This window comes from Hyunsoonleella aestuarii (assembly GCF_006148925.1).
Classification (GTDB): domain Bacteria; phylum Bacteroidota; class Bacteroidia; order Flavobacteriales; family Flavobacteriaceae; genus Algibacter_D; species Algibacter_D aestuarii.
Genome location: NZ_VAWB01000001.1, coordinates 1,380,412 through 1,611,097, shown reverse-complemented (window position 1 = coordinate 1,611,097; position 230,686 = coordinate 1,380,412). Strand labels below are relative to the sequence as shown.

Genomic DNA, 230,686 nt, shown 5'->3' with positions numbered 1-230,686 from the left:
AATAGGGTGATTCTTTTCATAGGCGGTTAGTTTTTCTATAAAAATACCAATTTTATCTTTTAATTCATTTGTTAATTATTTTTTAATATTTAAACTGTTAAATTTTAGTTATTTATCGATTGAAGCATATAGTGAAATAAGCCTTTTAAACGAAAAAAGTCGAAGATTTCTCTCCGACTTTTTGTGCGGGCGGGGAGACTCGAACTCCCACACCTCGCGGCACTAGATCCTAAGTCTAGCGTGTCTACCAATTCCACCACGCCCGCTAAAGGACTGCAAATATAAACAACATTTTTAAAATGCAAACTTCTAACCTCAAAAACTATTCTTTTTTATACATTTGAAATATAGCTAAGAAATACTTCCATGAACAACATAAAAAACTACATTGAAACCCACAAAGACAGATTTATAAACGAACTTATTGAACTGCTTAAAATACCGTCAATCAGCGCAGACTCTGCTTATAAAAATGATGTTTTAAAAACTGCTGAAGCTGTAAAATTCAGTCTGGAAAAAGCAGGTTGTGACACTGTAGAAGTATGCGAAACCGATGGCTACCCAATTGTTTATGGTGAAAAAGAAATAGATACTAATTTGCCAACTGTATTAGTTTATGGTCATTATGATGTGCAACCACCAGACCCTCTAGATTTATGGCATTCTCCACCTTTTGAGCCCATAATTAAAGAAACAGAAAAGCATCCGGATGGTGCTATTTTCGCTCGTGGTGCTTGTGATGATAAAGGTCAAATGTATATGCACGTGAAGGCCATGGAATTTATGACGTCAACTAACCAACTACCGTGCAATGTAAAATTCATGATAGAAGGCGAAGAAGAAGTTGGAAGTGCTAATCTCGCAACCTTTGTAAAAAACAACCGAGAGAAGTTAAAGAATGACGTTATTCTAATTTCAGATACTGGAATGATTGCAAAAGAAACGCCATCCATAACAACAGGATTGCGCGGATTAAGTTATGTTGAAGTTGAAGTTACAGGACCCAATAGAGATCTACACTCTGGCTTATACGGTGGTGCAGTCGCAAACCCTATTAACGTGCTCACAAAAATGATTGCTTCGCTTCATGACGAAAACAATCATATTACTATTCCCGGGTTCTATGATAAAGTTGAGGACCTCTCTAAGGAAGAACGTGCAGAAATGGCGAAAGCACCCTTCAATTTAGAAAATTATAAAAACGCCTTAGATATCGAAGCTGTTTATGGGGAAACCGGTTACACCACCAACGAGCGCAACTCCATTAGACCAACGCTCGATGTAAATGGTATATGGGGAGGCTATATTGGAGAAGGCGCAAAAACTGTTATTGCAAGTAAAGCCTACGCTAAAATTTCTATGCGATTGGTGCCAAATCAAGATTGGCAAGACGTTACACAGCTATTCAAGGCGCATTTCGAAAGTATTGCCCCCAAAGGGGTAAAAGTAAAAGTAACGCCACATCATGGTGGGCAAGGCTATGTAACACCTATCGATAGTATTGGTTATCAAGCTGCTAGTAAAGCCTATCAAGACACTTTCGGAAAAACTCCAATTCCTCAGCGGAGTGGTGGTAGTATTCCCATAGTATCTCTTTTTGAACAAGAATTGAAAAGCAAAACTATTTTAATGGGTTTTGGCTTAGACAGTGACGCTATTCATTCGCCAAACGAGCATTTTGGGGTTTGGAATTATTTAAAAGGCATTGAAACTATCCCCTATTTTTATAAATATTTTACTCAATTATCAAGTTAATCTTTTGGGTGTTACCACAAGGGTCGCGCGTTCCTTTAATAGTTTAGGCTCGATGCCTGCCTCGCCTAAAGCTAATCAATATAATCGCTAACAAGGATTAGTAATACCTATGAATAACCAACATAGTAATCAACTTTTATTACTCACATTAGCCACTTTGCTAATTAGCACATCTGGAGCTTTAGGTAAATTTATTAGTATGCCAACAGAAGTCATTATTTGGTGGCGTTGTTTTTTAGGCGGTATTTTTTTATTCATTTTTTGTAAATACCAGAAATTGAATTTAAAAATTCAATCGAAAAAAGATTTAACAACTATTTTGGTAAGTGCATTTTTTCTAGGCGCACATTGGATAACTTATTTCTATGCACTAAAATTATCAAATGTAGCTCTAGGTATGCTATCGTTATTTACTTTTCCAGTAATAACAGCACTTATAGAACCTTTTTTTACAAAAAACAAATTAAATCCAATCCATATCATATTGGCTTTAATAGTGCTTTTGGGTATATACATTCTCGCACCAGATTTTAATTTTGAAAGCTCACAAGTAAAAGGTATTCTATTTGGTCTACTTTCTGCATTATTCTATGCCCTTAGAAACCTAATGCTAAAAAACCCAGCCCAGAATTATAACGGCACTTCACTTATGATGTATCAAACCTTATTTTTGAGTGTAATCCTATTACCTTTTCTAGTTATAAGAGATACTAGTAACATAATAACGCAATACCCATATATTATTTTATTAGCTCTAGTAACAACGGCTATTGGTCACTCTCTCTTTATTAATAGTTTAAAATATTTTTACGTAAGCACTGCAAGTATTGTGGGAAGTATACAACCAATTTTTGGTATTATCATTGCTTTTATTTTTCTAAATGAAGTGCCAACATTAAACACCTTTATTGGTGGCTCTTTAATTATTGCTACAGTGATTATTGAAAGTATAAGGTCAAAGAAAAACTAAATTTGGCACCATTATTTGTAACAAATTATCGCTTTTAACGTTCTAATAGTCAATCAATCAAAAAACAATCACATTATGCTAAAGCAATTCTTTATTATTTGCTCCGGGGCAGATACCGAACTTTTAAAAGCCTGTTCATCTGGAGAACAGAACAAGTATGCCGGTATTGGCGCCACCGTTTTCTTTACAGCCGTAATGGCCTTTATAGCTTCTAGTTATGCGCTTTACACAGTTTTCGACAATCTTTACACAGCCATATTTTTTGGTTTAATATGGGGCTTACTCATCTTTAATTTAGACCGTTATATTGTCTCAACCATAAAAAAAACGGGGAACGTTATTGATGAATTAATACAAGCTACCCCAAGAATAATATTGGCCGTTATTATTGCCGTAGTAATATCGAAACCTTTAGAACTTAAAATTTTTGAGAAAGAAATTAATCAAGTGCTTCTTGAGCAAAAAAATGAATTAACACTTGCAAATAAACAGCAAATCGCCGAACAATTTAATCCTAGTATAGAAACAGCCAATAACAAAATTGCTGCACTTAACAAACAAATCGAGACTAAAGAAGCAGAGGTAAATACACTATACGATGTTTATATTTCAGAAGCAGAAGGGACTGCTGGAACTAAATTACTTGGAAAAGGTCCTGTTTATAAAGAAAAAAGAGAAAAACACGATGCTCTATTAGCTGAACTTGAAGCCTTGAAACAGGAAAACAAAGCCAAAATATTAGCTGCTGAAACAGAGATAGCGAATCTAAAAGGAAATTATGAAACTCAGGTTGTAAACACACAACCCATTATAAATAGCTTTGACGGTTTAATGGCACGTGTTAATGCTTTAGGTGAGCTTCCTTGGCTACCATCCTTCTTTATTTTCTTATTATTTTTAGCCATTGAAACATCGCCAATATTTGCAAAATTATTATCCCCAAAAGGTGCATACGACTTTAAACTTGAAGACCAAGAGACTGCCGTAAAAACTCACGTAATGCAAAACAAAAACCAAAGAGAGGCTTTACTGGAAACCGATTATGCCATTAACGACCGTGTTTATGGCGATATTAAAAATGAGGAGGATTTATATAATTATAAGCGTAAGAAAGCAAGAGAAATCATGCAACTTCAAGCCGATGCTTTTTTTAAGAAACAAAAAAATGCCCTTTAGAAATTAAGCTGCTGTTTCAGACTTAAACTTATTATACAAAGTAGTAGGACCACTTCCTATAATAGAAACGTTTTTCCTGTTTTTTACAGATTCTTTGTGTAATTCTAGGACTGCTTTTATACCATGACGATCAATATGTTCAAGACCTTCAACATTAACAACAATACTGTTTTCTCGATCAAGAATACTTTGAAGCTCGTGCTTAAATAAATGTACATTTCGTTTATTTAAAGCGCCTTTAATTTTTAAAAAGTTTCCGTAACTAGTAATTCTAAGATTCATATAACATAATTAAATAAGGTTAAACATTAGACTTAGGGAGTTTAATATTTTGATTGTCAAGCAAATATAATGATAAGTTTTCGATTTGTAGAATTTTTTCGACAAACGGAAAGTCAAATTGGTTATTAAGAATCGTATTGCATTATTTACCTCATTTAAACGCTTATTCTATCTAAAGTTTTTTTACTTTTAAATCGTTTAATTAATTAATTTATCATGAGATTTTATATCCTATTGTTTTTCACCTTCCTTTATCTAGGAGCAAGCGCGCAAAGTAATTATAAAGAAGACTCCGAAGCTATATTAGCAGTTCTTGAATCTCAGCGTATGGCATGGTCGAATGGAGATATTGAAACCTTTATGGAAGGCTATTGGAAAAACGATTCTCTAAAATTCTATGGCGCTGGAGGTATCACTTATGGTTGGAAAAACACCTTATCTAGATATAAAGAAGGCTACCCCACTAAAGATCATACAGGAAAGTTAGAATTTAAGATAAATGCCCTTACTCAAATAAATAGTGACACTTACTATGTTATGGGTGAATTCTTTTTAAAGCGTCATGTTGGTAACGCCAATGGTATTTTTATGATAATATTTAAGAAAATAAATGGTGTATGGAAAATTATAGCAGATACCTCTTGTTAGATTATGACACCCATTGTTAGAAAAGCGACACTAAACGACTTACCAACTTTATTGTCTTTTGAACAAGGTGTCATAAAGGCTGAACGACCTTTCGACCCGACAATTAAATCAGGAAATATTGCTTATTACGATATTTCAGAATTAATAACTAACGAAAGCTCTGAAGTATATGTTGCCGAAATTGAAGGCGAAATTGTAGCTTCAGGTTATGCAAAAATTAAACCCGACAGACACTATTTAAAACATACGGAACAAGGTTATTTAGGTTTCATGTATGTATCGGAAAATCATCGTGGTAAACAGCTCAATAAACTTGTTATAGATGCTCTTCTAACATGGTGCAAAAACAAAAATGTATTTGAAATAAGATTAGATGTATACCAAGATAATCTCCCAGCTATTAAGGCTTACGAAAAAGCTGGATTTAAGAAACACATGATAAATATGCGGCTAGATATTAAAAATCTACAAAGAGAATAATTTAAAACTTTCTATCTGGGTTAAAAGCCAAAACATCCATAGATGGTTTTATATCTTGTGCAATTTCTGAAACAAGTTTTCCAGTTGCAGTTCCCATGCTCCAACCCATCATGGCATGTCCTGAAGCCAGAATTATATTTTCCCATTTGGAAGGTTTTCCAATATATGGTAAACCATCTGGACTTAGAGGTCTTAAACCACATGCCGCCATACCCTTTTCCTCTTTAGTTAAATTAATGTTTGGATAATACTTTGTAACAGCATTAGCTATAGCTTGAACTCTTACTGGGTTAATGTTATTGTTAATTCCTGCTATTTCCATAGTACCAGCAAATCGCGTAAAACCATTCATTGGTGTGACTGCTACCTTAGATTCAGTTAGTATGGCAGGAACGGTAATTCCTGTTTCCCTTTGTGTATTTATTCTATATCCTTTACCTGCTTGCATTAATAAATTTAAGCGTAATTTTTTAGCCAATAAGCCACTCCAAGATCCAGTAGCCAAAACAAATTCATCCGCTTTTAAAGTTTGTTTATGCGTTACAATGGATGATACCCTTCTACCAGATATATTTAAATCTATAACTTTTTCATTTTTTAAAAATTCAACACCAGCAGTTGCTAAATAGGCTTTCATTTCCTTCATAAACTCGGCAGGTGTTGTATGGTAATCGCACTTATAAAGTACTGCACCTAAGGCATCAATTTCTACATCTGGTTGAAAGGTTCTTAATTCTTTTTCGTTTAAAACTACTGTGTCTAATCCTTCAGAATTTGCCATTTGCGATGTTCGAATTTCTGCTTCCAAAGCACGTGCAGATTTACACAGCATTAGTAATCCTTTCTTCTCGTAATGAAAATTGAATTTCTCATTTTCTTTAATATCATCATACAATTCTTGACTCAACAAAGAAATCGATTTTATGACCGGTATAGATTTATCAACATGACTTTGATTACAAGATTTATTAAAAGCCCAAGCCCATTTAATAAAATCTAAGTCGGCGCGTGGTTTTATATACAAAGGACTAGAATTATTCCACATCCATTTGAGTCCTTTTTTCATAACTCCGGGAGCAGATAAAGGGATAATATGGCTTGGTGATAAATATCCGGCATTAACATAAGACGCGCCTGAATCCATATTAGATTGATCTACAATTGTAACTTGTTGTCCGCCTTTGTTAAGATAATAGGCCGAACATAAACCAATAATTCCTCCTCCTATAACTATAACTTTTTTACTCATTTAAATAACTTGAAACCCGTGTGCATAAGGGTCATAATCATCAATTGTAATTATATTATGCCCAAATATTCTTGCCCATCCTTTTATACTGGGAATAATTGCAGCTTTCCCATCTAAAGTTACTTCATTTTCAACACATCCTACAAACTTACTACCAATAAAACTTTCATGAATAAACTCTTCTCCTTTCTTAAGCTTTCCTTTAGCATGTAATTGTGCCATTCTAGCCGATGTTCCTGTTCCACAGGGGCTTCTATCAATTGCTTTATCACCATAAAATACAGCATTTCTACCTGATGAGTTTGAATCTAATGGCTTACCTGTCCAAAGTAAATGAGAAACTCCATTAATAGTTTCATCTTCTGGATGTACAAACATCCTGGGATATTTTTTGTTTATTCTATCTCTAATAAACTTTGAATACTGAATTAACTGATTTGCTTCAAAATCCTGAATTCCAGAAAAATTCTTTTGAGGGTCTATTATTGCATAGAAATTACCTCCGTAAGCAACATCGAATTTTAGTTCTCCTAGATTTGGACTAGCAATGGTTAAATTCTCGGCAGCTAAATAACTTTTTACGTTAGTAAGCTTTACCCACTCTACTTTATCTCTAGTTTTATGATATTCTATGTTTACCAATCCAGCAGGTGCTTCCATTTTAATTCTCCCCGAAACTTTAGGAGTAATTAATTCTTCTTCTATGGCAATTGTAATTGTTCCTATAGCTCCATGACCGCACATTGGCAGACAACCCGATGTTTCAATAAAAAGAACAGCAAAATCATTTTCTGGATTATGTGGTGGATATAAAATACTCCCACTCATCATGTCATGCCCACGAGGTTCAAACATAAGCCCTTTGCGAATCCAGTCAAAACGTTTCAAAAAATCTTGCCGTTTTTCACTCATAGAATCGCCAATCAACCTAGGCCCGCCTTCTTTAATTAGTCTAACAGGGTTACCACAGGTATGGGCATCAATGCAAACGAAAGTTGATTTTGGCATTAATTTAGTTTGTCCTTAGTTAATTTATTGTTTACTGTTCTTGAAATGTCTAATGGGTTTTCGTTTTTAAGTTCATCTGGCAACAAACTATTTGGCCAATCCTGATAACTAAATGGTCTTACCCAACGCTTTATAGAATTAACACCCACCGCTGTAAAACGACTATCTGTTGAGGCTGGATAAGGCCCTCCATGTACCATGGATGGGCAAACTTCAACACCTGTTGGTACACCATTAAAAATAATACGCCCCACTCTATTTTGTAAGGCACTTATAACTTTATTGTAATTGGAAGCTTCATCATTATCTGCTATTAATGTCCCTGTTAATTGCCCATCTAACTTTGAAATTACTTGCTCTAATTGTTCTTCATTTTCACATTGCACAATGATAGAAAAAGGTCCAAATACTTCTTTGTGAAAAGCAGGATTCTCTAAAAATGCACTACCACTTGCTGTGGCTATGGCCTGTCTTGCATAATTAATATTGACATCTGCATCATATTGTGAAACAACATTCAAACGGTCTTGGTTTAATAAATTCTCTTTGTTCGTTTCATAAGACCCAATAATATTAGGATGAAGCATGCACGATGGTTCTATTTTAATTATTTCTTCTGAAAGATTTTCGATAAAATCATCTAGAACTTCACTTTTAATACCTAATAGCAAACCTGGATTTGTACAAAATTGTCCAGTTCCTAAGGTTATCGAATTGGCATAAGTTTTTGCCAAAACATTTCCTTTGGTTTTTAATGCATTAGGTAGTATTACTACCGGATTGACACTTCCCATTTCGGCAAATACTGGAATGGGCTCTTTACGATGGGAGGCCAAATCATATAGTGCCCTACCCGCCTTAATACTTCCTGTAAACCCAACAGCTTTTACGTCGGGGTGTTTCACTAATTGTACACCAACATCAATACCACTACTGTTCAAATTCGAAAAAACACCATTAGGCATACCTGTTTCCTTCGCTGCTTTAATAATTGCAGACGCGACTAACTCCCCGGTTCCAGCATGCATGGGATGAGATTTAACAATAACTGGACATCCAGCCGCTAATGCAGCAGCTGTATCGCCTCCAGCCGTAGAATAAGCCAAGGGGAAATTACTAGCTCCAAAAACCACAACGGGACCTATTGGTACCATCATTTTACGAATATCAGATTTTGGCAATGGTTGTCTATCTGGAATCGCGGTATCGATTGTTGCCTCAACCCAAGAACCTTCCTTGACCAATTCAGCAAAGGAGCGCAATTGAAAAATCGTTCTTCCACGCTCTCCTTTCGCCCTTCCTTCAGGTAAACCTGTTTCTGAGCAATACGTTTCAATAAGTTCGTCCCCTAGCTCCAAAATTTCATCTGCAATAGCATTTAAAAATTTAGCTTTTTGAGTACCAGAAGTATTTTGAAATGTTCTAAATGCGTCTGTTGCTAAACATACTGCCTGATTAATTTCCTTTAAATTAGCTTCAGAGAAAACTGTGTCATTTTCTATATTCAATTGTGGATTGAATGTTTTAAAAGTTATAGCTCCTTCTGAAGATTTTTGAAATCCTATATAATTTTCACCTGTTATCATTGGTTTTAATTCTTTTTAAGTGCGATTCAATATCCACAGGTTTAAAAACTACCTTTTCTGATGGTGGATATTTAACTAATAATGTTTTAGGTCTAATTGGACGAGATACAAAATCACCATCGCAATTAGGGCAAACTTCAAATAAAACTGTCTCAACACAATCTCTACAAAATGTGCATTCAAAAGAACAAATCATAGCTTCATCAGAATTATAAGGCAATGATTTATTACAGTTTTCACATGTTGGTCTTATTTCAAGCATTACAGTTTATTTTAAGCGATCACTTCTAAACCTTTATAATTTGGAAGTTTGGGTCTGGATCTTAAGCCTTGTTCAATTATTGCGATAATTTCTTCACGTTCTTTACCCTCGAGTATCAACCTTGGAGCTCTAACATATTCTGATCCTATCTCGGTATATTTTGATGCTAATTTTATGTATTGAACTAATTTAGGGTTAATATCTAACTCTAACAAGGGCATAAACCAACGATAAATGGAAAGTGCTTCTTCAATTCGTCCCGCCCTTTGTAACTCATAAATAGCAACAGTTTCATGCGGGAAAGCATCGACCAGTCCAGCGACCCATCCATCGGCTCCAATAAGTAAACTTTCTAGAGCTAAAGTATCCACACCGCACATAATGGCCAATTTATTTCCAAACCTATTTTTTATTCTTGTAATATTTGTTGTGTCTCTTGTGGACTCTTTAACCGCTTGAATATTTGGACATGTTTCTAGAAGTTCGGCAAACATGTCTAGTGTTACTTCCAGCTTATAATCTACTGGGTTGTTGTATATCATAATTGGCAACGCGGTGCTTTGAGCCACAGCCTTAAAATAAGCCACCACCTCATCATCTGAAGCCTTATAGCGCATTGGAGGAAGCATCATAAGTCCTTGCGCTCCATCTTCCTCGGCTGTTTTTGCCAAATGAATTCCTGCTTTTGTGGTTTGCTCAGCAATATTCATAATCACAGGGATTTTACCATCAACTACTCTTACAGCCTCTCTAGTTAGTTTACGACCCTCTTCTCTTGTTAACGTACTTGCTTCTCCTAACGTTCCGCCTAAAACTAAACCGTGAACACCAGCATCTAATTGTGCGTTAATATTCACCTTAAACAAATCTAAATCCAATTCATCATTCGCAGTGAACGGCGTTGTAATTGCAGGCATCACGCCTTTCCATTTTATACTCATAAATACTTATTTTTTATTGAATAAAATTAACCTTGTTTAAAGTAATCGAATTGTATTTTATTATTCAATATAAATACTATTTTATCCAAAATATTTTTTATACTATATTTAATGAATATTATTTATGTATCATTATTTTAATGTCACTGAAAGTATTACCATTTAAAATTGTGAAGCCAGAAGATGACGCCCTTATATTTCAAGTAGATCAGGGCCCTGCATTATACGATAAGCTACACCAACACGAAGAAATTCAAATTAGCCTAATTTTAGAAGGTGAAGGCACTTTAATTGTTGGAGATTCCATAAATTATTATTCAAAAGGAGATGTAATTGTTATTGGAAGTCATATTCCGCATGTATTTAAAAGTGATGAGAGCGCTTCTAATTCATCACACATGCTTACATTATTTTTTACTGAATCTTCTTTTGGCGATGTATTTTTTACATTACAAGAGTTAAAGGGATTACACGCTTTTTTTAAACGTGCCAAATATGGCTTTCGGCTCACTTCGAAGGAAAATCAAGCCAAAGACTTATTCCTTAAGCTAGAAACTTCAAGTAAATTTGAACGTTTTTTAATACTTCTAAAGCTCATGAAAATTGGATCCAAAGCCAATTACAAAAGCCTTTCGGCTTTTATATACGATAAGAAATATTCAAACAATGAAGGGCAACGTATTCGGAATGTTTTCGAGTATACCATAAATACGTTTACGGAAGATATTTCGCTTGATAGCATTGCAAGAGTTGCCAACATGACTAAAAATGCTTTCTGTAAGTATTTTAAAAAACGAACAAATAAAACTTATATTCAGTTTTTAAACGAATTAAGAATTGAATATGCTTGTAAAATTTTATTATCCGATAAAGAGCTATCAATAATAAATATTGCAGAACAGGTGGGATTTAACAATATGTCTAATTTCAACAGACAATTTAAAAGAATAAAACATGTAAACCCTTCTGAATTTAGAAAACGAGCTTATTAAGTTTTTTTTACGTAATCGGTAATTATAACGATTTGTTGAGACCCCACTTTACCTTCAATATATTTATCATTTTCGTGATCTAAACGAATATTTCTAACTGCCGTTCCTTGTTTAGCAATCATACTCGATCCTTTTACTTTTAAATCTTTTATAAGAACTACTGAATCGCCAGCATTTAAAACCACACCATTAGAATCTTTGTGAATTATTTTAGCAGATTCATCTTCATGTTCACCTGTGGCTCTGGCGAGAACAAGTGCTTCATCATTAAGATACATCATGTCTAATAAATCTTTTGGCCACTCTTCGTTACGAAGCCTTTGCAACATTCTCCATGCCATAATTTGTACTGCCAGATGCTCACTCCACATACTTTCGTTTAGACAGCGCCAGTGATTTGGATTCATTTCTAGGTCACCATTTATTTGATCAAAACAAGTGCTGCATGCTAAAATATCGTTAGCCACATTTTCGTTTAACGAAGGTGGGATAGTATATTGCTTTAAATTTTCGGTTGAAGAACATAATTCGCAGGTATTATTGCTTCTGTCTTTTAATGTTTGTAATACACTCATGATTATGTGGTTTTAACTTTGCAATATTACAGTTAAATAGCAGGTTCTACAAGCGTGAATTTAGACAAATAAAAAAGGGTGCCTTTTGGCACCCTTTTTAAAAAACTTATTTTAATTAAAGTTTCACAGCAGTGTATACATAATCTCCGTGTCCCTTAAAGTACTTTCCTAAAGCTTTACCTTCTTCTTCGGTTAAGGCCTCTTTCATTAACTCAATGTTTCTATCAAACATTTTACCTAAATCGTCTAAAGAATCAATTAAAATACCTTCATTAAAATCTCTCCTATCCGATCCCCAAGCGTGCATACTTGGGTAATAGCCTTTAATATATTCGTTTTTATTTATAACATTTTCTAGAATTTTTGCACGAAGTGCATTAAATTCTTCCATTGATCCATCCTCTGGATATGCTAATTTATTTTGGCGCATATATAAAACCATATCTCCTTCTGGGGCTGCTGGTAAAATCTTAGCCCCTGGTAAAGTAGCATAAATTTCGTCTGAATGAAACATTGAATAAGCAGAATTCAATTTCTCTAAAAAAGCTTTTCTCTCTTCTTCATCTGGCCATGCTTCTTTTTCTAATTCGCTATTTCTAGCTGCTGCTTTATCTAGTGCTTCCCAATTAGGGTATGTTTGGACATAAAGCACTTCATTACTGTTCTCAGTTAGTAAATGGGTATAATACCATCCACCAACAACATACTCATTCTTGCTAGTAACCTTGTCCATATATTCCTTCTCTGTTGCTCTCCATTCTTCTGGAGATCCTTCATAATTCTTGCTCCAATACGATTTGGTTACTGTAACGTATTCTGGCCTTTTTGGAGCTTCTTCATCTTGAGCAAAAATAGCACTTGGACTTAATAAAAAGAGTAATACTAAGATAGCGGTAAAAAATTGGTTGGTTGTTTTCATAATGTTTTTAAAAATTAAAGTTAATATATTTAAATTAGTCAATACTTCTTTAAGATTAGGGGCAACAAAAATGTAAAATTATGGGGTTGAATTTTTACGCGCTATTAAAAAATTCTTCTTTATTAGGAGATTTAAATATACAATAATTTTTCGGTATTTTTTTAAAAGGCGCTTAGAGTAAAGATTTTCTCATCTTCTTAGTCATACCTTTTACAACCATATCATAAGAATGATCTATTAATTCTTTAATGAATTTTGTCGTGAGTTCACCTTCATAAATATTTATGGTATTCCAATGCTTATTACGAATATAAGGTCCTGCATAAATACTGTTATATTGACTACGAAGTTCTTCGGTGTAAATTGGGTCGCACTTTAACATTATGTTAGCTTCACCTTTATCCCAAGACTTGAGCGGTGCCAGTAAAAACATTTTGGTTAGCACCTTAAAAACAAGTGTGTCTTCGTCAAATGGAAAACTTTCTGTTGCTTTATTTTTACTCAAACAATATTCACGGATTTGTTCAATATCCATTTAGATTGAGTTTTTTGGTTTCGGAACTTCCTATTTCCAAGGCTGAATAATCCAATTTCCAGCCTATAGTTTCAACTATGGTCTCAATAAGTAAAATAGTTTCTAAAGCCTCATTTTCGGCTACTTGAATCAATCCGCTTTCTGGAATTTTATCTTGAATATGCTGTTTGGATTCATTATGTAATCCTGTTAAATCATTTGCTTCAAACTTATTGAAATAACCATCGGTTTTATCATAATAATTTAGGTTGGTCTCTATCGACAAAACCTCTGGTTGAGGAAAATGTTTTAATATTATTTTCTTTTTATCTGTATCTGCCAGTAAGTCTATTTTTGATAAATCATAACCTACATGGGCTTTGGCATTAATAACAACAAGTGCTTTCTTCTTACTCGAAATAAGCTTTAAAAATCGTTGTTTAACATCTTCGTAATGATAAATTTCTGCAAAATCTCCTTCAACCGTAATAAACTTACATACCTTTTTTATTTTGTCTAAAAGAATAATAGATTGTGCATTAACCAACTGTTTTTCTCTGATTGATTTTAATAACGTAACCACTGCTAGTGTTACTAAAATTGTTATAACCACAGCTAAAAAAACTTCCATTCTACTAAATAACTTTATACAAAACTGGCTTACTTGGTGATGCATCATTCTCAAATGGTGCTATCTGTAAATTTAAAAAATACTCACCATCGTCAATTTTATTTGACACATAAATTAATTCTGTAATTGTGGCATCCATTCGTAACTTTCCATTGGTATTCCAAAAAGCATTATGACCAAGAAGTTCTCCTCCATCTTTTTCTTTATCAATACTAGGCAAATCTATTAGCAAATGCTTAATCCCTTTACTAACTAGAAATTTTACAGCATCTTCTTTTAAATACGGCCAGTTTGTATTCGAATATTGCCTTGATAATTTCTCTCTTGTATTCGGTATAGTTCTTAAGATAACCGCATCTCGTTTTTTATTACCCAAAGCAAATTGTAACTGCTTTTTTGAAATAACTTTATCTTTTAAATAATTTTCTGGGGCAACTGTAATTACCTCTGCAAGAAAAAAGAAGGTTTTAAGATTTTTATTTATAGAGTGTACTTCTTGAGTTATATGTCCAACACATTCGGTATGGGTCCCATGTGCATGTGGATTAAATTGAATATTATTAAAATTTATATCTGCACCTTCACTAACTGCTGCAATCCATTCACCATCCTTAAAAGGTTCTATTTTAGGTTCATCAATATACCATGCGTTTACGTTTTTTTTTGATGAAATAAGCGGCATGGAAATATCAAGTGGTTTTGATAAGTCTATTTGAAGTTTTCTGGAATTATATTGTATGGTTGCAATCAAGATAAATTAATTTTAAAAAGGTTTGAAGCGATACCATCACTTAAAAATTTCCCTTTTTTTGTGGTTAATAATTTGTCATCTTCAATATACAATAAATGTTGCTTAATGTAAATTTCTGATTGTTGTAAAAGATACTTTTTATAATTATTACCAAAACTAAGCTCCACCCCTTTTAGAGAAACGCCCCAAATAGTTCGCAAACCAGTCATCACATATTCATTGAATTTATCCGTTATCGTTAGAACCTCTCTTTCTACTGGCAACTCATTCTTTTGAATGCTTTTAATGTACTTCGTATTGTTTGACACGTTCCAACTCCTCTGGTCACCATTAAAAGAATGTGCCGAAGGCCCTATGCCCAAATATGGCTTCCCTAGCCAATAAGCGGAATTGTTTTTACTAATGTATTTAGGTATTCCAAAGTTTGACAACTCGTAATTAACAAATCCTGAAGCTTCTAATTTTTCAACGAGTATATAAAATTGCTCTTGTGCCAAATCATCGTCCACATCATCAATTATCCCCTTTTTTATAAATGATTCTAAGGCCGTTTTCGGTTCTACTGTTAAAGCGTAGCATGAAATATGAGGCACATTGTATGATAAGGCTATTTCAATATTTTCTATCCATTCTTCATTACTAAGTCCTGGAATACCATATATTAAATCTAGAGATATGTTATCAAAATATTGAGTTGCTAGAGATAAACTAGCTTTTGCTTCCTTTTGACTATGAGCGCGATTCATGAGCTTTAAATCTCGTTCAAAAAAAGATTGAATACCTATACTTAACCTATTTACTTGTGTAGTTTTTAATTCATTTATTTGTTTAACTGATAAATCATCGGGGTTAGCTTCAAGAGTAATTTCGGGGTGTTCTGATACTATATAAAACTTATAAACAGCATCGATTAAAAGACTTAACTCATCTCTATCTAAAAGTGATGGCGTACCGCCACCAAAATAGATAGTTTCAATTACTTCATTTCCTAATTCATTTTTTCGCAGTCTTAGCTCCTTAACTAAACATTGAATGAGATCATCCTTTTTCTTTAATGATGTTGAAAAATGAAAATCGCAATAGTGGCAAGCCTGTTTGCAAAATGGTATGTGGATATAAATGCCTGCGATAACTAAAAATTTAATGTATATGAATTCGCATCGAATGCGGAATAACAAATAAACAACTAAACGACTAACAAATCAACCAAGTTTATTTGGGTTCTGCTTCACAAACGCACTCCACCCCGAGTAACTTTTACCAACTTCAATCCTCCCTGAATTATAAAAATGACAAACTGCTGCCGCTAAACCATCTGTGGCATCCAAGTTTTTTGGTAGTGTTTTTAAACCTAGTAAGCTTTGAAGCATTTTAGCGACCTGCTCCTTACTTGCATTTCCATTTCCCGTGATGGCCATTTTTATTTTTTTCGGAAGATATTCTGTGATAGGTATCTGTCTGCTTAATCCAGCAGCCATTGCTACGCCTTGAGCACGACCAAGTTTAAGCATACTCTGAACATTTTTACCAAAAAATGGGGCTTCAATCGCAATTTCATCTGGATGATGTGTATCGATAAGCTCAACAGTTCTCTCGAAAATTAGTTTAAGCTTTAAATAATGATCGCTATACTTTTTTAAATCGAGTTCATTAAGTTGCATGAATTGCATGGATTTACCATTAACTTTTATGAGACCGAATCCCATAATTGTGGTTCCAGGGTCAATGCCTAAAATAATTCGTTCTTTACTCATATTATTCACAATAATAACAACCACTCAATGAAATAGAAGCACCAATTGTAACCGTTAAAAGACTTCCATTAAACGACCCAAAACCATTAGTCACTGGATCAAAATCTCTTGAAAATGAATGTATATAAGACATATCTAAATATATTGATAACTTATCGGACACGCCATAATGAAACTCCATACCAGCCATCATATTTAAAAACGATTCATCATTTTCACCATAATCGCCCAAGGGTTTTATCATTGAAAAACCAGGTCCAGCATGTATAAAAGTTCCAACTCTTGGAGGAAAAAAACTCAAAATACGCGATGTATCATAAACTAATTGAGCGTTGATGCGAGAATAATTCACTTTAAAATCTGGAGTACCACTTTCATTAGAAATTCGATTAAATCCATAATCTAATTTAATGCCTAAATTCCGTTTAAACATATATTGCAACCCTAGGTTTACCGTTGGAAAATTCAAAGATTTACCTTCAAAACCAGTAACAAAACCACCAGTCGACGGACTATTAACGCCCAACGCCACCTGAGCTTTAAACGTACTTGTATCACTTTGAGAAAAACTAAAAACCCCAACTAGAAAAACAGCTAATACAACAATTGTAGGTTTATAGATTTTAAAACTTGAGGTCATAACATTATTATTGGTTTAATTTGCATCTACGATATGCAAATTGCGATACATTACAAATCTAAACAATTCTTTTTTGTACTTATTAAATTAAGCATCGTGGTGTGTGCTTTTTATTTTATATACCACAAGCTTAAAAATAATTCGCAATTAGATTTTTTTAGTTTTATTCTGTTTTTGACTAAAAAAGAACTTTTTTTATTTAAAAATCTCGCTTTTTTGCTATTTCTGTCTACTTTTAATTGGTTTTTTGAAATTTTAAAATGGCAAATTTTAGTATCTATTTTAAAAAAAATATCTTATAAGGAGGCGCTTGAACAAAGTTTGGCTTCATTAACCGCTTCCTTATTTACACCTAACAGAATAGGAGAGTATGGAGCAAAAGCCATGTATTATATTGGTGATTTAAGAAAAGACATACTCCTACTAAACCTAGTTGGTAATATGATGCAAATGGGTGTTACCTTAATTTTTGGTATTATGGGTTTATTGCTTTTTGTTTCTAATAATGAGTTACACTTAAGACGCTATAACTTCAATCTTTTAGCAATAATTATCATTATCACCGGAGCGCTTTTATATTTTTTTACAAAAAACAGCACTTTTTCAATTCGAGGCTATTCGTTACAAAAAATAAAAAATCATTTTCAAAAATTGCCACAAAGAAATCTACGTATTGCATTTGCTTTTTCGTTTATTAGATATATCATTTTTTCATTTCAATTCTTTGTGTTAATGCGCATGTTCCAAGTTGATATAGCTTACTATGATTGTATGATAGCTATTTCGACTATGTATTTGCTCGCTTCAATTGTTCCTTCAATTTTTATTCTAGATGTTTTGGTAAAAGGCAGTGTTGCTGTCTATATTTTTTCTTTATTAGAAATTAATGAATTAACCATTCTATGTATTGTTACCCTCATGTGGCTTTTTAATTTTGTCTTTCCGAGTATAGTAGGTAGCTATTACGTGCTAAAATTTAATCTCCCAAAAGACCATTCATCTACATGATTATTTTAAATCTTATAATTACAATTTTATATCTCCTCATTATTGGAAGTTTTGTCTATGGTTTTAATAAAGTCAAAACTTTTTATTTGAAAGACATTGCTGCAAAAACTAAATTTTCAGTAATTATTCCTTTTAGAAATGAAGCTGATAACTTGAATTTATTATTACAATCTATTTTTGAACTAAAATACACAAAGGGCTCATACGAAATTATTCTAGTTGATGACGATTCTGATGATGATTCGGTAAAGATTATTGAAAAATTTATACAATCTAATCAATCAAAGAAAAGTATTGATATTACCGTCACTAAAAATGATAGGTATTCAAAATCGCCAAAAAAAGATGCCATCACCACTGCTGTAAAGCTTTCGAAAAATGATTGGATAATTACAACCGATGCAGATTGCATATTACCAAAATATTGGCTTGACAGTTATGACGAATTTATACAAAGTACGAATTGTAAATGTATAGTGGCTCCAGTTAAAGTTATTAAAGAAAATAGCTTTGTAAATAATTTTCAAATGCTTGATTTTTTAAGTCTTCAAGGTGCTACAATAGGTGGTTTTGGAATAGAAAAACCCTTTCTCTGCAATGGTGCTAATTTTGGTTATTCTAAGGACCTATTTCATGAATTAAATGGTTTTGAAGGCAACAACAATGTAGCTAGCGGTGATGACATTTTTCTGCTTGAAAAAGCTTTAAAACAATACCCAAAGCAAACCAAATATTTAAAAAATGAGCAAAGTATTGTGGCGACCAAAGCTCAATCTAATTGGTCCAATCTTATTAACCAACGTATCCGTTGGGTCTCTAAATCGAAAGCCAGTAAAAACTGGTTTAGTAAACTCACCGGAGGAATTGTGCTCTTGTTTAATTTTCTCCTGGTGTTAAACTTATTCTTGGTTTTATCTAACAACTTTAGTGTAAAATCTTTTCTTTATATTTTAATAATCAAATTTAATATTGACTTCTTTTTAATCTATAAATCAGAATCATTCTTTAATCAAAAAGAAGTATTAAAAAGTTTCATTTTTAGCTTTTTTATATATCCTTTTTTCAGTGTCTATGTTGCTATTGCGTCACTATTTTTGAATTTCAAATGGAAAAATAGAACCTTTAATAAATAAGTCCATATCATTTATTTTTAGTAGATTTACAGATACCCAAACTTAAAATAGCATGAAAAGACTTTTCCTATTACTGCTAATCTTCATATTTAATTCCTCAATTCTTTTTGGTCAAGAACGTGTTGCTTTTAATGGTGAAACTTTAAATTTAGAATTGGAGGTAGATGGCAATTTAGATTTACTTTCGATGAAAAAAGATAAAAGTTATCGGTTTTTCGTTAGAGATAGTAATAACACTTTACATGAATTGGTAAACACAAAGGATGAGGACAAGACATATTTCAACGAGTTTAGAGATGTTTTGGCAGACCTCACAAAGGATGCTAATATGTCTACTAGTGAGGTCGGTTTTGGACGCTACAGCTTAAAGAAGTTTATAAAAGCTTACAACTCAAAAGGTCATTTGAGATATGCTTATACCGATGATAAAGTAAAAACTCAAGTTCGTATTGGTATTTTTGGAGGTATTACGAATCACCCTTTTATTGATAATGCCAACAATACTAAAGTCCCATATTTTACTGCAGAATTAGAAGCTTTTGAGAAGAAGGAGTTACCCAGACAATCTGGTTTTTTTAGTATTGAACATGCCTTAGAAAGTGATGATTTTAAATATGTTTCTACGGTCCTAGCCTTAGGATATCGTTATCGATTTATTAATAAACCTAAGTTTAATATTTATGTAAATTCACAGTTTGCTACATATACCATTTCCAGAACTACAATGATGGTAAATGGTAGTGATATGGACATAAAAAGTAATGCTTTTAGAGTTCCTTTTATTTTTGGAATAGGTAGCGATATAAAAATATCAGACTCAAGCTATTTATCTTTAATATACAACGAACTGTTTTCCATATTTGTTGGAAATAGCGATAATTTTCCAATAAATTTTGCAGCTGGGTACAAGTTCAACTTATAATGAATATGTTTCCAAAAACGTCTAATCCTGCTTTTAATAGCTACTTTTTTAATAACGACAATAGTGATTCAAGTACAATGTCTGTTACTGGCATCCTTCTTAAATCATTTGCTTCTATTACTATTATTATAATTATTTCTATAGGTATTTGGAAACTTTATAAAGATGGTATTGAAATTAAGTGGTACTCTATGGGTGGTTTATTAGCTGCTATAATAATAAGCATTGTGATTTCGGTTAGACAGCATTGGGCTCATATTTTGGTGCCACTTTATGCTATAGCGAAAGGCTTTTTTCTTGGTAGTATATCGGCTTATGCTCATGCCAAATTTCCGAATTTTCCTTATCAAGCGATAGGTATTACCATAGTTACTTTTGTTATTATGCTCTTATTATATCAAACCAGAATAATTGTAGTTACAAAAAAGCTTAGAAGCATTATAATAACTGCTGCTACCAGTATTTTCATGATTTATATTATTTCATGGATTTTAAGTTTTTTCGGAATCAAAGTCTTTATTTGGGGAATATCATGGCCAGCAATAATTTTTAATATTCTTGCTGCTATTTTTGCATCTTTATCCTTGTTATTGGATTTTGATTTTATTGAAAGACATAAAAATAAATCTCCAAAATATAAAGAATGGTTAGCCACTTGGGGGCTTTTAGTTTCCTTAGTTTGGTTATATGTTGAAGTGTTAAGGCTCATGAAGAAGTTAGCCATTCGGTTTTAAAATATAATCACTTCACATTAATGATTATCGGTAACTTAAACTCTGTTTTTACCTGTTGACCTCTTTTAGTTGCTGGAAATATTTTAGGCAGTGAATCCAAACTATTATTGAGTAACTCTTTTATACTAGGTATCTCTGCTACGGTTAGTGAATCTACTTCTACTTTTTGCAAAGTTAAATCTCCTTTTTCTGAGAGCAGAAATTCAAGATATATTGTATCCCGAATATCCTGAGTTACTATGATGATTTCTTGTTGCAAACTAGTCATAATATGCCTTCTTAATACGCGTTCGAAACAGAGCTTTCCAGCTAGTTTTGTAAGTGATGAATCACAATCTGAAAAACTAGGATAAGCATCTACCTCATTCCAATTAAAGGTTTGCAACTCCTCTTTTAAAATAGCTTCTGAAGATGTTTTTTTTACATTGAAATATTCGCAGGAACTGAGTATTAAAACACACAATAAAACGCTTATTTTCTTCATGAATTATAACTATAAGGGAAAAATACAATATTATTCCAATACTTGATAATTTTCACTTATTCTATTTGTAACAAAGACATAAATCCTTCGTCAAATATTAATGAATTAAAAATGTATATGGACATATTTCTAACAATAGTTGCAAGCCTTTTTATGATTTTAGGTATAATTGGTAGCTTTCTACCTATTCTACCTGGACCAATAACAAGTTGGCTAGGTCTTTTCATTATTCATTTTACCGAGGCAGTCCCAATGAACAAAGCATTTCTACTAATTACACTTGCTATCGCCATTTTTATTTGGCTCTTAGATTACATTATTCCAGCGATTGGCACAAAACGCTTTGGTGGAACTAGATACGGCATGATTGGTACTACAATTGGTTTAATTATTGGTTTATTAGCTCCTATTCCAGGTGGTATTATTATTGGTCCTTTTTTTGGAGCCTTAGCTGGTGAGTTGCTCAATAATAGTGACACAAATACTGCTACAAAAGCTGCTTTTGGTTCCTTTATTGGATTCCTAACTTCTACTTTTATAAAGTTTGTTGTTGCCGTAATTTATTTAGGCCTTTTTATTAAAATTATCATTTAATCTTATTTAAATAACCTATGAGAATAGAAGGGCCCCGTGGGTCTCTCACCTCCACGGGGCCAATGTAAATTGCTATTATCAACAAATAATTTGAGGGATTAACTAAATTGAAGTGTTGACTGTATGAAAGTACGTATAAATATTTACTTTTAGATGTGGCAAAACCGTAACAGCATTACGGTTAAATGGTAGTTCCTACTGATAGCAATAACTTTCGGCTGAAAGGAATTATGTTAAAATTATAAATTTAACATTCTATATAGCTTAAGGTATTCTACTTTTAAACAAACCCCTTTTTTCTGGCTGCATCTAACAATGTTTCGTCTTGACCATCTTCAACACCAAACAATTCTTTAAGTTGTTTTTTTCTTTTTTCAACAGCACTTAAAGAAATATCTAAATGTGAGGCTAAGTTTTTTGTTTTCACACCCTGAGATAGAAGATGCAATATTTTTCTATTCTTCTCGTCTATTACTATATCGCTGGTAATGGTCTTTCTTATATGACTATTAACTGTGCCACTATAAAATGGCGGATTATAAAGTACTGCTTGAAATGCACTGGCTAATTCACTGGATGTTAAATCACTTTTAATGAGAAACCCTTCTGGATCAATGTTCCTAATAATATTATGGATTCTGAAAGACTCATTAAACATAGTTAAAATAATAACCTTTGCCTTTGGTAATACCTCTCTGGCATATTCGGCCAAATCTTCACCAGAACTCATAGAACCATCTGTTGAAGGAGGAAGACTTATATCAACAAATAAAACATCGTAAGGCAGATCAATTTCAATAGATTTATTCATAAATGCAACAGCCTCGTCACAATTATTAGCAATATCTATTTTAAGTTCTTGATTGTCGCTTTTTGTGAATTGTAATGTATTTTGATAACCCTCAATAATCATAGGGTGATCATCAATCATTAATATTTTAATATGTTCGGTCATAATCGTCGTTAGGGTATTGGGACTTCTATGCTAACCTGTGTGCCTATTTCTTTTTCTGATGTAATCTCAATTTTTCCATTTATTTCCTCAATTCTGGCATTCATATTTTTTAAACCAATCCCAGATTTTGCTTTATTCACATCAAATCCTGAACCGTCGTCCTCGATGATTAAGCAAATTACACCATTTTTTAATTTAAAACTAATTTTAATATGTGTTGCATTGGCATGCTTATAGATATTATGTAATGATTCTTGTAACAATCGGTAAATATGAATCTTCTTTTTGTTAGAAACACCATCCCAATTTATCGCGTCGGCATAATCTAAATTATACTCCAGGTTATAGACCTTAGCTTGAGTTTCAATTAAGGTTTTTATAATATCTATGAACCCAGAACCTGACACAAAATCGGTGTTTAATTCGTGAGATACTTTTCTAATATCTTGCTCAATCGTTTTTAATTCGTCTATATATTGCGCTCTAGTTTTAACAGCATCGGGTGATGGATCCATGTTTAAACTATCTAAGCTAAGTCTTGTTCCAAAAAGTCTACCCAAGACACCATCGTGCAATTCTTGAGAAATACGTTGTTTTTCTATAGTCCTTGCTTCTTCAATACTTTCATTTTGTGAGAGCATCAAATTATAAATCTCTTCATTAGCCTTTTGTTGCCTCTGTATAAATTGGAGCTCTTTATTTTTATTTCTCTGGGTGATGATAACGTAAATTAAAAACGAAGAAATAATTAGAACAATTGAGATTATTAACAACCAAAGGCGTTCTCTTGCTATTTGGATGTTTTCTTGTTCTATTTGATCAGTTTCAAAACGTATTCTAGCAAATTTATTACGTGTTTGTCTTTCTACTTTTTGTAAGCTATCACTAAGTTTAACATATGCTTTTAGATGTTGAGCAGCTTTGTCTCCTTCTTCTATTTTTGAAAGAAGCATTAACGATTTTAGCAAATCATCATTGTGATAGTTTTCGGATATGTCCTTAGCCTTATATGCATAATATAGCGCTGAATCTTTTTTATTGTTATCATTATAATATTCAGCTAGATGTTGATTTATTGCTATAGAGTTATACCCTCCTTCATTTAAACTATCACTAATTTTTAAGGCTTGTAAATATAATCTAGGTAGTTCTTCATATCTTTTTAATTGATATTGTGTATGAGCGTAATTATCTAAAACTAATACATAAAAGTCTGGACGCTCTTTAATTAATTCTTTGTTAGCTAGAATATCATCAAACCATTTTAAAGCTAAATCAAATTCTTTAGAATTCTTATAAGCATTAGCCAAATTATTTTTTGAATTATTAATAGTTGAGGTATAATTCCCTACCAATTTTTCCTTAAGATCTAAGGCCTTTATATGATAGCTTATTGATTCTTCAAACAATTCTAATTCTTTGAAAACAATTCCAAGATTATTGTATATGAATGCCTTGTATTTTCTTACATCATTTGTTTCATCAAGGGACTCTAAGAGAGAAATAGCTTCAATTGAAGTAACCTCACTACCTGTAAAATCCTTTTCATCTTTTTGAATAACCGCAATACCATAAAGTGTTATAGCTAACCTATATCGCTCATTTAAACTTTTATAAATTTTCTCAGCACGATGATAATGAAAGTAAGCACTATCTGTTAAAAAATTATATCTATATAGTTCACCAATGTTATAATGAGCTTTGGCAATTAGGGATGAATCTTTTGATTTAGAGTTAAAAATATTTTCCTGAATTGAATCTATTTTATGTAAATAGTTTGTTTGCTGTGAAGTAGCAAAACCAATATTAAATATTATAAGTATGTAAAAAAATATGATTCTCAAAAAAAATATTTTAACTAATATTCAAATGTATTTATATTTTTTCTAATTCTAGGCAATAAAAAAGGCTCTTTATATAATAATAAAGAACCTTTATATGTTAAATTAATTGTTTCTATTTAGTCATTTACATCACCACCTGTAAAAAAGGCTGTTTTTTCAGTTGGGTCATTCAACACATCATCTTCATCTAAATCTTGTTTAGTACATGATGTTAATGCTGCAAAAAATACAGCAATTAGTAAGGTAACTTTTAGGGCTTTCATATTATTCGATTTACGGTTAAACATTTTTTCTATATTTTTTAAATATTAAATACTTATCTGTTTAAAGACTTTGAAAATCAAAATCTCTAACGAGGGAAAAAATGGATAATTAACTTTAAAATCGAACGCATAAAAGCGAACAGACTTCTTTACTTTAAATTTTGAGGGAATATGACTTTGCAGTCATTAAAATGGATTAATTTTCTTAGCGTGCTGAGGGGAAAATAATAGTGCTCGTTAAGAGGGAACTAAACTAGGTTAAAGAGACAATGAATTGATAAAATACTCGATGAAATGCATTTTTCATCGATTAAAAACATCGATGAACGGTAATAGGGTTTTTTTCTTACAAAATATAGGTGTAAAACAAGTATTATAAAATCCGGCTATTAACCAACTATAATAGTTTATTTTAAAGTAGACTTACTAAGTACCAGACTCGTTTTTACAATTTTAGTTTTGAATTCTATCTCTTCGTCGAACTTTTTTTCCAGACGATTAATAAGTAAATCGGCGGCATTAGCTCCAATCTGATTTGCATGCTGCCTAATAATGCTTAACCTAGGAATCGAATGGTTTGAAACTGATTTACTGGCAAAACCAATAACAGAAATATCTTTAGGAACTTTATACCCTTTGTTCAAGGCGGTATTTATAGCAATTATACCCGAAGAGCTGTCTGCCGAAATAACACCATCAATATTTTTATGCTTCTTAAAAAAGGCTTTTATTTTCTGTTGACTGTCGTCTTTCTTTTTAAGATTTAAAACAAGTGGTTCTTGATTTGATTCTTCTAAAATCGCCTTATTATAACCTCTTTCTCTTAATTTACCAACACTTAAATCGTTAATTCTACTAATGAACGCTATATTTTTTCTTTTCTTTAACTGCATGCTCTTGGTTGCTCTGTAAGTAGCATCAAAATCGTCAACAATAACCTTATCGCAAAGAACGTCGTGCGCCACTCTGTCAAACATAACAATAGGTAACCCTTTTGCAATTGTTCGTTTAAAATGGTTTACTTCACCTTCTATTTGAGTCTCTTCGGCCACACATAAAACAAATCCATCAACACTACCATTCGCCAATAATTCTAAAGCCTCTTTTTCCTTTTCTAAAGACTCGTTAGAAATGCATGTTATAATATTATATCCGCGTTTTGTTGCTTCTCGTTCAATACCAAAAAGCACTTTGGCTAAAAAATGATTTAAGATATCTGGAATAATGACCCCAATCGTCTTAGTCTTATTCTGCTTTAAACTTAAGGCTACTTTATTAGGTGTATAATTATACAATTGAGCCAGTTCTTTGACACGCTTAACCGTTTCTTCTCCAATTTCCTCACTATTATTTAAGGCCTTAGAAACCGTAGAGATAGAAACGTTTAACTCTTTTGCTAATTGTTTTAAAGTAACCATTTAGAAGTAATCAATTTTTGTAAGCTACGCAATTTACAAAATTACAAGCTGTAATACGCACTGTATTTTAAAAATAGAAAAATCACGATTCTAATAAATAAAAAAGAGTCACTAACCGTGACTCTTTAATTTATTCAAAAATAAATAAGCTATAACTATCTAACAGCTTTTATTATCGCTAAAGCATTCTTAACATCTAACTCTAACTTACCATAATCCTTATTAGCAATAATATCCTTAGATATTAATTTAGATCCCATACCAACACAAGTTACACCAGCATCGAACCAACCTTTAAGGTTTTCCTCTGTTGGAGAAACTCCACCCGTTGGCATAATACTTGTCCAAGGCTGAGGGCCTTTTATACCTTTAACAAACTGAGGACCATAAATGTCCCCTGGGAATAATTTAACCACTTCGCATCCTAGTTCTTCAGCTTTTGCAATTTCGCTTAAGGTACCACAACCAGGAGACCATAATACTTTTCTTCTATTACAAGCGATTGCGATATCCTCTCTTAAAACCGGTGTCACAATAAAGTTAGCACCAAGCGCCATATACAATGATGCTGCAGCACCATCTGTTACAGAGCCAACACCCATAATCATTCCAGGTAATTCTGTGACGGCATATTTTGTTAATTCCCCAAAAACTTCATGAGCAAAATCTCCACGTGCTGTGAACTCCATTAATCGAGCTCCTCCATCATAACAGGCTTTTAATACCTTTTTACTAAGTTCTATATCTTGATGAAAAAATAAAGGAATCATTCCTGTATCTTTCATAGCTTGAGCTACTTCTATTCTTGTAAATTGTGCCATATTTATAAAATATTTATAAGTTTATCTAGCTACACGTCCAGAGGCATCACCGCCCATTAATTTTTCAACCTCGGAAACTGTTACCAAGTTTGCATCACCTTTAATTGTATGCTTCAAACAAGACGCCGCTACTGCAAAATCTAATGCATTTTGGTCGTCATCTGGGTATTTTAATAATCCGTAGATTAGTCCTCCCATAAATGAATCACCACCACCTACTCTATCAACAATATCTGTAATTTGATATTGACGTGTTTGGAATAATGTTTTTCCATCATATAAAACTCCAGCCCAAGTGTTGTGCGAAGCTGAAATAGATCCCCTTAAAGTAGTAATTACTTTTTTAGCTCTTGGAAATTTCTCCATCATTTGCTCACATACCGATAAGAATGCTTCTGCCTTTACGTCATGACCTTGAGTTTGAACAGTAATTCCTTCTGGTTTAATACCGAAATGCATTTCTGCATCTTCCTCATTTCCTAAAACGATGTCACAATACGAGGTTAACTCTGTCATAACAGCTTCTCTATGATTAGCATCACAATACTTCCATAATTTAGCTCTATAATTTAAATCTGTAGAAATAGTTATTCCCTTAGCACTTGCGGCTTTTACTGCTTCTAAACAAACATCGGCAGAACCTTGAGAAATTGCTGGTGTAATTCCCGTCCAGTGAAACCATTCACATCCTTCAAAAACTGAGTCCCAATCTATCATACCTGATTCGATTTCTGCTATTGCGGAATGCGCTCTATCATATACTACTTTAGAACCTCTTGATACGGCTCCAGTTTCTAAGAAGTAAATCCCTAAACGATCTCCGCCCCAAACAATTTTATTTACACCAACACCTCTTTTTCGCATTTCCATCATCGCACATTCACCAATATCATTTTTTGGTAAACGTGTTACAAAATCTACATCTACACCGTAATTAGCAAGAGAAACTGCTACGTTAGATTCACCTCCACCATATATAGCATCGAAACTATTGGCTTGTGAAAACCTTAAAAACCCTTGTGGAGCCAACCTTAACATGATCTCTCCAAACGTTACTACTTTACCCATTTTAACTGTTTATTTAGTTTTTATTTTAATTGCTTAAACGTTTAACCAATTCTATCAAAAAATAACCAAAATCATATTAAATCAATACTATTTTGATTATATCAATTAACGTTTTATATTTGTTTAAACGTTTAAGCAAATATATAAAAAATTGGCAAAAAAAAAGAAAACGACCATAAAAGATATAGCTAATGTCTTAAACATCTCGCCTGCAGCCGTTTCAAAAGCACTTCATGATGATTCTCGAATAAGTAAAAAGACCAAAAAAGCTGTAAAACAAGTTGCAAAAAATCTGAACTATCAACCAAATCATCTAGCCAGTGCTCTTCGTAAGGGAAAAAGCAATTTAGTAGGAGTTGTTGTTCCGCGCACGAATAGTAATTTCTTTTCATCCGTAATTCAGAATATGGAAGAAGTGCTAAATAAAGAAGGGTATAATATTATTATTACACAATCTAATGAGTCTTTTAAAAAAGAATGCGACAATATTGACACTTTATTATTTACGCAAGTTGATGGTATTATCGCGTCGATGGCCAATGAAACTGTAGATTTAAGTTATTACGAAAAGGTTAAATCTAAAGGTATACCGCTTATTTTATTTGATCGAGGGGAAAATGACCTAAATGTAGATTATATTGGCATTAACGATTACGACAGCAGCCATATTATAGTTGAGCATCTTGTAAAGCAAGGTTGCAAACGTATCGCTCATATAGGAGGTTATAGACATACACGTATTTTTAATAATAGAATAAGAGGTTATATCGATGCACTGAAAAAACATAATCTTCCTCTTGATGACGAGCTTTTAATTGAAAGTAGTTTAACCACTGAAGATGGGCGAGAAAAAATGTTGCAATTGTTAGCTTTAGAAAAAAGACCCGATGCTGTTTACGTAGCCGGTGATTATGCAGCTCTTGGAGCTTTACAGCTATTAAATGAAAAAGATATAAAACTTCCCCAGGAAATAGCTCTTGTCGGTTTTGGTAATGAACCATTCGCCGCTATGGTAAAACCATCTATAACTAGTATTGATCAGCACAGTGCTGAAATTGGTAAACAAGCGGCCAAAGTATTTTTAGAACACGCGAAAAAAGACACCATTAATCAATCCTTAAATAAAATAATTTTAAAAGCAGAATTAGTTATAAGGGATTCTTCTAGATTGAAATAAAATTTTATTTGTTCTACCTTAAACGGCCAAATGGTTTAAATTTTCTCCATCAATAAAACGTTTTAACTTTCTCAAAAACTCAAAAATTGCTATATTTATAACATCCTTTCTACTTTGTTAGTTTTCCTAATTTATTTTTTTAATCAACCAACACTAAAAACATGAAAACTAAAGTATTAATCATTTCATTGCTTGTCTCGATTTTAATTATTAATTGTTCTGAATCATCAAAAGATGTAACAAATGAAATTGTAGAAGCTAATAAAGTTTTTGCTGAATTTTTTAATGCCCATAACGGAAAAGCCATTGGTGAGCTTTACACAGAAAAAGGAAGGCTATTCCCTGCTAACAGTCCTGTAATTGAAGGGCGAGAAGCTATAGGCTCCTTTTGGAATACCGTATTTGCTATGGGAATTGACAATGCAACATTAACCACTCTTCATGTAGAATCGTACGAAAACACAGCTATTGAAGAAGGTGAATACAATCTTTTTGATACCGGGGGTAAGAAATTAGACGAAGGCAAATACATTATTATTTGGAAGAATATTGATGGTAAATGGCATTTAGACAGGGATATTTTTAGCTCTAACATTCCATTGCCTGTGCCACAGGAAGAAGAACCACCTTCTTCTGAAGACCAAGACGAAAAAGAGCAATAGAATTATATACTATAAAGGGGAGTCAAGAACTCTCCTTTCATGTTTGTTTTTAAAGCAAAGACCTTGTAAACCTCACAAGATTTTTCAAGAAGTTCTTCAATTTTTCAACTTATGACATCAATAAAAAACACCTCTGCAGAACCAACACTGCTTTTCATTCCAGACATAAGTGGCTTCACTAAATTTGTACACGAAACAGAAATATCTCATAGTGAACATATAATAACAGAACTATTAGAAACACTTATTGATGCCAATGAAATTGACCTTGAAGTCTCAGAAATTGAAGGTGATGCTGTGCTTTTTTACAGAAAGGGAAGAAAACCTACCGCCGCAGAAACCCTTGCTCAAGTGCAAAGAATGTACGTTAAATTTCATCTTTGTTTAAGAAAATATGAATTCCAAAGAATATGCCAATGCGGTGCTTGTATAAATGCTAATAGTTTAAGCTTGAAATTTATTATTCATTATGGAAACATTTCAGTTAACCATGTAAAGGAAAGGTCAAAACTATTTGGGAAGGATTTAATTGTTGCACATCGTCTCATGAAGAATGATATCTCATTAAAAGAGTATGTTTTAGTTACCAATCAACTTATGAATGCATGTTCAACGTGGGTTGAAGTCGACCATATTGCCTGGGAAAAACCATATAAAGGACAAGATGAATATGATTTTGGTGCAATAAAATACTGTTACTTATCATTAGCTCCCTTAGAATCACATATTCCTGAGCTGACTTTAGAAGATTATGTTCCAGATCCAAAAATGAGCAAAATACTTGCTGTAGAATCTACTATAAATGCTCCAATAGAATTGGTTTTTGACATTGTTTCAGATGCTCATGCAAAACATCTTTGGGTGCTTCATGTTAAAGGCAGCGATAAAACAAATGGTGAGATTACTAAAAACGGGAGTACACATAGGTGCATTATGAATGGTGATGACAACGATCCCTTTTTAACATCACATGACTTTAATATAACTAAAGACTTTATAACTTGGATTGATACAAATCATACCGGAAAATCTGATTTGATTATTACCCTTAAACGTATTGGAAATAATCTTACCAGAATCAATTTAACTGCTATGCAAAAGCAGAACCTTATTAAAAAAATGATGTACACTTTATTCTATAAGAAAGGTTTTGTTCAATTTTATAGCGGCTCTTTAGATAAACTTAATCAGTATTGCCAAAGTTTAAGAGCTTCAGGAAAAAGACATTCTTCTGGTATTTTATTGGAACCCGCAACATAAACTAAAGTAATTATAATTAATGTGATTGAATTAATAAAATGTTTTTAGGCGATACGTAAAATTCTTTATATTTGACTTTCAAAAAAATAGATTATGATTTTAGGAGTATCTGAATGGCTTAGTGAAAAATTAGGGTGGAAAACCTCTCACATACGCATCGCATTTGTTATATCGGTTTTAGTATTTGGTGTTGGTATTGGACTTTATTTAATTCTTTGGCTGGTGAAAATGTTTTCTAATTAGTACCTAATACATGGTAGTTTTTTGTTAATCCTGTTTTCTGTTAAAAATGATCGCTTTATTTATCTAAAGTGTTCGATGTCAAATAAATGTCAATCCTTAAACTCCTACTCCTCCACTAAAAAAGGTATATTGGCGTGAGCCGTGTGATTATTACCATCTTCTACATAAATAAACAAACGATACGCACCTTGTTTTAAAGGCGCAACGAAACTAGTAGTACTAGAAGAATTATTAGGAAATAACCCTCCAATAACATCTGGTATATATTCCGCATCGCCCCCAGATTTATTTGATTCACTTTCTCTCATAATTTCCCAGCGATAAACCAATTCATCATTATCGAAGTCTTTTACTTTAACTTCAGACGAATACGTATTTCCTGCCTTCAATTTTATATTATCAATAGCCCTTTGTTCTTCTAATGTAAAATCATAAAGTCTAGGTGCACGATTGATTGGCCATTCACCGTTCCAAGCATAGTGGATAACGTCAACCGACTCTGTTTGATTTCCATTTGGCATAAACATCCCAAACCATGTAGGAGTTCGTTCCTGTTTTTGCCCCCAAAGGAAAACAAACGACCCCATTATTTGTTGAGATTGAGATATAATAGAATTTTGGTATCTACTTAAGTAAAGATCTGCTTTTTTAGAACTATTATTCTCTAAAGGTGCACCCCATTCCGTTTTTGGCACTTCCCAATAGCCTGTCGCTCCCCATTCCGTTACCAATAATGGCCCTTTATAGGTGGACTCTTTAATAATTTGGGGAAGCACATCCATTGGTCCATATAACTGTAGGCTCAAAAAATCTAAATCGGATGCTCTTTCATTAACTAAATCTACCAACTCCTTATTAATACCAGCCAAAGGAGAGGTTGTTAGATGATAAGGATCTACTTCATGAATCATTTTAGAAATCTCGTTTACGGCATCCCAAACTTTAGGGTTTTTTGAGCTATGGTTCATTTCATTTCCAATGCCCCAGGTAATCAATGCTGGATGATCTTTAAGGGCAATAACCCTGTTTTTTATACTTTCTAATTGCTTTTTTACCGCTTCTTTATCATTATAATCAAACCCATGTCGTTCTAAACCAACCCAAACACCCATCATCACTTTTAAACCTAGTTTATGAGCCTTATCTAATACTTCTTTCCCATTGTTAGTACTCCAAGTTCTAATAGCATTTCCACCATGTTGAGCTAAAGCATCTATATTGCCTTTATCTACACCAGCTCCTTTGATATAGAATGGTTCTCCATTTAAAAAAATACGATAGCCCTGGTCTGTAAGGCGAATTTCAGATTTGGTAATATTAGAACTGGATTCCTTCTTGTCATTGCCATTACAACTAAATAACAAGAAAAAGAAAAACAAACAATAATGGAGACGATAACTTAAATATTTCATCCTTTGACTTATAAAATTTTTTAAAGATAGTTGTTATACTTTATATTCTAAAAATAATCAATCTCTTCTAATATCTCCTTTAAAACAAAAACTCGTTCCAAATAGATTGTAATAAAATAGCTCTATAAAATTGTGCTGATTGTAAAACAGATTGATTAAATTTTTTTATCAGACTGATTACCAATGGTTTTTATATTTTTTCGTATTTTAAGGGATTACTAATCAACCAATTACATATTATGAAAACAACAACATTTAACTTTGCCATTAAATCTTTATTGATTGTGGCTCTATTTCAAGTAAATTATGTTTTTGCGCAGGAACATTATCACGAAACTGAAAACTCTTTAGCACTTTCATACACTGATGATAGTTTGACATGGAATCCTGCGCCAGATTTTTTCCCGAATTGTTCCTTTACTCTCCTTCATGGCGAAATGAGTGACCCTAATTTAGATCTCTTTTTTAAGATTGAGCCAAATACGGAAGTGATTAATCACACACACAAATCACCCGAACGGATGATTCTAATGAGTGGCGACCTTGAAGTACAATATGAAGGAGAAGAAGCGACTGTTGTAAAAGCTGGATCTTATTTGTACGGACCTGCCAACAAACCTCATCGCGCAAAATGTCTTGATAATGGACCATGTGTTTTATTTATTGCATTGGTAGACGCATTTGATGCAGTACCTATAGAAGAATAAACACAGATTAATCTCCCGATTAATTTTAGCATAAATTACCTATTGGTTATTCAAACCTATTTTAAAAAATTTATTTAACAACTATAAAAATAAAATCATGCTAAAGTCCAATTTATTAAGTTTATTTCTGCTAATCTCCTTCCTAGCACTAAATGCTCAAAACACCAAATCTGATTCTGGAGCCATCGCCAACAAATACAATTTAACCCTTCAGCATACTACTCTTGTCGTTAGTGACTTTATTATAAGTAAAAAATTCTATACCGAAATACTTGGTCTTAAAGATTTAAATGCAACGTGGCTTCCTAAAAATCAAATGTTTTTGTCACTTGGAAACAATTTGGAACTGCATATGGGTGAAGTCCCAGGAATTGAAATAAAACCAAGCAAGTTTAATCACTTTGCCATTTCAACTAATGATTTGGAAGGCTACCTTCAGCATTTAAAAGCTAATAATATTATGTACTCTTCTTTAGGTGGATCCAAAAAAGATTTTATACAGAAAAGACCTGATGGGGTTAGACAAACATTTATACAAGACCCGGATGGTTATTGGGTTGAAATAAATGATGCTAATTGAGTTATAAATAATTTAAAAGATAAAAAAGAATCTAAACCATTTTAATATTAAATGAAGTATTAATCAACACTAAAATCTACTAATGTCTAGAAAACATTTTCAGATAATGCTAGATTTATTTTGATTCAATAGACTTAATTAGAATTTTAAATTTCATATTGGGTAGTACATTTTAAATAGTTATATTTAAGTGCTCGATTCCCTTAATGATGTTATCTTTAATTTGGTTAAATAGAAATGTTAAGCTGTTAAAGTATGTTTTATTACTTAATGTTTCTTGCTTAATATTAATATTCTCTTTCTCTTGCCAAAATTCTGGGTTAAATACAAAGAAAATTGTTTCTAAATATAGTGATGGTGTTGTAAAGATTATTTTATTAGACTCGGTTCAAGAAAAAAATAAAAAAGGGGCTGGGTATAAAGGAAGGGGTTCTGGTTTTTTTATAACGGAGGATGGCTATTTATTTACTAATCGCCATGTAGTTGAAATGTGTATTTCGGGATATATAGACTATGATTATAAGGACAAATTTGGAAAAACAAAAAGTAACTTAACCACCTATTCTAAAGACATTGTTAACGACAAAACTATAACAAAGGTATATAGGACTGGATATACCACACCTATTATACAAGTGTATAATGGTAAAGATGAAAATGATTACAAACTTTATAAAGCTGAAGTTGTAGCTATAGGTATGGGAGCCTACGATGGAGCTATATTAAAAGTTAAAAGTGATATTGACGGCAATCCAGTAAAAGAAAAATTTAAAGCACTCCCAATCGGAAATTCAGATAAGACCTTTCAAGGTGAACAATTATGTGTTTATGGATTCCCTCAGCAATTCCAAGGTGATAAGGACCTAATGTTACGAGATATGAGTACTTTGAGCATTGGAATAATGAGCGGCATGGATTACGTATTTAATGAAGATTATGGTTATATAAAGACTGATGCAGAAATACATGGCGGTAATAGTGGTGGTCCTGTTTTTGGTGAAAACAATGAAGTTATTGGTATAGCAACAGCCGTTGGAACAAAAACTAACATTGGTCTTATTGGAGGCATAAATGGCATGTTTTACGTAGCGGTTAGTAATCCAGAACTACAAGAAAGGCTTTTAGATAAAGGATTGGTCGCTCCAAAAAGATCATTCTCAATTAATACAACCACTGGAAAAAAACTACCAATAAAAACGGCTTATCAGATTAATTCATTGGTTAATAGCAGGAAAAAACCAGTCAATAAATTAAATTTCAATTCAAAAAAATCCTCTTATAGTAAAGAAAAGGTTTGGTTTTCAAATATTTCTCCAAAAGAAAACAACAATTATCTTCCTCCAAAGTCTAAACGCTATAACAGTTTTACTTTTGATAAAAACAAAGGCGGAAAAATTTGGGTGTATATAGATAATTCTCCAAGCAATTTAAATACATCTCAAATTAAAGTTAATATATATAAAAAAAGAAATAATAAATATATTGAACACAAAAAATTAGTCTATAATTCTAACGGAGCTTCCAGCAATATTTATTTCCCGTATACATTCTATGAAGCTACGTGGTATAAGTTTAATGCATTTTCTAAAGAAGGCAAATACATCGGAACTGGATATTTTTCAACCAGTTATGAGCCCAAATAAATTCTATCATTCAAGTTTTACCATATGGTATAATATCTCTTAAAAAAAGCATCTCAATTTTTAATTAAGAGCCTAACAAAGTTTATAAAAGAAAAAGGCATATGAAATACACATACGCCTTATATTAGCTATTAACCTTCAAATCCTTATTTGAAAGAATTAGCGCGTAAATTAATACTTATTGAATATGTTTGAGTAAATTTTTATAAGTTAGAAGCATCCGAATTTTCTATTAAGAAAAAAGGAAAGCTTTCCATTGGTAGGAGAAAAACAACTCTTTTAAACTACAACTACTCAGCAGTCGTAGGGTCAATAATTGCAGCAATTTCATTTACTTCATTAGCAGGAAAACCTCCTTGCTTTGCATGTTCCCTAACTAATTGCTCATTTGGAGAAATATATACACAATAAATTTTATTGTCAGTAACGTAACTCTCTACCCACTGAATTTGTGGTCCTAAATTCTCCAATACTCCACAGGAAGTTTGAGATATACTCTTTAATTCTTCAGATGTTAATTGTCCAGCTTTTGGAATCTCTCTTTCTATTACATACTTTGGCATAATACATTATTTAAGTTAATAAAATACCTTTTGAAGCAGGATACTGATAGATATGGACTAACCCATAAAAGTATAAGTTAATTAAAAGTATTTATTTGAAGTATTTAAATATAGTAAATCTATTTTAAAACTAAAAAGCTTTCCATTGGTTTAACTACTTAAACTTTTGATAAACCCTAAGACTTATCAAATAACTTAACTTATTTAATTTATTAAAAGAGTCTAATCTCTTAGAGGTTAAAAAATTCTTTAAAATCTAGTATTAATTAGATTTACAAGGAGTTTCATCAGAATTAAAACTAAATATTATACCAGTATAATTATTCCCATTTATAGAGGTTATTGTTATTATATCACAAGATTTTGGCAGCATTATATATTTATCATATTCACTTTTGGTAACACAAACAGAATTAAGATTTAAATTGCTATTACAAATACTAACCAAACCTATTTTATATATATTTTTTCTTGTAGCATTTATCAATTCTTCTTCAAGCGCATCTTTAATATTATTTTCGTCACAATTAAAAAATGAAAAAACCAATAGGATTATAAACAGTTTTTTCATTTGATGAAGTTTTAAAATTAGACTTTTTAAATATAAAGGAATTTATTCCTTTAACATATTGATTTTCATTTAAATAAAAACTATACTGAAAAAGCAAGAAATGAATTTAGAGAAATCAAATTTGTTCTAAAGAATACTTTTGAATATAAAATACCCTAAAACAAAAAAGCATCCCAATTTTCTATTAAGAAAAAAGGAAAGCTTTCCATTGGTTTAACTACTTAAACCTTTCATAAAACCTAAGGCTTATCAAACAACACAACTTCGTTTTATGGCTAAAAAAAGCCCTAATCTCTTAGAGCTTTTTAACAATCTTGCGGTCTGGACGGGACTCGAAATTATATTTTTTACTAGATATTAAATTAAGATATTATTTACTATCTTTAAATTATTATCAATATCCATTGATGTATTTATACATACGTTGACATGCAAAAATTAGAATGAATATAAAAATTATTAATTCTAAATTATATGTATTAATTAACTTAAAATATGCTACGTAGAACTTTTTGTGAAATAACTTCAATAGCCGTTGTAGGTACTTTTGTTCCTTTCATGAGTTGCTCCGGACCAGAGGCCTCCCTAGTTCGAAAACTTAACTTGCCAACAACAATGGCTACAATCAATGAATCGTCAACTATTATTGAAGTGGGAAATGCCTATTTGGATCAAAATCCTAGCGAAAACAGTCCTAAAATATTAATCAATCAATTGTTAATTAATTCCAAAGATGGTAGTATCTCGAAAAATACTGATAGCAAAACCTTACAAAAGTTGATGTCACAAAAAGTGAAGGCTGATTTTGACAATGGAGAAACAGTTATTGTGAGAGGTTGGGTGCTTTCCAGAACTGAAGCTCGCCAATGTGCACTTTATTCACTTTCTCAATCAAATAATTAAGTTATGCATATAGATGCCAGGAAATTAGAAAATGGAACAGAAATCCAGGGTGACATTTGCATTGTTGGATCAGGGGCAGCTGGAATAAGTATGGCACTGGAATGGATCAATACGCCTTATAAAGTAATCCTCCTGGAAGGGGGAGGATTTGAGTATGACGGGCAGGTTCAGGATCTTTATGCTGGAAAAAATACCGGTCAACGCTATTATCCTCTTAGATCTAGTCGCTTACATTATTTTGGTGGCACAACAGGTCATTGGGCAGGTATGTGCTCACCATATGATCCAATAGACTTCAAAAAAAGAGATTGGATTCCTTATAGTGGCTGGCCCATTACTAGAGAAGACCTTGATCCTTTTTATGCTAGGGCAAATGAAGTTTTGGAATTAGGGCCTTATCGATATGACATGGAATATTTGAAAGAACAGATTCCGGGTAAAGAGCCATTACCCTTAGATGAACGAATGATACGAAATAAGGTGTGGCAGTTCAGTCCACCAACGCGATTTAATCAAAAGTACAGGGATGACGTGGTAAAAGCCAAAAATATTCACCTATACACCTATGCTAACCTCACTAATATTATTTCAAATGAAGGTGTTAGTACTATTAAGGCGTTGGAGGTTAAAAATCACGCCGGTAAAACCCACCACATAAAAGCTCATAGTTATGTACTTGCGTGTGGGGCAATTCAAAATGCCCGAATGCTACTCGCTTCAAATAAACAGGCACCTAATGGATTAGGTAACCAAAATGACTTGGTTGGGCGCTACTTTATGGAACACCTTGAAGTAATTTCTGCTCAAATGGTGCTAAAAAAACCCTTTGCCATGGATATTTACGGGTGGCCTGAAAACATAAAAAAGCCTAGAATTGAGGCTGGTTTAACGGAAGAAATGCAGGAAAAACATCAAATTTTGAATGGCACTATATCTTTCACTCCCATGGCTTTAACTAAAAGTCAAAAACCTATGATAGACGTTTGGACTAGCGACGACCCAAACGAGAGTGAGAAAAATTTGTGGGAAAATTTTAAAGACTACGAAGAAATTCCTAAGGATGGGAAAAACCCAAATGAAGCTGCAGTCTTTGAGCTCTTTACGCGTATGGAGCAGGCACCTAATCCTAATTCGAGGATACTGCTTGATAGCGAAAAGGATGAGTTAGGAGTGCCAAGAGCTAACCTTCATTGGGATCTGACCGAACTAGATAAACGCAGCCTGCGAAAGATTTACGAAATTTTTGGTGAAGCGGTAGGCAAGGCAGGTATTGGCAGGGTGAAAATGTATGATTTCCTCTGGAAGGCAAATGACAGTGAAATGCTAAATACTTTGGGTGGTGGATGGCATCATATGGGCACAACCAAAATGCATGACGATCCTAAACAAGGTGTCGTTGACGCGCATTGCAAGGTACATGGCCTAAGTAATCTTTTTATCGCTGGTTCTGCGTGTTGTACAACTGCTGGTGTGCCAAATCCTACCTTGAATCTGGTCGCTTTGAGTCTTCGTTTATCTGATTATCTCAAAGAAGAAATGAAAAATAAATGAAGTTTATCTGAATAAATTTAAGATGGTTAAATGATTAGAAAAAGATGCACACCTTTGAAGACTTTGAGACACCTCATAGCACACTTTTTTAGAAGAAAATGCACATAATGCATAAAATAAAATACCCTAAAACAAAAAAGCATCCCAATTTTCTATTAAGAAAAAAGGAAAGCTTTCCATTGGTTTAACTACTTAAACCTTTGATAAACCCTAAGGCTTATCAAACAACACAACTTCGTTTTATGGCTAAAAAAAGCCCTAATCTCTTAGAGCTTTTTAGCAATCTTGCGGTCTGGACGGGACTCGAACCCGCGACCTTCGCCGTGACAGGGCGACATTCTAACCAACTGAACTACCAGACCGTTGCATTATTGCGGATGCAAATATACACGCCTTTTTTTATAAGTCAAATCTTTTTAAGCCTTTTTTCATGATTTTTTTATGCAAATTTTTGTCGTTCTACCATGTAGGTGGTAAGTATCGAATTAAAATTCTCATTAATATTTGCTTCGACATACTTTATCTTGTATTGAGTGCATTTTAATCGTATCTCATTAAAATAATCAACTACGGCTTGGTTATAACTTTCCTTGATATTATCGGCGTATAAATTAACGTAATCACCTGTTTCGACGTCTATAAATCGCTTTGGTTTATTGTCAAAATCAAACAATAACTCTTTTTCCTTATCAAAAACATGAAACAAGATAACCTCATGCTTATTATATTTTAAATGACGTAAAGCTTCAAATAACTTAGTTCCATCTTCAGCGGTTTGAAACATATCTGTAAACACAAAAATCATAGAACGTCTATGTATCTTTTCTGCTATTTCATGCAAGTATTTATAGGTCTCGGTTAGCTTATTAAGTGGTTTAGAAATCACGGCATCGCTTAAATGATTTAACAGCATTTGATGATGGCGCTCACTTCCTTTTTCAGGAGCATAATAATCATAACTATCACTATAAATACTCAAGCCAACAGCATCGCGTTGTTTTTTTAAGATATGCATTAACGAAGCAGCAGCTAAAACGGAAAATCCGATCTTATTTAAATTGTCAATACTAAAATTATCCATTTTAGGATAATGCATTGAACTACTATTATCAATAATAATATGACAACGTAAATTTGTTTCATCGTCATAACGCTTGGTGTATAGCTTATCTGTTTTTGCAAACAACTTCCAATCGATATGGCGTGTACTTTCTCCACGATTATATATTTTATGTTCAGCAAATTCTGCTGAAAACCCATGAAACGGACTCTTATGCATACCGGCAATGAAGCCTTCTACCACTTGTTTTGCGAGTAGCTCTAAGTTTTTAAAGCCTTCTGCCTTATTTAATTCCCCTTGCAAGTCCATCAATTATTTTCTATCATATGTTTTGCTCTATATAACTTATCGGCAGTCTGTAAAAGCTTATTTTTGAGTACCACCGGAAAATCCGGATTTTCCTTTAAAAAGGTCTCTAAAATGTAAAAGGCATCTTTGGATGAGTACATCCCAATCGTAGCCGACAACCAATTTTTAGGAAAGAAAATATCACCAGTAAGCTGGATTTCTTCCGTAAATTCTAAACTCTTTTTTAAGTGTTTTATACTCGAAGCTTGGCGTAACGGATGATGAATATTTTGCAAACCAGACACCACCCAACTTTCCTTTTCTCGATGCTCTGCCTTCCATAATCTATCCATAAAAGCATCTCTAATACGCTCATCTTTTGATACCGAAGGTGCCAAAAACACTGCTCTTAGTTTTCTATCAGGATTGGAAACGCCTTCAATGGCAGTTTCTAAAATTGCATCGGCTTTCTCATGTTCAAATAATGCCAATGTAAATGCCAACCCTGTATAATCGTTCTCATTAAGTTTTAAATTTGACACTTCTATTTTCTTGCTCCAAATATCATATAGCATCTCTCTTCCCGATTCGGAATAAGCAATGCCTTCAAACAAATAAAACAGTGTTTTTTTAATACCACTTGTATCTGATATTTTTAAAAGTCTTTGCTTGACAATATTTTCAAAATCAGCAAGCCTTGCTTCACGACCCTCAGGCGACAAATAATTCCAAAACAAAGATGAAGCATATCCACAAATACTGCCCAGCACTAATTCTTCTGGCTCTGAGGAAATACCATCTAAATAAACCGCTAAAGCATTCTTAGGCTTAATATTTCCTGTCAGCACATTTTCATAAAGATTAATATAGCTATAGGCCCGAGCCACTTTATCTTGAATTTTTGGAATGTACTTAATTTGACTACTATCCATTGGAAACACCCCATAACCAAACGCATCATAGTTATAAATAATGGATTCTGGTTTCGGCAATCCAATTAAGTCATCCATTATCTGTTGCTTTTCTTTTAAAAGAACGGGCATAACCTTAACGGTATCGTTATATACCAAGCCAATACTAAAATTTTGTGCCCAAATATGACTACTCCCATCTTCAGCTTTTTGGCTAATACTTGCATACTTTATAATGCCATTTGAATAAACAATACTATCCGAAACTATAGGCCTACCAGATTCGTAAACCCAAACTTTGCTCCAAGCCTTAACATCGGCTTCGCTCTCTGCATCTAAAATGGCCACCAAATCGCTCCAATCCGCATTGGCATTAGCAAATTTTCGAATATAGTTTTGCATCCCTTTTCTAAAAGCTTCTTCACCAACCAATGCTTCCAATTGCCGCATCATAATAGGCGACTTATTATAGACAATGCGCCCATAGAGGGTTCCTGCGTTCTTTAAATTACCCAAATGCTGCTTAATTGGTGTTGCACCTTGAGTCCTATCTTCGCTGTAAGCACTAGCATAATGCTCCCGCATAAAATTAAGTTGGTGGTTAACCTCTGGAAACGTTTTACTAGTAATTTTATCGGCCATAAAATTGGCAAATACTTCTTTCAACCATACATCGTCAAACCAATTCATGGTAACCAAATTACCAAACCACATATGAGCCGTTTCATGGGCAATCAGTTTGGCACGGTTAAGTTTCTGGTTTTGCGTAGCATTGTCGTCTAAAAACAATGTTGACTCTCTATATTGAATCGCCCCCGTATGCTCCATACCCCCATATTGAAACCCAGGAATCGTAGCGAAGTCCATTTTCTGAAAAGGGAATTTATATTTGGTATAATCTTCTAGAAACTGTTTCGCATCATCGTGTAAAGTAAATATGGCATAGGTGCTCGTAGTAATTTTATCGGCATCGGTTTCACGATACAACATCTTCATTTCTAATCCATCCAATTCTTGCTGAGTAGTTTTAAAATCTCCTGCCACAAATGAGAACAGATAGGTACTCATCAAGTCCGTCGGTTTAAAGATGTATCTAACGGCTTTACCCTTTTCTTCTTGACTATCCAAATGTGCACCGCAAAGCACTTCCCAAGTTTTAGGAGCAGTAATCTCCAAAACATAACGTGCCTTAATATTTGGCTGGTCAAAACACGGAAATAAGGTACTGGCTCTATCCGGAACCAACAGCGTATAAAGATAATCGGAGTTTCGGTTCAACGAAAGTTCGCCAGCATCAAATTCAATATTCACAACATTTCCACCAATGGACAAATGTTTGGCGTCAATAATAAGGTGTTCCTTTTCATGTAGAATCTCGATATCCTCACCGTTCACATTCACCCGTTTTAAATGATCGCTTTCTTCATTAAAATCTAAATACAAGGGATGTGTAAGGTCATGAAGATTTACCTCCAATTTTAGTGAAGAAGGAATGGGATTCGATTTTTCCAGAGGAATATCAAACGTTAAATGATAAATGACACCCGACAGCTGTTTCTTTCTATATTGAGCCATATCCAGCGGAATGCCAACATCCAACAAGGAGACCTTTTCCTGCTCTGTTTTACATGATAAAAATACCAGAAAACTCAATACAAAAATTGAGACTTTAGCCATAAATCTTATTTAAATAAACAGGAGGCTTGAAACACAAATATCCCTAAAAGCCGTTTATATTATTTTGTCAACAATCCCGTAGGCTACAGACTCCTCCGCCCCCATCCAATGGTCTCGGTTAAAATCCTTCATTATCTTATCAAAAGTTTGCCCACAATTATCTGCCAAAATTTGAGCACTTAACTCTTTGGTAATTATAATTTCTTTTGCGGTAATTTCAATATCACTGGCCTGCCCGCGAGCACCACCACTTGGTTGGTGAATCATAACTCTTGCATGAGGTTGTATAAATCGTTTTCCTTTTTCTCCTGCCGATAATATAATAGACCCCATAGATGCCGCAAATCCAGTGCAAATAGTAGACACCGAACTTTTTAAAGATTTCATACAATCGTAGATTGCAAATCCAGAAGTAACATAGCCTCCTGGGCTATTAATATATAAGTGAATATCTTTGGTTTCCAAAGCATCTAAATATAGTAATCTATCAATAACATGCTTTGCCGATTTATCATCTACCTGACCCCATAAAAACACTTTACGCGATTCAAGTAATTTATTGTCAATGGCATCTTGAACTTTTGTTTCTTTACTCATTTGTTTTAATTTTTAACTAAAATAAAAAAAGGTTCACCATTATGGTAAACCTTTTCAATTTTCTTTTTGTTAGACTACTATAAAAGTGAATCTATCGCATCTGTATATGCATTTTTAGGAGCTACACCAACTTGTCTACCAACTACTTCTCCATTTTGAAAAACTAATACAGTAGGTATATTTCTAACCCCATATTTAGCAGCAAATTCTTGATTGGCATCAACATCTACTTTACCAACTACAGCTTTCCCCTCATATTCGTCACTTATCTGTTCTATAATAGGTCCAACCATTCTACAAGGTCCACACCACGCTGCCCAAAAGTCAACCAATACTGGCTTATCACTGTTTAAAACTGTTTCTTCAAAAGATGCATCTGTTATTTCTAATGCCATAATATTTATATTTTAATACGTTTTTAATTCTTTTAATTACACAAAATTAGTCAAAATATTTCCGAAAGCTTACAAACCAACAATTTGTTTTACTTATAACTCTATTTATAAGGTTTATCTTAATTTATTTGGGCGCATCCACAAGGGTCAGGCTCTCACTACTCGCTCTCTTCGAGGAGCTCAAACATACCGTTCCATCCTTTGCGCAACAAAACCTGAAACACAATACGCAACCTTTTTGTTGCGTATTAAATATATTTGCTTTATTTTAGCAACCATAAAGTTGCGTATTAACTTAAATCATAAAGTCATGAAAGATGTAATTAAAAAAGAAGTCATTCTTAATCACGCCATAGATCAAGTATGGAATGCCATTTCTAAAGCTGAAGAAATATCCACTTGGTTTATTCCTGCCGATTTTAAAGCGGAAAAAGGTTATAAGTACCTATTTACCTCTCCTCCTAATGAAAAAGGCTGCACAACCATAGGTGGTGAAGTAAAAGAGGCAAATCCATATACCTTAATTTATACATGGATTGTAGGCGGGACAGAAATCGAAACAACAGTTAAATGGGAATTAGAGTCAACCTCTAACGGAACTAAACTGTATTTGGAGCATTCTGGTATTTCCAATTATGCCGAGGACACAGCTGTTGCCATGTTTGAAAGTTTTAATGGCGGATGGGATAATTGTATTTCTGGTTTAACCAGTTATTTAAAAGAAGTGGTTAATGCAAGATAAAATCACAAAATTATTCAAAGCCATTGCAGATCCAACAAGGCGTGATATTTTTCATGCCTTGGTCATTGCATCATCTGCTTTGTCAATCACTCAAATTTCTAATCAGTTTGAGATGTCGCGTCAAGGTGTAACCAAACATATTAAAACATTGGAAGATGCTGGCTTAGTATTTATTGAATCCCAAGGGCGCGAACGCTTCTGTAATGCGAATCCAAAAGAGCTCCAAGAAGTCAACAAATGGTTAAAATTCTACAATAAGTTCTGGGATAATAAACTTGAAAGTTTGGATGATTACCTCAATTCGAAAAAAAGTTAAGTTTAAACCAATTGAAAAATATTCGTAAGAACCCATTGTGAATTTCGTAAAATTTACAATAGGTTCTTTAAATAATTCAACAACACTTACATAACCTTAATCCATATCAAACCTTAAGCCTATAGAGATGTTATTTTGGTCTATAAGTTGATCTTTAAAGATTGGTGATAAATCATACTTAATATATAAAGCGGTGTCATCAAAGGCTAAATAAGCACTCAACCCGTAGACTAAATTAGTAGTATTGAAGCCACGTTTCTGTTTATCCTTTACGCGTTCTCCATCAAGTTTATATTTTAATTTTTGGCGCGTACCAATATTAAATCCGGCATAACCACCTATACCTACTTTAAATTTATTATCGGTAGAATATCTATAGTATGTGTCTTTATCTATGCGTTTGGACGGACCAAACTCAAAATGTACAGGAAACACCAAATTAGTAATGGATAATTTCGACTTTTTAAGATTCTCGGGGAATTCTTCCAATACAGTTTGCCCTCCTTGATCTACAAAATATTGATTGTCATCTGGTTTCAGTCCATTTATTTGAAAAGAGTAACCATACTTAAAACGCATAAAATTACTATTCTTAAATACTCTGGTTTTCCAAGCCCATCCAATTTCGAAAAATCGAGAGCCACCAAATTTATAAGGAGAATCATCTAAACTTTGTCCTTCAATAATTGCATTATTTAAACCAAAAGCTAAAACCAAATCACTCGATGTACGTCTATCATATTTTTTAGGCTTATTCTTGGCCTTTATTCTAAACCCAGCAAAACTTCCTTCTTCTCCACCAATTTGAAAACCAACCTTATCGGTATCTTCAGCATCATATATTTTATAGCCTTCATCATTTCGTTTTAATAAAGCAATTCTATTATCTACAATAGCAATGCGATTTTCAATATTCAAAGCACGCTTCTTTGCAGCTTCTTTTTTTAATATTTGAGCTTCAGCACCAGATAATTCTCCTTTATCTAGCCGTTTATTAATCGCTTCTACTTCTGTTTTTAGAAATTCTCGCTCTTCTGTTTTTATCCGCTCTTTAATAGCTTCTAAATCGGCGATTTTTTCCTTGTTATTAATTTTAGGAATGGTGTCTTGTGCATTGATTAATTGCACACTTAAACATAGGATTACCAATGCCAAATACTTCGTAATTGTTTGCATAACTGTTCGTTTTACCCGCTTTGGGAAATTAATTAATGATTGAAATTCTAACTATTTATTCGTTACGATTAGCAACTGCAGTTTTTACTGAATTGTAACTTCTTTGTAAAGCTTCAAAAACTTTACTTCTAAAAGATTGGTCTACCTCGGCCTCAACGTCTTGAAGCAATAAATCGGCATCGACCATTCCTGTTTCTTTATTTATTAATTTGTCTAAAGTAATTTCTTTTTGTGCTTCAAATAGAAGGGCATCAATTGCTGCATCCGTTATTTCTTTGTTTTCTTGTTTCAACAAATCTATTTGAGCGACTACATCTTGTATTTTCTGTTCCTCAAATGTTAATCTCTTTAAAATGGTATCTGTAGGGATATCCTTTTCTAAAGCCCTAATTGGAGGTTGATTAGTTTGGGCAATTACCTCCTCTTCTTTATTACTCGATTCAACATCCAAATTATATAGTTTCAATAAAGGTGTTTCCCTTACTTCTGTATTTGCTATGGATTCATTAACGTTTGGAATAACTTTTTCAATGTCCTTATTTATTATGGCGTCGTTTGAACCTTCTTCAATGACTTCTGGTGTATTAACTATTTCTGGAGTAATAATCTGCGTTGGTTGATTGTTGAAAAATTGATTCGTAATTAATAAAATCCCAACAATACTTGCCGCAATACCTAGCCACCAATAAACTTTGCTAGTTGGTTTACTATCCGATGATTCTAATCGACCCGACAACTTATTCCAAGCTTCAGAAGAAGGTTGCAAAGTTCGCTTATCCAGCTTTTCTTTTATATTTTCTTCAAATTTAATTGGCGCCATAACTCGTCTTGTTTAATTCTTTAATTTTTACTTGAAGAAGCTTTCTTGCTTTAAATAACTGAGACTTCGATGTTCCTTCAGAAATATGCAACATTTCAGCAATTTCATGATGTTTATAGCCTTCAATAGCATACATTATAAATACCATTTTATAACCTTCAGGGAGGTCGTCTATAAGTTGCTGTATTTCAGCAACACCCATATTTACTTCAATATTATTATTAGAATCATCTTCTGCAATAAGGTCTTCAACTCCAAATTCAAATGTTTTCTTACCACGTAAATAAGAAATAGATTCTCTTACCATAATACGTCTTATCCAGCCTTCAAAACTCCCTTCACTTCTATAATTTTTCAAACTTGTAAACACTTTATAAAACCCATTCAACATAGCTTCTTCTGCTTGCTGAATATCTTTTATATAATAACGACAAACACTTAACATTTTTGGAGCATATTCCTCAAACAAGGTATGCTGAGCATCACGGTTATTCTTCAGCGCCTTTTTAATTAACGCGGATTCGTTCTTATGGAGTTGAATGACCTTCAAAAATGATTTTATCTGTTAATTTTTATTGCTTTTTCATCTGTCAGATTAAACATTCGTTTAATTATCCAACAATCAATGAAAATTTAAGTTATGAATGTTTCATTTTCCTTTCTACTTAACTAGACGCAAATTTTATGCTAATGGTTGCCTGATTATTAATTCTTTTTAAAAATTCTCTTAAAAAAAAAGATATATCGAATATAAAAATCGCAAATAAATCATTAAAAATGACTGTTTTTAAAAATTATTAGCGGCCAAATTTTAAAAACACTGAAATATTGTTTTTAAAACTATTCATTCATTGAATTTTATTTAAAAATTACTATTTTTAGTAAAAAGGATTATCTATGCTAAATAATGATTTATTTTCATCTTATGACTTGCTCCCAAATACTTGGGACGAAATGTATAACAACGATTCCAAGATACGCACTCAATACAATATTATAAATTCTTACTTACAAAGCACATCTCCAGAAGTTCTTTTTAAAAAAGAAGAATTATCACGTCAACTTTTTATGAGTCAAGGGGTTACATTCACAGTCTACAATGATAATGAAGGTATTGAAAAGATTTTTCCGTTTGATATTGTTCCAAGAATTATAACCTCCAAGGAATGGGATAAAATTGATAAAGGGATAAAGCAAAGACTTACAGCGTTAAACCTATTTATAAAAGATATTTATCACGACCAATTCATTATTAAAGATGGTATAATTCCTGCAGATTTAATCTATTCTTGCCCTTATTTTTTGCGTGAGATGAAAGGCGTAAATGTGCCACATGATATTTATGTACATATTGCTGGTGTTGACCTTATAAGGAATAATGACGGTGAATTTTATGTGTTAGAGGATAATCTTCGAACACCATCTGGCGTGAGTTATATGCTTGAAAACCGTGAAATCTCTAAAAGGATTTTTCCTGGTGTACTTCCTAAAAACAACATACGTTCGGTTTCAAACTATCCCAATATTTTGTACAAGAAGCTTCAAGAACTTTCGGATCAAAACAATCCAAATGTAGTTCTATTAACTCCAGGTATTTATAATTCAGCATATTACGAACACACCACGCTGGCAAGACTAATGGGAATAGAATTGGTTGAAGGCAGTGACCTAGTTGTAAAAGATCATGTAGTTTATATGAAGACAACAAACGGGTTAAAACGTGTCGATGTTATATACAGACGCGTTGATGATGACTTTCTAGACCCTCTAGAGTTTAATGCAGCAAGTACACTTGGTGTAGCAGGAATTATGGCTGCCTACAGGAAAGGAAATGTAAATATTATTAATGCTCCTGGCACTGGAATTGCAGATGACAAGGCTATTTATATCTATGTACCAGATATGATAAAATATTATTTAAACGAGGAACCAATTTTAAAAAATATTGAAACTTATCAGTTAGGTAAACCAGACGAGTTTAAATATGTAGTTGAGCACATTAAAGAAATGGTTATTAAAAAAACCGATGGCAGTGGTGGGTATGGTATGTTAATGGGACATGAAGCCTCAGATGCTGAAATAAAAGACTACATTGATAATGTAAAGAAAAAGCCAGATAATTTTATAGCTCAACCTATTCTTCGACTTTCCACAGCACCTTGTTGTATTGATGGTAAGTTATCGCCAAGGTGTATTGACTTAAGACCATTTGCCCTTGCGGGTCGAGATGGTATTGAAATTACACCTGGAGGCCTTACACGTGTTGCGCTAAAAAAAGGGTCGTTAGTTGTTAATAGTTCTCAAGGTGGAGGCAGCAAAGACACTTGGGTAATTCAATAATAAAACTTAATTTATGCTTAGTAGAGTAGCAAATAATTTGATTTGGTTAGAACGTTACATGGAACGCGGTAACGGTATTATAAGTTTACTGAAAACAAATTTTTATGCCAACCAGGATTCACCTGAGTTGTTTCCATGGACTCCGATAATTAAAACCTACACGCCAGAAAATAACAGCTTTTATACCGAAGACCCCATAGAATGTATAAACTTCATGGTGTTTAGTAACGATAATCCTAATTCAATATTAAACATCGTTACTAAAGCTAGAGAAAATGCAAGAAGTGTGCAGGAACATATTTCAAGAGAATTATGGTTGTGTATTAACAACTATTACCTCTTACTCACAAAAATTGGTGTTCAGAAAAAGTTAAACGAAGAAGAACCTATAGAGTTTTTAGACAGTTTAAAAGCCTATCATTTAATGTTCTATGGCACTATGGATATCACCCAAGAAAGAGGTGCTTCCTATTACTTCATGAACATTGGAAAATACCTAGAGCGGGTTATTCAAATAACAGATTTTACAGCAATAAAGCTCACAGAAATTGCTAAAACATCCGACAGTTTAGAACAAAGTTTTTATTGGAAAAATTTATTGTTGTCAATTGGTGGCTACCAATTGTATTTGAAAAAGCACAAATCAAGTTTTAAAGAAGACCATATAATTACCATGGTTTTTCAAGATAAACTTTTCCCCAGATCCATATACTATTGTATAAATAAACTTAATAGACATGTAAGACAATTAATAGAATCTGGCGAACTCGAAAAAAATAATATAGAATTTTTACTTGGAAAGCTAGAAAGCACAATAAAATATACTACTATTGAAAGTATTAACGAGCGTGGACTAGAAAACTTTATAAAAGAAATAAAAGAGGATATTAAAAATATTTCTTTTAGTATTAACACGGTTTATTTTTCACATTTTAATTAGAGACTAATGCCAAAATTTTTCATTAAACATATTACTAAATACAGCTATAGTAATTTGGTTATTGATGGCGCTAACCAAATTATGCTTCATCCTATTCAAGATGAACATCAAAGTGTTGTGTCTCATTTTTTGAGTATTAATACAAATCCAAAAATTGAAACGAGACATGATTTTTTTGGTAATACGATAGGTACTTTTATGATTATTGAGCCACACAACTATCTATCTATAGTATCCGATATTGAAGTTATTACTTCAACAAGACCATTCCCAGACGACTTAAAACCAGCTGCGGAACAATGGAAGGCCTTACAATCATTAAAGAACAATCCAACCTTTATTGATTATTTAAAGTATAAGACATTCGACGGTACAAAAGAAATCTCTGATCTTCTTGCCACAAAGGATTTAGAAGTAGAATCACCATATAAAATGGTTCTCGCTTTATGCCGTTATATCTATACAAATTTTAAATACATTCAGGGTATAACAAACGTTGACTCTAAATTAGACCACGTTTGGAGCCTTAAAGCTGGTGTTTGCCAAGACTTCACAAATATTTTACTTCAAATGGTACGTATGCTTGGTATACCAGCGCGATATGTGAGTGGCTATATTTGTCCAAATGAGGATGGATCGAGAGGTGAAGGAGCAACCCATGCCTGGATTGAAGCTTACATTCCAGATTATGGTTGGTTAGGACTAGATCCCACTAATAATTTAATTGCAAATCAATATCATGTTAGACTTGCCGTTGGAAGAGACTACAAAGATTGTGCTCCAGTTAAGGGTGTTTTTAAGGGAAGTGCTAAAGACGAACTTTTTGTAAAGGTAAAAGTAAGCACTTCAAAAAACAGCAATGATGATTTAACGCTTCAATTAAATACAGAAGAAAAAGTTGTAAACAATAATAGCTACAGACAAAACTTGGAACTAGTGCAACAACAGCAACAACAGCAATAATTATTTTTTTCGATCAATAACATAATTCACCATGAGCTCAAGTGAATTTCTATATTGAGAATCAGGAAAATTTTTGAGCAACTCTAAAGCTTCAGATTGAAATTGTTTCATTTTGCCCACAGCGTAATCTAACCCTCCATTATCCTTGACAAAAGCAATAACTTCTTTTACACGCTTGGAGTTCTTGTTATGGTTTTTAATGGAATTAATAAGCCAAATTTTATCTTTTTTACTCGTATTATTAAGAACATAAATTAAAGGTAGTGTCATTTTTTGTTCTTTAATATCTATTCCCGTTGGCTTGCCAATTTGAGCCTCTCCATAATCAAATAAATCATCCTTTATTTGAAAAGCCATCCCAATTAATTCACCAAATTTTCGCATGGTTTCCACATGTGATGATTCAGGTTTTACAGAAGCTGCACCCAGACTGCAACAAGCGGCAATTAATGTTGCCGTTTTCTGGCGTATAATTTCATAGTACACATTTTCAGTAATATCTAATCTTCTAGCTTTTTCAATTTGAAGCAATTCTCCTTCGCTCATTTCCCTGACCGCAATGGATATTATCTTCAACAAATCGAAATCATTATTATCTATGGATAACAATAACCCTTTAGATAATAAAAAATCACCTATTAAAACTGCTATTTTATTTTTCCAAAGTGCATTAACTGAGAAAAAACCTCGTCTTCGATTACTATCATCAACAACATCATCATGAACCAAAGTAGCTGTATGAATAAGCTCGATTACCGAAGCTCCTCTATAAGTACGCTCACTGACTTCACCATTAGAAACCATTTTAGCTACCAAAAAAACAAACATTGGTCGCATTTGTTTTCCTTTTCTATTTACGATGTAATGTGTAATTCTATTAAGAAGCGCTACTTTACTAGACATAGAAAGCTGAAACTTTTGCTCGAAAAGTTCCATCTCAAAGGCTATGGGTTGCTTTATTTGTTCTACAATTTTCAAATTGATGTACTCGAAATTTTTAAGCAAACGTAATAAAAAACATCATGAAAACCTCAGGTTATTCAAAACAAGTAAATGTTATTCCTTGATTATGAAATCCTCTATATATTTCTTACCTTGTCTACTATTATTTAATTAAATCTCTCTTTTATGAAGAAAATTACTTTATTATTTTTATGTTTAGTTGTTGTCACTTGGTCTCATGCACAATGCACAACCACTTCAGGAGGACTTTATCCAGGAAGTGTAGTTACTATTCTAAATGATGGCACAGCTGAACAGATAGCTGCAGATAATTGGCCAAATGCAGAAGTTTCTGCAATCTCTGGTTTAATTATTGGAAATACATATACAGTTGCTGGGACTAATACTACTAGTTTATATATTACAGTTGCAGAGGCTCCATCTGACTTTGCAACTTTTGGTGTTAATATAGTACATGGCGCATCATCGGTTAGCTTTACTGCAACAACTTCAGAAATTTGGATCTTTTGGCATTTAGATGTTTTATGTAGAACACAAGATAGTGATAATACAACAACTACAATCCAATGTACAAGTCTCACGTGTACATGCACGGCAAACTCAGCGCCTGATGCAGCAGTAGCAACTACACCTATAGACAATGCTACTAATGTTGCTATTGATGTTTCGGATCCTGCAAACCGATTTATTTCTGGATTTGCTTGGACAGATAATGGAGAAGCTACCTCTTATGATTTTAATATAATTGGAGTTGGCACTGCAACTGGGGTTAGTAATCCTGTAGACATCACATATACTTGGCTATATAGTACTACTTATAGCTGGAGTATAACCTCTACAAACTGTCTTGGCAATGTAACAAGTTCAACTTTTTCTTTTACTACGGAAGCTGATCCTGCTTTATCAGTTTCAGAGTTTGACACTAATAAATTTAGTGTTTATCCTAATCCTGCTAAAAACAGTCTTAATATCAAGTCAGATATATCTTTTTATTCTGTTGAAATATACAATCAATTGGGACAATCTGTTATACAAGTAAACGCTGATGAATTAGTAAATAAGTCTGTTAATATTAGCAGCTTAAATAACGGAATATACTTTATGAAAATTTCGGCTATTGGCAGAGAACAAACCTTAAAATTTGTTAAAGAGTAATCAAATCTTTTGACAATAAAAAAAGGCAACTTTAAAATTTTTAAAGTTGCCTTTTTTTACAATTTACTTTTTTTTAACTTTTATTAGCCAACTGCCCACAGGCAGCATCAATATCTTTACCTCTACTCCTTCGCACCGTTACCGTTATGTTGTTACTTTCTAAAACATTAACATACATATCCAATGTTTTTGAATTAGCTTGCTGAAAGGCGCCATCATCAATAGGATTATACTCAATAAGATTCACTTTACTTGGGGCAAATTTGCAGAATTCTACCAGGGCATCAACATCTTTTCTTTTATCATTAATACCATCCCAAACAACATATTCGTAGGTTATTCTATTTTTTGTTTTTGAATACCAATATTGTAATGCTTCTCTTAAATCATCTAAAGGAAATGTTTTATTAAAAGGCATAATAGATGTTCTTACTTCATCGATAGCAGAATGTAACGACACGGCAAGCTTAAACTTAACTTGATCATCTGCCATTTTCTTTATCATCTTTGGCACACCTGATGTTGAGACTACAATGCGCTTTGGGGACATCCCTAAACCTTCTGGAGAAGTTATTTTATCGATAGCTCTTATTACATTATTATAATTCATTAGTGGCTCGCCCATACCCATAAAGACAATATTGCTTAAAGAACGATTATGGTACAATCTACTTTCATTATCAATCGCGACAACTTGATCGTAAATCTCATCAGGATTAAGATTACGCATACGCTTTAATCTGGCCGTTGCACAAAACTTACAATCTAAGCTGCATCCTACTTGACTAGAAACACACGCCGTTGTTCTTGTTGGTGTTGGTATTAAGACAGACTCTACTATTAAATCGTCATGCAAACGAACCGCATTCTTGATAGTCCCATCCGAACTGCGTTGCATTTGATCCACCTTAATATGATTAATAACAAAATTATCTTGCAACATTTGGCGGGTCTCTTTTGAAATATTAGTCATATCTTCAAATGAATGCGCCGATTTTTGCCATAACCATTCATAAACTTGATTGCCCCGGAACGCCTTATCGCCTTGACTAACAAAAAAATCTCTTAATTGTTCTTTGGTTAATGCGCGTATATCTTTTTTATGCTCTGCCATAACTAGTGCAAAAATAGTGAATCGATTATCTATTTAATATGGTCTGTTCGGATAATAATTATAAAACATAAAAGCCTCTGCATAGAGGCTTTTATGTTTCTTTTTTAAGATAGGTTTTTCACCCACTTAGATAATTAACATAGCATCACCATAGCTATAGAATTTATAATTTTCTTTTATAGCTTCCTCGTATGCACGTTTTATAAAATCATGCCCAGCAAAGGCAGAAACCATCATTAATAATGTTGACTTTGGTGTATGGAAATTAGTAATCATACTATTTGCAATACTAAAATCGTAAGGAGGAAAAATAAACTTATTGGTCCAACCATCAGCTTCATTTAATAAACCATTTGACGACACAGCACTTTCTATAGCACGCATAGCTGTGGTTCCTACAGCGCAAACACGTCTTTTTTCATTAATTCCTTTATTGATAGTTGCAACTGCTTTTTCATCAATTTTAAGCTCTTCACTATCCATTTTATGTTTAGATAAATCTTCAACCTCAACTGGATTAAAAGTACCTAAACCAACATGAAGTGTTACCTCGGCAAAGTTTATACCTTTAATCTCTAAACGCTTTAGCAAATGTCTTGAAAAATGCAAGCCTGCCGTTGGAGCCGCTACAGCGCCTTCATTTTTAGCAAAAATCGTTTGGTAACGTTCTTCATCTTCTGGCTCTACTTCACGCTTAATATATTTTGGTAATGGTGTTTCTCCTAACTCATTCAACTTTTTTCTAAACTCTTGGTAAGAACCGTCATAAAGAAAACGCAATGTTCTTCCTCTGGATGTTGTATTATCAATTACTTCGGCCACAAGAGTTTCATCCTCTCCAAAATACAGTTTATTCCCTATTCTTATCTTCCGAGCAGGGTCTACTAATACATCCCAAAGACGTTGTTCATCATTCAATTCTCTTAATAAAAACACCTCAATTCTAGCTCCAGTTTTTTCCTTGTTACCATATAATCTTGCTGGAAAAACCTTTGTGTTATTTAGTATTAAAACATCATCTTCATTAAAATAATCGATAAGGTCTTTAAACAACTTATGCTCGATAGTTTGCTCTTTTCTATTTAAAACCATTAAGCGAGATTCATCTCTGTTTTCTGACGGATATTCTGCTAAAAGTTCATTTGGTAAATTAAAGCCAAAGTGTGATAATTTCATGTATGTGAATTTATGTGTTTTTAAGAAAGCTGCAAATATACAATCTCGACATAGGGGTTGTCAAGTAAATGACTAATTATTATTTGGTAATTTTAAAACCCAAAGATGCTAAATCTTCCCAGTAGGTTGGATAGGATTTCGAAACAACCATTGCTTCTTCAATTACCAAGTTTGTTATAAGTGCCAAAGGTGCAAATGCCATGGCCATCCTGTGATCGTGATATGTAGCTATGGAAACACCACTTTTAATAGAACTACTAGCATACAAATGCAAAGATTCATTTGTTATATCAACTTTACCTCCTAACTTTTCAATTTCAGTTTTTAGTGCTACTAACCTATCTGTTTCTTTAATTTTAAGGGTATGTAATCCCGTTAGGTCACAAGATATTCCCAAGGCAAAACATGTGACAGCTATGGTCTGGGCAATATCTGGAGCATTTACCAGGTTAAAACTTTTTGGTGTATTATTATTTGCTACTTTTTTTAAAACAATTTTATTATTTGATGCAAAAGTTTCAACACCAAAATTTTTATAAATCTCAATTAAAGCTGAATCGCCTTGTAATGAGTTTTCTTTATAAGCAGATAGGGTAATTTCTACACCAATATCGCTTAAAGCCACAATGCTAAAATAATATGAAGCCGAAGACCAATCAGACTCCACGGTTAAGGTTTTTGGTGTTAAATTTTGAGTGTTAGGCTTTACAGAAATGGTATTTCCTTCAAAATATGACTCTATTCCCATTTCATCCAACAAACTCAATGTCATTTTAATGTACGGAACAGAGGTTATTTCTCCTTCTAAAGTTAAAACTAAACCATTTTCTAATTTTGATGCAATAAGTAATAATGCTGAAATGTACTGACTACTTACATTTGCCTTAAGAGACACTTTGTTTTTAGGTAGTTTTTTCCCTTTAATTTTTATTGGCGGATAGCCTTCATTACCGACATAGCTTATGTCTGCTCCAAGTTCTTTTAATGCGTCAACCAAAATCTTAATGGGACGCTCTTTCATACGATGAGAACCTGTTAGCGTTACTTCTCTTCCCTCTTGAATCGAAAAATACGCAGTTAAAAACCGCATTGCAGTACCCGCATGATGAATATCAACCACCTCTGAATTTGAACTTAGAGCCTTAGTCATTAAACTACTGTCATCAGAGTTTGAGATATTTTCAAGGTTCAACTCAGGGTATAATGCTTGAAGCAATAATAGACGGTTAGACTCACTCTTTGAGCCCGTTATTTGAATTGAAGACTGTTTTGCGATTTCAGATTTATGAAGTATAAAGTGCATGCTTTGAAACTACCTTGTTAAAGAAGTCGCAAATTTACTGGATAATCGAGATTAATACTACCAAACGCCACATTTTTTTGAACGATCTATTTTCGAAGCAATTATTTTAATTTTTCGTTGTTATGATGTCTATCATGGTCCCGTTTAGCTTTTTTATCCATTCTTTTATTAAAAGTACTCTGTAAATCAACACCCGTTTGATTCGCTAAACACAATACTACAAAGAGGACATCCGCTAATTCCTCTCCTAAATCTTTCTCCTTATCACTTTCCTTTTCACTTTGTTCACCATAACGTCTTGCAATAATGCGCGCCACCTCTCCAACTTCTTCTGTTAGTTGGGCCATATTAGTAAGCTCGTTAAAATAACGAACACCGTGTTCTTTTATCCAATTATCTACTACTACTTGTGCGTTTTTGATGTCCATAGTTTTTAAAAATACTTTATTCTTTATGTTTTGAATCTATAATAATTGTTACAGGGCCATCATTTAACAACTCAACCTTCATATCTGCACCAAAAGTTCCAGTTTGAATTTTTTTTCCAAAATCAACTTCCAATTGATTTACAAAACGCTTATAAATGGGAATTGCAATCTCTGGCTTAGCTGCTCTAATATAGCTTGGTCGATTACCTTTTTTTGTTGAGGCGTGCAATGTGAACTGGCTCACAGCAATTATATTACCATTTATATCTTTTATCGAATGATTCATAACACCTTTAGAATCATTAAAAATTCGCAAATTCACAATTTTATTTGTCAGCCATTTTATGTCGTCAAGTGAATCATCCTCAACAATTCCTAATAATACAAGCAACCCCTTGTCTATTGAGGCCGTCAATTGATTATCAATTGTCACACTAGCTTTTAACACTCTTTGTATTATAACTTTCATCTAACTTTCGTCCCAATTATCCGTTCTGTAATGCTCGTCTTCTCCTTCAATAATTTGAAGATAACTTCTATACCTTGAAAAAGCAATTTCATTATCATCCAAAGCCTTCTTTATAGCACATTTTGGTTCCTGAAGATGTAAACAATTGTTGAATTTACAATCTTGCTTTAAAGCGAAAAATTCAGGAAAATAATCGCCAATTTCTTCTTTATCCATATCTACAACTCCAAATCCTTTAATCCCAGGAGTATCAATAATTTTAGCTCCAAAACTCAAATCAAACATTTCGGCAAATGTAGTTGTATGTTGTCCTTGCATGTGTAGTTGTGAAATCTCCTTTGTTTTTAAATTCAGCTCGGGTTCAATAGCATTAACTAGAGTAGATTTACCCACACCAGAATGACCAGAAAACATACTAACCTTACCTCGCATTAAGGACTTAACCTGGTCGATATTCTTACCTGTTATTGCAGACACACCAATACATTCGTAACCAATTTTTCTGTACACATGTGCTAAATACTTAACCTCATTTAATGTCTCTTCATTGTAGGTATCAATCTTATTAAAGATTAATATAGTCTTTATAGAATAAGCTTCTGCTGTTACTAAAAATCGATCAATAAAACTGGTTAATGTTGGGGGGTTATTTATGGTAATCATTAAAAAGACCTGATCTATGTTAGCGGAAATAATATGTGTTTGTTTGGATAAGTTAACAGACTTCCTAACAATATAATTTTTCCTATCATGTATGTGAAAAATAACACCAGACTCCTTATCATTATCCTTTTCCAATTCAAAATCTACAACATCACCCACAGAAATAGGATTCGTGCTTTTAATACCTTTTATTCTGAATTTCCCTTTTATTCTGCATTCGTAGGTATCACCCAATTGGGTTTTAACCGTATACCAACTGCCCGTAGATTTATAAACAAGTCCTGTCATATATTTTCCAAAAGTAAATCAAAATATAATTTTATTGTTAAGATTATGGCTATATTCGAAACTTAATTTATAAAACTCAACAACATGAAAAAAATTTTAATTGTTTTAGCCATTTCTTTATTTGTGTTTTTTGAAACTAATGCCCAAGTAGAATATAAAGTCGTGACTAGCGTAGAATCTATTGTCCCAAATGGCTTAGGACGTTCAAGAATTATTAGCGCTAATGACACCAAAGATTACAAAGAATTTACTTCTACACAAACTGAAGAAGACAAGACACGTAACAAATCTAAACGTGACGAAATAAGAGTTAAAGGCTTTGATGAAACTAAATTATTAAACTTTTTTAATATAGGTGGTATTCGTTTTCAAAATATTGCTGCTAATGATGCTATAATTGAATCAAAAATAAATACGATGATAGAAGAAGGCTGGGAGCTTGCTTTTGTAACTAGTGGTGTTGAAAGTGATGGAGGCAAAGGAGACGGACAAGGTATATTTATTACTCGTTACATATTTAAAAGAAACAAACAATAGTTATTTCTACTATATAAAAAACAAAAAGGCTCGCATTTGCAAGCCTTTTTGTTAAAGTTAGTATTTCTACCCATTAATGATTTTTTCTTGATGATTAATCGATTCTTGATGAACCGCCTTAAACATTCTTAAAATAAACTCTTCACTTAAACCATGCTGTTCTCCTTCTAAAACCATTTTCCCTAAAATTTCGTTCCAACGTTTATTTTGCAATATCGCTACGTTTTTCGATTTTTTTAGAGCTCCAATACCATCAGCAGCTACCATACGCTTGCCTAATAATTCAATAATTTGATTATCAACTACATCAATTTGAGCCCTTAATGTATTCAATGCTTTATTGTAATCTTCCTCACTATTACTTTCTTTTCTAATTTTTAAATCTTTCATGATTTGAATTAATGTAGCTGGTGTAACCTGTTGTGCCGCATCACTCCAAGCATTTTCTGGATCATAGTGTGTTTCAATCATTAATCCATCAAAATTTAAATCTAAAGCCTCCTGAGATACTTCATGAATCATATCTCTTTTTCCTGTAATATGTGATGGATCGTTAATTAAAGGAACATCTGGAAATCTATTTTGAAATTCAATAGCCAATTGCCATTCTGGGATATTACGGTATTTTGTTTTCTGGTATGTTGAAAAACCTCTATGAATAGCTCCAATATTTTTAACACCAGATTTGTATATTCTTTCAATCCCACCTAACCACAAAGCTAAATCTGGATTTACTGGATTTTTTACTAATACAGGTTTATCTGTTCCTTGCAAAGCTTCTGCTATTTCTTGCATAATAAACGGAGATACTGTTGAGCGTGCACCAATCCATAACAAATCTATATCATGTTCTAAAGCTAGTTTTACATGAGCCGCATTAGCAACCTCTGTGCAAACTTTCATTCCAGTTTCTTCTTTTACCTTTTGCAACCATTTTAAACCTAATGCTCCTACACCTTCAAAATTACCCGGACGTGTTCTTGGCTTCCAAATTCCTGCTCTAAAATAGCTTACGTCTGTATCCTTTAGCTCATGCCCTATTTTTAACACTTGTTCCTCTGTCTCTGCACTACATGGACCTGCAATTACTAATGGATGATTTAAATTCAAATCATCTAACCAGGTTCTCATTTCTTTCTTGTTTTCCATAATTTTAATCTTAACTAATTCCGTTTAATATGTCTTTTATATGATTGGTGTCTTTCATCTCATCAAAAATAGCTTCGAAATTATTCTCTTTCATTAACTCCTTAAAATGAGTGAGGTTTAAAATATATTCTTCTAATGTTTCAATAACATTTTCCTTATTCTGTTTGAATATTGGTGTCCACATTTCTGGGGAACTTTTGGCTAATCTAACGGTAGATGCAAATCCACTTCCTGCCATATCGAAAATATCACGTTCATTTCTCTCCTTTTCTATCACTGTTTTCCCAAGCATAAAGGAACTTATATGGGATAAATGTGAAACATAAGCAATATGCTTGTCGTGAGCTATTGGATTCATATAACGAATACGCATACCAATACCTGTAAACAACTTCAATGCTTTTTCCTGAAGTTTAAACGTCGTTTTTTCAACTTCACAAACTATATTCGTCTTGCCTTTAAATAAGCCTTCTATTGCAGCCGTAGGGCCAGAATGTTCTGTTCCAGCAATTGGGTGCATTGCTAAAAAATTACGTCGCCTCGGATGGCTTTCAACCGCTTTACAAATTGCTTCTTTGGTAGATCCAGCATCAACTACTAATGCATTATCAGAAATCTTATCCAGAATGGTTGGTAAAAGTTTCACGGTGGCATCAACTGGAATTGAAACGATTACTAAATCTGCATGAGCCAAATCGTCTAAAGTTGCTTTTTTATCAATTAAATTAAGTGATAAAGCTGTTTCAAGAGTTGAATCTTTCCTACTTATACCATGAATAACCACATCTGGATTGTGCTTCTTGATATCTATAGCAAGACTGCCTCCTATTAATCCAATCCCTATGGCGTATATATTGTTCATTATCTTATCCGTGCTATAGCTTCTTCTAAATCTTCAGTTTGGGCACAAAGTGAAAAACGAACATACCCTTCGCCTTGACTTCCAAATATGGTCCCTGGTGTTATAAAAATGTGATTCTCCTTTAAAATGGTATCTATAAATTCTTCAGACTTTACATATGCTGGTAATTTTGCCCAGACAAAAAGCCCTGTTGCATTTTTATCATAAGTACAATTAAGAGCATCAGCTAATTGCCATACCAAATCGCGACGTTGACTATATACACTATTTAAAGTACTAAACCACATATTTGAACATTTTAAAGCTTCTATAGCACCTTTTTGTATGCCATAAAACATTCCAGAATCCATATTACTTTTAACTTTAAGAATATCTTTTATATGTTTATTATCACCTACTACCATTCCTACACGCCATCCTGCCATGTTAAAGGTTTTACTTAAGGAATTTAATTCTAAACAAACATCCTTTGCTCCTGAAACACTTAAAATACTTAAAGGATTATTATTTAAAACAAAACTGTATGGATTATCATTTACAATGAGTATCTCGTGCTTTTTTGCAAAGGCTACTAACTTCTCAAATAAATTTTCAGATGGTTGTGCTCCTGTTGGCATGTGAGGATAATTTACCCACATTAATTTTACTTTAGACAAATCTAACTGCTCCAATGTATTCAAATCTGGCAACCAATTATTTGTTGCATCTAAATTGTAAAAAACGGGGGTAGCTTCAACCAACTTTGTAACAGATTGATAGGTTGGGTATCCAGGATTCGGAATTAAAACTTCATCGCCTTTATTTAGATACGCCATTGAAATATGCATAATTCCTTCTTTGCTTCCCATTAATGGTAAGACCTCGGTATTTGCACTTAAATTTACCTGATAGTGCTCTTTATAAAAATCAGCGATAGCTTTTCTTAAATCTGGCAATCCTTGATAGCTTTGATATTTATGCGCATTAGCATCAAACAAACTCCCAGAGATAGCATCAACCACCCTTTTTGGAGGCGGCATATCTGGGCTACCTATTCCTAAATTTATAATAGGCTTACCACTTGCAATAAGCAGATTAACCTCCCTTAATTTTTTAGAAAAGTAGTACTCTTCAACAGTATGCAACCTATCAGCTACTTGAATCATAACTTCGCATTTTTATATTCGCCAATTACTTTAAACCCTTCGCCCATAATTTCAATTACAGATTTTGCCTTCTTAAAATCATCATAAGCGTCAAAAGTGACGTCTACAAAAAAAGCATACTTCCAAGGTGTTTCAACTATAGGCAATGATTGAATTTTAGTCAAATTTAATTTACAATCACTCATAACATTTAAGATAGTTGCTAAACTTCCTCGTTTATGATCGGTCTCAAATTTTATTGACGCCTTGTTAATTTTACTTACTGGAACTTCAGAATTTGTACGTTTAACTATTACAAAGCGTGTTTCATTATGCTTAATGGTTTGTATACTGTGTGCTAAAATGGTTAATTCAAAAATGTTAGCAGCCTTAACACTTGCTATCGCACCAATACCTTTTAATTGATTTTTTTGAATACGTTCCGCTACTTCGGCAGTATCTTTGTCTTCAACTAATTTAATATGAGGATATTGCTTAAAAAACTCTTTACATTGAAGCAGTGCCATAGGATGTGAATAAACCTCTTTAATATCTTCAACGGTTTGCTCTGGGAGTGCCATGAAATTATGCTGAACATCAACATAATGCTCACCTACCACATGCAAATCATATTTATCAATAAGGGCGTAATTAGGTATAATAGAACCCGCAATGGAATTTTCTAAAGCCATAATTGCAGCATCACATTCTTCTTCTTTCAAGCTTTCCACTACTCTATCGAAAGTTAAGCACTCTATAGCAGCAACGTTTTCATCGAAAAATTGCTGTGACACAATATGATGAAAAGACCCTCTAACTCCTTGTATGGCTACTGTTTTAATCATGTATAAAAAAAGTCCCGATTTTCATCGAGACTCATATTAAAATTTATAGTTATAAATTATACATACAACGTCTCGATTTCTTTGCTAAAAAAGAAATAAAAAAAACGGAAATATGTATAATACACTGTTGCTGTCATAATTACGAGGCTAAAGTAAATAATATTTTAAGAAATCAAAATTGTAAAAAACATTTTTTCAAGTTTTAATAAAAGTTTTAAAGAATTTACAGCAAATAACTTATTGCATTGTATAATCAATTATTTTTGAACAAATAATTTTAATTATGTCTATTGAAGTAGTTGGGGTTACCAAGCTGTATGGAAATCAAAAAGCACTTGACAACATCTCCTTTAAGGTAAACAAACCAGAAATTGTTGGCTTTTTAGGCCCGAATGGTGCTGGGAAATCAACCATGATGAAAATATTAACTACTTACATTCATGCAAATGAGGGAACAGCGAAAGTTAATGGTTATGATGTTAACAATAACGTGAAACAAGTACAACAAAGTGTTGGCTATTTACCTGAGCATAACCCCTTGTATCTTGACATGTATGTTAAGGAATATTTAAATTTTAATGCGAGTATTTACAAAATTGATAAGACACGAATCAATGAAGTTATTGAGCAAACTGGGCTAACAACGGAGTCTCACAAAAAAATAATTCAATTATCTAAAGGCTATAGACAACGTGTGGGTTTAGCAAATGCCCTACTTCACAATCCAGACGTGTTAATTCTAGATGAACCCACAACGGGTTTAGACCCAAACCAATTGATAGACATAAGAAACCTTATTAAATCTATTGGTAAAACAAAAACAGTGTTTTTGTCTACCCATATCATGCAAGAAGTAGAGGCTATTTGCGACCGGGTTATTATTATTAATGAAGGAAAAATAGTAGCCGATAAGAAACTACAAGAGTTACGTGATGAAAAAGAACAAATCGTAATTGTTGAATTTGACTATCGCGTTGAAGATGCCTTTTTATTAAAGCTACCCAAAGTTGGTAAGGTGGTAAACACTTATGATTTTGTTTATGAAATCACTTTTAATACCTCGGAAGATATGCGTTCTTATGTTTTTGATTTTGCGCATGACAATCAACTAAAAATTCTTCAGCTTAATCAGAAAAATGCAAGTCTCGAATCTCTTTTTCAAGATTTAACCTCTAATTAGATAGATACTGTTTTATTTAATTCATTATAATTTTAAGGACATGACAATTATCAGCTTTATCATAAAGCCAAGTTGATAATTTTGTCCTGATAATATAGGAATTACAACTGTTAATTAAAAAAGTAACTAGCTATAAACTATCTTTGTAATTCTACAAAAAAAATAAAATGAGTAAAGGAATTTATGTAGCAACTATTGAACCTAATAGTGGGAAATCTCTTGTCGTTCTGGGGTTAATGCGCATGCTTCTGGGTAAAACTGCCAAGGTTGGTTATTTTAGACCGATAATAGAAGATACCGAAAACAGTGAAAAAGACAATCATATTAATACGGTAATCTCTTTTTTTGATATTGATATAGATTACAATCATTCTTTTGCCTATACTAGAAACCAAGTTCTAGATTTATACAATAAAGGGAAGTCTGGTGACGTGCTTGATGGTGTGATTAAAAAATATAAATATTTAGAAGAACGTTTCGATATAGTATTGGTTGAAGGTACCGATTTTTCTCATGAAAATTCGAGTTTAGAGCTCGACATTAATATGCTTATTTCGAAAAATCTTGGTTTACCTGTTATAATTGTCTGCCAAGCCGATAGTAAAAACCAAAAAGAGATTGTTGACAATGTACAATTAGCGTATGATGCTTTTAAAGAGGAAGTCGATGTGTTATCTATTATGACCAACAAGGTAGATAATACTATTTTAAAAGAATTAAAATCCAAACTAAAAGAACGCATTAATAATGGAACCGATATAACGGTAATTCCAAAAGTACGTAGTCTAGCTAGTCCTACAATAAAGGAAATAGTTAAAACTTTAAACGGTACTATATTATTCGGAAAGGATATGATAAATAACCAATCTGAAAACTTTAATGTTGGCGCTATGCAGTTGCGAAACTACTTAACGCACTTAAAGGAAAATACTTTAGTTATAACACCCGGAGATCGAGCAGATATTATTTTGGGTGCACTTCAAGCCAATATTTCAAAAAATTATCCTAAAGTTTCAGGTATCATTCTAACTGGAAACCTGATTCCAGAAGATTCTATTTTAAAACTAATTGAGGGACTATCTAGTGTCGTTCCTATAATTACTGTTGAGGATGGAACTTTTCAAGTAACAAACAGAATTGGTAAGATTAAGTCCAAAATATATGCTGGAAATATTGATAAAATTGAAACCTCCATAGCCACTTTTGAAAAGCATGTAAACACCGCTAAACTGGCTAATGACTTAATTACCTTTAAGTCTGACATTTTTACCCCAAGGATGTTTCAGTACAATTTATTGCAACGTGCATTAAAAAACAAAAAACATATTGTGCTTCCAGAAGGTTACGATGAACGTGTTCTGCGTGCGTCAGCGCGATTAATAGATGCTCATGTAGTCGACCTAACCTTAATTGGAGATGAGGATAAAATTAGAGAGCGTATTGAGAAATTAGACATTCCTTTGAATCTAGAAGATATAAATATAGTCTCACCTCAAAAATCTCCTCATTTTAATGATTACGTAAACACATTCTATGAACTTAGAAAACATAAGAACGTGAATTTAGATATGGCTAAAGATGCCATGTCTGATGTTTCCTATTTTGCTACCATGATGATTTACAAAGGTCACGCAGATGGTATGGTTTCTGGCGCAGTGCACACAACGGCGCACACATTACGTCCTGCTCTTCAGTTTATAAAAACTAAACCTGGTGTTAACATAGTATCATCTGTCTTTTTTATGTGTTTAGAAGATCGCGTTTCTATATTTGGAGATTGTGCAATAAATCCAAACCCTAATGCAGAACAGCTGGCCGAAATAGCTATCTCTTCGGCTAAAACAGCACAAGATTTTGGAGTAGAACCAAAAGTTGCTATGCTTTCTTATTCATCCGGTGCTTCGGGGAAGGGAGAAGACGTTGATCGTGTTAGAAAAGCAACTGAAATAGTTAAAACTCTAGCTCCTCATATTAAAATTGAAGGACCAATTCAATATGATGCTGCTGTTGATATGCGTATTGGAAAAAGCAAATTACCTGACTCTGAGGTGGCAGGACAAGCTAGTGTATTAATTTTTCCAGACTTGAATACAGGTAATAATACCTACAAAGCTGTGCAAAGAGAAACAGGCGCATTAGCTATTGGACCCATGCTACAAGGATTAAATAAGCCCGTAAACGATTTAAGTCGTGGTTGTACTGCAGATGATATTTATAGCACTGTTATTATAACCGCTATTCAAGCACAAGACCTTTAATATGGAAGTACTTGTTTTAAACTCAGGGAGTTCATCATTAAAATTTCAACTATTCTCAATGCCAGAAGCTACAATATTGTGCTCTGGACTAATTGAACGTATTGGTTTTGAAGATGCTGAATTCAAATTCAAAACAGATAAAAATAGTATCGAATTTGTTGAGGCGATTCCAAATCACAAAGTTGGTTTAGAAATACTTTCAAAACAGTTATTAAATCCGGAAACTGGCATAATTAAATCTGCTGATGACATTGAAATTGTTGGTCACCGCGTGGTACATGGTGGAAAACAATTTAGTGCGACCACCGAAATTACTTCTGAAGCAAAAGACAAGATTAAAGCATTAACATCGCTTGCTCCCTTGCATAATCCAGCCAATTTAGAAGGTATAGAAGTAGCAGAATCTATTTTTCCTAATGCAAAACAGGTTGCTGTTTTTGATACGGCGTTTCATCAAACTATTCCAGAATATGCATATAAATACGCAATCCCTAATGAGTTTTTAGAAGAGCACAATATTCGCATGTATGGATTCCACGGAACTAGTCACAAATTTGTTTCAGAAAAAGCTATAGAGTTCCTTGATAAACCTAGCTCAAAGATTATAACCCTACACTTAGGAAATGGATGTAGCATGACGGCAATAAAAGATGGAAAGAGCATCGATCATTCTTTAGGCTTTTCACCTGTTAACGGTTTGATAATGGGAACACGCTCAGGAGATATCGATCAGTCGATTATATTTCATTTAGCTAAACGATTCAATTATCGTTTAGATGAAATCAATACATTGCTTCAAAAGAAAAGTGGTATGTTAGGATTAACTGGGTTTAGTGATTTAAGAGATATTCAAACCGAAGCTGATAAAGGCAATAAAAAATGTCGATTGGCTCTGGAAATGAATGCCTATAGAATCAAAAAATATATAGGAAGTTACGCTGCTATTTTAAACGGATTAGACGCCATTGTTTTTACGGCTGGTATTGGTGAAAATTCCAGCTTTATGCGTGAATTAGTTTGCAAAGATTTACAATTTTTAGGAATAGAGTTGGATAAAACTAAAAACGACTTAAGAAGCAATAATATTAGAGCCATTAATACTGAAACTTCGCCAGTTAAAATTTTAGTAATTCCAACTAATGAAGAATTAGAAATTGCTAAACAGTCGATTGCGTTATTCGAAAATTAATTGTCCTATATACTGTTCTTCGACCTCAACGATAGGTGGTTCGTTAACAGAAATAACATTACCGGTTCCAGATATTTTCCCTTTTATTTGTTGTTGTGGATTCACAATCATGTCGTTAGAACCGCGATTCCATAATTGAACGTTTTGCGCTACTAAATTACGCCCTTCGAATCGTGAAGAACCTGATGCAAAAGTAATATTGAGATTATTGGTATTTCCAGAAATAAAGCAATTTGATAAATTATTAAATGTAACTTGGATATTATTACTGTTTACTTGCAAATAAAAATTACCACTCGTAAAGGTATCTGGAGCAGTAAAATCCTCAGATAAAATAGTTATACTTGGGTAGGTTAAAACTCCATCAGAACTAATATCAAACTGCGTGGAGCTTCTAATTTCTAAAATGTTAGGAGAAGTTACATACACCTTAGTTATGCCATAATCTCGAACGTAATTACAAGTGTTATTATCAGTAAGTATTAATCTGCCATCTTCTACAATGGCGCTCACATCATTCAATAAATTGTCGCCGGTTTCTATGATTACTTTCTGTTCGGTACCATCTTTAACTTTTAATTCAATATCGCGATTAACCAGTATTTTACTAAACATAGACACCGTCACTTCACTTTGAATGATGTTTCCTGTTTTCTGAAAACAATCACCTGCATTTTCACTATCGCAAGCACACAATAAGATTAATGACAATATGCTTATTATTTTTTTCATTAGGCTATAGTATTTCCTTTTTCATCCATAGGCATAAAGGGGTTAAATGCAATCTCCCAGAGGTTATCGTCCATATCTGCAATGTAACTGCTATAACCTCCCCAAAACACTTCTTCGGGTCTTTTTACAATTCTTACTCCTTTGGCTTCCAACACTTCAATTAACTCATCAACCTCTTGCTTACTTTTTGTATTATAAGCCAAAGTGAATTTTTTAAAACCAGAACCTTCAGCATTCACTTTAGCATCTTCTGCCAACTTATCATTTGGGTAAAGCGAAAGTAAAATACCATTGAGCTGAAAAAAAGAGATAAATTCATTACTAGAGTTCGTCTTTTTCCAGCCAAATTTTTCTTCATAAAATTTAGCAGCAACTTCTAAATTATTTACACCCAATCCAATTATCGTTAACCTTTGCTCCATTATTTTACAATCTTACTCCAATTCCAAATTCTACAGCTTCTGCTTTAAACGCATGCGATTTTAAGGTTAAAGCTCCAAACCATTTTTTAACAAAATATCTTTTTAAACCAACCCTCACAAAAGTACGCCCTTCAAAATCAAAAGGATAATAGATGTAATACCCAAATTGGGTAAGTAATGAGGTTTTATTAACAAACAATTCATGTCCAGCAATTAAACTAACGCGTTTATAATCTTCATCGCCCGATACATTTTCCTCTGGAAACGACACGCTTCTATAATGGATATACTCTTTTAAGAAATTAGAAAAGAAAAAGTCTGCACCTACTTGCAGAGTACTTTTCCTGTTTATCCGTTTATCCGCATAAGCTGAAAGCGTATAAAACGCAAATTGACCACTTCCAACGATATCACTTTCGTTAATACCTGTTCTAAACACCAAATTGTATTTAATAGGTTCTGTGAATTTCCTGTCGTGTTCTTCAAGCGTTTGCTGATATTCTGGCTCTACATCATCTAAATTATAGGTTAATCCAATATTATAGGTTATTGAATTTATACTAGTATTAGGCGCTTTAACATTAGCATTTGAATAATGAATTAATGAAAATCCCGCCTGCAGACCAAATCTATCGAACAAACGTTCTTTCTTATAATTAAGCATCACATAAGTACTGCTCATAACTTTAGAGCCAAATGCATTGTTTCTAAAGTTTTCTACTTTATCATAAGGATTCGTAGTTAGAGCCAAACCTTGACCAACTCGCATCATTAAGTTTCTGTTAAAAAAGTAGAAGTTATAGTGGGCATATATAGAATAATTATTTCCTAAAACTTCATTCTTTAGATTTTGATAAGCAAAAGAAACACCATAATCTGGATAATTATAACGCTGTTCCCATTCGCTAAAGCCAAAGGTTTTTTTATTCCAACTAAAGATAAAACCTTCTGGATGCCCTTGTATTAAATGAAGGATATCATCATTATGAAGCGCAATATTTCCTTTAAAATAATTAAGATCAAAATAAGAGGTATGTGTTTTATCTTGAGAAAAAACAATTGTAAAGCAAAAACAGAGAAAGCAGGTTAAATAAAACTTCATTTAGGAGTTTAACATTATTTGCAAAAGTAATGCAATAATAATTAAAACAATTCTGAAGCTATTGCCTTAATATTATCACTTTTCCCCATGGAGTAATAATGCAATACAGGAACACCATAATCCAACAATTCTTTCGATTGTTTTACTCCCCATTCTATTCCAACCTGTCTTACTGCCTTGTTATCTTTACAGTTCTCCACAGCTTGAATTAATTCTTCCGGAACATCTATTTTAAATACTTGTGGTAATATTTGTAAATGACGCTTCACAGCAATTGGTTTAATTCCTGGAATAATTGGCACATTAATTCCAAAGGCTTTGGCCGCTTCAACAAACTCGAAATACTTCTTATTATCAAAAAACATTTGCGTTACTATATAGTCTGCACCAGCATCTACTTTTTCTTTTAATCTTTTCAAATCGGTTTGTAAAGAAGGGGCTTCCATATGCTTTTCAGGATAACCAGCAACACCAATACAAAAATCCGATTTATGCTCAGACTCAACCACATCATGTAAGTACTTACCAGTATTCAAATTCTGAATTTGAGATACTAATTCAGTAGCATATTTATGTCCACCTTTAGATGGTTCAAAATATTTTTGATGACTCATCGCATCACCACGTAAGGCCATCACATTATCAATCCCCAAATAATGACAATCAACCAACAAGTATTCCGTTTCCTCTTTTGTAAATCCTCCGCACAACACATGTGGTACCGTGTCTACATTGTACTTATGTTTTATAGCAGCACAAATACCTACAGTTCCAGGACGCATACGCGTTATTTTTCTATCTAAAAGCCCTTCACCTTTATCTATATAGATATATTGCTCCCTCGAAGTTGTTACATCAATAAATGGCGGTTTAAACTCCATTAAAGGGTCAATATTATTGTATAACTCTTGTATACTCCTGCCTTTTTGCGGTGGTATAATTTCAAAGGAAAATAATGTTTTTCCTTTCGCTTTTTTTATATGGTCTGTTACTTTCATATTATTTCCTGCAAAAGCAGGAACCTTTTTGTTAATACAATTATTTTATCTGTTTTGTGCAATCGCTAACGTGAGCTATTCTGCCAAGTTAGGATGCAACCACTTTCTAGCTTTTTCTTTGGTTATGCCTTTTCTTTCAGCATAATCGGTTAATTGGTCGTCTGTGATTTTACCTAGACCAAAATACTTTGCCTCTGGATTACCAAAATAATACCCGGAAACGGCTGCTGCTGGCCACATCGCTAAACTTTCAGTTAGCCTTACGCCAATTAGTTTTTCAACATCCAACAACTCCCAAATCGTTTCTTTTTCTAAATGGTCAGGACACGCAGGATACCCCGGTGCTGGACGAATCCCTTTATAACTCTCTTTAATTAAATCTTGATTTGTTAAATCTTCATCAGCTGTATACCCCCAATGCTTGGTTCTAATTTGCTTGTGCAAATATTCAGCAAAAGCCTCGGCAAATCTATCTGCTACGGCTTGCGCCATAATTGCACTGTAATCATCATCTTTAGCTTTGTAACTATCTGCCAATTCTTGCGCTCCAAAAATCCCCACACAAAAGGCACCTATATAATCAGTTTTCCCTGTGTCTTCTGGCGCAATAAAATCAGCTAAAGCTAAATTAGGAATACCCTCGCGCTTTTTTAATTGCTGACGCAAGGTTCTAAATACCGCAACTTCCTTACCTTTTTTCTGAATAGAAATATCATCTTCGTTTATCGCATTTGCTTCAAACAGACCAAATACTGCCTTAGGCTTCAACAATTGTTTTGCAACAATGTCCTGAACCATTTCCTGAGCATCTTCAAACAACTGAGTGGCTTGTTCACCAACCACCTCATCAGTTAAAATATCTGGATATTTACCATGCAAATCCCAGCTTCTAAAAAACGGACTCCAATCAATGAATGGCAATAATTCTTTTAAGCTTAATTGCTTCAATATCTGAACGCCTAACTCCTTCGGCTTAACAATTTCTGAAGTATTCCAATCTATTTGATTTTTTCTTTTACGCGCTTCTTCAATCGAGATATACGATTTCTCTTTACCTCGTTTTAAAAACTTAGTTCGGAATTCATCATAATCCTTTTTCATTTTCGCCACATAAGCATGCGACGTTTTCTTATTCAATAAATCACCAACTACAGTTACCGCTCTTGAGGCGTCATTTACGTGTACTACCGCATTATTGTACTGTGTATCAATCTTAACGGCTGTATGCGCTTTTGATGTAGTTGCACCACCAATCAGCAATGGCACTTGAAAGTTTTTGTTTTGCATTTCTTTTGCCAAATACACCATCTCATCTAGCGACGGTGTAATTAGTCCAGATAGTCCAATAGCATCTACACGTTCAGAAATGGCTGTTTGAATAATCTTTTCAGGTGGCACCATAACACCCAAATCAACGATTTCATAATTATTACAAGCCAACACTACACTCACAATATTTTTACCAATATCGTGTACATCACCTTTTACCGTTGCCATCAAAATCTTCCCAACAGGCTCCGATTTATCTGATTTTTCAGCCTCAATAAACGGATTTAAATAGGCTACCGCTTTTTTCATCACACGTGCTGATTTCACAACTTGTGGTAAAAACATTTTCCCAGCACCAAATAAATCACCAACCACGTTCATACCTATCATTAAGTGACCTTCGATTATCTCAATTGGTTTTGATGCTTCTTGTCGTGCCTGCTCAACATCCTCAATAATAAACGCATCAATCCCTTTTACCAAAGCATGTGTTATTCTATCTTGGATTGAACCTTCTCGCCAAGTTAAATCAACTGTTTTTTCGGCTTTAGTGCCTTTTACCGTTTCAGCAAATTCCAATAAACGCTCCGTGGCATCATCACGTCTATCAAGAATTACATCTTCTACATGCTCTAATAAATCCTTGGGGATATCGTCGTAAACCTCCAACATAGCAGGGTTTACAATACCTATATTCATTCCATTTTGAATGGCATGGTATAAAAATACCGAATGCATCGCTTCGCGAACACCGTTATTCCCTCTAAAAGAAAAGGACACATTACTTACACCACCACTTACAGAAACATTTTCAAGGTTTTCTCGCACCCATTTTGTCGCTTCTATAAAATCAATAGCATTTCTGCGATGCTCATCCATTCCTGTGGCCACAGGAAATATATTTAAATCGAAAATGATATCTTCTGATGGAAAACCAACCTTATTGACTAATATATCATACGATCGCTTAGCTATTTCCATACGGCGTTCATAATTATCGGCCTGTCCAACTTCATCAAACGCCATTACAATAACAGCTGCTCCGTATCTTTTAATTTGAGTTGCTTCCCAAATAAATATGTCTTCTCCTTCTTTAAGTGATATAGAATTCACCACACACTTTCCTTGCACCACTTGAAGTCCTGCCTCTATAATTTCCCACTTGGAAGAGTCAATCATAATAGGTACACGACAGATATCTGGTTCTGCGGCAATTAAGTTTAAGAAACGCACCATGGCCTCTTTTCCGTCAATTAGACCATCGTCCATATTAATGTCAATAATCTGCGCACCCCCATCTACTTGATGGCGTGCAATATCTAAAGCTTCATCAAATTTTTCTTCTTTTATTAAACGAAGAAATTTTCGAGACCCAGCAACATTAGTTCGCTCTCCTACATTTATAAAATTGGAATTCTCGTTTAAAACCAAAGGTTCTAAACCAGACAATTTCATGTATTTTGTTTGTTTTATTTTCATTACTTATAATGCTCTACTGTTGGAAACGGCTCGTAAAAATGGTGTAATAATGCTTTCCATTCTTGATACTCTTCTGATTGCCTGAAACCTTTTTCATGGTCTTCCAACGTCTCCCAGTTTACTAATAATATATATTTATCATCTTGCTCGATACATTTTTTTAATTGATGCGAAATACATCCCTTCATTGAAGAAATAATACCTTCAGCTTTTTGAAAATTGGATTCAAATGCTTCTGAAAATCCTTCTTTTATATGTAATGTGGCTACTTCTAGAATCATAATCCAATTTATACTAAGACTCTTCGACTGCGCTCAAAGTAACAGCATGCCTTGGTTTGTATTTTGAAGCTATATCTGCAATGACTTTTATATGCTCTGGACTTGTTCCACAACAACCTCCAATAATATTGATTAAATTCTTCTTTAAATACTCCTCAATTTGCTCACCCATTTCTTCTGGAGTTTCATCGTACTCTCCAAACGCATTTGGTAAACCTGCATTTGGATGTGCAGAAACAGCAAATTCTGTTTTATTAGCAATTGCTTCTAAATGCGGTTGCAATAAATTAGCCCCTAAAGCACAATTAAATCCAACCGATAACAATGGAATATGCGACACCGAAATTAAAAATGCCTCGGCAGTTTGCCCAGATAAGGTTCTTCCTGAAGCATCCGTAATCGTGCCACTCAACATAATTGGAATGTCAATACTTCTTTCATCTTTTACTTGCTCAATAGCAAATAATGCCGCTTTTGCATTTAATGTATCAAACACCGTTTCAACTAATAACAAATCCACTCCACCATCAACTAGTGCTTCAACTTGTTGTTTATAAGCTATTCGTAATTCATCAAAAGTAACTGCACGATACCCAGGATCATTGACATCAGGAGACATACTTGCTGTACGGTTTGTAGGCCCGATAGAACCTGCTACAAAACGGGGTTTATGAGGTTCTCTGTCCGTGAATTCATCGGCAACTTCCTTGGCTATTTTCGCTGACTGATAATTCAGTTCATAAACCAAATCTTCCATTTGATAATCTGCCATAGCGATAGTCGTTCCAGAGAAGGTATTGGTTTCAACAATATCAGCACCAGCTTCAAAATACTTTCCATGAATCGTTTTAATCGCTTCTGGTTGGGTAATGGACAATAAATCGTTATTACCCTGCAAAGGTGTTGGGTAATCTTTAAAGCGATCGCCTCTAAAATCTTCCTCAGTAAATTTATAAGCTTGTAGCATAGTACCCATGGCACCATCTAAAACTAAAATTCGCTCCTTTATAGCTTCGTATATATTCGACATTTTTTTAATTGTTGTCTAAAATGTCATCAAGAAAAGTTGGGATTCACTTTTCGTTATCTTTCCAATACTGCAACGTATTAGTAGAATTTAGCACCTTCTTTAAAACCCTGACAGACATCAGAACACATAAAGGGTTGCCAAGGTTTCAATGGGTCTAGTCCCTCTACCTTTCTTGATAACTTTAGTACGTTTATGAACTGAGGACAAAAATAACAACTATATTGTTCTTATCCTTAAAATTTATCACTTTATTCGAATAGTGAAGATGATAAATATCGATCTCCTCTATCACAAATTATAGCTACAATTACGCCACTGTTAATTTGTTCCGCAATGGTAAGTGCACAAAATACAGAACCACCACTGCTCATTCCAGCAAAAATGCCTTCTTCTTTAGCTAATTTGATGGTTGTCACTTTTGCATCTTCTTCTGAAACATCAACAACAATATCTACTTTTTTTGGATCAAAAAACTTGGGCACATACTCTGGAGACCATTTTCTAATACCCGGTATTCTTGCCCCATCCGCAGGTTGCGCTCCAACTATGGTTACATCCTTATTCTGCTCCTTTAAATAGGTTGAAGTTCCCGTAATGGTCCCTGTAGTCCCCATAGCTGATACAAAATGTGTTATTTTACCTTTCGTTGCTTTCCATATTTCAGGACCAGTAGTTTTATAATGAGCTTTCCAATTATCATGGTTTTCAAACTGATTTAATAAAGTATAACCCTTTTCATCTCTTAGTTTAAAAGCTAGATCCCGAGAGCCTTCAATACCAATCTCTGCTGGTGTTAATATAACCTCTGCTCCATAAGCACGCATAGTTTTAACACGTTCTTCAGTTGAATTTTCAGGCATTATCAATACCATATTCAATCCTAATAATTTTGAAATGAAAGCCAAGGCAATTCCTGTATTACCACTGGTTGCCTCCACTAAAGTACCACCTTTTTTAATGTCACCCCGTTTTAAGGCTTCATTAATCATATTAAAAGCTGGTCGGTCTTTTACACTTCCACCTGGGTTATTCCCTTCGAGTTTTAAAAACAAACGCACACCCTCTTTATTTAGAAGATGCGTTGCTTCCACCAATGGAGTATTACCTATCTGACCAATAATACTATTTTCGTATGCCATTATTTTTTGGTCTAATTTTAATTTCGGTTTGGTATGTCACTATTGAGTTTTCTGGAATAGACTCCGTTATCCAAACGTTTGCCCCTATAATGCTATTAGCACCTATGGAGATATCACCACCAAGAATAGTAGCATTTGCATATATGCATACACCATCTTCGATGGTTGGATGACGCTTCGTTTTTGCTAAACTTTTTGCTACTGAAATACCACCTAAGGTAACCCCTTGGTATATTTTTACATCCTTACCTATTATTGAAGTCTCACCAATTACAATACCTGTTCCATGGTCAATATAAAACGATTCGTCAATAGTCGCTCCTGGATGAATATCGATACCCGTAATTCCATGAATATATTCACTCATCATTCTGGGCAGAATATGGACACCCCTCTTATAAAGTGCATGACTTAAACGATATATAGAGATTGCATAAAAACCTGGATAGGCTAAATAAATTTCCTCTAAAGAATGTGAAGCAGGATCATTCTTTTCAAATGCAATGGCATCTAAATCTAATTTTCTTCTTATTTCAGGAAGTTCAGCTTGAAAACTTTTCCAAATGGATTCACCATTTTCAATTTCTAATTTCTTGAGTATTTTAAGAAACGTTCTTCCTAAATATGCGCCATGCTCCTCCTCTTGTTCGCAATCAAACAGAGAATAAAATAGACGCTTTGTGAAAGTCTTAGCCGTATCTTTTAGGCAAACATTATAACTTTTCATTTGATAAACATGAAATCCTGCAAGATTTAATTAATCTTGTAGGATTGTAAATTTATGGTTTTATTTCTTTCCTTTTAGCGGAAAACTAAACACTAATTTATCGCTTGCACAACCGCTTTAGGGGCTTCTTTTCTTGAACCATCGAATCCATCAATTCCACTTACCGTTGTATATTTTAATACCAGTCGTTTTCCAGGATTTATTATCCTATATGCTGCCTGACACATTAAAGTCGCTTCATGGAAACCACAAAGAATTAACTTTAATTTTTCTGGATAAGTATTCACATCACCTATTGCAAATATACCCGGAATATTAGTCTGATAATTCAATGAGTTATCTACTTTTATGGCATTCTTTTCAATCTCTAGTCCCCAGTTTGCAATTGGACCTAACTTTGGAGACAAACCAAATAGTGGAATAAAGTGATCCGTTTCAATTTGAAACGCCTCTCCATCTTTTGGAGCAATAGTAACCGCTTGAATCTTTCCATCTCCATGCAATTCCTTTACCTCAGCTGGCGTAATTAATTTAATCTTACCTTCTTTAGTTAACTCACCTACTTTTTCAACAGAATCTAACGCACCTCTAAATTCATTTCTTCTATGAATTAAAGTTACTTCTGAAGCTACATCGGTTAAAAAGATACTCCAATCTAATGCTGAATCTCCACCTCCAGAAATGACAACTTTTTTGTCTCTATAAAACTCAGGATCCTTAATGATATATTCGACACCATTATCTTCATAATCTGCAATACCATCTATTGCAGGCTTTCTAGGTTCAAAAGACCCTAAGCCCCCAGCAATAGCAACTATAGGAGCATGATGCTGCGTTCCTTTATTAGTTGTTACTATGAAAGAACCATCGTCCTGTTTTTCAATAGTTTCAGCACGTTCCCCTAAAGTAAATCCTGGCTCAAATTGCTTACCTTGCTCTAGCAAGTTTCTCGTTAAATCACCAGCTAAAATCTCTGGAAAACCAGGTATATCATAAATTGGTTTTTTGGGATATATCTCTGAGCATTGTCCACCTGGTTGTGGCAATGCATCAATTAAATGACATTTTAATTTTAATAAACCTGCTTCAAAAACCGTAAATAAACCTGTTGGTCCAGCGCCTATGATAAGTATATCAGTCTTAATCATGTTATGATTCTTTTTTCTCAATTAATCCTTTTGTGAATTCGTTTAAGGTTTCTACTTTTTGTTCGAAATCACCTTTTATTGTTTTTTTGTACTCGTTTAAATTCTTAACTAAATCATCAATATTTTCAGGAATGACTTCCTCAAAAAACTGACGTAACCGTTTAGCTGTTGTAGGCGACTTTCCGTTGGTACTAATCGCTACTTTCACATTGCCTTTAGTAACGATACCTCCCATATAAAAATCGCAATATGGTGGATTATCTGCAACATTTACCAATTTATCTTCGGCTCTACAATCTTTCCAAACCTGAACATTAACTTCAGGTACATCGGTCGTTGCAACCACTATATGCTTTCCTTTTAAATACTTTTTTTTGTATTTGTCCTCAATCAATGTTACACAAACTTTTTCGGCTAGCGCTTTAGTACCCTCACGAAACATGGGCGACACCATCGTTACGTGAGCATCTGGACTCGATTTTAAAAGGAACGTTAATTTCTCTTCAGCAACATTACCCCCGCCAACAATCAATACATTCAAGATTCGTGCTTTCAAAAAAATGGGATATAAATTATTACGTTCCATAATTTAACCCTCGGCTACTTCCGTGAAAATTGAACTCAATATTGCTCTTTCTTTAACCACATCACCAATAACTATAATCGCCGGATTCGCTAATTGCTTTTCTTTAACAATTTTTTCAATGGTCCTAATGGATCCTATACCAACATTTTCATTTGCTCTTGTTCCATTTTGAATTATGGCAATAGATGTATCTTGCTTATTTTCAGCTGAAAAAATCTTTACAATTTCTGCAAGTTTCCCCATTCCCATCAAAACAACAACAGTTGCCGTTGATTTGGCAGCTAATCTTACATCGGCTGACAATTTATGTTGTTTGGTAGTTCCTGTAATTACCCAAAAACTTTCCGAAGCTCCGCGTTTGGTTAAAGGAATACCTTGATAAGCTGGGACCGCCGCTGATGATGAAATTCCAGGAACTACAAAGGTTTCCAAACCAAAATGTCTAACATAGTCAATTTCTTCAGCACCTCTTCCAAAAATGAATGGGTCCCCACCTTTTAATCTCACAACATGCCCTTTCTCTATAGCTTTTGAAACGATTAGTTCATTAATCTGCTCTTGCTGAAACGCATAACAGCCCCTACGTTTCCCAACAAAAATAAGTTCTGTATCATCAGAAGCATATCTGAGTAAAGATTCGTTAATAAGTGCATCGTAAAGAATAACCTCAGCAGATTCAATTGCCTTAATTGCTTTAAGAGTTATTAAATCTTCATCTCCAGGACCTGCACCTACAACAGTTAACTTTGGGGTTTTAATACTCATAGTTATTTTTTAAACCGCCTTCCTTTCTAGTTGTGTTTGAGTTTCTCTAAAAGTTCTCACTTTCTCTAAAAACTGATTTGCATCACCAATATATTTGGCAGCAAAATCTGCAGTTGGTGCAAATTTATTAATTTGATATATCAATTCTGAAAAAGAAACTACTAAATCTAATTGTCCACTTCTTACAAACAGCTCATCAAATTGAGAAATAATTCCAGCATGTGTATTTGTTTTCTTGTTTTCGGCTAATAATAAAGCTTTTGCAGAATTCACTAATGAGCTATAAGCATGATAAATAGCACTTGAATAAACTTTATTATAAAAAGACTCCTTAGCATTTTCAATTTTCTCTTCACTCTCCAAAAACAAAGTTGCTATTAAATCGATTACAACGCCTGCACACTCCCCAATACCAATCTCCTTAACATACTTCTCTTCTTCTCCCCAATCTATAAAATCTGATTGTGTCAAATTTGTTACATCTTGTAAATCATTCAAGAAATCGTAGAAATATTTCTCTCCTTTTTCCTTGTAATAATCTACAAATTGCTGCCCGTTTGCATTAGCTTCAAAATCATTTAGAATACGTCTTAAAGCTTCGGGTCCTCTCTTACTAGGAACTTTTACCACCTTATCTGCAAAAGCTCCATTACCATCTCCTAAATTTCCTCCACCTAAAAGGACCTGCAATGCTGGTGCTACTAACTTATCTGGTGTACGAACTGACATCCCTTGGAAACCAATGTTTGCCATATTATGTTGTCCACAAGCGTTCATACAACCACTAATTTTAATAACTAAATCTTCGTTGTTTAAATATTGAGGATACTCCGCTTTAATTACCCGTTCTAATTCGTCAGCTATTCCTGTACTACTTGCTATACCTAAATTACAAGTATCTGTACCAGGACATGCTGTAATATCAACTGCTTTATTATAACCTGCTTCATCAAAACCTAATTTCTCTAATTCTCTATAGAAAAATGGCACTAATTCTCTTTTTACAAAAGGAATAACGATATTCTGACGTAATGATAAACGAATCTCGCCAGCGGCATAATTCTGTACTAGATCAGCTAATAATCTCGCCTTATCTGTATAAAAATCGCCCAACAATACTTTGATGCCAATGGCTACAAAACCTTCCTGTTTTTGAGGAATTAAGTTAGTAGATTTCCAAGTTTCAAAAGCTTGTTGATCTTTAATTGTTACTTCTGGAATTTCAGTTATTTCAACTGGCACTGAAGCTTTATAAGCATCAGCATTAATTTTAACTGATTTGAATTCTATTGCATTTTGTTCCGCTTCAACTAATTCCTTAAAAGCATCAAGACCTATATCTTTAATTAAGAATTTCATTCTAGCCTTAGCACGACTTTTACGTTCGCCGTGACGATCAAAAATTCTTAAAACGCCTTCCATTACAGGAATGATTTTATCAGTTTCTAAAAACTCATACAACACATCAGCATGACGTGGTTGAGAGCCCAAGCCTCCACCAATCATCACTTTAAAACCACGAACACCGTTTTCAATTTTCGCAATAAAACCTAAATCATGCATGTATGATAATCCTGTATCTTCATCTGAAGAGGAGAACGATACTTTAAATTTACGTCCCATTTCTTGACAAATTGGGTTTCGTAAGAAGAACTTGAATAGTGCATCTGCATAAGGAGACACATCGAATGGTTCATTAGGGTCGATACCAGCTGTTTCAGAAGCTGTTACGTTTCTTACTGTGTTACCACAGGCCTCACGAAGTGTAACATCGTCCTTTTCAAGTTCTGCCCATAATTCTGGAGTTCTATTTAAATCTACATAGTGAATTTGAATATCTTGACGCGTTGTGATGTGCAATCTCCCTCTTGAATATTCATCAGAAACATCAGAAATTCTATGTAATTGATTGCTCTTTACTTTTCCGTAAGGCAATTTAATACGAATCATTTGCACGCCTTCTTGACGCTGACCATATACCCCGCGTGCTAAACGTAGGCTTCTAAATTTTTCCTCATCTATTTTTCCATTTTGAAAAAGTTCAATTTTATTGGCTAATTCAATAATATCTTTCTCAACAACTGGATTTTCAAACTCTGTTCTAAAACTTTGCATTTTCTTTTTTATTGAATGAAACCAGCACCAACCGTATTGTTAGACTGTGAATCTATGATGATAAATGAACCGTTTGTTCTGTGATTTTTAAATTGATCGTAAAAAATTGGCTTGTTTAATTTAAAGGTTACAGAAGCAATATCGTTGATTCCTAAACCAGTAACATTTTTCTCGAACCCTGAATAATCTGGATGTATTTTATGATTGATACGATCAACTTTTGCCAACACTTTATTAATACCATGTTGCACCACATATTTATTACCTGGTTTTAACTCATCCGTATCCATCCAACATACGTTGGCTGTAAATTGCTTGTCAATAGTTGGCAAATCGTTTTCCTTAACAATCATATCTCCACGACTCACATTAATATCATTTTCTAATATGATAGTTACCGAGGAACGTCTTGAAGCGGTTTCGTACTTTTCATCATAGAAATAAATATCCTTTATTTTTGAACGAGTTTTTGATGGCAAAACAATAATATCGTCACCAATACTTAAATCACCGCCATAAACCTTTCCTGCATATCCTCTAAAATCATGGTAATCTTCAGTTTTTGGACGAATTACATATTGTACAGGGAAACGTGGCGTCCCAACATTAAAAATATCAGCTTTATCTAATTGCTCTAAGTGTTCTAACAACGCTTCACCTTTATACCAAGGCATTTTATCAGTTTTATTTACAACATTATCGCCTTTTAAAGCACTAACAGGAATAAATGTGATTTTTTGATCTTGGTAATCGCGCTTGCTCATCAATTCAGAAAAATCAGATTTTATTTTGTTGTAAACTTCTTCTGAATAATCAACTAAATCCATTTTATTGATGGCAACAACAACATCTTTAATTCTCAATAAATTATTAATAAAAAAGTGGCGATTAGTTTGCTCAATCACACCTTTTCTTGCGTCAATTAAAATGATAGACGCCTGCGATGTTGAAGCTCCTGTCACCATGTTACGTGTGTACTCTAAATGACCAGGGGTGTCTGCTATGATATAACTTTTCTTTTTTGTTGAAAAATATATATGTGCAACATCAATAGTGATACCTTGTTCTCTTTCGGCAACCAAACCATCCGTAGCTAAAGAAAAATCCAGGTAGTCGTATCCACGTTGCTTACTGGTTTTTTCAATGGCCTCTAACTTATCTGTAGTTAAGGATTTCGTATCATATAGAATACGTCCAATTAAGGTGCTTTTTCCATCATCTACACTTCCTGCTGTTGCTATTTTTAATACTTCCATTTTATATAATAACCTTCAAAAGAAGGTTGTTTTTTAAGTTATTTTATTCTATTTAGAAATACCCTTGCTGCTTACGTTTTTCCATTGCCGCTTCAGAACGTTTATCATCTATTCGAGCACCTCGTTCTGAAATTGATGAATCTCTAATTTCTTCAACTACTTTAGAAATCGAAATCGCATCTGATAAAACTGCTGCAGTACAACTCATATCTCCAACGGTTCTAAAACGCACCATTTCTTCGATTACTTCTTCATCTGCATCTCTATAAACCACACCATCTTCTGCAGACCAAATCATACCGTCTCTTAAGAACACTTTACGCTTATGCGCAAAATAAATTGATGGAATTTCAATATTCTCCTTTTCTATATAAGACCAAACGTCAAGCTCTGTCCAGTTTGAAATGGGGAATACACGAACATTTTGTCCATGATCTATTTCACCATTAAGCATATCAAATAACTCTGGTCTTTGGTTTTTCTCATCCCACTGACCAAAATCATCACGAACTGAAAAAATACGTTCTTTCGCTCTTGCTTTTTCTTCATCACGTCGTGCACCACCAATAGCTGCATCGAACTTAAACTCTTCTAAGGCATCTAAAAGCGTCGTAGTTTGCAACATGTTTCTACTTGCGTACCGTCCCGATTCTTCTTTTACTTTTCCTTGATCAATAGAATCCTGTACGTTTCTTACAATTAATTCTAAACCTAATTCTTTAACCAAACGATCTCTGAACTCAATTGTTTCCGGGAAATTATGCCCTGTATCAATATGCATTAAAGGAAAAGGGACTTTTGCTGGATAGAATGCTTTAACTGCTAATCTTACCAAAGTTATGGAGTCTTTCCCTCCAGAAAACAACAGCACAGGATTTTCAAACTGTGCTGCCACTTCTCTCATGATGTAAATCGCTTCGTTTTCAAGTGAATTGATATGCGATGTGTCTTTATTCATAATCTTATTTAATTCGTTTTAAAATGCAAATATCCCTTTTTTATCTAATTTAAGCATGTAAACCGCACTCTCTATTCTCTAATGCTTTTGTTGGGTCGAAATATTTGAATTCGTTTGGCAAATTATTTTGTTCTAAATAGGTATCTAATTTTTCATCGGACCAATAGTAAAAAGGACTTACTTTTAATGTGCCATCTTTACTTAAACTAAAAATACCAATACTATTTCTAAAAGCTGTTTGTCCTTGACGTAGATTTGTGAACCATATGTTTGGCTTATGCTCTTCCATAGCTCTTTTGAAAGGCTCTAACTTCACTTGCTCTGTAAATAAAATATGCTCAGGTGCATCGATACTTGGAATTCCCATCACCACATCGCGATGAGCCGATGTTTGTTTTGGCACATATAAAGACACATTTAAGTTCAAGTCTTTTATAACTTGCTCTGCATGCTTATAAGTTTGAGGTGTATTGTAGCCTGTATCACACCAAACCACAGGAATATTAGCCTCTACCTTGCTGACTGCATGAAGAATTGCAGCTTCATAAGGTCTGAAGTTTGTCGTTACAACTGCCTTTTTATTAAGTTCAAAAGCTTTATGAATAATTTCAGCCGGCGCTGCTTTGTCAAAGCTTTTATTTAATTCTTCTATTTGAGTTTCTGTAAACATCCTTCTATCTTTTTATTTTCCCCATTTAATAACATTCCAAATGCGCTCATGAAAAAAGTACAGAATTAATTTTGTAATAAAATCTATTGACGCGATTGAAGCTGCCAATGATATTCTTCCAGTTAAAATATAAGAAACCACTAAAGTGTCTAGGGTCCCTACAATTCTCCAGCTAAGCGCCTTAGCAACACTTCTTATTGGTTTTTCACCTACGCTATCTTCTTGGTAAGTAGACTTTTCTTTACTTTTTAATAACATCTGCTCGATCATTTGTCGATTATTTACATTAATCCTATCAATTTACTAGGGATTACAAATGTAATATAATTTTATACAAGAAAAAGATAATTAAGAATTTTTTAGAATAATTGGAAATATTTTGGTTTAATGGTAGAAATAATTCAGTAAAAAAGGTCGATAATAAGAATTATTCATTAGATAAATCTTCCAAAGTAGTGTTTCTAAACACACTAAGTGTATTATCTCGAACTTGAATCATTAATCTGTGCACACTACATTTATTTTCGTCTGGACAATCATCACACTTCTCATAATAGTTCAAACTTACGCATGGCACCATAGCAATTGGCCCTTCTAGGACACGCATTACATCAGTCATTTTAATTTCAGATGGCTCATGTCGTAAATAATAACCACCGTGCTTACCTTTTTTCGACCCTAAAATCCCAGCTTTTCTTAAAGTAAGTAGAATACTTTCCAAAAACTTTTGTGGAATTTGTTCACTCTTTGAAATAGTGCTAACTTGAACTGGCGAGTCACTCTTTGTTCTTGAAATATAAGTCAAGGCCTTTAAGCCATATTTTGTTTTTTTGGAAAGCATGTTGCTAATATAACTAATTTAAAGCCTGCTCCAAATCTGCAATAATATCATCTATATGTTCTAATCCCAAAGAACAACGTACCATCCCATCTGTTATACCCGCCGCAGCCTTTACTTCTGGTTCAAGTTTAGCATGAGTTGTACTCGCAGGATGCGTAACAATAGTTCGTGTATCTCCCAAATTAGCAGATAAAGAACACATTTTTATCGCATCAAAAAAAGCCTTACCGCCCTCTAGTCCTCCTTTAACTTCGAAAGCAACAATATTACCTCCCAAACGCATTTGTTTTTTTGCGATTTCATATTTAGGGTGTGATTTTAAAAAAGGATATCTCACCCAATTCACTTTAGGATGTCCTTCTAGATATTCCGCCAACTTTAAAGCATTTTCACAGTGCTTCTCGACGCGAATAGCAAGTGTCTCTAGTGATTTTGACAACACCCAGCCATTAAAGGGACTCATTGCAGGTCCTGTGAGCCTTGAAAACAAATAAATTTCTCGGATCAATTCTTTTTTGCCAACAGTTACTCCTCCAAGTACACGTCCTTGACCATCCATTAACTTAGTCGCAGAATGAATGACTAAATCTGCTCCATACTTAATTGGATTTTGCAAATAAGGTGTTGCAAAACAATTATCAATAACCAATAATAAGTTGTGCTTTTTACAAATAGCACTTAAAAAATTTAAATCTAACACATCCACCCCTGGATTAGTAGGTGTTTCAGCGTAAATAAACTTAGTATTTGGTTGAATTAAATTTTCAATATTATCTACCTCATTAATGTTGAAGTAAGAACATTCAATATTCCATTTTGGAAAGTATTTCGTAAATAAACCATGGGTAGCTCCAAAAACAGAACTGCATGAAACCACATGATCGCCAGCGTCTAACAATGTTGCAAAGGTTGAAAACACAGCGGCCATTCCACTAGCAAATGCAAAACCTGCTTCTGCACCTTCCATGGTGCATACTTTGTCTACAAATTCGTTAACATTAGGGTTACTGTAACGGGTATATAAATCACGTTGCTTTTCTTCGGCAAAGGATGCTCTCATTTCTTCGGCATCGTCAAATACAAATCCAGATGTTAAGTATAAGGGTACAGAATGCTCTGAAAACTGAGTGGTTTCACTTTGTATTCTTATAGCTTCTGTTTCAAACTGTTTTTTGTTCTTACTCATTATTACTATTTAGGTTTAGACTGCGCTCAACCTGACATTAATTTATATGTTTTGACAACCTTAAAATATCTCCAAACACACCTCTTGCAGTAACTTCTGCTCCTGCACCTGCTCCTTGAATGACTATAGGTTGTTCACCATATGATTCTGTAAATATTTCAAAAATAGCATCAGAGCCTTTTACGTGGCCTAAGGTACTATCCTCAGGAATTGACACCAATTTCACTTCTAAATTGCCTTTATCTTGAGATAAATCACCTGATAAATCTCCAACATATCGCAACACATGACCATCTGGTTGATCGTCTTTTAATTTCTGATATTGTTCATCTAACACCTCTAACTGGGCGAGAAATTCTTCTAACAAAATATCTCGATAATCTTCAGGTATTAAGTTTAACACTTCAACATCCTCAAACTCATTTTGCAAATCTAACTCTCTTGCCAAAATTAATAGCTTTCTAGCCACATCATTTCCAGAAAAATCTTCTCTTGGATCGGGTTCTGTAAAACCTTTATCAACAGTTTCTTTTATAATGGCGCTAAATGGTTTGTCTTGAACCGAAAAATTATTAAACAAATAACTTAAGGTCCCAGAAAACACTCCACGAATTCTAGTAATATTTTCTCCAGACTCATGAAGCAGTTTAATGGTATCAATTAATGGTAATCCTGCACCAACCGTTGTCTCATATAAATATTGCTTGTTATGTTCGGTCAAATGATTTCGTAATTCACTATAAAATTCATGCGAAATGGTATTTGCAATCTTATTGGAAGATACAAGGTCGAAACCAGCTTCTATTAAAGGTATATAATTTTTATAAAAGACATCGCTTGCGGTATTATCTACTGCAATCAAATTTTCTAAATGATGGTTTTTTGCAAAAGTGATAATGTCATCAATGGAGCTTTCATACGAACTAGATTCAATAGCATCCTTCCAATTAGAACTTGCACCACCTTTGTCCAAAAGCAACTTTCTAGAATTAGCAATAGCAAATACATTTAAGCTAATGCCTTTGCGCCTTTCAATCTCATCCCTTGATTTTAAAATTTGATTGATTAGCGCTCCTCCAACGCCGCCATGACCAAATATGGCAATGTTTATTTTTTTAGAAATTCCGAATACTTCACCATGAATAACATTTACTGCTTTATGTAATTCAGATTTTTTAACAACCAAACTCACATTCTTACCAGTAACGGTATTATTAAAAAGTAACGGCGTGATTTGATTCTTTATAAGTGCATTAAATGGTTTATGGAAAGAGCTCAATTCTATACCAATAATTGAAATGACAGCCACATCATCAATAACATCAATTTTATTAACGTCTTGTGAATAAAAATCACCCTCAAACTCCCGCTCTAATGCAATAACAGCATGGGTCGCTTGATCTGCATCAATAATTAATCCAATACCTCGTTCTGAGGACCCTTGAGACACAATGCTCACGCTAATATTATGTCTGCTTAATGCTCCAAATATTCTAGCATCAACACCAATTTTACCGAGTAAACCTCTACCCTCTAAATTAATCAATGCCACATTATCTAAAATAGATAATGAGGTTACTTCCTTATTACTTGGCTTTGCAGTTATGAGAGTCCCTTCATCATCGGAATTAAAAGTATTTAATATTCTGAGGTTGATATTTTTCTCTACAAGCGGAATAATTGTTTTTGCGTGTAAAACCGATGTACCAAAATTGGCTAATTCATTTGCCTCTGCAAATGACAACTCTCTAATTTGTTTGGCATCATTCACTAATCCAGGATCTGCTGTGTAAATCCCACTAACATGAGTGAAATTCTGTAATTCTTCAGCATCTAAATAATTAGCAATTAATGCCGCTGTATAATTACTTCCATTGCGTCCCAATGTGGTTGTTTCATTCTTTAAATTAGATCCAATAAAACCTGTTATTACATTAACAACATCTCTATTTTTACTAAAAAAGGCTTGGATATTTTCTTTTGATAATTTTGCTAGAGGCTGCGCATTTCCAAAAGACTCATCTGTTTTTATTAACTCCCTTGAATCGGTTACATTAGCTTTAATCCCTTGCTCATTTAGCAAATGTGCTATCAGTTTTACAGAAAGCAACTCGCCTTGTGCTAAAATATTGTCTTTCGTTTTCTTACTGTAATCACGTAAGAGACTTACACCTTCAAACAGTTTATCGAGAATTGAAAACTCCTTGGAGAAATCAATATTTTTAGCAGGTTCTATCTGATACGCTTTAAAATCATCTAAATCGCCTTGATAAGCTTCTCCCTTTAAAGCCTTATTTAAAATAGATTCTAAATCATCTGTCGCCGTTCCTCTAGCTGAAACCACAACAGAAATTCGCTCTCCATCTTCAACTTTATTTTTAATAATTGAAAGCACGGTATTTAGCCCTTTTCCATTAGCTAAAGATTTACCTCCAAATTTTAATACTTTCATTCTTTTTCTTTTTGAATGTGGCACAAATATGCCCTCTACTATTTTTTCAAGCTGGTCGTATTCCATTAAAAAAGCATCATGTCCATGTACAGAATGGATCTCATTATAGGTTACATTAGGATGTGTTAACGCCAACTGTTTATGCGTTTGTCTATTTTCTTCGGCAGTAAAAAACAAATCGGAATCTACACCTATAATATGAATTTTAGATTCTATGTTTTCAAGAACATTGAAATTATCGGCTCTACCTTTAGTAACATCAATAGACTTTAACAATTGATTCATCAACTTATAAGCCGATAATTGAAAACGCTCTTGCAATTTTTTACCGTGATGCAACAACCAACTTTCAACATTGAAAATTTCTAAGTCTTCATTTTTTGAACGCTGAAAACGTTCTTTGAATGATTCTGGTGTTCGATAACATAACATGGCATGCATCCTAGCATCATGCACTGGGTTTTTGGAATTCAACAAAAACTGTTCTTGAATTTGGCAGTTGGCAATGAGCCAATCGGTCGATTTCCAGTCTGTTGCCACAACAATTAAATGCTCTGTAAAGTTAGGTTCTAAAACTGCCATTTCCCATGCAATTCCACCACCAAGTGAGCCCCCAATGGTTGCAAAAACCTTACCTGTATTCAATGTTTTCAAACCTATTAAAAATAGTCTTGCCACATCGCGCGCTACAAAATCTTTGTAGTTATCTATAACAAATCCATCGAAACCATTTCCAGGAATATTGAACGCCAATACGGTGTAAAGCTTGGTATCAATTACTTTATCTTCTCCGATTAGATCTTGCCACCAACCATCTTTACCAGCAACATTGCTATTTCCTGTTAAAGCATGATTCACCAGAACTATTGGCGCACTTCCTAATGCTTTACCAAAGACTTGATAACTCAATTTTATTTCAGGATTAGACGCACCACTTTCCATAGTGAAATTATTTATGATGGTATGTTGCAACGGATGCTTCACAAGAATTTTAGATATGCTTATTTTATTTTAGCAAATGCCTGCTTTAAATCTTCCTTTAAATCTTCTATGTCTTCTATTCCCACTGATAAACGAATTAAATCTGAAGTAACACCTGCAGATGCCTGTTGTTCCTCATTTAACTGTTGGTGCGTTGTACTAGATGGGTGAATAATTAAAGATTTAGTATCACCAATATTTGCCAATAATGAAAACACTTTTGTTTCATCCGCAATAGTTTTTGCTGCCTCAAAACCAGCTTTAGCCCCGAAAGTCACAATACCGCTTTGCCCTTTTGGTAAATATTTATCTGCCAATGCTTTGTATTTGCTGCTTTCTAGTCCCGGATAATTAACCCAAGCCACTTCTGGTTGTACTTCTAACCATTTGGCAAGTTCTAAAGCATTTTCACTATGTTGCTTTATTCTTAGTGGCAAAGTTTCTAAACCTTGAATAATATTAAACGCATTTGTTGGACTTAAGGCACCTCCAAAATCCCTCAATCCTTCCAAGATTAATTTAAATGTGTAAGCTGCTGCCCCAAGTGTTTCGTGGTATACTAATCCGTGGTAACCTGCTGATGGCTCCGTGAATTCTGGGAATTTACCATTAGACCAATCGAATGTTCCTGCATCTATAATAGCCCCTCCAATAGATGTTCCTTGTCCTCCAATATATTTTGTAAGTGAGTGAATTACAATGTTTGCTCCGTGTTTAATAGGATTCAATAGAGCTGGTGTTGCTACAGTATTATCTACAATAAATGGCACACCTGCTGCTTTCGAATATTCCGATATTGCCTCTAAATCTAAGACATCCAGTTTAGGATTACCCAAAGACTCTACAAAAAAAGCTCGCGTATTATCTTGAACGGCTTTAGAGAAATTTTCAGGGTCTGAAGCATCTACAAAAGTTGTAGTAATACCTAAACGTGGCAAAGTAACACTAAGTAAATTATAGGTTCCTCCGTAAAGACTACTTGATGCAACAATATGGTCTCCAGCTTTTAATAGTGTTAGAAGTCCAGTAGAAATAGCCGATGTGCCAGATGCAAAAACTACAGCTCCTATGCCTCCTTCAATCGCTGCTAAACGTTCCTGTAAGATTTGATTCGTCGGGTTATTTAAACGTGTGTATATAAATCCTAATTCCTGAAGTGAAAATAAATTCGCTGCATGATCGGAATTATTAAAAACATACGATGTGGTTTGATAAATTGGAACAGCTCTGGTTCCAGCGTTTTGTGTTACGTCGTGTCCTGCATGTAATGCATTTGTTGCTAATTGATTCGTGCTCATTTTTCTATTTCTTATTTAGTTAAAATTAAAACTTCTCGTTTTTCGAGAATAACAAATTCAATTGAAACTTCAATGCATAAGCATCTTAGAATACTTTAGACTTAATAGAAAAATGTTAAAAAGAAATTAAGAACTTACAGTGTGTAAATTCGTTAGGTTATCTATCCATTATGGGTAGAATTTAGCACCTTCCCCGAAAAATCGGGAGGTTGCTAAGGCTTCAAAGGGTCTATTCCCTCCACCTTTCTTGATAACATTTCAATAAGTGCTTGAACTTTGTGGATACAAATATTCAGTTAGAAAAAGTTAATATCCAAATTTTTGGAGGACTATTTTTAGTTTTTAGCCAAACTATTATGAAATTTGCTTCTTATGATTTCTCCAATTGATTTATTCTGAATTTTAGATTCCAACCAAGAGATAATATCTAAATACAGGAATGCACGACTTTGATAAGGGTCATTCTCGAACTCTTTCAACTTATTGAGTAATTTAATAAACTCACCCTTTACCTCGTGCGGATAAATATCACCTAAACCTCTCAAAAATTTAATAAACTCTTTTTGCACCTCATACAAGTCCTCCATCTTAATTAAAAATTTATACGTACTTCTAATTAAAACATCCAAATTATAATCTAAGCCTGCTTCGTAATGTGCTACAAGATTTAAGATTCTTGAAAAACATAATAAGTCTTCTCGCATTTGAAGCGATTTATTACTTATTATTTTATTCAGATAAATAATACAATTTTTCGTTTCTCCTGCTCCAAAATACATACTTGCCATTTTATAATAAAATACCATAATGTGATGTTCGTCGATGCGATTATTAAAATCTTTTAGCTTTTCTAAAACTTCATCAATTAACGGTAATCCTTCTTTAAAACTACCTTCAATAAAATGCAAATTAAATTTATTATTGTAGATATACAGGAAGGCTAAACTTTCATTATTATCATCTAACGGAAACCATTTTTCCTGAGTAACCGTTTCAAATTTGGCTAATGTTTCTTTGAATTTATCGTATTGTCGTAAATAAAATAAAGCTTCTAATAAATAATGATTTCCTCTTAAAAAAAATACAGGATTGAGGATAATCATATCCTTATTTTCATAAAATAAATCAACCCATTTTGAGGCATATTTATAACACGATAAAAAATCAACTGTTAAGAAGCTGTACCATAATTTGGCTTTATAGAGCCACAATTTTTCACGAAAACCTAATTTATTAATATCATATTTGGGCAATCTATCGTGGTAATATTTGTCAATAATTTGAAATTCCTCATCATTCTTTACATAGCCCGTTTTTAAAAACAGTCCATATAGTTGCAACGACAAATTGGATAATTTACTTGCTAAAACATTCTGTAAACTTAATTCCTTTGCCTGTATGGTTAACTCATCAGCTCGATTACTAATACTTCTTGTAATATATTGCGATTCGATAACTTTTTCAAGCTCAACAATCTCATATGCTACATTTTTCTCCTCGTTTGCAATAGCTAAATTTTTGGCTTTATCTAATATTTTTAAGCTTTGTTTGTAGAGCCCTTTGTGGTAAAGAATTGTGGCGAAATCCAATTGTTCGCGAATCTGAATTCTAATATTTTGATGAGATGGGTTTAACCGTAAACTAATGAGTATTTGCTTGTAAAGATGCGCTTTTAGATTAGAAAGCTGCTGTTTTTTAACTATGCCCTTCTTTAAAATAACTCCCTCGTCGTAAGTTTTAAGTTTATCAAGAATATTAAAAAGCAATAAGAATTTAGAGTCTTCATTAACCCCTAACCTACCAACATAAAGCTTAAATTGTCTTTTCTCGGATTTAGAAAGCGATTTAACCAGTACAAATAAATTATCTTTTTGCTCTCTTGTCATAGTCACAAAAACAGTTTTAAAAAATTGATTATCAATTATTTAAATAAATAACAAACCAGTTAAACATCGTAAAAATTGTTATAGGAGTAGCATCATTTACGAAACCAAAATATACATTCGTATAAGAATACGAAAATATATTTTAATAAATGTCTGATAATAACGTACAAATTTTCGATACAACACTAAGAGATGGCGAACAAGTGCCTGGTTGTAAATTAAATACTGACCAAAAATTAGTTATTGCAGAACAGCTTGATAATTTAGGTGTTAACATCATTGAAGCAGGTTTTCCAGTGTCAAGTCCTGGCGATTTTAGATCGGTTGAAGAAATCTCTAAAATAGTAAAAAACGCTACGGTATGCGGACTAACACGTTCGGTTGAAAATGACATAAAAGTTGCTGCCGAAGCTTTAAAATATGCAAAGACTCCAAGGATTCATACCGGTATTGGAACATCAGATTCTCATATAAAATTTAAGTTTAAGTCAACACAAGAAGATATTATTGAACGTGCTGTTAAAGCTGTAAGTTATGCAAAATCTTTTGTTGAAGACATTGAATTCTATGCTGAAGATGCAGGTAGAACAGATAATGAGTATTTAGCTCGTGTTTGTGAGGCGGTAATAAAAGCTGGAGCGACTGTACTTAACATTCCAGACACTACGGGCTACTGTTTACCAAGTGAATATGGTGCGAAAATTAAGTATTTAAAAGAGAATGTAAAAGGCATTGAAAAAGCTATTATTTCTTGTCACTGCCATAACGATTTAGGTTTAGCAACTGCAAACTCTATAGAGGGGGTTATAAATGGGGCAAGACAAATTGAATGTACAATTAACGGTATTGGGGAGCGTGCAGGAAACACAGCTCTTGAAGAAGTTGTCATGATTTTAAAACAACACCCCTACTTAAATCTCGATACGGGCATTCAAACAGAAATGCTTTACGGCATTAGTCAATTGGTATCAGACAGTATGGGTATTTATACTCAACCAAACAAGGCTATAGTGGGTGCAAATGCTTTTGCACATAGCTCTGGAATTCATCAAGATGGCGTTATAAAAAATCGTGAAACTTACGAAATTATAGACCCTAAAGATGTTGGTGTCACAGAATCTGCTATTGTATTAACTGCCCGCAGTGGTAGAGCTGCATTAGCCTATAGAGCAAAAAATATTGGCTATGAATTAACCAAGTTACAATTAGATGAAATCTACTCAAATTTTTTAGATTTTGCAGACAAGAAAAAAGAGGTTGACGATAACGATATACATCAAATAATAGAAAACAGTAAAGTATATAACGAAATTACTTCTGCATAAATAAAACAAATTCCTTCGCAAGCAGGAATAATAGAAAAAAGAAAACTAATGAAATTAAATATTGCCTTATTACCTGGCGATGGTATTGGTCCTGAAGTTACAGCACAAGCCGTAAAGGTTTTGAATGCTATAGCTACAGAATTCGATCATATATTTAATTTTAAAAGAGGTTTAGTTGGCGGTGCGGCGATTAAAAAAACAGGAAGCCCGCTTCCAGATGAAACTATAAAAATTGCCAAAGAGGCAGATGCTATTTTATTTGGCGCTATTGGTGAGCGTAAATACGACTTAGACCCAAATGCTAAAATAAGGCCAGAGCAAGGTCTTTTAGGTATTAGAAAATTACTTGATTTATATGGCAACATTCGGCCTATTATTGCTTATGATGATTTACTAAACAAATCCTCATTAAAGAAACGCCAAATAAAAGACACCAATTTTGTAATTTACAGAGAACTTACAAGTGGTATTTATTTTGGAGATAAAACTTTAAGCGAAGACGGTAATACCGCAAGCGATATTTGTAAATATTCAAGGTTTGAAATTGAACGTGTAGCACATATGGCGTTTAAAGCGGCGCAATCTAGAAAGCGTAAATTAACTTTAGTAGATAAAGCTAACGTTTTAGAAAGTTCGCGTTTATGGAGACGTGTGGTGCAAGAATTAGCCCCCAAGTACCCAAATGTAAAGGTGGAGTATTTATATATAGACAATGCCACTATGCAACTTATAATTAACCCAAGACAGTTTGATGTTATTTTAACCGAAAACATGTTTGGCGATATTTTATCGGAAGAAGCAAGTGTAATAGTGGGATCTATTGGCCTGTTAGCTTCGGCATCTATTGGAGATAAACACGCTATGTTCGAGCCCATTCATGGCGCCTATACAAAAGCTATTAATAAAGGAATTGCAAACCCTATTGCTTCAATTTTATCGGCAGCGATGCTATTGGACCATTTTGGTTTAGATGATGAAGCAGCACTCGTAAGAAAAGGGGTAGATAAATCGATAAAACTACAAATTACGACCCCAGATTTAAATACAAAATACGATAATATCTCCACCTCGAAAGTGGGTGATTTTATTGAAGATTTTATTAATAACCCGGAAGAAACGAATTTAAACTTTAAAAATATTCATTTAGGACAATCCACAATTATTTAATTATTTTGAGTTAGTCACCAAGCATATTAAACTAAACTATTGGATTCCTAATAAAAGCGCATTGTAACCAATGCGCTTTTTCATTTTTTGGTACTGTTCATTCTAAAAAAATACACTCATTAATCTTCAGCCCTCTATATTTCAGAATCTTCGTATCTTTTAAGAGTTCTATTAAATAATCAATTTATGGAAATTCTTGGAATAGATATTGGCGGTTCTGGCATGAAAGGCGCCTTGGTAGATTCTGAAACTGGGGAAATCTTAAGTAACCGTTTTAGAATACCCACGCCTGCCTCTCGTAAGCCTCAAGCAATGGCTAAAACATTTAAATCTATTGTTGACCATTTTAATTATAAGGGGGATGTGGGTTGTGGATTTCCATCAATTATTAAAAAAGGAGTTTGTAAAGCATCGGGTAATTTACATCCCAGTTGGAAAGATGTTGACGTCGAAAATTTATTCTCCGAAGCTTGTGGTTTGCCAGTTACAGTTATAAATGACGCTGATGCTGCGGGTTATGCTGTAATGAATTATGGTATTGGCAGAAACAAACCTGGACTGGTAATTATGATAACCATTGGGACTGGACTTGGAAGTGGAGTATTTTACAATGGAGAATTGATTCCAAATTTTGAGTTAGGCCAAATTCCATATAAAAAATATAAAAAAATTGAGTCATGGGCAGCGGCTTCTATTAAGGAACGAAAGAATTTAAGCTTTAAAAAATGGGGCAAACGTTTTAATGTCTTTTTAGAATTAATTGAAACTATTTTTTGTCCCGACCATATTATTTTGGGTGGTGGTACCTCTAAAGATTTTAATGAATTCAAAAAATGGATTAATATTGACACACCTCTAATACCTGCTAAATTAGGTAATCATGCAGGATTAATAGGGGCAGCAGTAGCAGCATTAAAACCGTCTAATAAAAACAATGTTTAAACTGGAAATTTAGCCCTTATCTTATCTAAACCTAAATAATGAATACTGCCAATATGCGTGTGCTTTTTAGAGGTGTCTGGAACATAAGTCCCATCTTGCACTTGCCCGCCAATTTTTTGATAGGCTTCTCTAAAACTTTGACCTTCTACCACAAGTGTATTAATGTTATCTACAGTAAATAAATATTTGTATTTATCGTCATTTATATCCACATCTTTTACAATAATTTGTTGGATAGAATAATTGAAAATATCTAAGATATCTTTCAACTCTTCAAAAGCTGAAATCATATTTTCTTTCAACAACTGAAAATCTCTGTGATATCCACTTGGCAAATTATTGGTTATTAAAATCATTTCGCTTTGTAAGGCTTGTATTTTATTACACTTACCACGTATTAATTCAAACACATCTGGATTCTTTTTATGCGGCATAATACTGCTGCCCGTGGTTAATTCATCTGGAAATGAAATAAATGCAAAATTCTGACTCATATACAAGCAAACGTCCATAGCAAAACGTGCTAAGGTATTACTTAAACCTCCCAGAGTAGCGGCAATGGTTCGTTCGTTTTTACCTCTTCCCATTTGAGCAGCAACCACATTATATTTTAAATCGGCGAAGTCCATTTCTTTGGTAGTTAGTTCTCTATCTATAGGAAATGAACTTCCGTAGCCCGCCGCTGAGCCTAATGGATTTTGGTCAACAGTTTTAATAGCTGCATTTAATAAATAAACATCATCAATCATGAGTTCAGCATAAGCCGAAAACCACAACCCAAATGATGAAGGCATGGCTACTTGTAAATGGGTGTAACCAGGTAACACTTTTTCCTTGTAAACTTCTGCTAGGTTTAAAAGTGTATCAAAAAGCTTTTTTGTTTTAGATTTAATGAGCTTGAGATTGTCCTTATAATATAAATTACAAGCCACTAAAACTTGATCGTTTCTCGACCTTGCGGTGTGGATTTTTTTTCCAACTTCTCCGAGAGATTTTGTTAATTCAAACTCTATTTTGGAATGTACGTCTTCAAATTGTTCGTCTATGACAAAAGCACCTTCTTCTATTTGCTTTTCTAAAGTCTGCAATCCCGTTAATAATTCAACCAACTCTTCAACAGTTATAATACCAATCTTTTGAAGCATTTTAGCATGTGCTTTGGATGCTATAACATCGTATTTCGCAATATGAATATCAATTTCTCGGTCGTTACCAACGGTAAATTGTTCTATTTTTTTGTCTATTGAAATGCCTTTATCCCAGAGTTTCATGTTTTCTAATTTTGTCATTCCCGCGAAGGCGGGAATCTTTTTAAATTTTACTATTACTTTATTGGATTCCCGCCTTCGCGGGAATGACAGAACCGTTATACGATTACTCGATTTAACAATTCAATATAAATTTTTATACCTTCTTCTATTTCGTGTATATATATAAATTCATCTGCCGAGTGCGACCTTGTACTATCTCCGGGTCCTAGTTTTAAACTCGGACATGATAATACCGCTTGATCTGACAATGTTGGCGACCCATAGCTTGTTCTTCCCATAGCGAGTCCTGCTTTTACCAAATCGTGTTCCATAGGAATTGAAGATGAATTTAAACGTAAACTACGTGGCGTAATACTTGTAACTGGAGCCTTCTTTTGTAAAATTTCAGCGATTTCTGTATTGCTATAAGCATCGTTTACACGAACATCAATAACCAAATCTACATGACCGGGAACCACATTATGCTGTGATCCAGCATTAACCTGTGTAACCGTTAACTTGACGTCGCCAAGAGCATCAGAACCTTTTTCGAACTTTAAATCTTTAAACCATTTTAGGGCTTCAATACTGTTATAAATCGCATTATTATCGTTTGGATGTGCTGCATGGCTAGGAGTGCCCTCAATAACTGCATCAAAAACTACTAAACCTTTTTCGGCTACGGCTAAATTCATTAATGTTGGCTCTCCTACAATGGCAACATCTACCTCGGGAATAATAGACAACATACTATTTAATCCTTTTGGGCCGCTACTTTCTTCTTCCGCGGAAGCGACAATTACCAAATTATATTTTAAATTTTCGTAATTGTAATAATGGGTGAAAGTTGCGATTAAAGACACCAAACAACCTCCGGCGTCATTACTGCCTAACCCAAATAATTTGCCATCTTCCACGATGGCTTTAAATGGGTCTTTAGTATACGCTGAATTGGGTTTTACCGTATCATGATGCGAGTTTAACAACAAATTTGGCTTGCCGGCTTCAAAATGTTTATTGACTGCCCAAACGTTATTTTTTGTACGCTTAAAATTTATATTGTATTCTTTAAACCAAGCTTCAATATGTCCAGCTGTTAAATCTTCTTCCGAAGAAAAAGACTGGGTTTCGATAAGCTTTTTTAAGAGCTGAATAGCATCTGATGTTAATTTCTCTAGTCCCATTTACAAGGTTATTTTTGTGAAATTATCATTTTCCTGAGTTAACATCGAGGTGTTTCCCATGTTTATTTCATGTACTCCTCCATACAAGGCATCAAAACAATTTTCTAGTTTTGGCAGCATACCATCTGCAATAATACCTTTTTCTAACAAATCTTGATAGGTATTAGAATCAATATGCTTGACTACCGAATCTTTGTCATTTATATCTCTTAAAACACCAATTAGCTCAAAACAGTAATAGATTGAAGTTTCATATAACTTACTCATTCCAACGGCTACTTGTGAGGTAATAGTATCGGCATTAGTGTTTAACAACTGCCCTTCCCCATCATGCGTAATTGCACAAAATACGGGTGTAAAATTGGCTTGTATTAATTTATCAATTGCAGTATGGGAAACTTCTTTTACATCGCCAACAAAACCGAAATCAATATCTTTTACGGGTCTTTTATTGGACTTTATACTATTAGCATCTGCTCCTGTTAATCCAATGGCATTCGTATTTAAAGCTTGTAATTTTGCAACTACATTTTTATTAACCAAACCACCATAGACCATGGTAATGACTTCTAAAGTGGCGGCATCTGTAATGCGCCGACCGTTTATCATTTTAGACTCAATCCCTAATTTAGAAGCGATATGTGTTGCTCGCTTTCCGCCACCATGGACTAAAATTTTCTTACCTTCAAGATTAGAAAATAATTTAAGAAACACATCAAGAGACGCTTGATCTTCAATAATATTTCCTCCTATTTTAACGATGGATAATTTTTCCATTTGTTTAATTTTAAGTCTCGGCTGCACTCTACCTGACATTATAAGATTCTGAATCAAGTTCAGAATGACGAAAATTTTATAAGTTTTCTAATATCTTTTTAAGCACCAATTGAGCGGCATAAGTTCGGTTATTTGCTTGCTCTATAACCAAAGCACTATCTGTGTCTAAAACGGCATCTTCAACAACAACATTTCGTCTTACAGGCAGGCAATGCATGAATTTAGCTTTTCCAATTTTATCTTTAGTTATCATCCAACTAGGGTCGGTATTATTTACTTTTCCATAATCTTCATAAGAACTCCAGTTTTTAGTGTAGACAAAATCGGCATCTTTAAAAGCTTCTTCTTGGTTATGATAAACTGGCGTCTCCTTTGTGATTTCACGGTTTAAATCGTAACCTTCTGGGTTTGCAATAACAAACTCAACATCCATTTTTTGCATCGCTTGAATAAAGCTATTCGCTACGGCATGTGGTAACGCTTTAATATGTGGTGCCCAACTCAATACTACTTTTGGTCGATCAACTTTTGCATGTTCTGCAATTGTAAGCGCATCGGTTAAACCTTGTAATGGATGCCCTGTAGCACTTTCCATATTCACAATGGGAACTGAGGCATATTTTTTAAATGCATTCATTACTTGCTCACTTTCATCTTTTGCTTTATCCGTTAACGTGGGAAACGCTCTAACGGCTATGATATCACAATATTGAGAAACAACTGCCGCTGCCTCTTTTATATGCTCTGCTTTATTTCCATTCATAACCGTTCCATCACCAAACTCAATACCCCATGCATCACCAGAAACATTCATAACGATAGGATTCATACCCAAATTTAAGGCAGCCTTTTGTGTGCTTAAACGTGTGCGCAAACTGGAATTAAAAAACAACAAACCTATGGTCTTGTTTTTTCCAAGTTCGACATGTTTTAAAGGACTACCTTTTAACGCTTTTGCCTCGGCAATCCATGAATTAATATCTTCTATATCTTCTATGGATGTATAATGTTTCATTATTATGTTTCTTTTTTAAATAAGATTGCTAAAATAAATCTAGCCCGACCATACAAATCATTTTATTTTTGTGAACGATACTTTATCTTCTATAGCATTTACTAGGAAATTGTCTTCCAATCCGTTTACAATCCAGGTTTCGATATTTGCCTTTTTAGTTACTTCGGCCGCTTCTATTTTACTTTGCATCCCGCCACTACCATGAGAGGATTTTGAGCTTACAACCTCGGTTCTCAAAGCTTCAAAATCTTCAACCAAACCTATGGTTTCAGGAGTTCCGTTCTCTATAGATGCTTTGGTGTAAATCCCATTAGTATTGGTCGCAATAACACACAAATCCACATCTAAAAGTGATGCTGTTAATGCAGCTAATTTATCATTGTCTCCAAACTTAATCTCATCGGTTGCCACCGTATCATTTTCATTAATAATAGGTATGTAATTATTATTAACCAATACATTAACTGTATTCATTATATTAGTTCTGCTTTCCTTCTTTTCAAAATCGGAATAAGACAATAAACACTGTGAACTTAACAATCCGTATTCCCTAAAGATCTCTTGATAAATTCTTATCAAATGAGGCTGACCAATGGAAGCTAAAGCTTGCTTTACAAAAATAGGTTTTCGTTTGCTTTCCAATTTTACAAATTGTTTAGCAACGGCAATGGCACCAGAACTTACTATAATAAATTCGCAAGTATCTTGAAGCTGTGCAATTTGATTTGCTATATCTTCGATTTTACCTCTTGAGATATTATCGGTTTCTTTAGTTAAGGTATTCGAACCTACTTTTAGTAATATGCGTTTCTTTTTTTGCATCTATCTTATTTGTCCGTTACCATGAACGTACCACTTATTTGTTACCAAATGCTGTAAACCAATTGGCCCACGTTGGTGTAATTTATCTGTACTTATGGCTAATTCACCTCCCAAACCTAACTGTCCTCCATCAGTAAAACGCGTAGAAGCATTATGATATACTGCAGCCGTATCTACGTTTTCCATAAATAATTGTGCTTCTGCTTCATTTGTTGTAATGATAGATGATGAATGCCCACCAGAGTATTTATTAATCATGGCAATTGTATCTTGATTTGACGCAATTTCACCAATTAATATTTTATAATCTAAAAACTCTTCATACCAAATAGCATCTGACGTGATAGCTTCAATACCATTTTCTTTTGAAATGCTTTCGTCTCCCAAAACTTCAATGTTAGATGCTTTTAATTTTGAAATTAAATTTGTTACAAATTCATCTTTATTTGAAAGATTCTTATCTATCAATACTTTATCGACTGCATTACACGCTGAAATTTTAGACTTCCCGTTCATGATAACCTCAAGAGCAATATTTAAATCAGCTTCCTTATGAACGTAGACAAAATTATTACCACGTCCGCTAATAATAACTGGACATGTAGCATGTTCTTTCACAAAATCAATTAATCGTTCACCTCCACGCGGTACAATTAAATCAACTTTCTGTGATGGCTTTTCTAAAAAAGCCTGTGTTTCTGTTCTATTGAATTGTAAGTACTCAACCCAATCGGTTGAAGTGTCTTGTTCTTTAAGAGCTTGATGCCAAAGCTCCACGATTTTCAAATTAGAACGTAAGGACTCTTTGCCACCTTTTAGTAAAATCTTATTACCTGATTTAAATGCAATTCCTGCTGCCTCAACAGTGACATCTGGACGAGATTCGTAAATAATCAGCACCGTTCCAAAAGACGCCGTTTTATTGTAAACCTGCATCCCATTCTTGTGTTTAAAGCTAAAACGTTCTACACCAACGGGATCTACTTGAGATGCTAAATGTGTAACCGCCTTAATCATTTCATCAACTTTAGCATTGTCAACTTTCAAACGATCGAACATAGAAATATCATCACCAGTATAACTATCTAAATCAACTTTATTAATATCAATTAAAGCCTGTCGTTCTTGCTCTAACAACACTGCCATTTTCAATAAAACAGCATTTCTCTTTTCTATGGATAATAGCGTGTTCATCTTGTCTAAACTTCTAATGTTTTACTTTCAACATCTACCAAAGCCTTTTTCAAGGCCTTAAAAAATTGACCTATATGTTGTTTTTCAATATTTAATGGTGGTAAAATTCGTAGTAACTTCTTATTCGCTGCACCGCCAGTAAATATTTTATAATTATAAATTAAATCTTTGCGAAGGTCCCCTACTTCAAAGTCGAATTCTAAGCCTAGCATTAAACCTCTTCCTTTTATATTCTTTATCTGAGGAATCGTTCTTGCAATAGAAAAGAAATACTCGGACATGATATTCACATTAGCCAATAAATTTTCTTCTTCAATAGTATTTAAAACCGCTAGTCCAGCAGCACAGGCTAAATGGTTTCCTCCAAAAGTGGTTCCTAGCATCCCATACTTAGACTCTATACTTGGATGAATTAAAATCCCTCCAATTGGAAAACCATTTCCCATTCCTTTAGCTAAAGAAATAATATCTGGAGTAACATTATAATGCTGAAATGCAAAGAATTTTCCGGAACGTGCATACCCGCATTGAATTTCGTCTGCAATAAACATGGTATTGTTTGCTTTACAAAGCTTATCAACTTCCTCAAAGAATGCCGTAGTCCCTTGGTCTAAACCTCCAATCCCTTGAATAAACTCAACAATAACAGCACAAACATCGCCTTTTTCGAGTTCGGTTTTAACTCCTTCAATATCGTTTAACGGTAAAATAGTTACCGCCTGTTGTGCATTAATAGGTGCTATAATATTTTTATTATCTGTGGCCGCGACAGCTGCAGAGGTACGTCCGTGAAAGCCTTTAGAAAAGGCAACAACACGTTTTTTTTCCGTTTTAAATGATGCTAACTTTAGTGCGTTCTCGTTCGCTTCGGCACCCGAATTACATAAAAACAATTCGTAATCTTTACATCCCGATAAACCTTCTAACTTATCAGCCAACTGCTTTTGTAACGGATTCTGAATGGCATTAGAATAAAACCCTAAGGTTTCAACCTGATTGGTAACCGCCTTTACATAATTTGGATGAGCATGCCCAATAGAAATTACCGCATGACCGCCATAAAGGTCTAAATATTCATCACCTTTATCGTCGTAAACATGGATACCTTTTCCTGAAACTGGGGTCACATTGTATAATGGATAAACGTCAAATAATGGCATTTTAACTCTTCTTTAATTGATTTATTTTTTCAAACGAAGCTACTATTCCTTGAATTAAAGCCGAACTTAATCCTTGGTGCTCCATCTCATTTAAACCTTCGATAGTACAACCACTTGGTGTCGTAACTCTATCAATTTCTTGCTCTGGGTGTCTCCTCGATTCTATTAATAAACTTGCCGAGCCAAAACAGGTTTGTACTGCTAATTCATGGGCTTCTTCAGCTTCAAACCCTAACTGAATCGCTCCTTGGGTTGTAGCACGAACCAAGCGCATCCAAAATGCAATTCCGCTGGCACAAATTACGGTAGCGGCCTGAACTAAATCTTCAGGGATTATCATTGTGGTTCCTAATTGGTTGAAAATTTCTTCTGCCAATGGCACTTTATCTTGGCCTGCACTGTTTGCTGCAATACAGGTCATTGACTTCCCAATAGAAATTGCCGTATTTGGCATAACTCTAATGATGTTTTTATCAGCACCTAAAATATTTTCAATTCTAGCAATGTCAACACCAGCGGCAACAGACATAATTATATGACTATCCGAAATTTTCGATTTCACAGTTTCCAATACACCATCAATATGTTTTGGCTGTAAGGCAAAAATCACGACATCGGAATTTTCAACCGCCAAAACATTGTCATTAGTAATTGAAACGTTTTCAACTTCTTCAAAACGCTTTACAGCCTTGGGATATCTATCACTAAGATATAATGATGTAAAGGATTTATTATTGATTAAACCTTTTGCAATCGAACTGCCTAAATTCCCTGTTCCTATAATCGCTATTTTCATAATTTCTTTGTTTTACTTTTTTTGAATTTAAAGTATTTGTTCAATAATTTAAAAGTATGTCGCCTTTAACCCTAATCCGGTTGTTTCTTCTAAATCAAACATTAAATTCATATTTTGAATTGCTTGTCCAGAAGCTCCTTTCAGTAAATTATCAATAGTACTCGTAATTAACAATTTTCCGTTGTGCTTATGCAAATGCACTAAACATTTGTTAGTGTTTACAACCTGCTTCATATGTAAAAAATCATCTGAAACAAAGGTGAATTTAGCATTCTTATAAAACGATTTGTAAATAGTTTTAGCTTCTTCAATTGAACCATCGAAATCTGTATAAATTGTTGCAAAAATCCCTCTAGAAAAATTACCTCTATTTGGCATAAAAATAATTTCTGAAGAAAAATCAGATTGCAATTGATTAACAGATTGATTTATTTCACCCAAATGCTGATGCGTAAATGGTTTGTAATATGAAAAGTTATTATCTCTCCAAGTAAAATGCGTTGTTGCAGACAAAGAGGTCCCTGCTCCAGTTGCACCTGTAACCGCATTAATATGAACATCTTTCTTAATTAAACCAGCATATGCTAAAGGTAATAATCCTAATTGAATGGCTGTAGCAAAACATCCTGGGTTAGCGATATATTTGGTATTCACTATCGCATCTTTATTTAATTCTGGCAAACCATATATAAAGGTTTTACCTTCAAAAGTCTTGTCAGCTTCCAGTCTAAAGTCGTTTCCTAAATCTATTATTTTAGTGTTTTCAGAAAAGGTGTTAGCTGATAAGAACTTCACAGAGTTTCCATGGCCTAAACATAAAAATAATACATCTACATCTGGATTAACAGTATCTGTAAATTTCAAATCTAAACTCCCAACCAAGTCTTGATGCACTTTGCTAATGTTATTTCCAGCATTACTTGTGCTAAAAACAAAATCGATTTTAGTTTCTGGATGATTAATTAACATTCTAATTAATTCTCCTGCAGTGTAACCGGCTCCACCAATAATTCCTACTTTTATCATGCTCTAAGAATTTACCTGTTGATATATTTTATTTTGATTTCCAAGGATTTTAATAAACCCTTTAGCATCCTCTGCAGTCCAAGCTTTATTTTCTTCACCATAAGTACTAAACTTACTGGACATTAAATCATGATCTGAAATAATTCCATCTAAAGAGAAATGATACGGTTTTAAAGTTACCATCACATTTCCGGAAACCATATTTTGGGAACTTTGTAAAAAAGCTTCAATATCCCTCATTACTGGATCTAGATACTGACCTTCATGCAAGTGCATGCCGTAGAAACTAGATAAATATTCTTTGTGTTGTAATTGCCATTTAGTAAGTGTATGCTTCTCCAATAAATGATGTGCTTTTACAGTTATTAAAGCAGCAGCAGCTTCAAAACCTACTCTTCCCTTTGTACCAACTATGGTATCACCAACATGGATATCTCTACCTATAGCATAACCAGACGCTATATCATTCAATTTTTCAATATTAATTTCTGGAGCATTTGTCTCACCATTAAGCGCTACAAATTCACCATTCTTAAATGTTAAAGTGGCTTTTTCTTCACCTTCCTTTTCTAGTTGTGAAGGATAAGCTTCATTTGGTAAAGGTTTTTCAGATTCTAACGTTTCTACCCCACCAACACTAGTTCCCCAAAGGCCTTTATTAACGGAGTATTTCGATTTTTCCCAAGGCATATTAATTCCCTCAGATTTTAAATAATCTATTTCTTCCTGTCTTGTTAGTTTTTGATCTCTTATTGGAGTAATAATCTTAATATTAGGAGCTAATGTTTGAAAAATCATATCAAAACGTACCTGATCATTACCCGCGCCTGTACTACCGTGAGCAATATATTCTGCATCAATACTTTTTGCATATTCTATGATTTCGATAGCTTGTATTATGCGCTCTGCACTTACCGATAGTGGATAGGTACTGTTTTTTAAAACATTACCAAATATTAAGTACTTTACTACTTTTTGATAAAAAGTGGCTACGGCATCAATATTCTTATACGTCGTAACTCCCATTTTATAGGCATTACTTTCTATATGCTTAACTTCCTCATCGCTGAACCCTCCTGTATTGACACTTACTGCATGTACGTCATATTCTTTTGATAAACTTACGGCACAATATGAGGTGTCTAATCCGCCACTATATGCAATTACTAACTTTTTCATTTTATTACTTTTTATCTTTTCTCAAAAACAATGCTTGCTTTATTCTTTTCAATCTTTTAAATACTTTTTCTTTAACTGGCTTAGCCTTATCTTGGTCTGTACCACTTTTTTTAGGATCGTACAACATGCCTGTGCACAAACACATTTTTCTATTTGTTCTTGTTAAAACATCATAGTTTTTGCATGTTTGACAACCATCCCAGAAAGTCTGATCATCTGTTAACTCGGAAAAAGTGACAGGTTTATAACCTAAGTCACTATTCATTTTCATCACAGGAAGCCCTGTGGTTATGCTAAACACTTTAGCATTAGGGAATTTATTTTTAGAATGTTCAAAAACTTTGTGTTTAATTTTTTTCGCAAGTCCTTTCCCTCTATAATTAGGATGAACTATAAGTCCTGAATTTGCGACGAACTTACCGTGGCCCCATTTTTCTATATAACAGAACCCTGCAAAAATGTCACCATCTAAGGCAATAACAGCATTGCCATTCTCAATCTTAGTAGCGATATATTCTGCCGTACGCCTAGCGATTCCAGTTCCTCTTACTTGAGCGGACTCAGCAATGGTATCGCAAATGACTTCTGCGTATTTAATATGTATTTTATCGGCTATTACAACCTTCATCTTTTCCTAATAATTGAATATCAATAATTTAAATTTTTTCTTTGAAACCGAATTGGACGCACCTAATTCTAAAACAAAATACATACCCTCACGGGCGACGAGGAAAACGACGCATAATAAAACCTTGGTTAATTATTAAATTAACTTTATTCTGAACTGCTATGATAAAAATTTTGGACACTTTTGAAAAATTAAAATTACGTTTATTGGTTTACTAATCACTGCATTAGAAGCGGCGGCATAAGCGCACGGGTAAACCGGGTGTAGTGCAACGTATTTTATTTTTTAAATTTTTCATGGTATAAAACTAAGATTTTATTTTTATAAACAACTAAAAATGATTTAGTTTTCAATAAAAATTGCAATAATCTCGATTTTTAAGAGGTTTTGTTTTAAATATTTTAATAATTAAATACTTTCCTATAAAAAATGCACGGTTACAACCGTACATTTATCCATTAAGAGTTAGTTTTCTAAAAGATTGAAGAAAAATAATTATTCAATTATCTTAATCTTGATATTTTTAAAAGATACTAAATTATCATGGTCTTGAAATCCGATTTTACCCGGACCTGGGTTTGCAAAATCTTTTAAATGAGCGAATTTACTTTTAGAAATCATTTCCTTCCATTCCTCGGAATTTAAATCAAAACTCACCCCTTTAATATTGTTTAGCCAATGCTCTACCTTACCCTTATTTTTTATAATTCTTACTTTATTCCATTCTCCTTGAGGCTTAACACCGATTGGTTTAAACGCCATTAAATCGTATAAGTCTCCAGATCTGTGTTTATATATTAAACCATCTTTATGTCTATTATTATCTAAAACTTGCATCTCTGGACTTGTTTTCCAACATTCGTCATACTTTTCATTTTCTTGAACTGTATAAAATATTCCATTATTTCCTGCTTCAGAAATCTTCCATTCTAATGTTAGTTCGAAATTCTCATAAGCATCATCGGTAACAATATCTTCTCCTCCATCTAAAACTTTATTTGTTGTACCTAATTCAATTTTTCGTCCAGCGACATAAAACTCAAATCGCTTTCTCCCTTCAAAAACTAACATCCCATCCTTAGCCTTCCACTTTCTACCAATTGTACCAGGTTTATTAAAAGTATGCCAACCGTTGGTTGTATTACCATCAAATAAAAGCTTCCAACCATTCTTTTTTTCTTCATCAGTTAAAATATTATCCGATTGTAGGCTTTCTTCAGAGGATATTTCTGAGGTTTCCATAGCCTGAACTTCAAATGCGTCTAAATTGCTAAATAATTCATCTGGGAGCGTTTCAAAATTCTCACCATCCCGAGACCATTCTAAAAAAATATGTGGTTTATGTGTTCCTGAAAAATATTCAACCTCGAAAATTGCCGACCCAGAATCGACATATGCCTTTGCAAAATTGGTTTCTTTACGATGAATTTTTGTATTCGCAACAACATCCTTATTGTTGATTTTGAACTTTATTCCTCCTGAACTTGTGACTTTAAAATGATAAAATTGAGCATCTTCAATTGCAATACTTCCCATAGCATGCATATAAAAGTTTCTTTTTTCTCCTATAAAATCACTGTCTTTGGTTAAGTTTAGGTTTCTTAGCAATCTTCTATCTATTTCAACTTCTGAACTTATATCATCTGGGATAATAGTGTCATTAACACCTATAAAAACAGCCTCAAAACTACCTTTTGGCTCCTTTATAATTTGTTCACTTTTTTTTGTTGACTGATTACAAGAAATTATCATAATCATTACAAGAACGTTTAAAATAATGCCAGTTAATTTATTCATACTCCTGCCTTTAAATATTTTACAATCCTAATATTTTTTTTAAATCTTTTTCACTAGAATCCTCACCTCCAGCAAAATCGTCAAAGCGTTTATTGGTGACTTCTATAATATGATCATTAATAAACTTAACTCCTTCTCTTGCGCCTTGCTCGGGGCTCTTAATAACACATTCCCATTCTAAAACAGCCCAAACATCACAACCGTGTTCTGCTAATTTTGAAAACACTCTTTTAAAGTTTACTTGCCCATCTCCAGGTGAACGATAACGTCCGGCTCTATCTTTCCAATCGTTATAACCACCAAAAGCTCCTTTTTTACCAGAAGGGTTAAATTCAGAATCTTTAACATGAAACGCTTTAATAAATTCATGATAATGATCTATGTAACTAATATAGTCTAACTGCTGAAGCACGAAGTGTGATGGATCATATAGTATATTCACTGCTTTGTGATTTCCAGTTGCTTCTAAAAAACGCTCAAAGGTATCGCCATCGTGAATATCTTCAACAGGATGAACTTCATAACACACAGCAACGCCATTATCTTCAAAAGTATCTAATATAGGTTTCCATCGTTCTGCTAATTCTTTAAATCCTAGTTCGATTAATCCCTTCGGTTGTTGTGGCCAAGGATGCATCATCGGCCATAACAAAGAACCCGAAAATGTGGCATGCGCTTTAAGTCCTAAATGCTGACTTGTAATACCGGCTTTTTTCATCTGGTCTATAGCCCAAGCTGTTCGTTCCTTATATTTTCCTTTTAAATGTGATGGTGCAAAAACATCGAACATAATATCATGCGCTGGGTGTACCGCTACTAATTGTCCCTGAATATGAGTTGAAAGTTCTGTTATCTCTAAACCATAGCTATTTATTTTTCCTTTAAATTCATCGCAATAGGTTTTACTGTCGGCAGCAATATCTAAATCTATAATTGATTTATCTAAAGTGGGTATTTGAATTCCTTTATATCCTAAATCCGATGCCCATTTACATAATCCTTCCAATGAATTAAATGGTTCTTTATCATCCATAAACTGTGCTAAAAACACAGCTGGTCCTTTTATAGTTTGCATTATTCTACGTTTTCAATATTTACCCAAACATTCCCTTTAATATGTGATTCCACAGCCTTCTCTATAAAGTTCATCCCTCTAACACCGTCAATTATGTTAGGAAATTCGCCGTGATTGTATGGTTCTTTACTAATAGCCTTCGCAACACCTTTGTAGATATTTCCCATTGAATCAAATATACCCTCAGGATGCCCTGGAGGAAGCTTTGTTCCGTCTAATGACAATTCGGAATTATATGTATGCCCGGGCTTTAACACACGAAGTGGCTTACCATCTTCCATTAAATACAAATAATTTGGGTTTTCCTGTTCCCATTTCAACCCTGCCTTATCACCATAAACTTTAACAATAAAGCTGTTCTCCTCTCCGGTCGCAATTTGACTGGTACAAATAACGCCCTTCACATCGCTGGAACACCTCAACAAAACAGTTCCATCGATATCCATTTTGTTATCCTTGTACAAGTAGTTTAGATCTGCTAAAACAGATTCTATTTTTAATCCAGAAACATATTCTAGCATATCAAAAGCATGGGTTCCAATATCTCCTATGCAACAACTTATACCTCCTTTTTCGGGATCTAAACGCCATGTGTTTGCTCTTTGTTCCTTATCATGAATAATAGGATTAATCCAACCTTGATAGTATTGTGCATCTATTTTCTGAATTTTTCCCAGTTCTCCGTTTAAAATCATTTCTCGCATTTGGCGAACCATAGGATAACCTGTGTATGTATAAGTTACTGCAAAAACAGTTTGTTCTTTTTTTAAAATGCTGTTTAAAATTTTGGCTTCCTCATAAGTAGTCGTCATCGGTTTTTCACAGATAACGTTAAACCCGTTTTTTAGCAACTTATGAGCCATTGGGAAATGCAAAAAATTTGGTGTCAATATAGATACGACTTGCATGCGCTCCTCAAGTGGTAATTTTAATTCCTCCTCAACAAGTGTATCAAAATCTTTATAAATTCTATTTGTCGGTAAACCTATTTTTTTAGCAAAACCAATATTTTCTTCCCAATCTGGATTAAAAACTCCCCCAACAATTTGATACCTATCATACATCGCTGAGGCAACACGATGTAAAACACCAATAAGAGAATCTCCTCCCCCTCCTAATATTCCTAGTCTTATCTTACTACTCATTAATTAAGTGTCTTTATATTCTACTTTTTCATTTTTAAATAGCAGAGCAAATACTACTAGCACTCCAATTGCAAATAGCGTTGGAAACATCCAAATATCTTTCCAGCTATGACCTCCATCCACTAAAACATTCTCATCTACTATTTGTCCTGCAACCCAAAAACCAACTAACATTCCTACTCCATACGTAGCTAACGTTATTAATCCTTGAGCAGCACTTTTTGCTTTCTCTCCAGCTTTTGAATCTGTATAAATTTGACCCGAAACAAAAAAGAAATCATAACAAATTCCATGAAGCGCTATTCCTATAACTAACATAAAAAATAAATCACCAGCATTACCATACGCAAAAAGAGAATATCTTATTCCCCATGCTAACATTCCGAATAGAATGGTTTTCTTAAATCCATATTTTTTGAAGAAAAAAGGCAGTAAAAGCATAAAACCAACTTCGGATACCTGACCTAATGAAGCCCAAGCTGTGGAGTTCTCTACTTTATATTCTGTTAAAAAGGGACTAATATTTTGGTAATAAAAAGCTAACGGAATACATATTAAAATCGACGATAAGAAAAACACTAAAAAATTTCGATCTTTCAATAGTTTTAGCGCTTCTAATCCTAAAATATCGGATATAGTAACTTTTTCATCTTTAGAAACACTTGGTGGTGTTTTGGGCAAAGTAAAACTAAAAACACCTAAAACTAAAGAAGCTATAGCAACCATTGTAAATGTATTTGATAAGAGTCCTTGTCCTATATTTTCAATTGAATCCCATTTAAAAACGAAGCTAATTATCAAACCAGCTAATATCCAGCCTATTGTTCCAAAAACACGTACAATTGGAAACTGTTTAGCAGGGTCATTCATTTGATTAAATGAAACCGAATTTACTAAAGCCAGAGTCGGCATATATGCAATCATATATCCTAAAACATAGGGATAGAAGGTTGTAAATTCAGTGGATTTAGACATTTGATACATTAAAAATGCGCCTATTAAATGTAGAACCCCAAGAATTCTTTCAGCATTAAAGAATCGATCGGCAATCAAACCAATAATAAATGGAGCTATAATTGCGCCCCAGGATTGCGTTGAATATGCCATACCGGTTTCTGCTCCAGTGGCCCCTAAATTATTTCCCAAAAAGGAGCCAAGGGTTACAAACCAGCCTCCCCAAATAAAGAATTCAAGAAACATCATGAAAGAAAGCTGAAATTGAGTTGATTTTTTCATTTTTAGAATAGTTAGTTTTTATAATTATTAGCAAAATTTATTAATAATTGCTTAGTAGCTAAAATACCTTTTCGTTCATCTAAAGTTTCATTTTCGTATTCTACACTCACATAATCCTTATAACCAGCATCTGCCACTAAGCGCAAAAACCTATTAAAATCCAAGGTAGTTTCATTTCCGTTTTCATCAAATTCATAGGCTTTAGCACTTACAGCAAGCGCTTTTGTCATTAAGCGTTCAAAACCTTCATATTTATCTGGATATTCCTCAGCACAATCCCCCCAATTTTCATCTTGAGTTCTTCTTATGCACCAATTACCAAAATCTGCAAGAGTGCCACAATTAGTCATGTTTATACTATCCAATACAGGAATCAATAGTCTTGGATCTGAAGAATACCACCCATGATTTTCAGGCAAAACACTAATATTCTTTGTTGCTGCATATTGAGAAAGTTTTTTTAAACCATCATAAGTCGTTTTAACCCATTCATCCGGATCAAATGTTCCAAAAGTATTAACTCGAATTGCGTGACAACCTAAATAGGCAGCAGCATCTACGTACTTCTTGTGCTGTTCTACGGCCTCATTTCTGACTTCTAAATTAGAATGCGATAAATCACCAGCACGATCCACCATTATAAGTACATTTTTCACATTATGTTTTTCACTTTCTTCTTTCCATTTTTCAATAACAGTTTGAAAGCCCATACTATCTATTTCTTTTTCAAAAAGTTGATCCACCCACTCCACTGCATCAAAACCTAATTCTTTTGCCACTTTGGGAAAATCAAAAGGGTCTATTTTTCCTGTTTCTATTTCTCTATGTAAGGACCATTGCGCTAATGATATCTTGAATAAAGGCTCAGAGTCCTTTATCATATCAACTTTTTCTTCTTGAACCTTTTCTTGTTTTTCCTTACAAGACATAAGGCCTAACATTAAAAAGACAATAAAACTGAACTTAAAAAAACTTGAGTGCTTAACAATATTCATTTCGAAATAAAATTTTGGATATGTGAAAATAAAAAAACAAGACTTCACCAATGTTTATAATTATTCAGTGAAAGAATTTAAACAATTGTAAAAGTTAACAAATCTAGACTACTTCTTGTTTTTTCAATCGATACTCTATTGGCGTACAGTTTTCATGTTTTTTAAAAACTGTTGAAAAATACTGACTCGTAGAGAACCCACAACTAAAAGCAACCTCTGCTACACTAAAGTCATTATTATTTAATAAAATCTCTTTAGCCATATTTAAACGTCTTAGCATTAAGTATCGCATTGGTGTTAAGTTTGTCAAATTCTTACAATGGTGTGTAAATCGGGTTAAGCCAACGCCAGCAGAATCTGCCATTTTCTCAATCGTCCAGGTTTCAGCAAGGTTTTTCTCAAGCTCATTTAAAAACAATTTCACACTTCTAGAACTATCGGTAAGCTCTTCATTTAACTCCATATTTTCAGAATCTAAAAGATCTAAAAGCAACACTAACAACTCATTAACCAATAATCTAATTAAAGACGAATTACTACCATCCTCATCAGTATCAACCGCTCGACCTATTCTTTGAAAACAATTCCTAACGTGTTTATTCGATCGTAATCGAACATCTTCATTGTGCCTTAGTATAGTTGTTAATCTGAGCAAGTCCTTTGGTGCTAAAATTATCCATTCTGGCCAAACCCAATTTTGATGCGGACGTCGCACGCCTAAATCTAAAATTACCCAATAAAATTTACCCACTCCAACATATGGGTCCCCTACTTTATGAGCCTCCCAAGGTCTTGTAATAGTTAAATCATTTGGCTGTAATTCTATTTCTTTTTTTTCTTGAGAATAAGGCATATAACCAGATTCTAAAAAGTGAATCTCTATACCCTCATTCCTATGCCAATCTAAACCCCAATCTTGAGGTTCGTTAGCATCCCAATAACCAATGCTATTAAGACCTAATGTATTGTTGTCTAATCGCTCTCCTGGATATGTATACCTCGCCAAAGCCTTAAATTTGACTTTTCTTCTTTCAACAGCGTCAACTAAAGGCAAACATGTATCGGCATGATAAACAATTCCATCTGCTTCGAAAGGCGTAATTTTTTGTACATTTATCTTCACTGAAATAATTTGAACATCATTATTCTGCAATTTAATTAATTTGGCAATGATTGCAATTGATTTTGCTCCTTTTTATAATATAAATCACTAAACTAAATTTACATGAGCACAGTTTACTTTAACCCTCTTGAAGAAGAATATGATGCTATCGTTGTTGGCACTGGAATTTCGGGAGGTTGGGCTGCTAAAGAACTATGCGAAAATGGTCTTAAGACCTTGGTTCTTGAGCGTGGACGCATGGTAAAGCATATTGAAGATTACCCAACTGCTAATATGGATCCCTGGGATTTACCAAATGCTGGAGCTCCAACAAGAGAGACCAGAGAACGAAAACACAAGCAAGATAGAGATAGCTCGGCAACAAACGAGGATGTTCAACACTTCTTTGTAGACGATAAATTGCATCCTTATAATGAGGATCGTCGTTTTGATTGGATTCGCGGCTATCATGTTGGAGGAAGGTCATTAATGTGGGGACGGCATAGTTATCGATTGAGTGACTTAGACTTTGAAGCTAACAAAAAAGATGGCATTGCCGTTGATTGGCCTGTTCGCTATAAGGACATTGAACCATGGTACGATTATGTCGAAGAATTCATAGGTATTAGTGGTGAAAATCTAGGACTAAAACATTTTCCAGATCAAAAGCTCTTAAAGCCAATGGATTTGAATTGTGTAGAAGAAGATTTAAAAGCAGTAATTAAAGAAAAATATGAAGATAGGGTTCTGACCGTTGGTCGCGTAGCCCATATAACCGAAGGAACAAAACCTGGAATGGGTAGAAGCACCTGTCAATATAGGAATAGATGTAAACGAGGATGTCCATTTGGTGCTTATTTTAGCAGTAATTCTTCCACTCTACCTACAGCTGAAGCAACTGGGAATATGACTTTAAGACCAAACTCTATTGTTCACGAAGTTGTTTATGACGAACAACTAGGAAAAGCCACAGGCGTAAAAGTTATTGATACCGAGACAGGTGAAACTTTTGAGTTTAAGGCAAAAATTATTTTCTTATGTGCATCTGCAATAGCCTCGGCCTCAATTTTATTACAATCAAAATCTGAAAGGTTTCCTAACGGGCTAGGAAATGATAGTGGTGAACTAGGTCACAATATTATGGATCACCACTTTAAAGTTGGTGCTAAGGGAATAATGAAAGGCTATGAAGATAAATATTATAAAGGACGTAGACCAACTGGTACTTACATGCCAAGATTTAGAAATATTGGTGGTGACACAGACCAAAGTACTTTTATAAGAGGTTATGGCTTTCAAGGAGGGGCAAGTCGCGATGGTAGTTCTGAATTAATAGCTGAATTAAAATACGGGCCTAAATTAAAAGAAGCCATATTAAAACCTGGCGATTGGGAAATGGATTTTCACGGATTTGGAGAAACTTTACCAAACCATGATAACAAAATGTATCTTAATTATGATAAAAAAGATAAATGGGGATTGCCAACAATAACATTTGATGCAGGATTTGGAGAAAATGAATTAGCAATGCGAGAAGACATTAAACAACAAGCCGTTGAAATGCTTAAGGCTGGAGGGTGCGAAAATATTGAAACCTATGATGAAAAAATTGGTATGGGACTTGGAATTCATGAAATGGGAACCGCCAGAATGGGTCATGATCCAAAAACATCAGTTTTAAACAAGTACAATCAAATTCATGCTTGCAAAAATGTTTTTGTTACCGATGGCGCATTTATGACCTCTGCTGGTAATCAGAACCCTTCATTAACATATATGGCATTTACAGCTAGAGCTGCGCAGTATGCTACTCAAGAATTAAAAAACTCTAACCTTTAAATTTCAAATTATGAATAGAAGAGACGCATTAAAAAACATTGGCCTTGGAACGGGATTTGTAGTTGCAACACCTGTTCTTGTTAATTTTTTACAGAGCTGTTCTAGTGATGCCGAAAACTGGACCCCTATATTTTTTAATGTAGAAGAAGGCGTGTTTTTAAAGCATATTGTAGATATTATTCTTCCGAAAACTGATACACCCTCGGCTTCTGAAGTAAATGTTCCTGAATTTATTGATAAATATGTTGATGAAATTCTAGATATTGAAGATCAAGAAAGATTGAAAACAGCTTTTAATGAAGTAATTACACTTTTAAAGGATAAATACAACGAAAATTTAAACAGACTCACTAACGATGATTATAAAAATCTGTTAGACAAGCATATGCTTTTGAATCAACCTCCGACTATTGAATCAGATCCTATGACAATATCAGACACATTGCATACAATTAAATGGATGTCTATCAATGCATACATAAACAGTGAAACTGTGGGTGAAACTATTTTAGCTTACGATCCCGTACCTGGAATTCCTAAAGAATTTTGCATAACTGTTGAAGAAGCAACAGGGGGATTAGCTTGGTCGTTAGGTTAACATAGTTATGGGTTTGATTAAAAGACTACTAATACTAACTTTACTAATTGGCTTTGTCTCTAATTGTAAAAAAACTGACAAAAAAAATACTAAAACTGATACTATTAAAACAGAAATTACCGAAAATTGGCAATCTTTATTTAATGGAGAAAATTTAGATGGATGGTTAGTGAAAATAAATGGGTTTGAATTGAATGATAATTATAACAACACCTTTAGGGTTGAAAATGGCATCCTAAAAGTGTCTTATGACAATTATGAAAGCTTTACTAATGAATTTGGGCATATTTTTTACAAAACCCCATTTACCAATTACAAATTAAGGCTTGAATACAGGTTTGTTGGTCATCAAGTTAATGGAGGAGAAGCTTGGGCAATAAAAAATAGTGGTATAATGTTACATAGTCAATCTCCTGAAAGCATGCGAAAAAATCAAGGTTTTCCACTTTCATTAGAATTTCAACTTTTAGGGGGAATCAATGAAAATGAAACACGCCCTTCAGGAAATATTTGCACACCTGGAACTCATGTTGAGATAAATGGCTCATTAATTACAGAACATTGTATTCCTGCGAATTGTAAAACCTATTATGGTGAAGAATGGATAATGGCAGAAGTAGTTGTTAATAATGATTCTATTACACATTATATTGACGGAGTACCTGTAATATCATATTCTAACCCAACCATTGGAGGTCAGTATTTGGATGATTCTTCAGAAGATATTCAAACTAAAGCAGGTCAATCACTAACTGGTGGCTATGTTTCATTACAAAGCGAAAGTCATCCTATTGAATTTAGAAATATTGAAATTTTAGAATTTTAGATGAAACGACGTTCATTCATAAAAAAAGGATCTATTGCCACTTTTGGTATTTCAATTATCCCACGTCACGTTTTAGGGAAAGGCTTTATTCCGCCAAGTGACAAATTGAATATTGCTATTGTAGGCGCAGGAGGAAAAGGCTATTCAGATATGCTTAATGTTTGGAATGGAGGTTCATCAAATATTGTAGCTATTTGCGATGTCGACTTTAATAGAGCGAATCAAGCTTTTGTAAAATTCCCAAATGCTCAAAAATTTAAAGATTACAGAAGACTTTTAGATAACATAAAAGATATTGATGCCATTACGGTATCAACTCCAGATCATACCCACGCGGTAATTACCCTTGCAGCAATGCAATTAAACAAACATGTCTATGTACAGAAGCCTCTTACTCATAATATCTATGAGGCAAGAGTACTTACTGAAGCTGCAAGAAAATATAAAATTGTTACCCAAATGGGTAATCAAGGTGCTTCGGGAAAAGGAGTAAAAAAAATGGCAGAATGGTTTAACGCTGGCCTTATTGGAGCAGTAAATCAGGTTCATGTGTGGACCAATCGCCCCGTATGGCCTCAAGGCATAAAAACACCAACAGACAAACCGGCTATTTTAGATAACTTAGATTGGGATAGCTGGATCGGTCCTGCAAATTGGGTAGACTATCATCCATTATACCATCCATTTAAATGGCGTGGTTGGTGGAATTTTGGCACAGGAGCTCTAGGTGACATGGGTTGTCATTTAATGGATCCACCCTATAGAGTATTAGGTTTAGGTTACCCTACGGAAGTAGAAAGTAGTGTCGGTTCGATATTTACGCAAGATTGGGCTCCAGATTATTATCCAGAATCTTGCCCGCCGTCATCAAGGACGCAATTAAAATTTGAAGCCACTGATAAAAACCCTTTACGTTTAAAACTAAATTGGACAGACGGAGGATTACGACCATTCCATCCAGATTTAATTCCTGCAGATCATCCAATCGGAGATGAGAACAGTGCAAATGGTGTTATAATGATAGGAGAAAATGGTATTATGACATGTGGTACTTACGGCAGAAATCCAAAAGTTTACTTAAACAATGGAGACATAATAACCCCATCTGAAAATTCTCTTGAAGATGACTCTGACTTACCTGAAAATGGTCATCATCATAAATGGGTAGAAGCTTGTAAAGCTGGTTACAATAGTACAGAACATAAAGCTTTAACCTCGTCTTTTGATTTTGCCGGACCTCTTACAGAATCTATTTTAATGGGCAACTTAGCCATAAGAAGTTACAACCTAAGACATGAAACTCAAAACAATAGATTTGAGTATCCTGGTAGAAAAAAACTGCTTTGGGATGGCACCAATATGAAGGTTACTAATTTCGAACCTGCAAATCAATTTGTAAAACGTAAGTATAGAGAAGGTTGGACCCTTTAACAACTTCTCTAACCAAATTGTTTTTAAAATTTACTCAACAATAAACTTCCCTTTCATTAAACCAGAATGACCAGGAAAACTACATAAAAAATCATAGCTTCCTGCAGCAGGTGCATCAAATTCTATAGATGTAACTTGACCTCCTCCAATTAAATCTGTGTGAGCAATTACATCTTGAGTGTCTTTAGGAATATATTTGTTATCTCTTTCAGTTGCAGCTTTTGCAGCAAATTCAGTTAAGCTAACACCTTGTTTTAAAATAACCAAGTTATGCCCCATAACGTTAATATCTAACTTTCCTATATGTCTTAATGTTATTTTAACCTTCTTGCCAGATTTTACTTTAATCTCACTCTTATTAAACTTCATTAAATCATTGGAAGTTATTACAACTTCATTAATATTGTCATCGGTCGATTCGTTTGATTTTTCTTCATTACTGGTATTTTTCTCATACGAAAACCCTTTTTTCTTTTTTTCATCTTTACCTCCACAAGCAACTACAACTATTAATGAAAACGTTGCTAAGCATATTAATTTAAATACTTTCATAGTTTAATATTTATTAATTGATAGAATACCCAAATATAATTATATAAGCCAAAATAATCGTGCAATATTAACCATTGAAAAAAAACATACAACATTTGACCTGACAAGGTTAAATATTTTAGCTATACATTAAAACATATTACAGAATGTAATCTGTACTAATAAAATTAGAGGTCTTTTTGTCTAATAATTCCTCCAAAATAGCATTATTGTACTCATTATCCTTCGAAGCCACAAATGTTCTTATTGAAAAAGAACGAAGTGCATCATGAACACTTAGAGTACTAAAAGCTGAATCTTTTCTACCAGTGAACGGATAAACATCTGGGCCACGTTGACATGAACTATTTAAATTCACACGACATACCAAATTAACCAAAGTATCTATTAAAGGAGAAAGGGTATTTACATTTTTTCCAAATAAACTCACCTGCTGCCCATAATTAGATGCAGCCATATCATCTAGAGGTTCTTCAATGTCAGAAAAAGGAACAACTGGAATTACTGGCCCGAATTGTTCTTCATTAAATAAACGCATGTCCTTTGAAACTGGATATAACACTGCCGGAAAAATAAAATTCTCGCTAGTCTCACCGCCATTTTTATTTAAAATATTCGCGCCTTTTTTTAGAGCATCATCTATAAGTTCTTTGATGTATGAAGGTTTATCCTCCTCTGGTAAAGGTGTTAATTTCACTCCAGGTTCCCATGGATTTCCATACTTTAGCTTGTCTACTTCGTATGCAAATCTTCTATTAAACTCTTCTACAATAGATTCATGTACATAAAGCACTTTTAACGCTGTACAACGTTGACCGTTAAAAGATAAAGTTCCAGCAATACATTCTTCTACTGCCAAATCCAAATCGGCATCCGGTAATACAATAGCAGGGTTTTTAGCTTCTAATCCCAAAACCATGCGTAATCTATTGCCTTTTGGGTGTTGGGATTGTAGGGCATTTGCCGATTTACTATTCCCTATTAAAGCCAATACATCGACTTTACCAGAACTCATTATTGGCGAAGCTAAAACTCTTCCTCTACCATAAACGACATTTACAACACCTTCTGGAAAACTACTTTGGAATGCTTCAAGCAATGGAGATATAAGTAGTACTCCCAACTTTGCTGGCTTGAAAATAACCGTATTACCCATTATAAGAGCTGGTATAAGTAGTGTAAATGTTTCGTTTAAAGGATAATTATATGGACCTAAACACAGTACAACCCCAATTGGACCTCTTCTAATGTGCGCGTAAACACCAGAGTTCTTTTCAAACTTAGCTGAATTACGATCTATGTCCTTATATGCTTCAATTGTATCGTAAATATAGTCTACAGTTCTGTCGAATTCCTTTTCTGAATCTGGTAGATTCTTTCCAATTTCCCACATGAGTAACTTCACAACCTCCTCACGCTTTGTTTTCATTTGCTCCACAAATGTTTCCATACAGGCAATTCTATCAGCCACTTTCATCGTTGCCCACAAGCCTTTCCCGTTATCATAGGCTGAAGTTGCAGCATTAAGTGCATCCATCGCCTCTTCTTCTCCCAATTGAGGCACTGTACCTAATAAGGTTTTCTTATATTCCTTAGTTGATGAAATCGTAGAATATACTTGTGCTGTTTCACCATTCCAATGTCGCAGTTCACCATTCACTAAATACGTTGTTTGATGCAGCGGGGATTTTATTTGAAATTCTTCTGGGATTTCTACAAAGGTATCTTTCATAATTTTTAATTTAATAAGTGAACAGACAAAGTCATTCAGAATTAAAAGTTACTTCAAAATAAATGAAAATTGCACAGAATTAGCTCGAATAAGGCAAATAATCATGTGTTTTTAAACTCAAACGATTTCGAGATAGAAAGATTTATTAATTGCAAAAAGCTCTTTATTATACTAAAAACTGGAATAAATCAGGCTTGTCGTTTAAGTAATCACCAAAGAAATTATGCTTCTTCATTCTGCTAACCAGAGCATCTAAGTCTGATGACGATTTCAACTGTATGCCAACAACGGCTGAACCATTTTCACGATTTGTTTTCTTAGCATATTGAAAGTAGGTGATATCGTCATTCTTACCTAAAATATTAACCACAAATTCTTTAAGGGCACCAGCTCTTTGCGGAAATTTAACGATAAAGTAATGCTTTAGGTTAGCATATAGGAGGGCGCGTTCTTTAATTTCTGATGTTCGAGTAATATCGTTATTACTTCCACTAACCAGACACACTACGTTTTTACCTTTTATTTCCTTTGCGTAAAAATCAAGAGCAGAAATACTTAGAGCTCCTGCGGGTTCAACAACAATAGCATCTTTATTGTAAAGTTCTAAAATAGTTTCGCACGCCTTTCCTTCAGGAACTGTTGTCATTTTATGAAGGTTCTCTCTACAAATTGCAAAATTTAAATTCCCCACACGCTTAACAGCAGCACCATCAACAAATTTTTCAATTTTATCTAAAGTCAAATTCTCACCCTTTTCGATTGATTTTGACATAGATGGAGCACCTTCAGGTTCCACACCAATAATCTTTGTGTTTGGAGATAATTCTTTAAATACTGTTGAAAGTCCAGCTGCCAACCCTCCTCCGCCAACCGCAATAAAAACATAGTCGATTGGCTTATCAGCTTGTTTTAATATTTCTAGTCCAATGGTAGCTTGACCTTCAATAACTTTTTCATCATTAAAAGGATGGATAAATATTTTGCCTAAAGCATCACATTCCAAAACCGCTGCATGATAGGCATCATCAAAAGTATCGCCAACAAGTTTTATCTCAATAAAATCTTCTCCAAACATTTTGACCTGTTCAACTTTTTGATTGGGTGTTGGAGCAGGCATATAAATGGTTCCTTTTATCTCTAAGAGTTTACATGACAGAGCAACGCCTTGCGCGTGATTACCTGCACTGGCACAAACAACGCCAGCTTTGGCTTCTTCATTATTTAAAGAACTTATTTTATTATAAGCTCCTCGAATTTTATAAGATCTAACTTGCTGTAAATCTTCACGCTTAAAATAGATATTCGCATCAAACTTCTTTGAATATCTTAAACTCAAGCTTAATGGCGTAATTGCCGATACATTCTTAATGCTTCGAGCAGCAATTTCTATATCCATTAAACTTGGAAAATAGATTTGTTTTTCAGAATCCATCGATTATAATTTATCGTTAAGGTCAATTGAAATATTTAGCTATATAGAATAAAAAACCTGTCAAGATGATTCATCAGACAGGTTTTCGACAATATATAGTTTAGTTTAGTTATGTGCTATACTATTGGTTTCATAGCTGTCATTGACGATCTTAAAAACTCACCCACCTTTTCAACTGGATGATCTCTTAAGGTTTTGTTGATTTCAATCAATCTGGCATTATCAACACCATCTCCATTATCTTTAGCGTAAGGTTTACCAATAACATCTGTTTTAATTTTAGCCATAAAATCTTTTAATAAAGGCTTACAAGCATGGTCGAACAAGTAACAACCATACTCTGCAGTATCGGAAATTACACTATTCATTTCATATAATTTACGTCTTGCAATAGTGTTTGCAATAAGTGGTGTTTCATGTAAAGACTCGTAGTAAGCTGATGCATCTATAATTCCAGAATCGGTCATAGCCTCAAAAGCTAATTCAACACCTGCTCTTACCATCGCTACCATTAACACACCATTATCGTAATATTCTTGTTCAGATATTTCAACATCTCCAGCTGGTGTTTTTTCGAAATTAGTTTCAGCAGTTGCAGCTCTCCATCCTAATAAATCTTTATCATTATTAGCCCAATCTGCCATCATCCCCTCAGAAAAACGCCCTTCAATAATATCATCCATATGTTTTTGGAACAACGGTCGCATAATATCTTTTAACTCTTCTGATAATTCAAAAGCTTTAATTTTTGCTGGATTCGATAAACGATCCATCATATTAGTTACACCTCCATATTTAAGACCCTCTGTTACGGTTTCCCATCCATATTGAATCAATTTTGAAGCATAACCTGGGTCGATACCTTCTTCAACCATTTTATCAAAACAAAGAATAGAACCAGTTTGTAATAAGCCACAAAGAATAGTTTGCTCACCCATTAAATCTGATTTTACCTCAGCAATAAATGACGATGCTAGCACACCTGCTTTATCACCTCCTGTAGCAACTGCATAGGCTTTAGCTTGAGCCCAACCTTTCCCTTCTGGATCATTTTCTTCGTGCACAGCTATTAAGGTTGGTACACCAAACCCACGCTTATATTCTTCGCGAACCTCTGAGCCAGGAGACTTAGGAGCTACCATAATTACAGTTAGGTCTTCTCGAATTTGCATGCCTTCCTCTACAATATTAAAACCATGAGAGTAAGACAATGTTGCCCCTTTTTTCATTAAAGGCATTACCGTATTTACTGCATTTGTATGCTGCTTATCTGGTGTTAAGTTTAACACTAAATCTGCTGTTGGAATCAACTCTTGGTAGTTACCAACTTTAAATCCATTTTCCGTTGCATTTAAAAAAGATTGACGTTTTTCTGCAATAGCAGCATTACGTAAGGCATAAGAAATATCTAATCCAGAATCTCTCATGTTTAGTCCTTGATTTAATCCTTGAGCACCACATCCTACTATGACAATCTTTTTACCTTTTAAAGCATTTACACCATCCGAGAACTCAGAAGTGTCCATAAATCTACATTTTGACAACTGTTCTAACTTATCTCTTAATGACAGTGTATTAAAATAATTTCCCATTTTTAATATTAATTATTATTGGTTATTGAATGCTGATAGCATTTCTGTTACTTTCATTTCTTCTTTAGTAACTGCAATGCGACCAGATCGCACAAATTGCATGATACCAAACTTGTTCAATTCTTGACGTAATTCTTCAATTTCGAATCGTCGCCCAGATTTTTCTAAAACAAAGAATTCCTTGTTTACGGTAACAATTCTGGCGTTACTTTCTTTAATTATATTTTGAATCTGAGGCTCATCGAACAACAAATCAGATTTAATTTTAAACATGCATGATTCTTGATAAATCGTTTCATCATCTCTATGATAATATGCACGAATAACTTCAACTTGCTTTTGAAACTGACCTATAATTTTTTTTGCTTGAGTTTCGGTAATATCAACAACAATAACAAACCTATTTACACCTTCAATCTCAGATTGTGAGGTTGTTAAACTTTCAATATTGATATGTCTTCGCTGAAAAATTGCAGAGATGCGGTTAAGCAAACCGATATTATTTTCAGTGTATATAGAAAATGTGAATGTTTTTATTTCTTCGTTCATTTCTTTAATGCTTTAGCTTAAACGGATATCTGAAACTGATGCTCCTGATGGAATCATTGGAAATACATTATCTTCTTTCTCAACACAAACCTCAAGGAAATATGAGTCTTTAGAATCTATCATGGTTTTAACAGCATCTGCTAATTCTTCTCTTTTTGTTACACGTTGCCCATCAATGTAATATCCTTTCGCAATGGTTACAAAATCTGGGTTTGTCATTTCGGTAGAAGCATAACGTTTATCAAAAAACAACTGTTGCCATTGACGCACCATACCTAAAAATTCGTTGTTTAATACAACTATCTTTACCGGAATTTTTTGTTGAAAAATAGTTCCTAGTTCTTGAATATTCATTTGATAACCCCCATCACCAATAATAGCTACAACCTCACGATTTGGCTCAGCCATTTTAGCTCCCATAGCTGCAGGTAATGCAAATCCCATAGTTCCTAATCCTCCCGAGGTGATATTACTTTTAGTTATATTAAATTCTGAATAGCGACATGCAATCATTTGGTGCTGACCCACATCTGAAACGATAGCAGCATTGCCTTTACTTTGCTTATTGATTTCTTTTAAAACTTCACCCATTGTTAAACCTTCTTTGGTTGGATGTATATCATTCTTTATAACTTTTTCAAATTCAATATCATATAAATCTTTGAATTCTTTAAGCCATGATTCGTGCGAGTTTTTATTTAATAATGGCAATAATGCTGCTAAGCTATCTTTAGAATTTCCTAAAACCGCAACATCCGCTTTTACATTTTTATTCACTTCGGCTGGATCAATTTCAAAATGAATGACTTTAGCTTGCTTAGCATAGGTGTTTAAATCTCCTGTAACACGATCATCGAAACGCATTCCTATGGCAACAAGCACATCGCAGTCGTTAGTTTTAACATTTGGAGCGTAGTTTCCGTGCATCCCAACCATTCCAATGTTTAACGGATGTGATGTTGGAATAGCCGATGCTCCCATAATAGTCCAAGCAGCCGGAACTCCAGATTTTTCAATAACTGCTTTCAATTCTGCTTCTGCTTCACCTAAAATAACACCTTGCCCCCAAACTATCATAGGTTTTTTAGCATCATTTATTAAATCGGCTGCTGCTTGTAATGTGTTTGGATCAGTTTGCGGTACCGGAATATAACTCCTTACACCTGTACATTTTTCGTAACTAAAATCTAACTCACCAAATTGAGCATCTTTAGTAATATCTATTAAAACTGGCCCAGGACGACCACTTCTAGCAATATAAAAAGCCTTAGCAATAACTTCTGGGATTTCAGAAGCTTTAGTTACTTGGTGATTCCATTTTGTAACTGGTGTTGAAATTCCAACAATATCGGTTTCTTGAAACGCATCACTCCCTAATAAATGAGATGGCACTTGACCTGTAATACACACTAATGGTGTAGAATCTATTTGCGCATCTGCAATTCCTGTCACTAAATTAGTAGCTCCAGGTCCTGAGGTCGCTATAGCTACACCAACTCTACCAGATATTCTAGCATAACCTTGTGCTGCATGAGCCGCACCTTGTTCATGCCTTGTTAAAACGTGATGGATTTGATCTTGGTACTTATATAATTCATCATAAACAGGCATAATTGCGCCTCCAGGATATCCATAAAGAATATCAACGCCTTCGGCAATTAAACATTTTATGATGGCTTCACTACCACAAATACGCTCAGTTTGTTTGGTAGCTTCTGTTTTAGTATGTATTGTTTCTGTTTTCATAGTCTCAACTTAAATTGATAAGATTCCTGTCTTAACAGGAATAACAAACTATTGTTATTTAGAATGCATCGGTAACACAACCTTTTGAAGCTGATGCTACTGATTTTGCATATTTATATAATATTCCTTTTTTATGTTTTAATTCTGGAGCAACCCACTGCACTTTTCTTTCAGCTAATTCTTCATCTGAAAGCAACACATTAATTGAGTTATCTTCTGCACTTATTCTAATTTTATCACCCGTTTTTAATAGAGCAATATTCCCACCTGATTGTGCCTCTGGAGTAATGTGTCCAACAACAAATCCATGCGTCCCACCAGAAAAACGACCATCTGTAATTAATGCTACTGATTTACCTAAACCAGCACCCATAATAAGTGATGTTGGCTTTAACATTTCTGGCATACCCGGACCTCCTTTAGGACCTACATAACGAATGACCACGACGTCACCCTTTTCTACCTCACCATTCGAGATTCCAGTGTTTGCAGCTTGCTCACCATCATAAACCACCGCTTTACCTTCAAATAGTAAACCTTCATTTCCTGATATTTTAGCAACTGCGCCTTCAGATGCCAGATTTCCATAAAGAATCTGCAAGTTACCTGAAGATTTTAAAGCTTTATCGGTAGGGTAAACCACATCCTGATCTTCAAACTCCATAGCCTCAACATCTGCTAAATTTTCAGCAAGTGTTTTTCCTGTAACAGTTAAACAGTCACCATGTAAATACCCATTATCTAATAAGTATTTCATGATTGCTGGTGTTCCCCCAACGCCATGAACATCCTCCATTAAGTATTTTCCACTCGGTTTTAAATCGGCAATTAAAGGTGTTCTGTCACTTACTCTTTGAAAATCTTCTAAAGTAAACTCGATATCTGCTGCATGAGCAATCGCTAAGAAATGCAATACCGCATTGGTAGACCCTCCTAAAGCATTAACAAGTGCAATAGCATTTTCAATAGATTTTTTTGAAATAATATCTAAAGGTTTTATGTCTAATTCTAATAAGTTCTTTATAGCTATCGCATGTCTTTCTGCTTCAGACAATTTATTAGGGTTCTCTGCAGGAATCGATGAGTTATAAGGTAATGCAAAACCCATACACTCTATCGATGATGCCATAGTATTCGCCGTATACATACCACCACAAGCACCCGCTCCTGGAATCGCTCTTTTTATAATATCTCTATATTCATCTTCATCAATTTCTCCTGCTACTTTTTGTCCTAAAGCTTCAAAAGCCGATACAATATTTAACTTTCTGCCTTTATAATTTCCAGATGCAATAGTTCCACCGTACATCATTATTGACGGACGATTTAATCGCAACATCGCAATAACAGCTCCTGGCATATTCTTATCGCAACCCACAACAGAAATAAGTGCATCATAACTCTGTGCATTCATTACCGTTTCAATAGAATCTGCTATGATATCTCGAGAAGCCAACGAATAATTCATACCAGAAGTACCCATAGAAATACCATCACTTACACCAATGGTATTAAACCCTAAACCAACTAAACCAGCAATATTACACTCAACTTTTATTTCGTCTTTCAAAGCATTTAAATGCATGTTACATGGATTTCCATCGTACCCCGTACTTGCAATACCCACTTGAGCCTTCTTCATATCTTCATCAGATAAACCAACTGCATATAACATGGCTTGAGATGCTGGCTGAGATTCATCCTGTGTTAGTCTTTTACTATGTTTATTGAGTTCCTTCATTTTTATTGCAGATAATTTATGTTTTATCTCGTTTGTAACTATTATTCTTTAGCTTTTAAGAATTTTAACAAAAACTCTTTAAAATCTTAAATTGGGTTCGAAATTAAATCATTAACGGTTTAATCGGTTTTCTATCTTAGTTTTCTAGTTAAATTCACTTACTTCAAAACCTATTTAAATATCTTATTATCAATTGTTTAAACTAAATTTTTTATGATGTCCAAAATGATAAAATAATCCATAAAAAAAGCCCTCCGGTTCAGGAAGGCCTTTTAAATTATTTTCAATTTTAATATACCCTTCCCTAGCCTTGTGAAATAATCACAATTACAATTACAGAAATGATATTTAAAATGTGTCTTTTCATATGTAAACTACAAATATTCGTAAATATTTTTGACCCACCAATTCTTTTTTGAAAAAAAGAAAAATGGGCATTCATATTCTTTTATTTTTTTACTTTTGCCAAGATTAATAAAAGAGGACAGATTTGACTGATTGCAACCTCAAGAAAAAATGCTAAAGGCAGTGTAAACTTCCTGAGACGCTCTCGTCAAATCTCAAAAATTAAATATTAGATAAATGGCTTATTTATTTACGTCGGAAAGTGTTTCTGAAGGACACCCAGATAAAGTAGCAGATCAAATTAGTGACGCTTTGATAGATAATTTTTTGGCTTTCGACGCCGATTCTAAAGTAGCTTGCGAAACTTTGGTTACAACAGGTCAAGTGGTTCTTGCAGGAGAAGTAAAATCACATACATATTTGGATGTTCAAAAAATTGCAAGAGACACTATTAACAAAATTGGTTATACCAAAGGAGAATATATGTTCGATGGTAATTCTTGTGGTGTATTTTCGGCAATACATGAGCAATCTGAAGATATTAATCAAGGTGTAGATCGTGGCAGCAAAGAAGAGCAAGGTGCTGGCGACCAAGGAATGATGTTTGGTTACGCGACTAATGAAACCGAAAACTTTATGCCGCTTGCCTTAGATTTATCGCATCGCATTTTAATAGAACTTGCCGAGTTACGTCGAGAGAATAAAGATATTACTTACTTAAGACCAGACTCTAAAAGCCAAGTAACTATTGAATATAGTGATGATAATATCCCACAACGTATCGACGCCATAGTGGTCTCTACACAGCATGATGATTTTGCAGATGATGACACCATGCTTGCTAAAATAAGAAAGGATATTGTTGATATTTTAATACCAAGGGTAGTTGCTAAACTTCCAAAGAGCATAAAGGTATTGTTTAATAATGACATAAAATATCATATCAACCCAACTGGCAAGTTTGTAATTGGTGGGCCGCATGGCGATACCGGTTTAACAGGACGTAAAATTATTGTAGATACTTACGGTGGTAAAGGCGCCCATGGCGGTGGAGCTTTCTCTGGTAAAGACCCAAGTAAAGTAGACAGAAGTGCGGCTTATGCCACGCGCCATATTGCTAAAAACTTGGTTGCTGCAGGTGTTGCCGATGAGATTTTGGTGCAAGTTAGTTATGCCATTGGCGTTGTAGAACCTATGGGTATTTTTGTAGATACTTATGGTACTTGCTCGTTTAATATGACCGATGGCGAAATTGCTGAAAAAGTTTCTAAAATTTTCGATATGCGACCATTTGCGATCGAGGAACGTTTAAAATTACGTTCTCCAATGTATAGCGAAACAGCTGCTTATGGGCACATGGGAAGAACTAACCGAACAGTTTCTAAAACATTTAGCCAACCTAATGGCGAAAGCAAAACCCTAGAAGTTGAGCTATTCACTTGGGAAAAGTTAGATTATGTTGATAAAGTAAAAGAAGCTTTTGCGCTTTAAATAAATACATTATAAACTCGTAAAAAAGACCACGTCATATTGTGGTCTTTTTTATTTAAACCGACTTGAATTTGTAATAATTTTCCTCTAGCTTCGTGTCGTTTGTTATAAATCATTAAAACGACGTCAAATCATTCAAGAAACGAACACCTAAATCTCATAACGAATTCTAAACGTTACAAACCGCGGCTGAATAAACGTTTCGGAGCTAAATACAGAAATGTTCGTAGCATTGTTTCTTAAGCGTGAGTCGATATCTAACAAGTTAGTTGCTTTAAGTTCGTATTCCCATTTGGAATCTTGGTCTTTGCGGTACGCTAAGGATGCATCCCAGGTCTCGAAGGACTGTGAGGGGTTTATGCCATCATCTTGATTGGTGTAAGCATAATCGGTTCTAAATGTTAGGGATTTCCAGATATAGGCATCAAAATTAATTGAAGGAGAATTGGTTGTATATTTTGTAGATCTTGACCCTTGATTGTTATCGGAAATACTATATCTGTATCGTAACCTTACATTTGGCGCATCCCTAAAATTAGTGCGCAACTCGGGTCTATAACTCTGCACAAAACGTTCATTTAAAGATTGCTGCCCTTGAATAAACTGATTGTTTTTGCTGTAACTAAAATCGGCAGAAAGACTCGCTCGCAACTTTCCAAATGTACGCTGTACTCGTCCATTGGCCGAGACACTTTCGTCTGCAAAAGCAGAATTGAAAAAGGTGCTCGTTCTAATCACATTTTCGAAATTCGTTAAGCCTCTAATTTGGTCGATATTCTTATTATAAGAAAGTCTAGCAAACACATTGGTATAGTTAAAAAGATTAAAACTACTATAAAATAAACTCACATTATGTGATAGGGCATTTTGTAATTCTGGCTCCCCAAATTGAATACTATTAAAGTTATTAAACACTAAGCCTTCTGCTAGTCTGGTAACATCTGTAAACTGATTTAACATCCTATAACGCAAGGTTAAACTTTCACTCTTTTTAAATTGAATGCGTGTTTCAAAATCTGGAAGGAATCGGAAAAAATTATCCTCATAAGTTTCGCCAAATTGGGTGTTTTTATTTCCGTAAGCGTGCAATGAAAACCCAGGAATTATGTTAAACTTGCCAGCTTTTAAGGTATAATGCGCGCCTAAATAAATGTCGCTAAAGTTGTATTCGGTGTCATTTTGAGCACTTAACAAATCACCATCGGGGTTAGTAAGACTTGGCGTGGGATTAAATTGTGTTCCATTAGCATCTAAAAACTGAAACATATTGGAATTAAAATCCTGTTTGCTTAAAATAGTTCCTAAAGTAAAGTTGATGTTGCTTTTTGCATTCAAAATATTATAGTAATCTAATTTAGCATCCAATTGGTTAGATTTTACCAGTCTATTCTGTCCTAAATCGTAATTATCTAAGGACCTATTAAAACCTATTGCCTCAGCAGTTGTATCAAAAGCATCTCTATCATTGGGGTTTAATTCATCATTGTTAGCAGGGTCATTTGTTAGCAGTGCATTATAGAAAGGGTCTTCATTTTTTAGCAAATGCTGCGCTTCAAAAGCAAAAATATTGTTTTCGTCAAATGTGTAGTAATAATTGAAGTTCTGATTGATACTATATGGTGTAACTTCATCTAACTGGGTGGTACTTCCAACTATTGAAGAAAATAAAGATTGCCGTTGGGTATCATCTGAAAACCGCCCTAAAATATCATAATCTAATTGATTATTTATGTTGGGTTTGTAGGAAGCACTTATCTTTAACAAACCTTGATTAGAACGTTCTTTACTACTTTGGTCTGTAGCTTCATCTGGTATACCTAAATCTGGGTCCGTATATTGCACAAAACTAGATTCTCTGGATAAAATACGACTACTGTTATATATAGCAAAACCACTAATATCGAGAGCTTTGTTTGGAGAATAGCTGAAATTGGTAGCAGCCAATTTATTTTTAATTTCTAGCGCATTATTTTGGGACGTTAAGAAATTAAGACCATTATCACCTAGATTAATTGAAGTCCCACTGCTTCTGCTAGGTGATCTAAAACCGCCACCAAAACCTCTAATATCACGTCGTGTCAATGCCAACTCTCCAGTATTATTTAAATCGCCAATAAAGTTTAAACTGAATTTAGGACTGTAATAAAAGAGTTTTGGTTGTGCGAGATACAACTCATCATCTGGAGATGTACCTGCCCCAGCAGTTACATTACCAAACCAAAAGTTCTCCTTGCCTTCTTTCAATTTTATATTTAAGGCCACATTATCTTGGTTGTTAGTAACTCCACTTAATTGGCTGACTTCTGAATAATTTCTTAATACTTGAACTTTATCGACCGCATTAGAAGGAATATTTTTTGTTGCTAATTTGGTATCCCCATCAAAAAAATCTTTCCCATTAACCATGAGTTTATTCACAACCTTACCTTCTACTTCTACTTGTCCTTCATCATTTATTTCGACACCTGGTAATTTTTCTAAAACATCTTCCAGTTTTCGCTCTGTCCCTGTTTTAAAAGAATCGGCATTATAAACCAACGTATCACCCTTTACTGTTACAGGCATTTCATAAGTGAGTTCTATGGCTTCCAAAGCATTATCGGCCACCAAAGAAACATCTTTAGTCATATCTACCTCTTGTGTATTTACTGCAGCGGTATAGGTTTTCATTCCTATATAACTCACTTGCAAACTATAGGAGGTGTTTATAGATAAATTTAACTTGTATCGCCCTTCATTATTTGTGATTCCATAAGACTCCAAAGCTTTAGTTTCTTTATTAATGGCAATAACATTCGCCAATTCTAATGGGTTTCCAATACTATCCTTAACAACACCTTGAAGTTTTACCTGAGCCATGGAAAGATTGGCAAGAACAAGTATTAGAATAAAAATTAGCTGCTTCATTATTTAATTTTTGTTTTATTTTGATTGATTGATTGATTTAATTATGTGGTCTTTTCTAACCAAGACTTAAAACGCTCTGCCATTTGTTTTTTTTACCGCTCAGACAATTGACGACCTCTACTAAAACGACTCATATCCAATGTTGTTTTAGAAAAATAATACGCTTTGCCTTGAAATTCTTGTGCGTTTACTTTTAGTGATGATGGTATAAAGATTAAACGGGCTGCTAACTTTAAAGCTAAAGTTTTCATAATTAGAGGACGGTGTTTAAAAAGTTGATTATTCTTTTTTAGACCACGATAGTAACTTTAAGTTTAATCTCTATTCCTTAATAAGTTAAATCACAATTTAAGATCTTCTTCTGCCTGAATAGCTTCCTCTAAATTCATTCATTTTTTTAAAAACGATTTTTTTGTATTCCTTTTTTGTAACCACGTCACCTTTATCAGGAGCTTCTATTTTTGTCTTCTCTTTAGGATTAATAACAATCTTTGAACACAACATCGTAGTATCTCCAATGCTTAATTCTAAAATTAAACCTGGCAACCCCCAAAATTCTGAGGGGCCTTGACTTACTGGTATTTGCGGTGTGTACCAAGCTACAATTTCGGTCATTTGAATCTCTTCTACTTTGTCTTCGTCTTTTTCGGGAGATTCATTTTCAGAGCCCTCTTTTTCCGATTCTTCTTTTTTGGACTGACTTCTTAACTCACTCCATGAAAACTCCCAAAAGGATAATAACGATGATGGTATTCTAGTTATGGCCTTGAAACACATATAGTTTCCTATTTGCTTTGTTTCAGTTTCCATTTTCCAATCGATTTTCAACAATTCGTCTTTAATTAAAAAACGCTTACCATATAATTCTTGATTTTGTACGAACGAATTGGTCTTAACATTTTTATACTGGTGACCAGGAGTGAAATTTTTTCCCCAAGAATCTGTCGCCCCAGACATAGCATCTAACTTTTCAAATTCCCTGTAAATAGATTCTTCTTTGTTGAATGATAAAATATAGGTCTTTTCTAATCTGTTTTTTAATCTTGCCGCTATTTGTTTCTTCTGTTCTTGACTCATTTTTGCACCCCAACTACCAAGATTCATCTTTGCTTTATATACATATTCTGCTCTTCCTTGAAAATCTTGTGCTCCAATACTGTAAGTGAAAAATAAACTTAAACAAAGAACAAACAAATTAGGTTTAACACATTTCATAATGAAGTATTTAAATTTTTGTTTAACAAATATACGGTTTTTTTAAACAAAAAATAGGCCTCAGTAAAAATTAACCTCCAATCCTTATCATTACACGGTCTCCATCTCCATCACCACTCCCTCGTCTTGATCTAAATTGCTCCATCATTTCCTCAGATTTTTTATCTCTAATCTCATCAAACTCTTCCTGGGAAACCTCCTTTCCTTTGGTTGGCTCGGTAATTTGAACCTCTTCTTTTGGATTTAATACAATTTTACTACACACCAATGTTAAATCACCATCATTAACTTCTAAAATTAAACCTGGAAGCCCAAAATAGTCCGCAGGCCCATTATTAATTGGGATTTGTGGCGTATACCAGATGCTAGTAGTTCTAGGCTTTGTAACCTCTTCAACCCCTCCATCACTTGTTAATGTTTGGGTGGTGTAATCATCTGAGAATTCGGCTTTAAAGCAGGTATAATCACCAATATTCTTTGTTTCGTTAACCAGCTTCCACTTTCTTTTGTTTAAAGAATCCTTTATTAAAAACACTTTGCCAAAAATCTCATTTTTGTTAGTGTACCTATTCTCCTTTAGATTTTTATACATAATATCAGAACCTTGAGAAATCTTAATTTGCATCCCAGATTGAATTGGATTAGGAGCCTCTAACTTTTCTTCTTGTTTATAAAGTGATTCATTTTTGTTGAAGGTTAAGGTATATTCCTGCTGAAATTGTCTTCGCAGTTGCGCTTGAATTTGTTCCTGCATCTCTTCATTTACGTTTTTATCATCCAACTTTAAATCTACTTTTCTATGAGATTTATACGTCGCAACCCCTTGAAAATTTTGTGCTAGACCAATTGTTGAAAAAAGTAATAACAGGGCACTTAAATAATGTTTCTGCATAATTAATATTCGTTTTTTGATTAATAAGCTACAAATATGACAAGTATATTATACGAATACAGTTAACTAGTGTTAACGTGTGTTAACCGATTGGTTTTATTGCCATTTAACATTTACTTTTGAACAAATGAATGATAAAAAATACAAATGGTTGCTGTACTTAATAGTTACAACGATTGTTATAACTATTGCTGCACAAGCCTATTGGAATTACAAAAACTACTTATTTAATAAGCAGTATTTTATTAGCCAAGTTCAGGTAAGTCTGGATAACGCTTTAGATACTTATTATGCGGATCTTGCTGAATCGAATGAAATGACAATTATTGAAACAGATAGTGTTATTCTAAAACATGAAAAAGATTTTTTTGAACGTGATTCATTATTAAAAAATATTGAAGTTAAATATAAAAAACTTCGAGATAAAGGCATTTCTGGATTCACACAAATAACCGATTCTAGTAATGGTTTTTCTGCAAGAAAAGAACAGAACCACATATCGAAAATTAAAGTTATTCGTGGTAAAAAGGCGTCGGACAGCATCAAACTTTTAAAGGGGATTACCTCCATTTTTATTTCAATAAAAAATGACAGCTTAGATTTTAAAAAGTTACAGCCTTTGGTTAAAAAAGAGCTTAATAGAAAACATCTAGATATTGCTTTTACCTTAAAACATTTTAAAGGGGATAGCCTGTATAACACATTTGGTTCTGAAACAATAGAGCCAAATGTGTTACATGCAGAATCTAAATCTACTTTCTTGAAACATGATGAGCGCCTAGAGATTTTCTACCCAGATGCAACCCATATTATTTTAAAACAAGGCTTAAGTACTATTTTAATTTCAACATTCTTAGTATTTGCCGTTATCGGGTGTCTCTTATATCTATTAAAAATTATTCAGCAACAGAAACAACTTGCCGAAGTTAAAAATGATTTAATTAGTAACATCACCCATGAGTTTAAAACACCAATTGCTACTATTGGGGTTGCTTTAGAAAGTATTAGTGATTTTAATGTTATTGATGATAAGGAAAAAACGAAAAAGTATGTAAACAAGTCCTCAGAGCAACTTTCGAAATTAAATGTAATGGTTGAAAAACTGCTTGAGACAGCCTCATTAGATAGTGAATCTTTAAATTTTAACAAGGAACCTTTAAACATCTCAACCCTTCTGGATAATATTGTGAATCGTTACAAAGTGCAGCATACAGAGAAAAGGTTTCTTTTCAATTTTAAAAATGATTCTATTATTATTGACGCAGACCCATTTCATTTTGAAAATGCACTAAATAACATACTCGACAATGCCGTAAAATATGGTGGTGAGATTATTTCTGTTGAACTTAAACAAACCAAAGATAGAGTAGAAATCTGGATTTCAGACAATGGCACAACTCTAAAGAGAGAGCATAAAAATAGAATTTTCGAGAAGTTCTACAGAATCCCTAAAGGGAATACACACGACATTAAAGGCTATGGTATTGGATTGTATTATACCAAGACCATTTTGGAAAAACACCATGGACAAATTGACCTCGATTTAACAAATAACCTAACCAGTTTTAAAATCTCCATCCCAAATGTCTAGTCGAGTAAAATTACTATTTGCAGAAGATGAACCTGCTTTAGGTCAAATAATTAAGGAAAGTTTAGAAACCCGAAATTTTGAAGTTACACTTTGTGCCGACGGCGAAATAGCATTAAAAAGCTTTCATCTAAATAAACCAGAATTACTAGTTTTGGATGTAATGATGCCAAAAAAAGATGGTTTTACATTAGCCAAGGAAATTCGTGAAATCGATGACAGCATTCCCATAATTTTCTTAACTGCAAAATCTCAAACACAAGATGTCATTGAGGGCTTTACTATAGGAGGTAATGATTATTTAAAAAAACCTTTTAGCATGGAAGAATTAATTGTACGAATAAATAATTTACTCCATCGAACTAAAGAACAAAAGAAATCTCTTTCTGTAAATTTCGGTGCTTTTAATTTTAATTTTCCAAAGCAAACACTTCAATTTAAAAGTGATAAAAAAGTACAACTTACACATAGAGAAGCACACTTATTGTTTCATCTTGTAAAAAATAAGAATCAAGTTTTAGACCGCTCATTAATCTTAAATAAATTATGGGGTAACGATGATTTTTTTAGCGCACGCAGTATGGACGTATTCATTACTAAATTGAGAAAAAAACTAAAACAAGATCCTAACATCGAAATAATTAACGTCCGTGGTTTTGGCTATAAACTAATTTGTTAGAAAGTGGTTTGATTTTTGTATTTTTCAACCTACTATGAAAGCCTTCATTTACATTATTTATTTATTTACTTTTTCATTATTCGCTCAAGAATCTATTGAAACCACACTACTAAAATCAACAGAATTAAATGCTGAATCCCTTATTTCAATTGATAATTTTGGAACGGTTTATTACGTCAATAACGATGTCTTTTACAAAAAAAATGAAAGCGGTATTATAACCTACAATAATCTTCAGTTAGGTGAACTTAATACTGTAAATGCTTTTAATCCCTTGAAGATAAACTTATTTTACAAAGATTTTAATACCATTATCGTTCTGGATAATCGCTTAGCTGAAATATCTAAAATGGATTTTAACACTATTCAACCTTATAAAAATATTTCGCATGTATCCACTGGTTTCGACAATACCATTTGGGTATTTAATATGGACAATCAACAACTGGAACTTTTTGATTACAAAAACAAAACCACCAGAGCACAAAGTCTTCCTATCCAATCAAACGTATTAGATTTAAAAAGCAATTACAATTTCTGTTGGCTACTTACTGAAAACTACCTTTATAAATATAATTACTTTGGAAGTTTAATTTCAAAAATAAAAAATGATGGCTTTACAAAGTTTTATGTAAACAGCGGTGATGTTATCCTTCAAAAGTCGAACAGTCTTTATCTTTTGCATAAAGCCTCAGAAAACCTGAGTCCTGTAAATGTGCCAAATTTGTTGATAAATCAGTTTTTTGTAACCAATGAAACCTTGTATATTTACGATTCCAAAATTCTATTTGAATACCAAATAAAAATCGAATAAAACTATGCACATTGCTATTGCGGGAAATATTGGGGCAGGAAAAACAACACTCACTAAATTACTAGCAAAACATTATAAATGGGAAGCACAACTTGAAGACGTTGTAGACAACCCATATCTGGATGATTTTTACAACCAAATGGAACGATGGAGTTTTAATCTTCAGGTATACTTTTTAAATAGTCGTTTTCGACAAGTATTACAAATTCGAGAAAGCGGAAAAGATATTATCCAAGATAGAACTATTTACGAAGACGCGCACATTTTTGCCCCCAATCTTCACGCTATGGGACTTATGACAAATCGCGATTTCGAAAATTACAGATCTCTTTTCGATTTAATGGAATCTTTAGTTCAAGGACCAGATCTATTAATTTACCTAAGGAGTTCTATTCCTAATTTAGTAGCTCAAATTCATAAGCGTGGCCGCGATTATGAAAACTCTATAAGCATTGATTATTTAAGCAGATTGAATGAACGTTACGAAGCATGGATACACGGTTACAATAAAGGAAAGTTAGTAATTATTGATGTAGACAAACTTGATTTTGTAGATAACCCTGAAGATTTGGGCAGCATAATTAACACTATAGATGCCGAAATCAATGGCTTGTTTTAATACAGCCGTTTTCTGAAAATTTTTAAATATTTTTTTAACATTTCTTTAATAAGGGTAACTTAGTTTTAACTTGTCTTTAGGAAAGAACAAAAGATGTTTATTCCTATTTTTGATAAATATCATTAATAAGACTTTAAAGGCGTGAGTAAACAATAAAAATGTTTTTCTCCTAAATGATTTCAATATGAAGAAACTTATTTTACTAATTACCTTACTTGTTTGTACAATTGGTAATTCCCAGATACTAGAACCTATTAAATGGGCTACATCAGTCGAAAAAATATCTGATAAAGAATATAAACTTGTAACCAAAGCAACTATTGAGTCTGGTTGGCATTTGTATTCTCAAAACGTTCCTGAAGACGGCCCAATCCCAACTACTTTTGCATATAACCATTCCGATGGGGCCTTCAGTTTAGTTGGTAATACAATTGAAGAAGAAGGACATACAGTAAATGATCCTGTATTTGAAATGAAAATTAAGTTCTTTGAAAATACAGCTACTTTTGAGCAGAATATTAAACTAAAGGATGACATTTCAGTAGTAAATGGAACCGTAGAGTTTATGGTATGTGATGATACCCGATGCTTGCCACCTACGGACGTAGATTTGATTTTTCAATTAAGCGGTAATTCGTCATCGGTTAATAACGAAAATGAGAATACTGGTTTAAACGTTGACAACAGCGCCATAAATAAATCATTATATGGTATGAATCCTGATGACATAAGAACTTCGGATATCAAATGTGAAAATGAAGTTTTAAGCAACGCGTCTAATGTTAAGGATTCCGGAAAGTCGCTTTGGAGCATATTTGGTCTTGGGTTTTTAGGTGGGCTTTTAGCTCTATTAACACCATGTGTGTTCCCTATGATTCCTTTAACCGTTAGCTTTTTCACAAAGAGCAGTGGACAAAACAGAAGTGCAGGTATTTCAAAAGCGCTACTGTATGGGTTTTTTATTTTTGCTGTGTACATTATATTAAGTGTTCCGTTTCATTTACTAGATTCCGTAAACCCCGATATATTGAATGAGATCTCAACCAATGTATGGCTAAACATTATTTTCTTTGCCATTTTTATGTTTTTTGCTTTCTCATTTTTTGGTTATTACGAACTTACTTTACCATCTAGCTGGACAACAAAGACCACGCAAGGTGAAACCTCTGGAGGTCTTATAGGCATATTTTTTATGGCGCTTACTCTAGCCATTGTTTCATTCTCATGTACAGGACCAATTTTAGGTTCTTTACTGGCTGGATCACTAACTGCCGATGGAGGCGCATGGCAACTTACTGCAGGCATGGCGGGATTTGGGGTCTCTCTCGGACTTCCTTTTGCATTGTTTGCCATGTTTCCAAATATGATGAATGCACTACCAAAATCTGGTGGATGGCTTAATACAACTAAGGTTATTCTGGGTTTCTTAGAATTAGCGCTAGCATTCAAATTCCTTTCAAATGCCGACTTAGTAGCGCACTGGAATCTTTTGAAAATAGAACCTTTCTTAATCATCTGGATTTTAATATTTGCAGGACTAGCACTTTATCTTTTCGGTAAAATAAAATTTCCACACGATTCCCCAATTAAAAAATTATCATTCTCTAGAATAGCTGGAGGCATCTTGGTGGCTTCGTTTGTAATTTACTTGGCTTCTGGTTTTCGAATAAATAAAGAAACTAAAACGTTCACCCCGTTAACACTTCTTAGTGGTTTAGCACCTCCTGTGGGTTACAGTTTTTTATATCCTAATGATTGCCCTAATAATTTGGATTGTTTTAAGGATCTTAAAACAGGCATTGATTATGCTAAAAAAGTTAACAAACCTATTATGTTAGACTTTACAGGATATGCTTGTGTAAATTGCAGAAAAATGGAAGAACATGTTTGGCCTTTGCAAAGTATAGACAATTATTTAAGAAATGACTATGTTCTCATCTCCCTTTACGTCGATGATAAGAAGGCATTGCCAGTGACTGAACAGGTTGAAGTAAATAGAATTAATGGTGGAACCAGAAAACTGGAAAGCTATGGTCACAAATGGGCAAACTTTCAAACACAGTTTTTTAAAACAAATTCACAACCCTATTATGTTTTACTTAATTCGGATGGAACTGAAATATTGAATCAAGCTGTTGGTTATACTCCAGATGAAGAAGATTATTCTAATTTCTTGGAATGTGGTTTGGAGGTTTTTAAAAATACTGATTTAGCAAAAAAATAATTTGATTTATTTTCAATTGAGGTAATTATGATATATTCAAAAGCAGGACAAACCATAAACCTCGAGGCTTATTTTCAGCAATTTCGAGATAACATTGTAGGCAATAATCAACATTTTGAATCGCCTTACGGAAGAAAAAAAATCATTTATGCAGATTGGACAGCAAGCGGTAGACTCTATAAGCCAATAGAAGAGAAAATACTGAACGAAATTGGCCCCTATGTAGCTAATACCCATACTGAAACATCCATTACTGGTTCTGCAATGACCAACGCTTACCATGAAGCCAGAAACATTATTAAAAACCATGTAAACGCATCTAAAGAAGACGTATTAATTACTGTTGGTACAGGTATGACTGGAGCCATTAATAAATTCCAGCGTATTCTAGGTCTCAAACTTTGTGAAAACCTAAAGGAGAATACCCAAATTCCAGAAGAAAAGCGCCCTATTATTTTTGTGTCTCATATGGAGCATCATTCCAATCAAACCTCTTGGTTGGAAACTATTGCACGGGTTAAAGTAATACCATCAAATGATGAAGGACTACCATGTTTAATAAAACTTGAAACTCTATTAGAAGAATATAAAAATGTACCTATAAAAATTGCTGCCATAACTGGCTGTTCAAACGTTACAGGCATTAGAACAAACTACCATGATGTCGCTAAAGTCATGCATGAAAACAACGGTTTATGTTTTGTAGACTTTGCATGTTCTGCTCCCTATGTTAATATTGATATGCATCCAGAAAGCGAACTTGAATATTTAGATGCTATTACTTTTTCACCCCATAAATTCTTAGGTGGTCCAGGAGCTTCGGGGGTATTAATATTCAATAAAAAATTATACAAAAACCTAGTTCCAGATAACCCAGGAGGTGGTACAGTAAGTTATACAAACCCATGGGGCGATCATGATTACATTGACGATATTGAAACAAGAGAAGATGGTGGAACTCCAGGTTTTTTACAAGCTATAAAAATTGCGCTATCTATTCAACTAAAAGACGAAATGGGTGTGCAAAATATACTCAAAAGAGAACATGAACTCATTGATATTGTCTTTGAAAGGCTTTCAAAAATTAAAAACCTTAAAATTCTGGCACCTGAGCATAAAGATAGACTTGGGGTATTTTCATTTTATATTCATAATGTACATTACAATCTCATCGTTAAACTTCTTAATGATAGATTTGGCGTACAAACTCGTGGCGGTTGTTCTTGTGCTGGCACTTACGGTCACTATTTACTCAATGTAGACCAACTAACTTCAAAATCTATAGAAGAAAAAATTTTAGAAGGTTGTTTAATTGAGCGTCCAGGTTGGATACGTATGTCTATTCATCCAACCATGACTAACGACGAAATCCATTCTATTTGCGATGGCATAGAAGAAGTAGCAGTAAATCATGAGCATTGGGGTCAAGATTATGAATACAATGCCATTAAAAATGAATATATTCATAAAAGCAATAAGTCAATAGAAAAAGAAATTACTAAAGATTGGTTTAAACTTAAATCCTAAATTTAATTTTTTAACTAGCTATATTGAACTCTTCAAATTAAGCTATAAAACCATGCTGCTTTGCATGTTTTAAGGCTGCTTCACTATTTTCTACTAACAAAACTGGAACCTTCGTATAATCTTTATAGAGATTAGAAACTCTAAACATTTTCTTTTTATGATTAACACTCCTTAAATAGATTGCTAAAACTCTATTTGGAAAGGTCTCAACAATTTCCATATAAATATCTGGATCTCGTTCACCGCTGTCTCCAATCAGAATAAATTTTAGCTCTGGATAAACATTTAAAAGGTTAATAATTTCTTTCTGTTTTTGCGGTTTATCATTTTTACCTTTCTTAGAAAACGGGCGAGGAAAACTTCTTAAAATAATTGGTCCTTTTGGAAAATTATTCTTCTTTAAAAAATATTTTAGGTAACGATATAAATTCCAAGGACTATGACTTACATAAAATATAGGATTTGCCTCATTTCCGCTTTTACCATCATGTAATAAATGATAAAATTCAGGCGCTCCTTCTAACGGTAATCGCTTTCCTGCAGAACGCAACAATGTGTTAAAAGCAACCCGCCACTTTAAAACTGATGCAATACCCGTGTGTAAAATGGTGTCATCGATATCGCTTATTACACCAAATGATGCATTCTTTGAAGGAATAAGCATTTCACAAGGAAATTGGTTATTAGATTGAACGGTTCTTTTCAGATCTTGTTCATCATAGGAAAATACTAAAGGCACCCAACCCTCTTCATTAGTATATTGGCTAATGTCTTCAACTAGTTCATTAAATAAAAAATATCCCCGATTATCAGTTTTTGTTTCGAAAACAAGATCTCCTAACTTAACGTGAAGTTTGGTGTTTTTTATTTCATCCGTTTCAAAACGTTTCCACGCATTAAAAAGCAATTTAAAGGCTCCTTTCTGTTCGAGGTTAATACTCTCATCTTCAATTGCTCTTCCACGAAGATAGAGACGATTGGAATTGCCATAGGTGTGAAAAGCAATTATTTGAAGCGGATCATTCCTAAACATTAGGTTTTTATTTGAACTAAAAATACAAAAAACCACGCGTGAAGCGTGGTTTAAATTTTTCAAAAAAGAAATTTGAAAATTATTTAACTATCTCCTTTTCAACTTCCTTTATTACTTTTTTAGTTTTTAGTACATTTGAATCATCTTTTAAAGCATTAATCTTAGCTTTAACTTCAGCTTCTTTACCTTCAAACGTTTCATAAGTTGTAGCTGTTTCACCATTTTGAGTAGAAACAGTAGATACAACCGCTTTTACAGTTCCATCTTCATTATTATTCATTTCTACTTTTACTTCTTTAGAAACTTCAACCTGCTCTATAGTATCATTTTCAGAAAGATAAGCAGTAACTGAATCCGAAGATAACGCAATACTTGGCGCTATTACTAATGCCACCACAGACATTAATTTAAGTAATATATTTAATGAAGGTCCCGAAGTATCTTTAAATGGATCTCCAACTGTATCACCTACAACAGCTGCTTTATGAGCTTCTGTTCCTTTTCTACCTTCTTCTTCAATAGTTTTCTTTGCGTTATCCCAGGCCCCACCAGCATTAGATTGGAAAATAGCCATAAGTACTCCACAAGTTGTTACACCTGCTAGTAAGCCTCCTAACATTTCTGCACCACCTAAAAAACCAATTGCAACAGGAACGGCAATAGCTAGTAAACCAGGCAACACCATTTCTCTAATAGATGCTTTTGTAGAAATATCTATACATTTACTGTAATCGGCAACACCATCAGCATCATCAAATATTTTTCTATCGGCATCAGATGCTTTAGACATATCTGAATCATACTTGCGCATCACTTCTAATGCCGCATTTAATTGTGGAATATCTCTAAACTGACGTCTAACTTCTTCAATCATAGCCATGGCAGCACGACCTACAGCATTCATAGACAACGCTGAGAACACAAATGGCAACATACCTCCAACTAACAATCCAGCCATGATTTTAGGCTGTGATACGTCGATAGCAGTCACATTAGCAGTCTTCATAAAAGCAGCAAATAATGCTAAAGCCGTTAAGGCTGCAGAAGCAATTGCAAATCCTTTACCAACTGCCGCAGTTGTATTACCAACAGCATCTAATTTATCTGTACGTTCACGAACCTCACTTGGTAATTCAGCCATTTCAGCAATACCGCCTGCATTATCACATATTGGTCCATAAGCATCAACCGCTAATTGGATACCCGTATTTGCTAACATTCCTACCGCAGCAATCGCGATACCATATAATCCAGCAAAATGATGTGAAATCATAATAGCAGCAGCAATTAAAAGAATTGGAATCATTGTAGACATCATCCCTACACCTAAACCAGCAATAATATTTGTCGCAGCTCCAGTTTCTGATTGTGCAACAATTGAGTTCACTGGCTTTTTCCCTGTAGCTGTATAATACTCGGTTATTTTACCGACACCTAAACCAGCAACTAAACCAGCAATTGTTGCCCAAAATACACCCATAGCGCCGAAAGGCAAACCTTCCACAGATTCAGGGATTAAAGCATTAATGATAAAATAAGATGCCACAACCATTAAACCTGCAGAACCAAATTCTCCAATATTTAATGCTGTTTGTGGATTTCCACCATCCTTTACTTTTACAAAGAATGTTCCTAATATTGACATGATAATCCCTAAAGCTCCAAGAACTAGAGGTAAATAAACGGCACCTAAACCACTAAAATCTTCGGTTAGAATAAAAGCACCTAATACCATTGTTCCTATAATAGATCCCACATAAGATTCGAACAAATCAGCTCCCATACCAGCAACATCTCCAACATTATCTCCAACATTATCGGCAATAGTAGCTGGGTTCAATGGATGATCTTCTGGTATACCGGCTTCAACCTTACCTACTAAATCGGCTCCTACATCGGCAGCTTTTGTATAAATTCCTCCACCTACACGTGCAAATAAAGCAATTGATGAAGCTCCCAATGAAAATCCTGAAAGTACATTTAATACCATTCCTAAATTTTCATCTCCAGGCCACATACCTTGATATACAATAAATAAACCACTCAATCCTAAAATCCCTAAGCCTACAACACCTAAGCCCATTACAGCACCACCTGCAAATGCCACTTCTAAGGCACGTCCTAAAGATGTTCTTGCAGCTTCAGTAGTTCTAACATTTGCTTTGGTTGCTACTTTCATACCAATAAATCCTGCTAAAGCAGAACAAATAGCACCAATAATAAATGATACGGCAACCATACCACTAGATCCTACTTCCGATTCGCCTTTAAAATATAATAAGACAGCTACGGCAGCTACGAAAATTGCTAAAACTTTGTATTCAGCTTTTAAAAATGCCATAGCTCCATCTGCAATATTCTTAGCAATACGAGACATTTTTTCATTACCAACATCTTGTTTCGATACCCATCCGCTTTTTATAAAAACGAAAATCAAAGCTAAAACACCAAAAAGTGGCAAAAATTTGACTATTAATTCCATATTAGTTAGTAGTTTAAATTAATTATTTTTTAACGTCGCCAAAAATAGGAAAATCTAAGTGATAAAAAAAGCCACCTTAAATTAAAGATGGCTCAATTTTTTAACGATATATTATTAATCTTTCAATTAAATAGTAAATGTTCGTTTTTTCTTATGTTCACTTTCTTCATAACGTTTTACACACTGATGATAAATCTTTCTTGCCTCTTCAGCATTTCCCCAGCCACCGGTATCTACTTTTTTCTCTTCTAAATCTTTGTAAACTTGAAAAAAGTGTTCTATTTCTTTTAACCTATGTGGGTTCAAATCCATAATATCTCCTCTTTTACTCCAAACGGGGTCTGATACTGGTACACAAATAATTTTTTCATCTGGGCCTTTCTCATCTGTCATATGGAACACTCCTATTGGTTTAACTTCCATAACTACCATTGGGTACGAAGGCTCAGTACCTAAGACTAATACGTCTAAAGGATCTTGATCTAAGGCTAAAGTTTCTGGAACAAATCCATAATCACCGGGATACATCATTGACGAAAATAAAGTACGATCGAATCGAATCTTATGTAGTGTAAAATCATACTCGTACTTATTTCTACTTCCTTTAGGTATTTCTATTAAAACATCAAATGTCAGCATTTTTTTATTAGCCATATTCTTAAAATTTTGGACTGCAAAGATACTGAACACTCAAGCCTTAAACAAGAATATACTATGTATCTCAACAATTTTCACATAACCTTAATAACTAGCAAAATATTAGATAACCAAATGCGAAATTCACAAAAATTAACATAAATATTTATTACCTTCAAGCTTTTTATTTTGAATCTAACTAACTCAAATAATTATGAGGTATTATATTACATTTCTTTGTGTTATTATCTTTCTAAATGTTCAATCGCAAAATCAACGGTGGCAGGCTAAGTTTGAGCCCATTGATAATCTTCTAGCTCCACCTAATAGTTATCGTACAGCTAGTGGGGCTCCTGGAAAGGAATATTGGCAACAACGAGCAGACTATAAAATTAAGGTTGTATTAGACGAAAAAAACAACACAATTTCCGGAAAAGAAACTATTACCTATTACAATAACTCTCCAGATGATTTGAGCTATTTATGGATTCAGTTAGAACAGAACGTGAACAAAAAAGGTAATGAAGATTTTGGTAGTATTAATAATAGCTTAAAAGATGGAATAAATGTGCGCCAAATGCAATTTTTAACTCGAGCTATTGACTTTCCTGCAGGCTACACGATAAAATACATTAAAGATAAAGAAGGTGAGCCTATAAGATCTTTGGTAAATAATACAATGATGAAAGTGTTATTAGATTCTCCATTGAAATCTGGTTCATCCATGAGCTTTTCTATTGGCTGGTCCTACCCAATTACCGATAGAAGCATGTATTTACTATCTCGAGAAGGATACGAGTATTTCCCCGAAGATGGTAATACTGTTTACTTAATTGCACATTGGTTTCCTAGAATGGCGGTTTATAATGATACAGAAGGTTGGCAAAATCAGCAGTTTCAAAAGTTAGGTGAGTTTGCTTTAGAATTTGGAAATTATGACGTTGAAATAACCGTTCCAGAGGATCATATTGTAGCTTCAACGGGCAAATTAGAAAACGCAGAAAGTATTCTTACAAAAGTTCAGCTTGAACGGATGAATCTGGCTAAAAGTTCTTTTGAAAAACCAGTCATGATAATTACTGAAGGTGAAGCCATAGCCAATGAAAAAACAAAAGCTACTAAACAAAAAACGTGGAAGTACACTGCTACAAACGTTAGAGATTTTGCATTTGCTTCATCAAGAAAATTTATATGGGATGCGCAGGCTGTGAAGCTACCGACAAATACAGTAATGGCGATGTCGTTTTACCCTAAAGAAGGTTTGCCTGTTTGGCAAGAAGAATCAACAAAAGCCATAAAACATGCACTCGAAGTTTACTCTGAAGCTACTTTTGATTACCCTTACCCAGTATGTATTTCGGTGAACACCTCTAATATTGGTATGGAATTCCCGATGATAAGCTTTAACGGTGGACGTCCAAAAAATGGAAAAATAAGTGACCTAGCAAAACAAGGTATGATAGGTACTATAATTCACGAAGTAGGTCATAATTGGTTTCCAATGATTGTTAGTTCAGATGAACGAAAGTGGATGTGGATGGATGAAGGATTAAACACTTTTCTCCATCAAAGAACTGTGAGAGAACGCTATCCGGGATATAATCATATAACACCCAAAAGTATTACACCGTTTATGAGCGGAGACAAAAACATTTTACGTCCTATTATGACAACATCCGACAATGAATTATTTAGTCAGTTTGGAGCAAATTTTTATCTTAAACCAACTGTCGGCCTACAAATGTTGCGTAACTCTATTATTGGAAAAGAATTGTTTGATGCGGCGTTTAAAGAATATGCTAATAGATGGAAATACAAACACCCTAACCCATCTGATTTATTTAGAACTTTAGAAGATGCCACTGCTACTGATTTAGATTGGTTTTATAGAGGTTGGTTTTTTACAACCGATAATGTAGATATGGAATTGAGTAATGTTAAATGGTTCAAAGTTTATGAGGAAAACCTAAATATAGAAGATCAAAAAAGAAACCAGCAAGTTAAAATTGAAGGTGATAACGCAAGTGAAAACCCGAAAGACTTCTCTAATGGTCCAGAGACTATTACCATGAATACAACTCCAGACAAGGCTTATGGTGGATTTTTATCCAGAATTAATGAAACTGAAGTTAGAAAAAAATTATCAGGTAAAAATCTTTATGAAGTAACCATTAAAAACAAAGGTGGTTTAGTGATGCCAGTTAGTATAGAATGGGTTTTTACAGATGGTACGACAGAAATTGATAAGCTCCCTGCTCAAATTTGGCGTAGAAACGAATACGAAATAAAACAAGTTTTTGTAAAAGACAAAGAAGTAAGAAAAGTTAATCTTGATCCTAACTTTGAGTTTGCAGACACCAACATAAAAAACAATAGTTTTCCAAAAGTTAATAGTTCTTCAGAATTTGATTCGTTTAAGAATAAGCAAAAAAATAATTAAAAATTAGTAGACATGTTTACTCTAAAAAATTTATTATGTTTTTTAGTAAGCACTTGTATTCTTTACCAGTTACAAAGTCAGTCAAAAAATTCAGAAATTAATATTTTATTTGTCGGAAACAGCCTAACATATACCAACAACCTCCCACTACTGGTTAAAAAACAAGCAAAAAAACATGGCGTTAATATTAACACAAAAATGGTTGTGAAACCTAATTATGCACTACCCGATCATTGGGATGAAGGAAAAGTACAAAAACTAATTACCACTAAAGCTTACAAATTTGTTATTGTTCAACAAGGGCCTTCTTCATCAGTAGAGGGGAAGAAAATGCTTATAGAGTATGGGCAAAAGTATGATGCAATATGCAAAGAGAATGGAGTAAAACTTGTCTATTTTATGGTATGGCCGTCTTTAAACTATTATCACACATTTGAAGGTGTTATAAAAAATCATCTTACTGCAGCTGAGATTAATAAAGCTATTTTATGTCCTGTAGGTGAAATATGGAAAAAACATTTTGACACCACTAACACTTATGATTATTATGGTTCTGATGGGTTTCATCCTTCAAAAAAAGGAAGTGAAATTGCTGCTAAAGTTATTGTTGAGTCTTTATTTTGCAAATAACACTAATAAGTTTACTAATAAAACATGTTAAAAATAAAAGCCAAAGCTACCAGTCACACCAAACTTTCTAGCGTCTGGATATAAGATTTCATCTTTATAATTACCTCTAAAGTTGAAGTCAATTCTAAAGACCTTAAAAATATTACCAATACCAACACTGTATTCATAATAAGGTTCTTTAGATGGCGCCACTAATTGAAGGTTATTTGGGTTAGATGGCACGTCATTTAAAACTATGTTTTCAGCAGAAATGTCTGCAAGGACACCGCGAATACTCACGATTTCTCTTAAATTGAATTTACGCAAAAATGGAATTCTTGAAAATAAGCGGCCATTAAAATTATGCTCTAAATGAACCGACGTATAAGTGTCTGAAACAAATTCGTAAAAATCTAATTGGGAGAATGTGTTATAGATTGAAAAGTAGGTTTGATTCCCTGGAATAACACTTAACAAACCTAAAGGAACTTCTCCAAAAGTTTTGCCTGCTTCTATCGATGAAGTTAATCGTCCAAAACCACCCACCTGCCATGGTTGGATATAAGAGAACTGGACTTTAGTGTAGTCAAAATCACTACTAAAATAGCTTTTATCTCCTCGAGTAACTTGAGCAAATAATCTTGCAAAATCGTCGTTAGCTATTCTTCGTTCAACGCCATAACCCGTCATTTTTCGATTTGGGAAATACGAAAGCGACAAAGAAGTTTCAAATTGCTTAATTTCAGATTCAATACCATTTTCTGTATTATAATCTAAACTGAAAGTAGGTGAAGCAGACTCTAATGTCCTGTAGTTCGCTCCCAACCTAAAAATAAGGTTTCGAAAAGGTTCTGCTTCTATTGCTAAACTCGTTAAATTTATAGATGTTAATTTGTCATTAGCTCCAGTTCCCACAACTGCAGAAGACGCTAAACTCCTACCTAAAACATCTGTACTTGTAGTTAAACTAGCTCCAATTTGCTCAACATCTCTTCTATTCCCTCCAGAAATTATTAAACGGTTTTTTTTATCGAGGAGCCACTTCCCAGAAATACCGTATTTAAATTTATCATCTCTAAAGCCATAGGCTAAAAAACCTTCCACACGCCATAAGTCATTTCTACCAAAATAGGTGCGTCCACCAGTGCGTAATCGTAACCCTTCAACTTCATTAAATCCGAAAGTTGAAAAAATAGGTCCATAATCTAACGGAAGCGTATTAAACTCAATATAACCTGAAGCCAATATACTCCCTAAATTATATAGTCTTTTAAATTTTTTAACTGTTTTTAAAGTGTCTAACATTTTATAAACACCCTTTTCGTCTTTGTTAAGCGCCTCTAACCTATTTTCAGCCCAAAACTCATCATCCCTATCATATACATCCTTATCGTAATTATAAACTTCCGCATCATAAAATTTCTTATCCTTTTCTATGTCAAATTTATAATTATCATATAATGTTGTTCGTTTTCCATAGATACCCCTGGATTTTTCTTTTTTATTGAATGCAAAATCGGACATCATGTAATCTCGCTTCACTAGAAAAAGGGAGTCATTCAACATATCAAACTCCTGTTCAATATAAATCTCCTTCACCCAGTTAATATTAGCACTTTTGGAAGCTTGTAGATTAATTTCTTTTATGGCATAAGTAGAATCTGTTACCCAGAAATCGCCTTTAAAAGTGAGTTCATTCTTTCTTCTAGGATAATATATTATGTTATAACACCATTTATTATCTATAAATGCACTGTCGGACAATACATAGTTATATGTGTTTATTCCTGTTCTAGATAACGGACTAACAAAACTTTTATCAAAAAACTTTAAGTAATTGTCGTAAACATTAAAATCGGAATACAAATCGTCCACAAAATCAATAATTACCTGATTATCACTAAATCCAGAATTTTTATTCCCTTTGAGTTCATTCTTCTCCTTATTTAAAATATTATCACCATAAACTTTGGAAACAGCTTCGTTAATAAACATAGGTAGATAGGTTTTTCCAGTTACTCGAGAAGTATCGACCTCATCAAAAACAAACTCCATACCCCTAAACAGTCTACTTTTAATTAAAGCACTGTCTATAGTATTTATATCGAACTCTACCTTTTCATATTTATCGTACTCATACTGTTTGAACTGCTTAAGACCATTACTTCTTTTATTCTCCCAAATTTTTCTAAGAATATCAATTGCAGGATTATTTTTCTTTGATTGCTTACCAGATACAATAACTACTTGGTTTAATTGAGCCGCTTCCTCTTTAAGTGTAAACTTTAAATTGTAATTAACTTTTTTTTCCAAAGGAATTTTTAGTGTTTCAAAACCAATAAAAGATACAGTTAATGCATCCCAGGTTTCATCAGATTCTAAATAAAATCGACCATCCTCATTAGTAATAGTTCCCTCTGTCGAACCTGAAAATATAACATTGGCAAAAGAAATAGGTTCATTGAACTCGTCGAATACATATCCACTTACCTTGGATTGAGAAATCCCAGAAAGCATTCCGATAAAAAAAAAGGCAAAAAGTAATCTAATATTCATATCACAAAAAAACTTCATCAACAATCATGCTAATGAAGTTTATATAACGTAAAACTTGTTAGTTTATTTGTACAAAACTTTTTTAACTGCTTTAATTACATCTTCATGGTTTGGCAACCATTCTTCCAATAAAACTGGAGAATAAGGAGCTGGTGTGTCTGCAGTATTAATTTTAACAACTGGAGCATCTAAATAATCAAATGCTTCAGATTGCACTAAATAAGTAATCTCCGTAGCCACATTACCAAAAGGCCATGCTTCTTCTAAAACAACTAATCGATTTGTCTTTTTAACAGATTCAACAATGGCTTTTCTATCCATTGGACGAACTGTTCTTAAATCGATAATCTCGCAAGAAACACCTTCTTTTTCAAGCTCATCGGCAGCTTTGTAAGCTTCTTTGATTATTTTACCGAAAGAAACAATTGTAACATCAGAACCCTCACGTTTAATATCAGCAACACCTAAAGGAATAATATATTCCCCTTCTGGTACTTCACCTTTATCACCATACATTTGTTCGCTTTCCATGAAAATTACAGGGTCATCATCTCTAATAGATGCTTTTAATAGTCCTTTTGCATCATAAGGATTAGATGGCACAACAACCTTTAAACCAGGTGTATTAGCAAACCAATTTTCGAAAGCCTGAGAGTGCGTCGCACCTAATTGACCTGCAGAAGCAGTAGGACCACGAAATACAATAGGGCACTTAAATTGACCACCCGACATTTGCCTGATTTTTGCGGCATTATTTATGATTTGATCAATACCAACTAAAGAGAAGTTAAACGTCATATATTCAACTATTGGTCTATTGCCAGTCATGGTAGAACCTATAGCGATACCTGCAAAACCTAATTCTGCAATAGGTGTATCAATAACACGTTTAGCACCAAACTCATCTAGCATCCCTTTTGATGCTTTGTAAGCACCGTTATATTCAGCAACTTCCTCTCCCATTAAATAAATGCTCTCATCTCTGCGCATTTCTTCGCTCATTGCCTCACAAATAGCTTCTCTAAATTGAATTGTCTTCATTAAATATTTTTTAAATCGAGTTGCAAAAATAACAATAAATGGTATAAATTCTTTAAAAGAATTATGTAAATTTATTATGCGTGCATAGTAAAAATTAGAAATAAAATATTTAACTTCGTGCTCTCAATTTTAATCACAAATTTAAATCAATTATAATGAAAATTTTAGTGTGTATCAGTCATGTACCGGACACGACTTCAAAAATTAATTTTACAGAGGAAAACACCAAATTTGATAGTAATGGAGTGCAATTTGTAATTAATCCTAATGACGAATTCGGACTTACTCGAGCGATGTGGTTTAAAGAAAAGCAAGGTGCAGAAGTTACTGTAGTAAATGTTGGAACTTCCGAAACAGAACCTACGCTTCGTAAAGCACTTGCTATTGGTGCAGATGGTGCCATTAGAATTAATACACCTGCTACAAATAGTTTTTCTGTGGCAAAACAATTAGCCAATGTAGCAAAAGATGGTGCATACGATTTGATAATAGCTGGTCGAGAATCGATTGATTATAATGGTGGCATGGTTCCTGGAATGCTAGCTGCACTTATTGATGCCAATTTTGTAAATAACTGTATCAATCTCGACGTTGAAGGTTCTGACGCAAAAGCAACAAGAGAGATTGACGGCGGGAAAGAAACTGTTTCAACGACGTTACCTCTTGTTATTGGCGGGCAAAAAGGACTTGTTGAAGAAAGTGATTTACGTATTCCTAACATGCGAGGCATTATGATGGCCAGAAAAAAGCCATTAACAGTTGTTGAGGCTAATGAAACTAGTAAAGAAACTACTTCAATTTCTTTTGAAAAGCCTACACCAAAAGGTGCTGTAAAACTGGTAGCATCAGATAATATAGATGAACTAGTAAACTTGCTTCACAATGAAGCCAAAGTAATTTAAAAAAACATTTTATGTCAGTTTTAGTATATACAGAATCAGAACAAGGAAATTTTAAAAAAACAGCTTTTGAGGTTGCCTCTTATGCCAAGACCATAGCAGAAAAAATGGGCACTTCAGTTACCGCTATAGCTATAAATGCTGATAATTCCAGCGAACTCGGAAATTATGGTGTTGACAAAGTATTAAATGTTTCTAACGACAATTTAAAATCATTTAATGCCAAAAACTACGCCGAAACCATAGTGCAAGCGTCTCAAAAAGAAAATGCGAATGTGGTTGTTGTAAGTTCAAGTGCAGACAGCAAGTATATAGCACCTCTTGTTGCAGTAGGTTTAAATGCAGGATATGTTTCAAATGTCGTTGAGGCTCCTTCAAGTGTTAGCCCTTTAACGGTAAAGCGGAGTGCATTTACAAACAAGGCTTTTGAAATCACTGAAATTAATACTGATATCAAGATTATTGGTGTTTCTAATAATTCCTTCGGATTGGTAGAAGTTACAGGAAATGCTTCTGAAGAAGTTTTTTCACCTTCTTTGTCATCTTCTGGAGTAACTATCGAATCTGTTGATAAAGCATCAAATAAAGTAAGCATTGCAGATGCCGACATAGTAGTTTCGGCAGGTCGTGGTTTAAAAGGGCCTGAAAACTGGGGCATGATAGAAGAACTTGCTGATATTTTGGGAGCAGCAACCGCATGTTCTAAACCTGTTTCAGATTTAGGATGGCGACCCCATAGTGAACACGTTGGTCAAACAGGAAAGCCTGTGGCTTCTAACCTTTATATTGCCATTGGTATATCTGGAGCAATACAGCATTTAGCTGGAATTAATGCTTCAAAGGTAAAAGTTGTAATTAATACAGATGCGGAGGCTCCATTTTTTAAGGCAGCAGACTATGGCGTTGTTGGAGACGCCTTTGAGGTTGTCCCGGCACTCATTGAAAAATTAAAGACCTTTAAATCACAACAATAAAATTTATTTTATAAATTGTATTCGAGTATAGAACTGCTTAAATTAGCATTTTATTCTTAAACTTGTCTTTGGCAGTTTGGTAAAGTTCTAATTTAAACAGTTCTTTGTTTTTTTATATATTATGAGTTTAGTACGATTAAATATTAAGGGGATATCTTACAGCCAAACCCAAAATGGTGCATATGCCCTTATTTTAAATGAAGTAGATGGAGACCGAAAACTTCCAATTGTAATTGGAGCATTTGAAGCACAATCCATAGCCATAGCTTTAGAAAAAGAAATCCGTCCTCCACGACCTTTAACTCATGATTTATTTAAAAATTTTGCCGACAGATTCGATATTGTAGTCAAGCAGGTAATTATACATAAGTTAGTTGATGGCGTCTTTTATTCTAGTCTTATTTGTGAAAGGGATAAGATAGAAGAAATTATCGATGCCAGAACTAGTGATGCCATTGCACTGGCACTTCGTTTTGACGCACCAATTTTTACTTATAAAAATATTCTCGATAAAGCTGGAATATATTTAAAAGTGAATCCGAAAAGTGAAGATGAAGACAACCAAGACAGTGTGCTTGTTGATGATTTAATTGCAGACGAACTAGAAGTTGATGAACCAAAAGAAAACTACAAAGGAAAAACATTAGATGAACTTCATAGCCTTTTGGACGAAGCCGTTACCAATGAGGATTATGAAAAAGCAGCTAAAATTCGTGACGAAATCTCCAAACGATAATTTCAAAATTATTATGAAACAACTTCTTTTGTCTTTTGCTGCAATGTTTATTTTGTTTACTTCAACAATTACAGCTCAAAACACAACTGAAGTAGCTCAAATTGATACACTTCAAACGTCTACCTCCATTGAAAAAGTAAAAGGCACCTCACTAGACACTTTAAAATCAAACCATAATGAATCTTTAAACATAACGAAGCAATCTTATAAAGCAGAAGAGTCTTCAATCATCCCTAGTCAAGGATTCTCTATAAATAGTTTATGGCGTGGAATTCTGGGAATGATTACTCTTGTATTTATTGCTTTTCTTTTTAGTAGTAATAAAAAAGCCATTAATTGGAAAGTAGTTGGGATCGGTTTAACTTTTCAATTACTAATTGCCATTGGTGTTTTAAAAATTGAATTCGTCAAAAGTATCTTCGAATTTGTTGGAGGTCTATTTGTAAGTGTTTTAGATTTTACTCGAGCGGGTAGTAAATTCCTTTTTGAAGGTTTAGTTGTAGATATGGATACGTTCGGCTTTATTTTCGCATTTCAAGTATTACCAACTATTATATTCTTTTCGGCTTTAACTTCTGTTTTATTCTACTTAGGCATCATTCAAAAAGTAGTAAAAGCGATGGCTTGGTTATTATCGAAAGCTTTAAAAATATCTGGAGCTGAAAGTTTAAGCGTTGCAGGAAATATATTTTTAGGTCAGACCGAAGCTCCTTTGTTAATTAAGGCCTATTTAGAAAAAATGAACAAGTCTGAGATGCTTTTGGTCATGATTGGAGGTATGGCTACCGTTGCAGAAGCTGTATTAGCAGCATATATAGGTTTTCTTGGAGGGGACGACCCTGCATTAAGATTATTTTATGCTAAACATTTATTGGCAGCATCAGTTATGGCTGCTCCTGGTGCAATTGTTATTTCAAAAATTTTATATCCCCAGACAGAAGACGTGAATACAGATGTTCAGGTTTCTCAAGAAAAAATTGGATCTAATTTCTTGGATGCTATTGCAAATGGAACCACAGAGGGGCTTAAGCTAGCTGTTAACGTAGGTGCTATGCTTCTTGTTTTTGTAGCTTTTATAGCCATGTTTAATGGTATTCTTGGATGGGTTGGTGATGTATCATCATTAAATGGTTGGATTGCAAATAATACCACATACAACAGTCTATCCCTTGAGCTTATTTTAGGATATACTTTTGCGCCACTTATGTGGCTCATTGGTGTTGCGAAAGAAGATATGGCGCTTATGGGGCAACTTTTAGGAATTAAATTAGCAGCGAGTGAGTTTATAGGATATATTCAACTCTCAGAATTAAAAAACATAACAAGCGCAATTCATCTGAGCTACGAAAAGTCGATAATAATGGCTACCTATATGCTGTGCGGCTTTGCAAATTTTGCTTCCATAGGAATTCAAATAGGCGGAATAGGTTCATTAGCACCGGGACAGCGCAAAACACTTTCAAAATTTGGAATGAAAGCTTTAATTGGTGGCACCATAGCTTCATTAATTTCGGCTACCATTGCAGGTATGATTATCGGTTAAAACTTCATTTTTTAGGTTAATAACTTTATAATAAGATTTTTCATAAGCTAATGCATCTTTTTGGTGGTTTTTCATATTTTTAATTCCGTTTAAATAGATTAAGAGAACTGAATAAATGAAACAATATCACGATTTAGTAAAGCACGTTTTACATAACGGTAACGAAAAGGGAGATAGAACAGGAACAGGAACAAAAAGTGTTTTTGGTTATCAAATGCGGTTTGATTTAGGTGAAGGATTTCCAATGGTAACCACCAAAAAACTGCATTTAAAATCTATAGTTTATGAATTACTGTGGTTTTTAAAAGGGGATACCAATATTAATTATTTAACCGAAAACGGCGTGCGTATTTGGAATGAATGGGCCGATGAAAATGGTGATTTAGGACCCGTTTATGGACATCAATGGCGTAACTGGAATAATGATGAAATAGACCAAATAAAAGAGGTTATTAATACCTTAAAAACGAACCCAAATAGTCGCAGGATGTTGGTTTCGGCTTGGAATCCATCTGTTTTACCAGACACTTCAGTTAGTTTTAGTGAAAATGTATCTAACGGCAAAGCTGCATTGCCCCCTTGTCATGCATTTTTTCAGTTTTATGTTGCCAATGGAAAATTATCATGTCAACTATATCAAAGGAGTGCCGATATATTCTTGGGAGTACCATTCAATATTGCGTCTTATGCCTTATTCACAATGATGATTGCACAAGTTTGTGGCTATGAAGCAGGAGAATTTATTCACACTTTTGGCGATGCGCATATTTACAGCAATCATTATGAGCAACTAGAACTTCAGCTCTCAAGAGATATAAGACCCCTTCCAAAAATCATTTTAAATCCTGAGATAACGGATATTTTTGATTTTACTTTTGAGGATTTTACTTTGGTAGATTACAATCCACATCCACACATAAAGGGCATGGTAGCTGTATAAAAAAATTGCTTCCATAAAATGGAAGCAATTTTTAAATAATTTAAATGTTTCTTAAACGGTCACTATACTATTTTCTGCCCCAGCATAGTCATTCCATGCATAAGCATCAGCAGCATTATCGTTTACATAAGCCCCATCAACGATATATTTAAACTCATAAGAGTTATCTTTATCTAAATCGATAGTTCCTTTAAACGTTCCGTTTTTTAATTTTTTAAGTGGAGCTTTTTTAGCATTCCATTCATTAAAACCGCCTACAACAGAAACTTTTTTCGCTTCTTCAGCTTCAATTGAAAAAGTTACTTTACATATAGGTTTACTCTTTAAATACTGTTTTTTAATAGCCATAATAAAATGTGTTGTTTACGGTACAAATTTATGAAAGATTAACATATAAGATAACGCTTAAGTGGTTTTAGCCTAAAGAATTATCAATTTGTTAATTTCTGTTCACATTAATTTAAAGTACGCAATTATTTAAGAACAAAATTATAAGATTGTTATCATTTAAATGTCCTGTTATACTGATTTTCAGCCTTTTTTATACTATAACGATTTCGTTTTCAAGCTTTATATTAACACTAAAAATCTCTAAAAAAGCTTTAACTTTACATATGCAAAATTGAACCCATGTTTGGAAAAAAGAAACCCATACCGCAAATAGATAAAGAGCAACTCGAACTAATTGAAAACGCTCAAAAACGGATTAAACAAAAAAAACTTTTGTATGTTCATTTTGTGCTATTTTTAATTGGAGCTTTGTTTTTAATTTTAGCCAACACCGTATTAGGCATTGGTGAAGACTTTAAAATTTTTGAAATTAACTGGTTTGTTTTTGCTATTTTATTATGGTTATTCTTCTTTTTTTATCATGCTTTTAATGTGTTTATTTCTCATAAATTTATGGGGAAAGCTTGGGAAAAACAACAGTTAGAAAAACTAGTAGCAAAACAACAAGCCCGCATTGAAAAATTAAAAGCTGGATTTGTAAAAGAAGAAACCTTAATAGCACAAAGTGAGGTTTATAATGAATCAACTACAAAAATTGAAAACCTTAAACCCAACGCCAAAAAATCTAAACTTACCATAATAGTGGCAGCAGCTGAAAACGATGCGATTGGAAAAGGTAACAAACTCATTTGGCATTTAAGTGATGACTTGAAGCGTTTTAAAAGTTTAACTAACGGGCATCATATTATTATGGGGCGCAAAACATTTGAAAGTTTTCCTAAACCATTGCCGAACAGAACACATGTGGTTATCTCAAGACAAGATAATTACAAAGTTCCTGATGGCGTTATACTGGTGCATAGTTTAAAAGATGCTATTGATGCTGCAAAGACCGATTTACAACCTTTTATAATTGGAGGTGGAGAAATTTATAAACAAGCCATGAATCTAGCAGATAAAATTGAGATTACTAGAGTACATGAAAATTTTGATGCTGATGCGTACTTTCCAAAAATTGACACCTCTATCTGGAAAGAAACATCCAATGTATTTCATAAAAAAGATGAAAATCATGATTATGAGTTCTCTTTTTTGACTTATGAAAGAAAGTAGCATATGCGAATACCTCTCCTTATTATAAGCTTTTTGATTCTTTTCGGATGTAATTCTAATAAAACAAAAGAAGGAATGGCTTCTAAAATTTTAGAAAGAAGTTTATTCTCAAACCATTTAAAGGATTCTATTAATTACTCAATCTATTTGCCTGAAAAATTCCAGAATAATAAAAATAATTACATCCTTTATTTGCTGCATGGCCATGGTGGAAGTAATGACGATTGGTTTAATAAAAAAGAGGGTAATATAAAGCACATTCTAGATAGTCTAATTAGAACTAAAACTATTAAACCTACAATTGCTGTATCATTAAATGCAAAAAATTCGTGGTATGTTAATAGCACAACACCTATGGAATTAATCTATATTAATGAATTCATTCCTTATATAGAAAGCGAATATGGCGTTTCAGCTAATTGGGGAACAAGAATATTAGCAGGAAATTCAGCTGGAGGGTTTGGAGCATTAAACTTTGGTTTAAAATACCCAAACTTATTTAAATCAGTTGTTTTACTTAGTCCAGCAGCCTATTTTCCATCACCTCCTGAAATTTCATCATCTAGAAAAATTGATGTTTTTAAATTTAAAGGTGTTTTTAATGATTCCATTTGGAAATCATACTCATATCGAAATTTAATTGACTCTTCTAAATTTGTCGAAGACTATCCAAAATTTTATACCTCAACAGGTGACGATGATGCCTATGGTATTTTTAATGTCATCACAAAATTAAGATCTTTTTTTACTAAAAATAATATACAAAACGAAACTTTAGTAATTAATGGTGGGCATGATTGGAAAGTTTGGAGAGCATGCTTTACAAATGATTTAATTAGAATATATAACGATTAATTAAATTAATGGTAAAAGAAATCCAAATACGAATTTCACTTAAAGAGGAGGAGCAGTCCGATATTCTCTTATTAAAATCAGCTAGAAAGTTAGCTATTAATAAAAAAGAAATCACTGGAATTAAAGTGCTTCGAAAATCTATTGATGCGAGAAAACCTAAAATTGTTTTCAATTACAAAGTAGCGGTTTTTATAGATCAACCTGTTCCTCAAAACTCTGAATATACATTTGAATATAAAAATATTTCAAAAGCAAATCCCATACATATTATTGGTTTTGGACCTGCTGGTATGTACGCAGCTCTTCGTTGTATTGAGTTGGGTTATAAACCCATTGTTTTAGAACGCGGGAAAAATGTTCAAGATCGCAGGCGAGACTTAAAAGCCATTAATCAAGACCACTTTGTAAATGAAGATTCCAATTACTGTTTTGGTGAAGGAGGGGCAGGCACTTATAGCGATGGAAAGCTTTACACCAGAAGTTTAAAACGTGGTGATGTGAGACGTATTTTCGAGAACTTAGTATATCACGGTGCAACAGAACAGATTTTGGTTGATGCACATCCACACATTGGCACAAATAAATTACCAAAGGTGGTTCAAAATATAAGGGAAACCATCCTTGCATATGGAGGGGAAATTCATTTTGAAACCCGCGTAACCGATTTCATCATTGCAAACGACAAGATAAAGGCGATTCAGTTAAAAAACAATACCGAAATTCCAGTAGACAAGGTTATACTTGCTACTGGTCATTCAGCTAGAGATATTTTTTATCTTTTAAATAAAAAAGAAATTGCGATTAAAGCTAAATCCTTTGCTATGGGTGTTCGAGTGGAACATCCGCAGCACATAATTGATTCCATTCAATATCATTGTTCTGGATCTCGGCCAGCTCTGCTCCCTGCTGCTTCTTATGGCCTTGTAGAACAAATAAAAGATCGAGGTGTTTATTCTTTTTGTATGTGTCCAGGCGGATTTATAGTTCCCGCAGCAACGGCCAATGGCGAAGTGGTTGTAAATGGTATGTCACCATCTAAACGGAATAATTTATATGCTAATTCTGGAATTGTTGTTGAAATAAATGTGGATACAGATTTGGCTAAATACGATCAATTTGGAGCACTTAAAGGCCTTGAGTATCAGAAAAACTTAGAGCGTTTAGCATTTACCTCAGGAGGACGTAATCAAACAGCTCCAGCCCAAAGACTAACAGATTTTGTCGAAGGCAAATTATCTAACGAATTGAACTCAACATCATATCAACCAGGACTAAAATCGGCACCCTTACATTCTTTATTACCGAAGTTTATTGGTGGCAGGTTGCGAAAAGGATTCGAAGTTTTCGGAAGAAAAATGAAAGGCTATTATACTGAAGAAGCAAATATTGTTGGAGTTGAATCTCGGACTTCGTCCCCCGTATCCATACCTAGAAATAACAAATTACAACACCCTGAAATTTCCAACTTATTTCCATGTGGTGAAGGTGGCGGCTATGCAGGAGGTATTATTTCTGCTGCTATGGATGGCGAACGATGTGCGGAAGCTGCTATCAATAATATATAGTTGTAATTTTATTTCTATTTTTGCAGCACTAAAAACTAACTTTTACTATTATGAACGCATATATTTTTCCAGGTCAAGGTGCTCAATTTTCAGGAATGGGTTTAGACTTATACGAAAACTCACCTTTAGCACAAGAGTTATTTGAAGAAGCTAATTCAATTTTAGGTTTCAACATTACTGATACCATGTTTGAAGGAACTGCTGAAGATTTAAAAGAAACCAAAGTTACACAACCAGCAATATTTCTGCACTCTGTAATATTAGCTAAAACCTTAGGCGATAGTTTTAAACCTGACATGGTTGCTGGACATTCACTTGGAGAATTTTCAGCTTTAGTTGCTAACGGTACATTAAATTTTGAAGACGGCATAAAACTAGTTTCTCAAAGGGCTATGGCCATGCAAAAAGCTTGTGAATTACAACCAAGTACTATGGCTGCAGTTTTAGGGTTAGATGATGATGTCGTAGAAAAAATATGTGCGATGACTGAGGGAGTTGTTGTTGCGGCAAATTATAACTGCCCAGGGCAATTAGTTATATCGGGGGAAATTGAAGCCATTAATAAAGCTTGTGAAGTTTTAAAAGAAGAAGGAGCACGTAGAGCTTTAGTTTTACCAGTAGGAGGTGCTTTTCATTCCCCATTAATGGAACCTGCGCGCGAAGAATTGGCTGCAGCAATTGAAAGCACAACATTTAGCAAACCTAATTGTCCTATTTATCAGAATGTTACTGCTAATGCCGTAATTGATGAATCTGAAATAAAAGCTAACCTTATATCGCAATTAACAGCTCCAGTAAGATGGACACAGTCTGTGCAACAAATGATAGCAGATGGAGCTAGTTTATTTACTGAAGTTGGTCCAGGTAAAGTTTTACAAGGACTGGTAAAGAAAATTAATAGAGACTCAGAAACGGTTTCTGCAACTTTTGAAGCAAATTCCTAAATGAAAATCTCACCTCGTTCAGCGAAAATTTTTGTTACCATAATAATTACTATTGCCTTAGATCAAGTATCTAAAGTATTAGTACGCAGCTGCGTTGAAACTGGTTCGTCTTCACCAATAATAGGTAGCTATTTCCAGTTAATGAATGTTGAAAATGAAGGAGCTTTTCTCGGTATGGGTAGTGAACTCAATGATACACTTAGAATAATACTGTTATTAGTATTACCCGTTGTTGTGCTTGGTTTGGTATTGCGATATATTTTAAAAGATAAGAAACTAGACAAATGGTCTCTTTTTGCTTTTTCGATAATAATAGGAGGAGGTATTGCCAATGTTTTTGATAGAATAGCCTTTGGTTCTGTAACCGACTTTCTTTATATAAAATTAACCGATTTATTGAGAACAGGTATTTTCAATATTGCCGATTTAGCAGTAACTACTGGAATGATTATTTTAATTATTGGTAGTTTTAGAAAGAAGAAAACCTACCCTTGAGAAGAAAAAAGATTGCTAATATTTTAGTAACCTCTTTTTATTCTTAACATTTCTAACTTCTAACCTTCTTCTCCCAATTCCAAGCGGAAAGCATAGCCTCATCTAAAGAAAATTGGGTTTTCCACCCTAGATCATTATTCGCCTTATTGGTGTCAGCATAAGCAGAAATAACATCACCTTCTCTTCTGTCAACAATTTTATAATTAAGTTTTTTACCTGAAACACGTTCGAAAGACTGAACAACTTCTAAAACCGAACTTCCTTTTCCAGTACCTAAATTAAAGGTTTCATAATTCGATTTATTATTCCCTTTCAACAAACGCCCAAGAGCTACTACATGAGCCTTAGCTAAATCTACAACATGAATATAATCTCTAACACAAGTGCCATCAGGTGTTGGATAATCATCTCCAAAAACAGACAATTCATGTCTTAATCCAATTGCAGTTTGCGTTATAAATGGCACTAAGTTTTGAGGTACACCAGTTGGTAATTCTCCAATTTTAGAGGATTCATGTGCTCCAATTGGGTTAAAATATCTTAACGCTATCGCTTTTAAACCAGAAACTACTTTACAAGTATCTTTAATAATTTCTTCACCAATTTGTTTTGTATTACCATAAGGTGATTCAGCTTGCTTCACAGGTGCATTTTCTGTGATTGGTAATTCATCTGCTTGACCATAAACCGTACAGGATGAACTAAAAATGAATGAAGCCTCGGGTAATTTTTTAAGTTCTTTTAAGATATAAACCAAAGTACAAATATTGTTTTCGTAATATAATAACGGTTCCTTAACACTTTCTCCTACAGCCTTACTTGCCGCGAAGTGAATAACTCCTTTTATATCAACATGTTTTGCAAAAAAAGCTTTAACCCCCACTTTTTCTTTAAGATCTAACTTTTCAAAAATTGGTGTTTTCCCAGTAATGGCCGCTATTCCATCCAATACTTTTTCAGAAGAATTGGATAGGTCATCAATTATAACAACCTCATATCCTTCATTTTGCAATTCTACAACGGTATGAGACCCTATAAAACCAAGTCCACCCGTTACTAATATCTTAACCATTAATAAATTTAATAATTGTGGATGTAATAAATTCTATTTGTTCATCATCTAATTCGGTATGCATCGGTAATGAAATGACTTCTTTGACCAATTGATTGGTTATCGGAAAATCAGCTTCATTATATCTATCATCAGCATAAGCTTTCTGCTTATGAAGTGGTATTGGATAATAAACACCGCAAGGAATTCCACTTTCATTTAAATGAGCAGCTAAGGCGTCTCTATCTGCACCTTCTATTCTTAATGTATATTGATGAAACACATGACAATCACAATTATCGCAAATACCTACACACCCTTTATTAACTGTAACTGGTGTGATGATACTTTGAATGCCTTTGAAAGAAGCATTATATTTTTTTGCAGCATGCTGTCTTGCTCTGTTATAACTATCTAATTTTGGAAGTTTAGCATCTAAAACCGCCGCTTGAATACTATCTAATCTAGAATTTACACCAACCACATCATGATGATAACGTCTGTACATGCCATGATTAACTATACCTCTAATAGTATGTGCTAAATCATCGTCATTTGTAAAAATAGCACCGCCGTCTCCATAACACCCTAAATTTTTTGATGGAAAAAAAGAAGTTGCCCCTACATTTCCAATAGTTCCAGCCTTTGCTTTAGAACCATCCTTATAGGTGTAATTTGCTCCAATAGCTTGAGCATTATCCTCAATTACAAATAAATTATACTCATTGGCTACTTCCATGATAGCTTCCATATTAGCGCATTGCCCAAATAAATGTATAGGAACAATAGCTTTAGTTTTTGGAGTTATAGCTTTTTTAATGGCATCAATATTGATATTAAAATCACCCTCGTTAACATCTACTAATACAGGAGTTAATTGCAACAAAGCTATTACCTCAACAGTTGCTGCAAATGTAAAGTCTGCAGTTATAACTTCATCTCCAGGTTTCAATCCTAAACCCATCATGGCTATTTGAAGGGCATCAGTCCCATTAGCACAAGGTATAACATGTTTAATACCTAGGTAGTTTTCTAGATTTTTCTGAAATTCATGAACCTTTGGCCCATTTATAAATGCTGTATTTTCAATTACCTCTTGAATTGAAGGATTAACGACATCTTTTATGTCGGCATACTGACCTTTTAGATCAACCATTTGAATTTTTCTCATGTTTAAAGTATAAAGATGTCCATGACCTATTTATTGAACATAAGCCGAACTCTATTCAAGTTTTAAGCAAACAAAATTACAAAAATCGCACCTGTTATCCACAGATTTCATTGAAAGAAATGTATTTTAGCGTTAAACAAAATAAGATTGAACTTTTTTTACAATACTTCTATTAAATGTCTTGATTTTGCTCTAAAATGCTTAGCTCCTTTTAATGAAAAAATAAAGCTTGGTGTTGATGGGCGTTCTAAAACTTTTCAAATTTTAAAAAGTGAATTAAATCCATCTAATAAAAAACTTTGGTTTCATTGTGCTTCTTTGGGTGAATATGAACAAGGATTTCCGGTTTTTAAAAAACTAAGGGAGCACTATAAAAATCACGAAATTATTCTGTCTTTTTTTTCTCCCTCTGGTTATCAAATAAGGAAAATTTCTCCTGTTGCTAATGTTGTTGTTTATCTTCCTTTAGACACAATATCGAAAGCGAAAAAATTTCTAGACATTGTAAAGCCAGAGCTTACGGTGTTTGTTAAATATGATATTTGGCCTAACTTTTTACTCGAATTAAAGAAGAGGCAAAAGCGTGCTATATTAATTTCAGCAGAGTTTAGAAAAAACCAACCGTATTTTAAATTCTATGGTAGTCATTTAAAAAACGCCTTATTTGCATTCGATCATATTTTTACTCAAACCGAACATTCTAAAGCGCTTTTAGAAACCATCGGTTTCAAAAATGTGAGTGTTTCAGGAGACACAAGATTCGATCGAGTTACAGGTCAATTAGGAACTGATAACACATTAGATTTTATAGCCAATTTTAAGCAAGACAAGTTATGTATAGTGGCAGGTAGTAGTTGGCAGGAAGATGAAAAGTTGCTTATAGATTTCATAAATAACAGTAATTACAACGACGTAAAGTACATTATTGCACCTCATAACATTAAACCTGCTCAAATCAAGAATTTACAAAAGAAACTAAACACAAAAACGATTTTATATTCTGAAAAAGATAGTAAAGAAATTCTCGAGGCTAAGATTTTTATTATAGACACCATTGGTTTACTTAGCAAAATTTATAGCTATGCAGATATTGCCTATGTGGGTGGGGCAATGGGAAACACTGGACTACATAATACTTTAGAACCGGCTGTATTTGGTGTCTCAATAATTATTGGAAAAAATTATTCAAAATTTCCAGAAGCGGAAGCTATGATTAATAATGGAGGGATGTGGTCTATTTCAAATCAAGTTGAGTTTGATACGATAATGAATAAATTAATCACAAATAGTGACTTACGTTTAAAAAGTGGGTCTAAAAATTCGGAGTTTATAAGAAAAAACAGAGGTGCAGTCATCCAAATACTAGACTATCTGCGTATATAAACTATAAATTTAAACAGAATTTTTAAATAAAGTCATTAAATTGACACTGACTATAAATAATTAACACTAAAAACAAAAATCATGAAAAAATCACTTTTAAGTTTGGCATTATTAATGGCATTAGCAATATCTTTTACTTCTTGTAGAGATACAAAAAAAGCAGATTCTGTTGAAGAAGCAGTAGAGAATGCTACTGAAGCTGCTGGTGACGCTATAGATGAAGCTGCAGAAGCTACTGGCGATGCTGTTGAAAACGCAGTTGACGCCGCTGGAGACGCAGTCGATGCTGCTGGAGACGCAGTTGATGCTGCTGTAGATGCTGCTGGTGAAACTGTAGACAAAGCTGTAGATGCTGCAGGAGAAGCAGTGGATGATGCTGCAAGTTCAGCTTCCGATGCTATTAAAAAAGAAGCAGATAAAATTAAGATTAACAACTAAACGTTGTTGATTTAAGTATTATTAAACCACCGTCTTCACGGTGGTTTTTTTATTTTATTACTCAAAATGACCCATAAAAAAAAGCCTCTATCTAAAAAAGATAAAGGCTTTTGTACTGAAGGCGGGACTTGAACCCGCACGGACTAATGTCCATTGGATTTTAAGTCCAACGTGTCTACCAATTCCACCACTTCAGCAAATTAATTGGTATATTTTAAGAAAGTTTCAGAGCGAAAGACGGGATTTGAACCCGCGACCCTCACCTTGGCAAGGTGATGCTCTACCCCTGAGCTACTTTCGCAGTTTTTTAATGAACAAACAATCTCTCGATTGCGGATGCAAATTTAAAATATTTCTAGGAAAAGCAAAGCCTTTTGATAAAATAAATGAAATTATTTTTATGCCTGTTTTTTCTTTACCAACATACGCTTTATCTCATTGAGTTTCATAAGCGCTTCAACTGGTGTGAGGGTATCAATATCGGTATGTAGTATTTCGTCCTTGATATTTTCAAGCAAAGGATCGTCTAAATTAAAGAAACTAAGTTGCAAATCGTCATTTAAGGTTTTAACCTTATCTGTTAGCTCTTCACTAGAATGAGATTTTTCTAATTTTTCTAAAATCTTATTAGCTCGACGCAAAACTTGCTGGGGCATGCCTGCCATTTTAGCTACATGAATACCAAAACTATGGGCGCTGCCACCTTTAACGAGTTTTCTCAAGAACAACACATTATCCTTCAACTCCTTAACAGAAACATTGAAATTTTTTATACGCTCAAAGGTTTCACTCATTTCATTAAGCTCATGGTAATGGGTTGCAAATAATGTTTTTGGTTTTGAAGGATGTTCATGTAAATATTCACTAATAGCCCAAGCTATAGAAATACCATCATATGTACTGGTTCCTCGTCCTATCTCATCAAGTAAGACTAAACTTCTTTCAGAAATATTATTCAGAATAGAAGCCGTTTCATTCATTTCTACCATAAAAGTAGATTCACCCATAGAAATATTATCACTCGCGCCTACTCTAGTAAATATTTTATCAACTAAACCAATATTCGCTTCCTTAGCTGGTACAAAACTTCCAATTTGAGCCAACAATACAATTAAGGCTGTTTGACGCAAAATTGCCGACTTACCAGACATATTTGGCCCAGTAATCATAATAATTTGTTGCGATGTTCTATCTAAAAATACATTGTTAGCTATGTAAACATCTCCTAGTGGCAATTGCTTTTCAATAACTGGATGGCGACCATCTTTTATATCTAAATCGAAGGAATTATCAATATTTGGATATATGTAATCATTATCTTTTGCCAGTTGAGCAAAACCGCATAAACAATCTAGTTGACCAATTAAATAAGCGTTTTGCTGGACCGTTTTGATGTATATATTCATCCAACCAACCAACTCTGAAAATAATTGCTGCTCAATGGTTAAAATACGTTCTTCGGCTCCAAGAATCTTGGCTTCGTACTCTTTAAGTTCTTCGGTAATGTAACGTTCTGCATTTACTAAGGTTTGTTTACGTATCCATTCATCAGGGACTTTATCTTTATGCGTATTTCGAACTTCAATATAGTAACCAAAAACATTATTGGATGCAATCTTTAGTGATGTAATACCAGTACGTTCACTTTCACGTTCCAGCAAATTATCTAAATAATCTTTACCTGATTTTGATAAGTCTCTTAGTTCATCTAATTCTGATGAAAACCCAATTGCGATGGTATTACCTTTTAGGACATTTACAGGCGCTTCTTCATTAAGTGTTTCCTTTATTTTTTCACGAAGAACCTCACAACTCTGCAAATTATCACCAATAATTCGTAATGATTCATTTTCAGAATTTGAAGCCATACTTTTAATAGGAACAAGGGCTTCTAAAGAATTTTTTAGTTGAATGACCTCTCGTGGATTCACCTTACCGGTAGCTGTTTTTGAAATCAGTCGTTCTAAATCACCTATATGTTTAATATGATTTTGAATCTTTTGAAGCACGGTGTTTTCTTTGCTTAAAAAACTTACTACTTCATGACGTTGCTTAATTTTTTCAACGTTTTTTAACGGCAATGCTAACCAACGTTTTAAAAGCCTTCCACCCATAGGCGAAATAGTTTTATCAATAACATTTAAAAGAGTTACAGCACTATTGTTAGTAGAATTGTAAAGCTCTAAATTTCTAATAGTGAATTTATCCATCCAAACATACTCATCTTCAGCTATTCTAGAAATACCCGTAATATGTTGTAATTTGTGATGTTGGGTTTCTCCTAAATAATGAAGAATAGAACCAGATGCAATAATACCCTCATACAAATCTTCAATACCAAAACCTTTCAATGTTTTTGTGTCGAAGTGTTTAATTAAAGTTTCATAAGCATAATCGGTTTGATACACCCAATCTTCAAGATAAAAAGTATGAAAATCATCACCAAATGTTTCATTAAAAAGCACACGCTTTTGTTTTGAAACCAAAACTTCACTCGGACTAAAGTTTTGAAGTAACTTATCAATGTATTCTGCATTGCCTTGTGACGTAAAAAACTCACCTGTAGAAATGTCTAGAAATGAAATTCCAATATATTTTTTATCAAAATAAACCGAACACAAAAAGTTATTCGATTTAGATACTAAAACCTCATCATTTAAGGCTACACCAGGTGTTACCAATTCGGTTACACCACGTTTTACAATGGATTTAGTTTGTTTTGGGTCTTCTAACTGATCGCAAATAGCAACGCGTTCGCCTGCTTTTACCAACTTTGGTAAATATGTATTTAAAGAATGATGAGGAAACCCTGCCAACTCTGTTTCACTCTCACTTCCCGCACCACGCTTGGTTAAAATAATCCCTAAAATTCCAGCAGCTTTAACAGCGTCACTTCCAAAGGTTTCATAAAAATCGCCCACACGAAACAACAATAAGGCATCGGGATACTTTGCCTTTATTGCATTATATTGCTTCATTAAAGGAGTTTCTTTCTTTGCTTTTTTAGCCAATGGAAAAGTGATTTTTAAATGTTACTTTTGACAAAATTGTAGCATGCAATGTACTACTAATTTCATGTTTTTTGAAGTTGTGGAATCATAAGTTATCTACAATTAGGACGAGATTTTAACAATAGCTGCTATTTCGAATAAATTGACACGTTCGATAAAATTTCCACCTTCGCGGTAATGACAAAGATTATATTAATGAGAAAATTAAAAAATAGCGAATTAGACAGATTAAGTGTTGTTGGTTTTAAAGAAGCAGAGAAAACGCCAATAATTATTATTCTTGATAATATTAGAAGTTTAAACAATATTGGTTCTGTATTTAGAACGAGTGACGCGTTTTTAATTGAAAAAATTTACCTCTGTGGCATAACAGCGACACCTCCACATAAAGACATTCACAAAACAGCTTTAGGCAGTACTGAAACTGTGGCTTGGGAATATGTAGAAAATACTCTGGATTTGGTTAAACGATTGCAAACTAATAAGGTTAAAGTGTGTTCTATTGAACAAGCTGAAAACGCAACTATGCTCAACAACTTTGCACCAAAACGACAAACAACTTACGCTCTAGTTTTTGGCAATGAAGTAAAAGGTGTCTCTCAAGATGTGGTTAATGCCAGTGATACAGTAATTGAAATACCGCAATATGGCACCAAGCATTCTTTAAATATTTCGGTTAGTTGCGGCGTTGTAGTTTGGGATGTGTTTAGTAAACTTAGAACCCTTGAAAAAACCTAATAAACAACCATGGCCTACAAAAGATGTCATGAATCAGATTTATGAAAAGAATCTTTGGGGCGGAAATGACTTCGATTTTTATTCTGGTGAAGGCTCTCATCATCCACATATTATTAAGCCTTATTTGGAAGCTGTAATTACATTTTTGAAATCTTTCGATAAGCCATTAATCGTTTGCGATTTGGGTTGTGGTGATTTTAATATTGGGAAACACTTAGTTAAATTCACCAAAAAATATATTGGAGTAGATATAGTTGAAAACCTGATTGAAAGAAATAAAAAAACTTTTAAAGAAGAACGCTTGACGTTTCATTGTTTAGATATTTCAGAAGAGAAGCTCCCAAATGCCGATTGTGTATTATTGCGGCAAGTATTACAGCATTTATCGAATACTGAAATTAAAAAAATCGTTGAAAAACTATCAACCTACAAATACATCATTCTTACCGAACATATCCCAAATGATAATTTTAAACCTAATACAGACATAATATCGGGACAAGGAAATCGTGTAAAATATAGTAGTGGACTTGACATTTTAGAAGCTCCTTTTAATTTTAAGATGAAAGAAGTAAATATTTTGAATGAGCATCATTTAGAAAACAATAAAGGAAGAATTGTGACCATGATATTCAAAACCAGCTAGATTATAAAATTAAAGTTTTAATCTACAATTTATTATGATTCTTAATGTATGATATTCTAACTTCGCTTATCAATCAATATACCTTATTAAATCCAAACCTTATCTAATCTTTTGCAAGCATTTTCCATAAAGTCAATATTGTTACATAGAGATAGTTAAATTTAAGCAAAATGAAATACCTTAATTTAAAGCCTTTATTAATTATAACATTATTATTTTATGCATTTGTAGCAAGTGCTCAAAGTGGTGCTGTTTACTCCTTCATTTTTGATGTGGATTCCGAACTTACTGATTTTGTAAAGGTTGAGCGTAATAATAGGAATTGGTTATCTGATTTTTCTGTAAGTAAAATATTTCCTGAAGAACTTATAAATTCTATTAAAATTAAAACCGAAGAGGCATTTACCGAAAAATTACAAATGCCAGTAAAAATGTGTTTTTATAGAGACAAAAGAGGAAGGGTTTATGACTCCGGAGGAAATGGTGGACGTCTTGAAGGACTGCCTTCAAACAGCTTTAAAGGAGCAAAAGTTAATTGTACTGAAAACAACAGATACATTAGGTATTACGTAAAGATTTCCAATGGAGGTAGCACCTCGGTTACCTTTGGGAATAACAAATCTAAAACTAACACTAAACCAAGTCTTAGAATACACGCCACAGTGTTCGATGGAAACAAAAATAAGGTTTGGAAAAAAAATATAGAGATAAATGACTTTGCAAATCTTCGTTCAGTAAAAAGATATTATGGTGTTTTTGATGTTACGAAATCGGAGGTGTTAAGTCATGTAGATATATATGCAATTTACATTATGGGGCTTGAGCAGTTGATGAAAGAATAGAAATAACATTTGCTAACGAGGCATAACCGCAATTACGACTATTTCGACTTAGTCAGAATCTGCTAGGAATTACTAAAGGCAGTGCTTAATTGAAAAATCATAACTTAAAACCTACAAAGATGTGTTATACGGACCGCCAATAAGCTTAAGTCCAAAATTAATCTCCACAAATCTCCCTCAAAACCCACAAATAGTCCGTTCGGTTTTCAATAAAATCTTTTTCAGATATATCAATAATTTTTACGTTAAAATCTTTTTGAGTTTTTAAGAAATCGAGATAGCCTGCATTGATTTTTTCTAAATAATCATCGGCGATGTTTTGCTCGTAATCGCGCCCACGTTTTTTTATGTTTTGTTGTAAACGCTCCGTATTTTGGTATAAATAAATGTATAACTCAGGCTTTGCAATATCTTTATACATCAAGTAAAATAACTTTCGGTATAAATTAAACTCGTCCTCTTGCAAGGTTATTTTCGAAAAAATGAGTGATTTAAACACATCATAATCACTCACAATAAAGTCTTTAAATAAATCTAACTGTGATAAATCATCGGATATTTGTTGATAGCGATCCGCTAGAAAAGACATTTCTAAAGTAAACGCATAACGGTTAGCATCTTCATAAAACTTAGGTAAAAATGGATTGTCGGCAAAACGTTCTAAAATAATTTTTGCATTAAAATCGTGGGCAATTCTGGTTGCTAAACTTGTTTTCCCAGCGCCAATATTTCCTTCAATGGCAATGTAGTTGTATTTTGAAAAGTCGAACTGCTTACTTGGGTTTTTCAACCATATATTAATGGGCTCTAAAACAGAATCATCATCACACTCACTTAATAAAACCCCAACCTCCTTATCAAGTTTTGGATGCTTCACTTTTGATGCTACATCGTTTAAAGGTAACAGCACAAACTTACGGTTCTGCATTTCGGTATGCGGCACTTGAAGCGTTTTGGTATCGATTACATCATCTTCAGCAAAAACAATATCCAAATCTATGGTTCGTGCTTCGTAATCTTTTGCTTTTTTTCTTTCTCTTCCTAAATCACTTTCAATAGCTAATAAGTTATCTAGTACTTCCTGTGCGCTAAAATAACTTTCTAGAACTAGACAGCAATTTAAAAAGTCGTCACTTTCAAACCCAAATGCAGGTGACTTATAAACTTTGGAAATAAGAATAATGTTACCTATTTTCAAATGAATAGCATCAACAGCGGCTTGTAAGTTTTTAAACTTATCGCCTTTGTTGCTTCCAAGAGCAATATGAAATATTTTGGGTTTTTGCATCGAGAAGGCAAAATAATAAAAAGTAAATGGATTTGGGTTATATTTACGGAACGTATTTATACTATATATGACATTAAAAGATAAACTAACCGCTCAACGTATTTATATTGTATTAGGCGGTTTATTTATAACCTCATTGGTTGTTTCCAATCTCATTTTCCAAAAATTCTTTTACTGGTATCCGATTGATGTTGAGGTTTTTGGCAGTAAGTTGTTTGAGATTTCAGTTGGTATACTTCCTTATCCAATTACATTTTTAATTACCGATTTAATTAGTGAAATCTATGGTAAGAAAAGAGCTAATGATATTGTAGTAGTTGGAATTTTTGCTTCTTTATTCTCGCTTTTAATTATCCAAACCGCGGCCGTTGTACCAGCAACATCATGGTCTCCTGTTGGGGATTTTTCATTTTGGAGAGTTTTTGGAAATTCAAATATTGCAGTGTTTGCAAGTATGCTTACCTATTTGTTTGCTCAATTTATCGACATTCAAATTTATCACTTCTGGAAACGCTTAACCAAAGGCAAACATCTTTGGCTTCGTAATAATTTTTCTACTTGGTTTTCACAATTTGTGGATACCTTCACCATTGTTTTTCTATTATGTTCATTCGGAATAATTGATTGGTCTAATTTTAAAGGTTTATTGATAAGCGGGTTTCTCTTTAAAGTTTTTATTGCAATTCTAGATACTCCACTACTCTACTTAGGCGTTTATTTATTTAGAAAACGTTTCAATTTAAAAGTAAATGAAGAGATTGAGCTACTCTAGATTTTTTAACAATAAACTCACCATTTTCAGTCTTTTAAGCCCATTTTTGCGTATATCTTTGTATATGCAGTTTCCTAAATTCTGAACCTTGAAGAAAACTTTAAAAATTATTGGCATCTCATTACTAATAATCTTTACTTTATTAGCCGCCATCCCATTCGCGTTCCAAGGACAAATAAAAGAGATGGTTAAACGATTTATAAATGAGAACCTAGACGCCCAAGTTGAATTTAGTGATGTGTCTTTAAGCTTTATTCGAAGATTTCCACAAGTTCAAGTGAACGTAAACGATTTGGTGATAACAAATTTTAAACCGTTTAAGGATGAAACTTTAGCTTCTGTTAGAGATATTTCGTTTACTATGTCCGTTAAAGAATTATTTAAAAAAGCAAGTGAGGATCCTATTGTGGTAAACTCCATTTATGTTGACGAGGCGCTTTTAAGCTTGAAAACAGATAAATTCGGGAATAACAATTACGACATTACTAAAGAAAATACTGGTGACACTTCCGAAGAAAACGAACCAAGTAGTTTCACATTTAGCATTGAAGACTACCGTATAAAAAATAGTGTTTTAACCTATTTAGATGAAGTTTCAAAAACACAAATCCACCTGACCGAACTTAATCATGAAGGTCACGGAACATTTTCGGCTGAGACTTCAGAATTGGATACTAAAAGCAACGCTAATGTTAGTTTCGCTCTAAACAGCACCAAATACCTAAACAATAACAGTATAAAATTAGAGGCCCTAATTGGTTTAGATTTAAACAACAAGAAATATACATTTCAAGAAAACAAAGGCTTCATTAATAATCTGCCCATAGAATTTCAAGGCTTTGTACAGCAGCTTAAAAACGGACAGGACATAGATATTAAGTTTGAAAATCCAGAGTCTGATTTTAAAAACTTTCTAGCAGTTATTCCAAGTGAATATTCAAAAAATATCGAAGATGTTCAAACTACCGGCGATTTTAAAATCAAAGGAGTGATAAGAGGAGTGAGCTCAGAAGAAACCATTCCAAACTTAGATATTAGTATTTCATCTAACAATGCTTCGTTTAAATATCCCAATTTGCCAAAACGAGTGAGCAATATTATTATAGATACAAATATTAAAAATGAAACTGGAAAAGTAGACGACACATATATAGATATTAAAACCCTAAACTTTAAAATTGATGAAGACGTCTTTAAATCTTCGGCCACATTAAAAAATATCACCAAAAACATGTCTGTAAATGCCAGTATTGATGGTGTTCTAAATTTAGATAACATTTCGAAAGCATACCCAGTTGAATTAGAAAATGCCCTTACAGGAATTTTGAAAGCAAAACTTAACACGACTTTCGATATGAATGCCATTAAAACAAATGCTTATAATCGTATAAGAAACAATGGTTCTGCGAGTATCACAGATTTTGTGTTTTCTTCTGAAGATATCGTAAACCCCATCCATATTTTGGAAGCTAATATGCGTTTTAATCCTGGAAGTGTGTCATTAAATAACTTCAAGGCTAGAACTGGAGACAGTGACATTAGCGTTAATGGAACCATTAAAAACTTGTTGGGATTCTTATTAAGCGACAACACCTTAAAAGGAGATTTTAATGTAAATTCTAATATATTTAAAGTAAGTGATTTTATAACCTCTGAAGATACAGTTGCAACTGAAAATAAAACCACTAGCAATGTCGAGTCACTTAAAATACCAGACTTTTTACATTGTAAAATTAATGCCAATGCGAAAACCGTTGAATATGATAATTTAAAGCTAAAGAATGTTGCTGGCACCCTTTTTATAAAAGACCAACAAGCCTCATTGCAAAATATGACATCTAGTATTTTTGATGGTGCTTTGTCTATCGCTGGAAATGTTTCTACAAAAGATGAAACACCTACTTTTAATTTGAATTTAGGAGCAGATGGTTTCGATATTGCAGAATCCTTTAAAGGTCTAGACTTACTTAAAAATTTAGCTCCAGTAGCTAAACTACTAAACGGAAAATTAAACACAACCATAAATCTTTCGGGTAAATTAAATCAAGAATTCTCGCCAGATTTAAGTACAGTTTCTGGAAATGTCTTAGCCGAATTAATAAATACTAAACTTAATGCCAATCAAGGAGCACTTTTTAATAAATTGGAAGGTGCTTTGAGTTTTATAGATTTTGATAAATTAAATTTAAAGGATTTAAAAACGAAGCTATCATTTTCAGATGGCAAAGTAAGTGTAAAACCCTTCGATTTAAAATATGAAGATATTGCCATTACCGTTTCTGGAGGTCATGGATTTGACAAAAGCATGGACTATAAAGCTGTATTTAATGTTCCCGCCAAATATTTAGGTGGTGAGGTTAATCAATTAATTGGTGAAATTGACTCAGAAGAAGCTAAAAATATTACTATACCGGTTATTGCACATATAGGAGGGAGCTTCAACAAACCAACCTTAAAAACAGACTTAGCAAGTGGTGTCTCAGCATTGACCAAGCAACTTATCGACGTTCAAAAACAGAAACTTCTAAATCAGGGTAAAGACAAGGTTAAAGATATGCTTGGTGATATCATTGGTGGTAACAAAACAAAAACAGACTCGATAAGTAAAGGACAGAATTCAGTTATCAATGATGTGCTTAAAGATATTATGGGAAACAATCCCGAAACCAAGGACACCACAACAACAAAGACAGATTCTGTAAAAACCAACCCAACATCAGATGTCGTTAAAAATATTCTAGGTGGATTACTTAAAAAGAAGAAAAGCACAAAAGATACAATTAATTAGGATTTACTAATAAAAATTCTGAAATTTGCATCCCTTTTTGGGAAAACATAGAAAACGCAACAATTAAAATATATTTATGTTAAAGATTATAGTTAAAGATGGTGAAAACATCGAAAGAGCTTTAAAACGTTACAAAAGAAAGCACAGAAATATTAAAGTAATGCAAAACTTAAGAGATGGTCAGTTTTTTACTAAACCTTCTGTAAAGCGTCGTCGTGAAATCCAAAAAGCGGCTTATATTCAAAATTTAAGAGATCAAGAAGATATATAAATCTTTCTTTCAATAAATATAAAAAACCCATTTACATTAGTAAATGGGTTTTTGTTTTTTTAACTTTTCCCCTTATTATTATTTTATTTATAGCTACTTTAATCTACTGAAATATTGACCACTAAGCCTTCATTAGCACGCACATTAAAAACAGTATCATCTTCAAAAATTAAATACTGTCCCTTAACTCCAACTAATTTACCAGAATAAGATTGTTCCTTTACAATATTTAGGCTCTTAGGTTTAGCGGGGTATTTATTTACTGGAAACTCCAAATTGGTTTCGGCATTACTTTCAATAAAATAATCTTTTGCTTCATCTGGAATGTATTGCTTTAAACGATCGCGCCATTGTATTAAGTTCTCATCTTTAATATCATTTTTCAGCATAGAGCGCCAATTCGTTTTATCTGCCACATGATCTTTTAAAGCCACTTCTGTAATTCCTGCCAGATAGCGATTGGGAACTTCAACAATTTCTATAGCTTCATGAGCACCTTGGTCAATCCAACGTGTCGGCACCTGACTTTTCCTAGTAACACCAACTTTAACATTACTTGAATTTGCTAAATACACAATATGCGGCTGTAATTGTACCTGCTTTTCATATTCTAAATCCCGATCTTCTTTATCTAAATGCGCGGTACTTAACTCTGGACGCATAATCCAATCGCCTGCTCTTGCTGTTTCAAAAAAACACTGCCTATCAAACCCTTGCCTGTAAATAGGTTTATCTAAACCACAGTTTAAACATTGGTATTTAACAAACCGTATAGTTATCGATTTATTAAGCAACTGATTCATGTTTAAAAAATCGTTTTCAAATACCAAATAGTACTGAATCGGCTCCAAAAACTCAGTGTCCATTTTTGTTAAAACACCTTGGTAGGTCATAAAAAAAAGTCTTATTTTTAAGAACTTAAATATAAAACAAATATGCCAATTCCTTTAGTAAATTCTATTGCTTCTTGGTTCTTAAAAAAGCGTTTTCATCAAATAGAACTCTTTTTGAAATACCCAAATGAAGTACAAAACGAATTGCTATTAAGTCTTATAGATTATGCCAAAGATTCAGAAATTGGTAAACAATTTGATTTTTCTTCCATTAAGAATTATAAAACTTTTGCAGAACGCGTTCCAATAAAAAATTATGAAGGTTGCCAAGATTTAATTGAACGATCCAGAAAAGGTGAAAACAATATTTTTTGGCCTACCCCGATTAAGTGGTTTGCCAAATCTAGTGGTACCACTCGGTCCAAAAGTAAATTCATACCAGTAAGCCCGGAATCTTTAGAAGATTGCCACTATGCAGCCAGTAAAGATTTACTTTGTATGTACCTGAACAACAACGAAGATTCACAATTATTTACGGGTAAAAGTTTACGATTAGGTGGCAGTAAAGAACTGTATAAAGAAAACGGGACCGTTTTTGGCGATTTGTCTGCAATATTAATAGATAATATGCCTTTTTGGGCAGAGTTTAGCAGTACACCAAGCAACAAAGTATCTCTAATGAGTGATTGGGAACATAAAATGCAAGCTATTGTAAATGAAACCATTAACGAAAATGTTACCAGTTTAGCTGGCGTTCCTTCCTGGATGCTAGTATTACTCAATGATGTTTTAAAGACTACAGGGCGGAAAAACCTATTTGAAATCTGGCCTAATCTGGAAGTTTATTTTCATGGTGGCGTGAGCTTTACTCCTTATATCGATCAATATAAAAGCCTATTACCTCGAAAGAGTTTTAAGTATTATGAAATTTATAATGCCTCGGAAGGTTTTTTCGCCATTCAAGATCAAAATAATTCGTCCGAATTATTACTGATGTTAGATTATGGTATCTTCTATGAATTTATTCCAATGCGTACTTACGGCACTGAAGAAGAGTATGCCATTCCGCTTGGTGAAGTAGAACTAAACAAAAACTATGCAATCATAATAACCACAAATGCAGGACTATGGCGCTATAAGGTTGGAGATACTGTTAGATTTACTTCTATAAATCCCTACCGAATAAAAGTTACAGGTAGAACGAGACATCACATAAATGTTTTTGGAGAAGAACTCATTATTGAAAACGCTGAAGCAGCTTTAAAAAAAGTTTGTAAACGCACTAAATCAGAAATTGTAGATTTTACTGCCGCTCCCATTTTTATGGAAGGCAAAGAAAAAGGGGGACATGAATGGCTCATTGAATTTAAAACACCGCCAAAAGATCTTAATTATTTTAACGAGCTATTCGATAATGCTTTAAAGTCTTTAAATTCTGATTATGAAGCCAAACGCTATAATAACATTACACTAAACAAGCCTAAAATACATGTAGCTAGGGAACAGCTCTTTTATGATTGGCTTAAACAGAACAACAAACTTGGTGGACAACATAAAATCCCAAGACTGTCTAATTCTCGAAATTATTTAGAGGCACTTTTAAACTTAGATTCTTAAATTCCTTTTTATTCGATGAAGTGTATCAGTAAAAGTTTTTAAACGAGAATTTTATCTCATCGTCTAAAAGGATTGAATATTTTTTGCGACGTGATTTATAAAATATATTTTTATTGAAGTTTGATAGACGAAATTTCCTCATAATGTCCATTATTAATTAATTCCTAATAAAAAAACCACGCTTAAAGCGTGGTTTTTTGTTTCACTAAGCTGTCATCTTTATGAGACAGCCTTTAATTTTTTCAACGTTGTTTTGGTCAATTTTTCTTCAGCATACATTTTAGTGACGTTAAATTTCTTTTCATCACTACTTGGTAATTCGAACATAGCATCTGTTAAAATCTCTTCGCATAAAGACCTTAAACCTCTTGCTCCTAATTTATATTCTATGGCTTTTCCAACTATAAAGTTTAGGGCTCCCTCGGTTATGCTAAAATCTACATCGTCCATAGCAAACAGTTTTTTATACTGCTTAATAATGGCATTTTTAGGCTCTGTTAAAATTGCTCTTAGTGTATTAGCATCTAACGGATCCATATGTGTAAGGACTGGTAAACGTCCAATAATTTCTGGAATTAAACCAAAGTCTTTCAAATCCTTAGGAATAATATATTGCAGCAAGTTATCTTGATCTACAACATCATCAGACATTGAAGCACTATAGCCAACCGCTTGCATATTCAAACGTTTAGAAATCACACGTTCAATACCATCAAAAGCGCCTCCAGCGATAAATAAAATATTCTCAGTATTAACTTCAATAAACTTCTGGTCTGGATGTTTTCTCCCTCCTTTTGGCGGCACGTTAACTATAGTTCCTTCTAAAAGTTTTAAAAGTGCTTGTTGCACACCTTCTCCCGATACATCTCTTGTAATAGATGGATTGTCACTTTTACGAGCTATTTTATCTATTTCATCAATAAATACAATCCCCTTTTCTGCTTTCTCAAGATTGTAATCGGCGGCCTGCAAAAGTCTGGTTAAAATGCTTTCAACATCTTCACCCACATAACCTGCTTCGGTTAGCACTGTAGCATCGACAATGGCTAATGGGACATTAAGCATTCTAGCTACAGTTTTAGCCATTAGTGTTTTTCCAGTTCCCGTTTGCCCAACCATAATGATATTACTTTTTTGAATATCGATATCGTCATTTGATGGTGGCTGTAATAATCTTTTATAGTGATTGTAAACGGCAACTGACATAACTTTTTTCGTCATCCCTTGCCCAATAATGTATTCGTCTAAAAACGCCTTAATTTGCTGGGGTTTGCGAAGTTTTAACTCTGCAGATAAGTCACTACTGTCACTTTGCTTCGATTCTTCTATAACAATTCCATGTGCCTGCTCAATACATCTGTCACAGATGTGCGCATCTAAACCAGCTATTAATAAATTAGTTTCTGGTTTCTTTCTTCCGCAGAAGGAACATTCTAATTCTTCTTTTGCCATTAATCAAGTTTTAATATAAATCGTTAAAAATCAAAGCATAACGAATTATAAAGCTACAAAAATTTATTTACTCACGTGTTAAAACCTCGTCAATCATGCCATATTCTTTAGCTTTATCTGCTTTCATCCAATAATCTCTATCACTATCGGCATATACTTTGTCGTATTCTTGTCCAGAATGCTTACTTATTATTTTATAAAGCTCTTCTTTTAAGGTTAGAATTTCACGCGCTGTAATTTCAATATCGCTCGCTTGACCTTGAGCACCCCCTAGTGGCTGGTGAATCATAACTCTGGAATGAGGTAGTCCACTTCTTTTCCCTTTTTGACCAGCACATAATAAAACAGCTCCCATTGATGCTGCCATACCAGTACAGATAGTTGCTACGTCTGGCTTAATGAATTGCATAGTGTCATAAATACCTAAACCGGCATAGACACTTCCTCCTGGTGAATTAATATATATTTGAATATCTTTTGAGGCATCAACACTTTCTAAAAACAACAACTGAGCTTGAATAATATTTGCTACTTGGTCGTTAATACCTGTACCCATAAAAATAATACGATCCATCATTAAACGAGAAAACACATCGAAAATTGCGATATTCATTTGGCGCTCTTCAATAATGTTAGGAGTTAAATTTGTTGGATACATACTACTTACTATTTGATTGTAATAAGTACTACTGATTCCTTGATCTTTTATCGCGAATTTTTCAAATTCTTTAGCGTAATCCATAATTGTTTTAAAATATTTATTTGATTTAAACACTTGACTTACATCAAGATATATAGAGGCTTTTTTATAAAATATAATTGAATAAAAAAGCGCTTAAACGGATTCGTTTAAGCGCTTAAATATAATGAATTATTATTTGATTATTTGTCTCCGTAAACTTCTTTAACAAAGTTTTCGTAACTCAATTCTTTAACCTTTAAATTCGCTTTTTCTTTATATACATTTAAAAGTTTTTGACTTATTAATTGTTCTGAAATACGACGTGCTTCATCTTGATTAGATAACACACGAGCAGCAATATCATCTAATTCTTTATCAGAAGGATTCATTTGGCCAAACTGAGCCATTTGTCCTTTAATCATTTCTCTCGCATGATTCTTTATATCGTCCATCGTTACTTGAACGTTATTTTCCTCTATTAATTTCCCTTCAATTAATTGATAACGCAAGCTTTTTTCTGACTTCTCGTATTCTTCTTTAGCCTGTACTTCGTCCATTTCTTTTTCACCAGCTGTTTGCATCCATTTGGTTAAAAACTCTGCTGGTAAATCGAACTTAGTATTTTCTACTAAATACTCGGTAACATCATTCAATAATTTTTGATCAGCCTGTTGAACAAATTGTTTTTCGGCATCTTCTTTAATTTTTGCTTTCATCTCTGTTACAGAAGTAACTGTTTTTGGACCAAAAAGTTTATCAAATAATTCTTGATCTAAATCGGCTAATTCTCTTTCATTAATTTCAGTAATAGTGAATGACACTTCTATATCCAACCCATGAACATCGTCATGTCCTAATTTTAAAGCATGCATTAACTCATGCTCATCGTTGTAAAGGCCTTTTGTTTTTAAAACGATTACATCACCAACTTTAGCTCCAATAAATTGCTTAGCAGTCAATTTACCTTTAAACTTATCTAAAGTTAAAGTTACTGTGTTATCTATCTCACGTTCTTCATTTTCAAAAGTTCCAGTAATCTCACTATCTTTTTCAACAGTGTCTTGAGAAATTAATTTCCCATATTGCTTTTGGATGCGCTCAAACTGCTCATTAATCATTTTATCATCGGCTACAATATTGTATTGCGTAATCGCTTTTTTGCTCTTCAAGTTTACCTCAAATTCTGGTGCTAAACCCAATTCAAATTCAAATGAAAAAGCATCAGAATCCCAATCGACAGCATCTTGTGGCTTAGGCAATGGCTGACCTAGAACATCTAGTTTCTCTTCAGTTAAATATTTATTTAAGGCTTCTTGTAATAGTTTATTAACCTCATCTACCAATACAGCTTTACCATATTGCTTTTTTACCATTCCCATTGGCACATGTCCTTTTCTAAAACCTGGGATGTTTGCTGTTTTACGATAATCTGACAAGATTTTTTCAACTTTATCGCTATAATCTTCTTTAGCAATATCCACTTTTACAACCGCATTTAATGCATCAACGTTTTCTCTTGTAATATTCATTTTTAATGATCTAAACCTTAAAAAGGTATTTAATTTAAGTTTTAACTTGATTTTTTAGATTCCCATTTTCACGGAAATGACAATTTCAATCGAAACTAAAAGACAAAATCTTTTAGAGTTTCCTGCAACTAAAATTGGGATGCAAAAATATAACATTTTTCGCATCCCAACAAAGTTTAATTGTCTGATTTTTAAGCTATTTTTTATCCTCTTTTAAAAGCGAGTGAAGTATTGATTGCAGTATAGATAGTAAGATACTAAAAAGTATTGCCCACCAAATTGAACTTACCGAAAATCCATCAATTAAATTATCTGCCAACAATATTATTAATGCATTTATTACCAATAAAAATAAGCCCAATGTTACGATAGTTATTGGTAAAGTAAAAATTATTAATATCGGCTTTACCAATAGGTTTAATATCGATAAAACAACGGCTACTATAATTGCAGTAACATAACCATCGACAAAAACACCAGATAAAACATGTGCTAAAATAAAAACGGCAACTGCGTTTAGTAAAAGTTTAAGTATTAATTTCATGAAAAATATTTTAATAAATATACAAAATATATTATTCGATAAATCTTATTACAGCTTCATAAAACGCTTTCGGGTTCTCTGCATGCAACCAATGCCCAGCATCAGAAATTGTTACAATTTCAGCTATTGGAAAGTGGTTAGCAATTAATCGTTCATCTTCAATTCCAATATATTCCGATCGGTCACCACGTAAAAACAAGGTGTCTTTTTCAAATCTTGCATAGGATGGTAATGGCTCTCCAATCTCACCAACTTCATTTTTTAAAATTTCAAGATTTATACGTAATGCCAATTTTCCTTTCTCAATCCAATACAGGTTTTTCAATAAAAACTGTCTTGTTCCAAAATCAGGGACATAATCACTTAAAACCTTATCTGCTTGACCTCTACTTTTAACTTCATCAAAATTTAATGCACTCAAACCATTTAAAATAGCATCATGATGAATCGGATAAAATCGCGGGGAAATATCGGCAACTAATAATTTTGAAACCAATTCTGGATATAACGTTGCAAACAACATGGCGGTTTTACCTCCCATAGAATGACCCAGCAATATGATGTCCTCTAAATTATGATATTTGCAATATGCTTTTAAATCTTCCGCAAGAACTTCGTAATTAAACACATCATCATGAAAACTTCGCCCATGATTTCGTTGATCTACCAAATGAACCTGAAAACCTTGTTCACTGAATTGACCTCCAAGCGTTTTCCAGTTATCGCTCATGCCTAAAAACCCATGAAGAATAACAAAAGGCCGACCTTCTCCTATAATATTTGAATGTAATCCCATTATGCTAGTTTGCGCAAATACATTTGTATTACATTTTCTACTCCAAGATATAAACTTTCAGAAATTAGTGCATGACCAATGGAAACCTCCAATAAATTAGGAATATTATCTTTAAAAAATTTAATATTATCTAAAGATAAATCATGACCAGCATTAATACCTAAATCTAGTTTATTGGCTAATTCTGCACTTTCCTTGTAAGGTGTAACAGCATTTTTATTTCCCAGACTATACTGATGTGCAAATGCTTCAGTATATAATTCAATTCTATCGGTTCCTGTTTCTTTTGCTCCTTCAATTTGTTTTAGAACTGGATCCACAAAAATTGAAGTTCTAATACCGTTCTTTTTAAACTCTTTAATAACATCAACCAATAAGTCTTTATGCTTAATGGTATCCCAACCAGCATTACTCGTTATGGCATCAACCGCATCTGGCACTAAAGTAACCTGAGTAGGTTTAACTTCAAGAACTAGATTAACAAAGGACTCAATCGGGTTTCCTTCGATATTATATTCTGTATAAACCTCTGATTTTAAATCGCGAGTATCTTGGTAGCGAATATGTCGTTCGTCTGGCCGTGGATGAATGGTTACACCTTCTGCTCCAAAACGCTGAACATCTTTTGCAAATTCAACCACATTAGGAACATCGCCACCCCTTGAGTTTCTAAGAGTGGCAATTTTATTAATATTTACACTTAGCTTAGTCATTTATATATTTTGAAGAACAAAAATACAAAGTAGAACAGCCTTAAGTGTCATTTTTTTAATTAATTTGCATTCGGATAAAACGCGCATAAAACTATTAAGTGAAGCTTTCAGATTTAATAATAAACGATGTAAAACCTATTAATGATAACAATAAGGTAAGCGACTTACAGTTGCTATTTAATCAGTTAACGTATTCTCATATTCCCATAAAGAATGACAATAATGAGTTTATTGGAAGTTTATTTGAAACCGATGTGCACTGCTTTGAAGGACAAAAACCTATAATCGATTATGCTCATGCCCTCGAAAATTTTCATGTGAAGCGCACCACGCTTTGGCTAGATGTATTAGAAGCCTTTGCAAGAAATTCAAGTAACATAATGCCCGTTTTAGATGAAAACAATAAATATTTGGGATATTACGAACTGAATGACGTAATAAGTTTATTTGGCGAGTCCCCTTTCTTTATAGATCCAGGTGGAATTTTAGTTATTGAAAAAGGTATTAATGATTATTCCTTTAGTGAGATTAGTCAGATTGTAGAATCTAACAATGGAAAACTTCTCGGTGCTTTTGTTTCAAAAATGAAAAACGACGTGGTTCAAGTAACACTTAAAATTGGCAATGCATCTTTGAATGAAATTATTCAAACATTTAGGCGCTACAGTTATAATATTGTTTCTGGACATGAAGATGATAGTTATAATCAAAGCCTAAAAGAGCGATCTGATTATTTGAATAAATATTTAAATATGTAAACCATGAAGGTCGCTGTTTTCGGTCGTTTTTACAATAAAGCTACATCATCCTCGGTAATAACACTCTTTAACTCCTTGGTTAAAAAAGATGTTGATGCTTATATCGAAACTCATTTTTACGATTTAATAAAGGCACAAATGTCAAATTTAGATGATTATGCCGCTTTTAAAACATTCGATATTTTAGACTCTTCTTTTGACTTACTTGTAAGTGTTGGTGGTGATGGAACTATTTTAAGAGCAATAACCTTTGTTAAAGATTTAGGTATTCCTATTATTGGCATTAACACTGGCAGATTAGGGTTTTTAGCTACGGTTCAAGTCGATTTAATAGAAAGAGCCATTCAAGATATAATAGATGGCAACTATAAAATTTCTGAACGGAGTCTATTATCAATTGAAACAACTCCAGAAAATGAAGATATCACTTCACTTAATTTTGCATTAAATGAAATAGCCGTAAGCAGAAAAAACACCACCTCTATGATTACTGTTGAGACCCATCTAGATGGTGAATACTTGACCTCCTATTGGAGTGATGGCTTAATTGTCTCTACCGCTACTGGCTCCACAGGCTACTCATTAAGTTGTGGTGGTCCTGTAATTACTCCAGGAACAAATAGTTTTGTATTAACACCCATTGCTCCTCATAATTTAAGTGCGCGCCCTTTAGTTATTCCAGACTCAACCGAAATCCATTTAAGAGTTGATGGTCGTGAGGAAAACCATTTAGTGTCTTTAGATTCTAGAATCGCCACTTTAGATAATGGCACACTCATTAAGATTAAAAAAGCGCCATTCAAAATTAAAATGATTGATCTTTTAAATGAGAGCTTTTTAAGAACACTTCGGAAAAAGCTGCTTTGGGGCGAAGACAAGCGGAATTAGGCAATAATTTAATAGAATTACAGTTTAACACTAATACTATTTAGCTCAAATTATACATAGCTAATCTTATTTATTATATTTGCAAACTTTTGAACATTTATGAGGCATTTAACTGTATTGATATTTAGTGTTTTAAGCTTTTCTTTAGGCCACTCTCAAATAAATGAAGTGGGGCTATTTATTGGTGGCAGCAATTTTATTGGAGATGTTGGTGCTACAGATTATATCTCACCAAACCAATTAGCTATAGGTGGGGTTTATAAGTGGAACAGAAGTCCAAGACATTCTTACAGGTTCTCATTAATTTTTTCAGAATTAGAAGGAGTTGACAACAATTCGGACGATCCAAGGCGAATTCAAAGAGGTTATAGTTTTTCGAATCAGATTATAGAAATTGCAGCAGGAATGGAATTCACCTTTTTTGATTTTGATTTACATACTGGCAAAAAATTGGGAACGCCGTATCTTTTTACAGGCATAAGTGTTGCTCACCACGACAACTTTTATTTTAACAATGGTGTGTTAACTTCCGAAGATTCTTCAAGTTGGGCTTATGGAATCCCAATGGCATTAGGTTTTAAAACTACATTCTTGGACAATTTTATTCTTAGCTTCGAGGTTGGGGCTAGATATACTTTTTCAGATGAATTAGATGGAAGTATTCCAGATGCTGAATTTAGACAGCAATACCGGTTTGGAAATATAAATAATAACGATTGGTACGTGTTCTCTGGAATAACTTTAACTTATACCTTTGGACTAAATCCTTGCTATTGCGCTGCAAGCTATTAATATGGATATTTTAAAAGACATACAAGCTAAAAAACTACCAAAACACCTTGCCATTATTATGGATGGTAATGGTAGATGGGCTAAACAAAAAGGTATGCTCCGTACTTTTGGGCATGAAAATGGCACAAAATCTGTTAAAAATGTGGTTGAAGCCTCTGCAGAACTAGGTGTTGAGCATCTAACATTATATGCCTTTTCAACCGAAAACTGGAATAGACCAAAATTAGAAGTACAAACACTTATGAAGCTTTTAATTTCTTCACTAAAAAAAGAAATTAAAACCATGCAAGATAATAACATAAAACTCTCAGCTATAGGTAATTTACAAACCCTTCCTAAAAAGGTTTACAAAGAGCTTTTCGATGTTATTGATGCTACAAAACATAACAAAAGAATGACCTTAACACTAGCTTTAAGTTATGGTTCTAGAGAGGAATTGCTAAACACTGTTAAAGAAATTAGCATTAAAGTTAAAAATAATATAATTTCGCCCGAAAAAATTGATGAATCGATTATAAATGAGCATCTTTACACGCGAAATTTACCAGATGTAGATTTGCTTATTAGAACAAGTGGTGAAAAGCGTATAAGCAATTTTTTGCTCTGGCAAATAGCTTATGCAGAATTATATTTCACCAGCACGCTTTGGCCAGATTTTACAAAGCAACATTTGTATGAAGCTATTATTGAATATCAAAAAAGAGAACGACGATTTGGGAAAACAAGTGAACAACTTAGCTAAAATTATAGCTTCTTCTACTTACATAAAAAATTGTTTAGCGCTACTATTTATAATCTTTAGTTTGAGTTTACAAGCTCAAGACATTTCTTATGATGACGGTAAAAAATATACTCTAGGAGGTATTTCGGTTTCTGGAAATACTAGTTTTAGTGATCAAACCATTGTAACTTATTCTGGCTTAAGAAAAGGAAAAGAAATAACCATTCCAGGTGAAGATATTAGTACCGCTATTAAAAAACTCTGGAATTCGAAACTATTTAGCGATATAGAGTTATACATAAGTAAAATTGAAGGCAATACAGCTTACTTAGAAATTCGACTTTCTGATTTACCTCAGCTTAATGACCTAAAAATTAATGGTGTTAAAAAATCTAAAGTTGAAGGCATTATTAATGATAATAAGCTAAAAAAGGGTGTTAAAGTAACTGAAAACCTTATTACAACCACAAAGAACTTCCTTGAAACTAAATATAAAAAACAAGGTTTTTTAAACTCTAAAGTTTATATAAATACCATTGATGTTAAAGACTCTGTTCAAACAGCTAGAGTAAATATGGTAGTAAATATAGACAAAGGTGAAAAAGTAAAAATTAAAAATATTGTATTTAATGGCAACGAAGTTTTAAAAAGCAAAAAGCTTCGAAAGGCTATGAAAAGCACCAAAAAAATTAACCGTCTTCGCATTTTAAAACGATCAAAATTTATTGATTCGGCATATCAAGCCGATTTAGGTCACATTATAGATGCTTATAAAGAAAATGGTTATCGCGATGCTAGAATACTGTCAGATAGCGTTATAGTTAATAATGATAAAACTATATCACTTCAAATAGATGTAATCGAAGGTGAGCAGTATAAATTTGGAGATATAACTTTTATTGGTAACACGGTTTATACCAATGACCAATTAACTAGAATGTTGCGTATTAGAAAAGGAGATACTTATAACGGTGTTTTACTTGAAAAAAGGATTGCTGACCCTTCTAAACCAGACGCTCTAGATATAACAAACCTATATCAAAACAATGGTTATTTGTTTTCCACCATTAATCCTGTAGAAGTAAGTGCCAAAGACAATGTTATTGATATGGAAGTTCGAATTGTTGAAGGAAAGCCAGCATATTTTAATAATGTAAGTGTTTCAGGAAACGACAAAACAAATGACCACGTTATTTATAGGGAAATTAGAACTCGTCCAGGACAATTATACAGTAAGGCTAATGTTGTAAGAACTATTAGAGAGCTTGGACAGTTAGGTTTTTTTGATGCTCAAGAATTAACACCAGATATTAAAAACCCGAATCCTAATGAGGGAACGGTTGACATCGATTATGTTGTTAAGGAAACAGGTTCTAGTCAAATCGAATTACAAGGTGGTTACGGTGGTGGCGGATTTATTGGAACACTTGGATTATCGTTTAACAACTTTTCTATAAAAGATATCTTTAAAAAAGAAGCCTATAAACCAATCCCAATGGGTGATGGTCAGAAATTAGCATTACGTCTTCAGGCGAGTCGTTTTTTCCAGACATATAGTTTTTCTTTCTCTGAACCATGGTTAGGTGGTAAACGTCCTGTTCAGTTTTCAACATCATTATCTCATACTAAACAATTCTTATTTAACCCTATAACAAGAGATGCGGATAAGTCTAGACGATTTAATATCACAGGATTATCAATAGGTTTAGCTAAACGCCTTTCGGTTCCAGATGATTACTTTACATTGTCTCAAGCTATTGGATACCAGCACTACGACTTAAAAAATTACAATACTGGTCTATTTACATTTGGCGATGGTAGTTCTAACAATTTATCCTATACCGTTGGTCTCAGCCGTAATAATACTAGCGTCGACCCTATCTACCCTACTGCCGGTTCAAATTTTGGAATTACCGCGAAAGTGTCAGTACCTTATTCATTGTTTAGCGATGTTGATTATACTGCTTTAAAATTGGAACGTGAAGGGCTAAGTGAAGTATTGAGCGATGCTAATAACTCTGATGCAGTTCGTACAGCAGCATCAACTAGGATTAGTGAAATTGACCAAGAGCGTTATAAATGGTTAGAATTTTATAAAGTTAACTTTAAAGGGGATTGGTATACCCAAGTATTTAGCAATAGTAAATTAGTTCTTAAGCCAAGTATAGAATTTGGCTTCCTAGGGGCTTATAACAATGATAGAGGTGTCATTCCTTTTGAACGTTTTTATCTAGGTGGTGATGGTTTAGGGAATTTTGCATTAGATGGTAGAGAAGTTATTGCGCTTAGGGGTTATCCTAACCAATCCTTATCTGATCAAGATGGTGGTACTATTTACAACAAGTTCTCTCTGGAACTGCGATACCCTATTACCCTAGCTGCTTCTGCAAAGATTTTTGCATTAACCTTTATTGAAGGTGGTGCTTCTTATAATAGTTTTAGAGATTATAACCCATTTAATATTAATCGATCTGCCGGTGTAGGCGTAAGAATATTTATGCCAGCCTTTGGATTATTAGGTATTGATTTTGGTCATGGATTCGACCCATTACCTGGACAAACTGTTAAAAATGGATGGGAGACTCACTTTATTATTGGACAACAATTTTAACCAGCATAATTATTTTGGCACGATATTTTCTAATAACCTTTTGATGATTTGAATGAGAATGAAATTTTTAAAGTTAAAATTCGTTAATTTTGAAAATAGACTTCATGAACTGGCGGAGTTCAAATCAAATTATCATCTGTCGTTTCTGAAATTTATAAGCTATAAATTATAAAACATTAAGCAGATGAAACTAAAAGTTCTTTTTTTATTGACATTCGTTACCATGTTATGCTTTTCTGCACAAGCGCAAAGAGGTGTTAGAATAGGTTACATTGATACAGAATATATTTTAGAAAATGTTCCTGAGTATCAAGAGGCCACGGCTCAATTAGAAAGCAAAGTTCAGAAATGGAAAACTGAAATTGATTCAAGATTGAGCGTTATAGCACAGAAAAGGAAAGACTTAAGTAACGAAAAAGCACTTTTAACTAAAGAGCTTATTGAAGAGCGTGAAGAAGATATTTATTTTGAAGAAAAAGAAATATTAGACTATCAGCAAAAAAGGTTTGGTCCTAATGGCGATTTAATGATTCAGAAGAAACAATTAATGCAGCCTATTCAAGATCAAATTTTTGCCGCTGTTCAAGATATGGCTTCAAGTAGAAAATATGATTTTATTTTCGATAAATCCGCAGATGTCGTTATGCTGTATTCAGCGAAACAATTCGATTTAAGCGAACAAATTTTAAGAAGTATTACAAGAGCTTCTAAGCGAAGACAAGTGAAATCGAAAGCTGAGCGTAAAGAAGCTGAAAAGGAGGAATTAGTTCCAGAAATTAATTACGAATTAGAAGAAAGACAAAAGGTGCTTGAAGAGAAGAAAGCGAAAAGAGCTAGTGCCATTGAAGAAGCTAGACAGAAAAAATTAGCAGCAAGAGAGGCGAAAGTAAAAGAAGCTGCCGCTAGAAGACAGAAAATATTAGACGATCGCGCCAAAGCAAAACAAGAAAAAATTGACGCTCAAAATAAAAAAACTGAAACTAACACAGATAACCAAGAAAGTACGGTTGATGGAAAAGTAGTTGAAGGTAAAGAAGCAGGAACAGAAGAAGCTCCAAAAACACGCGAGCAGCTTATTGAAGAAAACAGACAAAAAAAATTAGCAGATAGGGCAGCTCGTAAAAAAGAACTTGAGGACAGAAAAAAGAAAATTTTAGAAGAAAGACAAAAAGCAATTGAAGAACGGCAAAAGGCAAAAGACTCGATAAACAATAATTAACAATTAATAACACATTTAATACAATTTAAAAATGAAACACTTAAAAACTATTTTATTAGCAACGGCATTATGCATCGGAACAATTAGTTTTACTCAAGCACAAAGTAAAGTTGCACATATAAACACAACAGAATTAATTCAAGCGATGCCAGAAATGAAGTCGGCACAATCAGAATTAGAAGCTTTAGGAAAAACTTATCAAACAGATATCCAAGCTTCTATTACAGAGTATCAAACTACTGTAAAACAATACGAAGCGGAAGCGGCTACTAAAACTGATGAAGAGAACCAAAAAAGAGGTTTAGAGTTACAGGAGAAGCAACAACGTATTCAGCAGTTTCAAGCAGATGCTCAAAAAGATTTACAGAAAAAAGAAATTGATCTTTTAGGTCCAATAACTGAAAAAGCAAAAGCTGCTATTTTAAAAGTTGCGAGAGCTCAAGGATTCGAATATGTTGTAGATTCGGCACAAAGTGTTGTAATTATGTCTGATGGTAAAAACTTACTTGACGATGTAAAGAAAGAGTTAGGTATATAAAATTCTACTTAAAATAATATTTTAAAAGCTGTCTTTATAAGACAGCTTTTTTATTTTTACTAAACTTATGAGTAAACAACCTATTGGAATTTTTGATTCGGGTGTCGGCGGCACATCCATTTGGAAAGCTATAAATACCTTATTGCCTAATGAGTCTACTATTTATCTTGCAGATAGTGCAAATGCGCCTTATGGTCCAAAAGGTAAAGAGAATATCATAGATTTAAGTATTAAAAATACAGACCTTTTAATAAACAAAGGCTGTAAGATTATTGTTGTCGCTTGTAATACCGCGACCACTAACGCTATAGATTACCTCAGAAATAATTACAATATACCTTTTATTGGCATAGAACCAGCAATCAAGCCTGCTGCATTACAAACTAAAACATATGCTGTTGGTATTTTAGCAACAAAAGGAACCTTAAGTAGTGCTTTGTTTTCAAAAACCTCAAATCTGTTTGCTAGTAATATTACAATTGTTGAACAAGTGGGAGATGGTATTGTTGAGCTTATTGAAAGCGGACAACTATACTCACCTGAAATGAAATCCTTGTTGAACATTTACTTAGAACCTATGATTAATGAAAATATCGATTTTTTGGTTTTAGGATGTACCCATTATCCTTTTTTAATACCAATTCTTCTTGAATTACTTCCTAACCACGTTAAGATTATAGACTCTGGTGAAGCGGTGGCAAGACAAACAAAAGTTATCTTAGAATCTCATGAAATTTTTAATACCTCCTCATTGAAAGGTAAATCAGAATTTTACACCAATGGTAATCCTGAAATTATAAAATCGCTTTTAAACAACTCTTTAAACGTTAAGTATCTTGATTTTTAATTACTATTCTTTAAACCAACTAGAGTACTTAATATAATTATCTGCGATTCGGTTAATTTCACCTGAAATAAGATCCTCACTTACATCTTTAACCTTTTTTGCTGGCACACCGGCATAAACACTTCCGGCTTCAACTAAGGTGTTTTTAGTCACAACAGCTCCTGCTGCGATTATAGAATTACTTTCTATAACGCAATTATCCATAATTATACTTCCCATGCCAATTAAAACATTATCGTGAATGGTGCATCCATGAACCAAAGCATTATGACCAATAGAGACATTATTGCCAATAGTAGTTGGCGCAGTTTTATAAGTTCCATGAATTACAGCTCCGTCTTGAATATTTACTTTATTACCCATTTTTATGAAGTTAACGTCTCCTCTAACAACGGCGCTAAACCAAACGCTACATTGTGCACCCATAGTTACTTCTCCAACAATTGTAGCATTTTGAGCTACAAAACAATCTTCTGGGATAATCGGGATTTTTCCTCTAACTGATTTTATTACTGGCATATTAAATTTCTTTGATAAAAGGAATCTGTAATCAATAATTGAAAATCCCTTTTTAGTTAATTTTATTGTTTTTCTATTTATGAGTTTCTAGTGTATACAGGAATTTATTATATGATAAAAAAGTGGCTTTCTTTGAAGCTAAAACCATAACCTACTTACCATTGCTTAATGCCAAAACGCTACTTTTTTATCAACATATTTAACAACTTCATTTACATTAACCAGATAAGACTTATCCCCTCGAGCAAAATTATAATTATACAAAGTATCTTCAAAATATTTTAATGTCTTGCTTCCTGATTTTTCCTTATAATGGTTTAAGTATATTTTTGTGTAATTATCATCACAAAACATTATATTAAATTTAAGCATTTCCTATTTCAAATACATTAATCGAAATAGGTTCCATTCAAAAATAACAGGTATGAGCATTTAGTTCTTATATCTAGCATTGATTATATGCCTAAAATTAACCCCCTTTAAATAAAAATATTAGACAAATAAAAGTTGCATTTAGGAATAATAAAGGTTAGCAAAGTGAGCCTTAAATATTTTAATTAACAGCAGGACATTTACAATCATACTGCTTTCTTCTACAATTAAAGTTATAGCCTAAGGTTAACTGGTGGAAGCCACCACTAGTAAATACTATAGAATTAGACTGATATGTATAATTATATGCAAACATAAAGTCGTTGTAATCTACTCCAAGAATTGGTGATATTAATTGCAGCTTTTGACTACTTACACCAGAGCCATCTAAAAACTCGGCGCCATCAAAACTTCTTCTATAGGATAAACCACCCCATAACCTACCAAATTCCATTTCTTTATATGCCTTAGCATTAACATCTATTGAAGCCTCTTCTGTACCATCTTTATACATAAACATTAGCGAAGGTTCAAAACTCCATTCACTTCCTAACTTAGAGAAAACACCTCCAACAGAAACTAAATAACGTCTCAAATTACTTGTAATCTCTATATCATTATTAATACCAGAATTCTCTAAAAGATTTTTAATGGTTGCATGTGCGTAAAAATCTAAATAGTGGTAAGAAAATCCTAAGTCGATATTTAAGTTTGTTTCACTTTGTACAATCCCATCAATAATAGGGTCTGGACCATCAAAAAGAAAAGAAGTTTCATCCAGCTTATACTGAATAAAACCAACACTTAAACCAAAAGATAACATGTTTAAATCCACTTCATTTCTAGAAAATAATAAATGATGGGCATAGGTAGCATAAGCGCCTGTTTGTGAGTGATACCCATTTTTATCTGCATATAATATCCCACCTACAGCAGATTGAGAATCCCCTATTCTTCCGTTAAGACTTAAGGTTAAAAGCTTAGGTGCTTCGTCATGACCAAACCATTGTTGGCGTGCTGTTAGTCTAACTTTAGAACAGTTAGCAACACCAGCCATAGAAGGATGTATCAAGTAATAATTATCGGTTAAATAATCGGTGTATATTGGTAAGCCTTCTTGGGACCTTACTACTTGACCAAATAACAGACCAAATATAAATACTAAAACAATTTTCAATTTCATAAAACAATTATCAAGGTAGGTTCAGTTTACAATAAACGTCTTGATTATTAAAAAATTACAATCGCAAGATATTAAGAATTTGATTATTCTTAATACCTGCCTTTGCTAGCAACAAAACTCAAATATATGGATATCTAAAGTTTTCTTTTAGTATTTTTGCAAAAAATAGCTAAAATGGGTGCTTTCAATGTTAGTATACAAGAAACTTCAAACGATTTAATTATAAAATTTGAAGTAAATCAATTCATCACAAAACACCAGAGTTTTGAATTTAATAATATTGATGAAGCAAAGTCATCTCCAATAGCCCAGCAATTATTCTATTTGCCATTTGTTAAAAAAGTCTATATTTCTGGCAACTTTATTGCTGTAGAACGCTATAATATTGTTGAATGGAGTGATGTTCAAGATGAGGTTGCAGAACAAATTGAAGCTTATCTAAATGATGGTGGCATTGTAATTGAAGAAACTGGAACAACTAAAAAAGTACCTGTAACGGTATACGCTGAAAGCACACCAAACCCTTCTGTGATGAAATTTGTTGCCAACAAAAAAATAGTCACAGCCTTATTTGAATTTACCTCTATTGATGAGGCAAAGTTATCCCCACTCGCAACAGAATTGTTTCATTTTCCATTTGTGAAAAGTGTTTTTATTGAGGAAAATTACGTTTCTATTACGAAATATGATATCACTGAGTGGCAAGAAATAACTATTCAGCTTCGTGATTTTATTAAACAATTCATTGAAAACGGTAAGGAAGTTGTCCTTCCAGAAGCAGCTGAAACCTTGAGAAAAACAACAAACCAAGTGGATGCATCTTTCGACTTACTAGATGACACATCAAAAGAAATCATAAATATTTTAGAAGAATACGTTAAGCCAGCAGTGGCAAGTGATGGTGGTAATATCCAATTTATTGCTTACGATGAAGACACTAAAAATGTTCGTGTTATGCTACAGGGCGCATGCAGTGGCTGCCCTTCATCCACATTTACCTTAAAAAATGGAATTGAAAATATGCTTAAGCAAATGCTCCCAGGAAAAGTAGATATGGTTGAAGCTATTAACGGTTAATCCCTTTTGCCTTTTTTATTAAAATTGTGACCTCTTAAATAATACTGTGTCTTAAATACAGTAACCTCTTCATTTATAGGTTTCTTTTAATTTTAATTATAAACATTAATAAAAATGGCAGTTTTAAAAGTAATAGAAGTTTTATCGAACTCTGAAAAGAGTTGGGAAGACGCAACCAGGAAAGCAGTAAAGCACGCATCAAAAAGCGTGAAAAACATTCGTTCTGTTTATGTACAAGATCAAAGTGCTAACATAAAAAATAATGAGGTAACCGAGTTTAGAGTAAACCTTAAAATTACATTTGAAGTAGAATAACTTTTTTTGCACCCAATTATTTAAACATCATTAAATTAGTTAAGCAAATGCCAAGTCCAATAATTAAACACTTAATTAGACTTGGCATTTCTATGTAATCATGGTGCAGGATTTGGAATTTCCTTGTGCACTTCGTCTATCTGGCTTAATATCTCATCGCTCAAAACTAAATTAACACTCTCGATATTATCTTTTAATTGATTCAAATTTGTAGCTCCAATTATAGTACTAGTTACAAAAGGTTGTTGATTCACAAAAGCTAAAGACATTTGGGCTAAACTTAAGTTATTATCTTCTGCTATTTTCAAATATTTGCTTGTTGCATTAGTAGCTTGCTCGCCACTATATCTGGCAAACCTTGGAAATAACTTTAAACGGGCATTATCAAGAGCATTACCTCGAATATACTTTCCAGATAATACCCCAAAAGCCATTGGCGAATAAGCCAGCAAACCAACATTCTCCCTTAAAGAAACCTCGGCTAAATCGGTTTCAAAAGTTCTGGTAAGTAAGGAGTAAGCGTTCTGTATAGTTACAACCCTTGGCAAATTATGTTTTTTTGATTCCTCTAGGTAACGCATGGTTCCCCATGAGTTTTCATTAGATATACCAATGTTCCTAATTCTACCTACTTTTAACTCTTTATCTAGGCTATGCAATATTTCATTAAAATTATCTTTCCAAATTTCGTCTAGCTTAAAATCTCTAATACCAAATCTATTTGTATCGCGCTCTGGCCAATGCAATTGGTATACGTCAATATAATCCGTTTGTAATCGCTCCAGTTCTAAATCGATGGCTTCCTTAATGGCACTCGGACTAAACCCAGTCGTTCTAATATGAGCCGTGTAGTCTCCTCCTCCAGCAATCTTAGAAGCTATAACGACTTTATCTCTATTGCCACGTTTTTGTAGCCAAGTCCCAATTATTTTACTGGTACGTCCACTTATTTCAGCAGTTGCTGGAACTGGATATAATTCGGCTGTATCAATAAAATTAACACCTTGATCTAAAGCGAAATCCATTTGCTCATGGCCTTCCGCTTCTGTATTTTGATTTCCCCAAGTCATAGAACCAAGGCATATTTTACTAACTTTTATGTTAGTATTTGGAATAGTTGCATATTTCATTTAGTCAAAATTTTTGAGCATAAAGATAAAAAAACCTTTTAGAGCTAAAATGTTCTAAAAGGTTTAACTAATTGATTTCTTAATATAATATGATACTAACTATTAGTTCTCATTTAACAGTCGCGATAATTCATCTAGCTTAGGTGTTAAGATCACCTCAATACGTCTATTTTTAGCCTTCCCTTCTGTAGTGTCGTTTGTTGCAATTGGAGCAAACTCACCACGCCCAGCAGCTGTTAAGTTTTCTGGATTTATAGTCGCATTTTCTCTGAGAATATTCACTATCGCTGTTGCACGTTTGGTAGACAAATCCCAATTTCCGCTCAACTGCCCAGAACCCTTATAAGGAACATTATCGGTATGTCCTTCTATTAAAACAGCGATATCTGGATTATCACCTAATACACTTCCTAATTGTTCGACAGCTCTGCGGCCTTCACTCCCAACTGCCCAACTGCCAGAACTGAATAATAATTTATTTTCCATAGAAACATAGACTTTACCATCACGTTGCTCTACAGTTAAGCCTTTACCTTCAAAATCGGTTAGGGCTCTAGAAATGGCATTTTTTAAAGCCGTCATCGCTGCATCTTTAGACGCAATAACATTTTCTAATTCTGCAACACGATTAGAACGGTCTTCTAGTTCCTTTTTAAGTTTTTCTAATCGTGCACTTTCTGCTGCTAGTGCTTGTTCCTTTGTTTCAAGTTGTGCTAATAATTCTCTATTCTTTTTAGAATTGGCCGCAATAGCAGCAGAGCTATTTGCTTCTAACGCATCATAAGATGATTTTAAATTATCGTAGTTTGCTTTAGTGGCATTATAATCGGCTTGAAGTTTATCGCGGTTAGCCAGGGCTTCTTCATAAGCTGCCTGGATTTGCTTCAATTCGTTTTCAGCCGCATTTTTCGCACTAAGAAGGGTTTCATTTTCATTGGAAAGCTTTCTATTTTCGTTTTTCAAATTGGCATACTTTCCTTCTAATTCTTTATAAACTTTAGGAGAAACACAAGACACTAAAAAAACTAATGCTAATAATGTGAATACGCTTTTTTTAATCATTTTGTTTGGGTTCATTTTAATTCTATTTATAAATGTGTTTAATTTTCAATTTCTAGCAAAATTGGACAATGATCGCTATGTTTTGCTTCAGAAAGTATAACGGCTCTTTTAATATTATCTTTTAATGGATTAGATACCATAGCATAATCTAATCGCCAACCCTTATTGTTTGCTCGAGCATTGGCGCGATAACTCCACCAACTATATTGTTGCAATTCTGGATTTATATAACGAAAAGAGTCTATAAACCCGCTATCTATAAAACTATTAATCCACTCACGCTCAACTGGCAAAAACCCAGACACGCCCTTCATTTTTGGATTATGGATGTCTATTTCTTCATGACAAATGTTATAATCGCCACAAATTATAAGATTAGGCATTTCTTTTTTAAGATTATCAATATAGTTCTGAAACATATCCATATATTCCAGTTTATGGTTTAATCGTGCATCGTTAGTCCCGGATGGCAAGTATAGACTCATAACGGAAACACCATTAAAATCGGCTCTTAAATTGCGCCCTTCAAAGTCCATCGATTCGATACCTGTCCCATATTCCACATGGTTAGGTTCTGTTTTACTTAAAATGGCAACACCGCTATAGCCTTTTTTCTGGGCACTAAACCAATATTGATGTTTATAGCCAGCGTCTTCAAATAGGTCTAAATCGAGTTGCTCCCTTAGCGCCTTAATTTCCTGTAAACAGATAACATCCGGATTTGCTCCAACCAACCAATCTATAAAACCTTTATTTATTGCAGCGCGAATACCATTTACGTTATAGGATATAATTTTCATTTAACTATTCAATTTTGTGAAATACTAAAAGCGTTAAAGTAAAAGGATAATTACCTCTATTTAATTTTGATTTCAGCTAAAATAAATAATGCGTTACATTTACACTATTAATTATAACAGGAGTTTTAACGAAGCTATCAACAAAATATTTTATACGAATTGTAGTTTAAGTATCAAATGAAATTTAAAGTTACTTTTTTTCTTTTTCTCCTTAGTTTTTGCAGCTTCGCTCAAAGTAAAACTTCTAACTATAAAACGAAAAAAGTTGCCTTAAGAGATTCCATTAAAATAGACAGTGTTAGTATTAATTCTAGTTCTTTTTCTCTTAAAACTAAGGATGGTATTATAATTGACACCTCTTACTACCATATAGACTTTGCAGGAGCAGTTTTAAGGGTTAAGAAACCTATTAAAACTGACACCTTAATTATAGACTATTTAAAGTTCCCTGACTTTTTAACCAAAACATATAAGCAATTAGATGAAAGTATTATTGTTGAGAACACAAATAATATTCAAAAACTCTACAAATTGTCGGAATCTAATACCTCTAGAACTTTTATTCCTTTTGATGGTTTAACAACATCTGGAAGTATCTCTAGAGGCGTTACCATTGGTAACAATCAAAACTCTGTATTAAACAGTGAACTAGACCTTCAAATTACTGGTAAATTAAATGATAAAGTCTCTCTTCGGGCATCCATTCAAGACGCCAATATTCCTTTACAGGAGAGTGGCTACTCCCAACGTTTAGATGAATTCGACCAAGTCTTTATTGAGCTTTTTAGTGAGCGTTGGAACATTCGAGCAGGCGATATAGACTTACATAACTCCAATTCTTACTTTGCTGAATTTTCAAAACGTGTTCAGGGATTATCTGTCAATGCGAAACTAGGTTCTGAAGAAAAAACAAACGTATTTGCCGCTGGTGCTTTGGTAAGAGGTCAATTTACAACAAGTCAATTCACTGCTCAAGAAGGCAACCAAGGCCCATATAAACTTCAAGGTCCAAATGGCGAACTATTTGTACTCATCGTATCTGGAAGCGAGATTGTCTATGTTAACGGAGTTGCTATTGAAAGAGGAGAAGACAAAGATTATATTATCGATTATAATGCTGGAGAAATTATATTTAACTCTACGTTTCCAATTACCTCAGAAATGCGTATCACGGTGGACTATCAATTTAGTGAGCGTAATTATTCCCGCTTAGTAGCTTATGCTGGAGGAAATTATGAAAGTGATAAATTGAAAATTGGGGTTTCTGTTTATTCTGAAAATGACTCAAAAAACCAACCTCTTCAACAGAATCTTTCTGAAGAACAAGTTCAAATATTATCAAACGCTGGTGATGATAGAGGTTTAATGGTCGCTCCTTCGGAAGTTTTAGAAGCACTAAATGAAAATAGAATTTTATATAAAAAAGAATTGATTGAAGGCGTTGAAGCTTTTGTTTTTTCTAACAATCCTGATGATGAATTATATAGAGTAACATTTACTTTAGTGGGCGACAACCAAGGAGATTATATTTTAAGCAGCATTAATGCTATTAATAATATTTTTGAATATATTGGGCCTTCACTAGGCAATTATGCCCCTATTGTGCAGTTAGTAGCACCAACAAGATTGCAGATAGCTGTTTTGAATGGCGAATACAACCCAAATGAAAAAACAAATATAAGCTTTGAAGCCTCTGGTAGTAAAAACGATCAAAACTTGTTTTCAGATATTGACGACGACAATAACGAAGGCTTTGCTGGAAAACTAAGGTTAGAACAAACCATTGTAAAACAAGATAGTTTATGGACTTTAAAAGGTTTTATAGATGGTGATTTTATAGAAGCCAACTACCGAAATATACAAGGGCTTTATAACCCAGAATTTAACCGCGATTGGAATTTAGACCAACAGCCTTCCAGTAATCAAATAGCTATTGGTTTGGGAGACCAGAGTTTAATTTATAGTGGGTTACAAGCTTATCACGCAAAAAAAGGAACAATAAATTATAAATTTGAACACTTAAATTTCTCTAAGGGGTTTAACGGAAACAGACATTTAGTGAGTGCTAATCTAACTCTAGACAGGTTTTTAATTCAGTCTAATTCTAGTTTTTTAAGTGCTAAATCCAGTACGAATTCATCAACCTTTTTAAGATCCAATAATTTGCTCTCCTACAGCTTAAAAAAAGCTTGGGTTGGAACTAGATTAGAAATTGAAGATAATGAACAAACGGAAACAGCAACTCAAACCTTAACACCGTTAAGTCAAAAATTTAGTTCCTTTGAGTTTTTTACAGGCATTGGGGATAGCACGGATGTTTTTGTTCAAGTTGGCTATAAAAATCGTGTAAATGATAGTGTTAGAAACAATCAACTTCAAAAAGTAAATATCTCTAATACCATTTATATAGACTCCAGATTGATTAAAAAAAAGAATACCAACCTATCGCTATTTGCTAATTATAGAAATTTAAAAAGTGAAGACTCCAGCATTAGAGATGAGCAATCTATAAACTCAAGGTTGCAGTATAACCAAAAAGTATTTAATCAAATTATAGTTTGGAATACGATTTTTGAAACTAACTCTGGCACGCTTCCACAACAAGATTTTACTTATGTTGAAGTAGAAGCAGGTCAAGGCATTTATACATGGATAGATTATAATAACAACGGTATACAAGAATTAGAAGAATTTGAAATAGCACAATTTCAAGACGAAGGAAAGTATATTCGTGTATTACTTCCTAATCGTGTTTTTATAAAAACACATCAAAACAGGTTAAGTCAAACCCTAACTATTAATCCGACACAATGGTCTGGTAGTGAAAAGAAATCTCAGAAATTCTGGTCTCACTTTTATAATCAAACAAGTTATTTAGTAGATAGAAAATTAAGAAGAGAAGGTACTAGTTTTAATTTGAATCCGTTTGAAAATGACCCTGACAATCAACTGGCATTGCAGTTAAACTTTAGAAATGTTCTTTTTTATAATCGTGGGAAACAACGATATACAACATCTTACACTTACTTATCAAATCAATCCAGAAATGTATTATCTATTGGTTTTGTAGAAAACAACTTAAAAAGTCATCAATTTAATTTTAATCATAAAGTAGCTGAAAGTTGGCTTATAACTTTAACATCTAGTTTTGATAATAATGAAAGCGTTAGTGAAAATTTTGCCAGTAGAAATTATAATTTTGATGAAATCAGATTGAATCCGAAACTTTCCTATTTGTTTAGTGATAATTCACGATTTGATGTGTTTTATGAACATGCCAGCAAAGACAATACCATTGGAAATCTTGAATCATTAACCCAACAGAAATATGGCATTTCTTTCAACTTCTCTAAAAATGAAAAAGGAGCAATTAATGGAGAGGTTAATTATTTTTCTAATGCCTTTAATGGTAATGCTAATACACCTGTTGCATATCAAATGTTAGAAGGACTACAACCAGGGAAAAACTTTACTTGGACTTTACTGGCTCAAAAAAAACTCACTAACTTTTTAGATCTTAATCTTAGCTACTTTGGAAGAAAAACTGAAACTAGCGATACAATACATACCGGTTCAATTCAATTAAAAGCCTATTTTTAAAATGTAATATTATCTATTTTCTTAAAAACGGAAATGATAACCCTAACAGCTTCCTTATAAAATTCTGGGTGGATGTTTTTATAATCATCTGTAGGTTCATGATAATCCTCATGATCCTCCACTCCAAAGTAAAGAAACGGAATGTCATGTTTATAAAAAGAAGCATGGTCTGATGAATAAGTCCAATTATCAAGACCATCATAACCATCATGACCTGATTTAAGTTTTACTTTCTGATATGGAGACTTATAATCCTCAACAATCCTCTTAAATTTGTCATTAAACGCAGTACCAACTGCAAATAATTCCTTTTTATCACTGCGACTAATCATATCCATATTGATATTGGCAACAATATCTTTTTTAGGCACAACCGTATTCTTTACATAATACTTAGATCCTTGAAGCCCTAACTCTTCGGCATCAAAAGCAGCTAAAATTACAGAATGTTTTGGTGGATACTTTTTAAAATGTTCTGCAAAACTGAATAATGCAGAGACTCCTGAGGCATTATCGTCTGCTCCATTATATATTCTATCCTTTTTTATGCCTTCATGATCATAATGAGCGCTTATTACAATATATTTTTTCGACTTATCCGTTCCTTTTATGAGCCCTAATACATTAATGGCATTATATTGTTCTCTGTTATAAGAGAAATAAAAAGACTGTTCAAAAGTCTTTCCTAGAGGCTTTACTTTCAAACTATAAAACTGATTAATGATATATTTTTTAGCTTTTTTCACTCCTTTTGTACCTGTTCGCCTACCTTCAAAAGTATCTGAAGATAACGTCTCTACATGTTGTAACAATGAGGACTCATTAAAGCATGCTTGGGCAAAACTTTGAGAAATAAATAAAAAAGAGAAAAGAAAAAATAATTTGTACATTGGGTATTGCTATTAATCGAGACAATATACATCTTTTTTAAAAACTGAATTTAAGTGATTTATCAGCTCTAAAAATAAAAACCCATATCGACAAAAGTCAATACGGGTAGTTTCATAAAGTTAATAATTATCTTACTTTAAAGCAGCTTTCATTAACTCTCTATTCATTCTTGCAATATTATCTAAAGAAATACCTTTAGGACATTCTACTTCACAAGCTCCAGTATTAGTACAGTTACCAAAACCTTCTAAATCCATTTGAGACACCATATTTTGAACACGATCTGCTGCTTCAACTTGTCCTTGTGGTAACAATGCATATTGAGATACTTTAGCTCCTACAAACAACATAGCACTTGAGTTTTTACAGGTAGCTACACAAGCTCCACAACCAATACAAGTAGCTGCATCCATAGCCTCATCTGCCGCATGCTTAGAAATAGGAATTGCATTAGCGTCTTGTGTATTTCCAGAGGTGTTTACCGAAATGTACCCTCCTGCTTGTTGAATACGTTCGAAAGCCGTTCTGTCGACCACTAAATCTTTTATTACAGGAAATGCTGCTGCTCTAAATGGTTCGATAGTAATAGTATCTCCATCTTTAAACATACGCATATGTAACTGACAGGTAGTAATCCCTCTATCCGGTCCATGAGCCTCTCCATTGATATACATTGAGCACATCCCACAAATACCTTCTCTACAGTCGTGATCGAAGGCTACTGGCTCTTCACCTGATTCAATGAGTTGCTCGTTCAACACGTCCATCATTTCTAAAAAAGACATGTGCTCTGAAATATCTGTTACTTTATAATCGACCATTTGACCCTTTGCATTCGAGTCTTTTTGTCTCCAAATTTTAAGTGTTAAATTCATAATGTCAATCTTATTTGTATGAACGTTGTTTTAGTTCAATATCCTTAAATTCTAATTCTTCTTTATGCAAAACTGCATCACCAGGTTCTCCTTTATATTCCCAAGCAGATACAAAAGCAAAATCTTTATCATTACGCTTCGCTTCGCCTTTTTGTGGACCAGATTCTTCTGCAGACTCTTCTCTAAAGTGCCCTCCACAGGATTCTTCTCTAGCTAAAGCGTCTTTAGCAAATAATTCTCCTAACTCTAAGAAGTCTGCAACACGACCTGCCTTTTCCAACTCTGGATTCATTTCTTTTGAACTTCCAGGAACAGAAACCTCTTTCCAGAACTCTTCACGAATGGCTTTAATTTCTGTCATAGCTTCTTTCAACCCTTTTTCGTTACGAGACATCCCGCACTTATCCCACATCACTTTACCTAACTTCTTATGGAAATAATCAACAGATTTCGTCCCTTTATTATTTACAAAGAAATCTATTCTGTCTTTAACTTCTTTTTCAGCCTGGTCAAACTCCTTGGTATCTGTTGGAATCTTACCTGTTCTTATATCATCAGCTAAATAATCCCCTATGGTATAAGGCAAAACAAAATAGCCATCAGCTAAACCTTGCATTAAAGCTGAAGCTCCTAGTCTGTTCGCACCATGATCTGAGAAATTAGCTTCACCAATACAATAAAGCCCAGGAACTGTAGTCATTAAATTATAATCAACCCAAACACCACCCATTGTGTAATGGACAGCTGGGTAAATCATCATTGGTGTTTCATATGGGTTTTCGTCTACAATTTTCTCATACATTTGGAATAAGTTTCCATATTTTGCTTCAACTATAGCCTTACCTAAATCATAAATTTTTTCTTTTGAAGGGTTTGAAATATTATGGATTTTAGCCTGCTCTGTTCCGTAGCGGGTAATTGCATCGGCAAAATCTAAATAGACAGCTTCTCCAGTAGCATTCACCCCATAACCAGCATCGCAACGTTCTTTGGCTGCTCTGGAAGCAACATCACGCGGCACTAAGTTTCCAAAAGCTGGATAACGACGCTCCAAATAATAATCTCTTTCGTCCTCAGATAAATCTGTTGGCTTTTTTCGACCTTCTCTAATTGCTTTTACATCTTCTAAATTTTTAGGCACCCAAATACGTCCATCGTTACGCAATGATTCCGACATTAAGGTTAATTTAGATTGATAATCTCCCGAACGTGGAATACACGTAGGATGAATTTGAGTGTAACAAGGGTTTGCAAAATAAGCGCCCTTTTTATGAATTTTCCATGCTGCCGTTACATTACTGCCCATAGCATTAGTTGACAAGAAATATACATTTCCATAACCACCAGTTGCAACTACAACCGCATGTGCAGAATGACGTTCAATTTCACCGGTAATTAAATTTCTTGCTATGATTCCTCTTGCTTTTCCATCAACCTTAACAACATCTAACATTTCATGACGGTTGAACATTTCAATTTTACCCCGAGCTATCTGCCTATTCATTGCAGAATAAGCTCCAAGTAATAACTGCTGTCCTGTTTGCCCTTTTGCATAAAACGTTCTGGATACCAATACCCCACCAAACGAACGATTGTCTAACAACCCGCCATAATCTCTGGCGAAAGGAACACCTTGAGCCACACATTGATCTATAATGTTAGCAGACACCTCAGCTAATCGGTATACGTTTGCCTCACGAGAACGGTAATCGCCACCTTTTACAGTGTCGTAAAACAATCTATAAGTAGAATCGCCATCACCTTGGTAGTTTTTAGCAGCATTAATACCTCCTTGGGCTGCAATTGAGTGTGCACGACGTGGTGAATCTTGATAAGCAAATGCTTTTACGTTATAACCTAATTCTGCTAAAGTTGCTGCGGCAGAACCTCCTGCTAACCCTGTACCAACAACAATAACATCTATATGACGCTTGTTTGCAGGATTAACCAAGTTAATCTTATTTTTATAATCTGTCCATTTATTTTGAATTGAACCTTTTGGTACTTTTGAATTTAAAGCCATAATTAATAAATATTAATGCTGGTGAATAAAGTGATGAAACAATGCAATAATTATAAATCCTAATGGAATAATTATTGAATACGCTTTGCCTATATTTTGAAGTGTCTTTTTACGTCCTGCTGAAGAACCCATTGATTGGAAAGCGGATGTAAATCCATGTGCTAAGTGCAATCCTAAGAGCGCAAAAGAAATTACATAAGCCCCTACACGCAGAGGGTTATGAAATTTTTCCACCATCTCATGGAAATAGCGATATTCTCCATCATGCATTCCAGACATGTCCCCTAAAACATACTTAGTATTTAACTCTGGGAACCAGAAATCGATAAAGTGTAAAACAATAAAAGCAAGAATTACAAGACCACTGTAAATCATGTTTCTACTCATCCATGATGAGTTAGCTGCGCCATTATTTTTAGCATAGCTAACACCATTCGCTTTTTTATTTTTAAGTTCTAATATGAAACCCATAATAAAATGAAAAACAACTCCAAAAATTAAAACGGGTTGTAAAGCAAACTGTACTAGTGGATTTGTTCCCATAAAATGGGATAACTCATTGAATAAATCAGCACTAAAAAGTGATGTAATATTAACCGCTAAATGAATAATTAAGAAAAACATAAGGAAGAATGCAGAAAGCGCCATGGCAACTTTTCTTCCAATCGAAGATTTAAAAAATCCGCCCATTTTTATATAGTTATTTTAAAAGATTAACAAAGGTAGCCATGGACAGAGTCTTAGACAAATAACATATGTCATGTTTTTGTTATTTAGAATGAGTTTAATTAAATATAGAATTTAGAAATTATCTGAACAAGTATCCTTATGATTGCTTAATTTTAAACTTCAATAAATTTTAGTTTATGAAATACCATTTAATTAATAAAAATCTATTCATAAAAAACCGGAAAAACTTTGGCTCTAAAATGAAGCCAAATAGTTTAGCGGTCTTTAATTCTAACGATATTTATCCTATAAGTGCAGACAGCACCATGCCTTTTGAGCAACATCGTGATATTTTTTACTTAAGTGGGGTAGACCAAGAGGAAAGCGTTCTGGTTCTCTTTCCAGATTGTCCAAAAGAGAAACATCGCGAAATACTATTTCTAAAAGAGACTAATGAGCACATTGCTATTTGGGAAGGTGAAAAATTAACTAAAGAAAAAGCGTTTGAAACTAGTGGTATTAAAACAGTGTATTGGTTACATGACATGGAAAAAGTCATGTTCGAAATTATGACGCAATGCGACACTGTATATATCAATACCAACGAACATTATAGAGCCAGTGTTGAAACCGAAACACGAGAAGACCGTTTTACAAAATGGCTTAAAGCAAAATATCCAGCTCATACTGTTGCTAAAAGCAACCCTATATTACAACGCTTACGCTCTGTAAAAGACCCTATTGAAATCGACTTAATTCAACAAGCTTGCAACGTCACCGAAAAAGGATTTAAACGTGTTTTAAATTTTGTGAAACCAGGAGTTTGGGAATACAATATTGAGGCGGAATTTATGCATGAATTTTTAAATAATAGGTCCAAAGGATTTGCTTACACACCTATTGTTGCTTCAGGAAACAACGCTAACGTTTTACACTACATTGAAAACAACCAACAATGTAAAGCTGGTGATTTAATTTTAATGGATGTAGGCGCTGAGTATGCCAATTATTCTAGTGACATGACAAGAACTATTCCTGTTTCTGGGCGTTTTTCAGAAAGACAAAAAGCAGTTTATAATGCAGTAAATCGAGTTAAAAATGAAGCCACCAAAATGTTGGTTCCAGGAACAGATTGGGCAGCTTATCATGTTGAAGTTGGCAAATTAATGACTAGCGAATTATTAGGACTTGGTTTACTTGATAAAGCAGACGTGCAAAATGAAAACCCCGATTGGCCAGCCTATAAAAAGTATTTCATGCATGGAACATCTCATCACATGGGATTAGACACTCACGATTATGGCATTTTAACAGAGCCTATGCAAGCAAATATGGTGTTTACTGTGGAACCGGGTATTTACATTCCAGATGACAGTTTTGGTATTCGATTAGAAGATGATGTGGTGATTCAAGAAAACGGAGAACCATATAATCTAATGCGTAACATTCCTATTGAAGCTGATGAAATTGAGGAATTGATGAATTCATAAGACATAGATTACTTAAATGCTTTTCTAAATCTGAACTTGTTACTATGAATGACAAAGATTATTTTTCCTATTTATACGAAATAGCTAGTCACTTAAATAAGGAATTCTCTCTACATTCTGCACTTCGTATGTCTTTAGAAAAAACTGTTGAAATACTTGACTTAGAAACAGGCTGGTTTTGGCTTACTGAACCAGATAACAAATCGGTTTACCTTGCCGCTTCTTACAATCTTCCTCCAGCTTTAAGTAAACATCCTGAAAGATTATCGGGTTGGTGTTACTGTATAAAACAATATCTAAGAGATGATATTGATCAAGCCATGAATATAAGTGAAATTACTTGTTCAAGACTGCAAGATATTATTACAGGGACTAAAGGGTTGAAATTTCATGCTGTCATTCCTATTACAATAAAAGGGCAAAAAGTAGGTCTTATGAACTTGCTTAGTAAAGAAACTAGACAACTAAATGAAAAGGAACTAGCTATTCTTAATACTATTAGTCAATTAGTTGGTACCGCGATACAGCGCACCCGATTAAAACAATCCTATAAAAATCATGGCTTAAAATCAAATAGCTCATTAAGCAATATAATAGAACGTGTTATTAATCCGCATATCAAAGATATCATTTCAAATCTTGAAAGCTCAAAAGGCTATAAAATAAATGAAGCCTTGAACAAAACAAAGGAGCTTCAAAAACAATTATCCCTATTAAGTGAAGAATCCTTGGAACAAGAACGTGCGGAAACCAATACCGAAGAGGCGCTTCTTTATCCAGAACTACCTCTTACAAAACGGGAGTTAGAAGTCCTTAGTTTAATAAAAAAAGGACTTACTAACAATCAAATTGGCAATCAGCTTTTCATAGTAGAACGAACCGTCAAATTTCATGTTACATCAATTCTTTCTAAACTTCATGCCAATACGCGTACAGAAGCAGTAGATATTGCTCTAAAAAGAGGGTTTTTGAGTATATGATTCCAGCCTATACACTCACCTGTTCTAAAGTACAGGTGAAGTTCTGTACTTAGGTTCGTTTTTTCACATGTTATCTATTATGATTTTTGTATAAATCTTAAAACAAAATATAATGAGATCACAAAAAATATATTTAGAGCATGCCAATATTACGGTAAATGATTTAAAGGAAGCCATTAAGTTTTTTCAAACGGCTTTCCCCCACTTTAAAATAAGAGGTGGCGGCAACGATACAAGAGAATGGGTGCATTTAGGTGATGATAACACTTATTTAGCACTTAATCAAGCACTACTAAATGAATTAAAGCCGGACAAGAATTATGATAAAATAGGTGTAAATCATTTGGGATTTGTTGTGAAAAACGTACAAGAAATAGCTAACAATCTGCTAAAAAATGGTTACAAAAGGGATTATCCAAAACAGGAAGAACAATTTAGAATTAGAGACTATTTTGCTGATGCCGATGGAAATCAGTATGAATTTGTACAGTATCTTAGCGATAAGCCAGAAGAAAAAAATAGCTACAATAACTAATTCACAGAACTATAAGTAATAAGTTATCGATTTGGAACGTTTATGAACATGAAATATAAAGGGTCGTTTTTTAAACGACCCTTATGCTAACAAGACTAATCAATACATTTAAAGAGTGACTAATTCAAACAAATAATCGTTTAGTTTGTTGAGCGTAGTAATTTTATCTTTTGAGTTAATTAGAAGTGAAATATTGTTTCTGCTTCCACCGTAAGAAATCATTCTAATTTTTACATCTTTTAAGATCTGGAAGAGTTTAAAAGTGCTTTCATGATTCACAATAAAATGACCAACCAAACACACTATTGTTTGACCTTTATCGACTTCTATGGTAGCGAATTCTTCTAATTCAGTGATAATCTTTTCTAGATTTCTATCATCGTCTATAGTGAGCGATACAGCAACTTCGGAAGTAGTAATCATATCTATAGAGGTTTCATAAACTTCAAAAACCTCAAAAACTTTTTTGAGAAAACCATGTGCCTGTAACATACGTCCAGACTTAATTTTTATAGCAGTAATATTGTCTTTGGCAGCAATGGCTTTAATCCCATTTTCTGATGTTTCACTTGAAATTAACGTTCCATCAGCTTCAGGAACCATAGTATTTTTTAATCGAACTGGAATACCATCCTCTCTTACTGGTAAAACAGTTTGAGGATGCAATATTTTTGCTCCAAAATAGGCTAACTCAGCTGCTTCATCAAAGGATAGGTTTGAAATTGGGTTAGTGTTTTCTACATATCGCGGATCGTTATTATGCATCCCATCAATATCAGTCCAAATCTGAACTTCATCTGCTCTTAAAGCCGCACCAACTAAAGTTGCTGTATAGTCGCTTCCGCCCCGTTGTAAGTTCGAAATCTCTCCTTTTTCATCCAAACATATAAAACCTTGTGTAATATAGATATCCGATTCTGGAGCAGACTCGATAACATTCTTTAAGCGTTGTTTTATATAGAAATAATCTGGTTCTTTAACACCATTAATACGCATGAAATCTAGTGCTGGTAATAATGTTGCGTTAATGCCTTCTTGATTCAAGTAAGCATTGAACATGAAAGTAGAAAGCAATTCACCCTGTGCAACTATGCTGTTATTTAATGCTTGAGAACTTTGCTTATAAGTGCATTCAACTAAAAAATCGAATATGTTAGTAACATAAGTTTTTGTTGTTTTTTTCAACTTAGCGTCAGAAAGCAGTTTATCTATAGTTTTAAAATAAGTTTCATGTAAATTATTTATGGTATCAATGGCCTTATTGGGATTCTTTGACTGAATCTCATTACCAATTTCTACCAAAGTATTTGTTGTACCAGACATAGCAGATAATACCACAACTTTCTTTGCTCCGTCATCAATAATGCTTTTTACATTATGCATGTTTAAAACAGACCCTACAGAAGTACCTCCAAATTTTAATACTTTCATATCACTTGATTTCGAAACAAAATTATGATGCGCTAAGTCAATTATAGCATTTTTAAAAAAAATAGTTTATTTTTACACAAATTGTTAAATAGTTAACATGAAGACTGTAAGTAATTGTGTTGAAGACATATTAATATCCCAACCATATCTGGAAGAGGCCCTTTCTAGGAATATTATAAACTTTAGTGCGTTAGCCATTGAATTGACAGAACCTATTAGCAAAATGCTTAAAAAAGAAGTTAAACCAGGAGCTATAATGATGGCTTTAAGACGTTATAATCCGCCTCCCGCATTATCCAATTCGGTTAAGATGAAACGTGTAATCCATAACTTAGGCGATATTACGGTGCGTTCGAACCTTACGGATTTCACCGTAAAAAACTCAAATACCTTAATTGACAATCATGCAAAAATCTTAGAGCGCATAAATCAAGAATCTAAGTTATTCTATACCTTTACAAGAGGTATTCACGAAAGTAATATTATCATTTCTAGTAGTTTAAAAGATTTTATTTTAGAGCATTTAAAGCATGAAACATTTTTAGCGGTCCAAAGCGGACTTACTGCTATAAGCATTAATTTGCCTGAAGACAACTCAAAAATTGCAGGATTGTACTATCACTTTTTTAAACGTCTTGCATGGGAAGGTGTTGTTCTTTATGAGGTAATCTCAACCACAAACGAGTTTACAATTTTAGTTGAAGATGAATATGTGGATAAAGCTTTTACAGCCATTAAGAAGTTGAAAGCATGATATTGGAATATAAAGGTGTAAACATTTTTTACACCGATGACGGCCAAGGCGAAGCCATTATATTACTTCATGGCTTTTTAGAAAATCACACCATTTGGAATCCATTCATATTGGATTTAGCAAAAAAAAATAGAGTTGTTACTTTAGACTTACCTGGTCATGGAAAATCTGGATGCCTTGGCTATATTCATACCATGGAAATGATGGCAGATGTCTTAAAAGCAACTTTAATGTATTTAAAGATTAATAAATTTCAATTAATTGGTCATTCCATGGGTGGGTATATTGCATTGGCTTTTTTAGAAGCATATCCAAATTATGCGCAATCCATTACTCTAGTAAACTCAACTTCCTTAGACGATAGTCCTGAAAAGAAAACAAATCGAGACCGAGCTATTGTTGCTGTAAAACATGACTATAAAACTTTTATTCGTATTGCAATATCTAATCTTTTCAATCAAAAAAATAAAGGAAAGTTTAAACAAGAAATTGATAACATCACAAATGAAGCCTTAAAAACCCCCTTACAAGGAATTGTAGCTGCCTTAGAAGGTATGAAAATTCGTAAAAATAGAGCTGAAATTATAAAAAGCTTTAATGGCAAAAAAATGATGATTGCAAGTAAAGAGGATCCTGTTTTAAGTTACAACCTATTAGTTGAAGAGAGCAAACGAGCTAACGTTCAAATGGTCGTATTTCCCGATGGACACATGTCAATTATTGAAAATAAAGGTTTATTCCTACAACAAATTATGCATTTCATCGAAAAATAATTACTTTTTAACGATTTATTGTATTTTTTTTACTATGTTTATCGAGTCTTAAATCGAATATCATGGAAAAAACTACTCAAAAAACAAATGTTGCATCTAGATTGTATTGCAATTTTTTTGGTCATGATTATCATGTAACTAAAAAAGTAACCCAGCACGTTAAAGAGTATCAATGCAGCCATTGTAAAAAAGAATTGACTACAAATAGTAACGGCAATCTAACAGAGTTAACAGCTACTTTTAAAGAAATTAACGATATTCTTGAGTTCATGTATCGCAAAAAAGTCATGAGAACACGCGAAAGAATGTACGGAACAAGTGCTGCCTAACGGTTTATTTTGCAATTATAATTATATTTTATACTTTTAACTCCCTTATAATTAGTTAATAGCATAAAATATGAAGAACATTTATTGTTCATTTTTTGGTCACGATCTTGAAGTGACTAAAAAAGTAACTTACTATGTCAAAGAATTCATGTGTCAACAGTGCCATGAGCAATTTACGACAGATGAGTCTGGAAATCTTACCAAGCTTACCCCTCAATACAGAGAAATAAATTCTGTTTTAGAAAAAATTCATAATAAAAAAATTAGACGAAAGTCTTTAAAAGCAGTTAGCTAGTAAAGTTTTTCCATCCTTGAGCTTTTAAAGGAATTTTAGACCCTACCCGAGTCACCAAATGCACACCCATACTATTATCCACCATATGACCAATTACTGTCAAACTGGGGTTTGCCTTTATTTTTGGATAGTCCTCTGGAGAGATTGTAAATAACAACTCGTAATCTTCTCCACCATTTAAGGCAACAGTTGTGCTATCAATATTAAACTCTTCACATACTGTAATTACTTGAGGATCTAAGGGAATCTTTTCCTCATATAAATCACATCCAACCTCACTTTGCCTACAAATATGTAATATTTCAGAAGACAACCCATCACTTATATCAATCATTGAAGTAGGTTTCACTTCTAAATCCTTCAACAATTTTACAATATCTTTCCTTGCTTCAGGTTTAAGTTGGCGTTCAATAATATAAGTATACGGTTCCAAATCTGGCTGATTATTAGGATTTACTTTATAAACTTCTTTTTCACGTTCAAGAACTTGAAGCCCCATGTAAGCAGCCCCTAAATCTCCTGAAACTACCAATAAATCGTTTGGTTTGGCTCCAGATCTGTAAACCTCATCATTCCCATCTACCTCACCAATAGCCGTAACGGAGATAAGCAAGCCAGTGGTTGACGATGTTGTGTCTCCTCCAATCAAATCAATATTATAAAGACTCGCTGCTGTTTCTATACCTGCATATAGATCTTCAAGTGCTTCCAAAGGAAATCTATTAGAAACCGCTACAGAAACTGTAATCTGTGTCGCAGTAGCATTCATTGCATAAACATCGGACAAGTTAACCATAATTGCTTTATACCCTAAATGTTTTAAAGGCATATAACTTAAATCAAAATGCACATTTTCAATTAGTAAATCTGTTGTCACTACTATTTTATTGTCTTCAAAATTTAAAATTGCTGCATCATCACCAATACCTTTTACCGTTGAAGTATGCTTTATATTAAATTGCTTTGTTAAGTGCTCGATAAGTGCAAACTCTCCTAACTCGCTTAAGGGGGTTCGCTGTTGATTTTTGTCTTCTATCATTTTGCAAAAATAAGAAGCTTGTTTCTAATAATTTATACATTTTTAACATTAAAATTGAGACGCTCTTACATTATTGAATTATATTGAATAAGTTTGTTATACACAATAGACTTTACCCATTGCTCGTTTTAAAAATAAAAAAGCTAATACCTTATTAACCGAACTATGATGAAGAAATAAAAATCGCAAAAAGCCTATGAATTCTAATAAACAACAATTTAAACTTCTTAAAATTTTCTCTTTTGTCTGCATATCAGTCATCTATTTTCAATCCTGTGATGATGAACCTGTTGAATTAGTTCAAATCATAGATAACGATAATGACGGCATAGAAGAATCAGCTGATAATTGTCCTTTAATTGCAAACCCAAATCAAGAAGATTTAGACAATGATGGGATAGGGGATTTGTGTGATGAAGATGATGATAACGATGGCATTTTCGATATTAATGATAATTGCACTCTAATTGCCAATCCAAATCAAGAAGATGATGACAACGATGGCATTGGCAATTTATGTGATGATGATTATGTAGATCCTAACATACCTTTAGCGCCTTGTATTGATGGGTTTGCCGACATTTATCCTTGTAGCGATTATGATTTAATGTCACGTATTTCTTTAGAAACCGTTTCTGCAAGTTCTGCAAATGACTCTTGGGGTTGGACAGATCCAATGACCGGAAATGAATATGCTTTATTGTGCTTAAATAATGGTACTGCTTTTATAGACATAACAATTCCTAGCCAGCCCATTTATTTAGGTAAATTACCCACAGCAACTTCAAGTACTGTTTGGCGCGATGTTAAGGTTTATAATAATTATGCATACATAGTTAGTGAAGCTACAAACCATGGCATGCAATTATTTGACTTAACTCGTTTAAGAAATGTAACCAATCCACCAGAAACATTTACTAGTGATAATCGCTTTACTGGTTTTGGAAGTGCCCATAATATTGTTATTAATGAAGATAGTGGTTATGCATATGCTGTTGGTGCAACTACCTATGGTGGCGGGCCTCATTTTATTAATATACAAAACACTAGTTCACCAATTGATGAAGGTGGATACTCAGCCGCACAATATTCCCATGATGCTCAGGTTATAAATTACAATGGTCCAGATGCGGATTATATTGGACGAGAAATTTATATTGGTTGTCAAGCTTATATTGGCCTATTCACGATTTTAGATGTTACCGACAAAAATAATATTATTCCTATTAGTACTATCTCTTACCCAAATCCTGTATTACCCCATCAAGGATGGTTTACAGATAATCAAAGATATTTTATCGCAGGGGATGAAGGTGATGAAGGAGCTGGAAAACAAACCAGAACTTTAGTTTTCGATTTTTCAGATTTAGATAATCCCATTCTTCATTTAGAATATTTAGGTCCAACAACAGCCATAGACCATAATGGGTATATAAAAGAAACCACTTTTTATCTTGCTAATTATAGAGCTGGAGTTAGAATGATTGATATTTCAAATTTAGACTCTAGTTCTATGACTGAAATTGGATTTTTTGATACATACCCAGAAAATGATTTAGACGATTTTGATGGTGCTTGGAATGTATACCCTTATTTCCCTAGTGGAAATATTATTATTAGCGATATAAATCGCGGTTTATTTGTTGTAAAAAAAAGTAACTGACAAAAAGTTTTTATGTCAAAGAGAAAAAGATATATCTTAATATGTATATGCACTTTTTTGTTAAGTTGTTCTTCCGATGATTCGGAAAATAATGAACAGAATTTTGAAGTAAGTTCTATAAAAACTTTTGGGGGTACTAAAAATGAAAGTGGAAACAAGGTTATAAGAACAAATGATGGTGGCTATGCAGTTATTGGCTATACCCAAAGTAATGATGGGGATATAGAAAATAAAATAGATGAATCTTTTGACTACTGGTTATTAAAATTTGACCTAAACAACCAATTACAATTGAGTAAGACGTATGGAGGAAATAGTAATGACAGAGCTAGTGATATTATTCAAACATCGGATAATGGTTTTGCTTTAATTGGATTTAGTTTTAGTAATGATGGAAATGTCACCTCAAATGCTGGAATTCAAGATTTTTGGTTAATTAAATTGGACACTTCAGGGGATATTTCATGGGAAAAATCATTTGGTTTTTCAGGTTTAGACAGAGGTATTTCAATTATTGAAACAAACGATAATGGATATCTTTTGATTGGTGAATTAGATGTTACAGCATCTGGTGGAGAAGGGAATAGTAAATATTTTACATCAAAGGGTCATGCTGGAGGTGACTATTGGGCTATTAAATTAGATTCATATGGTAACAAACAATGGAGTAAATTTTATGGTGGTACATTTACCGACACACCTAATGATGTTGTTCAGACAATAGATAATAATTATATAATTGTTGGTTCGTCCGATAGTGTTGATGTAGATATTACAAACAACAAAGGCTCCTATGATTTCTGGGTTATTAAAATTTCAGAAACTGGAAGCCTCATTTGGGAAAAATCTTTTGGTGGCACTGAAATAGACAAAGCCTATGGTATAACTACTACGAACGACGGTAATTATTTAATTATTGGAGATACACGCAGTAGTGATCAAGATGTTTCTAACAACTATGGCGCTGCTGATTTATGGTTAATCAAGATAACCCCAAATGGCGATTTGTTATGGGATAAATCCCTGGGCGGAAGCAATTTTGACTCTGGAAGTGCTATTTCAAAAACACATGATGGCAGTTTTATATTAAGTGGTAATTCAAGAAGTTCAAATGGTAACCTTACAGAAAATGAGGGGCAAAATGATGCGTGGATTATAAAAATTGATTTAAATGCTAGTATAGAATGGCAAAAAACAATTGGTGGTACTGAAATCGATTTTACCAATGATGTTACCCAATTGAACGGTGGTACTTATGTTGCAATTGGAGAAACTAGTAGTTCAAATCAAGACATTACAGAAAATAAAGGCTTTTCAGACCTACTAATAATCACAATAAATGAATAAGTTAACATCTATATTCTTGTTAATTCTTGCAGTTTTCGTTTCATGCGACACGGATAATGATGATACCATTTCAAACGCAAAAATGGCCTTCAACTTTTCACATACTTGGGATGGAACGCCAGTAACTAATTCTGATTTCAACGATTTAAAATTCACAAATGCTAATGGAGAAACTTTAAGTATTGAGCGTTTAAGATATTTAATTTCCGACATCACTTTTACAAGTTTAAATGGGGAAACTTTAAAAGTAAATGGTTATAATCTGGTCGATGTAACAAATAACGAAGACCTAACATTTGAACCAATTACATTTATACCTGCTGGAACTTACACCAACGTTTCATTCATATTTGGCTTTAAAAATGAAGATAACATTCATAACGCATATCAAGATTTAAACTCAATATCATGGAGTGTCCCAACGATGCTTGGTGGCGGCTACCATTATATGCAACTAGATGGTAAATTTGTAAACAGTTCAAACACAGAACAAGGCTATAATTTTCATGCTATACGAGCCGTAGATAACCCAGGAAACAGACCAACTTTTCCGCAAAATACATTTATAACTGTAAATCTAGGATCTGTAAATATTTCTGGTAATTCTACGTTTAACATAGAAATGAATATTGCCGAATGGTTTAAAAACCCAAACAGGTGGGATTTAAATCAATTAAACCAAGGGCTTATGCCAAATTCAATGGCTCAAATAATGATGTTCGAAAACGGGCAAAACGTGTTTAATTTAATTTCAATTGAATAACATTGAAAAAGTGGAACTCATATATCATTATCCTATTAACTTTTATATACACGTCTTGTTCAAATGAAAGTGTAGAAACCTATGTGTCTACTCCAAGTCCTTTAGAAATACCACAATTATTTGAAGCGCGTATTTTAAATCCAATTATCCCAAACGATAACCCTCAAACCACAGAAGGCATCGCCTTAGGAAAAAAATTGTTTTTCGATCCTATTTTGTCTGGAAACAATTCTCAAGCTTGTGCCGACTGTCATGCTCCAGAAAACGCCTTTTCAGATTCCGATAGATTTAGTGATGGTATTGATGGAAGTTTAGGCAACCGTAACTCCATGCCTTTATTCAATCTAGCTTGGAATTACGACGAAAAATTCTTCTGGGATGGCAATACTTTTAGTTTAGAACATCAAGCCTTTGTACCAGTATCCGATCTTACTGAAATGGCAAGTGATTGGCAGGATGTTGAAGAAAAATTACAACAGCATCTAGAATATCCCAACTTATTTAATTTGGCTTTCGGCACATCAAAAATTGATTCTGTAAAAGTCACCAAAGCCTTAGCCCAGTTCCAACGTACTTTGATTTCGTCTAATTCTAAATTCGACAAATTTCTTCTAGGAGAAGCCGTATTAACCCCCGAGGAACAAAATGGGTTTAATGTATTTATGGACGAAAATCGTGGCGATTGTTTTCATTGCCACGGCAGCGAAAGCAATCCACTTTGGACAGATAATATATTCCATAATAATGGTTTAGATAAAACCTTTACCGATTTAGGTCTTGGAGCAGTTACGGGAGATCCTGCAGACAATGGGAAATTTAAATCACCATCACTAAGAAACTTAGCATTTACAGCACCCTATATGCATGATGGAAGATTTGCAACTTTGGAAGAGGTTATTAATCATTATAGTGAAGGCCTAAAAAACTCATCGACTATCGATCCTTTAATGAAAAAAGTAAATCAAGGAGGCGTTCAACTTTCAATGCAGGATAAAGCCGATTTAAAATCCTTTCTATTATCACTTTCTGATTATGAATTTATCAATAATTCAGCTTTTAGTAATCCATAATAAAAAACTATAAAACCATATACTAATATAATGTTAGGTTATATGGTTTTGCTGGACTTATATTGTATATTTGTCCTCTATTTAGAAACTTTCTTAATAAAAATTGTCGCTGATTACCGACAACAATTTTGAAAAGTTACATGTGACAAATATTAAAAATAAAGTAATCACATGAATTAAATCTAATTAAGAATTATGATAAAAGTTTCAGAAACAGCTAAAAAAAAAGTCGTTGAGTTAATGACTGATGATGGCTATAATGCATCCACAGATTATGTTCGTGTAGGCGTTAAAAGTGGGGGTTGTTCTGGGTTGTCTTACGATTTAAAGTTTGATAAGGAGCAACAAGACGGTGATAAAGTTTTTGAAGATAATGGGATTAAAATTATTGTAGACAAAAAAAGTTTCTTATATCTTATTGGAACAACATTAGAATATTCTGGAGGCTTAAACGGAACAGGTTTTGTTTTCAATAACCCAAACGCCAACCGTACTTGTGGTTGCGGCGAATCATTTTCAATATAAAATAAAAAGCATTATGTCGAAGTATACCGAAGATGATTTACGGGAAGAGCTGAAGACCAAAGAATATGAATACGGTTTCTACACTGATATTGAATCTGACACATTTCCAAATGGTTTAAATGAAGGTATTGTGCGTGCCATTTCCCAAAAGAAAGAAGAGCCAGAATGGATGACCGAATGGCGCTTAGAAGCCTTTCGCATTTGGAAAGACATGATCGAACCCGAATGGGCAAATGTGCATTACGAAAAACCCGATTTTCAAGGGATATCATATTATTCAGCACCCAATAGCAAGCCTAAATACGATAGTTTAGATGAAGTAGATCCAGAATTATTAGCAACTTTTGAAAAACTTGGAATTTCACTAGACGAGCAGAAAAAACTAGCTGGTGTTGCTATGGATGTAGTTGTAGATTCTGTTTCTGTTGCAACAACATTTAAGAAAACTTTAGGTGAAAAGGGTATTATATTTATGAGTATTTCGGAAGCTATTAAAGAGCATCCTGAACTTGTAAAGAAATACATAGGCACTGTTGTTCCGCAAAAGGATAATTTCTATGCCGCCTTAAATAGTGCCGTTTTTAGTGATGGCTCTTTTTGTTATATCCCTAAGGGAGTTAAATGTCCTATGGAGTTATCGACATATTTCAGAATTAACCAAGCAGGGACTGGACAATTTGAAAGAACTTTAGTTATTGCTGATGAAGGCAGTTATGTAAGTTACCTAGAAGGTTGTACTGCGCCTAGTAGAGATGAAAACCAATTACACGCAGCAGTGGTTGAGTTGATCGCTTTAGATGATGCTGAAATAAAATATTCAACAGTTCAGAACTGGTATCCAGGAAATGCTGAAGGTAAAGGTGGTGTATACAACTTCGTTACTAAAAGAGGTCTTTGTGAAAACAATGCTAAAATATCTTGGACACAAGTTGAAACGGGATCTGCGGTGACATGGAAATACCCTTCTTGTATTCTTAAAGGTGATAATTCTGTTGGTGAGTTTTACTCCATTGCAGTTACAAATAACTATCAGCAGGCAGATACTGGAACAAAAATGGTTCATTTGGGTAAAAACACCAAATCAACTATTATTTCAAAAGGTATTTCTGCGGGGAAATCTCAAAACAGTTATCGTGGTTTAGTTCAAATTAGCTCTAGAGCAGAAAATGCTCGTAACTTTTCGCAATGCGATAGTTTGTTAATGGGTAATGAATGTGGTGCCCACACATTCCCATACATAGAAGCTAAAAACAAATCGGCTAAAATAGAACACGAAGCTACAACTAGTAAAATTGGTGAAGATCAAATTTTCTATTGTAACCAGCGTGGTATTGATACAGAAAAGGCTATTGCTTTAATTGTAAATGGTTTTAGTAAAGAGGTTTTGAATAAACTACCCATGGAATTTGCAGTTGAGGCTCAAAAATTATTAGAAATAAGTTTAGAAGGATCTGTAGGTTAAATTTATTAAAAATGAAAAAACTAGTAACGTTGCTTTTCTGTTTAACAGTAATTGTTAGCTGTAAAAAAGAAGCGAAAACAGAAAAAACTGAAGAATTAATTGGTGCAGATAGCCCAGAAAAAACAGCAAAGCAAAGTGATGGCTTAACATTACTTAAAGGTGATTTTGTTTATTTTGATGGTGCTGCAGTTCTTCAAACTCATGCTGATATTTATGGTGTTTTTGTTACCGACAAAATGCATGAACTTAATAAACAAGCCGAAGTCTATAAAAAAGTACCAACAGATATGGTACAAGTTGAAATACGAGGAAAAATTACCGATAAAAAGGACGAACAAATCCTCTGGGAACAAAAAGTTGAAATTATTGAAATTCTGAAGGTCTCTCCACCAAAAGACGAAGAAAACGATGTTGTAAAACTAGGAAGCTAAAAAAGAAATATGTTAAAAATAAATAATTTACACGCAAGTGTTGAAGATAAAAGCATTTTAAAAGGTATTAACCTCGAAGTTAAACCAGGTGAAGTTCATGCTATAATGGGTCCTAATGGTTCGGGAAAAAGTACTTTGGCCTCTGTTGTTGCCGGGAAAGAAGATTACGAAGTAACTAAAGGCAATATCGAATTTAATGGTGAAGATATTGATGAATTAGCTGCAGAAGAACGTGCCCACAAGGGTGTGTTTTTATCGTTTCAATATCCTATTGAAATTCCGGGAGTATCAGTGACCAACTTTATTAAAACAGCCATTAACGAATCTCGAAAAGCACAAGGGCTAGAGGACATGCCAGCAAAGGATATGCTAAAGCTAATTCGCGAGAAAGCTGATTTATTAGAAATTGATAGAAAGTTTTTATCTCGTTCCTTAAACGAAGGGTTTTCTGGAGGAGAGAAAAAGCGAAATGAAATATTCCAAATGGCTATGTTAGAACCTAAATTAGCCATTCTTGACGAAACAGATTCTGGGTTAGATATTGATGCATTGCGCATTGTAGCTAATGGTGTTAACAAATTAAAAAGTAAAGATAACGCCGTAGTGGTGATAACGCATTACCAACGTTTATTAGACCATATTGTTCCAGACTTCGTGCATGTTTTATACAATGGTAAGATTGTAAAATCTGGCACCAAGGAATTAGCTCACGAACTCGAAGAAAAGGGATACGATTGGATTAAAGAAGAAGTGAACGCTTAACAAAAAGCAAATGGAACTAAAAGAGAAGTTACTATCATCATTTATGGTTTTCGAGAATAAGGTAGACATAGACACCTATGTTCACGATGTTAGAACTGATGCTATAAAAACATTTGAAGAAAAAGGTTTCCCTTCCAAAAAGGAAGAAGCATGGAAGTATACATCTTTAAATAAAATTCTTAAAGAAGATTACAGTGTTTTTCCAAAGCAAGAAAATGCCATAGAATACCGTGATGTTAAAAAATACTTTATTTATGACATCGACTCGTATAAGATTGTATTTATAGATGGCAAATACTCTTCTCACCTATCGCAAACCACTCACGATGGCATGGATGTATGCCTTATGTCTGCGGCACTGTCTAAACCCAAATACCGTTTGGTAATTGAACATTATTTTAACAAAGCGGCAACAAAAGATAGTCTACCTGCTCTTAATACAGCATTTTCAAGTGAAGGGGCTTATATTCATATTCCTAAGAATAAATTGGTAGAAAAACCAATCCAAATAATTCACTTTTCAACTGGAAATGAATCTGCAACCATGCTTCAGCCTAGAAACTTAATTGTGGTTGAAGAGAATTCACATGTTCAAATAATAGAACGTCATCAAAGTTTAACTGATAACTCAGTATTAACAAATAGTGTTACTGAAATTTTTGCTAAGAAACGTGCTATAGTTGATTACTACAAAATACAAAATGACAACTCAAACGCATCTCTAATAGACAATACTTTTCTAAAACAAAAACAAGAAAGTGTTTGTTCGGTTCATACATTTGCATTTGGAGGAAAATTGACTCGCAATAATCTTAATTTTTACCAAGAAGGTCAGCGTATAGACTCTATACTTAAGGGCGTAACTATTTTAGGAAACAAACAACACGTAGATCATAACACATTAGTGCATCACATAGAGCCTAATTGTGAAAGTCATCAGGACTATAAAGGTATTTTTGGCGAAAACTCTACAGGTGTTTTTAATGGAAAAATTATTGTTGAAAAAGAAGCACAGAAAACCAATGCGTTTCAGTCCAATAATAATATTTTAATAAGTGACAAAGCCACAATCAATACCAAGCCGCAATTAGAGATTTTTGCCGACGATGTTAAATGCTCACACGGATGTACCATTGGTCAGTTAGACGAAAGTGCCATGTTCTACATGCGCTCAAGAGGTATTCCAGAAAAGGAAGCTAAAGCACTTTTAATGTATGCTTTTAGTAATGATGTTATGAGTTCTGTTAAAATACCAGAATTAAAACAACGCATCACTAAAATTATTGCTAATAAATTAGGTGTGAACCTTGGTTTCGATTTGTAAAATTATTTGAACCTATGTTCAACGTTGAAAACATTAGAAAAGACTTCCCTATTTTATCTCGTACAGTAAATGGTAAACCTTTAGTGTATTTTGATAATGCAGCGACATCCCAAACTCCTAAACCAGTTATTGATGCCATTGTAGATTATTATTCAAATTATAATGCCAATATTCATCGCGGTGTCCATACCTTAAGTCAAGAAGCAACCGACCTATATGAGCAGGCAAGGCAAAAAATACAAAGTCATTTTAATGCTAAATTTTCACATGAAATTATTTTCACATCCGGAACAACCCATGGTATTAATTTAGTAGCTCATGGATTTTCCTCGTTAATAAAAAAAGATGATGAAATTATAGTATCCGCTCTAGAACATCATTCCAACATTGTGCCTTGGCAAATGTTATGCGAACGAACAGGAGCCATACTAAAAGTTATTCCAATGAATGAGGACGGCGAATTAGTAATGGCCAAATATGATGAGCTTCTTTCAAACAATACTAAACTTGTTTTTGTTAATCATGTTTCTAACGCATTGGGAACTATTAATCCTATTGAGTATATCATTGATGAAGCTCATAAAGTAGGAGCTGCTGTACTAATAGACGGCGCTCAATCTAGCCCTCATATAAAAGCTAATGTACAAGATTTGGATGTCGATTTTTATGTGGCCTCAGCACATAAAATGTGTGGTCCAACAGGTGTTGGTATGTTATACGGTAAAGAAGAATGGCTTAAAAAACTTCCTCCATATCAAGGTGGAGGTGAAATGATTGCCGAAGTTACTTTTGAAAAAACAACTTACGCGGATTTACCGCATAAGTTTGAAGCTGGGACCCCAAATATTGCTGGAGGTATTGTATTTGGCGCAGCCATTGATTACATGAATGCTATTGGTCTTGAAGCTATTGCTTCTTATGAGAATGAGCTCCTTGAATATGCCAATGAAAAACTTTTGCAAATTGAAGGCTTAAAAATATATGGTACTTCAAAAAACAAAACATCTGTAATATCTTTTAACCTTGAGGGTATTCATCCATACGATATTGGTACCATTCTAGATAAATTAGGAATTGCCGTTCGTACAGGGCACCATTGTGCTCAACCTATCATGGATTACTATAAAATTCCTGGTACGGTAAGAGCATCTTTTTCATTCTACAACACAAAAAAAGAAATTGATTTGTTAGTTGAAGGCGTTAAGAAAGCAAAAATGATGCTTTCTTAAACGATACTTTGGCTTCTTTTAATTTGTTATCGCAACAATTGTTAATTAAATAACAAATATTGACGGTTTGTCGATTAGTTAACAACTATTTTGCTAATTCTGTACTGATTTCCATAAATAATTATATCTTCCACAGCGACTAATTCAAAATAATTATTTAAAATGAAAAAAGTACTCTTATGTATGGTTGCTGTAGCCTTCTTATTTACAGCATGTGATGATGATTCTAAAACCTTAAGCCAAGAACAAGAAATCGATATGAGCGATTTTTATGTTTACACTGATGGTGATGATGGATCAGTTGTCAAATCTGCAAATTCAAAGGATAAATTAAAAACCTGTCATACTATGAATGTCTTGAACAGGCAACTAAGCGAGAATCCAGGGCAAGCAAAAAAAATGTATGACATTGAATATCAAACTCGAAAATTCTTAGCTGCAAAAGGCAAACCAGACAAACCTGGAAATGGTGGAGGTGGAAATAATGACGGAGGCGATGATGTGGATGTTGCGCCTATTGATGATGGATTAGGAATCATTAAAATCCCTGTTCATGTAAATGTATTATACAGTAATTCAAGTCAAAATGTTAGTGATAATCAAATTCAAGCGCAAATAGATGTTTTAAATACCGATTTTAGAAATAATAATTCAAATATAAGCATGTTGCCTTCAGGTTCTACATTTGTAAATGATGTAACTGATACAGAAATAGAATTTTTATTCAACGCATCGTCAGATATCACAAGAAAATCAACTAGTATTTCTGCTTGGAGTACTAACGATGATATGAAAAAATCATCAAGAGGAGGAATAGATCCTACTAGTCCAAATACAACTTTGAATATTTGGATATGTAATATTAGTGGTGGCATTTTAGGATATGCTCAGTTTCCTGGGGGACCTTCTAGCACAGATGGTGTTGTAATACTTTATTCTAGCCTACCTGGAGGTTCAGCATCACCATATAATGAGGGAAGAACTGCTACCCATGAAGTGGGTCACTACTTAAATTTAAGACATATTTGGGGTGATGGAAGATGTCGTCAAGACGATTTTGTTGCAGATACACCAAGTGCAGGTGGTGCAAATTACGGCTGCCCTTCATATCCTTCTGTTAGTTGTAAAACTGCTGATATGACTATGAATTATATGGATTATACAAATGATAGCTGCATGTACATGTTTACAGACGGACAACGCAACAGAATGCGTGCTCTACTAGCTACTGGTCAAAGGTAATATGTTAAACATCCTTTTTAGATAAATTTTAAAAGACGCCAACTTTGGCGTCTTTTTTGTACATTCAATTTCGAACTAAAACAATATTCATGAAATTCATCTTAAGCACACTCAGTATAATTATATTACGATGTTGTTGGGGACCATCAGATTATCAAATTATGCAAAGTTTAGAGCCAGAAAATTCAACCTTGAAAGAACTAAGTGGATTATATAATATTGCACAAATAAGTTATGCAGATGTTTCGACATTCAACTTAAATATTTCATTTGATAAAAACACGAAGCAAGCATCAGGTTTTTCAGGTTGTAATAGATTTTATGGTTCTTATTTACTGGATAACGAAATGTTAAAATTTGGAGCGATGGCATCTACAAAAATGTTATGTCAAGACGCGGCCAATGCCATAGAATCTAAAATGCT

The 230,686-nt window shown here is 33.7% G+C and carries 217 protein-coding genes, 4 tRNA genes and 2 riboswitches (2 of these 223 running past the window's edge); of the genes, 95 read left to right on the top strand and 126 right to left on the bottom strand.

Features of this window, described 5'->3' with window-relative positions; all coding sequences use genetic code 11:
* On the bottom strand, nucleotides 1–20 hold the 5' portion of the coding sequence (locus FEF17_RS07290; RefSeq protein ID WP_139001686.1) for a TolC family protein. It extends 2,311 nt beyond the left edge of the window; only the first 20 of its 2,331 coding nucleotides appear in the window; the start codon lies at nucleotides 18–20; its stop codon lies beyond the left edge, outside the window.
* A gap of 164 nt (nucleotides 21–184) precedes the next feature.
* Nucleotides 185–266, bottom strand: a tRNA-Leu gene (locus tag FEF17_RS07285).
* Nucleotides 267–366: 100 nt separating this feature from the next.
* On the opposite strand from FEF17_RS07285, the gene FEF17_RS07280 reads away from it, so the two are divergent.
* The 3 genes from FEF17_RS07280 (at nucleotide 367) to FEF17_RS07270 (ending at nucleotide 3,901) form a co-directional block, all read left to right on the top strand.
* Complete coding sequence (locus FEF17_RS07280; RefSeq protein WP_139001685.1) at nucleotides 367–1,755, top strand: dipeptidase; 1,389 nt, start codon at nucleotides 367–369, stop codon at nucleotides 1,753–1,755.
* A 109-nt stretch (nucleotides 1,756–1,864) separates the two neighbouring features.
* On the top strand, nucleotides 1,865–2,725 hold the full coding sequence (locus FEF17_RS07275) for a DMT family transporter (protein WP_139001684.1): 861 nt from the start codon (nucleotides 1,865–1,867) through the stop codon (nucleotides 2,723–2,725).
* A 75-nt stretch (nucleotides 2,726–2,800) separates the two neighbouring features.
* Nucleotides 2,801–3,901 carry a DUF4407 domain-containing protein gene (locus tag FEF17_RS07270; RefSeq protein WP_139001683.1) on the top strand — a complete coding sequence of 367 codons (1,101 nt, stop codon included), beginning with the start codon at nucleotides 2,801–2,803 and terminating at the stop codon, nucleotides 3,899–3,901.
* Nucleotides 3,902–3,904: 3 nt separating this feature from the next.
* On the opposite strand, the gene FEF17_RS07265 is transcribed toward FEF17_RS07270, so the two are convergent.
* The gene (locus FEF17_RS07265) at nucleotides 3,905–4,183 is read right to left on the bottom strand and encodes an STAS domain-containing protein (RefSeq protein ID WP_139001682.1); all 279 of its coding nucleotides are present in this window, start codon (nucleotides 4,181–4,183) and stop codon (nucleotides 3,905–3,907) included.
* Between the two features lie 216 nt (nucleotides 4,184–4,399).
* Here FEF17_RS07265 and FEF17_RS07260 point away from each other — a divergent pair, with 216 nt between their 5' ends.
* Together FEF17_RS07260 and FEF17_RS07255 are read left to right on the top strand one after the other, a co-directional pair.
* Nucleotides 4,400–4,831 (top strand): YybH family protein, encoded by a 432-nt coding sequence (locus FEF17_RS07260; RefSeq protein WP_139001681.1) that lies wholly within the window; start codon nucleotides 4,400–4,402, stop codon nucleotides 4,829–4,831.
* Nucleotides 4,832–4,834: 3 nt separating this feature from the next.
* A complete protein-coding gene (locus tag FEF17_RS07255) occupies nucleotides 4,835–5,311 on the top strand; it encodes a GNAT family N-acetyltransferase (RefSeq protein WP_139001680.1) in 477 nt (158 codons plus the stop codon).
* Between the two features lies 1 nt (nucleotide 5,312).
* Here FEF17_RS07255 and FEF17_RS07250 read toward each other — a convergent pair whose 3' ends face one another.
* Genes FEF17_RS07250 through FEF17_RS07230 form a run of 5 tightly spaced genes read right to left on the bottom strand, consistent with a single transcriptional unit; the run spans nucleotide 5,313 to nucleotide 10,357 of the window.
* Nucleotides 5,313–6,560, bottom strand: a complete 1,248-nt coding sequence (locus FEF17_RS07250) for an NAD(P)/FAD-dependent oxidoreductase (RefSeq protein WP_139001679.1) — start codon at nucleotides 6,558–6,560, stop codon at nucleotides 5,313–5,315.
* The gene (locus FEF17_RS07245; RefSeq protein ID WP_139001678.1) at nucleotides 6,561–7,568 is read right to left on the bottom strand and encodes a 4-hydroxyproline epimerase; all 1,008 of its coding nucleotides are present in this window, start codon (nucleotides 7,566–7,568) and stop codon (nucleotides 6,561–6,563) included.
* Nucleotides 7,568–9,154 carry an aldehyde dehydrogenase (NADP(+)) gene (locus tag FEF17_RS07240; RefSeq protein WP_139001677.1) on the bottom strand — a complete coding sequence of 529 codons (1,587 nt, stop codon included), beginning with the start codon at nucleotides 9,152–9,154 and terminating at the stop codon, nucleotides 7,568–7,570. The genes FEF17_RS07245 and FEF17_RS07240 overlap by 1 nt, the downstream gene beginning before the upstream one ends.
* Nucleotides 9,141–9,416: a DUF1272 domain-containing protein gene (locus FEF17_RS07235; protein WP_139001676.1), complete on the bottom strand. Its 276-nt coding sequence runs from the start codon at nucleotides 9,414–9,416 to the stop codon at nucleotides 9,141–9,143. Before FEF17_RS07235 ends, FEF17_RS07240 begins: the two co-directional genes overlap by 14 nt.
* Before the next feature lie 11 nt (nucleotides 9,417–9,427).
* Nucleotides 9,428–10,357, bottom strand: coding sequence for a dihydrodipicolinate synthase family protein (locus tag FEF17_RS07230; protein ID WP_139001675.1), 930 nt, complete (start codon nucleotides 10,355–10,357; stop codon nucleotides 9,428–9,430).
* Nucleotides 10,358–10,497: 140 nt separating this feature from the next.
* On the opposite strand from FEF17_RS07230, the gene FEF17_RS07225 reads away from it, so the two are divergent.
* Complete coding sequence (locus FEF17_RS07225) at nucleotides 10,498–11,349, top strand: AraC family transcriptional regulator (RefSeq protein WP_344735858.1); 852 nt, start codon at nucleotides 10,498–10,500, stop codon at nucleotides 11,347–11,349.
* Here the strand turns inward: FEF17_RS07225 and FEF17_RS07220 are convergent.
* From FEF17_RS07220 to FEF17_RS07185, 8 genes are all read right to left on the bottom strand, one after another.
* Nucleotides 11,346–11,924 (bottom strand): PhnA domain-containing protein, encoded by a 579-nt coding sequence (locus FEF17_RS07220; protein ID WP_139001674.1) that lies wholly within the window; start codon nucleotides 11,922–11,924, stop codon nucleotides 11,346–11,348. The two genes, FEF17_RS07225 and FEF17_RS07220, sit on opposite strands and share 4 nt — an antisense overlap.
* 115 nt (nucleotides 11,925–12,039) lie before the next feature.
* On the bottom strand, nucleotides 12,040–12,843 hold the full coding sequence (locus tag FEF17_RS07215; protein ID WP_139001673.1) for a hypothetical protein: 804 nt from the start codon (nucleotides 12,841–12,843) through the stop codon (nucleotides 12,040–12,042).
* Between the two features lie 172 nt (nucleotides 12,844–13,015).
* Nucleotides 13,016–13,378, bottom strand: a complete 363-nt coding sequence (locus FEF17_RS07210) for an MmcQ/YjbR family DNA-binding protein (protein ID WP_139001672.1) — start codon at nucleotides 13,376–13,378, stop codon at nucleotides 13,016–13,018.
* Nucleotides 13,368–13,988, bottom strand: a complete 621-nt coding sequence (locus tag FEF17_RS07205; protein ID WP_139001671.1) for a DUF4230 domain-containing protein — start codon at nucleotides 13,986–13,988, stop codon at nucleotides 13,368–13,370. The genes FEF17_RS07210 and FEF17_RS07205 overlap by 11 nt, the downstream gene beginning before the upstream one ends.
* 4 nt (nucleotides 13,989–13,992) lie before the next feature.
* On the bottom strand, nucleotides 13,993–14,739 hold the full coding sequence (locus tag FEF17_RS07200) for a cyclase family protein (RefSeq protein ID WP_139001670.1): 747 nt from the start codon (nucleotides 14,737–14,739) through the stop codon (nucleotides 13,993–13,995).
* Nucleotides 14,736–15,869 (bottom strand): radical SAM family heme chaperone HemW, encoded by a 1,134-nt coding sequence (gene hemW, locus FEF17_RS07195; RefSeq protein WP_139002151.1) that lies wholly within the window; start codon nucleotides 15,867–15,869, stop codon nucleotides 14,736–14,738. Before hemW ends, FEF17_RS07200 begins: the two co-directional genes overlap by 4 nt.
* A gap of 72 nt (nucleotides 15,870–15,941) precedes the next feature.
* A complete protein-coding gene (gene ruvC, locus FEF17_RS07190) occupies nucleotides 15,942–16,493 on the bottom strand; it encodes a crossover junction endodeoxyribonuclease RuvC (protein WP_139001669.1) in 552 nt (183 codons plus the stop codon).
* A gap of 1 nt (nucleotide 16,494) precedes the next feature.
* Complete coding sequence (locus tag FEF17_RS07185; protein ID WP_139001668.1) at nucleotides 16,495–17,133, bottom strand: outer membrane beta-barrel protein; 639 nt, start codon at nucleotides 17,131–17,133, stop codon at nucleotides 16,495–16,497.
* A gap of 33 nt (nucleotides 17,134–17,166) precedes the next feature.
* On the opposite strand from FEF17_RS07185, the gene FEF17_RS07180 reads away from it, so the two are divergent.
* From FEF17_RS07180 to FEF17_RS07165, 4 genes are all read left to right on the top strand, one after another.
* Nucleotides 17,167–18,141 (top strand): lysylphosphatidylglycerol synthase domain-containing protein, encoded by a 975-nt coding sequence (locus tag FEF17_RS07180; RefSeq protein ID WP_139001667.1) that lies wholly within the window; start codon nucleotides 17,167–17,169, stop codon nucleotides 18,139–18,141.
* Nucleotides 18,142–18,227: 86 nt separating this feature from the next.
* Nucleotides 18,228–19,274: a glycosyltransferase gene (locus FEF17_RS07175; RefSeq protein WP_246046801.1), complete on the top strand. Its 1,047-nt coding sequence runs from the start codon at nucleotides 18,228–18,230 to the stop codon at nucleotides 19,272–19,274.
* 52 nt (nucleotides 19,275–19,326) lie between these two features.
* The gene (locus FEF17_RS07170) at nucleotides 19,327–20,196 is read left to right on the top strand and encodes a hypothetical protein (protein ID WP_139001665.1); all 870 of its coding nucleotides are present in this window, start codon (nucleotides 19,327–19,329) and stop codon (nucleotides 20,194–20,196) included.
* Nucleotides 20,196–20,930 (top strand): Bax inhibitor-1/YccA family protein, encoded by a 735-nt coding sequence (locus tag FEF17_RS07165; protein ID WP_139001664.1) that lies wholly within the window; start codon nucleotides 20,196–20,198, stop codon nucleotides 20,928–20,930. Before FEF17_RS07170 ends, FEF17_RS07165 begins: the two co-directional genes overlap by 1 nt.
* Nucleotides 20,931–20,937: 7 nt before the next feature.
* On the opposite strand, the gene FEF17_RS07160 is transcribed toward FEF17_RS07165, so the two are convergent.
* Nucleotides 20,938–21,414, bottom strand: a complete 477-nt coding sequence (locus FEF17_RS07160) for an energy transducer TonB (RefSeq protein WP_139001663.1) — start codon at nucleotides 21,412–21,414, stop codon at nucleotides 20,938–20,940.
* 117 nt (nucleotides 21,415–21,531) lie between these two features.
* Here FEF17_RS07160 and FEF17_RS07155 point away from each other — a divergent pair, with 117 nt between their 5' ends.
* A complete protein-coding gene (locus FEF17_RS07155; RefSeq protein WP_139001662.1) occupies nucleotides 21,532–22,008 on the top strand; it encodes a DUF456 domain-containing protein in 477 nt (158 codons plus the stop codon).
* Between the two features lie 280 nt (nucleotides 22,009–22,288).
* Here the strand turns inward: FEF17_RS07155 and FEF17_RS07150 are convergent, their stop codons facing one another.
* From FEF17_RS07150 to FEF17_RS07130, 6 genes are all read right to left on the bottom strand, one after another.
* Nucleotides 22,289–22,963 carry a DNA-binding response regulator gene (locus FEF17_RS07150; protein ID WP_139001661.1) on the bottom strand — a complete coding sequence of 225 codons (675 nt, stop codon included), beginning with the start codon at nucleotides 22,961–22,963 and terminating at the stop codon, nucleotides 22,289–22,291.
* An 8-nt stretch (nucleotides 22,964–22,971) separates the two neighbouring features.
* Nucleotides 22,972–24,807 carry a tetratricopeptide repeat-containing sensor histidine kinase gene (locus FEF17_RS07145; RefSeq protein ID WP_139001660.1) on the bottom strand — a complete coding sequence of 612 codons (1,836 nt, stop codon included), beginning with the start codon at nucleotides 24,805–24,807 and terminating at the stop codon, nucleotides 22,972–22,974.
* A 116-nt stretch (nucleotides 24,808–24,923) separates the two neighbouring features.
* The gene (locus tag FEF17_RS14300; protein WP_170180977.1) at nucleotides 24,924–25,070 is read right to left on the bottom strand and encodes a hypothetical protein; all 147 of its coding nucleotides are present in this window, start codon (nucleotides 25,068–25,070) and stop codon (nucleotides 24,924–24,926) included.
* A gap of 407 nt (nucleotides 25,071–25,477) precedes the next feature.
* Nucleotides 25,478–26,488, bottom strand: coding sequence for a LacI family DNA-binding transcriptional regulator (locus FEF17_RS07140; protein ID WP_139001659.1), 1,011 nt, complete (start codon nucleotides 26,486–26,488; stop codon nucleotides 25,478–25,480).
* A gap of 155 nt (nucleotides 26,489–26,643) precedes the next feature.
* Nucleotides 26,644–27,309, bottom strand: a complete 666-nt coding sequence (locus FEF17_RS07135) for a bifunctional 4-hydroxy-2-oxoglutarate aldolase/2-dehydro-3-deoxy-phosphogluconate aldolase (protein WP_139001658.1) — start codon at nucleotides 27,307–27,309, stop codon at nucleotides 26,644–26,646.
* A gap of 21 nt (nucleotides 27,310–27,330) precedes the next feature.
* Entirely contained in the window at nucleotides 27,331–28,377 is a 1,047-nt protein-coding gene (locus FEF17_RS07130; protein ID WP_139001657.1) for a sugar kinase, read from the bottom strand.
* Nucleotides 28,378–28,528: 151 nt separating this feature from the next.
* Between FEF17_RS07130 and FEF17_RS07125 the strand changes: the two genes are divergently transcribed.
* From FEF17_RS07125 to FEF17_RS07110, 4 genes are all read left to right on the top strand, one after another.
* A complete protein-coding gene (locus tag FEF17_RS07125; RefSeq protein WP_139001656.1) occupies nucleotides 28,529–29,554 on the top strand; it encodes a LacI family DNA-binding transcriptional regulator in 1,026 nt (341 codons plus the stop codon).
* Between the two features lie 161 nt (nucleotides 29,555–29,715).
* Nucleotides 29,716–30,216, top strand: coding sequence for a YybH family protein (locus FEF17_RS07120; RefSeq protein WP_139001655.1), 501 nt, complete (start codon nucleotides 29,716–29,718; stop codon nucleotides 30,214–30,216).
* Nucleotides 30,217–30,327: 111 nt separating this feature from the next.
* Entirely contained in the window at nucleotides 30,328–31,476 is a 1,149-nt protein-coding gene (locus FEF17_RS07115) for a DUF2652 domain-containing protein (RefSeq protein WP_139001654.1), read from the top strand.
* Nucleotides 31,477–31,569: 93 nt separating this feature from the next.
* Nucleotides 31,570–31,719 carry a PspC domain-containing protein gene (locus FEF17_RS07110; RefSeq protein ID WP_139001653.1) on the top strand — a complete coding sequence of 50 codons (150 nt, stop codon included), beginning with the start codon at nucleotides 31,570–31,572 and terminating at the stop codon, nucleotides 31,717–31,719.
* Between the two features lie 104 nt (nucleotides 31,720–31,823).
* On the opposite strand, the gene FEF17_RS07105 is transcribed toward FEF17_RS07110, so the two are convergent.
* Nucleotides 31,824–33,131: a glycoside hydrolase family 2 TIM barrel-domain containing protein gene (locus FEF17_RS07105; protein ID WP_139001652.1), complete on the bottom strand. Its 1,308-nt coding sequence runs from the start codon at nucleotides 33,129–33,131 to the stop codon at nucleotides 31,824–31,826.
* A 239-nt stretch (nucleotides 33,132–33,370) separates the two neighbouring features.
* Here FEF17_RS07105 and FEF17_RS07100 point away from each other — a divergent pair, with 239 nt between their 5' ends.
* The 3 genes from FEF17_RS07100 to FEF17_RS07090 all read left to right on the top strand — a co-directional run bounded on the left by FEF17_RS07100 (nucleotide 33,371) and on the right by FEF17_RS07090 (nucleotide 36,061).
* Nucleotides 33,371–33,838: a cupin domain-containing protein gene (locus tag FEF17_RS07100; RefSeq protein WP_139001651.1), complete on the top strand. Its 468-nt coding sequence runs from the start codon at nucleotides 33,371–33,373 to the stop codon at nucleotides 33,836–33,838.
* A gap of 97 nt (nucleotides 33,839–33,935) precedes the next feature.
* Nucleotides 33,936–34,418 carry a VOC family protein gene (locus FEF17_RS07095; RefSeq protein WP_139001650.1) on the top strand — a complete coding sequence of 161 codons (483 nt, stop codon included), beginning with the start codon at nucleotides 33,936–33,938 and terminating at the stop codon, nucleotides 34,416–34,418.
* A gap of 206 nt (nucleotides 34,419–34,624) precedes the next feature.
* Complete coding sequence (locus FEF17_RS07090; RefSeq protein WP_139001649.1) at nucleotides 34,625–36,061, top strand: S1C family serine protease; 1,437 nt, start codon at nucleotides 34,625–34,627, stop codon at nucleotides 36,059–36,061.
* A 290-nt stretch (nucleotides 36,062–36,351) separates the two neighbouring features.
* Here FEF17_RS07090 and FEF17_RS07085 read toward each other — a convergent pair whose 3' ends face one another.
* Both FEF17_RS07085 and FEF17_RS07080 read right to left on the bottom strand, forming a co-directional pair.
* Complete coding sequence (locus FEF17_RS07085) at nucleotides 36,352–36,624, bottom strand: DUF4242 domain-containing protein (RefSeq protein ID WP_139001648.1); 273 nt, start codon at nucleotides 36,622–36,624, stop codon at nucleotides 36,352–36,354.
* A 262-nt stretch (nucleotides 36,625–36,886) separates the two neighbouring features.
* Nucleotides 36,887–37,195, bottom strand: a complete 309-nt coding sequence (locus FEF17_RS07080; RefSeq protein WP_139001647.1) for a hypothetical protein — start codon at nucleotides 37,193–37,195, stop codon at nucleotides 36,887–36,889.
* A 495-nt stretch (nucleotides 37,196–37,690) separates the two neighbouring features.
* Here FEF17_RS07080 and FEF17_RS07075 point away from each other — a divergent pair, with 495 nt between their 5' ends.
* Complete coding sequence (locus FEF17_RS07075) at nucleotides 37,691–38,098, top strand: hypothetical protein (protein WP_139001646.1); 408 nt, start codon at nucleotides 37,691–37,693, stop codon at nucleotides 38,096–38,098.
* Between the two features lie 3 nt (nucleotides 38,099–38,101).
* On the top strand, nucleotides 38,102–39,649 hold the full coding sequence (locus FEF17_RS07070; protein ID WP_139001645.1) for an FAD-dependent oxidoreductase: 1,548 nt from the start codon (nucleotides 38,102–38,104) through the stop codon (nucleotides 39,647–39,649).
* Nucleotides 39,650–39,937: 288 nt separating this feature from the next.
* Here the strand turns inward: FEF17_RS07070 and FEF17_RS07065 are convergent.
* The 5 genes from FEF17_RS07065 to trxA all read right to left on the bottom strand — a co-directional run bounded on the left by FEF17_RS07065 (nucleotide 39,938) and on the right by trxA (nucleotide 44,577).
* Nucleotides 39,938–40,011, bottom strand: a tRNA-Asp gene (locus tag FEF17_RS07065).
* A 77-nt stretch (nucleotides 40,012–40,088) separates the two neighbouring features.
* The gene (locus FEF17_RS07060) at nucleotides 40,089–41,018 is read right to left on the bottom strand and encodes a DUF58 domain-containing protein (protein ID WP_139001644.1); all 930 of its coding nucleotides are present in this window, start codon (nucleotides 41,016–41,018) and stop codon (nucleotides 40,089–40,091) included.
* Nucleotides 41,018–43,585, bottom strand: a complete 2,568-nt coding sequence (locus FEF17_RS07055) for a M1 family metallopeptidase (protein ID WP_139001643.1) — start codon at nucleotides 43,583–43,585, stop codon at nucleotides 41,018–41,020. Before FEF17_RS07055 ends, FEF17_RS07060 begins: the two co-directional genes overlap by 1 nt.
* Before the next feature lie 54 nt (nucleotides 43,586–43,639).
* Nucleotides 43,640–44,182, bottom strand: a complete 543-nt coding sequence (locus FEF17_RS07050) for a ClpP family protease (protein WP_139001642.1) — start codon at nucleotides 44,180–44,182, stop codon at nucleotides 43,640–43,642.
* A 77-nt stretch (nucleotides 44,183–44,259) separates the two neighbouring features.
* The gene (gene trxA / locus FEF17_RS07045) at nucleotides 44,260–44,577 is read right to left on the bottom strand and encodes a thioredoxin (RefSeq protein WP_139001641.1); all 318 of its coding nucleotides are present in this window, start codon (nucleotides 44,575–44,577) and stop codon (nucleotides 44,260–44,262) included.
* A 310-nt stretch (nucleotides 44,578–44,887) separates the two neighbouring features.
* Here trxA and FEF17_RS07040 point away from each other — a divergent pair, with 310 nt between their 5' ends.
* Nucleotides 44,888–45,319 carry an SRPBCC family protein gene (locus FEF17_RS07040; RefSeq protein WP_139001640.1) on the top strand — a complete coding sequence of 144 codons (432 nt, stop codon included), beginning with the start codon at nucleotides 44,888–44,890 and terminating at the stop codon, nucleotides 45,317–45,319.
* Complete coding sequence (locus FEF17_RS07035) at nucleotides 45,309–45,635, top strand: ArsR/SmtB family transcription factor (RefSeq protein WP_139001639.1); 327 nt, start codon at nucleotides 45,309–45,311, stop codon at nucleotides 45,633–45,635. Before FEF17_RS07040 ends, FEF17_RS07035 begins: the two co-directional genes overlap by 11 nt.
* A 96-nt stretch (nucleotides 45,636–45,731) precedes the next feature.
* Here the strand turns inward: FEF17_RS07035 and FEF17_RS07030 are convergent, their stop codons facing one another.
* Genes FEF17_RS07030 through FEF17_RS07020 form a run of 3 tightly spaced genes read right to left on the bottom strand, consistent with a single transcriptional unit; the run spans nucleotide 45,732 to nucleotide 48,181 of the window.
* Complete coding sequence (locus FEF17_RS07030) at nucleotides 45,732–46,811, bottom strand: hypothetical protein (protein WP_139001638.1); 1,080 nt, start codon at nucleotides 46,809–46,811, stop codon at nucleotides 45,732–45,734.
* A 55-nt stretch (nucleotides 46,812–46,866) separates the two neighbouring features.
* Entirely contained in the window at nucleotides 46,867–47,631 is a 765-nt protein-coding gene (locus tag FEF17_RS07025) for a hypothetical protein (protein ID WP_139001637.1), read from the bottom strand.
* Nucleotides 47,618–48,181, bottom strand: coding sequence for an RNA polymerase sigma factor (locus FEF17_RS07020; protein ID WP_139001636.1), 564 nt, complete (start codon nucleotides 48,179–48,181; stop codon nucleotides 47,618–47,620). Before FEF17_RS07020 ends, FEF17_RS07025 begins: the two co-directional genes overlap by 14 nt.
* Before the next feature lie 347 nt (nucleotides 48,182–48,528).
* Here FEF17_RS07020 and FEF17_RS07015 point away from each other — a divergent pair, with 347 nt between their 5' ends.
* The 3 genes from FEF17_RS07015 to FEF17_RS07005 are packed head-to-tail and all read left to right on the top strand — an operon-like array spanning nucleotide 48,529 to nucleotide 51,874.
* Entirely contained in the window at nucleotides 48,529–49,971 is a 1,443-nt protein-coding gene (locus tag FEF17_RS07015; protein WP_139001635.1) for a circularly permuted type 2 ATP-grasp protein, read from the top strand.
* 13 nt (nucleotides 49,972–49,984) lie between these two features.
* Nucleotides 49,985–50,911 carry an alpha-E domain-containing protein gene (locus FEF17_RS07010; protein ID WP_139001634.1) on the top strand — a complete coding sequence of 309 codons (927 nt, stop codon included), beginning with the start codon at nucleotides 49,985–49,987 and terminating at the stop codon, nucleotides 50,909–50,911.
* A gap of 6 nt (nucleotides 50,912–50,917) precedes the next feature.
* Complete coding sequence (locus FEF17_RS07005) at nucleotides 50,918–51,874, top strand: transglutaminase family protein (RefSeq protein WP_139001633.1); 957 nt, start codon at nucleotides 50,918–50,920, stop codon at nucleotides 51,872–51,874.
* Here the strand turns inward: FEF17_RS07005 and FEF17_RS07000 are convergent, their stop codons facing one another.
* The gene (locus FEF17_RS07000; RefSeq protein ID WP_139001632.1) at nucleotides 51,875–52,852 is read right to left on the bottom strand and encodes a polyprenyl synthetase family protein; all 978 of its coding nucleotides are present in this window, start codon (nucleotides 52,850–52,852) and stop codon (nucleotides 51,875–51,877) included.
* A 150-nt stretch (nucleotides 52,853–53,002) separates the two neighbouring features.
* Here FEF17_RS07000 and FEF17_RS06995 point away from each other — a divergent pair, with 150 nt between their 5' ends.
* Nucleotides 53,003–53,992: a T9SS type A sorting domain-containing protein gene (locus FEF17_RS06995; RefSeq protein WP_139001631.1), complete on the top strand. Its 990-nt coding sequence runs from the start codon at nucleotides 53,003–53,005 to the stop codon at nucleotides 53,990–53,992.
* A 73-nt stretch (nucleotides 53,993–54,065) separates the two neighbouring features.
* Here FEF17_RS06995 and rlmN read toward each other — a convergent pair whose 3' ends face one another.
* From rlmN to rsgA, 6 genes are all read right to left on the bottom strand, one after another.
* Nucleotides 54,066–55,106, bottom strand: coding sequence for a dual-specificity RNA methyltransferase RlmN (gene rlmN, locus FEF17_RS06990; protein ID WP_139001630.1), 1,041 nt, complete (start codon nucleotides 55,104–55,106; stop codon nucleotides 54,066–54,068).
* A 126-nt stretch (nucleotides 55,107–55,232) separates the two neighbouring features.
* Complete coding sequence (gene queA, locus FEF17_RS06985; protein ID WP_139001629.1) at nucleotides 55,233–56,282, bottom strand: tRNA preQ1(34) S-adenosylmethionine ribosyltransferase-isomerase QueA; 1,050 nt, start codon at nucleotides 56,280–56,282, stop codon at nucleotides 55,233–55,235.
* A gap of 79 nt (nucleotides 56,283–56,361) precedes the next feature.
* Nucleotides 56,362–57,585: a 3-phosphoshikimate 1-carboxyvinyltransferase gene (locus FEF17_RS06980; RefSeq protein WP_139001628.1), complete on the bottom strand. Its 1,224-nt coding sequence runs from the start codon at nucleotides 57,583–57,585 to the stop codon at nucleotides 56,362–56,364.
* A gap of 101 nt (nucleotides 57,586–57,686) precedes the next feature.
* On the bottom strand, nucleotides 57,687–58,013 hold the full coding sequence (locus tag FEF17_RS06975) for a nucleotide pyrophosphohydrolase (RefSeq protein WP_139001627.1): 327 nt from the start codon (nucleotides 58,011–58,013) through the stop codon (nucleotides 57,687–57,689).
* A gap of 16 nt (nucleotides 58,014–58,029) precedes the next feature.
* Complete coding sequence (gene dtd / locus FEF17_RS06970; RefSeq protein ID WP_139001626.1) at nucleotides 58,030–58,482, bottom strand: D-aminoacyl-tRNA deacylase; 453 nt, start codon at nucleotides 58,480–58,482, stop codon at nucleotides 58,030–58,032.
* Entirely contained in the window at nucleotides 58,483–59,433 is a 951-nt protein-coding gene (gene rsgA, locus FEF17_RS06965; protein ID WP_139001625.1) for a ribosome small subunit-dependent GTPase A, read from the bottom strand.
* Between the two features lie 84 nt (nucleotides 59,434–59,517).
* Here rsgA and FEF17_RS06960 point away from each other — a divergent pair, with 84 nt between their 5' ends.
* Complete coding sequence (locus FEF17_RS06960; protein ID WP_139001624.1) at nucleotides 59,518–59,970, top strand: hypothetical protein; 453 nt, start codon at nucleotides 59,518–59,520, stop codon at nucleotides 59,968–59,970.
* 66 nt (nucleotides 59,971–60,036) lie between these two features.
* Here the strand turns inward: FEF17_RS06960 and FEF17_RS06955 are convergent, their stop codons facing one another.
* The 4 genes from FEF17_RS06955 to FEF17_RS06940 are packed head-to-tail and all read right to left on the bottom strand — an operon-like array spanning nucleotide 60,037 to nucleotide 63,950.
* Complete coding sequence (locus FEF17_RS06955) at nucleotides 60,037–61,119, bottom strand: bifunctional 3-deoxy-7-phosphoheptulonate synthase/chorismate mutase type II (protein ID WP_139001623.1); 1,083 nt, start codon at nucleotides 61,117–61,119, stop codon at nucleotides 60,037–60,039.
* Nucleotides 61,120–61,129: 10 nt separating this feature from the next.
* Nucleotides 61,130–61,981 (bottom strand): prephenate dehydrogenase, encoded by an 852-nt coding sequence (locus FEF17_RS06950; RefSeq protein ID WP_139001622.1) that lies wholly within the window; start codon nucleotides 61,979–61,981, stop codon nucleotides 61,130–61,132.
* Nucleotides 61,981–63,126 carry a pyridoxal phosphate-dependent aminotransferase gene (locus tag FEF17_RS06945; protein WP_139001621.1) on the bottom strand — a complete coding sequence of 382 codons (1,146 nt, stop codon included), beginning with the start codon at nucleotides 63,124–63,126 and terminating at the stop codon, nucleotides 61,981–61,983. Before FEF17_RS06945 ends, FEF17_RS06950 begins: the two co-directional genes overlap by 1 nt.
* Nucleotides 63,123–63,950, bottom strand: coding sequence for a prephenate dehydratase (locus tag FEF17_RS06940; RefSeq protein WP_139001620.1), 828 nt, complete (start codon nucleotides 63,948–63,950; stop codon nucleotides 63,123–63,125). Before FEF17_RS06940 ends, FEF17_RS06945 begins: the two co-directional genes overlap by 4 nt.
* Before the next feature lie 283 nt (nucleotides 63,951–64,233).
* On the opposite strand from FEF17_RS06940, the gene gldA reads away from it, so the two are divergent.
* The 3 genes from gldA to FEF17_RS06925 all read left to right on the top strand — a co-directional run bounded on the left by gldA (nucleotide 64,234) and on the right by FEF17_RS06925 (nucleotide 68,577).
* Entirely contained in the window at nucleotides 64,234–65,130 is an 897-nt protein-coding gene (gene gldA / locus FEF17_RS06935) for a gliding motility-associated ABC transporter ATP-binding subunit GldA (protein WP_139001619.1), read from the top strand.
* A 167-nt stretch (nucleotides 65,131–65,297) separates the two neighbouring features.
* Complete coding sequence (pta, locus tag FEF17_RS06930; RefSeq protein ID WP_139001618.1) at nucleotides 65,298–67,388, top strand: phosphate acetyltransferase; 2,091 nt, start codon at nucleotides 65,298–65,300, stop codon at nucleotides 67,386–67,388.
* A gap of 1 nt (nucleotide 67,389) precedes the next feature.
* On the top strand, nucleotides 67,390–68,577 hold the full coding sequence (locus FEF17_RS06925; RefSeq protein WP_139001617.1) for an acetate/propionate family kinase: 1,188 nt from the start codon (nucleotides 67,390–67,392) through the stop codon (nucleotides 68,575–68,577).
* Here FEF17_RS06925 and FEF17_RS06920 read toward each other — a convergent pair.
* The 22 genes from FEF17_RS06920 to FEF17_RS06815 form a co-directional block, all read right to left on the bottom strand.
* A complete protein-coding gene (locus FEF17_RS06920) occupies nucleotides 68,563–69,309 on the bottom strand; it encodes a head GIN domain-containing protein (protein ID WP_139001616.1) in 747 nt (248 codons plus the stop codon). The genes FEF17_RS06925 and FEF17_RS06920 overlap by 15 nt on opposite strands.
* Entirely contained in the window at nucleotides 69,309–69,731 is a 423-nt protein-coding gene (locus tag FEF17_RS06915; protein WP_139001615.1) for a VOC family protein, read from the bottom strand. Before FEF17_RS06915 ends, FEF17_RS06920 begins: the two co-directional genes overlap by 1 nt.
* A gap of 4 nt (nucleotides 69,732–69,735) precedes the next feature.
* Nucleotides 69,736–70,833: an acyloxyacyl hydrolase gene (locus tag FEF17_RS06910; RefSeq protein ID WP_139001614.1), complete on the bottom strand. Its 1,098-nt coding sequence runs from the start codon at nucleotides 70,831–70,833 to the stop codon at nucleotides 69,736–69,738.
* Nucleotides 70,834–70,874: 41 nt separating this feature from the next.
* Nucleotides 70,875–71,831, bottom strand: a complete 957-nt coding sequence (gene metF, locus FEF17_RS06905) for a methylenetetrahydrofolate reductase [NAD(P)H] (RefSeq protein ID WP_139001613.1) — start codon at nucleotides 71,829–71,831, stop codon at nucleotides 70,875–70,877.
* Between the two features lie 75 nt (nucleotides 71,832–71,906).
* Complete coding sequence (metH, locus tag FEF17_RS06900) at nucleotides 71,907–74,579, bottom strand: methionine synthase (RefSeq protein WP_139001612.1); 2,673 nt, start codon at nucleotides 74,577–74,579, stop codon at nucleotides 71,907–71,909.
* Nucleotides 74,579–74,860: an antibiotic biosynthesis monooxygenase family protein gene (locus tag FEF17_RS06895; protein ID WP_139001611.1), complete on the bottom strand. Its 282-nt coding sequence runs from the start codon at nucleotides 74,858–74,860 to the stop codon at nucleotides 74,579–74,581. Before FEF17_RS06895 ends, metH begins: the two co-directional genes overlap by 1 nt.
* A gap of 13 nt (nucleotides 74,861–74,873) precedes the next feature.
* The gene (locus FEF17_RS06890; protein ID WP_139001610.1) at nucleotides 74,874–75,890 is read right to left on the bottom strand and encodes a homocysteine S-methyltransferase family protein; all 1,017 of its coding nucleotides are present in this window, start codon (nucleotides 75,888–75,890) and stop codon (nucleotides 74,874–74,876) included.
* Nucleotides 75,891–75,940: 50 nt separating this feature from the next.
* A riboswitch (SAM riboswitch) is annotated at nucleotides 75,941–76,072 on the bottom strand.
* Between the two features lie 66 nt (nucleotides 76,073–76,138).
* The gene (gene cysM, locus FEF17_RS06885) at nucleotides 76,139–77,029 is read right to left on the bottom strand and encodes a cysteine synthase CysM (RefSeq protein WP_139001609.1); all 891 of its coding nucleotides are present in this window, start codon (nucleotides 77,027–77,029) and stop codon (nucleotides 76,139–76,141) included.
* Nucleotides 77,013–77,756 (bottom strand): serine O-acetyltransferase EpsC, encoded by a 744-nt coding sequence (gene epsC / locus FEF17_RS06880; RefSeq protein ID WP_139001608.1) that lies wholly within the window; start codon nucleotides 77,754–77,756, stop codon nucleotides 77,013–77,015. The genes cysM and epsC overlap by 17 nt, the downstream gene beginning before the upstream one ends.
* 92 nt (nucleotides 77,757–77,848) lie before the next feature.
* A complete protein-coding gene (locus tag FEF17_RS06875) occupies nucleotides 77,849–78,904 on the bottom strand; it encodes an NAD(P)/FAD-dependent oxidoreductase (RefSeq protein ID WP_139001607.1) in 1,056 nt (351 codons plus the stop codon).
* Between the two features lies 1 nt (nucleotide 78,905).
* A complete protein-coding gene (locus FEF17_RS06870; protein WP_139001606.1) occupies nucleotides 78,906–79,490 on the bottom strand; it encodes a precorrin-2 dehydrogenase/sirohydrochlorin ferrochelatase family protein in 585 nt (194 codons plus the stop codon).
* 3 nt (nucleotides 79,491–79,493) lie between these two features.
* Nucleotides 79,494–80,255, bottom strand: a complete 762-nt coding sequence (cobA, locus tag FEF17_RS06865) for a uroporphyrinogen-III C-methyltransferase (RefSeq protein ID WP_139001605.1) — start codon at nucleotides 80,253–80,255, stop codon at nucleotides 79,494–79,496.
* 9 nt (nucleotides 80,256–80,264) lie between these two features.
* Entirely contained in the window at nucleotides 80,265–82,370 is a 2,106-nt protein-coding gene (locus FEF17_RS06860) for a HEPN domain-containing protein (protein WP_139001604.1), read from the bottom strand.
* Between the two features lie 8 nt (nucleotides 82,371–82,378).
* The gene (locus FEF17_RS06855; protein WP_139001603.1) at nucleotides 82,379–83,626 is read right to left on the bottom strand and encodes a sulfate adenylyltransferase subunit 1; all 1,248 of its coding nucleotides are present in this window, start codon (nucleotides 83,624–83,626) and stop codon (nucleotides 82,379–82,381) included.
* 52 nt (nucleotides 83,627–83,678) lie between these two features.
* Nucleotides 83,679–84,584 carry a sulfate adenylyltransferase subunit CysD gene (cysD, locus tag FEF17_RS06850; RefSeq protein ID WP_139001602.1) on the bottom strand — a complete coding sequence of 302 codons (906 nt, stop codon included), beginning with the start codon at nucleotides 84,582–84,584 and terminating at the stop codon, nucleotides 83,679–83,681.
* Nucleotides 84,585–84,633: 49 nt separating this feature from the next.
* Nucleotides 84,634–85,254 carry a phosphoadenosine phosphosulfate reductase domain-containing protein gene (locus FEF17_RS06845; protein ID WP_139001601.1) on the bottom strand — a complete coding sequence of 207 codons (621 nt, stop codon included), beginning with the start codon at nucleotides 85,252–85,254 and terminating at the stop codon, nucleotides 84,634–84,636.
* A gap of 12 nt (nucleotides 85,255–85,266) precedes the next feature.
* Nucleotides 85,267–85,512, bottom strand: coding sequence for a DUF2061 domain-containing protein (locus FEF17_RS06840; RefSeq protein ID WP_246046799.1), 246 nt, complete (start codon nucleotides 85,510–85,512; stop codon nucleotides 85,267–85,269).
* Nucleotides 85,513–85,681: 169 nt separating this feature from the next.
* A complete protein-coding gene (locus FEF17_RS06835; protein ID WP_139001599.1) occupies nucleotides 85,682–86,095 on the bottom strand; it encodes an RrF2 family transcriptional regulator in 414 nt (137 codons plus the stop codon).
* A 13-nt stretch (nucleotides 86,096–86,108) separates the two neighbouring features.
* Nucleotides 86,109–87,281, bottom strand: coding sequence for a trans-sulfuration enzyme family protein (locus tag FEF17_RS06830; RefSeq protein ID WP_139001598.1), 1,173 nt, complete (start codon nucleotides 87,279–87,281; stop codon nucleotides 86,109–86,111).
* 37 nt (nucleotides 87,282–87,318) lie between these two features.
* Nucleotides 87,319–90,717: a bifunctional aspartate kinase/homoserine dehydrogenase I gene (gene thrA / locus FEF17_RS06825; RefSeq protein ID WP_139001597.1), complete on the bottom strand. Its 3,399-nt coding sequence runs from the start codon at nucleotides 90,715–90,717 to the stop codon at nucleotides 87,319–87,321.
* A 17-nt stretch (nucleotides 90,718–90,734) separates the two neighbouring features.
* Nucleotides 90,735–92,012, bottom strand: a complete 1,278-nt coding sequence (locus FEF17_RS06820; RefSeq protein WP_139001596.1) for an O-acetylhomoserine aminocarboxypropyltransferase/cysteine synthase family protein — start codon at nucleotides 92,010–92,012, stop codon at nucleotides 90,735–90,737.
* 154 nt (nucleotides 92,013–92,166) lie between these two features.
* Nucleotides 92,167–92,269: riboswitch (SAM riboswitch) on the bottom strand.
* 78 nt (nucleotides 92,270–92,347) lie between these two features.
* Complete coding sequence (locus FEF17_RS06815) at nucleotides 92,348–93,898, bottom strand: hypothetical protein (protein ID WP_139001595.1); 1,551 nt, start codon at nucleotides 93,896–93,898, stop codon at nucleotides 92,348–92,350.
* Nucleotides 93,899–94,047: 149 nt separating this feature from the next.
* On the opposite strand from FEF17_RS06815, the gene FEF17_RS06810 reads away from it, so the two are divergent.
* The 3 genes from FEF17_RS06810 to ppgK all read left to right on the top strand — a co-directional run bounded on the left by FEF17_RS06810 (nucleotide 94,048) and on the right by ppgK (nucleotide 97,332).
* Nucleotides 94,048–95,223, top strand: coding sequence for a 2-isopropylmalate synthase (locus FEF17_RS06810; protein ID WP_139001594.1), 1,176 nt, complete (start codon nucleotides 94,048–94,050; stop codon nucleotides 95,221–95,223).
* 48 nt (nucleotides 95,224–95,271) lie between these two features.
* Nucleotides 95,272–96,390 carry a 3-isopropylmalate dehydrogenase gene (leuB, locus tag FEF17_RS06805; protein ID WP_139001593.1) on the top strand — a complete coding sequence of 373 codons (1,119 nt, stop codon included), beginning with the start codon at nucleotides 95,272–95,274 and terminating at the stop codon, nucleotides 96,388–96,390.
* A gap of 186 nt (nucleotides 96,391–96,576) precedes the next feature.
* A complete protein-coding gene (ppgK, locus tag FEF17_RS06800) occupies nucleotides 96,577–97,332 on the top strand; it encodes a polyphosphate--glucose phosphotransferase (protein WP_139001592.1) in 756 nt (251 codons plus the stop codon).
* On the opposite strand, the gene argH is transcribed toward ppgK, so the two are convergent.
* From argH to FEF17_RS06715, 17 genes are all read right to left on the bottom strand, one after another.
* Nucleotides 97,329–98,603 carry an argininosuccinate lyase gene (argH, locus tag FEF17_RS06795; RefSeq protein WP_139001591.1) on the bottom strand — a complete coding sequence of 425 codons (1,275 nt, stop codon included), beginning with the start codon at nucleotides 98,601–98,603 and terminating at the stop codon, nucleotides 97,329–97,331. The two genes, ppgK and argH, sit on opposite strands and share 4 nt — an antisense overlap.
* 95 nt (nucleotides 98,604–98,698) lie before the next feature.
* Nucleotides 98,699–99,766: a M20 family metallo-hydrolase gene (locus FEF17_RS06790; protein WP_139001590.1), complete on the bottom strand. Its 1,068-nt coding sequence runs from the start codon at nucleotides 99,764–99,766 to the stop codon at nucleotides 98,699–98,701.
* Nucleotides 99,767–100,543, bottom strand: coding sequence for an acetylglutamate kinase (gene argB, locus FEF17_RS06785; protein ID WP_139001589.1), 777 nt, complete (start codon nucleotides 100,541–100,543; stop codon nucleotides 99,767–99,769).
* 76 nt (nucleotides 100,544–100,619) lie between these two features.
* The gene (locus tag FEF17_RS06780; RefSeq protein ID WP_139001588.1) at nucleotides 100,620–101,558 is read right to left on the bottom strand and encodes an N-acetylornithine carbamoyltransferase; all 939 of its coding nucleotides are present in this window, start codon (nucleotides 101,556–101,558) and stop codon (nucleotides 100,620–100,622) included.
* A 57-nt stretch (nucleotides 101,559–101,615) separates the two neighbouring features.
* Nucleotides 101,616–102,380, bottom strand: a complete 765-nt coding sequence (gene proB / locus FEF17_RS06775) for a glutamate 5-kinase (protein WP_139001587.1) — start codon at nucleotides 102,378–102,380, stop codon at nucleotides 101,616–101,618.
* The gene (locus tag FEF17_RS06770) at nucleotides 102,381–103,574 is read right to left on the bottom strand and encodes a glutamate-5-semialdehyde dehydrogenase (protein ID WP_139001586.1); all 1,194 of its coding nucleotides are present in this window, start codon (nucleotides 103,572–103,574) and stop codon (nucleotides 102,381–102,383) included. It lies immediately after the preceding gene.
* Between the two features lie 5 nt (nucleotides 103,575–103,579).
* The gene (locus FEF17_RS06765) at nucleotides 103,580–104,734 is read right to left on the bottom strand and encodes an aspartate aminotransferase family protein (RefSeq protein WP_139001585.1); all 1,155 of its coding nucleotides are present in this window, start codon (nucleotides 104,732–104,734) and stop codon (nucleotides 103,580–103,582) included.
* A gap of 1 nt (nucleotide 104,735) precedes the next feature.
* Nucleotides 104,736–105,530 (bottom strand): pyrroline-5-carboxylate reductase, encoded by a 795-nt coding sequence (proC, locus tag FEF17_RS06760; protein ID WP_139001584.1) that lies wholly within the window; start codon nucleotides 105,528–105,530, stop codon nucleotides 104,736–104,738.
* Between the two features lie 48 nt (nucleotides 105,531–105,578).
* Nucleotides 105,579–106,556: an N-acetyl-gamma-glutamyl-phosphate reductase gene (gene argC / locus FEF17_RS06755; protein WP_139001583.1), complete on the bottom strand. Its 978-nt coding sequence runs from the start codon at nucleotides 106,554–106,556 to the stop codon at nucleotides 105,579–105,581.
* Between the two features lie 3 nt (nucleotides 106,557–106,559).
* A complete protein-coding gene (locus tag FEF17_RS06750; RefSeq protein WP_139001582.1) occupies nucleotides 106,560–107,735 on the bottom strand; it encodes an argininosuccinate synthase in 1,176 nt (391 codons plus the stop codon).
* Between the two features lie 4 nt (nucleotides 107,736–107,739).
* Nucleotides 107,740–108,363, bottom strand: coding sequence for a GNAT family N-acetyltransferase (locus tag FEF17_RS06745; RefSeq protein WP_139001581.1), 624 nt, complete (start codon nucleotides 108,361–108,363; stop codon nucleotides 107,740–107,742).
* A 495-nt stretch (nucleotides 108,364–108,858) separates the two neighbouring features.
* Entirely contained in the window at nucleotides 108,859–110,160 is a 1,302-nt protein-coding gene (locus FEF17_RS06740) for a 3-keto-disaccharide hydrolase (protein ID WP_139001580.1), read from the bottom strand.
* Between the two features lie 19 nt (nucleotides 110,161–110,179).
* Nucleotides 110,180–111,235, bottom strand: a complete 1,056-nt coding sequence (locus FEF17_RS06735; protein ID WP_139001579.1) for a sugar phosphate isomerase/epimerase family protein — start codon at nucleotides 111,233–111,235, stop codon at nucleotides 110,180–110,182.
* A complete protein-coding gene (locus FEF17_RS06730) occupies nucleotides 111,235–112,380 on the bottom strand; it encodes a Gfo/Idh/MocA family protein (protein WP_139001578.1) in 1,146 nt (381 codons plus the stop codon). The genes FEF17_RS06735 and FEF17_RS06730 overlap by 1 nt, the downstream gene beginning before the upstream one ends.
* 3 nt (nucleotides 112,381–112,383) lie before the next feature.
* Nucleotides 112,384–113,616, bottom strand: coding sequence for a nucleoside permease (locus FEF17_RS06725; protein WP_139001577.1), 1,233 nt, complete (start codon nucleotides 113,614–113,616; stop codon nucleotides 112,384–112,386).
* An 11-nt stretch (nucleotides 113,617–113,627) separates the two neighbouring features.
* The gene (locus FEF17_RS06720) at nucleotides 113,628–114,545 is read right to left on the bottom strand and encodes a sugar phosphate isomerase/epimerase family protein (RefSeq protein WP_246046798.1); all 918 of its coding nucleotides are present in this window, start codon (nucleotides 114,543–114,545) and stop codon (nucleotides 113,628–113,630) included.
* A 169-nt stretch (nucleotides 114,546–114,714) separates the two neighbouring features.
* Nucleotides 114,715–115,764: a helix-turn-helix transcriptional regulator gene (locus FEF17_RS06715; RefSeq protein ID WP_246046797.1), complete on the bottom strand. Its 1,050-nt coding sequence runs from the start codon at nucleotides 115,762–115,764 to the stop codon at nucleotides 114,715–114,717.
* A gap of 72 nt (nucleotides 115,765–115,836) precedes the next feature.
* On the opposite strand from FEF17_RS06715, the gene FEF17_RS06710 reads away from it, so the two are divergent.
* From FEF17_RS06710 to FEF17_RS06695, 4 genes are read left to right on the top strand one after another with little or no spacing between them, the layout of a single operon-like run.
* Nucleotides 115,837–117,552, top strand: coding sequence for a GMC oxidoreductase (locus FEF17_RS06710; protein ID WP_139001575.1), 1,716 nt, complete (start codon nucleotides 115,837–115,839; stop codon nucleotides 117,550–117,552).
* 10 nt (nucleotides 117,553–117,562) lie between these two features.
* Nucleotides 117,563–118,150 carry a gluconate 2-dehydrogenase subunit 3 family protein gene (locus FEF17_RS06705; RefSeq protein WP_139001574.1) on the top strand — a complete coding sequence of 196 codons (588 nt, stop codon included), beginning with the start codon at nucleotides 117,563–117,565 and terminating at the stop codon, nucleotides 118,148–118,150.
* 7 nt (nucleotides 118,151–118,157) lie between these two features.
* Nucleotides 118,158–118,976: a 3-keto-disaccharide hydrolase gene (locus tag FEF17_RS06700; RefSeq protein WP_139001573.1), complete on the top strand. Its 819-nt coding sequence runs from the start codon at nucleotides 118,158–118,160 to the stop codon at nucleotides 118,974–118,976.
* Nucleotides 118,977–120,407 carry a Gfo/Idh/MocA family protein gene (locus FEF17_RS06695; protein ID WP_139001572.1) on the top strand — a complete coding sequence of 477 codons (1,431 nt, stop codon included), beginning with the start codon at nucleotides 118,977–118,979 and terminating at the stop codon, nucleotides 120,405–120,407.
* Nucleotides 120,408–120,437: 30 nt separating this feature from the next.
* Here FEF17_RS06695 and azu read toward each other — a convergent pair whose 3' ends face one another.
* From azu to ilvD, 7 genes are all read right to left on the bottom strand, one after another.
* Nucleotides 120,438–120,959 (bottom strand): azurin, encoded by a 522-nt coding sequence (azu, locus tag FEF17_RS06690; RefSeq protein ID WP_139001571.1) that lies wholly within the window; start codon nucleotides 120,957–120,959, stop codon nucleotides 120,438–120,440.
* 139 nt (nucleotides 120,960–121,098) lie between these two features.
* Complete coding sequence (locus tag FEF17_RS06685; protein ID WP_139001570.1) at nucleotides 121,099–122,691, bottom strand: NADP-dependent glyceraldehyde-3-phosphate dehydrogenase; 1,593 nt, start codon at nucleotides 122,689–122,691, stop codon at nucleotides 121,099–121,101.
* A 166-nt stretch (nucleotides 122,692–122,857) separates the two neighbouring features.
* On the bottom strand, nucleotides 122,858–124,123 hold the full coding sequence (gene ilvA, locus FEF17_RS06680) for a threonine ammonia-lyase IlvA (RefSeq protein WP_139001569.1): 1,266 nt from the start codon (nucleotides 124,121–124,123) through the stop codon (nucleotides 122,858–122,860).
* 116 nt (nucleotides 124,124–124,239) lie between these two features.
* Complete coding sequence (gene ilvC / locus FEF17_RS06675) at nucleotides 124,240–125,715, bottom strand: ketol-acid reductoisomerase (RefSeq protein ID WP_139001568.1); 1,476 nt, start codon at nucleotides 125,713–125,715, stop codon at nucleotides 124,240–124,242.
* Between the two features lie 15 nt (nucleotides 125,716–125,730).
* Nucleotides 125,731–126,264: an acetolactate synthase small subunit gene (gene ilvN / locus FEF17_RS06670; protein ID WP_139001567.1), complete on the bottom strand. Its 534-nt coding sequence runs from the start codon at nucleotides 126,262–126,264 to the stop codon at nucleotides 125,731–125,733.
* Nucleotides 126,265–126,276: 12 nt separating this feature from the next.
* The gene (ilvB, locus tag FEF17_RS06665) at nucleotides 126,277–128,010 is read right to left on the bottom strand and encodes a biosynthetic-type acetolactate synthase large subunit (RefSeq protein ID WP_139001566.1); all 1,734 of its coding nucleotides are present in this window, start codon (nucleotides 128,008–128,010) and stop codon (nucleotides 126,277–126,279) included.
* A gap of 58 nt (nucleotides 128,011–128,068) precedes the next feature.
* On the bottom strand, nucleotides 128,069–129,751 hold the full coding sequence (ilvD, locus tag FEF17_RS06660; RefSeq protein ID WP_139001565.1) for a dihydroxy-acid dehydratase: 1,683 nt from the start codon (nucleotides 129,749–129,751) through the stop codon (nucleotides 128,069–128,071).
* Nucleotides 129,752–130,333: 582 nt separating this feature from the next.
* Here ilvD and metK point away from each other — a divergent pair.
* Nucleotides 130,334–131,587 (top strand): methionine adenosyltransferase, encoded by a 1,254-nt coding sequence (gene metK / locus FEF17_RS06655; RefSeq protein WP_139001564.1) that lies wholly within the window; start codon nucleotides 130,334–130,336, stop codon nucleotides 131,585–131,587.
* 150 nt (nucleotides 131,588–131,737) lie between these two features.
* On the opposite strand, the gene FEF17_RS06650 is transcribed toward metK, so the two are convergent.
* From FEF17_RS06650 to FEF17_RS06640, 4 genes are all read right to left on the bottom strand, one after another.
* The gene (locus FEF17_RS06650; RefSeq protein ID WP_139001563.1) at nucleotides 131,738–134,494 is read right to left on the bottom strand and encodes a TonB-dependent receptor; all 2,757 of its coding nucleotides are present in this window, start codon (nucleotides 134,492–134,494) and stop codon (nucleotides 131,738–131,740) included.
* A gap of 92 nt (nucleotides 134,495–134,586) precedes the next feature.
* Nucleotides 134,587–134,745: a hypothetical protein gene (locus tag FEF17_RS14295; RefSeq protein ID WP_170180976.1), complete on the bottom strand. Its 159-nt coding sequence runs from the start codon at nucleotides 134,743–134,745 to the stop codon at nucleotides 134,587–134,589.
* A 97-nt stretch (nucleotides 134,746–134,842) separates the two neighbouring features.
* Nucleotides 134,843–135,709 (bottom strand): GLPGLI family protein, encoded by an 867-nt coding sequence (locus FEF17_RS06645; protein ID WP_139001562.1) that lies wholly within the window; start codon nucleotides 135,707–135,709, stop codon nucleotides 134,843–134,845.
* A 70-nt stretch (nucleotides 135,710–135,779) separates the two neighbouring features.
* The gene (locus FEF17_RS06640) at nucleotides 135,780–136,601 is read right to left on the bottom strand and encodes a GLPGLI family protein (protein WP_139001561.1); all 822 of its coding nucleotides are present in this window, start codon (nucleotides 136,599–136,601) and stop codon (nucleotides 135,780–135,782) included.
* A 127-nt stretch (nucleotides 136,602–136,728) separates the two neighbouring features.
* Between FEF17_RS06640 and FEF17_RS06635 the strand changes: the two genes are divergently transcribed.
* The 6 genes from FEF17_RS06635 to FEF17_RS06610 all read left to right on the top strand — a co-directional run bounded on the left by FEF17_RS06635 (nucleotide 136,729) and on the right by FEF17_RS06610 (nucleotide 144,052).
* Entirely contained in the window at nucleotides 136,729–138,192 is a 1,464-nt protein-coding gene (locus tag FEF17_RS06635) for a sensor histidine kinase (protein ID WP_139001560.1), read from the top strand.
* Nucleotides 138,185–138,868: a response regulator transcription factor gene (locus tag FEF17_RS06630; protein WP_139001559.1), complete on the top strand. Its 684-nt coding sequence runs from the start codon at nucleotides 138,185–138,187 to the stop codon at nucleotides 138,866–138,868. Before FEF17_RS06635 ends, FEF17_RS06630 begins: the two co-directional genes overlap by 8 nt.
* Nucleotides 138,869–138,902: 34 nt before the next feature.
* On the top strand, nucleotides 138,903–139,682 hold the full coding sequence (locus FEF17_RS06625; RefSeq protein WP_139001558.1) for a hypothetical protein: 780 nt from the start codon (nucleotides 138,903–138,905) through the stop codon (nucleotides 139,680–139,682).
* A gap of 4 nt (nucleotides 139,683–139,686) precedes the next feature.
* Nucleotides 139,687–140,301, top strand: coding sequence for a deoxynucleoside kinase (locus tag FEF17_RS06620; RefSeq protein ID WP_139001557.1), 615 nt, complete (start codon nucleotides 139,687–139,689; stop codon nucleotides 140,299–140,301).
* A 184-nt stretch (nucleotides 140,302–140,485) separates the two neighbouring features.
* Nucleotides 140,486–142,525: a protein-disulfide reductase DsbD family protein gene (locus tag FEF17_RS06615; RefSeq protein ID WP_139001556.1), complete on the top strand. Its 2,040-nt coding sequence runs from the start codon at nucleotides 140,486–140,488 to the stop codon at nucleotides 142,523–142,525.
* A gap of 27 nt (nucleotides 142,526–142,552) precedes the next feature.
* The gene (locus tag FEF17_RS06610) at nucleotides 142,553–144,052 is read left to right on the top strand and encodes an aminotransferase class V-fold PLP-dependent enzyme (RefSeq protein WP_139001555.1); all 1,500 of its coding nucleotides are present in this window, start codon (nucleotides 142,553–142,555) and stop codon (nucleotides 144,050–144,052) included.
* 37 nt (nucleotides 144,053–144,089) lie between these two features.
* Here the strand turns inward: FEF17_RS06610 and FEF17_RS06605 are convergent, their stop codons facing one another.
* From FEF17_RS06605 to FEF17_RS06595, 3 genes are all read right to left on the bottom strand, one after another.
* Nucleotides 144,090–145,085: an App1 family protein phosphatidate phosphatase gene (locus tag FEF17_RS06605; protein WP_139001554.1), complete on the bottom strand. Its 996-nt coding sequence runs from the start codon at nucleotides 145,083–145,085 to the stop codon at nucleotides 144,090–144,092.
* Nucleotides 145,086–145,164: 79 nt separating this feature from the next.
* Entirely contained in the window at nucleotides 145,165–147,567 is a 2,403-nt protein-coding gene (locus FEF17_RS06600; RefSeq protein WP_139001553.1) for a sodium-translocating pyrophosphatase, read from the bottom strand.
* Nucleotides 147,568–147,693: 126 nt separating this feature from the next.
* Nucleotides 147,694–148,221, bottom strand: a complete 528-nt coding sequence (locus FEF17_RS06595) for an inorganic diphosphatase (protein ID WP_139001552.1) — start codon at nucleotides 148,219–148,221, stop codon at nucleotides 147,694–147,696.
* Nucleotides 148,222–148,417: 196 nt separating this feature from the next.
* Between FEF17_RS06595 and FEF17_RS06590 the strand changes: the two genes are divergently transcribed.
* Together FEF17_RS06590 and FEF17_RS06585 are read left to right on the top strand one after the other, a co-directional pair.
* Nucleotides 148,418–150,643, top strand: a complete 2,226-nt coding sequence (locus FEF17_RS06590; RefSeq protein WP_139001551.1) for a M1 family metallopeptidase — start codon at nucleotides 148,418–148,420, stop codon at nucleotides 150,641–150,643.
* A gap of 12 nt (nucleotides 150,644–150,655) precedes the next feature.
* Complete coding sequence (locus FEF17_RS06585; RefSeq protein WP_139001550.1) at nucleotides 150,656–151,273, top strand: SGNH/GDSL hydrolase family protein; 618 nt, start codon at nucleotides 150,656–150,658, stop codon at nucleotides 151,271–151,273.
* Between the two features lie 27 nt (nucleotides 151,274–151,300).
* On the opposite strand, the gene FEF17_RS06580 is transcribed toward FEF17_RS06585, so the two are convergent.
* Nucleotides 151,301–153,808: a DUF5686 and carboxypeptidase-like regulatory domain-containing protein gene (locus FEF17_RS06580; protein ID WP_139001549.1), complete on the bottom strand. Its 2,508-nt coding sequence runs from the start codon at nucleotides 153,806–153,808 to the stop codon at nucleotides 151,301–151,303.
* 63 nt (nucleotides 153,809–153,871) lie between these two features.
* Nucleotides 153,872–154,849 carry a pyruvate dehydrogenase complex E1 component subunit beta gene (locus FEF17_RS06575; RefSeq protein WP_139001548.1) on the bottom strand — a complete coding sequence of 326 codons (978 nt, stop codon included), beginning with the start codon at nucleotides 154,847–154,849 and terminating at the stop codon, nucleotides 153,872–153,874.
* 155 nt (nucleotides 154,850–155,004) lie between these two features.
* Between FEF17_RS06575 and FEF17_RS06570 the strand changes: the two genes are divergently transcribed.
* From FEF17_RS06570 to FEF17_RS06550, 5 genes are all read left to right on the top strand, one after another.
* The gene (locus tag FEF17_RS06570) at nucleotides 155,005–155,751 is read left to right on the top strand and encodes an electron transfer flavoprotein subunit beta/FixA family protein (RefSeq protein WP_139001547.1); all 747 of its coding nucleotides are present in this window, start codon (nucleotides 155,005–155,007) and stop codon (nucleotides 155,749–155,751) included.
* Between the two features lie 11 nt (nucleotides 155,752–155,762).
* Complete coding sequence (locus tag FEF17_RS06565; protein WP_139001546.1) at nucleotides 155,763–156,722, top strand: electron transfer flavoprotein subunit alpha/FixB family protein; 960 nt, start codon at nucleotides 155,763–155,765, stop codon at nucleotides 156,720–156,722.
* Nucleotides 156,723–156,843: 121 nt separating this feature from the next.
* Entirely contained in the window at nucleotides 156,844–157,458 is a 615-nt protein-coding gene (locus FEF17_RS06560; RefSeq protein ID WP_139001545.1) for a bifunctional nuclease family protein, read from the top strand.
* Between the two features lie 13 nt (nucleotides 157,459–157,471).
* Nucleotides 157,472–159,001, top strand: a complete 1,530-nt coding sequence (locus FEF17_RS06555) for a NupC/NupG family nucleoside CNT transporter (RefSeq protein WP_246046796.1) — start codon at nucleotides 157,472–157,474, stop codon at nucleotides 158,999–159,001.
* A 115-nt stretch (nucleotides 159,002–159,116) separates the two neighbouring features.
* Nucleotides 159,117–159,941 (top strand): thymidylate synthase, encoded by an 825-nt coding sequence (locus FEF17_RS06550; protein ID WP_139001544.1) that lies wholly within the window; start codon nucleotides 159,117–159,119, stop codon nucleotides 159,939–159,941.
* 51 nt (nucleotides 159,942–159,992) lie between these two features.
* Here the strand turns inward: FEF17_RS06550 and FEF17_RS06545 are convergent, their stop codons facing one another.
* Nucleotides 159,993–160,289, bottom strand: coding sequence for an isoamylase early set domain-containing protein (locus FEF17_RS06545; RefSeq protein ID WP_139001543.1), 297 nt, complete (start codon nucleotides 160,287–160,289; stop codon nucleotides 159,993–159,995).
* Between the two features lie 282 nt (nucleotides 160,290–160,571).
* On the opposite strand from FEF17_RS06545, the gene FEF17_RS06540 reads away from it, so the two are divergent.
* Genes FEF17_RS06540 through lspA form a run of 5 tightly spaced genes read left to right on the top strand, consistent with a single transcriptional unit; the run spans nucleotide 160,572 to nucleotide 165,363 of the window.
* Nucleotides 160,572–161,504, top strand: a complete 933-nt coding sequence (locus tag FEF17_RS06540) for a dihydrofolate reductase (protein ID WP_139001542.1) — start codon at nucleotides 160,572–160,574, stop codon at nucleotides 161,502–161,504.
* Between the two features lie 3 nt (nucleotides 161,505–161,507).
* Nucleotides 161,508–162,359 (top strand): alpha/beta hydrolase, encoded by an 852-nt coding sequence (locus FEF17_RS06535; protein WP_139001541.1) that lies wholly within the window; start codon nucleotides 161,508–161,510, stop codon nucleotides 162,357–162,359.
* Nucleotides 162,360–162,367: 8 nt separating this feature from the next.
* Nucleotides 162,368–163,924, top strand: coding sequence for an NAD(P)/FAD-dependent oxidoreductase (locus FEF17_RS06530; RefSeq protein ID WP_139001540.1), 1,557 nt, complete (start codon nucleotides 162,368–162,370; stop codon nucleotides 163,922–163,924).
* 50 nt (nucleotides 163,925–163,974) lie between these two features.
* Nucleotides 163,975–164,868, top strand: a complete 894-nt coding sequence (gene fabD, locus FEF17_RS06525; protein ID WP_139001539.1) for an ACP S-malonyltransferase — start codon at nucleotides 163,975–163,977, stop codon at nucleotides 164,866–164,868.
* Nucleotides 164,869–165,363 (top strand): signal peptidase II, encoded by a 495-nt coding sequence (gene lspA / locus FEF17_RS06520; RefSeq protein WP_139001538.1) that lies wholly within the window; start codon nucleotides 164,869–164,871, stop codon nucleotides 165,361–165,363.
* 52 nt (nucleotides 165,364–165,415) lie between these two features.
* Here lspA and galE read toward each other — a convergent pair whose 3' ends face one another.
* Both galE and FEF17_RS06510 read right to left on the bottom strand, forming a co-directional pair.
* The gene (gene galE, locus FEF17_RS06515) at nucleotides 165,416–166,435 is read right to left on the bottom strand and encodes a UDP-glucose 4-epimerase GalE (RefSeq protein ID WP_139001537.1); all 1,020 of its coding nucleotides are present in this window, start codon (nucleotides 166,433–166,435) and stop codon (nucleotides 165,416–165,418) included.
* Nucleotides 166,428–167,585 (bottom strand): DegT/DnrJ/EryC1/StrS family aminotransferase, encoded by a 1,158-nt coding sequence (locus tag FEF17_RS06510; protein WP_139001536.1) that lies wholly within the window; start codon nucleotides 167,583–167,585, stop codon nucleotides 166,428–166,430. The genes galE and FEF17_RS06510 overlap by 8 nt, the downstream gene beginning before the upstream one ends.
* Nucleotides 167,586–167,732: 147 nt before the next feature.
* Here FEF17_RS06510 and FEF17_RS06505 point away from each other — a divergent pair, with 147 nt between their 5' ends.
* A complete protein-coding gene (locus FEF17_RS06505; protein ID WP_139001535.1) occupies nucleotides 167,733–168,968 on the top strand; it encodes a 3-deoxy-D-manno-octulosonic acid transferase in 1,236 nt (411 codons plus the stop codon).
* An 81-nt stretch (nucleotides 168,969–169,049) separates the two neighbouring features.
* Nucleotides 169,050–169,406, top strand: coding sequence for a hypothetical protein (locus FEF17_RS06500; RefSeq protein WP_139001534.1), 357 nt, complete (start codon nucleotides 169,050–169,052; stop codon nucleotides 169,404–169,406).
* Between the two features lie 113 nt (nucleotides 169,407–169,519).
* Here the strand turns inward: FEF17_RS06500 and FEF17_RS06495 are convergent.
* The 3 genes from FEF17_RS06495 to mutS form a co-directional block, all read right to left on the bottom strand.
* Nucleotides 169,520–169,603, bottom strand: a tRNA-Leu gene (locus tag FEF17_RS06495).
* A gap of 32 nt (nucleotides 169,604–169,635) precedes the next feature.
* Nucleotides 169,636–169,707, bottom strand: a tRNA-Gly gene (locus FEF17_RS06490).
* 97 nt (nucleotides 169,708–169,804) lie between these two features.
* Complete coding sequence (gene mutS, locus FEF17_RS06485) at nucleotides 169,805–172,417, bottom strand: DNA mismatch repair protein MutS (protein WP_139001533.1); 2,613 nt, start codon at nucleotides 172,415–172,417, stop codon at nucleotides 169,805–169,807.
* Between the two features lie 195 nt (nucleotides 172,418–172,612).
* Between mutS and FEF17_RS06480 the strand changes: the two genes are divergently transcribed.
* The 3 genes from FEF17_RS06480 (at nucleotide 172,613) to FEF17_RS06470 (ending at nucleotide 174,643) form a co-directional block, all read left to right on the top strand.
* A complete protein-coding gene (locus FEF17_RS06480) occupies nucleotides 172,613–173,155 on the top strand; it encodes an RNA methyltransferase (protein WP_139001532.1) in 543 nt (180 codons plus the stop codon).
* Nucleotides 173,142–173,801, top strand: coding sequence for a class I SAM-dependent methyltransferase (locus tag FEF17_RS06475; RefSeq protein ID WP_246046795.1), 660 nt, complete (start codon nucleotides 173,142–173,144; stop codon nucleotides 173,799–173,801). The genes FEF17_RS06480 and FEF17_RS06475 overlap by 14 nt, the downstream gene beginning before the upstream one ends.
* Nucleotides 173,802–173,971: 170 nt before the next feature.
* The gene (locus FEF17_RS06470) at nucleotides 173,972–174,643 is read left to right on the top strand and encodes a hypothetical protein (protein ID WP_139001530.1); all 672 of its coding nucleotides are present in this window, start codon (nucleotides 173,972–173,974) and stop codon (nucleotides 174,641–174,643) included.
* A gap of 157 nt (nucleotides 174,644–174,800) precedes the next feature.
* On the opposite strand, the gene folK is transcribed toward FEF17_RS06470, so the two are convergent.
* Complete coding sequence (gene folK, locus FEF17_RS06465; protein ID WP_139001529.1) at nucleotides 174,801–175,931, bottom strand: 2-amino-4-hydroxy-6-hydroxymethyldihydropteridine diphosphokinase; 1,131 nt, start codon at nucleotides 175,929–175,931, stop codon at nucleotides 174,801–174,803.
* 67 nt (nucleotides 175,932–175,998) lie between these two features.
* Between folK and FEF17_RS06460 the strand changes: the two genes are divergently transcribed.
* From FEF17_RS06460 to rpsU, 3 genes are all read left to right on the top strand, one after another.
* Nucleotides 175,999–176,703, top strand: a complete 705-nt coding sequence (locus tag FEF17_RS06460; RefSeq protein ID WP_139001528.1) for a queuosine precursor transporter — start codon at nucleotides 175,999–176,001, stop codon at nucleotides 176,701–176,703.
* An 88-nt stretch (nucleotides 176,704–176,791) separates the two neighbouring features.
* A complete protein-coding gene (locus FEF17_RS06455; protein ID WP_139001527.1) occupies nucleotides 176,792–179,491 on the top strand; it encodes an AsmA family protein in 2,700 nt (899 codons plus the stop codon).
* A gap of 76 nt (nucleotides 179,492–179,567) precedes the next feature.
* Nucleotides 179,568–179,762: a 30S ribosomal protein S21 gene (rpsU, locus tag FEF17_RS06450; RefSeq protein ID WP_099563377.1), complete on the top strand. Its 195-nt coding sequence runs from the start codon at nucleotides 179,568–179,570 to the stop codon at nucleotides 179,760–179,762.
* A gap of 98 nt (nucleotides 179,763–179,860) precedes the next feature.
* Here rpsU and FEF17_RS06445 read toward each other — a convergent pair whose 3' ends face one another.
* Nucleotides 179,861–180,655, bottom strand: a complete 795-nt coding sequence (locus FEF17_RS06445) for a DUF2797 domain-containing protein (RefSeq protein ID WP_139001526.1) — start codon at nucleotides 180,653–180,655, stop codon at nucleotides 179,861–179,863.
* 42 nt (nucleotides 180,656–180,697) lie between these two features.
* Here FEF17_RS06445 and FEF17_RS06440 point away from each other — a divergent pair, with 42 nt between their 5' ends.
* Nucleotides 180,698–182,212 (top strand): GH3 auxin-responsive promoter family protein, encoded by a 1,515-nt coding sequence (locus FEF17_RS06440; protein WP_139001525.1) that lies wholly within the window; start codon nucleotides 180,698–180,700, stop codon nucleotides 182,210–182,212.
* A gap of 219 nt (nucleotides 182,213–182,431) precedes the next feature.
* Here FEF17_RS06440 and clpX read toward each other — a convergent pair whose 3' ends face one another.
* The 6 genes from clpX to FEF17_RS06410 all read right to left on the bottom strand — a co-directional run bounded on the left by clpX (nucleotide 182,432) and on the right by FEF17_RS06410 (nucleotide 187,928).
* Nucleotides 182,432–183,664 (bottom strand): ATP-dependent Clp protease ATP-binding subunit ClpX, encoded by a 1,233-nt coding sequence (gene clpX / locus FEF17_RS06435; protein WP_139001524.1) that lies wholly within the window; start codon nucleotides 183,662–183,664, stop codon nucleotides 182,432–182,434.
* A 67-nt stretch (nucleotides 183,665–183,731) separates the two neighbouring features.
* Complete coding sequence (gene clpP, locus FEF17_RS06430) at nucleotides 183,732–184,406, bottom strand: ATP-dependent Clp endopeptidase proteolytic subunit ClpP (protein ID WP_139001523.1); 675 nt, start codon at nucleotides 184,404–184,406, stop codon at nucleotides 183,732–183,734.
* Between the two features lie 140 nt (nucleotides 184,407–184,546).
* Complete coding sequence (gene tig, locus FEF17_RS06425) at nucleotides 184,547–185,875, bottom strand: trigger factor (RefSeq protein ID WP_139001522.1); 1,329 nt, start codon at nucleotides 185,873–185,875, stop codon at nucleotides 184,547–184,549.
* A 196-nt stretch (nucleotides 185,876–186,071) separates the two neighbouring features.
* Complete coding sequence (locus FEF17_RS06420; RefSeq protein WP_139001521.1) at nucleotides 186,072–186,419, bottom strand: phage holin family protein; 348 nt, start codon at nucleotides 186,417–186,419, stop codon at nucleotides 186,072–186,074.
* 31 nt (nucleotides 186,420–186,450) lie between these two features.
* Nucleotides 186,451–187,215, bottom strand: a complete 765-nt coding sequence (locus FEF17_RS06415) for an alpha/beta fold hydrolase (protein ID WP_139001520.1) — start codon at nucleotides 187,213–187,215, stop codon at nucleotides 186,451–186,453.
* On the bottom strand, nucleotides 187,215–187,928 hold the full coding sequence (locus FEF17_RS06410; protein ID WP_139001519.1) for a pyridoxine 5'-phosphate synthase: 714 nt from the start codon (nucleotides 187,926–187,928) through the stop codon (nucleotides 187,215–187,217). The genes FEF17_RS06415 and FEF17_RS06410 overlap by 1 nt, the downstream gene beginning before the upstream one ends.
* Nucleotides 187,929–188,026: 98 nt before the next feature.
* Here FEF17_RS06410 and FEF17_RS06405 point away from each other — a divergent pair, with 98 nt between their 5' ends.
* From FEF17_RS06405 to murI, 8 genes are all read left to right on the top strand, one after another.
* The gene (locus FEF17_RS06405) at nucleotides 188,027–188,686 is read left to right on the top strand and encodes a CBS domain-containing protein (RefSeq protein WP_139001518.1); all 660 of its coding nucleotides are present in this window, start codon (nucleotides 188,027–188,029) and stop codon (nucleotides 188,684–188,686) included.
* 3 nt (nucleotides 188,687–188,689) lie between these two features.
* Entirely contained in the window at nucleotides 188,690–189,574 is an 885-nt protein-coding gene (locus FEF17_RS06400) for an NAD kinase (RefSeq protein ID WP_139001517.1), read from the top strand.
* A 99-nt stretch (nucleotides 189,575–189,673) separates the two neighbouring features.
* A complete protein-coding gene (porG, locus tag FEF17_RS06395) occupies nucleotides 189,674–190,366 on the top strand; it encodes a type IX secretion system protein PorG (protein ID WP_139001516.1) in 693 nt (230 codons plus the stop codon).
* Between the two features lies 1 nt (nucleotide 190,367).
* Nucleotides 190,368–191,108 (top strand): undecaprenyl pyrophosphate synthase, encoded by a 741-nt coding sequence (uppS, locus tag FEF17_RS06390; RefSeq protein WP_139001515.1) that lies wholly within the window; start codon nucleotides 190,368–190,370, stop codon nucleotides 191,106–191,108.
* On the top strand, nucleotides 191,041–193,698 hold the full coding sequence (locus FEF17_RS06385) for a BamA/OMP85 family outer membrane protein (protein WP_139001514.1): 2,658 nt from the start codon (nucleotides 191,041–191,043) through the stop codon (nucleotides 193,696–193,698). The genes uppS and FEF17_RS06385 overlap by 68 nt, the downstream gene beginning before the upstream one ends.
* 184 nt (nucleotides 193,699–193,882) lie before the next feature.
* Complete coding sequence (locus FEF17_RS06380) at nucleotides 193,883–194,917, top strand: OmpH/Skp family outer membrane protein (RefSeq protein WP_139001513.1); 1,035 nt, start codon at nucleotides 193,883–193,885, stop codon at nucleotides 194,915–194,917.
* Between the two features lie 31 nt (nucleotides 194,918–194,948).
* The gene (locus FEF17_RS06375) at nucleotides 194,949–195,455 is read left to right on the top strand and encodes an OmpH/Skp family outer membrane protein (RefSeq protein ID WP_139001512.1); all 507 of its coding nucleotides are present in this window, start codon (nucleotides 194,949–194,951) and stop codon (nucleotides 195,453–195,455) included.
* A 67-nt stretch (nucleotides 195,456–195,522) separates the two neighbouring features.
* Nucleotides 195,523–196,302, top strand: a complete 780-nt coding sequence (gene murI, locus FEF17_RS06370; protein ID WP_139001511.1) for a glutamate racemase — start codon at nucleotides 195,523–195,525, stop codon at nucleotides 196,300–196,302.
* A 3-nt stretch (nucleotides 196,303–196,305) separates the two neighbouring features.
* On the opposite strand, the gene FEF17_RS06365 is transcribed toward murI, so the two are convergent.
* From FEF17_RS06365 to FEF17_RS06355, 3 genes are all read right to left on the bottom strand, one after another.
* Nucleotides 196,306–196,821 carry a gamma carbonic anhydrase family protein gene (locus FEF17_RS06365; RefSeq protein ID WP_139001510.1) on the bottom strand — a complete coding sequence of 172 codons (516 nt, stop codon included), beginning with the start codon at nucleotides 196,819–196,821 and terminating at the stop codon, nucleotides 196,306–196,308.
* A gap of 165 nt (nucleotides 196,822–196,986) precedes the next feature.
* Nucleotides 196,987–197,193, bottom strand: a complete 207-nt coding sequence (locus FEF17_RS06360) for a LytTR family transcriptional regulator DNA-binding domain-containing protein (protein WP_246046794.1) — start codon at nucleotides 197,191–197,193, stop codon at nucleotides 196,987–196,989.
* 181 nt (nucleotides 197,194–197,374) lie between these two features.
* Entirely contained in the window at nucleotides 197,375–198,376 is a 1,002-nt protein-coding gene (locus FEF17_RS06355; protein WP_139001509.1) for a PorP/SprF family type IX secretion system membrane protein, read from the bottom strand.
* A gap of 174 nt (nucleotides 198,377–198,550) precedes the next feature.
* On the opposite strand from FEF17_RS06355, the gene FEF17_RS06350 reads away from it, so the two are divergent.
* Nucleotides 198,551–199,453, top strand: coding sequence for a NifU family protein (locus FEF17_RS06350; protein ID WP_139001508.1), 903 nt, complete (start codon nucleotides 198,551–198,553; stop codon nucleotides 199,451–199,453).
* 114 nt (nucleotides 199,454–199,567) lie between these two features.
* Nucleotides 199,568–199,768 carry a dodecin family protein gene (locus FEF17_RS06345; protein ID WP_139001507.1) on the top strand — a complete coding sequence of 67 codons (201 nt, stop codon included), beginning with the start codon at nucleotides 199,568–199,570 and terminating at the stop codon, nucleotides 199,766–199,768.
* A gap of 98 nt (nucleotides 199,769–199,866) precedes the next feature.
* On the opposite strand, the gene FEF17_RS06340 is transcribed toward FEF17_RS06345, so the two are convergent.
* The 3 genes from FEF17_RS06340 to FEF17_RS06330 form a co-directional block, all read right to left on the bottom strand.
* On the bottom strand, nucleotides 199,867–200,898 hold the full coding sequence (locus tag FEF17_RS06340; RefSeq protein WP_139001506.1) for an aldo/keto reductase: 1,032 nt from the start codon (nucleotides 200,896–200,898) through the stop codon (nucleotides 199,867–199,869).
* Between the two features lie 102 nt (nucleotides 200,899–201,000).
* Entirely contained in the window at nucleotides 201,001–201,960 is a 960-nt protein-coding gene (locus FEF17_RS06335) for an OmpA family protein (RefSeq protein ID WP_139001505.1), read from the bottom strand.
* A gap of 38 nt (nucleotides 201,961–201,998) precedes the next feature.
* Nucleotides 201,999–202,760 carry an exodeoxyribonuclease III gene (locus FEF17_RS06330; RefSeq protein ID WP_139001504.1) on the bottom strand — a complete coding sequence of 254 codons (762 nt, stop codon included), beginning with the start codon at nucleotides 202,758–202,760 and terminating at the stop codon, nucleotides 201,999–202,001.
* 177 nt (nucleotides 202,761–202,937) lie between these two features.
* On the opposite strand from FEF17_RS06330, the gene FEF17_RS06325 reads away from it, so the two are divergent.
* On the top strand, nucleotides 202,938–206,360 hold the full coding sequence (locus tag FEF17_RS06325) for a DUF8818 domain-containing protein (RefSeq protein ID WP_139001503.1): 3,423 nt from the start codon (nucleotides 202,938–202,940) through the stop codon (nucleotides 206,358–206,360).
* On the opposite strand, the gene FEF17_RS06320 is transcribed toward FEF17_RS06325, so the two are convergent.
* From FEF17_RS06320 to FEF17_RS06305, 4 genes are all read right to left on the bottom strand, one after another.
* On the bottom strand, nucleotides 206,357–207,250 hold the full coding sequence (locus FEF17_RS06320; RefSeq protein WP_139001502.1) for a M28 family peptidase: 894 nt from the start codon (nucleotides 207,248–207,250) through the stop codon (nucleotides 206,357–206,359). The genes FEF17_RS06325 and FEF17_RS06320 overlap by 4 nt on opposite strands.
* A 132-nt stretch (nucleotides 207,251–207,382) precedes the next feature.
* Nucleotides 207,383–208,126 carry a succinate dehydrogenase/fumarate reductase iron-sulfur subunit gene (locus FEF17_RS06315; RefSeq protein WP_139001501.1) on the bottom strand — a complete coding sequence of 248 codons (744 nt, stop codon included), beginning with the start codon at nucleotides 208,124–208,126 and terminating at the stop codon, nucleotides 207,383–207,385.
* Between the two features lie 10 nt (nucleotides 208,127–208,136).
* On the bottom strand, nucleotides 208,137–210,149 hold the full coding sequence (locus FEF17_RS06310; RefSeq protein WP_139001500.1) for a fumarate reductase/succinate dehydrogenase flavoprotein subunit: 2,013 nt from the start codon (nucleotides 210,147–210,149) through the stop codon (nucleotides 208,137–208,139).
* Between the two features lie 12 nt (nucleotides 210,150–210,161).
* Nucleotides 210,162–210,839: a succinate dehydrogenase cytochrome b subunit gene (locus tag FEF17_RS06305; RefSeq protein WP_139001499.1), complete on the bottom strand. Its 678-nt coding sequence runs from the start codon at nucleotides 210,837–210,839 to the stop codon at nucleotides 210,162–210,164.
* A 176-nt stretch (nucleotides 210,840–211,015) separates the two neighbouring features.
* On the opposite strand from FEF17_RS06305, the gene FEF17_RS06300 reads away from it, so the two are divergent.
* From FEF17_RS06300 to FEF17_RS06290, 3 genes are all read left to right on the top strand, one after another.
* Complete coding sequence (locus FEF17_RS06300) at nucleotides 211,016–212,308, top strand: aminopeptidase P family protein (protein WP_139001498.1); 1,293 nt, start codon at nucleotides 211,016–211,018, stop codon at nucleotides 212,306–212,308.
* Nucleotides 212,309–212,352: 44 nt separating this feature from the next.
* Nucleotides 212,353–213,288 (top strand): LuxR C-terminal-related transcriptional regulator, encoded by a 936-nt coding sequence (locus tag FEF17_RS14500; RefSeq protein WP_139001497.1) that lies wholly within the window; start codon nucleotides 212,353–212,355, stop codon nucleotides 213,286–213,288.
* A 112-nt stretch (nucleotides 213,289–213,400) separates the two neighbouring features.
* Nucleotides 213,401–213,823 (top strand): VOC family protein, encoded by a 423-nt coding sequence (locus FEF17_RS06290; protein WP_139001496.1) that lies wholly within the window; start codon nucleotides 213,401–213,403, stop codon nucleotides 213,821–213,823.
* A 108-nt stretch (nucleotides 213,824–213,931) separates the two neighbouring features.
* Here the strand turns inward: FEF17_RS06290 and FEF17_RS06285 are convergent, their stop codons facing one another.
* Nucleotides 213,932–215,254, bottom strand: a complete 1,323-nt coding sequence (locus tag FEF17_RS06285) for an aspartate kinase (RefSeq protein WP_139001495.1) — start codon at nucleotides 215,252–215,254, stop codon at nucleotides 213,932–213,934.
* 97 nt (nucleotides 215,255–215,351) lie between these two features.
* Between FEF17_RS06285 and FEF17_RS06280 the strand changes: the two genes are divergently transcribed.
* The 4 genes from FEF17_RS06280 (at nucleotide 215,352) to FEF17_RS06265 (ending at nucleotide 217,405) form a co-directional block, all read left to right on the top strand.
* On the top strand, nucleotides 215,352–216,008 hold the full coding sequence (locus FEF17_RS06280; RefSeq protein WP_139001494.1) for a hypothetical protein: 657 nt from the start codon (nucleotides 215,352–215,354) through the stop codon (nucleotides 216,006–216,008).
* Nucleotides 216,005–216,781 (top strand): alpha/beta fold hydrolase, encoded by a 777-nt coding sequence (locus FEF17_RS06275; RefSeq protein ID WP_139001493.1) that lies wholly within the window; start codon nucleotides 216,005–216,007, stop codon nucleotides 216,779–216,781. Before FEF17_RS06280 ends, FEF17_RS06275 begins: the two co-directional genes overlap by 4 nt.
* Nucleotides 216,782–216,843: 62 nt before the next feature.
* The gene (locus FEF17_RS06270; protein WP_139001492.1) at nucleotides 216,844–217,110 is read left to right on the top strand and encodes a DUF1660 family phage protein; all 267 of its coding nucleotides are present in this window, start codon (nucleotides 216,844–216,846) and stop codon (nucleotides 217,108–217,110) included.
* A gap of 70 nt (nucleotides 217,111–217,180) precedes the next feature.
* Nucleotides 217,181–217,405 (top strand): DUF1660 family phage protein, encoded by a 225-nt coding sequence (locus FEF17_RS06265; protein WP_139001491.1) that lies wholly within the window; start codon nucleotides 217,181–217,183, stop codon nucleotides 217,403–217,405.
* Here the strand turns inward: FEF17_RS06265 and thiL are convergent.
* Nucleotides 217,398–218,444 (bottom strand): thiamine-phosphate kinase, encoded by a 1,047-nt coding sequence (gene thiL / locus FEF17_RS06260; protein WP_139001490.1) that lies wholly within the window; start codon nucleotides 218,442–218,444, stop codon nucleotides 217,398–217,400. The two genes, FEF17_RS06265 and thiL, sit on opposite strands and share 8 nt — an antisense overlap.
* 196 nt (nucleotides 218,445–218,640) lie before the next feature.
* On the opposite strand from thiL, the gene FEF17_RS06255 reads away from it, so the two are divergent.
* The 12 genes from FEF17_RS06255 to FEF17_RS06200 form a co-directional block, all read left to right on the top strand.
* Nucleotides 218,641–220,107 carry a choice-of-anchor B family protein gene (locus FEF17_RS06255; RefSeq protein ID WP_139001489.1) on the top strand — a complete coding sequence of 489 codons (1,467 nt, stop codon included), beginning with the start codon at nucleotides 218,641–218,643 and terminating at the stop codon, nucleotides 220,105–220,107.
* Nucleotides 220,108–220,119: 12 nt separating this feature from the next.
* Complete coding sequence (locus FEF17_RS06250; RefSeq protein WP_139001488.1) at nucleotides 220,120–221,454, top strand: hypothetical protein; 1,335 nt, start codon at nucleotides 220,120–220,122, stop codon at nucleotides 221,452–221,454.
* A complete protein-coding gene (locus tag FEF17_RS06245) occupies nucleotides 221,447–222,217 on the top strand; it encodes an MbnP family protein (protein WP_139001487.1) in 771 nt (256 codons plus the stop codon). The genes FEF17_RS06250 and FEF17_RS06245 overlap by 8 nt, the downstream gene beginning before the upstream one ends.
* Before the next feature lie 2 nt (nucleotides 222,218–222,219).
* Nucleotides 222,220–223,287, top strand: coding sequence for a cytochrome-c peroxidase (locus tag FEF17_RS06240; protein WP_139001486.1), 1,068 nt, complete (start codon nucleotides 222,220–222,222; stop codon nucleotides 223,285–223,287).
* Nucleotides 223,288–223,482: 195 nt separating this feature from the next.
* The gene (locus FEF17_RS06235; protein WP_139001485.1) at nucleotides 223,483–223,812 is read left to right on the top strand and encodes a HesB/IscA family protein; all 330 of its coding nucleotides are present in this window, start codon (nucleotides 223,483–223,485) and stop codon (nucleotides 223,810–223,812) included.
* Between the two features lie 13 nt (nucleotides 223,813–223,825).
* Nucleotides 223,826–225,274: a Fe-S cluster assembly protein SufB gene (sufB, locus tag FEF17_RS06230; protein WP_139001484.1), complete on the top strand. Its 1,449-nt coding sequence runs from the start codon at nucleotides 223,826–223,828 to the stop codon at nucleotides 225,272–225,274.
* 11 nt (nucleotides 225,275–225,285) lie between these two features.
* Nucleotides 225,286–225,705, top strand: a complete 420-nt coding sequence (locus FEF17_RS06225; protein WP_139001483.1) for a hypothetical protein — start codon at nucleotides 225,286–225,288, stop codon at nucleotides 225,703–225,705.
* A gap of 9 nt (nucleotides 225,706–225,714) precedes the next feature.
* Nucleotides 225,715–226,467 (top strand): Fe-S cluster assembly ATPase SufC, encoded by a 753-nt coding sequence (gene sufC / locus FEF17_RS06220; protein WP_139001482.1) that lies wholly within the window; start codon nucleotides 225,715–225,717, stop codon nucleotides 226,465–226,467.
* 10 nt (nucleotides 226,468–226,477) lie between these two features.
* A complete protein-coding gene (sufD, locus tag FEF17_RS06215) occupies nucleotides 226,478–227,791 on the top strand; it encodes a Fe-S cluster assembly protein SufD (protein WP_139001481.1) in 1,314 nt (437 codons plus the stop codon).
* 14 nt (nucleotides 227,792–227,805) lie between these two features.
* Complete coding sequence (locus FEF17_RS06210) at nucleotides 227,806–229,020, top strand: aminotransferase class V-fold PLP-dependent enzyme (RefSeq protein WP_139001480.1); 1,215 nt, start codon at nucleotides 227,806–227,808, stop codon at nucleotides 229,018–229,020.
* 162 nt (nucleotides 229,021–229,182) lie between these two features.
* Nucleotides 229,183–230,262, top strand: a complete 1,080-nt coding sequence (locus FEF17_RS06205; protein ID WP_139001479.1) for a zinc metalloprotease — start codon at nucleotides 229,183–229,185, stop codon at nucleotides 230,260–230,262.
* Between the two features lie 89 nt (nucleotides 230,263–230,351).
* Nucleotides 230,352–230,686: the 5' end (the start) of an META domain-containing protein gene (locus FEF17_RS06200; protein ID WP_139001478.1), read on the top strand. The gene runs 457 nt beyond the window's last position; only the first 335 of its 792 coding nucleotides appear in the window; its start codon is at nucleotides 230,352–230,354; its stop codon lies beyond the right edge, outside the window.

Excerpts from the sequence above, each read along its gene's own strand:
- folK (WP_139001529.1), bottom strand. The coding sequence starts at position 175,931 with ATGCAAAAACCCAAAATATTTCATATTGCTCTTGGAAGCAACAAAGGC.
- FEF17_RS06580 (WP_139001549.1), bottom strand. The coding sequence starts at position 153,808 with ATGAATATTAGATTACTTTTTGCCTTTTTTTTTATCGGAATGCTTTCT.
- FEF17_RS06445 (WP_139001526.1), bottom strand. The coding sequence starts at position 180,655 with ATGACCTACCAAGGTGTTTTAACAAAAATGGACACTGAGTTTTTGGAG.
- FEF17_RS07080 (WP_139001647.1), bottom strand. The coding sequence starts at position 37,195 with ATGAAAAAACTGTTTATAATCCTATTGGTTTTTTCATTTTTTAATTGT.
- FEF17_RS07210 (WP_139001672.1), bottom strand. The coding sequence starts at position 13,378 with ATGGATATTGAACAAATCCGTGAATATTGTTTGAGTAAAAATAAAGCA.
- metF (WP_139001613.1), bottom strand. The coding sequence starts at position 71,831 with ATGAAAGTAACAGACCATATAAAAAAAGCGAAAGGAAAAACATTATTT.
- FEF17_RS06750 (WP_139001582.1), bottom strand. The coding sequence starts at position 107,735 with ATGAAAAAGTTAGTAATTGCATATAGTGGCGGATTAGACACCTCATAT.
- FEF17_RS06540 (WP_139001542.1), top strand. The coding sequence starts at position 160,572 with ATGTTTGGAAAAAAGAAACCCATACCGCAAATAGATAAAGAGCAACTC.
- FEF17_RS06780 (WP_139001588.1), bottom strand. The coding sequence starts at position 101,558 with ATGAAACATTATACATCCATAGAAGATATAGAAGATATTAATTCATGG.
- FEF17_RS07010 (WP_139001634.1), top strand. The coding sequence starts at position 49,985 with ATGCTTAGTAGAGTAGCAAATAATTTGATTTGGTTAGAACGTTACATG.
- FEF17_RS06925 (WP_139001617.1), top strand. The coding sequence starts at position 67,390 with ATGGAAGTACTTGTTTTAAACTCAGGGAGTTCATCATTAAAATTTCAA.
- FEF17_RS06315 (WP_139001501.1), bottom strand. The coding sequence starts at position 208,126 with ATGAATTTAACACTTAAAATTTGGAGACAAAAAGACTCGAATGCAAAG.
- galE (WP_139001537.1), bottom strand. The coding sequence starts at position 166,435 with ATGGTTAAGATATTAGTAACGGGTGGACTTGGTTTTATAGGGTCTCAT.
- FEF17_RS06340 (WP_139001506.1), bottom strand. The coding sequence starts at position 200,898 with ATGAAATATGCAACTATTCCAAATACTAACATAAAAGTTAGTAAAATA.
- FEF17_RS06615 (WP_139001556.1), top strand. The coding sequence starts at position 140,486 with ATGAAGAAACTTATTTTACTAATTACCTTACTTGTTTGTACAATTGGT.
- FEF17_RS06835 (WP_139001599.1), bottom strand. The coding sequence starts at position 86,095 with ATGCTTTCCAAAAAAACAAAATATGGCTTAAAGGCCTTGACTTATATT.
- FEF17_RS07130 (WP_139001657.1), bottom strand. The coding sequence starts at position 28,377 with ATGGGTAAAGTAGTAACGTTTGGAGAGATCATGTTAAGGTTGGCTCCA.
- leuB (WP_139001593.1), top strand. The coding sequence starts at position 95,272 with ATGAAATTAAATATTGCCTTATTACCTGGCGATGGTATTGGTCCTGAA.
- ilvA (WP_139001569.1), bottom strand. The coding sequence starts at position 124,123 with ATGGATTCTGAAAAACAAATCTATTTTCCAAGTTTAATGGATATAGAA.
- FEF17_RS06285 (WP_139001495.1), bottom strand. The coding sequence starts at position 215,254 with ATGAAAGTATTAAAATTTGGAGGTACTTCTGTAGGGTCTGTTTTAAAC.
- FEF17_RS06730 (WP_139001578.1), bottom strand. The coding sequence starts at position 112,380 with ATGAGTAGTAAGATAAGACTAGGAATATTAGGAGGGGGAGGAGATTCT.
- FEF17_RS06700 (WP_139001573.1), top strand. The coding sequence starts at position 118,158 with ATGGGTTTGATTAAAAGACTACTAATACTAACTTTACTAATTGGCTTT.
- fabD (WP_139001539.1), top strand. The coding sequence starts at position 163,975 with ATGAACGCATATATTTTTCCAGGTCAAGGTGCTCAATTTTCAGGAATG.
- FEF17_RS07030 (WP_139001638.1), bottom strand. The coding sequence starts at position 46,811 with ATGCAAACAATTACGAAGTATTTGGCATTGGTAATCCTATGTTTAAGT.
- pta (WP_139001618.1), top strand. The coding sequence starts at position 65,298 with ATGAGTAAAGGAATTTATGTAGCAACTATTGAACCTAATAGTGGGAAA.
- FEF17_RS07185 (WP_139001668.1), bottom strand. The coding sequence starts at position 17,133 with ATGACCTCAAGTTTTAAAATCTATAAACCTACAATTGTTGTATTAGCT.
- FEF17_RS06855 (WP_139001603.1), bottom strand. The coding sequence starts at position 83,626 with ATGGAAGTATTAAAAATAGCAACAGCAGGAAGTGTAGATGATGGAAAA.
- cysM (WP_139001609.1), bottom strand. The coding sequence starts at position 77,029 with ATGGCATACGAAAATAGTATTATTGGTCAGATAGGTAATACTCCATTG.
- FEF17_RS06365 (WP_139001510.1), bottom strand. The coding sequence starts at position 196,821 with ATGCCAGTAATAAAATCAGTTAGAGGAAAAATCCCGATTATCCCAGAA.
- FEF17_RS06955 (WP_139001623.1), bottom strand. The coding sequence starts at position 61,119 with ATGGAAAACAAGAAAGAAATGAGAACCTGGTTAGATGATTTGAATTTA.
- FEF17_RS06375 (WP_139001512.1), top strand. The coding sequence starts at position 194,949 with ATGAAACACTTAAAAACTATTTTATTAGCAACGGCATTATGCATCGGA.
- FEF17_RS06300 (WP_139001498.1), top strand. The coding sequence starts at position 211,016 with ATGAAATACCATTTAATTAATAAAAATCTATTCATAAAAAACCGGAAA.
- FEF17_RS07235 (WP_139001676.1), bottom strand. The coding sequence starts at position 9,416 with ATGCTTGAAATAAGACCAACATGTGAAAACTGTAATAAATCATTGCCT.
- FEF17_RS06265 (WP_139001491.1), top strand. The coding sequence starts at position 217,181 with ATGAAGAACATTTATTGTTCATTTTTTGGTCACGATCTTGAAGTGACT.
- FEF17_RS06705 (WP_139001574.1), top strand. The coding sequence starts at position 117,563 with ATGAATAGAAGAGACGCATTAAAAAACATTGGCCTTGGAACGGGATTT.
- FEF17_RS07270 (WP_139001683.1), top strand. The coding sequence starts at position 2,801 with ATGCTAAAGCAATTCTTTATTATTTGCTCCGGGGCAGATACCGAACTT.
- FEF17_RS06385 (WP_139001514.1), top strand. The coding sequence starts at position 191,041 with ATGAAGCTATTATTGAATATCAAAAAAGAGAACGACGATTTGGGAAAA.
- FEF17_RS07070 (WP_139001645.1), top strand. The coding sequence starts at position 38,102 with ATGCATATAGATGCCAGGAAATTAGAAAATGGAACAGAAATCCAGGGT.
- FEF17_RS06630 (WP_139001559.1), top strand. The coding sequence starts at position 138,185 with ATGTCTAGTCGAGTAAAATTACTATTTGCAGAAGATGAACCTGCTTTA.
- FEF17_RS06310 (WP_139001500.1), bottom strand. The coding sequence starts at position 210,149 with ATGGCTTTAAATTCAAAAGTACCAAAAGGTTCAATTCAAAATAAATGG.
- FEF17_RS06695 (WP_139001572.1), top strand. The coding sequence starts at position 118,977 with ATGAAACGACGTTCATTCATAAAAAAAGGATCTATTGCCACTTTTGGT.
- FEF17_RS06555 (WP_246046796.1), top strand. The coding sequence starts at position 157,472 with ATGAAACAACTTCTTTTGTCTTTTGCTGCAATGTTTATTTTGTTTACT.
- FEF17_RS07230 (WP_139001675.1), bottom strand. The coding sequence starts at position 10,357 with ATGAGTATAAAATGGAAAGGCGTGATGCCTGCAATTACAACGCCGTTC.
- FEF17_RS07250 (WP_139001679.1), bottom strand. The coding sequence starts at position 6,560 with ATGAGTAAAAAAGTTATAGTTATAGGAGGAGGAATTATTGGTTTATGT.
- ruvC (WP_139001669.1), bottom strand. The coding sequence starts at position 16,493 with ATGAGTAAAGAACGAATTATTTTAGGCATTGACCCTGGAACCACAATT.
- FEF17_RS06350 (WP_139001508.1), top strand. The coding sequence starts at position 198,551 with ATGGGTGCTTTCAATGTTAGTATACAAGAAACTTCAAACGATTTAATT.
- FEF17_RS06290 (WP_139001496.1), top strand. The coding sequence starts at position 213,401 with ATGAGATCACAAAAAATATATTTAGAGCATGCCAATATTACGGTAAAT.
- FEF17_RS06360 (WP_246046794.1), bottom strand. The coding sequence starts at position 197,193 with ATGCTTAAATTTAATATAATGTTTTGTGATGATAATTACACAAAAATA.
- FEF17_RS06550 (WP_139001544.1), top strand. The coding sequence starts at position 159,117 with ATGAAACAATATCACGATTTAGTAAAGCACGTTTTACATAACGGTAAC.
- FEF17_RS06610 (WP_139001555.1), top strand. The coding sequence starts at position 142,553 with ATGATATATTCAAAAGCAGGACAAACCATAAACCTCGAGGCTTATTTT.
- FEF17_RS06280 (WP_139001494.1), top strand. The coding sequence starts at position 215,352 with ATGAAGACTGTAAGTAATTGTGTTGAAGACATATTAATATCCCAACCA.
- FEF17_RS06765 (WP_139001585.1), bottom strand. The coding sequence starts at position 104,734 with ATGCCATTATTTGACGTTTATCCATTATACAATGTGACCCCAGTTTCA.
- FEF17_RS06400 (WP_139001517.1), top strand. The coding sequence starts at position 188,690 with ATGAAGGTCGCTGTTTTCGGTCGTTTTTACAATAAAGCTACATCATCC.
- FEF17_RS06830 (WP_139001598.1), bottom strand. The coding sequence starts at position 87,281 with ATGAGTAAGAACAAAAAACAGTTTGAAACAGAAGCTATAAGAATACAA.
- FEF17_RS06605 (WP_139001554.1), bottom strand. The coding sequence starts at position 145,085 with ATGTTTAGGAATGATCCGCTTCAAATAATTGCTTTTCACACCTATGGC.
- FEF17_RS07115 (WP_139001654.1), top strand. The coding sequence starts at position 30,328 with ATGACATCAATAAAAAACACCTCTGCAGAACCAACACTGCTTTTCATT.
- FEF17_RS06565 (WP_139001546.1), top strand. The coding sequence starts at position 155,763 with ATGTCAGTTTTAGTATATACAGAATCAGAACAAGGAAATTTTAAAAAA.
- FEF17_RS07105 (WP_139001652.1), bottom strand. The coding sequence starts at position 33,131 with ATGAAATATTTAAGTTATCGTCTCCATTATTGTTTGTTTTTCTTTTTC.
- FEF17_RS06270 (WP_139001492.1), top strand. The coding sequence starts at position 216,844 with ATGGAAAAAACTACTCAAAAAACAAATGTTGCATCTAGATTGTATTGC.
- FEF17_RS07110 (WP_139001653.1), top strand. The coding sequence starts at position 31,570 with ATGATTTTAGGAGTATCTGAATGGCTTAGTGAAAAATTAGGGTGGAAA.
- argB (WP_139001589.1), bottom strand. The coding sequence starts at position 100,543 with ATGGAAAAATTATCCATCGTTAAAATAGGAGGAAATATTATTGAAGAT.
- FEF17_RS07135 (WP_139001658.1), bottom strand. The coding sequence starts at position 27,309 with ATGGCACAATTTACAAGAATAGAAGTAGCTCAAGCTATGAAAGATACA.
- FEF17_RS06250 (WP_139001488.1), top strand. The coding sequence starts at position 220,120 with ATGTCAAAGAGAAAAAGATATATCTTAATATGTATATGCACTTTTTTG.
- proC (WP_139001584.1), bottom strand. The coding sequence starts at position 105,530 with ATGAAAATAGCGATTATAGGAACAGGGAATTTAGGCAGTTCGATTGCA.
- FEF17_RS06210 (WP_139001480.1), top strand. The coding sequence starts at position 227,806 with ATGTTCAACGTTGAAAACATTAGAAAAGACTTCCCTATTTTATCTCGT.
- FEF17_RS07095 (WP_139001650.1), top strand. The coding sequence starts at position 33,936 with ATGCTAAAGTCCAATTTATTAAGTTTATTTCTGCTAATCTCCTTCCTA.
- FEF17_RS06415 (WP_139001520.1), bottom strand. The coding sequence starts at position 187,215 with ATGGGATTACATTCAAATATTATAGGAGAAGGTCGGCCTTTTGTTATT.
- FEF17_RS06470 (WP_139001530.1), top strand. The coding sequence starts at position 173,972 with ATGAAATACCTTAATTTAAAGCCTTTATTAATTATAACATTATTATTT.
- FEF17_RS06275 (WP_139001493.1), top strand. The coding sequence starts at position 216,005 with ATGATATTGGAATATAAAGGTGTAAACATTTTTTACACCGATGACGGC.
- FEF17_RS06305 (WP_139001499.1), bottom strand. The coding sequence starts at position 210,839 with ATGGGCGGATTTTTTAAATCTTCGATTGGAAGAAAAGTTGCCATGGCG.
- FEF17_RS06500 (WP_139001534.1), top strand. The coding sequence starts at position 169,050 with ATGAAAAAATCACTTTTAAGTTTGGCATTATTAATGGCATTAGCAATA.
- FEF17_RS07025 (WP_139001637.1), bottom strand. The coding sequence starts at position 47,631 with ATGGCGCCAATTAAATTTGAAGAAAATATAAAAGAAAAGCTGGATAAG.
- metK (WP_139001564.1), top strand. The coding sequence starts at position 130,334 with ATGGCTTATTTATTTACGTCGGAAAGTGTTTCTGAAGGACACCCAGAT.
- FEF17_RS06890 (WP_139001610.1), bottom strand. The coding sequence starts at position 75,890 with ATGTCGAATATATACGAAGCTATAAAGGAGCGAATTTTAGTTTTAGAT.
- FEF17_RS07225 (WP_344735858.1), top strand. The coding sequence starts at position 10,498 with ATGTCACTGAAAGTATTACCATTTAAAATTGTGAAGCCAGAAGATGAC.
- FEF17_RS07040 (WP_139001640.1), top strand. The coding sequence starts at position 44,888 with ATGAAAGATGTAATTAAAAAAGAAGTCATTCTTAATCACGCCATAGAT.
- ppgK (WP_139001592.1), top strand. The coding sequence starts at position 96,577 with ATGGAAATTCTTGGAATAGATATTGGCGGTTCTGGCATGAAAGGCGCC.
- clpP (WP_139001523.1), bottom strand. The coding sequence starts at position 184,406 with ATGGATTACGCTAAAGAATTTGAAAAATTCGCGATAAAAGATCAAGGA.
- FEF17_RS06975 (WP_139001627.1), bottom strand. The coding sequence starts at position 58,013 with ATGGACATCAAAAACGCACAAGTAGTAGTAGATAATTGGATAAAAGAA.
- FEF17_RS06860 (WP_139001604.1), bottom strand. The coding sequence starts at position 82,370 with ATGCAAAGTTTTAGAACAGAGTTTGAAAATCCAGTTGTTGAGAAAGAT.
- FEF17_RS06735 (WP_139001579.1), bottom strand. The coding sequence starts at position 111,235 with ATGCAAACTATAAAAGGACCAGCTGTGTTTTTAGCACAGTTTATGGAT.
- ilvD (WP_139001565.1), bottom strand. The coding sequence starts at position 129,751 with ATGAAGGAACTCAATAAACATAGTAAAAGACTAACACAGGATGAATCT.
- FEF17_RS06980 (WP_139001628.1), bottom strand. The coding sequence starts at position 57,585 with ATGCACTTTATACTTCATAAATCTGAAATCGCAAAACAGTCTTCAATT.
- trxA (WP_139001641.1), bottom strand. The coding sequence starts at position 44,577 with ATGGCATTAGAAATAACAGATGCATCTTTTGAAGAAACAGTTTTAAAC.
- FEF17_RS07075 (WP_139001646.1), top strand. The coding sequence starts at position 37,691 with ATGCTACGTAGAACTTTTTGTGAAATAACTTCAATAGCCGTTGTAGGT.
- FEF17_RS07265 (WP_139001682.1), bottom strand. The coding sequence starts at position 4,183 with ATGAATCTTAGAATTACTAGTTACGGAAACTTTTTAAAAATTAAAGGC.
- argC (WP_139001583.1), bottom strand. The coding sequence starts at position 106,556 with ATGATAAAAGTAGGAATTATTGGTGGAGCCGGTTACACTGCAGGAGAA.
- FEF17_RS06650 (WP_139001563.1), bottom strand. The coding sequence starts at position 134,494 with ATGAAGCAGCTAATTTTTATTCTAATACTTGTTCTTGCCAATCTTTCC.
- FEF17_RS07205 (WP_139001671.1), bottom strand. The coding sequence starts at position 13,988 with ATGGAAGTTTTTTTAGCTGTGGTTATAACAATTTTAGTAACACTAGCA.
- FEF17_RS06575 (WP_139001548.1), bottom strand. The coding sequence starts at position 154,849 with ATGAAGACAATTCAATTTAGAGAAGCTATTTGTGAGGCAATGAGCGAA.
- ilvB (WP_139001566.1), bottom strand. The coding sequence starts at position 128,010 with ATGAAAACAGAAACAATACATACTAAAACAGAAGCTACCAAACAAACT.
- FEF17_RS06920 (WP_139001616.1), bottom strand. The coding sequence starts at position 69,309 with ATGAAAAAAATAATAAGCATATTGTCATTAATCTTATTGTGTGCTTGC.
- FEF17_RS06205 (WP_139001479.1), top strand. The coding sequence starts at position 229,183 with ATGAAAAAAGTACTCTTATGTATGGTTGCTGTAGCCTTCTTATTTACA.
- FEF17_RS06480 (WP_139001532.1), top strand. The coding sequence starts at position 172,613 with ATGAGAAAATTAAAAAATAGCGAATTAGACAGATTAAGTGTTGTTGGT.
- FEF17_RS14295 (WP_170180976.1), bottom strand. The coding sequence starts at position 134,745 with ATGAAAACTTTAGCTTTAAAGTTAGCAGCCCGTTTAATCTTTATACCA.
- FEF17_RS07005 (WP_139001633.1), top strand. The coding sequence starts at position 50,918 with ATGCCAAAATTTTTCATTAAACATATTACTAAATACAGCTATAGTAAT.
- murI (WP_139001511.1), top strand. The coding sequence starts at position 195,523 with ATGAGTAAACAACCTATTGGAATTTTTGATTCGGGTGTCGGCGGCACA.
- FEF17_RS06330 (WP_139001504.1), bottom strand. The coding sequence starts at position 202,760 with ATGAAAATTATATCCTATAACGTAAATGGTATTCGCGCTGCAATAAAT.
- cobA (WP_139001605.1), bottom strand. The coding sequence starts at position 80,255 with ATGAGTATTAAAACCCCAAAGTTAACTGTTGTAGGTGCAGGTCCTGGA.
- ilvN (WP_139001567.1), bottom strand. The coding sequence starts at position 126,264 with ATGAACGAAGAAATAAAAACATTCACATTTTCTATATACACTGAAAAT.
- metH (WP_139001612.1), bottom strand. The coding sequence starts at position 74,579 with ATGAAAATAAAACAAACAAAATACATGAAATTGTCTGGTTTAGAACCT.
- FEF17_RS06355 (WP_139001509.1), bottom strand. The coding sequence starts at position 198,376 with ATGAAATTGAAAATTGTTTTAGTATTTATATTTGGTCTGTTATTTGGT.
- FEF17_RS06535 (WP_139001541.1), top strand. The coding sequence starts at position 161,508 with ATGCGAATACCTCTCCTTATTATAAGCTTTTTGATTCTTTTCGGATGT.
- FEF17_RS07100 (WP_139001651.1), top strand. The coding sequence starts at position 33,371 with ATGAAAACAACAACATTTAACTTTGCCATTAAATCTTTATTGATTGTG.
- FEF17_RS06840 (WP_246046799.1), bottom strand. The coding sequence starts at position 85,512 with ATGTTATTAAAAAGTAAAGAAAAGTCTACTTACCAAGAAGATAGCGTA.
- FEF17_RS07140 (WP_139001659.1), bottom strand. The coding sequence starts at position 26,488 with ATGGTTACTTTAAAACAATTAGCAAAAGAGTTAAACGTTTCTATCTCT.
- FEF17_RS07255 (WP_139001680.1), top strand. The coding sequence starts at position 4,835 with ATGACACCCATTGTTAGAAAAGCGACACTAAACGACTTACCAACTTTA.
- FEF17_RS06910 (WP_139001614.1), bottom strand. The coding sequence starts at position 70,833 with ATGAAGTTTTATTTAACCTGCTTTCTCTGTTTTTGCTTTACAATTGTT.
- gldA (WP_139001619.1), top strand. The coding sequence starts at position 64,234 with ATGTCTATTGAAGTAGTTGGGGTTACCAAGCTGTATGGAAATCAAAAA.
- rlmN (WP_139001630.1), bottom strand. The coding sequence starts at position 55,106 with ATGGCAGAGCATAAAAAAGATATACGCGCATTAACCAAAGAACAATTA.
- FEF17_RS07180 (WP_139001667.1), top strand. The coding sequence starts at position 17,167 with ATGCAAATTGCGATACATTACAAATCTAAACAATTCTTTTTTGTACTT.
- FEF17_RS06710 (WP_139001575.1), top strand. The coding sequence starts at position 115,837 with ATGAGCACAGTTTACTTTAACCCTCTTGAAGAAGAATATGATGCTATC.
- FEF17_RS06585 (WP_139001550.1), top strand. The coding sequence starts at position 150,656 with ATGTTTACTCTAAAAAATTTATTATGTTTTTTAGTAAGCACTTGTATT.
- FEF17_RS07060 (WP_139001644.1), bottom strand. The coding sequence starts at position 41,018 with ATGGACTTGCAAGGGGAATTAAATAAGGCAGAAGGCTTTAAAAACTTA.
- FEF17_RS06770 (WP_139001586.1), bottom strand. The coding sequence starts at position 103,574 with ATGAACACGCTATTATCCATAGAAAAGAGAAATGCTGTTTTATTGAAA.
- FEF17_RS06995 (WP_139001631.1), top strand. The coding sequence starts at position 53,003 with ATGAAGAAAATTACTTTATTATTTTTATGTTTAGTTGTTGTCACTTGG.
- FEF17_RS06320 (WP_139001502.1), bottom strand. The coding sequence starts at position 207,250 with ATGTACAAATTATTTTTTCTTTTCTCTTTTTTATTTATTTCTCAAAGT.
- FEF17_RS06335 (WP_139001505.1), bottom strand. The coding sequence starts at position 201,960 with ATGATTAAAAAAAGCGTATTCACATTATTAGCATTAGTTTTTTTAGTG.
- FEF17_RS06440 (WP_139001525.1), top strand. The coding sequence starts at position 180,698 with ATGCCAATTCCTTTAGTAAATTCTATTGCTTCTTGGTTCTTAAAAAAG.
- FEF17_RS06590 (WP_139001551.1), top strand. The coding sequence starts at position 148,418 with ATGAGGTATTATATTACATTTCTTTGTGTTATTATCTTTCTAAATGTT.
- FEF17_RS07165 (WP_139001664.1), top strand. The coding sequence starts at position 20,196 with ATGAATATGTTTCCAAAAACGTCTAATCCTGCTTTTAATAGCTACTTT.
- FEF17_RS06845 (WP_139001601.1), bottom strand. The coding sequence starts at position 85,254 with ATGTTTACAGAAACTCAAATAGAAGAATTAAATAAAAGCTTTGACAAA.
- FEF17_RS06810 (WP_139001594.1), top strand. The coding sequence starts at position 94,048 with ATGTCTGATAATAACGTACAAATTTTCGATACAACACTAAGAGATGGC.
- FEF17_RS06815 (WP_139001595.1), bottom strand. The coding sequence starts at position 93,898 with ATGACAAGAGAGCAAAAAGATAATTTATTTGTACTGGTTAAATCGCTT.
- FEF17_RS06345 (WP_139001507.1), top strand. The coding sequence starts at position 199,568 with ATGGCAGTTTTAAAAGTAATAGAAGTTTTATCGAACTCTGAAAAGAGT.
- porG (WP_139001516.1), top strand. The coding sequence starts at position 189,674 with ATGAGGCATTTAACTGTATTGATATTTAGTGTTTTAAGCTTTTCTTTA.
- FEF17_RS06600 (WP_139001553.1), bottom strand. The coding sequence starts at position 147,567 with ATGGAATTAATAGTCAAATTTTTGCCACTTTTTGGTGTTTTAGCTTTG.
- argH (WP_139001591.1), bottom strand. The coding sequence starts at position 98,603 with ATGAAACTCTGGGATAAAGGCATTTCAATAGACAAAAAAATAGAACAA.
- FEF17_RS07085 (WP_139001648.1), bottom strand. The coding sequence starts at position 36,624 with ATGCCAAAGTATGTAATAGAAAGAGAGATTCCAAAAGCTGGACAATTA.
- FEF17_RS06510 (WP_139001536.1), bottom strand. The coding sequence starts at position 167,585 with ATGAGAAAAATTCAAATGGTTGATCTAAAAGGTCAGTATGCCGACATA.
- FEF17_RS07015 (WP_139001635.1), top strand. The coding sequence starts at position 48,529 with ATGCTAAATAATGATTTATTTTCATCTTATGACTTGCTCCCAAATACT.
- FEF17_RS06950 (WP_139001622.1), bottom strand. The coding sequence starts at position 61,981 with ATGAACAATATATACGCCATAGGGATTGGATTAATAGGAGGCAGTCTT.
- cysD (WP_139001602.1), bottom strand. The coding sequence starts at position 84,584 with ATGAATAAAGACACATCGCATATCAATTCACTTGAAAACGAAGCGATT.
- FEF17_RS07220 (WP_139001674.1), bottom strand. The coding sequence starts at position 11,924 with ATGAGTGTATTACAAACATTAAAAGACAGAAGCAATAATACCTGCGAA.
- FEF17_RS06895 (WP_139001611.1), bottom strand. The coding sequence starts at position 74,860 with ATGATTCTAGAAGTAGCCACATTACATATAAAAGAAGGATTTTCAGAA.
- proB (WP_139001587.1), bottom strand. The coding sequence starts at position 102,380 with ATGCAAAAAAAGAAACGCATATTACTAAAAGTAGGTTCGAATACCTTA.
- FEF17_RS06235 (WP_139001485.1), top strand. The coding sequence starts at position 223,483 with ATGATAAAAGTTTCAGAAACAGCTAAAAAAAAAGTCGTTGAGTTAATG.
- thiL (WP_139001490.1), bottom strand. The coding sequence starts at position 218,444 with ATGATAGAAGACAAAAATCAACAGCGAACCCCCTTAAGCGAGTTAGGA.
- FEF17_RS14500 (WP_139001497.1), top strand. The coding sequence starts at position 212,353 with ATGAATGACAAAGATTATTTTTCCTATTTATACGAAATAGCTAGTCAC.
- uppS (WP_139001515.1), top strand. The coding sequence starts at position 190,368 with ATGGATATTTTAAAAGACATACAAGCTAAAAAACTACCAAAACACCTT.
- FEF17_RS06875 (WP_139001607.1), bottom strand. The coding sequence starts at position 78,904 with ATGATTAAGACTGATATACTTATCATAGGCGCTGGACCAACAGGTTTA.
- epsC (WP_139001608.1), bottom strand. The coding sequence starts at position 77,756 with ATGAAAAGTTATAATGTTTGCCTAAAAGATACGGCTAAGACTTTCACA.
- FEF17_RS07170 (WP_139001665.1), top strand. The coding sequence starts at position 19,327 with ATGAAAAGACTTTTCCTATTACTGCTAATCTTCATATTTAATTCCTCA.
- FEF17_RS06870 (WP_139001606.1), bottom strand. The coding sequence starts at position 79,490 with ATGGAACGTAATAATTTATATCCCATTTTTTTGAAAGCACGAATCTTG.
- sufB (WP_139001484.1), top strand. The coding sequence starts at position 223,826 with ATGTCGAAGTATACCGAAGATGATTTACGGGAAGAGCTGAAGACCAAA.
- FEF17_RS06245 (WP_139001487.1), top strand. The coding sequence starts at position 221,447 with ATGAATAAGTTAACATCTATATTCTTGTTAATTCTTGCAGTTTTCGTT.
- FEF17_RS06325 (WP_139001503.1), top strand. The coding sequence starts at position 202,938 with ATGAAATTTAAAGTTACTTTTTTTCTTTTTCTCCTTAGTTTTTGCAGC.
- FEF17_RS06460 (WP_139001528.1), top strand. The coding sequence starts at position 175,999 with ATGACATTAAAAGATAAACTAACCGCTCAACGTATTTATATTGTATTA.
- FEF17_RS06915 (WP_139001615.1), bottom strand. The coding sequence starts at position 69,731 with ATGGAGCAAAGGTTAACGATAATTGGATTGGGTGTAAATAATTTAGAA.
- FEF17_RS06570 (WP_139001547.1), top strand. The coding sequence starts at position 155,005 with ATGAAAATTTTAGTGTGTATCAGTCATGTACCGGACACGACTTCAAAA.
- FEF17_RS06225 (WP_139001483.1), top strand. The coding sequence starts at position 225,286 with ATGAAAAAACTAGTAACGTTGCTTTTCTGTTTAACAGTAATTGTTAGC.
- FEF17_RS06530 (WP_139001540.1), top strand. The coding sequence starts at position 162,368 with ATGGTAAAAGAAATCCAAATACGAATTTCACTTAAAGAGGAGGAGCAG.
- FEF17_RS06595 (WP_139001552.1), bottom strand. The coding sequence starts at position 148,221 with ATGGCTAATAAAAAAATGCTGACATTTGATGTTTTAATAGAAATACCT.
- FEF17_RS07280 (WP_139001685.1), top strand. The coding sequence starts at position 367 with ATGAACAACATAAAAAACTACATTGAAACCCACAAAGACAGATTTATA.
- FEF17_RS07215 (WP_139001673.1), bottom strand. The coding sequence starts at position 12,843 with ATGAAAACAACCAACCAATTTTTTACCGCTATCTTAGTATTACTCTTT.
- FEF17_RS06635 (WP_139001560.1), top strand. The coding sequence starts at position 136,729 with ATGAATGATAAAAAATACAAATGGTTGCTGTACTTAATAGTTACAACG.
- FEF17_RS06820 (WP_139001596.1), bottom strand. The coding sequence starts at position 92,012 with ATGAGCACGAATCAATTAGCAACAAATGCATTACATGCAGGACACGAC.
- FEF17_RS06745 (WP_139001581.1), bottom strand. The coding sequence starts at position 108,363 with ATGAAGGTTGTAATAGCCGATAAAATACATATTAAATACGCAGAAGTC.
- FEF17_RS07050 (WP_139001642.1), bottom strand. The coding sequence starts at position 44,182 with ATGAGTAAAGAAACAAAAGTTCAAGATGCCATTGACAATAAATTACTT.
- dtd (WP_139001626.1), bottom strand. The coding sequence starts at position 58,482 with ATGAAAGTTATAATACAAAGAGTGTTAAAAGCTAGTGTGACAATTGAT.
- FEF17_RS06645 (WP_139001562.1), bottom strand. The coding sequence starts at position 135,709 with ATGAAATGTGTTAAACCTAATTTGTTTGTTCTTTGTTTAAGTTTATTT.
- FEF17_RS07120 (WP_139001655.1), top strand. The coding sequence starts at position 29,716 with ATGAAAACTAAAGTATTAATCATTTCATTGCTTGTCTCGATTTTAATT.
- FEF17_RS06720 (WP_246046798.1), bottom strand. The coding sequence starts at position 114,545 with ATGTCTTGTAAGGAAAAACAAGAAAAGGTTCAAGAAGAAAAAGTTGAT.
- FEF17_RS07150 (WP_139001661.1), bottom strand. The coding sequence starts at position 22,963 with ATGACCGAACATATTAAAATATTAATGATTGATGATCACCCTATGATT.
- FEF17_RS06560 (WP_139001545.1), top strand. The coding sequence starts at position 156,844 with ATGAGTTTAGTACGATTAAATATTAAGGGGATATCTTACAGCCAAACC.
- FEF17_RS06790 (WP_139001590.1), bottom strand. The coding sequence starts at position 99,766 with ATGGGACTAGAGAAATTAACATCAGATGCTATTCAGCTCTTAAAAAAG.
- FEF17_RS06380 (WP_139001513.1), top strand. The coding sequence starts at position 193,883 with ATGAAACTAAAAGTTCTTTTTTTATTGACATTCGTTACCATGTTATGC.
- FEF17_RS06725 (WP_139001577.1), bottom strand. The coding sequence starts at position 113,616 with ATGAAAAAATCAACTCAATTTCAGCTTTCTTTCATGATGTTTCTTGAA.
- FEF17_RS06625 (WP_139001558.1), top strand. The coding sequence starts at position 138,903 with ATGAAAGCCTTCATTTACATTATTTATTTATTTACTTTTTCATTATTC.
- FEF17_RS07155 (WP_139001662.1), top strand. The coding sequence starts at position 21,532 with ATGGACATATTTCTAACAATAGTTGCAAGCCTTTTTATGATTTTAGGT.
- FEF17_RS06640 (WP_139001561.1), bottom strand. The coding sequence starts at position 136,601 with ATGCAGAAACATTATTTAAGTGCCCTGTTATTACTTTTTTCAACAATT.
- sufC (WP_139001482.1), top strand. The coding sequence starts at position 225,715 with ATGTTAAAAATAAATAATTTACACGCAAGTGTTGAAGATAAAAGCATT.
- queA (WP_139001629.1), bottom strand. The coding sequence starts at position 56,282 with ATGAAATTATCACACTTTGGCTTTAATTTACCAAATGAACTTTTAGCA.
- FEF17_RS06960 (WP_139001624.1), top strand. The coding sequence starts at position 59,518 with ATGAAAAAAATTTTAATTGTTTTAGCCATTTCTTTATTTGTGTTTTTT.
- clpX (WP_139001524.1), bottom strand. The coding sequence starts at position 183,664 with ATGGCAAAAGAAGAATTAGAATGTTCCTTCTGCGGAAGAAAGAAACCA.
- FEF17_RS07160 (WP_139001663.1), bottom strand. The coding sequence starts at position 21,414 with ATGAAGAAAATAAGCGTTTTATTGTGTGTTTTAATACTCAGTTCCTGC.
- lspA (WP_139001538.1), top strand. The coding sequence starts at position 164,869 with ATGAAAATCTCACCTCGTTCAGCGAAAATTTTTGTTACCATAATAATT.
- FEF17_RS06685 (WP_139001570.1), bottom strand. The coding sequence starts at position 122,691 with ATGAAAGATACCTTTGTAGAAATCCCAGAAGAATTTCAAATAAAATCC.
- FEF17_RS14300 (WP_170180977.1), bottom strand. The coding sequence starts at position 25,070 with ATGAAAGCCCTAAAAGTTACCTTACTAATTGCTGTATTTTTTGCAGCA.
- FEF17_RS07035 (WP_139001639.1), top strand. The coding sequence starts at position 45,309 with ATGCAAGATAAAATCACAAAATTATTCAAAGCCATTGCAGATCCAACA.
- FEF17_RS07090 (WP_139001649.1), top strand. The coding sequence starts at position 34,625 with ATGATGTTATCTTTAATTTGGTTAAATAGAAATGTTAAGCTGTTAAAG.
- FEF17_RS06545 (WP_139001543.1), bottom strand. The coding sequence starts at position 160,289 with ATGGCTATTAAAAAACAGTATTTAAAGAGTAAACCTATATGTAAAGTA.
- FEF17_RS07240 (WP_139001677.1), bottom strand. The coding sequence starts at position 9,154 with ATGATAACAGGTGAAAATTATATAGGATTTCAAAAATCTTCAGAAGGA.
- FEF17_RS06420 (WP_139001521.1), bottom strand. The coding sequence starts at position 186,419 with ATGAAATTAATACTTAAACTTTTACTAAACGCAGTTGCCGTTTTTATT.
- FEF17_RS06940 (WP_139001620.1), bottom strand. The coding sequence starts at position 63,950 with ATGATTAAAACAGTAGCCATACAAGGAGTTAGAGGGTCTTTTCATCAT.
- FEF17_RS06255 (WP_139001489.1), top strand. The coding sequence starts at position 218,641 with ATGAATTCTAATAAACAACAATTTAAACTTCTTAAAATTTTCTCTTTT.
- FEF17_RS06740 (WP_139001580.1), bottom strand. The coding sequence starts at position 110,160 with ATGAATAAATTAACTGGCATTATTTTAAACGTTCTTGTAATGATTATG.
- rsgA (WP_139001625.1), bottom strand. The coding sequence starts at position 59,433 with ATGACAGGACTTGTTTATAAATCTACGGGCAGTTGGTATACGGTTAAA.
- FEF17_RS07275 (WP_139001684.1), top strand. The coding sequence starts at position 1,865 with ATGAATAACCAACATAGTAATCAACTTTTATTACTCACATTAGCCACT.
- FEF17_RS06620 (WP_139001557.1), top strand. The coding sequence starts at position 139,687 with ATGCACATTGCTATTGCGGGAAATATTGGGGCAGGAAAAACAACACTC.
- FEF17_RS07260 (WP_139001681.1), top strand. The coding sequence starts at position 4,400 with ATGAGATTTTATATCCTATTGTTTTTCACCTTCCTTTATCTAGGAGCA.
- ilvC (WP_139001568.1), bottom strand. The coding sequence starts at position 125,715 with ATGGGAAATTATTTTAATACACTGTCATTAAGAGATAAGTTAGAACAG.
- FEF17_RS06410 (WP_139001519.1), bottom strand. The coding sequence starts at position 187,928 with ATGACTAAGCTAAGTGTAAATATTAATAAAATTGCCACTCTTAGAAAC.
- rpsU (WP_099563377.1), top strand. The coding sequence starts at position 179,568 with ATGTTAAAGATTATAGTTAAAGATGGTGAAAACATCGAAAGAGCTTTA.
- azu (WP_139001571.1), bottom strand. The coding sequence starts at position 120,959 with ATGAAAGTATTTAAATTAATATGCTTAGCAACGTTTTCATTAATAGTT.
- sufD (WP_139001481.1), top strand. The coding sequence starts at position 226,478 with ATGGAACTAAAAGAGAAGTTACTATCATCATTTATGGTTTTCGAGAAT.
- tig (WP_139001522.1), bottom strand. The coding sequence starts at position 185,875 with ATGAATATTACAAGAGAAAACGTTGATGCATTAAATGCGGTTGTAAAA.
- FEF17_RS07055 (WP_139001643.1), bottom strand. The coding sequence starts at position 43,585 with ATGGCTAAAGTCTCAATTTTTGTATTGAGTTTTCTGGTATTTTTATCA.
- FEF17_RS06945 (WP_139001621.1), bottom strand. The coding sequence starts at position 63,126 with ATGATTCAAGTAGCTGATAGGTTGCATACTGTTGAAGAGTACTACTTT.
- FEF17_RS07245 (WP_139001678.1), bottom strand. The coding sequence starts at position 7,568 with ATGCCAAAATCAACTTTCGTTTGCATTGATGCCCATACCTGTGGTAAC.